This is a genomic window from Pseudomonas sp. F-14 TE3482, assembly GCF_053629455.1.
Window position 1 is genome coordinate 202,370 of the sequence record NZ_JBRJII010000001.1, and the last position, 230,686, is coordinate 433,055.

Consider the following 230,686-nt stretch of genomic DNA (forward strand, 5'->3'; position numbering starts at 1 on the left):
GCCGGTGTACCACGGCGATCGCTCGGACTTGTTCACCACGTTGTCGCCCTTGAGCGCGGACATTGGCACGAAGGCCATGGTGGTCGGCTTGAACGCGATGCCTTCGGCGAACTTCAGGTAATCGGCCTTGATCGACTCGAACACGCTTTCGTCGAAGCCGTTGAGGTCCATCTTGTTGATGGCGACAACGATGTGCTTGATGCCCAGCAACGAGGCGATAAAGCTGTGGCGACGGGTCTGGGTCTGCACGCCGTAACGGGCGTCGACCAGGATGATCGCCAGGTCACAGGTGGAGGCACCGGTGGCCATGTTGCGGGTGTACTGCTCATGGCCGGGGGTATCGGCGATGATGAATTTGCGCTTGGCGGTGGAGAAATAGCGGTAGGCGACATCGATGGTGATGCCCTGCTCACGCTCGGCCTGCAAGCCATCGACCAGCAACGCCAGGTCGATGTCTTCACCGGTGGTGCCGACTTTTTTCGAGTCGCGGGTAATGGCTTCCAGGTGATCTTCGTAGATCATCTTGGAGTCGTGCAGCAGGCGCCCGATCAGGGTGCTCTTGCCGTCGTCGACGTTGCCACAGGTCAGAAAGCGCAGCATTTCCTTGCGTTCGTGCTGGCCCAGGTAGGCGAGGATGTCCTCGCTGATCAAATCAGATGCGTGCGACATGACAACCCCTTAGAAATAACCCTGACGTTTCTTTTCTTCCATCGAACCGGCGCCATCGTGATCGATGACCCGGCCCTGGCGTTCGGAAGTTCGCGTCAGGAGCATTTCCTGAATGATGTCGGTCAGGCTGGTGGCCTCGGACTCGACCGCACCGGTCAACGGGTAGTCGCCCAGCGTACGGAAACGGACCTTCTTCTTGACGATGCGCGCCTTGTCTTCGTCGCTCAGGTGATTGAGCAGGCGCTCGTCGTCGATCATGATCCAGGTGCCATTCATCTCGATGACATCGCGTTCGGCTGCGAAATACAGCGGCACGATCGGGATACCTTCGAGGTAGATGTACTGCCAGATGTCCAGCTCGGTCCAGTTCGACAACGGGAATACGCGGATCGATTCGCCCTTGTTGACCTTGCCGTTGTAGACGTTCCACAACTCGGGACGCTGGTTTTTCGGGTCCCAGCGGTGCTTGGTGTCACGGAAGGAATACACGCGCTCTTTGGCACGGGATTTCTCTTCGTCGCGACGGGCGCCACCGAATGCGGCATCGAAGCCGTACTTGTCGAGGGCCTGCTTGAGGCCTTCGGTCTTCATGATGTCGGTGTGCTTGGCACTGCCGTGGGTGAGCGGGTTGATACCCTGCGCAACACCCTCGGGATTCACATGCACCAGCAGGTCCAGACCGAGTTCTTCGACCATGCGGTCGCGGAACGCGTACATTTCCTTGAACTTCCACTGGGTGTCGACGTGCATCACCGGAAACGGAAGTTTGCCCGGGAAGAATGCCTTGCGTGCCAGGTGCAGCATCACGGCGGAGTCTTTACCGACGGAGTACAGCATCACCGGGTTATCGAACTCGGCGGCGACCTCGCGGATGATGTGGATGCTTTCGGCCTCCAGCTGTTTCAGATGCGTCAGTTTGTCGACCATGGCTACTCACGAAAACGATCTTATGGACGGCCTGCGGGCCGTGTTCGAGCGGGGAATCCTAGCACAGCGCCCTCTTCTAATCAGGACGCTGGCTAGATCGAAAGGGTATATGAATATACCCCCTCGTTTGGGCACTCCAGATTGGAAACCCACCCCTGTGTAGGAGCTGCCGAAGGCTGCGATCTTTTGATCTTGATCCTTAAAATCAAAAGATCGCAGCCTTCGGCAGCGCCTACAAAGGTGACCACACTGCAGTCCGAAATCAAATCGGATTCGGGCAATCGATGAAGATGTGCTCGAGGGCGAAACGTCGCGCCAGGTAATCGCCCAAAGCCTGCACACCGTAACGCTCGGTAGCGTGGTGGCCGGCGGCGATGAAGCTGATGTCGTTTTCCCGGGCGCTGTGGAACGTCTGCTCCGAGGCCTCGCCGCTGAGGTACAGATCAACGCCAGCCAACACCGCCTGATCAATGTACCCTTGGCCGCCACCGGTGCACCAGCCGACCCGACGAATCATCGCGTTGCCTTCGATCAGCAATGGCTCGCGCCCCATGACTTCCTGCACCCGACGGGCGAAATCGCGTGGGGTCATCGGTTCGTTCAACGAGCCGACCAGGCCAACGACTTTCAGATTGTCCGGATCCAGCGGGCCTTCGACGGTGATGTCCAGTTGCCGGGCAAGCTGCACGTTATTACCGACTTCCGGGTGCAGATCCAGCGGCAAGTGATAGGACAGCAGGCTGATATCGTGCTTGAGCAGGGTTTTCAACCGGCGCTGCTTCATGCCGGTGATGCACGGGTTTTCACCTTTCCAGAAATAGCCGTGATGCACCAGCACCAGATCGGCCTGGGCCTCCACCGCGGCGTCCAGCAACGCCTGGCTTGCAGTAACACCGCTGACGATGCGCATCACTTGCGGCCGGCCTTCGACCTGCAAACCATTGGGGCAGTAATCGGCGATCTTCGCACTTGCCAGGTAGCGGTCGGCTTCTTCGACCAGGGTGCTCAGGGCAACGGCCATAAAAGACTCCTAAATATCCCGTTCAGAGGCGCGCTCGGCCTCGTATAATGCGCGACATTATGGGCGGTCTCACACCGCCTGCAACCTCTGTAGGACTTGCTTAATGCTCAAGGCGCTGCGTTTTTCCGGCTGGCCGCTGTTGGCCGGCGTGCTTATCGCTCTATTGATTATGCAGCGTTATCCGGAGTGGGTCGGGCTACCGAGCCTGGACGTCAATCTGCAGCAAGCCCCGCAAACCATCGGTCTGCAGCAGGGCCCGGTGTCCTATGCCGACGCGGTGACCACGGCCGCGCCGTCGGTGGTCAACCTGTACACCACCAAAGTGGTCAACAAGCCCAGCCATCCGCTGTTCGAAGATCCGCAGTTCCGCCGCTTTTTCGGTGACAACTCGCCCAAGCAGAAACGCATGGAGTCGAGCCTCGGTTCGGGCGTGATCATGAGCCCGGAAGGCTATCTGCTGACCAACAACCATGTGACCAGCGGTGCCGACCAGATCGTGGTGGCGCTCAAGGATGGCCGTGAAACCCTGGCCCGGGTCATCGGCAGCGACCCGGAAACCGACCTCGCGGTATTGAAGATTGACCTGAAAAACCTGCCGTCGATCACCGTCGGCCGTTCCGACAATATCCGCATCGGCGACGTGGCCCTGGCCATCGGCAACCCGTTCGGCGTCGGCCAGACCGTGACCATGGGCATCATCAGCGCCACCGGGCGCAATCAGCTGGGACTGAACAACTACGAAGACTTCATCCAGACCGATGCCGCGATCAACCCCGGCAACTCCGGCGGTGCACTGGTGGACGCCAATGGCAACCTGACCGGCATCAACACGGCGATCTTCTCCAAGTCTGGCGGTTCTCAGGGCATCGGCTTCGCGATCCCGGTCAAACTGGCGATGGAAGTGATGAAGTCGATCATCGAACACGGCCAGGTGATTCGCGGCTGGCTCGGCATCGAAGTGCAACCGTTGAGTCAGGAACTGGCGGAATCGTTTGGTCTGTCCGGGCGTCCGGGGATTGTGGTCGCGGGGATTTTCCGTGACGGCCCGGCGCAAAAGGCCGGCCTGCAACTGGGCGACGTGATCCTTAGCATCGACGGTGAACCGGCCGGCGACGGTCGCCGTTCGATGAATCAGGTGGCACGGATCAAGCCGACCGACAAGGTCACCATTCAGGTAATGCGCAACGGTAAAGAGCTCAAGCTCACGGCGGAAATCGGTTTGCGTCCGCCACCCGCGCCGATCAAGGAAAAAGAAGAGTAGCTGCCGCAGGCTGCGATCTTTCCGAGGTCTTTGAAAGCACAGAGACAGCCAGCCTTAAACGAACACATTCGCATTAGGCATGTTATATTGTTTCAATATTACTATTGGATCAACATAACATGTCGTCTCGAACAATGGTTTCCCTCGCAGGCCTGGCCCTCGGTTTGCTGGGGGATCCGGTCTTCGCCGAAGAATCGCAAACCGTTGAACTGGACGCAATCAGCGTCACCTCCGACTACGAATCCCCCACCGGCCCGGTCAAGGGTTACCGTGCCACGCGCTCTTCCAGCGCAACCAAAACCGACACGGCCATTCGCGATATCCCGCAATCGATCAGTGTGGTTCCCGTCAGTGTGCTCAAGGACCTGGGCAGCACCAACGTCGAACGCGCGCTGGAATTTGCCGGCGGCGTGTCGAAACAGAACAACTTCGGTGGCCTGACGCTCTACGAATACAGCGTTCGCGGCTTCACCACGTCGGAGTTCTACAAGGACGGTTTCAGCGCCAACCGCGGCTACCCAAGCACGCCGGACGTGGCCAACATCGAACGCATCGAAGTGCTCAAAGGCCCGGCCGCCAGCCTCTATGGTCGTGGCGATCCGGGCGGTACGGTGAACATCGTCACCAAGAAACCCCAGCCTGAAGCCTTCACCACATTGCAAACCAGCGCCGGCAGTTGGGATCGCTATCGCACCGCCGTGGACGTCAACACACCGCTGGATGATGACGGCAACGTTCTGTCCCGGGTGAACCTGGCTGTCGAGGACAACCACAGCTTCCGCGATCACGTCGACAGTCAGCGTGTGTTCGTTGCGCCTTCGTTCAGCTGGCAACTGAACCCGGACACCAGCCTGTTGGTGGAGAGCGAGTTCGTGCGCCACAGCTCGACCTTCGATCGCGGCGTCGTCGCGCCGAACAATAAATGGAGTGGCGTTTCCCGTCCGACCTTCCTTGGCGAACCCAACGACGGCGACATCGACAACCATAACAATCTGCTGCAAGCCGCCCTCGAACATCAGCTCAACGACCGCTGGAAACTGCGCCTCGCCAGCCATTACAAAGAAGGCAAACTCTGGGGCTTTGCCTCCGAAAACCGTCCCTTGAACGCCGACGGCCATACCATCAACCGTCGCTATCGCGAGCGCGATACCAACTGGCACGACAGCATCACCCAACTCGAACTGCGCGGTTTGTTCGACATCGGCAGCTGGCAACACGAACTGCTGATCGGCAGCGAATACGAGAACTTCCGCAAGAACGAACGGGTCACGACCATTGCCGGCGGCCCTTACGCTATCGATATCTATCGGCCGATTTACGGCCAGCCGAAACCTGATGGCGCGCGCTCCGGGACCGACTTCTTCGAGCACGTCGAAAGCCAGGCGCTGAACCTTCAGGACCAGATCGTCTTCACCGACAAACTGCGCGGCATGCTCGGTGCGCGCTTCGAGCATTTCGAACAAAGCATCGACGATCACAGCCGCAACGCCACCAGCCGCCAGCGCCACGACGCACTGACCCAGCGAGCCGGCCTGCTCTACCAACTGACGCCTGAAGCGGGGTTGTTCGCCAACGTCTCCACCTCGTTCAAACCGAACAACGGCCTGGACGCCGCTGGAAAATCCTTCGACCCGGAAGAAGGCGTCGGTTATGAAGTCGGGATCAAGAGCGAGCTGTTCGACGACCGCTTGAGCACCACCCTCGCCGCCTTCCATATCGAAAAGGAAAACGTCCTGGCGCTTGATCCGAGCACCGACTCCAGCCGCGCCATGGGCAAGGCCCGCAGCCAGGGTGTCGACCTGCAAGTCACCGGGCAAGTGACCGATGCCGTGCGAGTAATCGGTGCTTTCGCGTACATCGACGCCGAAGTCACCCAAGGCGACAAGGTGATTCCCACCGGCAGCCGAATTCTTGGCGTGGCCAAACGCAGCGGCAGTCTGTTGGGTGTTTATGAATTTCAAGACGGTCATTTGCGCGGTTCGGACCTTGGCGCGGCGTTCATCTATGTCGGCGATCGCTCGGGTGAAGCCGGCAGCGATTTCGAACTGCCGGCCTACCACACCGTCGACCTGCTGGCCCATTACAAGGCCAGCGAAAACGTCACCGTGGGCCTGAACCTGAACAATCTTTTCGACGAGAAATACTTCGAGCGCTCCTACAGCAACTACTGGGTCAACCCCGGAGAGCCGCGCAATTTCACCGTCAGCCTGACACTCAACCTGTAAAGGAAAAATCGCTATGCAACACGCTAAATCACTGGTTCTGCTGGGTCTGTTCGGCGCCATGTTCGCCACTCACGTCTCGGCCCATGGCCTGTGGACCGAACAACGTCGCGGCAATATCGAAGCCATCTATGGTGATGGCGCCGAGGACGATGCCTTCAAGGCGCAAAAAATCAGTGGCGCTTGGGCCTATGACGCCGATGGCAAGATGATCCCGGTTACCGTGCAACGCCTGGCCGACCATGCGCGCCTGCAGCCACTCAAACCACCAGCGGCTCTGGCAGTCGCACTGGATAATGGCATGTGGTCGCAGACCGCCGACAAAAAGTGGATCAACGAAGGACGCAGTAAGGTGCCGGGCGCGATCGAATCGACCCAGACCTTCAAATACAGCCTGGCGATCTACCAGCCGGGGGCGAAGTTGCCAAAGCTCGACCAGATGAAATTGCTGATTCTGCCGGAGGTTGATCCACTGACCGTCGGGCCGGGGAAATCGTTGCCGGTGCGGGTCCTTTTGGACGGTAAACCGGCGGCGGGTGTGAAGTTGGTGGGCGATTTTCGCGGCGCGCCGAATACCTTGAGCACCGAAACCGACAAGGACGGCCGCGCCCAGGTACTGGTGCGCAATGAAGGGCTGAATGTGATTGCGGCGCAGGTGGAAGTCCCGCTAAAAGACAATGCTGATGTAGCGACGCGCGGGCTGTTCACGTCGCTGACATTCGTGGGCGAAGCGCATCACGAGTAACACACAAAACCTTGTGGGAGCGTGGCTTGCCCGCGATGGGGACACCGCGGTGCAATAGGTAGACCGCGTTATCGTTTATCGCGGGCAAGCCACGCTCCCACAGGATCGGGGAAGCCTTACAGGTCGCCCAGTCCGTCGATCAGCGCCTGATTCTGCTCCGGCGCGCCGATGGAAATCCGCAGGAACTGGGCAATCCGCTCTTGCTTGAAGTGCCGAACGATCACGCCCTGCTCGCGCAACTTCGCCGCCAGCCCTGCCGCATCGTGCTTCGGATGACGGGCGAAAATGAAGTTTGCCGCCGACGGCAACACTTCAAAGCCTTTCGCTTCCAGTTGCGCGACCACCTTCTCGCGACTCTCGATGACCAACCGGCAGGTCTTGTCGAAATACTCACGATCCTCGAACGCTGCCGCGGCCCCGACAATCGCCAGACGATCCAGCGGATAGGAGTTGAAGCTGTTCTTGATCCGCTCCAGCGCCTCGATCAGGTCCGGATGCCCCACTGCCAGGCCAACCCGCAGGCCCGCCAGCGAACGGGACTTGGACAGGGTCTGAGTCACCAACAGGTTTGGATAACGGTCCACCAGCGTGATCGCCGTTTCACCACCGAAATCAATGTAAGCCTCATCCACCACGACCACCGAATCCGGGCTGGCCTTGAGGATTTGCTCGACAGCGTCCAGCGCCAACAGGCAACCGGTCGGCGCGTTCGGGTTGGGGAAAATGATTCCGCCGTTCGGCTTGGCGTAGTCCGCCGGGTTGATCTGGAACTGCTCATCCAGCGGCACCGCGTCGAAGGCAATGCCATACAAACCGCAGTAAACCGGATAGAAGCTGTAGCTGATGTCCGGGAACAGCACTGGATTATCGTGTTGCAGCAAGCCGTGAAAAATGTGCGCCAGGACTTCGTCGGAACCGTTGCCGAGGAACACCTGATTGCTTTGTACGCCGTAGTACCTGGCCACCGCATTCTTCAGCAGATCGCTGTTCGGGTCCGGGTACAGACGCAGGTTATCGTTCAGTTCGGTTTGCATCGCGGCCAACGCTTTGGGCGATGGACCGTACGGGTTTTCGTTGGTGTTGAGCTTCACCAGTTTCGCCAGCTTCGGCTGCTCGCCCGGCACGTAAGGCACCAGGCTCTTGACGAAGGGACTCCAGAATTTACTCATGCTTAGCTGCCCTTCTTATCGTCAACAATGCGGTATTCGGCGCTGCGGGCGTGGGCGGTCAGCGACTCGCCACGGGCCAGCACGGAAGCGGTTTTGCCCAGTTCGGAGGCACCCTGCTCGGAGCAGAAGATGATCGACGAACGTTTCTGGAAGTCATAAACACCCAGCGGCGAAGAGAAGCGCGCGGTGCCGGACGTTGGCAGCACGTGGTTCGGGCCAGCGCAGTAATCGCCCAAAGCTTCGGACGTGTGGCGGCCCATGAAGATCGCGCCAGCGTGGCGGATCTGCGGCAACCAGGCCTGCGGGTCGGCAACCGACAACTCCAGGTGTTCCGGCGCGATACGGTTGGCGACTTCAATCGCTTGTTCCATGTCGCGAACCTTGATCAACGCACCGCGACCATTGATCGAGGTTTCGATGATCTCAGCGCGTTCCATGGTCGGCAGCAGTTTGGCGATACTCGCTGCGACCTTGTCGAGGAACTCGGCGTCCGGGCTGACCAGAATCGCCTGGGCGTCTTCGTCGTGCTCGGCCTGGGAGAACAGGTCCATGGCAATCCAGTCCGGATCGGTCTGACCGTCACACACCACGAGGATCTCGGAGGGACCGGCGATCATGTCGATGCCGACCTGACCGAACACGTGGCGCTTGGCGGTGGCGACATAGATGTTGCCAGGGCCAACAACCTTATCGACCTTCGGCACGCTTTCGGTGCCGTAAGCCAGCGCCGCAACTGCCTGGGCGCCGCCGATGGTGAACACTCGGTCAACGCCGGCAATGCAGGCCGCGGCCAGCACCAGCTCGTTGATCTCGCCGCGCGGCGTCGGCACGACCATGACCACTTCGCTCACGCCTGCAACCTTGGCCGGAATCGCGTTCATCAGCACCGAAGACGGGTACGACGCCTTGCCGCCCGGCACATACAGACCGGCGCGATCCAGCGGCGTGACCTTCTGGCCCAGCACCGTGCCATCGGCTTCGGTATAGCTCCAGGAATCCTGCTTCTGTTTTTCGTGGTAGCTGCGCACGCGAGTCGCGGCTTTTTCCAAGGCTTCACGCTGAGGCGCGGTGATGCGGGTCAATGCCAGCTCCAGGCGTTCGCGCGGCAGGATCAGGTCTGCCATGGAGGCGACTTGCAGGCCGTCGAACTTCTGGGTGAACTCCACCAGCGCTGCGTCGCCACGCTCGCGCACTGCCTTGATGATGTCCAGCACCCGCTGATTGACCGAGTCGTCAGACACACTTTCCCAGCTCAGCAGATGATCCAGATGATGTGCGAAATCCGGGTCAGCAGCGTTGAGTCGGCGAATTGCAGTCGGTGCGGTCATAGCGAGAGCCTCATAGGATTGGCAAAAACTCAGGCGCCCTAACTTAGCAGTCGTTTCCGCTTGGGCACCTGAGAATTCTGGCTATGAGGCGGATAGACGGGCGCGACTCAAGGTCGCGCGGGTGAATCAGCCGCGGTGTCGAGACTCCACTGCTTTGCGCAGGGTGTCGATCAACGCCTGGATTCGGGCATGCTGCATTTTCATCGAAGCTTTGTTGACGATCAGCCGGGAGCTGATGTCGGCAATGAAATCCTGGGGCTCCAGGCCATTGGCACGCAGGGTGTTACCGGTGTCGACTACGTCGATGATCTTGTCCGCCAGACCGATCAGCGGCGCCAGCTCCATCGAGCCGTAGAGCTTGATGATGTCGACCTGACGGCCTTGCTCGGCATAGTAACGCTTGGCGACGTTGACGAATTTGGTCGCCACCCGCAGACGGCCCTTGGGCTCGACATCGCCGACACGGCCGGCGGTCATCAGCTTGCAGAGGGCAATTCGCAGGTCCAGAGGCTCGTACAGACCCTGACCGCCATATTCCATCAGCACATCTTTACCGGCGACGCCGAGGTCCGCGGCACCATGCTCGACATAAGTCGGCACATCGGTGGCGCGCACGATCAGCAAGCGCACATCGGCCTGGGTTGTGGGGATGATCAGCTTGCGGCTCTTGTCCGGATTCTCGGTCGGCACGATACCCGCTTCAGCCAGAAGCGGCAGGGTGTCGTCAAGGATGCGGCCCTTGGACAGTGCGATGGTCAACATGGGAAACGTCAGTCCTTATCAGGCTACTGATGCCCGGTCGCAAACGGCGCCGGACACACATCGAGGCCATTACAGCCCCGACTTGAACGAAATCAACGGACGCGTCCTTGCGCCCATGCAGCAGAAACTAGCCCGGTACGCGGCGGATCTTCGCGCCAAGCATCTGCAGTTTCTCTTCGATGCACTCGTAACCACGGTCGATGTGGTAGATGCGGTCGATCAGGGTATCGCCTTCGGCGATCAGCGCCGAGATCACCAGGCTGGCCGAAGCACGCAGGTCGGTGGCCATTACTGGCGCGCCCTTGAGCTTCTCGATGCCGGTGACGATGGCGGTGTTGCCTTCGACCTGGATGTGAGCGCCCATGCGGTGCAGTTCGTAAACGTGCATGAAGCGGTTTTCGAAGATCGTCTCGATCACCGCACCAGTGCCTTCGGCAATGGCGTTGAGGGAGATGAACTGCGCCTGCATGTCGGTCGGGAACGCCGGGTATGGAGCGGTCCGCACGTTAACGGCTTTTGGCCGCTTGCCATGCATGTTCAGCTCGATCCAGTCTTCGCCGCAGGTGATTTCGGCACCCGATTCGCGGAGCTTTTCCAGAACGGCTTCGAGGATGGTCGGATCAGTGTCCTTGACCTTCACACGACCGCCGGTCACCGCCGCCGCCACCAGGTAGGTGCCGGTCTCGATGCGGTCAGGCATCACCTTGTAGGTGGTCGGGTGCAGACGCTCGACGCCATCGATGGTGATGGTGTCGGTGCCGGCGCCAGTGATCTTGGCGCCCATGGCGTTCAGGAAGTTCGCCAGGTCGATGACCTCAGGCTCGCGAGCGGCGTTCGCCAGCACGCTACGGCCCTTGGCCAGAGCGGCCGCCATCATGATGTTCTCGGTACCGGTCACGCTGACGGTGTCGAAGAAGAAGTGCGCACCGCGCAGGCCGCCTTCAGGGGCCTTGGCCTTGATGTAGCCGCCTTCGACGTCGATGACCGCGCCCATGGCTTCGAGGCCACGGATGTGCAGGTCGACCGGACGCGAACCGATGGCGCAACCGCCAGGCAGTGCGACTTCGGCTTCACCGAAACGGGCAACCATCGGGCCCAATACCAGGATCGAGGCACGCATGGTTTTCACCAGTTCGTACGGCGCGATCAGGGTCTTGATGGTGCGCGGGTCGATTTCGACGCTGAGCTTCTCGTCGATCACCGGCTCGATGCCCATGCGGCCGAACAGCTCGATCATCGTGGTGATGTCGTGCAGGTGCGGCAGGTTGGCAACGGTCACCGGGCCATCGCACAGCAGGGTTGCAGCCAGGATCGGCAGGGCAGAGTTCTTTGCCCCGGAGATGCGGATTTCGCCGTCAAGACGAGCACCGCCAGTAATAATCAATTTATCCATAAGAATCTCGACGCCCTTGGGCTCAGGTGCGCTCGGCCCAGGCCGCGCTGCTGAAAAATTTCATAGTGACCGCATGGATGCTGCCATCGGTGATCCATGGGTTCAAATGGGCATAGATCTGCTGCTGACGCTTCACCGGGCTCAACGCCGCCAGTTCATCGCTAATCACGTTCAGCTGAAAGTTGCAGCCTTCGCCCTCGACTTCTACTAGGGTTCCTGGCAGCTTTCCTTCAAGGAAGCTCTTCACTTCTACGGCCTGCATGCTCAACCTCAATCGGCGCCCTGTGCGCGCGGGTCGGACATCATACAAAAAAGCCCCGCGCCTGCGAACCCCGCATTCACAGGACTCTGACGGGGGGCTTCTTTATAGATGCGGTTCAGGGGTGCGCCAACAGCTCGGTCAATTCGCTGACCTGAGCGATTTCGCGCATATCGTCGGGCATCGCGCGAATGCTCAGGGCCTTGCCAGCCGCCTGGGCATCGCGCATGAAGCACAGCAACAGCGACAAGCCGACGCTGCTGGACTTCTCCACCGCTGAGCAATCAACCACCAGCGCAGCCGCGTTGCTGGACTTGATCAGCGCCTGCCCCTGCTTGCGCAGGTTCGGGCCTGTGCGGTAATCCAGCACGCCACTGAGCAGCAGCTCGCCGGATTCGCTCATGCGAATGGCCGACTCACTCATTGGGTTTGGTTCTCGGTAGATTTTTCGGTGGCTTCCTTGGCTTTGGCGACTTCCCCGGCCCAACCGTTGATGGTCTTGTCCAGATCGTTGCCATTGCGTTGCATCGCATCAGCAAACTGATCGCGGAACAGCTTGCCAATGTTGATGCCGTTGATGATCACGTTGCGCAGTTTCCACTCGCCATTGATCTTTTCCAGTGTGTAAGACACAGGATAAATCGCGCCACTGCTGCCTTTGACCGTCATGCCAACGCTGGTACGGTCTCCCGACTCATCCTTGGCAGGATCGACGACGATACCTTGGTTGTCATACTCCAGCAGGGCATTGCCATAGAACTGGAACAGACCCTTTTTGAAGTTTTCCTGAAACGTCTTCATCTGCTCAGGCGTGGCTTTGCGCGAGTATTTGACTGTCATGATGCTCTTGGAAATACCCTCGGCATCCACGACAGGCCCGACAATGCTGTTCAGCGCCGCATAGAAGTCCTGCGGATCCTGCTTGTATTTCTCTTTGTTGGCAGAAAGATCCGCCAACAACCGGTTGGTGGTGTCCTGCACCAGTTCGTGCGCCGACGGCGCCGCCACGGCGTTAGCCATCAACGGCAAGGCCGCGAGTATCACCAACAGGCCACGTCGCAAGATAGAGATCATTCAAAAGCTCCTCATTTGGCGTCTTTGCTAACGGTATTGAGCAGGAATTTACCGATCAGGTCCTCGAGCACCAGCGACGACTGCGTGTCGTGGATGGTTCCCCCCTCCTTGAGCAGGGTTTCTTCCCCACCCACGCTGATACCGATGTATTTCTCACCCAACAGGCCAGCGGTCAGGATAGATGCAGTGGAGTCGGTCGGCAGATTATCTACGCGCTTTTCCAGTTGCATGGTCACCCGACCGGTGAAGCTGTCGCGATCCAGATCGATTGCGGTGACTTTGCCGATGGTGACACCGGCCATGGTCACTTTAGCTCTGACCGTCAAACCGGCGATATTGTCGAAATACGCATAAAGTTTATAAGTATCGGTGCTCGCCGTCGGAGCCAGGCCACTGACCCGCAGCGCAAGCAACAGCAAAGCCAGGATGCCAGCCAGCAAGAAAAGGCCGACACCGATTTCCAGGGTGCGGTTTTGCATCAGAAATCTCCAAACATCAAGGCGGTCAAGATAAAGTCCAGGCCGAGCACAGCCAAAGAGGCATACACCACGGTCTTGGTAGTGGCACGACTGATCCCCTCGGAAGTGGGCTCGCAGTCATAGCCTTGGAATACGGCGATCCAGGTCACGACGAAGGCAAAAACCATGCTTTTGATAATGCCGTTGAGCACATCGTCGACAAACGTCACGCTGTTTTGCATGTTCGACCAGTAGGAGCCTTCATAGACACCCAGCCAGTCGACGGCCACCCACGAACCGCCCCAGATACCCACCACGCTGAAAATCGTCGTCAGCACCGGCAAGGAAATGAAGCCGGCCCACAGGCGCGGGGCAATGATGTACTTGAGCGGGTCGACCCCGATCATTTCCAGGCTGGACAATTGCTCGGTGGACTTCATGTTGCCGATCTCGGCGGTCAGCGCCGACCCTGCGCGCCCGGCGAACAGCAAGGCCGTGACCACCGGCCCCAGTTCACGCAGCAACGTCAACGCAACCATCTGCCCGACGGCCTGTTCCGAACCGTAGCTGGACAGGATATTGAACCCCTGCAGGGCCAGCACCATGCCGATGAACACCCCGGAGACCACGATGATCACCAGGGACATCACGCCCACCGAATGCAGTTGCTTGACCAGCAAGCCAAAACCGCCGCCGATGCCGCCACGACCGAGCAAGGCATGGAACAGGAACAACGCCGAACGCCCGAACACCGCCATCACATCGATGCCGGCATGACCGAAACGGCGCACCCTTTCTATTAGTGTGATCTTGCGCATCAACGCTTCCCCAGGAGATCTGCGCGGTAATCCGGCGCTGGAAAGTGGTATGCGACCGGGCCGTCGGGTTCGCCAGTCAAGAATTGACGAATACGTGGCTCATCCGATTTCATCAGATCCTTGGGCGTGCCTTGCCCCAACACTTGCCCATCGCCCACCACGATGAGGTGGTCGGCGATGCTCGCGGTCTCGGCCAGGTCGTGGGAAACCACAATGCTGGTGATGCCCAGCGCATCGTTGAGCAGGCGGATCAGGCGCACCAGCACGCCCATGGCGATCGGGTCCTGGCCGACGAAAGGCTCGTCGTACATCAGGATTCGCGGATCGAGAGCAATTGCCCGGGCCAGCGCGACGCGACGTTTCATGCCCCCGGACAATTCGTCAGGCATCAGGTCGATGGCGCCACGCAAGCCAACAGCCTGCAATTTGAGCAGGACAATGTCGCGGATCATTTCTTCCGGCAGCGCTGTATGAACACGCAGCGGAAAGGCGACGTTCTCGAACACATCAAGGTCGGTAAACAATGCACCGCTCTGAAACAGCACACCCATGTGCTTGCGCGCATCGAACAGATCGTTGCGCGACAGTGTTGGCAGGTTCTGGCCATTGACCCAGACTTCGCCGCTGGTGGGACGCAATTGTGCGCCGATCAGCCGCAACAGCGTGGTCTTGCCACACCCGGAAGGTCCCATGATGCCGGTAACCTTGCCGCGCGGGATGCGGATATCGACGTTATTGAAAATGCTGCGCGTACCGCGCTTGAAGGTCAGTCCCTTCAGCTCGACCGCGTAGGCGTTATCGGCACTCATCTAAACTCCTTGCGATGCAGCCTCTCACTCGGACGCCTGGCTTTCTGGCGAAAGCACATACCTCCCCGGGCAGGCCGAACTGGCGGCGAACTATATCACTGCAAAGCTCAAGCGCCCAAGGCCCAAGCCGGGCATGTTCAGCAACATGACCGCCCGAAATCATCTATTTAGAGAGGATTCGGTAACAAGGAATGACAAACCGCGACGAACTAGCGTGAGGGTTTTGATCATTACCGCTATAATCGCCGCCTTTTCATCAGGCTATTCGATTTCCGACATGAACCAATCCAGCGACCTGATTCAATCCGCACAACGTACCATCCGCCTCGAACTGGAAGCCGTACAAGGCTTGCTACCCAATATCAATGCGGATTTCGTACGTGCGTGCGAGATGATTCTGGCCAGCAAAGGCCGCGTGGTCGTGGTCGGCATGGGCAAATCGGGGCACATCGGCAACAAGATTGCCGCCACCCTGGCCAGCACCGGCACCACAGCCTTCTTCGTGCATCCGGCCGAAGCCAGCCATGGCGACATGGGCATGATCACCCGCGATGACATCATTCTGGCGCTGTCGAATTCCGGCTCCACCAACGAGATCGTCACCTTGCTGCCGCTGATCAAACGCCAGGGCATTCAAATGATCAGCCTGACCGGTAACCCCGAGTCGCCGCTGGCCAAGGCAGCGGAAGTCAATCTCAATGTAAGCGTCGAACACGAAGCCTGCCCGCTGAATCTGGCACCTACCTCGTCGACCACCGCGGCACTGGTCATGGGTGATGCTCTCGCCGTTGCCTTGCTTGAAGCTCGCGGCTTTACCGCCGAAGATTTCGCTTTTTCCCACCCGGGCGGCGCTCTAGGCCGCCGCTTGTTGCTGAAAGTGGAAAACGTCATGCATGCCGGCACCGAATTGCCGCAAGTGATGTGCGGTACGCTGCTCAAGGATGCCTTGATGGAAATGACCCGTAAGGGATTGGGCATGACCGTTGTACTGAGCACGGATGGAAAACTCGCCGGGATCTTCACCGACGGCGACCTGCGTCGCACGCTGGACCGCACCATCGATATCCACAGCACGACCATTGATGAAGTGATGACCGCCCACGGCAAGACCGCCCGCGCCGAGATGCTCGCCGCCGAGGCCCTGAAAATCATGGAAGACCACAAGATCAACGCACTGGTAGTGGTCGACAGCGAAGACCGTCCGGTCGGCGCCTTGAACATGCACGATTTGCTGCGTGCGGGAGTAATGTAATGAGCACGGACCTGCTGCAACGCGGCAAACAGATCAAACTGGCGGTGTTCGACGTCGATGGCGTGCTGACCGACGGGCGCCTGTACTTCCTCGAAGACGGTAGCGAATTCAAGACGTTCAACACCCTCGACGGCCAGGGCATCAAGATGTTGATGGCCGCGGGCGTGCAGACCGCTATCATCAGTGGCCGCAAGACCCCGGTGGTTGAACGGCGCGCGAAGAACCTCGGCATTGCGCACCTTTATCAGGGTCGCGAAGACAAACTGGTGGTGCTCGACGAACTTCTTGGCCAGCTCAACCTGAGCTATGAACAAGTGGCCTACCTGGGCGACGACCTGCCGGACCTGCCGGTGATTCGCCGCGTAGGCCTTGGCATGGCGGTGGCCAGCGCTGCCAGTTTCGTGCGCGAACACGCCCACGGCATCACCCAGGCCCGCGGTGGCGAGGGGGCCGCTCGCGAATTCTGCGAATTGATCCTGCGCGCCCAGGGCCGCCTCGATGCGGCCAACGCCGCGTACCTGTGAGCCCATCATGCTGAGCAAGAAAATTCGTAACATCCTGGTGTTCGGTTGCATCGCTGCGATTTTTGCAGCGGTCGGCTACTGGAACATCAGCCCGGAACGCTTCCTCGACAAGCCGGTGGTGAAGGTCGATGAAACCGCGATCGACTATTACGCCATCAACGCCCACAGCGTGCAGTACCTGCCCGACGGCAAACTGCAATACGAGATGACGTCGGACAAGGTCGAACACGTGAAAGCGAGCGAGGTGACGTTGCTGACCAATCCGGACCTGAACATGTTCCGTGGCACCGAATTCCCCTGGCACGTCCAGAGCGAGCGCGGCGAAGTCAACCCGGACGGCACTCAGGTCGAGCTGATTGACTCGGTACGTATCACGCGTTTCGACGAAAAAAACCGTAAAACCCTGATTACCACCACCCGTATGACAGTGTTCCCGCAGCAGCAATATGCGCAGACCGATCAACCCGTTAGAATCGACGGCGCTGGCGGTGTATCGACAGGCAACGGAATGAAAGCGTACTTGAAAGAAAGCAGGATACACCTGCTATCGAACGTAAGAGGACAGTATGAGGCTCGTTAAAACTCTCCCTATTTTGCTCAGTCTGGGCGCAGCACTGGGAAGCGTGAGCGCCTGGGCTCTGCCGAACGATCAAGAGCAGCCTATCCGCATTCAGGCCGACGATGCCCAACTGGACGACAAGAACGGCGTTGCCACCTATAAGGGCGATGTGATCATCACCCAGGGCTCGATGAAGGTCACCGGCAATACCGTAACTATCACCCGCACCCCGACCGGCGACATCGACGTGGTGACTTCGGTGGGCAACCTTGCCTACTTCGAGCAACTGCAAACGGCGGGCGATACCAAGCCGGTCCAGGGCTACGGCGTAACTATCCAGTACCACGCCTCGCAAAACCGCGTCGTGCTGATCGATCGCGCCAAAGTCATCGATAAGGACAACAACGTCACCCAAGGCGAGAAAATCGTCTACGACACGGTCAAAAAGCTTGCGAGCGCCGGTCGCGCCACGGGTAACAAGGTCACCGAGGCACGCCCTCGCATCGACATGGTGATCCAGCCGAAGAAGAAAACCGACGAGCAAAAGGCCCAGTAATGGCAACTCTGAAAGCTCAGCATCTGGCCAAGAGCTACAAGAGCCGTCAGGTCGTGCGCGACGTCAGCCTGTCCATCGACAGCGGTCAGATCGTCGGCCTGCTTGGCCCTAACGGCGCCGGTAAAACCACCTGTTTCTATATGATTGTCGGTCTGGTACAGGCCGATCAAGGCCGCGTACTGATCGACGACCTGGACGTCAGCCACCAGCCGATGCACGGTCGCGCGAAGGCCGGCATCGGCTATCTTCCGCAAGAAGCGTCGATCTTCCGCAAACTGTCGGTGGCCGACAACATCATGGCCATCCTCGAGACCCGCAAGGAACTCGATAAGGCCGGTCGTCGCCAAGAGCTGGAAAGCCTGCTGCAGGAATTTCACATCCATCACATCCGTGACAATCTCGGCATGAGCCTGTCCGGTGGTGAACGCCGCCGTGTGGAAATCGCCCGGGCACTGGCTACCAACCCGAAATTCATCCTCCTCGACGAACCCTTCGCCGGTGTGGACCCGATTTCGGTGGGCGACATCAAGCAGATCATCCATCACCTCAAGGCTAAAGGCATTGGCGTGCTGATCACGGACCACAACGTTCGTGAGACCCTGGATATCTGCGAAACCGCCTACATCGTCAACGACGGCCAACTGATTGCTGAAGGTGACTCCGCCACCATCCTCGCCAATGAACTGGTCAAGGAAGTGTATCTGGGCCACGAGTTCCGCCTGTAAGCACCTGAGGTGCCCGGGTCGCCGAGGGAGCGCTCGCTTCAATAAAAAATCAATAACTTTTTATTGTTACAGCGCTCTAGGCAAACACTTCAGTTTCGGGCATATAATTTGCTTATGTTTGGCGCTTCGGCGCCCTGTAGTGGATGGCGCATGTGCGCCGGCGAATAAGGTGTTAAGCCCCTGCCATGAAACCATCGCTAGTCTTGAGAATGGGCCAGCAGCTGACGATGACACCGCAGCTGCAACAGGCCATCCGCCTGCTCCAATTGTCGACCCTGGACCTGCAACAGGAAATCCAGGAGGCTCTGGAGTCCAATCCGATGCTCGAACGCCAGGAAGAAGGCGACGACTTCGATAACGCCGACCCCTTGGCCGATAGCGCCGAACAGAAACCCAACGCCGACATTCAGGAACCCTCCTACCAGGAAACCGCCCCGACGGTGGACAACCTTGAGGAAGGCGACTGGAACGAGCGCATCCCCAACGAATTGCCCGTCGACACAGCCTGGGAGGATGTCTACCAGACCAGCGCCAGCAGCCTGCCGAGCAACGATGACGACGAGTGGGACTTCACCACCCGCACATCGGTCGGTGAAAGCCTGCAAAGCCATTTGCTCTGGCAACTGAACCTGGCACCGATGTCCGACACCGATCGCCTGATCGCCGTGACCCTGATCGACTGCATCAACAATCAGGGCTACCTGGACGAAACCCTCGAGGAAATCCTCGAAGCGTTCGACCCGGAACTGGACATCGAACTGGACGAAATCGAAGCCGTCCTGCACCGCATCCAGCAATTCGAACCCGCTGGCATCGGCGCCCGCAACCTCGGTGAATGCCTGCTGCTGCAACTGCGCCAGTTGTCCGCCAAGACCCCTTGGCTGGCCGAAGCCAAGCGCCTGGTCACCGATTACATCGACCTGCTCGGCAGCCGCGACTACAGCCAGCTGATGCGCCGCATGAAGCTCAAGGAAGATGAGCTGCGCCAGGTCATCGAATTGGTCCAGAGCCTCAACCCACGCCCCGGTTCACAAATCGAGTCCACCGAAGCCGAATACGTCGTTCCCGACGTGATCGTGCGCAAGGACAACGAGCGCTGGCTGGTGGAGCTGAACCAGGAATCGGTGCCACGCCTGCGGGTCAACGCCCAATATGCCGGTTTCGTGCGCCGTGCCGATACCAGCGCTGACAACACCTTCATGCGTAATCAGCTGCAGGAGGCTCGCTGGTTCATCAAGAGCCTGCAAAGCCGCAATGAAACCCTGATGAAAGTCGCCACCCAGATCGTCGAGCATCAACGCGGCTTTCTCGAATACGGTGACGAAGCCATGAAGCCGTTGGTGCTGCATGACATTGCCGAAGCAGTCGGCATGCATGAATCGACAATTTCACGGGTGACCACGCAAAAATTCATGCATACCCCGCGGGGCATCTATGAACTGAAATACTTTTTTTCCAGCCACGTCAGTACCTCTGAAGGCGGTGAATGCTCGTCCACGGCGATCCGCGCGATCATCAAAAAACTGGTTGCTGCGGAAAATCAGAAAAAGCCGTTGAGTGACAGCAAGATCGCTGGTTTACTGGAGGCACAAGGCATTCAGGTAGCCCGTCGCACCGTCGCCAAGTACCGCGAATCCCTGGGGATCGCGCCTTCCAGCGAACGGAAGCGGTTGATGTAGCCGCCGGGCTGGCCACAGCGTTCCAGTGGCAGGCATTTCTGCCTGCCGCTTTATGCACTGGCAACGAAGGAGAAGCTGTATGCAAGTCAACATCAGTGGACACCAACTGGAAGTGACCGAACCCCTGCGCACCTACATCGGCGAAAAACTCGACCGATTAGAGAGGCATTTCGACAAGATCACCAATGTGCAAGTCACGATGAACGTCGAAAAACTGCTGCAGAAGATCGAAGCCACGCTGCATATTCCCGGCGGAGAAGTGGTCGCCAATGCCGAGCATACGGACATGTATGCCGCCATCGACCTGCTGACCGACAAGCTGGATCGCCAACTTAAAAAGCATAAGGAAAAGACCCAGAGCCTCCTCCAGGGCGCGACCGGTCGTTAACACCCCCAATCCATGATCCGACTAGAAACCATCCTGACCCCCGGCCGTTCCCAAGTGAACGCGCCGGGTGGCAGTAAAAAGAAAGCCCTCGAGCAAATTGCCAACCTCATCCATCGCGAAGTGCCGGATCTGGAAATGCAGGACGTCTTCGAGGCCTTGATTGCCCGTGAGAAACTCGGTTCTACCGGTTTCGGCAACGGCATCGCCATCCCCCACTGCCGGCTCAAAGGCTGCACCTCGCCAATCAGCGCGCTGCTGCACCTGGAAGCCCCTATCGATTTCGATGCCATCGACGGTGCCCCGGTTGACCTGCTGTTTGTGCTGCTGGTCCCGGAAGCCGCCACCGATGCACACCTGGAATTGCTGCGCCAGATTGCCAGCATGCTGGATCGCAAGGAAGTGCGTGAAAAATTGCGCAGCGCCCCGAGCAACGAAGCCTTGTATCAGGTTGTCCTGGACGAGCAGAACGGTCACTAATCATGCGCCTGATCATCGTCAGTGGCCGCTCCGGCTCAGGTAAAAGTACCGCCCTCGATGTGCTCGAGGACAACGGCTACTACTGCATCGACAACCTGCCTGCCGGCTTGCTGCCGGAACTGGCCGAACGCGCGCTGATTCACACCGAACTGGCACAACCGCTGGTGGCCGTGTCCATCGATGCACGCAACTTGCCAAGCCACCTGTCACGGTTCCCCGAATTGCTGGAAGAGGTCCGCAGCCGACATATCCAGTGCGATGTGCTGTACCTGGACGCAGACGAAGAAACCTTGCTCAAACGCTTTTCGGAAACTCGCCGTCGTCACCCGCTGAGCAGCGCCAATCGTTCGCTGGCGGAGGCGATCCAGGATGAAACCAATCTGCTGGGGCCTATTGCCGATCTGGCCGACCTCAAGGTCAATACCACCAATCTGAACCTGTATCAGCTACGCGATACCATCAAGCTGCGCCTGCTGAATCAACCGGAACCGGGCACTGCGTTCCTGGTGGAATCTTTCGGGTTCAAGCGTGGCATGCCGGTGGACGCCGATCTGGTGTTCGACGTGCGCTGCCTGCCTAACCCTTACTGGAAGCCGGAGCTACGGGCACAGTCCGGGCTTGATCAACCGGTGGCCGAGTACCTGGCGGCACAGCCGGACGTCGAAGAGATGTTCCAGGACATTTCCTCGTACTTGCTCAAGTGGCTACCCCGCTTTGCCGCCAGCAACCGCGCCTATGTCACCATTGCCATTGGCTGCACTGGCGGGCATCACCGCTCTGTCTACCTGACCGAACGTCTGGGTCAGGTCCTGCAAAAAACCCTGAAGAACGTCCAGGTCCGCCACCGCGACCTCAGCTAAAGGATTCACATCGCGATGCCTGCTCTGGAAATCGAAATCATCAACAAGCTGGGCCTGCATGCCCGCGCGTCTGCAAAATTCGTTGGGGTCGCCGGTCAGTTCAAGGATTGCACGATCAGGGTAGGACGCACGCCAGAATCCGTGGTCGATGGCAAAAGCATCATGGCCATGATGATGCTGGCCGCTGGCAAGGGCACCAAAATCCACCTGATTACCGAAGGCGAACAGGAGCAGGAAGCGCTGGATGCACTGGTGAAGCTGATCAACAACTACTTCGACGAAGGCGAATAAACATCAAAAGATCGCAGCCTTTGGCAGCTCCTACATGGGATTGCGGACACCCGAAGGCTGCGATCTTTTGTTAAGCCAACGCCGTATCCATCACCATCATCAGACAAAACCCGATCAGCAGCCCAAGGCTGGCCAGTTTGTCGTGACCATGGCGGCGCGATTCGGGGATGACTTCGTGAGTCACCACCAGCAACATCGCACCGGCCGCCAGTGCCAGCCCCAAAGGCAACAGCAGTTCGGCCAGGCTCACCAGCCAGGCGCATAACAATGCAAAGACCGGCTCGACCAACCCTGATGCAGCACCGATCAGGAACGCCTTGACCCGCGACATCCCTGCCCCGGCCAACACCAACGCAATGACCAGTCCTTCCGGCACATCCTGCAATGCGATGCCCATGGCCAGGCTGTCGGCGTCAGGCATGCCTCCACCGGCCGAGACGCCGACAGCCATGCCTTCGGGGATGTTGTGGGCGATGATGGCAAACACAAACAACCAGATCCGCGGTGGAATCACCGATCGCTTCAGTGTCCCCACGAGCATTTCGGGCGTAGCGCCAGACACCCTGCGATCCACCAGAAACAACCCGAATGCGCCCAGCAGGATGCCGAAGCTGATCAGGCCGCTGGCCGCCCAAGGCGTCAGCCCGAGGTTTTCTGCCGCGGCAATGCCCGGCACGATCAGCGAAAACGCCGTCGCGGCGAGCATCACCCCGGCTCCGAAACCGAGCAATATGTCGCTGACTGCCTGAGGCATCTGCCGAATCACCAGCACCGGCACCGCGCCCAAAGCGGTACCCAAAGCGCAAATCGCCCCGCCTTGCAGGGCACGCTGCAGTTTCGGTTCGAGGTCCAGCCAGCTCAGCCCTTGGGCAGCCAATAATGTCATGCCCGCCAGCAGTAACAGCGATCCCAGTGCGTAACGAAACATTCGTCCACTTCCGATCGCCAGTGTTTCAATGCCCATAGTCAGCCCTGGATTGTTTTATAGAGACTTAGGGGCGTTCTCAACTCGTTCCCCCTCCGCGTTGTCGCCTTAAAGCGGGCCAGGCAAGGCGCAGGCCGCTGAGAATGGTTGTTCCCTTTCCAAGGCCTGCAAGGCAGCCTGGCCCGCTTTAAGGCACAACCCGAAGGGCCGGGCCTGCTGTTGTGCAGGGCTGCGTTGCTCGAAGCTTATTTGGAATGACCAAACCACGCTTCTCGCGCCTTGCCCTGCACAACAGCAGACCCGGCGCGGAGGGGAGACTAGTTGAGAACGCCCCCTAAACCAGCGCAGCCTGATAACGCGCGGCGACTTCGGGCCAATTGATCACGTTGTAGAACGCATTGATGTATTCCGGGCGGCGGTTCTGATAGCGCAGGTAGTAAGCGTGCTCCCAGACATCCAGGCCGAGGATCGGCGTATTGCCATTCATCAACGGGCTGTCCTGGTTGCCGCTGCTTTCAACGATCAAGGTCTTTTGCGGCGTCACACTCAACCAGGCCCAACCGCTGCCAAAACGGGTCAGCGCAGCTTTGGTGAAGGCCTCCTTGAAGCTGTCGAGACCACCCAGCTGTTCGTCGATCGCCTTGGCCAGCGCGCCTTCAGGTTGGCCTCCGCCGTTGGGTGCCATCACTTCCCAGAACAACGAATGGTTGGCATGCCCACCGCCCTGATTGATCACTGCCGCACGGAGCTTTTCCGGCAATTGCTGGACAGCCGCCACCAGTTTTTCCACCGGCCATTCAGCAAACTCAGTGCCTTCGACTGCGGCGTTGAGGTTGTTGATGTAGGTCTGGTGGTGTTTGGTGTAGTGGATTTCCATGGTTTGCGCATCGATGTGCGGTTCCAGGGCGTCATAGGCGTACGGCAAGGCAGGCAAGGTAAAAGCCATTTCAATGAACTCCATGTTGTAAGGGCGCAGGCTGATGGGCGGGCGGCGTCTCGCGGTGTAGCAAACGCTGGGTGCGCGGATACTCGCCGTGTTCGCTGATGAAATTCAGCAGCTCGACATAGGTTTTGCTGCTCTGGCGGAGCGCGGCTTCACGCAAGGCTGGCGCCAGTCGCGGGTCCTGCATGGTCTGCAACAGTCGTTGATGGATCGCGCACAGGTACTCGGCGCTCTCCTCCGGCTGGTTCAGACGCAGGTGCAGGTCCGCCAGGTTATGGTGGGAAATCACGCAAGCCGCCACCGCTTCGTCGGCATCGGCCCAGCGCTCGAACAACACCTGGGCCAAGGCCAATGCCTGCAAATAAGCCTCGCGGGCATCGACCAGCTCGCCCAGCATGAAACAGCGATTTGCTCTTTCGATCGTGCGTTTCCAGTGCTCCATGGTGAGCCTCCAAAGCGGTAGCGGTGATTACACGCCCCCTGCGGTGAGCTTCTCTGGGTTGAGCAATTTTTCCAGTTGGCTGCGCGTCAGGTCGGTGTGCTCCAGGGCGACATCGATCACCGGCCGGCCCTGCTGATAAGCCTTCTTGGCAATCTCGGCGGCTTTTTGGTAACCAATGATCGGGTTGAGTGCAGTGACCAGAATCGGATTGCGCGACAGCGCTTCCTTGAGCCGGGCCTCGTTGACCTTGAAGCTGGCGATAGCCTTGTCACCCAGCAGACGGCTGGCGTTGGCCAGCAATTGGATACTGCTCAGCAGGTTATGGGCGATGATCGGCAACATGACGTTCAACTCGAAATTGCCCGACTGACCGGCGACGGTGATCACCGTGTCGTTGCCAATCACCTGAGCGGCGACCATCGCGGTAGCTTCCGGGATCACCGGATTGACTTTGCCGGGCATGATCGACGAGCCGGGCTGCAAGGCTTCGAGTTCGATTTCACCGAGCCCGGCCAACGGGCCGGAATTCATCCAGCGCAGGTCGTTGGCGATTTTCATCAAGGAAACCGCTGTAGCCTTGAGCTGCCCTGAAACGCTGACTGCCGTGTCCTGCGAGCCGATCAGCGCAAACAAGTCCTTGCCCGGCGTGAACTGAACCTGCGTCAGTTGGCTGAGTTGCTGGCTGAAATGCGCCGCAAATTGCGGATGAGCATTGATCCCGGTACCCACCGCCGTGCCGCCCTGGGCCAGCGATTGCAGACTCGGCAGCAGATCCTGCAAGTGATCGATATTGGCCTTGAGCTGTTGCGCCCAACCATTGAGCACCTGACTCAGGCGCACAGGCATGGCGTCCATCAAATGGGTACGCCCGGTTTTGACGAATGGATGAACCTGCTCGGCCTTGTGCTCGATCACCTGCACCAGATGCACCAACGCCGGCAGCAACTGCTCATGCAAGCTCAATGCGGCGCTGACATGGATGGTGGTCGGGATGATGTCGTTGCTGCTTTGGCCGCAATTGACGTGATCGTTGGGATTCACCGGCTCGCCCAACAAGCGGCTGGCCAGGGTGGCGATCACTTCGTTGGCGTTCATGTTGGAACTGGTGCCGGAACCGGTCTGGAAGATATCCACCGGGAAGTGCTGCATGAAATCGCCTTCGAGCAAGCCTTGAGCGGCGTCGACGATCGCCTTGCCCTGGGATTCGCTGATCTGTTTGAGCTCGACGTTGGCTCGGGCGGCAGCGGCCTTGGCCAGAATCAGCGCCCGGATGAACTGCACGGGCATCGGTTGGCCGCTGATCGGGAAGTTATCCACCGCGCGCTGGGTTTGCGCGCCATAGAGAGCGTCCACCGGGACCTGAAGTTCGCCCATGCTGTCGCGTTCGATACGTGTGTTACTCATCAGGAGATCCTTGCACCAGTTCTATGAGAGGGATGGAGGGTTGCAACTCGCAGGTCGCCAGTTGCCAGGCATAGCTTTGCCAGCGCTTGAGGCGGCATTTGCAGAGTGATTGCCGTTCGAGATCGCGCAACGGCCGCCAGGCCTGGTCGAGACACAGGCTGCGCCAGTGCCAGGGCAGCGCGACATCGACGGCGGTGTCGAGCAGCAAACGGAAAGAGGTTTCGGCGATGGTCCAGGGAGAGGTGGCCGTGCAACACGCCAGATACCGGCCTTCGGCCAGGTAATGTTCGATCAGGCGCGGTTCGTCAGGGTCCATGGCGCAACGGATCTGGCGACTCATCCAGCGCCAGCTTTCGAGGTAAGGCTGCTCGTGCAAGGCAGAACTCATGATCCGGGCTCATTCGGTAATGAGATTTATTATTAGATGATAATGAGAACCAAAACAAGCATAACGGAGCACAGAGATCCTTGTGGGAGCGGGCTTGCCCGCGATGACGATAGAAGATTCAACATCGATGTCGACTGAAATGACGCTATCGCAGGCAAGCCCGCTCCCACAGGATCTGTGTTGCGACCAATAAAAAAGGCGCGCCACCCAATGGGATGGCGCGCCCTTTTTGTGCAGCGATCGGAGGCTTAGCTACCCGCCACTGTCATCCGCTCGATCAACACCGACCCGGTGCGAATATTGCTGCGCAGTTCCAGGTCATTACCGACCGCGATGATCTGCTTGAACATGTCACGCATGTTGCCGGCGATAGTCACCTCCTGCACCGCGAACTGGATTTCGCCGTTCTCGACCCAGAAACCCGCCGCGCCACGGGAGTAATCGCCAGTGACCATGTTCAGGCCCTGCCCCATCAGTTCGGTGACCAGCAAGCCTCGGCCCATGCGGCGCAGCAAGGCGGCCTGATCTTCGTCACCATGGGTGACGAACAGGTTGTGCACGCCGCCGGCGTTGGCAGTGCTCGGCATGCCTAGCTTGCGGCCGGAGTAGGTGCCGAGTACGTAGGACACCAACTCGCCCTTCTCCACGAACGGCTTGGCATAGGTCGCCAGGCCATCGCCGTCGAAAGCCGAACTGCCCAAAGCGCGCATCAGGTGCGGACGCTCATCGATGGTCAGCCATTCCGGGAACAGCTTCTGCCCCAGCGTGCCTTCGAGGAACGACGATTTGCGATACAGACTGCCGCCGGAGATCGCCGACAGGAAACTGCCGAACAAGCCACCGGCCAGTTCCGCGGAAAACAGCACCGGCACTTCACAGGTTGGCACCGGACGCGCGCCCAGACGGCTCGCCGCCCGTTGCGCGGCACGTTGGCCGATGCTCTCTGGAGAGGCCAGCAAATTGCCCTGACGGTTCACGTCATACCAGTAATCGCGCTGCATCTGGCCATCGGCTTCGGCGATCATCACGCAACTGAGGCTGTGACGAGTCGACGCGTAACCACCGATAAAACCGTGGCTGTTACCGTAAACCCGGCAGCCCTGGTGAGTGCTGAGGGTGGTGCCGTCGGCATTCTTGATCCGGCTGTCGGCGGCAAACGCCGCCGCTTCACAGGCCAGGGCCTGCTCGATGGCTTGCTCCGGGGTAATGTCCCATTGATGAAACAGGTCAAAATCCTGCAAATCCTTGGCCATCAGCGCGGCATCCGCCAGGCCCGAGGCTTCGTCTTCAGACGTGTGCTTGGCGATGGCGAGTGCCGCGGCGACGGTTTCGCGAATCGCTTCCGAACCGCTGGCCGAGGTGCTGGCCGAGCCTTTGCGCTGGCCTACGTACAAGGTGATGCCGAAGCCCTGATCGCGATTGAACTCAACGGTTTCGACTTCCCGCTGACGCACCGTGGTCGACAAGCCCTGCTCCAGCGACACGGCCACTTCACAGGCACTGGCGCCCTGGCGCTTGGCTTCAGCGATGATCTGCTCGACTTGTTCTTGCAGTGCCGGCAACGCTTGTGGGCCGACGCTTTCAACTGCACTCATGCTGTTCTCCACTCAAATTCTGCTTTCGGCTGGGGCCTTCGAGCGACCGGGCCGGACAAGCGGCCCCCGACTGGTTATCATGGCGGCGTTTCTTTGCGGACGGCCACCATGGTTGATTCTTACGACGACTCCCTCGATACGGGAGAAAAAAGCAAATCCCAGGTTAAACGCGAGCTTCATGCTCTGGTTGACCTTGGCGAGCGCCTTACAACACTCAAGCCTGACTTGCTGGCAAAACTGCCGTTGACCGACGCTATGCGCCGGGCCCTGGCCGATGCGCCCAAGCACACCGCGAATATCGCGCGTAAACGGCACCTTATGTTCATCGGCAAACTGATGCGCGATCAGGACACTGACGCCATTCTGACTCTGCTCGATCAACTGGATGCCTCCACTCGGCAGTACAACGAACGCTTCCATGGCCTGGAACGCTGGCGCGATCGCTTGATCGCGGGCGACGATGCAGTCCTGGAGAAGTTCGTGCTCGACTACCCGGAAGCTGATCGTCAGCAATTGCGCTCCCTGATCCGTCAGGCCCAGCACGAACTGGCGACCAACAAGCCACCGGCTTCGAGCCGTAAAATTTTCAAGTACATCCGTGAGCTGGACGAGACTCAACGCGGTCTGCGTTAAGTCCCGAATCGGGTGAGTTGCCAAGCGACTCACCCGAAGCTCCATCCCTTCTTACGACCCTGTGCCACCCACAGTAATCGCATCAATTTTCAGCGTTGGCTGGCCGACACCCACCGGCACCGACTGCCCATCCTTGCCACACGTGCCCACACCGCTGTCCAGCGCCAGATCGTTACCGACCATCGACACCTTGCTCATGGCTTCCGGCCCGTTGCCGATCAACGTCGCGCCTTTGACCGGGGCAGTAATCTTGCCGTCTTCGATCAGGTACGCCTCGCTGGTGGAGAACACGAACTTGCCGCTGGTGATGTCCACCTGACCACCGCCGAGGTTGGCGCAGTAGATGCCTTTCTTTACCGAGGCGATGATTTCTGCCGGGTCGCTTTCGCCTGCCAGCATGTAAGTGTTGGTCATGCGCGGCATCGGCAGGTGCGCGTAGGATTCGCGACGACCGTTGCCGGTGCGGGCCACGCCCATCAGACGCGCATTAAGCTTGTCCTGCATATAACCTTTGAGCACGCCGTTTTCGATCAGCGTGGTGCACTCGGTCGGGGTGCCTTCGTCGTCGACGCTCAGCGAACCACGGCGCCCGGCGAGGGTGCCGTCATCGACGATGGTGCAGAGCTTCGAGGCAACCATCTCGCCCATGCGCCCGCTGTAGGCCGAACTGCCCTTGCGGTTGAAATCGCCTTCCAGGCCATGGCCGACGGCTTCGTGCAGCAACACGCCGGACCAACCCGAACCCAACACCACCGGCAACGTACCGGCCGGGGCCGGGATCGCTTCCAGATTCACCAGCGCCTGACGCAACGCTTCGCGGGCATAGCCCATGGCGCGGTCGTCGCTGAGGAAATAGCGGTAATCGGTACGACCGCCACCGCCATGGCCACCGCGTTCACGACGGCCATTCTGCTCGACGATCACGCTGACATTGAAACGCACCAGCGGTCGCACATCTGCCGCCAGGCCACCATCGGTGGAAGCAATCAAAATCCGCTCCCAGACCCCGGCCATGCTCACAGTCACTTGCTGGATACGCGGGTCGAGGGCGCGAGTCGCCACGTCGATACGCTTGAGCAGCTCGACTTTCTCGGCACGGGTCATCACTTCCAGTGGGTTATCCGGCCCGTACAATTGGGCGACATCCTGGGTGGTGAATGCCTGCACGGTACCGTTCTGCCCGGCCCGGGAGATCGAACGGGCTGCACGGGCTGCCGCGCCGAGCGCTTCGAGGGTGATCGCATTGCTATAGGCGAAACCGGTTTTTTCACCCGATTGCGCACGCACGCCGACACCCTGGTCAAGATTGAAGCTGCCTTCCTTGACGATCCCGTCTTCCAGCGCCCAGGATTCGGAAATCTGCCCCTGGAAATACAGGTCGGCGGCATCGATGCCCGGGCCGGCCAGATCGCCGAGCACACCTTGCAGGCTCTCGATCGTTACGCCGCCGGGCGCCAGGAGGTGTTCACTGACGGAGGACAACAACTCGCTCATATGCTTTACGCCTTAAATTCGTCGTTCTGATGCAGGTCGCTGGGCGCCCTGCGAGAAAAAGCGCCGGTGAGTGGACACCGGCATCCGCGCCCTGATAGACGCCTGTTCGCTGCTGTCGCGTTGGGCCAGCAGCACGGCCTCGCCTTGATCCTGTTGCGCCAGCACACGCCCCCATGGGTCGACGATGGCGGCGTGACCAAAGGTTTCTCGTGGCCCCGGATGCGTCCCACCCTGGGCGGCCGCGAGCATGTAACACTGGGTCTCGATGGCCCGCGCGCGAATCAGCACCTCCCAATGGGCCGCGCCGGTCACCGCGGTAAAGGCCGACGGTGCGGTAATCAATTCCGCGCCGGCCGCACGCAATTCGCTGTACAGCTCCGGGAAACGCAGGTCATAACACACCGTCAGGCCGACTCGACCGACCGGAGTGTCGGCAATAACCACACCACTGCCATAAGCATAGTCATCGGATTCGCGATAACGCCCGCGATTATCCGCCACGTCTACGTCGAACAGGTGCAGCTTGTCATACCGTGCAACGGTTTCGCCGCGGTCATCCACCAGCAACGAGCATGCGTGCACTTTGGCCGTCGGTTGGTCCTCCGGCGGCAACGGCAATGTGCCGGCCACTATCCATAACTTGAGGTCGCGGGCGGTCTGTTTCAACCATGGCAGGATCGGGCCTTCGCCCAAGGCTTCGGCGCGGCCGATGTCGGCAATGTCGCGCCGGCCCATGGCAGCGAAGTTTTCCGGCAGCACGGCAAGCCGCGCGCCACCGGTCGCCGCCTGCTCGAGCAGACGACGGGCCTGGGCCAGATTGACCAGCACGTCGCTCTGGCTGACCATTTGAATCACCGCTACAGACATGGCCTATTCCCTATGTGAAATCTACGCATACCGGTAGGCGCTGCGGAGTAAAACGAGGCTGCGATCTTTTGACCTTGAACTTTGAAGTCAAAAGATCGCAGCCTGCGGCAGCTCCTACAGGAGTAAGCGGCGTCGCATGAAAACATGCTACTCCATAGGCCCAAAGAGTGCTTTTTCAAAAGAATTCAAAAAGGCTTGTCGAAGGTGATTTTCGGATCTTTCCATGGGCCTTTGACGGTGTATTTGACGCTGGCATAGCGCGCCACGCGGTCACCGATCAGCTTGTCGATCAGGAACAGCGCCCCGCCGACAGCCGGTGCACCGACGATCAGCGCGGCAATCGGCAGATTGTTGGTCACCGGTAAAGTCACCAACAACTTGGCATCGATCTGATCACCCACCAGGTCCAGCGTGCCATTGAGCTCCACATTGCTCGACGGCCCGGTCAGCAGAATGGGTTCACGGGTCACGTAGACGCCGTTACTGGCAACCAGCAAGCCTTTGACCCGGTCATAGCTCAAGCCTTTGCCGAACAGGTCGGAAAAGTCCAGGCGCAAGCGGCGGCCAATGGAGTTGAAGTTGAGCAGGCCAAACACCCGCAGCGCCTGAGCCCCGCCCTCGACTTCAATGAACTGACCTTTATTCAGCGACGCATCAAGGCTGCCGGAGAAGCGCTTGGTCGCCAGCCACGCCGGCGAACCAGGCCAGCGACCGTCGACGTCCATGTGAAACTCTTCGCTGGTGACACTCGGTGCAAAACCCCAGCCCTTGAGCACGTCGGCAAGGTTCTTGCCACTGACTCGGCCCTTGTACCAACTGCTGGAGTTACCCGGCACGCCTTCCCAGCCACCGCTGCCCCGCAAGAGAATGCCCTTGAGGCCCAGATCAAGGGCATTGAAGGCGACGCCCTTGTCGGTCGGCCGAACCTTCAGGTGCCACCCGCCCACCAGATCCGGCCCCTGGAACAGCTGATTAATAGTGACATCCAGCGCCGGGATCTTCGTCGGGTCCACCGTGGCCAGCGGATCCGGCGAATTCTCGTCAGCCAGCGCGGTAGGGTCTCGTGCCGGCAAACGTACGTACTGCAGATTGACCGCAATCGGTGCGGCTTTCGCATCGGGAATTCCCACGCTGCCCTTGGCCTGCTGACTGTCGAGTTGCAGGGCCCACGCGGCCGGTTTGCGCGCCAACTGCACCGACGCCTGATCGAGGGTGGTGCCGAAACCCGTGAGTTTTCCAACCTTCAAATCCGCGCCACTAAGCAACTGTTTGGCACTGCCGCCAGGATCCTGGCCAGCATATTTGGTCACCAGATCCTGCCAGGGGGCGACATCCAGCTCGGACAGTACCCCACGCACGCGCAAGCCTTTGGCGCCGGGCAACACGGCACTGCCGCCACCGAGAAACAACTCGCCGCGACCGTCGGCGAAATTGCCGGTCGGTGCCGCAAACGTGAAACTCGCCAGTTCACCATAGGTGGCCCAGTAACGCCGCTCCGGCCCCTGCAGGGTCATGCGGAACACGGTATCGCGCCCGACATCGGTCGCCATGCCGAACGGTGCCGGCAAATCCACCGCCACACCTTTGAGGTTGGAGCTGACCATCAATTGGCTGTCGGCGCCATCAAGGTTCAGTTGCAGCTGATAAGGGATCGTCCCCGTCACCGGCAATGGCTGAGTGACATTCAGCCATTCAGTCAGTTTTTTGACCTCGACCTCACTCGTCGCCGCGACCCGAGTGTTGAGCTTGCCCGGGCTGCCTTCAGCGAATATCTGTGCGGTCACCGGCTTGTCGAAGGCTCGCGCCGTGATCTTTTGCCCGCTCAGCCCCTTGGTGCTGTCGAAACGGAAATCACCCTTGAGTTGCGTCAGTTCCAGGGTGGGCTCACTGAGCTTCAAACGGGCCTTGGCGGTCTTGAAGTCGACGAGGATTTTCGGCTGTTCGCCTTTGACCAGCGGGATATCGAGTTTGAGCTTGCCTTGCAGATCGCCCTCGCCTTCCCAGCCAGCAAACGTGTCGGCGGTGCCGATTGGCGCTTCTTGCAGAATCTTCAGGCCATCGCCCAACCCGCCAGCGAACGCGCCATCGAGGAACAGATGAGTGCTCTGCCCGGCAGGCACACGGGGAATATTGACGTAGACGTCGCTGACCTGGGTGTCGAGCAATTGGCCCTCGCTCGCGAGGATCCGCACGCCGCTGTCTTCGATGAATACATCGCCGCTGACCTTGCTGACATGCGGCCAGCCCGGCTGAAACGCCAGCTCGGCATCGTGGACCTTGAAAAACAGGCTGATGCTGCGAGCCGTTTCGGCGGCGCCGTGGTTCAGCGAACCCTGGTACTGGAAGAAGCCTTCATCCACCGCGCCTTTGAGAATCGCGGTGCGCAGCCATTCGTCCAGCCCTGGGCTGAGAACCGTCGGCAGGTACTTGGCGGTGTAGCGACCGTCGCCGTCGACCAGGCCGACCCGCAGGTCCATGTAGTCTTCCTGGGCGCGATCGAAATGCAGGCGTATCAGGAAATCGCCGGCAATCTTGCCCTCCTCGCCCAGCACCTTCAGGTACGGTGCGATCAGGGTGAAAGCTTCTTTATCGAGTTTCCAGGTCAACCGGGCGTTGGCCTGAATGTATTGCCATGGCTTGGCGAAAATCGGGTCCAGGTGCAGGGAGAAATCCTTGCTGTCCATGCGCAGTTCGCCCTGCCCGAGGTCGCCGCTGATGCTGCCACTGACATTTCGCACCGCCGGTGCACCGCGATAAGCGTCGAAGCCGACTTTGTCCAGGTTGGCGGCAAAGCTGAATTTGCTGTCATCGGTAGCGGCTGGGCGGAAGTCGATCAGCACATTGCGCAAGACGCCGGTGACCTTGAGCCGCTCGACCGCCGTGGCGACACCCTCAGGCAGTGGGCCCAGTGCGTTCAGCAGCGGAGTGAGCGGTGTGAGATCGAGACGGTCGGCTTGCAGATGCAAGAGCTCTGGCGCCTTGTCCGTCGCGGCAGTTTGTTGAAATTGCAGTTTCGATTCCCAGCGACTGTCGCCCAGGCTCATCGCCAGAGAATCCAGGGTCACCAGAACGCCTGTGGAACTGCGCTGGAAATACCCGTTCAGCGCCAGATTATTGATCTGGATCGGCTTGCGCTCGGCATAGGCGCCCTTGAGTTGCGGCGCGTTCAAACGAATTGCGGCGCGTTGCACGGTGCCCTTGCTCCAGTTCATCCAGAACTCGCCACCGGCCTTGATCTCGGAAAAATTCCATTGCTGGGTCAGGCGCTCGGGCAACCATTTCGACCAATCACTTTGCGGCAGGCTCAGGTAAGCGTCCGCTTCGCCGTCCTTCCATTGGGCAGCGCGCAAACGGGTGCGCAGGCTCATCGCAACCGGCTGGCCGTCGGGCAGGGTCAAACGGGCATCAAGCCGCTGGCGGGATGGACCGGTTTTCAGATTCAGGCCGACATACGTCAGGGTCAGCGGCGACTCCCCCAACGGCTGCAAGGTGATCTGGCTGTCGAGTACCGACAGCTGCTGGACCCTCTGCATGCGATTGAGCAGTTGCTCCGGGTTCAGCGGCTGGTCCTGCTGCACCGGCAAACCTTCCAGCGCCCAATGACCGTCCTCACCTTCCTTGAGGCTGATCTTCAGGCCGTTGAGTTCCAGGTGTGCGAAGCGCACTTCGCGCGCCAGCAGGCTGGCCCAGAGATCCGGCACCGCGCGCACCTGATCCAGGCGCAAGGCATTGGAACCCGCGCCGACCATCACGTCATGGGCCAAAAGAACCGGGGCGAAACCGCTCCAGTTGCCTTCCAGCTTGCCGATCTGCAGGGGCATGCCCAAGGCATCGCTGGCTTTGTCTTCGACGTCGGCACGGTACTCGGCCACCAGCGGCGTCAGCTCTCGGCCGAGGCTGACGAACAACGCCATCAGCACTAAAACCAACGCACACAGGCCCAGACCCCAGCGGGTCAGTGCGGCCAAAATGCGTGTCAGACGGTCCATGTCAGTTGGCTCCCATGGCAAAAATACTGCAAAAAGCTGAGGCCAGCCGTTCTAGTGGAGGTAAAACACAACGATTCAGAGCAACACCACGTCGTATTGTTCCTGGGAGTACATGGTTTCCACCTGGAACCGAATGGTGCGCCCGATAAAGCCTTCGAGCTCGGCGACATTGCCCGACTCTTCGTCGAGCAAACGGTCGACCACTTTCTGATTCGCCAGCACCCGATAGCCTTCAGCCTGATAGGCCCGGGCCTCACGCAGGATTTCGCGGAAGATCTCGTAGCACACGGTTTCCGGCGTCTTGAGTTTGCCGCGACCCTGGCAACTGCTGCACGGTTCGCACAGCACTTGCTCAAGACTCTCGCGGGTGCGCTTGCGAGTCATCTGCACCAGGCCCAACTCGGTGATGCCGATGATGTTGGTCTTGGCGTGATCGCGTTCCAGTTGCTTCTCGAGGGTTCGCAACACCTGACGCTGATGTTCTTCATCTTCCATGTCGATGAAGTCGATGATGATAATCCCGCCCAGATTACGCAGGCGCAGCTGACGGGCAATGGCGGTGGCGGCTTCGAGGTTGGTCTTGAAGATGGTTTCTTCGAGGTTGCGATGACCGACAAAGGCCCCGGTATTGACGTCGATGGTGCTCATGGCTTCCGCCGGATCGACCACCAGATAGCCGCCGGACTTGAGCGGTACCTTGCGTTCCAGGGCTTTCTGGATTTCGTCTTCGACACCGTACAGGTCGAAGATCGGCCGTTCGCCAGGGTAATGCTCCAGACGGTCGGCAATCTCCGGCATCAATTCGGCGACGAATTGCGTGGTTTTTTGGAAGGTTTCCCGGGAATCGATGCGGATCTTCTCGATCTTCGGGCTCACCAGGTCACGCAAGGTGCGTAGCGCAAGGCCGAGGTCTTCGTAAATCACACTCGGCGCGCTGATGGTCTTGATCTGTTCGTTGATCTGGTCCCAGAGCCTGCGCAGATAGCGGATGTCCATGAGAATTTCATCGGCCCCGGCCCCTTCGGCAGCGGTACGCAAAATGAAACCGCCGGCCTCCTTGATGCCTTCTTTGGCCACGCAGTCGGTAACCACCTGCTTGAGACGTTCGCGCTCGGCTTCGTCCTCAATCTTCAGGGAAATGCCGACGTGGGCGGTGCGCGGCATGTACACCAGATAGCGCGACGGAATCGACAGTTGCGTGGTCAGGCGTGCGCCTTTGGAGCCGATCGGATCCTTAGTGACTTGCACCACCAGGCTTTGACCTTCATGAACCAGCGCACTGATGCTTTCCACCGTCGGGCCTTCTCGAAGAGAAATCTCCGAGGCATGAATGAACGCGGCGCGATCCAGACCGATATCGACGAAGGCCGCCTGCATGCCTGGCAATACCCGCACGACTTTGCCTTTATAGATGTTGCCGACGATCCCGCGCTTTTGCGTGCGCTCGACATGGACCTCTTGCAGGACACCGTTTTCAACCACCGCCACGCGCGATTCCATCGGCGTGATGTTGATCAGGATCTCTTCACTCATGGCAGGGTCTCGTTCAGGCATGTTCACGATAATGGCCGCATCTTGTCAGTACGACGCTCAACGCGCGTTAAAGGTTTGCCAACAGGGTATGCCGAAATGGCCGAGCAGCTCGCAGGTTTCGCACAACGGCAATCCGACCACCGCCGAGTAGCTGCCATTAAGCCCGGCGACGAACACCGCGCCCAGCCCTTGAATCCCGTAACCGCCCGCCTTGTCCCGGGGTTCACCGCTGGCCCAGTAGGCCACGGCTTCGTCACGGTCGATGGTGCGAAAACGCACCAGGCTGCGCACCACCGAAGACTCGCAACGCTCGCCATCGCGCACCGCAATCGCGGTCAGCACTTCATGTTCGCGCCCGGACAACAGCATAAGCATGGCGCATGCGTCGGCTTCGTCCACCGGCTTGCCGAGAATTTTCCCGTCCAGCACCACGGCGGTGTCGGCACCCAGCACGCAGAAATCGGCGTCGGACACGACCGTGCCATGCCCGGCCTCGGCCTTGCTGCGCGCCAGACGCTCGACATAGGCCGAGGGGCATTCTTCAGGTAAAGGGGTTTCATCGATGTCCGCGCTGATGACGGAGAATGGCACGCCGATCTGCGTGAGCAGTTCACGCCGACGCGGCGAGCCTGAGGCGAGGTACAGCTGTTTCATCAAGACATCTCCCTGTCGAGGTTATGGGCAAATGCCTGACCGAATTAATTGATTTTGTAGCGTCGACGCAAACCGCGCAAACCGTAGCTGATCCAGGGCCAGAGCAACGCGCTGACCAGTGCCGGTAACACCAGGGCCAGGGTCGGCTGGCGATTGCCGGTCAGGGCGCTCAGCCACAACTGCACCAGTTGGGCGAGGCCGAAAATCACCAGGATCACCAGGCTCTGTTGCCACATCGGGAACATGCGCAGGCGCTGTTGCAGCGATAGCACCAGGAAGGTAATGAGTGTGAGGATCAACGCATTCTGGCCCAGCAACGTGCCATACAGCACATCTTCGGTCAGCCCCAGGCACCAGGCGGTCACCATGCCGACTTTCTGCGGCAGGGCCAACGCCCAGAAGGCCAACAGCAAGGCCAGCCATAGAGGGCGCAGGATTTCCATGAACTGCGGCAGCGGCGAGACGCTGAGCAGCAGGCCGATGGCGAAGGTCAACCAGACCATCCAGTCATTTCGGGATGAAGTAGTACCGCCCATTATTCTCTTCCCCCAGTGGTAGCCGGCGCAGAAACAGGCGGTTTGGCAGCTGGCTTCACGGCAGCGGGTTGGGCCGCCGGTGGTTTGACGGCGGCCGGTGCCGACGCGGGTGGCTTGCTGGCAGCATGAGCAGCGGTTGCCGGGGTTGCGGCAGCAGGTGCAACCGCCGGAGCAGCCGGAGCAGCCACGGCAGCCGGTATCACCGACACGGCCGGTTTGGGCACGGTTGCGGGAATGATCGGCCCACCGCCATGCTGGTCCAGCGCTTCCTGAGCCTGAGCGGCGTCGTTGGCTCGTTCCTCAGGGGTGCGTCCATCACTGAACACCAACAACAGATAACGACTGCGGTTCAACGCAGCGGTCGGCACCGCACGGACGATGGCGAACGGTTGACCGGAATCGTGAATCACTTCCTTGACCGTCGCCACCGGGTAACCCGCCGGGAAACGCTGACCGAGGCCGGAGCTGACCAGCAAATCGCCTTCTTTGATGTCGGCGGTATCGGCCACATGACGCAGCTCAAGGCGCTCCGGGTTACCGGTGCCGCTGGCAATCGCCCGCAGACCGTTACGGTTCACCTGCACGGGAATGCTGTGGGTGGTGTCAGTCAGCAGCAGTACGCGAGAGGTATACGGCATCAACTCGACCACCTGCCCCATCAGGCCGCGGGCGTCGAGCACCGGCTGACCGAGGATCACACCGTCGCGCTCACCTTTATTGATGATGATGCGATGGGTAAAGGGGTTGGGGTCCATGCCGATCAACTCGGCCACTTCGACCTTTTCGTTGACCAGCGCGGAAGAGTTGAGCAGCTCGCGCAGCCGAACGTTCTGCTCGGTCAGAGCGGCCAGCTTTTGCATGCGCCCCTGCAACAGCAGGTTTTCGGTTTTGAGTTTTTCGTTTTCAGCGACCAGTTCGGTTCGGCTGCCAAATTGGCTGGCCACACCTTGCCATAGCCGCTGCGGCAGGTCGGTGATCCAGTAAGACTGCATCAGCACCAGCGACATTTGGCTACGCACTGGCTTGAGCAGTGTGAAGCGGGCATCGACCACCATCAGCGCGACCGATAGCACGGCCAGCACCAACAAGCGCACGCCCAGTGAGGGGCCTTTGGTGAAAAGCGGTTTAATAAGCCGCTCCTCCCAGGCAAATGTTCTCTTTATTCATACGGCATCAAACCGGCCTGGATGCAGACTGACAGAAGACAAACGCAACAGGCAGCACTGCAAAGTGCTGCCTGCGCGCTCAACAGCATAGAGGCGATCCGGCGACTTATTCGCTGGAAAGCAGATCCATGGTGTGTTTATCCATCATTTCCAATGCGCGGCCACCGCCGCGTGCAACGCAGGTCAACGGGTCTTCGGCGACAATCACCGGCAGACCGGTTTCCTGGGCCAGCAACTTGTCGAGGTCGCGCAGCAAGGCGCCACCACCGGTCAGTACCAGACCACGTTCGGCGATATCGGACGCCAGCTCCGGAGGCGATTGCTCCAGTGCACTTTTCACGGCCTGAACGATGGTGGCCAGGGACTCTTGCAGAGCTTCCAGCACTTCATTGGAGTTCAGGGTGAATGCGCGTGGAACGCCTTCGGCCAGGTTACGGCCACGAACGTCGACTTCGCGAACTTCGCCGCCCGGGTAAGCCGTACCGATTTCCTGTTTGATGCGCTCGGCGGTGGATTCGCCGATCAGGCTGCCGTAGTTGCGACGCACGTAGGTGATGATCGCTTCGTCGAAGCGGTCGCCGCCAACCCGTACGGATTCGGCATAGACCACACCGTTGAGGGAGATCAGCGCGATTTCAGTGGTACCGCCACCGATATCGACAACCATCGAACCGCGAGCTTCTTCAACCGGCAGACCGGCACCAATCGCAGCGGCCATCGGCTCTTCGATCAGGAACACTTCACGGGCACCGGCACCAAGGGCCGATTCACGGATGGCACGACGCTCAACCTGGGTGGATTTGCATGGAACGCAGATCAGCACACGAGGGCTAGGCTGCAGAAAGCTGTTTTCGTGAACCTTGTTGATAAAGTATTGCAGCATTTTTTCGCAGACGCTGAAGTCGGCGATCACACCGTCCTTCATCGGACGAATGGCAGCAATGTTGCCCGGCGTACGGCCGAGCATGCGCTTGGCCTCGGTGCCGACAGCAACGACACTTTTCTGGTTACCGTGTGTCCGAATAGCCACAACCGATGGCTCATTCAGGACGATACCGCGCTCGCGCACGTAAATAAGGGTGTTGGCAGTGCCCAGGTCAATGGAAAGATCGCTGGAAAACATGCCACGCAGTTTCTTGAACATGGGAAAGGGACCCTAGGCAACGCGTGGGTAAAAAAGTGCGGCAAACTCTAACAACGACAGGGATTTTGGGCAAGGCGCCAATATGTTAAATTGGCCGCTTTTCTGTGCACCAAGCCCCACAATCGCGGCCTTGAGACCGTAGAAATGCGGTAGTGTTCCGACAATCTAACACACGGACGCCGTCCGTTCTGTTTTCCACTGGAGAATCCCATGGCGCTTGAACGCTCCGACGTGGAAAAAATCGCTCATTTGGCCTGCCTTGGCCTCAATGAAGCCGATCTTCCACATATCACTTCGGCCCTGAACAGCATTCTCGGGCTGGTCGACGAAATGCAAGCGGTCAATACCGACGGTATCGAGCCGCTGGCCCACCCATTGGAAGCGAGCCAGCGCCTGCGTGCAGACGTCGTGACCGAAACCAATCATCGCGAGGCCTATCAGTCCATCGCACCAGCGGTCGAAAACGGCCTGTATCTGGTTCCGAAAGTCATCGACTAAAGGGAAAGAGCCTGCAATGCATCAATTGACTCTGGCCGAGATCGCCCGCGGACTCGCCGATAAAAAGTTTTCTTCCGAAGAGCTGACCAAAGTCCTGCTGGCGCGTATCGCCCAGCTCGACCCGCAGCTCAACAGTTTCATCAGCCTCACCGAAGACCTGGCGCTGCAGCAGGCGAAAGCCGCTGACGCTCGTCGGGCCAACGGTGAGAGCGGCGCCCTGCTCGGCGCGCCGATCGCGCACAAAGACCTGTTCTGCACCCAGGGCATCCGCACCAGCTGCGGCTCGAAGATGCTCGACAACTTTAAAGCACCGTACGACGCCACCGTGGTCGCCAAACTGGCTGCTGCCGGGGCCGTGACCTTGGGCAAGACCAACATGGACGAATTCGCCATGGGGTCGGCCAACGAGTCGAGCTACTACGGCCCGGTGAAAAACCCGTGGAACCTGGAACACGTTCCGGGCGGTTCGTCTGGCGGTTCGGCGGCTGCGGTGGCCGCTCGTCTGTTGCCAGCGGCGACGGGCACCGACACCGGCGGTTCGATTCGTCAGCCCGCCGCGCTGACCAACCTCACCGGCCTGAAACCGACGTACGGTCGTGTTTCGCGCTGGGGCATGATTGCCTACGCGTCCAGCCTCGATCAGGGCGGCCCATTGGCCCGCACCGCCGAAGACTGCGCGATCCTGCTGCAAGGCATGGCCGGTTTCGACCCGCAGGACTCCACCAGCATCGACGAGCCCGTGCCTGATTACAGCGCCGGCCTCAACGGTTCGCTGCAAGGCCTGCGCATCGGCGTGCCGAAGGAGTACTTCAGCGCAGGTCTGGACCCGCGCATCGCCGACCTGGTCATGGCCAGCGTTGAAGAGCTGAAAAAGCTCGGTGCCGTGGTCAAGGAAATCAGCCTGCCGAACATGCAGCATGCAATCCCTGCGTACTACGTGATCGCCCCGGCGGAAGCGTCTTCCAACCTGTCGCGTTTCGACGGCGTGCGTTTCGGCTATCGCTGCGAAGATCCGAAAAACCTGGAAGACCTGTACAAGCGTTCCCGTGGCGAAGGTTTCGGCCCGGAAGTGCAGCGCCGGATCATGGTCGGTGCCTACGCGCTGTCGGCCGGTTACTACGACGCCTACTACCTGAAGGCGCAGAAAATCCGTCGCCTGATCAAGAACGACTTCATGGCGGCCTTTAATGAGGTCGACATCATCCTCGGCCCAACCACGCCGAACCCGGCCTGGAAGCTTGGCGCCAAGAACAGCGACCCGGTCGCTGCGTACCTGGAAGACGTCTACACCATCACCGCCAACCTCGCCGGTCTGCCGGGCTTGTCCATGCCTGCAGGTTTTGTCGATGGGCTGCCGGTCGGCGTGCAGTTGCTCGCCCCGTATTTCCAGGAAGGCCGCCTGTTGAACGTTGCCCATCAGTATCAGCAAAACACTGACTGGCACACCCGCACCCCAACCGGCTTCTGAGGAGAAACACATGCAATGGGAAGTCGTGATCGGGCTGGAGATTCATACCCAGCTCACCACCCGGTCGAAAATCTTTTCCGGTAGCTCCACCACTTTCGGTTCCGAGCCGAACACCCAGGCCAGCCTGGTAGACCTCGGCATGCCCGGCGTATTGCCGGTGCTGAACCAGGAAGCGGTGCGCATGGCGGTGATGTTCGGTCTGGCCATCGATGCCGAGATCGGCCAGCACAACGTGTTCGCCCGCAAAAACTATTTCTACCCGGACCTGCCCAAGGGCTACCAGATCAGCCAGATGGAATTGCCGATCGTCGGCAAGGGCCACCTGGACATCGCGCTGGAAGACGGCACGGTCAAACGCGTCGGCATTACCCGCGCGCACCTGGAAGAAGACGCCGGTAAAAGCCTGCACGAAGAGTTCAACGGTGCCACCGGTATCGACCTGAACCGCGCCGGCACGCCGTTGCTGGAAATCGTTTCCGAGCCGGACATGCGCAGCGCCAAGGAAGCCGTGGCTTACGTCAAGGCTGTCCATGCACTGGTGCGTTACCTGGGAATCTGTGACGGCAACATGGCCGAAGGTTCGCTGCGTTGCGACTGCAACGTGTCGATCCGTCCAAAGGGTCAGGTTGAATTCGGTACACGCTGCGAGATCAAGAACGTCAACTCGTTCCGCTTCATCGAGAAGGCGATCAACACCGAAGTGCAGCGTCAGATCGAGTTGATCGAAGACGGCGGCAAAGTGATTCAGCAGACCCGCCTGTACGATCCGAACAAGGACGAAACCCGTCCGATGCGCAGTAAAGAAGAAGCCAACGACTACCGTTACTTCCCCGATCCGGACCTGCTGCCGGTCGTCATCGAGGACTCGTTCCTCGACGACGTGCGCGCCACCCTGCCAGAACTGCCACCGCAGAAACGCGAGCGCTTCCAGGAACAGTTCGGTCTGTCGGTCTACGACGCCAGCGTCCTGGCCACCAGCCGCGAGCAAGCCGATTACTTCGAGAAAGTCGCGAGCATCGGCGGTGACGCCAAACTGGCAGCTAACTGGGTGATGGTTGAACTGGGCAGCCTGTTGAACAAGCAAGGCCTGGACATCGACCAGTCGCCGGTTTCGGCCGAGCAACTGGGTGGCATGCTGCTGCGCATCAAGGACAACACCATCTCCGGCAAGATCGCCAAGGTGGTCTTTGAAGCCATGGCCAACGGCGAAGGCAGCGCAGACGAGATCATCGACAAGCGCGGCCTCAAGCAAGTGACCGACACCGGCGCGATCTCGGCGGTGCTGGACGAAATGCTCGCGGCCAACGCCGAGCAGGTCGAACAATACCGCGCGGCAGACGAAGCCAAACGCGGCAAGATGTTCGGCTTCTTCGTCGGCCAGGCCATGAAAGCCTCCAAAGGCAAGGCCAACCCGCAACAGGTCAACGAACTGCTTAAAAGCAAGCTCGAAGGCTGATGAGAATGGAGCCAGTTCTAAATATTGGCTCCATTCCCTGTGGCGAGGGAGCTTGCTCCCGCTGGTCTGCGAAGCAGACCCAAATGGGCAACCGCATTCTTTCAGCAAGAATGCATCAGCCGATTTTGCGACCGCTTCGCGGCCGAGCGGGAGCAAGCTCCCTCGCCACATTTATTTTGGGAGCCTTTTAAATGAAGCGTCTGCTCAGTGCCTGCGCCCTGCTCTCTCTGCTGGCCGGTTGCGCCAGCACGGATGTTGTTGATCCACACGGCTACGACAAGACCGGCGTAGCTTCGTATTACGGCGCCAAACACCATGGCAAACGCACCGCCAGCGGCGAGCGTTTCAACCAGCACGGCCTGACCGCCGCTCATCGCCAGTTGCCGTTCGGCACCCGGGTGAAGATTACCAACCTGAATAACGACAGGTCCTGCGTGGTGCGCGTCAACGACCGTGGGCCATACTCTCGTGGGCGCCTGATTGACGTGTCACGTGAAGCGGCCGAACAGTTGGGCATGCTGCGCAGTGGCACCGCGAAAGTTCGCGTGCAAGCCCTCGACGACTGATAGACGGAGCGCTGACTATTTTCGGACTTGCCGATTTACCCCTGATCAGCGTGATTGAATTGTTCAGCGGTCTGTTTTTACTGATCGCCGGTGCCGAATTGATGGTGCGCGCCGCCGTGCGCCTGGCCGCGCGACTGCATGTGCGGCCGCTGATCATCGGCCTGACCATCGTGGCCCTCGGCAGCAGCGCACCGCAGATGGCGGTCAGCCTGCAAGCCACCCTGGCGCAAAACGCCGACATCGCCGTTGGCAGCGTGATCGGCAGCAGCATCTTCAACATCCTCGTCACCCTCGGGCTCTCGGCGCTGATTATTCCGCTGCGGGTTTCGCGGCAATTGGTGCGCCTGGATATTCCGCTGATGATCGGCGCCAGCCTGCTGGTGTTCGTACTGGCATGGAACGAAGAACTGAACCGGTTCGACGGCATGCTGCTGCTGGCCGCGCTGGTGCTGTATCTGGGCTTGCTGCTGCGCCAGTCGCGGCACTCGGCCCGTCCGCCATCGGGCGCACATGACGCACGGCAGGCACCCTGGTTCGGCAGCCTGCTGATGATTGTCGCCGGGCTGGCGATGCTGGTATTCGCCGGGCACTTGCTGCTCGGCGCCGCGGTGTCGGTTGCGACCGACCTGGGGTTGTCGGAGCGGATCATCGGCCTGACGATCGTCGCCGTCAGCACGTCCCTGCCGGAGCTGGCCACTTCGTTGATCGCCGCGTTGCGCGGTCAGCGGGACATCGCGGTAGGCAACGTAATCGGCAGCAATCTGCTCAACCTGTTGGGCGTGCTAGGGCTTACCGCATTGATCGCGCCGTCGCCGCTGTCGGTCTCGCCGAACGCTCTGGATTTCGACCTGCCGGTGATGCTCGGTGTCGCGGTGCTGTGCCTGCCGGTGTTCTATTCCGGCTACCGGGTGACTCGCGCCGAAGGCCTGCTGTTCTTGGGTTTGTACCTGGCCTATGGGCTGCACGTGGTGTCGTTCACCACCGGTATGCCACTGGCCGGCAAGCTTGAACACCTGATGCTGTTTTTCGTCCTGCCGGCGCTGGGGGCGTTTTTGCTGTTCACCTCGCTACGCGCCTGGCGTCGCCAACACCACAAGAGGGAATTGCCATGAGCACTGATAAAAAGTCTGGGGTTGAAGTCCGTCGCCAAGTGATGGGCGACGCCTTCGTCGACCGCGCCTTGGGCAACGCCACCGAATTCACCCAACCGTTACAGGACTTCGTCAACGAACACGCCTGGGGCGGGGTCTGGAACCGTGAAGGTCTGCCGCTGAAAACCCGCAGCCTGATCACCCTCGCCGCGCTGACCGCGCTGAAGTGCCCGCAAGAACTGAAAGGCCACGTGCGTGGTGCACTGAACAATGGCTGCACCGTGGAAGAAATTCGCGAAGCACTGCTGCATTGCGCGGTGTATGCCGGTGTGCCGGCGGCGATCGATGCGTTTCGGGCGGCGCAGGAAGTGATTGATACGTATCAGAAGCCGGAGTAAGTCCCTGGATTTTCGCCGTCAGTAACATCGTCATCGCGGGCAAGCCCGCTCCCACAGGGATCTGCCTTGTTGCATAAATTGCATAAGCACTGAAGACCTGTGTGGGAGCGAGCCTGCTCGCGATGAGGCCCTGAAGAACACCGCAAAACCTTCGGTTAAATCCACCCACCCCACTGCAACAAAAAGATCCCGACGTTGGTGGTAACTGCCGCCATCAGCGTGGTAATCACGATGATCGCTGCCGCCAGTTCATGATTGCCATTGGCCTGTCGGGCCATGACGAAACTGGCCGCGGCGGTCGGGCTGCCGAAGTACAAAAACAGAATCCCCAATTCCGCCCCGCGAAAACCCCAGAGCCAGGCGCCAAGCGTCGCCAGCACTGGCAGGCCGATCATCTTCACCAGGCTTGAACTCAGCGCCATCGTGCCGCTTTTGCGCATCGCCGCCAGCGACAACGTGCCCCCGATGCAGATCAACGCCAACGGCAAGGTGGTTTGTGCCAGGTACTGGCCGGACGTTTCCAGCCACCCCGGCAAACCAATCTTGAAATACGCAAACGGCGTCGCCGCAAACACGCTGATGATCAGCGGGTTGACCATCACGCTCTTGCAGATGCTCCACGGGTCAGACTTGATCACCGGGCTGTAGACCGCCAGCACGATGGTCGAGAGCGTGTTGTAGAACAGGATCACCAACGCCGCGAGTATGGCCCCAAGGGAAATCCCGTAGTCGCCGTACATGCTCGCCGCCAGTGCCAGACCGATAACGCCGTTGTTACCGCGAAACGCGCCTTGGGTGTAGATGCCCCGATCTTCCCGCGGGCATTTCCAGATCGCCCAGCCCCAGGCAATCGCAAAACACATCAGCGTGGCAATCGAGAAGTAGATCAGCAGCGCCGGTTGCAGCGCGGCATGCAGGTCGGCATGCAAGATGCCCAGAAACAGCAACGCCGGCATGGTGACGTTGAACACCAGGGCCGACGCGGTATGAATGAAGTTGTCGTTGATCCAGTCGATGCGCTTGAGCAGCGCCCCCAGAAACAGCATGGCAAACACCGGCGCGGTGATGTTCAGGGTTTCGAGGAAAATAGCCAGCATGCCGGGAGAACCTTGGGTGGGCGTCGTTAGGGGGCTAATGATAAGCCACTGGGGACTCCGGCGTCTGGTAGACCAGCAGGCGATGAGCTCCCTCGCCACAGGATCAGGTGATAGGCGCAGGATTGAACAAGGTAATGTCGTTGTGCAGCTTATGCTGCTCCGCCCACGTCTGTTTCTTGCCGCTGGCCACGTCCAGGTAGTAGTGGAACAACTCCCAGCCAAGCTCTTCAATCGACGCTCGCCCGGTAGCAATTCGCCCGGCATCGATATCGATCAAATCCGGCCAGCGTTGCGCCAGTTCTGTGCGGGTCGACACCTTTACCACCGGCGCCATCGCCAACCCATAAGGCGTACCCCGCCCGGTGGTGAACACATGCAGGTTCATCCCCGCCGCCAACTGCAACGTCCCGCAGACAAAATCACTGGCCGGGGTCGCGCAGAAAATCAGCCCTTTTCGCTTGAATCGCTCGCCAGGGCCGAGCACCCCGTTGATCGCGCTGCTGCCGGACTTGACGATCGAGCCCAGCGACTTCTCGACAATGTTCGACAACCCGCCCTTCTTGTTCCCCGGCGTGGTGTTGGCACTGCGATCCGCTTCGCCCTTGGCCAGGTAACGGTCGTACCAGTCCATTTCCCGCACCAGTTCCTGAGCCACTTCCTCGGTTTCGGCGCGGGACGTCAGCAGGTAAATCGCGTCGCGCACCTCGGTGACTTCGGAAAACATCACCGTCGCACCGGCCCGCAGCAACAGGTCCGAGGCGTAACCGAGCGCCGGATTGGCAGTGATGCCAGAGAACGCATCGCTGCCGCCGCACTGCATGCCGAGGATCAGCTCGGACGCCGGCACGGTTTCCCGACGACGCAGATCGAGCTTTTTCAAGCGGGCTTCGGCCAGTTCCATGATCTGCTCGATCATCTCGGTGAAACCGTGGCTGGAGTCCTGCAAGCGGTACAGCCACGGCTCGCTCAAATCCACCGAACTGTCGTTATCGTGCATCACCTGCCCGGCCTGCAATTTCTCGCAGCCCAGGCTGATCACCAACGCTTCGCCACCCAGGTTCGGGTTGCGCGCCAGATTGCGCACGGTGCGGATCGGGATGTACGCGTCGGTGGCGGTGATCGCCACGCCGCAGCCGTAACTGTGGGTCAGCGCCACCACGTCATCGACGTGCGGATACTTGGGCAGCAACTCGTCCTTGATGCGTTTCACCGCGTGATCCAGCACGCCGGTAACGCACTGCACGGTGGTGGTGATGCCCAGAATGTTGCGCGTGCCGACGGTGCCGTCGGCGTTGCGAAAACCCTCGAAGGTGAAGCCTTCCAGCGGTGCCTGCGCGACCGGCACTTCGGTGGACAGCGGCAAGCTGTCCAGCGGCGGCGCGGTCGGCATGCGCAGTTGATCTTCCTTGACCCAGCTGCCGCGAGGAATCGGCTGCAACGCGTAGCCGATCGTCTGGCCGTAACGAATCACCTGGCCACCCTCGGGAATGTCCTCGAGGGTGACCTTGTGGCTCTGCGGCACGAAATCCACGGTGACCAAACCATCGGGGAATTCGGTGCCGGCCGGTACGCCCTGATCGTTGACCACGATCACCACATTGTCCCGCTCGTGCAGGCGGATGTAGCGCGGCGAGTCGGAATGTTCAATCAACTGCATGACGCCGCTCCTCAGGAATGCGCTTCAGATAACTTATTGTTGGTTTCAGGACCGCTGACAGGCGGCTCTTTGAGTACCACACGTTTAATCGGGCCAACGATCACCAGATAGCTGAAGACGGCTACCAGCGCGTTGCAACCGACGAACACCAGCGCCCATTTGAATGAACCGGTGGAGCTGATGATGTAGCCGATAACGATCGGCGTGGTGATCGACGCAATGTTGCCGAAGGTGTTGAACAGGCCGCCGCTGAGACCGGCGATCTGTTTCGGCGAGGTGTCGGACACCACGGCCCAGCCCAACGCGCCCACGCCTTTGCCGAAGAAGGCCAGGGCCATGAAGCCGACGACCATCCATTCCACGTCCACATAGTTGCAGGCCACGATGCTGCTGGACACCAGCAGGCCGGCGATGATCGGCGCCTTGCGGGCGAAGGTCAGCGAGTGGCCTTTGCGCAGCAGGTAATCGGAAATCACCCCGCCAAGCACACCACCGATAAACCCGCAGATCGCCGGCAGCGAGGCAATGAAACCAGCCTTGAGGATGGTCATGCCGCGCTCCTGCACCAGGTACACCGGGAACCAGGTCAGGAAGAAGTAGGTGATGCCGTTGATGCAGTACTGGCCCAGATACACGCCGAGCATCATCCGGTTGGTCAGCAGCTGGCGGATGTAGTCCCACTTCGGACCGTCGCCTTTTTTGCCTTTGCCTTTATCCTGGTCCATGTCGACCATGCCGCCGTTGTCGGCGATGTGCTTGAACTCGGCGTCGTTGATCATCGGGTGCTGGCGCGGGCTGTAGATCACCTTCAGCCAGATCCCCGAGAAGATGATGCCGATCACCCCCATGACGATAAACACGTGCTGCCAGCCGAAGCTGTAAACGATCCAGCCCATCAGCGGTGCGAACAACACAGTGGCGAAGTATTGCGCCGAGTTGAAAATCGCAGACGCTGTACCGCGCTCAGCGGTCGGGAACCAGGCCGCCACGATGCGTGCATTGCCGGGGAAGGATGGCGCTTCTGCCAGGCCCACCAAAAAGCGCAGCATGAACAGCGCAACCACCGCCGTGGACATGCCGAACTCACCGACATAGCCCTGCAGCACGGTGAACAGCGACCAGGTGAAGATGCTCAGCGCGTAGATTTTTTTCGAACCGAAACGGTCCAGCAGCCAGCCACCGGGAATTTGCCCGGCCACGTAGGCCCAACCGAATGCGGAGAAGATATAACCGAGGGTGACCGCGTCGATGCCGAGGTCTTTTTGCAGGCTGGAGCCAGCGATTGCGATAGTGGCCCGGTCGGCGTAGTTGATCGTGGTCACCAGAAACAGCATGAGCAGGATCAAATAGCGGACGTGAGTCGGCTTGGTCGATTGCATTGTAGATGTACTCCCACTGATTATTTTTATGCGCGGGTGAATCTTCTTTGGTCTGTCTTTTGTGGGAGCTGGCCTGCCAGCGATACAGGCCACTCGGTGTGTCAGTCACACCGCGATGATGCTATCGCTGGCAGGCCAGCTCCCACAGGTATTGCGTGTATCAGGAGCCGATGTAGCTGGTCTTCACGACCGTGTAAAACTCTTGTGCATAGCGACCTTGCTCACGTGAGCCATAGGATGAACCTTTACGCCCACCAAACGGAACGTGGTAATCCACGCCGGCGGTCGGCAGGTTGACCATCACCATCCCGGCCTGGGAGTGGCGCTTGAAGTGGTTGGCGTACTTCAGCGACGTGGTGGCGATACCCGCTGACAGGCCGAACTCGGTGTCGTTGGCCATGGCCAGCGCTGCCTCGTAATCGGCGACGCGAACGATGTTGGCCACCGGGCCGAAGATCTCTTCGCGGCTGATGCGCATCGCCGCTGTGCTGTCGGCAAACAGCGTCGGCGCGAGGAAGTAGCCTTCTGTGTCGCACGTCACCAGACCACCGCCACTGACCAGACGCGAACCTTCGGACTGGCCGATGTCGATGTATTTCATGTCCTGTTCAAGCTGAGCCTGCGAAACGACCGGACCAATATCAGTGCCGGTTTTCAGCGCATGGCCAACCTTGATCGACTTCATGCGCTCGGCCATGGCTTCGACGAATTTGTCGTGAATCCCGGCGGTGACGATGAAGCGGCTCGACGCGGTGCAACGCTGGCCGGTGGAATAGAACGCGCTCTGTACCGACAGCTCGACCGCTTGCTTGAGGTCGGCGTCATCGAGAATGATCTGCGGGTTCTTGCCGCCCATTTCCAGCTGAACCTTGGCCTGACGCGACACGCAGCTAACAGCGATCTGGCGACCCACGCCCACGGAACCGGTGAAGCTGATGCCATCAACTTTCGGGCTCTGCACCAGCGCATCGCCAACCACCCGACCACTGCCCATCACCAGGTTGAACACGCCGGCCGGGAAGCCTGCACGGGAGATGATTTCCGCCAGCGCCCAGGCGCAACCTGGAACCAGGTCCGCAGGTTTGAGCACCACGCAGTTGCCGTAAGCCAGAGCCGGTGCGATTTTCCACGCCGGGATCGCGATCGGGAAGTTCCACGGGGTGATCAGGCCGACCACACCCAATGCTTCGCGGGTCACTTCGACGTTGACGCCCGGACGCACCGACGGCAAATAGTCGCCGGACAGGCGCAGGCATTCACCGGCGAAGAACTTGAAGATGTTACCGGCGCGAGTCACTTCGCCGATGGCTTCGGGTAGGGTCTTGCCCTCTTCCCGGGCCAGCAAGGTGCCGAGTTCTTCGCGACGGGCGAGGATCTCGCTGCCGACTTTATCCAGGGAATCGTGACGTGCCTGAATGCCCGAAGTGGACCAGGCCGGGAACGCGGCGCGAGCGGCGTCGATGGCGGCGTGGACTTGAGCCAGATCAGCCTTGGCGTAATCGCCGATGGTATCGGTCAACTCCGACGGGTTGATGTTGGCGCAGTAATCACTGCCCGCCACCCATTCGCCATTAATGTAGTTGTCGTAACGCTTTGCATCAGCCACTTGAAGATCTCCTCACGCAAAAAGCCGCTGATTGCTCAGCGGCCTTGGTTTTATCGAGTGTTATTGCGCACCTTGCTTGTCGATCAGCGCGGCGAGCATTTCGTACTCTTCGCCCGTCAGATCGGTCAGCGGCGCACGCACAGGGCCAGCGTCATAGCCTGCGATTTTCGCCCCGGCCTTGACGATGCTCACGGCGTAACCGGCCTTGCGGTTGCGGATGTCCAGGTACGGCAGGAAGAAGTCGTCGATGATCTTGCCGACGGTGGCGTGATCTTCGCGAGCAATGGCGTGGTAGAAATCCATCGCGGTTTTCGGGATGAAGTTGAACACCGCCGAGGAGTAAACCGGTACGCCCAGCGCCTTGTAGGCCGCGGCGTAGACTTCAGCGGTCGGTAAACCGCCCAGGTAGCTGAAGCGATCACCAAGGCGGCGACGGATCGACACCATCAACTCGATATCGCCCAGGCCATCCTTGTAACCGATCAGGTTCGGGCAGCGCTCGGCCAGACGTTCCAGCAGTGGCGCGGTCAGGCGGCAGACGTTGCGGTTGTAAACCACCACGCCGATTTTTACCGATTTGCATACCGCTTCAACGTGGTCGGCAACACCATCCTGGCTGGCTTCGGTCAGGTAGTGCGGCAGTAGCAACAGGCCTTTGGCGCCCAGACGCTCGGCTTCCTGAGCGTATTCGATGGCCTGGCGGGTGGCGCCGCCTACGCCGGCAAGAATTGGCACGCTGGTAGCGCAAGTGTCGACGGCTGTCTTGATGATTTCCGAATATTCGCTGGCCGCCAGAGAGAAGAACTCACCGGTGCCGCCCGCGGCGAACAATGCCGAGGCGCCGTATGGGGCCAGCCATTCGAGACGCTTGATGTAGCCCGCGCGATGGAAATCGCCCTGAGCATTGAAGTCGGTGACCGGGAATGACAGCAGACCGGAAGAGAGGATGGACTTCAGTTCTTGTGGATTCATTATTCGAACACCCTGGGTAGCAACGTTGTGTGAGAAAACCGTTCAGCCTTCGCCGAAGTTGTAGGTCATCGTACAACTTAAAATACAACCGTCAACTGCATTTCATCGCGAGCCGCAAAATTTGCGTCGGAAAAAGTAATCCCTTGACGTAGGAAATTTCTGATCTATGATCCAGACAACTGTATATACATACAGTTATTTGATTCTACCTACGACATATCAAGGAGCTAGAAATGTCAGGTCTATACGCACAACCGAAGGAAAATACCCGACAGATCATCGCCGATCTGGATGATCTGTTTACCGAGCACGGCATCGCCCTTTCTGGCAATGGCGACACACTTAAACTCACCGCCGGCAGCCATCACAACCTCAAACATCAGCGTCAGGGCCCGCTGCCGACGCCACCGGAGAAATCGCTGAAAGGCACGCCGCAGCTGAGGTTTGAAGGTGCAGAACATACCGCGATCGGCGACAGCACCCTGCTGCGCTTCGTCAAGGATGCACCTGCCATACCGGCCTCGCAGGTGGAGTTGCACCTGCCCAATGGCCTGGCATTGACCTATGGACAAGTGATTGCGCTGGGGGGTGATTTTTATGGAATTCCCGACCAACCGATCTGCGAAGGCGCAACAGCCGTAGACCGAATCCAGCGCTTTACCAACGCCTTCAACTCCCTGGCGGTACTGCCGGCCTCAAACGCCGAGGCGAAGTTGATCCTCGGTGTCATGCAGAAAGAAATCGCCGCCATCAATCAAGCGATCAGGGACGGAAAACAGCCTCATGAGGCTTATGACGCCCTCGGTGATACGTTGTCGGAAGAGTGGAACAAGATCACCGGTGGCGGCAGTTTCGTTTCGGCGCTATTCCCTTTGGGGCGTTATCTGAAACTGGCCGCCAACAATGCTGACCACTTTGCCGAATGGGCGTTGCTGGCCTACATCGCCGGGCACACGGCAGCGCTGCAACAAGCAGTGCTGGCCCACAACAGCGGCGATGAAAAGCAGTTGGAACTGGCCTATGCGATGAACGCTTTTGCCGATCACTCTTTGACCGACCTGTATTCCGCCGGTCACCTGCGAGTACCGCGCAAACGGTTGGCGGCAGTGGTCACGCCCAGTGACCTCGGCTCGTTGATTACCCGCTTCATGCACGATGAAGACAGCAAGTTCGGCCTCAACGTGAGCAATGGCAACGGCGATCGCTGGCACGCCTATGGCGACAAGCGCTACTTCGACGCGATCGACAGCGCCAATCGCGCCCAGGTGAATCAGGCCGTTCAGGTGTCTGCGGATGAAGTATTCGCGGCGTACCTCAGTGGCACTGCACCATCGGCCGGCAGCTTTGCTGCGTTGAAAAGGCTGCCCGACCTGCAAGCGGTTCTGAACCCGGCCGGCAATTTCTCGCCACTGTTCAAGGTCGAGGGCAACAAGGTATTGCGGCGCAAGGACGTCAACAACCTGAACGATACCGCCACGGTGGACGACTGGTGGGGCTGGAGCACGTATCTGCTGCTCAAGGACTACCAACCAACTGGCGCGCTGAATTCAGCGGCCAATGCCTGATAAGGAGATCACTGATGACTATCAAATTGAAACTGGAACTGGCTTCTGGCCAGTCGCTGAAAGGCGCGCCGCTGGAGTTGCTGTCGAAAGGCTTGCCAATTGCCCGGGCGCTTGTGGATGAACGCGGGCATGCGGTTTTCGATGCCAAACCTGGGGCTGCTGAGTTGGCGGTGAGGGTGGACCGGGGAATTTTGAAGACAATCTGAAAGATTAATTGAAGGCTACTGACCCCATCGCGGGCAAGCCCGGCTCCCACAGAATTTTGTGTCGATCGCAAAAGTGTGAACACACACAAACCATTTTGAAGACAATCTGAACGATTAATTGAAGGCTACTGACCCCATCGCGGGCAAGCCCGGCTCCCACAGGTTTTGTGTCGATCACAAGAATGTGAACACACACAAAACCTGTGGGAGCCGGGCTTGCCCGCGATGGCGTCCTTTCTGGCGACGCTCAGCCCCGCTGCGCCTGCGCCTCTTCATGCGCCTGGCGCAACCGCTCGCGGCTATTCGTCAGGTGCAAACGCATTGCCGCCCGCGCCGCATCGGAATCCTGCCGTGCAATCGCATCATAAATCTCTTCATGCTCACGGCTCAGACGATTCATGTAGTGCTGCTGATCATCATGAGCCAGGCGCGCGGAGTTCAGGCGCGTTCGCGGAATGATGCTGGTGCCCAGGTGGGTCATGATGTCGGTGAAATAGCGGTTGCCCGTCGCCAGGGCGATTTGCAGGTGGAACTGGAAGTCGGACGCAACGGCATCGCTGGCATGGGAGACACTTTCATTCAATGCATCCAGTGCCGCGCGCATCAACGCCAGTTGCTCCGGGCTGCGACGTTGCGCGGCAAGGCCGGCGGATTCCACTTCCAGGCTGATGCGCAATTCCAGAATTGCCAGCACATCGCGCAAGGTCACCACGGTGGCCGGATCAATACGGAAACCGCTCGGGCTCGGGGTATCGAGCACGAAGGTGCCGATGCCATGACGGGTTTCGACCTGGCCTGCGGCCTGCAAACGGGAAATCGCTTCGCGCACCACGGTGCGACTGACGCCATGGGCATCCATGATCGCCGACTCGGTGGGCAACTTGTCGCCACGCTTGAGGTGACCGTCGCGGATCTGCTCGGACAGCACCGTCACCAGTTCCTGAGCGAGGCTGCGGCGCTTGCGAGGGAGGCGAGGTGCGTCGATCGGGTTTTCCATGGTGAACGTCTGTCTCAAAAATTCGGCTGAATCCGCATCATAGCGCATGCGAGTTGTACGATCACCACCACACCCGTAGGAGCGAGGCTTGCCCGCGAAGAACGATAACGCGGCCCTCAGTCGGAAACCGCGTGAAGGCCTTCGCGGGCAAGCCTCGCTCCTACAGAGGGTGTGGTGTCAGGCGGTCACGGCCTGGTCTACCAGATGCCCATTCTCGATACGCACATGCCGTGGATGGAAGCGCTTCAAGCTGCTGCGATGGCCAACACTGACGATGCTCAGTCCAGGCAATTCATCGATCAACGCCTGATACAACGACGCTTCATCTTCTTCGTCCATCGCCGAAGTGGCTTCGTCCATGTACAGCCATTGCGGCGCATAAAGCAGCGCGCGGGCGAAGGCCAGACGTTGCTGCTCGCCCGGCGAAAGCATGCGCTGCCAGTGGTTGGCTTCATCCAGACGCGAAACCAGGTGCGGCAAGCGGCAGGTTTCCAGCACGTGGACGTAGCGCTCGTGCGGGTAGGTGTCGCCGGGCTGTGGATAACTCAGCGCCTCGCGCAAGGTGCCAATCGGCAGATAGGGTTTTTGCGGCAGGAACAAATACCGTCCCGTCGGCAGACAGATGCTGCCGTGGCCGGCCGGCCAAAGGTGCCCCATCGCCCGCAGCAAAGTCGATTTGCCGCTGCCAGAACGACCGCTGAGCATGACGCGCTCGCCCTCCTCCACGGTCATGTCGGCGTTGGTCAGCAGATGACGACCGTCAGCGAGGTCGAGGCCAAGGTTGTGCACCTTCAACGCCGAGCCTTGATTCTGCACGTCGATGGCTGGCGAACGCTCTTCGTTGTCAGTCATTGCCTGGCGGAAACTCAGCAGACGATCACAAGTGGCACGCCACTCGGCGAGGTCCTGGTACGCGCTGATGAACCAGCTGAAGTTCTCCTGCACGTTGCCGAACGCGGAGTTGATTTGCATCAGCTCACCTAGCTCGATCTTGCCGGCGAAGTAACGCGGCGCAGCGACCATGAACGGGAAAATAATTGCGATCTGGGCATAACCGGAAGTGAAGAAGGTCAGGCGCTTGGACACTTTCATGATGTCCCAGAAATTGTGCCAGACCAGGCCAAAGCGACTGCTCAGACGACGGTTCTCGTTCGGCTCGCCGTTATACAGCGCAATGCTCTCGGCATTCTCACGGACCCGCACCATGGAGAAACGCAGGTCGGCTTCGAAACGTTGCTGGTTATTGTTGAGGCCGATCAAGCGCCGACCGATCACATGCGTCAGCCAACTGCCGACCGCGGCGTAAACCAGTGCGCACCAGAACATGTAGCCGGGGATCGTGAAACCAAACACTTCGATGCTGCCCGACACGCCCCACAAAATGATCGAAAACGACACCAGGCTAACGACGTTACGGATCAAACCAAGGCCCAGGCCCAAGGTGTTGGTGGTGAATTTATTGAGGTCTTCGGAAATCCGCTGGTCCGGGTTATCGGTGTAACCGCCCTGCTCCAGCTGGTAGTAATTCTTGTTGCCGAGCCAACGGGCGAAATGCTTTTCGGTGAGCCAGGCTCGCCAGCGAATGGTCAGCATCTGAGTCAGGTAAAGCCGGTACACCGCGCCGAGAATCGCCACGGCGGCGATGCCGCAGAAGTACAGGATCAATTGCCAGAACGCCGCGTCATCCTTCCTCTGCAGGGCGTTGTAGAAATCCTTGTACCAACTGTTGATCCACACCGAAATCGCCACGCTGAACAACGACAGCGCGATCACCGCGATCAGCAACGTCCAGGCCTTGCCCTTCTCTTCGCTGTGCCAGTAAGGCGTGGTCATCGCCCAGACTTTGCGAAAAAACTGCCCGCGCACAGCATCGTTGACCGCGGAATATTCAGCGTTCTGATTCATGGATAAGGCTCGATAAAGAAAAGAACACACACGAGCCGATCATAAATGATCGGCTCGGCTTGTAACGAGGTGTGACAACAATTGTTCAGCGCCGGTTCAGCGACGGACCGGACGCTTCTGCAGTTTGCGTTGCAGCGTGCGGCGGTGCATGCCCAAGGCGCGGGCGGTAGCGGAGATGTTGCCTTCGTGCTCGGTCAATACGCGCTGGATGTGCTCCCACTGGAGGCGGTCCACCGACATCGGGTTTTCCGGCACCAGGGTGTCGAGGTCGGCGTGCTCGGAGAGCAACGCGGCCAGCACATCATCGGCGTCCGCCGGTTTGCACAGGTAATTGCAGGCGCCACGCTTGATCGCCTCGACGGCGGTGGCAATGCTCGAGTAACCGGTGAGGATCACCACGCGCATTTCCGGGTCGAGTTCCAGCAGCTTGGGCAGCAACACCAGCCCCGAATCGCCGTCCATTTTCAGATCCAGGGCGGCGTAATCCGGAATGTCGGCCTGGGCGATGGTCAGGCCTTCTTCGGCGGACCCTGCGGTACTGACGCGAAAACCACGGCGAGCCATGGCGCGAGCCATCACGCGGGTGAAGGTTGCGTCGTCGTCTACCAGCAGCAAATGCGGCAGTTCTTCGCCTTCGACTTGGATCTCGTCACTCATGTTCGTCTCCTCGGGCGACACGGGGCAGGCGCAGCTCGGTAAGCGTGCCACCTTCCTCATGACTGTAGAGTTTCACTGAGCCGCCGGCGCGTGTCACGCTGGCCTTGCTCAAAAACAGGCCCAGGCCGAAACCTTTGCCCTTGGTGGTAAAAAACGGTTTGCCAATCTGCTCGGCAATGGCCAGTGGCACACCGGCGCCATGGTCGCGAATGCTGATGGTCAAGTCCTCGGCATTCCAGTCCAGCGTCACTTGCAAGCCTTCGGGGCACGCATCGGCGGCGTTGTTCAGCAAATTCAGCAGCGCCTGGGTCAGGTCCGGCGGCGGTGCCATGCGCGGCACGGTCCCCTGGCCCAGGCGCTGGAAGCGATAACTGGCTTCCGGACGCATCAAGTGCCAGCGGTTCAGGGCTTCGTCGAGCCAGTCGGTGACGTCCTGCATCTCCACCGCCAAGCGACGATTGGCTTCCGCCGCCCGGACCAACTGCTGCAAGGTCTCTTTGCAGAGTTTGACCTGATCCTGCAGCACGCTCAAATCGTCCTGCAACAGCGGGTCTGGATGGTCCTGGCGCATTTCCTTGAGCAGCACGCTCATGGTCGCCAGCGGTGTGCCCAGCTCATGGGCGGCACCCGCCGCCTGGGTCGCGACGGCCAGCAATTGCTGATCGCGCAGGCCTTCTTCGCGACGAATGGCACGCAATTCTTCCTGACGACGCAGCTCTTCGGCCATGCGGGCGGCAAAGAACGTGATCACCGCCGCCGCCAGGGCAAAGCTCAGCCACATGCCGTAGATCTGCAGGTTTTCCCGGGCGATCGGGAACGTTTCCAGCGGGTAGAACTGCGCCAGCAGCAACGTATAAAGCGCCAGCGCGATACCCGACAGAATCACCGAATAGCGCCATGGCAGCGTCACGGCGGCGATGGTCAATGGCACCAGGTAATAAGAGACGAACGGATTGGTCGAGCCGCCGGAGAAGTACAGCAAGGCACTGTGGATAAACAGGTCACAGGCCAGTTGCACGGCGTATTCGAGCTCGGTCACCGGCCACGACGTGCGCAGACGAACCGCCGTGAACGCGCACAGCAGCATCGAGCAACCCAGGGTCATTGCCAGTTGCACCCACGGCAACGGCAACAGGTCGAACCAGTAGGCCAACCCCACAGAACCGGCCTGAGCGGCCAGCACCAAGGTGCGGATGAACGTGAGCCGCCAGAGGTTCTGACGAGTGGCGGAAGTAATTTGAACGGGGGCGAGCATGAGCTCTCCTGATGAGCGCTCCAGGCGGATCGCACGGAGTATAACCAAGCCGCGGGCCTGAGAGGCAAAAGTGCGGCAAACGACCACATGGCAGAAAGGATTGCTGCGTCTATAAGGACGCCTTCGCGGGCAAGCCACGCTCCCACATTGGAATGCGTTCCCCTGTGGGAGCGTGGCTTGCCCGCGATTGGCTGCGAAGCAGCCACCTGCTGATTATCTGTATAGAAGTTGTAACTGTGCGAACCGGACCATTGAAGCTAGAGTCTGATGGTTTCACGCAGGTTCGGACCTTAACCCCTGCGCATCGTCCAAGGAGCTTCTCATGCACACATTGCGCCGCAGCGCCGCCCTTCTTGCCTTAAGCGTTGGCACCGTCGCCAGCCTTCCAGCCCTGGCCGTCGACGAATTGCATTACAACCAGATCTCCCTGCGCGCCGAAGTCAGCCAGGAAGTGGCCCGCGACCTGATGATCGTGACCCTCTACACCGAAGAGCAAAACAGCGACCCGGCCAAACTCGCCGCCGACGTCAGCACCACCATGAACAAGGCGCTGGCACAGGCTAAAGAAGTCAAAGACATCACCCTGCGCCAGGGCAGCCGCAACAGCTACCCGATCTACGACACCAAAGGCCAGAAAATCACCGGCTGGCGTGAACGCGCCGAACTGCGCCTGGAAAGCTCGGATTTCGCCGCCCTCTCCAAGCTCACCGGCGAACTGCTCACCGACCTGAAAATGGGCGGCATGGACTTCGCCATCGCGACGCCAACCCGTAAGGCCAGCGAAGACGCCCTGCTCAAAGAAGCCGTGACCGCCTTCAAGTCCCGCGCCCAACTGGCCACCGACGCCCTGGGCGGCAAGAGCTACAAAATCGTCAACCTGAACCTCAACAGCAACGGTTATCCACAACCGTACATGCGCGGGCCGATGATGATGAAAGCCGCGGCCATGGATTCAGCGCCCGTGACCCCGGAAGTTGAAGCAGGGACCAGCCAGGTCAGCATGACGGCGGATGGGGCGATTGAAGTGTTGATGCAGTGATTGGTAAGGGTTGAACGAAAACCGGCGATCAATAAGTGATCGCCGGTTTTTTTGTGCCCTGAAGAAATGGAGTTTGTCCGTCAGGCCTTGTGTTGATTGATCTGCCGTCAATCGCGGGCAAGTCGAATCGTCGCACCGCCGCTCCCACAAGGTCATGCACCAACTTCAAATCAGCACAAATCCTGTGGGAGCGGGCTTGCCCGCGAAAGCGGTGTGTCAGGCACTGCGATGCTGGATGTACCGCCGTCTTCGCGAGCAAACCCGCTTCCACATTGTTTGCGGTGTGTCTACGCCAGATCGACGTTATCCAACGCCCGGTTCACCGCCAGCTCCGCCAGCATGATGATCTGTTGAATCGCCAACACTGTATTGCGCTGCGGGCCGATCAGGAGGGTGGCGAAATCACTGGCCAGGACACCGGCCGAGGCCAATGACTCGCAGGCTTGTGCCAACAGGCTTTCGGTATCCATGTTGGGGGCGATCATATACATCGTGCTGGGACGACGGGGTGTCGGGGCGTATGGGGCGGGTGGATCGAGGTAGTAATCGAGGGCGCGTTTTATGGCTTCACGATCTTTAAGTAGTTCTTCAGTGCGCAAGGCTTCGGCGTTGGGGTGGTGGTGTTGAAGGGTGGGTCCGGGATTAACTTATCCATGCAATTTTCCTTTTGAAATTGGAACCATCAATTTCCGATCTCACTCGGCGAAGAGGTGGCAGCTATGTGCGGTGTGAGATTACCGGCAAAAGGAACCCGGCCAGACCGAGGTCTGCCCGCACACAGCCGCCATAACGCATTTGCTGGCAGCGGATAAGCTGGCGGCAATTATGGAGTGGCTCGCGTGGGTTTCCAATCGTTTAGCCGGGATCTCACTCCCGATCACTGAGTTTTCAGTGACAACCAAAGATTAGAGGCACTGCTTCCTACCCGGCAACCTGAAAGATGCGTGGGAAAGTTCTATGGCCAAGACTAATTTCTTAAACACCCATTAACAGATTGGCCGGTTGTCAGGCAGCCTTCGCGAGCAAGCCCGCACACAGCAGGGCGGTGTCATCTGCTTTTGATTTTGCATTTGCGAAAGCCCAGGAGCTAAGAGAAACTCCCTGCCTTTCCAGACTCGATAAGGACGCGAGCATTGAAGTTTGAAAGGGATCAGTTTTCCGGCAACCATGGAATTGTCTTCAACGTATCGCGCTTCACTCTGTCAGCCAGTGAACGGGGTGGCCTCAGAACACTGCATTTTGGTGAAGCGAAAGCCGCCCACTATGAAGTGAGCAATCTGGTGGTGGAGCTCTACGACAAAATGCTCGCCAAGGATTTGCCTTGCCAAATGATGGTCGGGATCTCCAAACCCCTGACCCGGCTACAGGGGGATTTACTCAATGCCCAACGAACAAGTATCGCCAACCTCACCAGTGGTGTTTTCGCCGCAGCGGCAGGTAAATTCATGCCCGCTGCGGCCATCCCGCTGGGATGGGCAGTCCGCGAGTTCACGCTGAGCACATTGCCGACTTATCACGCCGGCGATGTCATCGTCAGCCTGGATGCACAGGTCAGCGGCGGCATAGGCCCTCAGCACTCAGCACTCAGCATCGTCCATGATCATCAAGACTCAAGGCGGGTGAGACCATGAACGAATATGGCCTGTACGCCGTGGCTTATGCAGTGTTCCTGCTGTTGTTCTTCTATCTGAAATCCTATGGCCTCAGAAAATGGCTGGGCATTGCGCTGGTCGCTCTGGGGTTTTCGAGTATTTTGATGCTGCCGCCTTTCATCGCAGGCTTCGATCTAGGCATCGTTTCAACCAATGCTATCGCCCTCGGGGCTGCGCTGTTTTTTAGTCGGACCCGGTATGCGGCGTGAGCCATGCGCTCATTCAAGAAACGTGAAACGGAATTCACTTCACCCACAACGCCCGCCTGACACCGCTTTGCGTAGGAGCTGCCGAAGGCTGCGATCTTATGACGTTGATTTTCAAGATCAAAAGATCGCAGCCTTCGGCAGCTCAGTCCGCCATCAACGCAAAAACCGGCCGACTATGCCCGGATAGAGGGGTCCCCCTCAAAAAACGATATTTCCGCCCGCCCCGCCAACAACGCTACCCTCAGAAAAACACCGCCGCCAAACCCACGGGGACTCCATGGAAAGAACCACCGTCAAACCACTTCTGCTTGCTCTCGCCCTCGCTACAACCGCATCACTCGCACAAAACGCCCAAGCCGCCACCACCCTGGTCTACTGCTCAGAAGCCAGCCCCGCCGGCTTCGACCCCAGCCAATACACCAGCGGCACCGACTTCGACGCATCAGCCGAAACCGTCTTCAACCGCCTCACCCAATTCAAACGCGGTGGCACCGAAGTCGAACCCGGCTTGGCGACAAGTTGGGATGTCTCCCGGGACGGCCTCAGCTACACATTCCACCTGCGCGACGGCGTGAAATTCCACACCACCGACTACTTCACCCCGACCCGCGACTTCAACGCCGACGACGTCCTGTTCACCTTCCAGCGCCTGCTCGACCCGCAAAACGCCTTTCGCAAAGCCTACCCCGCCGAGTCGCCGTACTTCACCGACATGGGCCTGAACACCACGATCAAAAGCATCGACAAGATCGACGACCACACCGTGCGCTTCAGCCTGAACAACATCGACGCCGCATTCGTGCAGAACCTCGCCATGAGCTTCGCCTCGGTACAGTCCGCCGAATACGCCGCCCAACTGTTAAAGGAAGGCAAAGCCGCCGACCTCAACCAGAAACCGGTCGGCACCGGCCCGTTCGTGTTCAAGCGCTATCAAAAGGACTCGCAGATCCGCTACGCCGCCAACAAGGCCTACTGGAAGCCCGAGGACGTGAAACTCGATAACCTGATTTTCTCGATCACCCCCGATGCCGCCGTGCGCTTGCAGAAGCTCAAGGCCGGCGAGTGTCAGGTCAGCGGCTACCCGCGCCCGGCAGACATCGAAGTCATGGAGAAAGACCCGAACCTGACCGTGCTCAAACAGGCCGGTTTCAACCTCGGTTTCCTCGCCTACAACGTAACCCATCCGCCGCTGGACCAGCTCAAGGTCCGTCAGGCGCTGGACATGGCTATCGATAAACCGGCGATCATCAAAGCGGTCTACCAGAGTGCCGGGCAGCTGGCGCAGAACGCCCTGCCCCCGGCGCAATGGTCCTATGACCCGACCATCAAGGATGCACCGCACGACCCGACCAAAGCCCGCGCGCTACTAAAAGAAGCAGGGGTTGCACCAGGTACCACCATAAATTTGTGGGCCATGACCGTGCAGCGTGCCTCCAACCCCAACGCGCGGATGTCGGCGCAGATGATCCAGCAGGATTGGGAGAAAGTCGGGATCAAGGCCAACATCGTCAGCTATGAGTGGGGCGAGTACATCAAGCGCGCCAAGAACGGCGAGCACGACGCGATGATCTACGGCTGGACCGGCGATAACGGTGACCCGGACAACTGGCTCGGCGTGCTCTACAGCTGCGCTGCGGTGAAAGGTAGCAATTACGCCAAATGGTGCGACCCGGCCTACGACAAGCTGGTGCAGCAAGCGAAGGTGTCTACGGACAAACAGCAGCGGGTCAAACTGTACCAGCAGGCACAGCAAATCCTTAAGCAACAAGTACCTATCACGCCTGTCGCCAACTCGACCGTGTTCCAGCCACTGCGCAAGGAAGTCACCGACTTCAAGATCAGCCCTTTCGGCCTTACCCCCTTCTATGGAGTGGGTATAAATAAGTAACACCAGGCGCCAACCGGGTGCACCAGACGCCCCGGCTGCCCCTTGTCGGTGCGCGATTTGCACCGTAAAAAACCTGCGCAAACGGTCAAATGCGCGAGTATTTATACATATGCGACATTAAGGTACGTTCGTGCCACTGTTTAAGGTTTGGAGCCATTCAGGATCTTGCATTGGGTATGGCCCCTGCATAAGTATCCGCAGGTCGACTCACGAGGTCGTCCTCTAATTCCAAAAATGACAACAAATCATGAGGCCACCATGCTTAAACACGCGGTCATTCCGTTTTTAGTCGGCGCAAGCTTATTAGCCAGCGCACCTTTCGCCCAAGCGGCGACTAACCTGGTGTTTTGCTCCGAAGGGAGCCCGGCCGGTTTCGATCCTGGTCAGTACACCACCGGAACCGACTTCGACGCCTCTGCAGAGACCATGTTCAACCGCCTGACCCAGTTCGAGCGCGGCGGCACCGCCGTTATTCCTGGCCTGGCGACCAAGTGGGACATTTCCGATGACGGCCTGACTTACACCTTCCACCTGCGCGAAGGCGTCAAGTTTCACACCACCCCGTACTTCAAGCCAACTCGTGAGTTCAACGCCGACGACGTGCTGTTCACCTTTAATCGCATGATTAACAAGGATGATCCGTTCCGTAAGGCGTACCCGACTGAATTCCCGTACTTCACCGACATGGGGATGGATACCAACATCACCAAGATCGATAAAGTCGACGACCACACCGTCAAGTTCACGCTCAAAGAAGTTGATGCCGCGTTCATCCAGAACATGGCCATGAGCTTCGCCTCGGTCCAGTCCGCCGAGTACGCTGCCCAGCTGCTCAAGGAAGGCAAGGCTGCCGATATCAACCAGAAGCCGGTCGGTACTGGCCCGTTCGTGTTCAAGAGCTACCAGAAAGACTCCAACATCCGCTACACCGGGAACAAGGACTACTGGAAGCCTGACGACGTGAAGATCGATAACCTGATCTTCGCCATCACCACCGACCCGTCGGTACGCATCCAGAAGCTGAAAAAGAACGAGTGTCAGATCACCCTGTTCCCTCGTCCGGCCGATCTGAAAGCGTTGAAGGAAGACAAAACCCTGAAGGTGCCTGACCAGGCCGGTTTCAACCTGGGTTACATCGCCTACAACGTGATGGACAAGATCAAGGGCAGCGATCAGCCAAACCCGATGGCTCAGTTGAAAGTGCGTCAGGCACTGGACATGGCCGTCAACAAGCAGCAGATCATCGATTCGGTTTACCAGGGCGCCGGCCAACTGGCCGTCAACGCCATGCCTCCGACCCAATGGTCTTATGACACCACCATCAAGGACGCGCCATACAACCCTGAGAAAGCCAAAGAGCTGCTCAAGGAAGCCGGCATCAAGGAAGGCACCGAGATCAACCTGTGGGCAATGCCGGTGCAACGTCCCTATAACCCTAACGCCAAGCTGATGGCCGAAATGCTCCAGTCCGACTGGGCCAAGATCGGTATCAAGGCCAAGATCGTCACCTACGAATGGGGCGAGTACATCAAGCGTTCCAAAGGCGGCGAAAACGGCGCGATGCTGATTGGCTGGAGCGGCGACAACGGTGACCCGGACAACTGGCTGAACGTGCTGTTCGGCTGCGATTCGCTGCAAGGCAACAACTTCTCCAAGTGGTGCGACAAGAAGTTTGACGGCATCGTCAAAGAAGCCAAGCGCACCACCGATCAAGCCAAGCGCACCGAACTGTACAAACAGGCGCAACACGTCCTCAAAGATGCTGTTCCAATGACACCTATCGCTCACTCGACGGTGTTCCAACCCATGCGCGACAACGTGCAGGACTTCAAGATCAGCCCGTTTGGCTTGAACTCCTTCTACGGCGTCAGCGTCAGCAAATAAGAAAAGGCAGCGGCGACGTTTTCAGCGGCGCCGCTGCTTTTTTCTGCCGAGAAGATAGGAATTTGCCTACATCCTAATCCGCTGTCTGACGCAGCCAGGGGTTAGGACGCGTTGCCTTTTCCTACGAGTCTTTAGGACTCAGCGCATTTACTGCCAGACCCACGGCACCTACCGTCGGGATCTGACCAGCGACTGCGTGGCTATCGGTTTGCTGCCCGTATTGGTTTGAGCTCAATGCAGCCACAACACCTCCAGACGGGGTCGCGGCGCATTGAATAAACACTACAAAAAGAGGGAGCGTCATGCGCCATACCTTGGTTTTATCCGCATTGCTGGGCACCGGCCTGCTGGCCGTCACTTCCGTTAGCCAGGCCGCCAATAACAGCCTGGTGTTCTGCTCCGAAGGCAGCCCCGCCGGTTTCGACACCGCGCAATACACCACGGCGACCGATAACGACGCCGCCGAGCCGCTGTACAACCGATTGGCAGAATTTGAAAAAGGCGCCACCAACGTCGTACCGGGCCTGGCAACGAGCTGGGATATTTCCGAGGACGGCCTCAAGTACACTTTTCACCTGCGCGAAGGGGTGAAATTTCATACCACCAAATACTTCACGCCGACCCGCGATTTCAACGCCGATGACGTGCTTTTTACCTTCAATCGCATGCTCGATCCGCAGCAACCCTTCCGAAAGGCTTATCCAACCGAGTTCCCGTATTTCAACGGGATGAGCCTGAACAAGAACATCGCCAAGGTCGAGAAGACCGGGCCGCTGACCGTGGTCATGACGCTCAACAGTGTCGACGCCGCGTTCATCCAGAACATCGCCATGAGCTTCGCCGCGATCCTGTCCGCCGAATACGCCGATCAGCTGCTGGCCTCCGGCAAGCCGAGCGACATCAACCAAAAGCCGATCGGCACTGGCCCGTTCGTGTTCAAGAGCTACCAGAAAGATTCCAACATCCGTTACAGCGGCAACAAGCAATACTGGGACCCGAGCCGGGTCAAGCTCGACAACCTGATTTTCGCCATCAACACCGACGCCTCGGTGCGCGTGCAGAAGCTCAAGGCCAACGAATGCCAGATCACCCTGCACCCACGCCCTGCCGACGTGACCGCGCTGAAAAACGATCCGAAACTGCAATTGATCGAAAAGCCCGGGTTCAACCTTGGTTACATCGCCTATAACGTGCGGCACAAACCGTTCGATCAGCTCGAAGTGCGCCAGGCGCTGGACATGGCGGTTAACAAGCAAGGCATTCTCAACGCCGTCTATCAAGGCGCCGGTCAACTGGCAATGAACGCCATGCCACCGACTCAATGGTCCTACGACGAGACAATTAAAGACGCCGCCTACAACCCGGAAAAGGCCAAGGAATTGCTCAGGGCCGCCGGCGTCAAGGAAGGCACCGAAATCACTCTCTGGGCCATGCCGGTTCAGCGTCCGTACAACCCCAACGCCAAGTTGATGGCCGAAATGCTCCAGGCGGATTGGGCGAAGATCGGCCTCAAGGTCAAGATCGTCAGCTACGAATGGGGCGAGTACATCAAGCGCACCAAGAACGGCGAGCACGACATCAGCCTGATCGGCTGGACCGGTGACAATGGCGACCCGGACAACTGGCTCGGCACGCTGTACAGCTGCGATGCCATTGGCGGCAACAACTACTCCATGTGGTGTGATCCGGCTTACGACAAGCTGATCAAGCAGGCCAAAGTCGTCACTGACCGTGACCAGCGCACGGTGCTCTACAAACAGGCGCAACAGTACCTCAAGCAGCAGGTGCCCATCACGCCGGTCGCCCACTCGACGGTCAACCAGCCGTTGAGCGCCAAAGTCGAAGGATTCAAGGTGAGTCCTTTCGGTCGTAACGTGTTCTCGGGCGTCAGTATCGACCAATAACCGATTAGCCAGAATCGCTGGGGGCGGCTTGCGCTCCCACGCAAGCGTATTGCCGTAATTCGCCAATCTGGCCTGTAGCAAACGTTTGCAATGCCTTAAATGTGTTCTAACCAAATAGCCGGATCACCAAAAAAAGACCGGCATAAAAAAAGAAAACAAGGAGCTTCACCCATGAAACTGAGCAGCACCGCGTTATTGGCCTTGGCCATCAGCAGCGTGACCGCTACGGCGTACGCAGAATCCCAAAGCCAGGCATTTACGCCGGTTACCGTTAAAGAGAAAAGTGCCCAGAGTGAAGCCACAGGCTTTGTCGAAGGCCAATCGATCACCGGCAGCACGCGTAACTGGTACGCCAATGAGCAACTGAAGCGCGGCGCCACGTTCAGCTACAAGAAGAATGGTGTATCGACCCCGACTGATCGTCGTATCAATTGGGTTCAGGGCACTATCCTCAAGTACAACTCCGGTTTCACCGAAGGCACCGTAGGTTTCAGCACCGAAGTGGCGGCCTACAACGCCATTGCTCTGGATCGTGATCGCAAGGATCTGGCGTCCAATAATGGCGGCGCACCGGGTACCCGTTCTGGCGCGGGCAACAACCGCACACTGACCGAGGAAGGTGGCGACGCCGTCGGCCAGTGGAGCAAGCTGGGCCTGGCCAACGTCAAGGCCCGCGTGTCCAACACCACCCTCACTGCCGGCCGCCAGAACTTCAGCAGCCCGATGGTCGATGTCATCGGTAACCGTGCATTGCCTTCAAGCTTCCAGGGTGTGAGCCTGCACAGCGAAGAGCTGGAAAACCTGAGCTTCGACATCGGCACGTTCGATCGCAACTCGCCACGAACCGAACAAAGCCAACGCAAGTTCCGCACCGAATACGCCAACGGCATCGTTGAAACCGATCACGTCCACACGGCCGGTATCACTTACACGCCATTTGCCAGCCTGACCACCAGTCTGTGGGGCACCCAGGCTGAAGACCTGTGGAACCAGTACTACTTCGGCGCCACCCATGTGCTGGGCGACAGCCAGGTCCTGAGCCTGACCACCGGCCTGAACTACTACAAAACCCAGGAAGAAGGTAAAGCCCTTATCGGGCAGATCGATAACGACACCTACTCCCTGTCGTTCGGCCTGACCCACCAGGCTCACAGCCTGACCTTCTCTTACCAGGAAATTAACGGTAACGAGTACTTCGACTACCTGCACGAAACCAACGGCATCTACCTGGCCAACTCCCTGCTGTCGGACTTCAACGGCCCGAACGAGAAGTCCTTCCAGATTGCCTACGGTCTGAACATGGCCGAATACGGCGTGCCTGGCCTGAAGTTCAACATCTACCAGGCTCGCGGCTGGGGCATCGACGGCACTCACTACACCGGTAACGAAGGCGTAGCAGGCAAGGGTTACGACGGTATCCAGTCCCAGGACGGTGAACACCACTATGAATATGGCATCGGTGCTTCGTACGCCGTGCAGAGCGGTCCACTCAAGGCCACCGCTATTCGCGCGACCTACACCGCTCACCGCGCCAGCGAAAACCAGGCGGATGGCAGCATCAACGAGTTCCGTCTCGTGACCACCATCCCGTTCAACATTTTGTAAAACCCATGCCGGCGGCTGACTCATGATGAGTCGGCCGTCTGGCTTTTCTGTTCAACCGATTGCAGAGGGCTCTAGATGAAAATGCTTCCCCTACGAGCGGCCATCGCTGCCGCGTTGCTGAGTGTCGCCGTCGGCGCCTCGGCCAAACCCTTGGTGGTCTGTACCGAAGCCAGCCCGGAAGGCTTCGATATGGTCCAGTACACGACTGCAGTCACAGGCGATGCGGTGTCCGAAACCATCTTCAACCGTCTGGTGGGCTTCAAGCCCGGCACCACTGAAGTGATCCCGGCACTGGCCGAGTCGTGGGACATCAGCGATGACGGTCTGACCTACACGTTCCACCTGCGCAAAGGCGTCAAGTTCCACACCACCGATTACTTCAAGCCGACCCGCGACATGAATGCCGACGACGTGGTCTGGAGCTTCCAGCGTCAGCTGGACCCGAAACACCCATGGCACAAACTGTCGAGCGTGGGCTTCCCGTACTTTGAAAGCATGGGCTTCAAAGAGCTGCTCAAAAGCGTCGAGAAAGTCGACGACGACACGGTCAAATTCACCCTGACCCGCCGTGAAGCGCCGTTCCTGGCCGACATCGCCATGGCCTTCTCCTCGATCTACTCCGCCGAGTACGCCGATCAGTTGCTCAAGGCCAACAAGGCCGGCGACCTGAACAGCAAGCCGATTGGCACCGGCCCGTTCGTCTTCCAGCGCTACGCCAAGGATGCTCAAGTCCGCTTCAAGGCCAACCCGGATTACTTCGGTGGCAAGCCCCCGGCTGATCCGCTCATATTCGCGATCACCATCGACAACAACGTGCGCCTGCAAAAACTGAAGGCCAACGAATGCCAGATCGCGTTGTATCCCAAACCCGATGATGTCCCTAGCATCAAGGCCGACCAGAACCTGAAGGTCGACGAACTGGCTGCAATGACCACCAGCTACACCGCGATGAATACCAGCCGTAAATACATGAGCGATGTACGCGTACGCAAGGCGATAAACATTGCATTCGACAAGCCGACTTACGTCACTAGTTTGTACGGCAAGGGCAACGCCGTCATTGGTACCGTCCCCTATCCTCCGACCCTGCTAGGCTTCAACGACAAACTGAAAAACCCACCGCGCGACCTTGGTAAGGCCCGTGAACTTCTCAAGGAAGCGGGTGTACCGGAAGGTACCGTGCTGACGCTGTTTACCCGCAACGGCGGTGGCCCCACCAACCCTAATCCACTGCTGGGCGCGCAAATGATGCAGTCGGATCTGGCACAGATCGGGATCAAGCTCGACATCCGTGTCATGGAATGGGGAGAGATGCTCAAACGTGCCAAGAATGGCGAACACGACCTGGTATCGGCAGGCTGGGCCGGCGATAACGGCGACCCGGATAACTTTCTTACGCCGAACCTGAGTTGCGACGCAGCGAAAAACGGCGAAAACTACGCCCGGTGGTGCAACAAGGAATTCCAGGACTTGATCGACAAGGCTCGCGGCGGCACTGACCCGGCTGCCAGGGCGGCGCTCTACGAACAAGCGCAGGAAGTTTTCGACAAGGACCAGCCATGGATTCCCATGGCTTATCCGAAAATGTTCACGGCAATGCGCAAAAACGTCGAGGGCTACCACCAGAGTCCTCTGACAACCAATAACTTCGCCACCACCCAGGTGAAGTAGATAAGAAACGCCCGGCATCGCTGACCCCAGCGCTGCCGGGCACGCCTAACCGGCTGATGAGGTACACCACACGATGTTTAGTTTTATTGCCCGCCGATTGGGGTTATTGATCCCCACGTTCTTCGGCATCACCTTGCTGACTTTCGCGTTGATTCGCATGATTCCAGGCGACCCCGTGGAAGTAATGATGGGCGAACGTAGAGTCGACCCCGAAATGCATGCTCAGGCAATGGAACGCCTAGGTCTGAACAAACCCCTGTATGCCCAATACCTGGATTACATCGGCAAGTTGGCCCACGGCGATCTCGGCGAATCCCTGCGTACCCGTGAAAGCGTCTGGACCGAGTTCAGCTCTCTATTCCCCGCGACCCTGGAACTGTCCATGGCCGCCCTGTTATTCGCAGGCATCCTGGGCCTTCTGGCCGGGGTGATTGCGGCACTCAAGCGAGGATCCCTGTTCGACCACGGGGTGATGGGCGTCTCCCTGGCGGGATACTCGATGCCGATCTTCTGGTGGGGCCTGATCCTGATCATGTTCTTCTCGGTGAGCCTGGGCTGGACCCCGGTGTCCGGGCGGATCGACCTGCTCTACGACATCGAGCCGCGCACCGGTTTCATGCTGATCGATACGCTGCTGGCCGATGACGTCGGGGCCTTCTTCGATGCCCTGCATCACCTGATCCTGCCGGCCATCGTGCTCGGTACCATCCCGCTGGCGGTGATCGCGCGGATGACCCGCTCGTCGATGCTCGAAGTGCTGCGTGAAGACTACATCCGTACCGCCCGCGCCAAAGGCCTGTCGCCATCGCGCGTGGTGTTCGTTCACGGCCTGCGTAACGCATTGATTCCGGTACTGACCGTGGTCGGCCTGCAAGTCGGCACGCTGCTGGCCGGTGCGGTCCTGACCGAAACCATTTTCTCCTGGCCCGGCATCGGCAAATGGCTGATCGAAGCCATTGGCGCACGGGACTATCCCGTGGTGCAGAACGGCATCCTGTTAATCGCCTGCCTGGTGATCCTGGTCAACTTCGTGGTGGACATCCTCTACGGCTTTGCCAACCCACGCATCCGTCATCAGCGCTGAGATCAAGACCATGACCACTCTCATTACACCGGTAGCAGTCGATCAAAGCCTGCTGTACCCGTCCCCGTATAAAGAATTCTGGCACGCGTTCTCCAGGAACAAAGGCGCCGTCGCCGGCCTGATGTTCATGCTGCTGGTGATCTTCTGCGCGATTTTCGCGCCATGGGTTGCACCGCATGACCCAAGCGAGCAATACCGCGACTTCCTGCTGACCCCGCCGTCCTGGCTGGAAGGCGGGCAAATCCAGTTCCTGCTCGGCACCGATGAACTGGGTCGCGACCTGCTGTCGCGGCTGATCAACGGTTCGCGCCTGTCCTTGCTGATCGGCTTGTCGTCGGTGGTGATGTCGCTGATTCCGGGCATCCTGTTGGGTCTGTTCGCCGGGTTCTTCCCGCGCGTGCTCGGCCCGACCATCATGCGTCTGATGGACATCATGCTGGCCCTGCCGTCCCTGCTGCTGGCCGTGGCGATTGTCGCCATCCTCGGCCCTGGCCTGATCAACACCATTATTGCCATCGCCGTGGTTTCGTTGCCGTCCTATGTTCGTCTGACCCGCGCCGCGGTGATGGGCGAATTGAACCGCGACTACGTGACCGCCGCGCGCCTGGCCGGTGCCGGTCTGCCACGCCTGATGTTCGTCACCGTGCTGCCCAACTGCATGGCGCCGCTGATCGTTCAGGCCACCTTGAGTTTTTCTTCGGCAATTCTCGATGCCGCGGCACTGGGCTTCCTCGGCCTTGGCGTACAACCGCCAACACCTGAGTGGGGCACCATGCTGGCTTCGGCTCGTGACTACATCGAACGTGCCTGGTGGGTGGTGAGCTTGCCTGGTTTGACCATTTTGCTCAGCGTGCTGGCAATCAACTTGATGGGCGACGGCCTGCGCGATGCGCTGGACCCGAAACTCAAGAACGCCGCCTGAGGAGATTCAAATGTCACTGTTAGAAATCAAGAATCTCAACGTTCGCTTCGGCGACGCCAACGCCGTTCCGGTGGTCGACGGTCTCGACATTACCGTGGACAAGGGCGAAGTGCTGGCTATCGTTGGCGAATCGGGTTCCGGAAAGTCCGTGACCATGATGGCGCTGATGGGCCTGATCGAGCATCCGGGGATCGTCACCGCCGACGCCCTGAATTTCGACGGCAAGAACATGCTCAAGCTCAGCAACCGTCAGCGTCGGCAAATCGTCGGCAAAGACCTGGCCATGGTTTTCCAGGACCCGATGACCGCGCTGAACCCGAGCTACACCGTCGGTTTCCAGATCGAAGAAGTGCTGCGCCTGCACCTGAAAATGTCCCGCAAGGACGCCCGCAAGCGTGCCATCGAACTGCTGGAAAAAGTGGAAATCCCGGGCGCCGCCAGCCGTATGGACGCCTATCCGCATCAACTCTCCGGCGGCATGAGCCAGCGTGTTGCAATCGCCATGGCGATTGCCGGCGAACCGAAACTGCTGATCGCCGACGAACCGACCACCGCGCTGGACGTAACGATTCAGGCGCAGATCATGGACCTGCTGCTGGCCCTGCAGAAAGAGCAGAACATGGGCCTGGTGCTGATCACCCACGACCTCGCGGTCGTGGCCGAAACCGCCCAGCGCGTGTGCGTGATGTACGCAGGCCAAGCGGTTGAAGTCGGTCAGGTGCCACAACTGTTTGACATTCCGGCGCACCCGTACAGCGAAGCACTGCTCAAGGCGATTCCGGAACACAGCCTGGGCGCCGCGCGCCTATCGACATTGCCGGGCATCGTTCCCGGTCGTTACGACCGCCCGCAAGGCTGCCTGTTGTCGCCGCGCTGCCCGTACGTGCAGGACAACTGCCGCACCCAGCGTCCGGCCCTTGACCCGAAAAGCAACAGCCTCGCCCGCTGCTTCTACCCGCTGAATCAGGAGGTGGCGTAATGGCCGTCGTACTTACCGCCCGCAACCTGACCCGTCACTACGAAGTGTCCCGTGGCCTGTTCAAGGGTCATGCGACCGTGCGCGCCCTCAACGGTGTGTCGTTCGAACTGGAAGCCGGCAAGACCCTCGCCGTTGTGGGCGAATCGGGTTGTGGCAAATCCACCTTGGCCCGGGCCCTGACGCTGATCGAAGAACCGTCCTCCGGCTCCTTGAAAATCGCCGGGCAGGAAGTCGCGGGTGCCGACAAGGCTCAGCGCAAGCAACTGCGCAAAGACGTGCAGATGGTGTTCCAGAGCCCGTACGCGTCGCTGAACCCACGGCAGAAAATCGGTGATCAGCTCGCCGAACCGCTGCTGATCAACACCAACCTGAGCGCCTCGGAACGTCGCGAAAAAGTCCAGGCGATGATGAAACAGGTGGGCTTGCGGCCTGAGCATTACCAGCGCTACCCGCACATGTTCTCCGGCGGTCAACGTCAGCGGATTGCCCTGGCCCGCGCGATGATGCTGCAACCCAAAGTGCTGGTGGCGGATGAACCGACCTCGGCGCTGGACGTGTCGATCCAGGCGCAGGTACTCAACCTGTTCATGGATTTGCAGCAAGAGTTCAACACCGCTTACGTGTTCATCTCCCACAACCTGGCGGTGGTGCGCCACGTCGCCGATCACGTGATGGTGATGTACCTCGGTCGTCCGGTGGAAATGGGCCCGAAAGAGGACATCTACACTCGCCCTCTGCACCCCTACACCCAGGCGCTGTTGTCGGCGACCCCGACTATCCACCCGGACCCGGCCAAGCCGAAAATCAAGATCGTCGGCGAGCTGCCAAACCCGCTGAACCCGCCGTCCGGCTGCGCTTTCCATAAGCGCTGCCCGTATGCGACCGAGCGCTGCACCACAGAAGAACCGCTCCTGCGCCTGGTCGACACTCGCCAGGTGGCTTGCCACTACGCCGAGCAATTCCTCGACGGCGCGGCGTAAAAACGGCCTGAAAAAATGAGAGCGAGCTTGCTCGCGAAGTCGGTGTTTCAGTCACCATCACTGTCGACTGACAGATTGCTTTCGCGAACAAGCCCGCTCCCACAGGGACCGAGTTGACCAGACCCCTTCCGCCAGACTGCGCATCAGTCAGGCAGGAGGGGTTTTCTTTTGTCCGTGATTTACGTTTGCGTGTCTTCCTCATCCTCTTCCTCATCGGCGTCTGGATCATCATCGCCTGATTCGGTCGCAGCGATCATCTGCTCGCTGTGCACGCCTTGCCCGTTCAAGGCCTGTGTTTCGTGGTTCTCACATTCCGCCCACGCCACCGCCGATGTGCCGAGGGACAGCAGCACCAAAACCTTAAGCAACAACACAATGCGTTGGTAAATACTCATAGCCGATTCCATCCTTTGTGGGGTGAAGCACGGATGCCTGACAGGTAATGAATGAAATTTAGTTCCGATTGACCGGGTTCTCCAGACAGCACGCTACCGGGTAGCAGAAAATCCCGTTGGCAGGGAGATTGGTTTGGAATATGAATTATGCCGAACAGCAATTTCAAAATCAGTGATAACCCGTGGCGAGGGAGCTTGCTCCCGTTCGGCTGCGCAGCAGACGTAAACCCGAAGAATGCAGTTTGACTGAACTACCACAGTGAATGGTTTTGGGGCCGCTTCGCAGCCCAGCGGGAGCAAGCTCCCTCGCCACAGGGAAATTTATTGGTCAATAAAAAAGCCCCGAGGCTTACGCATCGGGGCTTTGGTGTTACGACTCAGCGCTTAATGATGCTCACGCGTCGCCCTGAATTTCACATCCGGCCAACGCTCTTCCATCAGCGCCAGGTTGACCCGCGTCGGAGCCAGGTAGGTCAGGTGACCACCACCATCGACCGCAAGGTTTTCCACGGCCTTGACCCGGAATTCCTCGAACTTCTTCTTATCGTCGCAATCAATCCAGCGTGCGGAATAAACAGTGATCGGCTCGTACGAGCACTCAACCTTGTATTCCTCTTTCAAACGGCTGGCGACCACGTCGAACTGCAGCACACCGACGGCACCCAGGATGATGTCGTTGCTGCGCTCTGGGAAGAACACCTGAGTGGCGCCTTCTTCGGCCAGTTGCTGCAAGCCCTGACGCAGTTGCTTGGATTTCAGCGGATCACGCAGACGCACACGACGGAACAGTTCCGGGGCGAAGTGCGGAATGCCGGTGAAGCCCAGGACTTCGCCTTCGGTGAAGGTGTCGCCGATCTGGATGGTGCCGTGGTTGTGCAAACCGATGATGTCGCCAGCGAAGGCTTCTTCCAGTTGCTCACGCTCGGAGGAGAAGAAGGTCAGCGCATCGCCGATCCGCACGTCTTTACCGGTGCGCACGTGGCGCATTTTCATGCCTTTTTCGTACTTGCCGGAGCAGATACGCATGAAGGCGATGCGGTCGCGGTGTTTCGGGTCCATGTTCGCCTGGATCTTGAACACGAAACCTGAGAATTTCTCTTCAACCGGTTCCACGGTGCGCTCGTTGGCGACACGGGCCAGCGGTTTCGGCGCCCAGTTGACCACGGCGTCGAGCACGTGATCGACACCGAAGTTGCCCAATGCAGTACCGAAGAATACCGGTGTCAGTTGGCCGTCGAGGAATTCCTGTTGATTGAATTCGTGGCAGGCGCCCTGCACCAGTTCCAGCTGATCCACGAAGCGGTCGTACTCGTCGCCCAAGTGCGCGCGGGCTTCATCGGAGTCGAGCTTCTCGATGATTTTCACGTCGGTGCGCTCGTGGCCGTGACCAGCGGTGTAGACGATGATGTAGTCGTCGGCGAGGTGATAAACGCCCTTGAAATCGCGGTAGCAGCCGATCGGCCAGGTGATCGGCGCAGCCTTGATCTTCAGGACCGCTTCGATTTCGTCGAGCAGTTCAATCGGGTCGCGAATGTCACGGTCGAGTTTGTTGATGAAGCTGACGATCGGCGTGTCACGCAGACGGCAGACGTCCATCAGGGCGATGGTCCGTGGCTCTACACCCTTACCGCCGTCGAGGACCATCAATGCCGAGTCCACCGCTGTCAGGGTGCGGTAGGTATCTTCGGAGAAGTCTTCGTGGCCCGGGGTGTCGAGCAGGTTGATCATGTGATCGCGATACGGGAACTGCATGACCGACGTGGTAATCGAGATACCACGCTGCTTTTCCATTTCCATCCAGTCGGAGGTGGCATGGCGGTCGGATTTTCGAGATTTCACCGTGCCCGCAATCGCAATCGCCTTGCCCATCAGCAAGAGCTTCTCGGTGATGGTGGTTTTACCGGCATCGGGGTGGGAAATAATGGCGAAAGTGCGGCGTTTCGCGACTTCGGCGGCCTGTTTGGTCATGGGAAATCGCCTGGCAGGTGATTCAAAAAAGGGCCGCGATTATAGCCCAACTTCATCGAAGAACCGAACCGTTGAGCACATTAGGGGTGGCCAAATGCTGCTTCAGATGGGAACCTTTCGGAGCGTGGAGGCGTCCACTCCCCTGTTACGGCTATTCGTCAGGGTTGAAAAATCAGCAAGTTAGCCTGACGAGGCTGCGCTTATGGCTCGATTTCATGCCGTTTTACCGGCACTGATAGAGCTGCTTTTCGCGAACACTGTCTTCGGCAGCCAGGAATGGCATTGCCACACGAAGCGGTGTCCGCCGACTGAAAAAAGGAGTCCGCCTGTGGCTATTCGCTATGGCAAGGGGCTGATAGGAGGTGCGGTTGTCGTCGCCCTTCTGGCCCTGCTGGTCCACTGGATTGGCATCAACACGATCGAACAGTACCGCGACGATTTGTTGTTTTACCTGCAAGCTCATCTGATTCTCGTCCTCGTTTCCATGCTGGCCGCCCTTGTAGTGGGCATACCCGCCGGTATCTTCCTCAGCCGCCCGACCATGGTTGGCCGCGCCGAACGCTTCATGCAGATCTTCAACATCGGCAACACCGTGCCGCCTCTCGCCGTACTGGCCATCGCCCTGGGTATCCTCGGCATCGGCAGCGGCCCTGCGATCTTCGCCTTGTTCCTCGCCTCACTGTTGCCGATTGTGCGCAACACCTACGAAGGGCTGAAAAACGTCCAGGGTTCACTCAAGGAAGCAGCCGTCGGCATCGGCATGACACCGACTCAGGTGCTATGGCGGGTCGAACTGCCGAACGCCGTGCCGATCATCATTGGCGGCGTGCGCGTGGCACTGGCGATCAACGTCGGTACCGCACCGCTGGCGTTCCTGATTGGCGCCAACAGCCTGGGCAGCCTGATTTTCCCCGGCATCGCCCTGAACAATCAGCCGCAACTGCTGCTCGGCGCGGCCTGCACCGCCCTGCTGGCCTTGCTGCTCGACGGACTGGTGACACTCGCCAGTCGCCTCTGGCTCGAACGCGGCTTGCGCCCGTCTTAAGCCTCGGCAAAGGAATTAACATGAAAAAAATCTGCTTATTTTTAGGCTGCGCCCTGCTGTTCGCAGGATTTGCCCAAGCCGCTGAAAAACCCGTGATCCGCATCGGCGCCCGGGTGTTCACTGAACAAACCCTGCTGGCGGAAATCACTTCCCAATACCTGCGCACCAAGGGTTATGACACCCAAGTGACCGGCGGTCTGGGCAGTAATCTCGCCCGCAGCGCCCACGAAAGTGGTCAGCTGGACTTGATGTGGGAATACACCGGCGTGTCGCTGGTGGCTTACAACCACATCACCGACAAGCTCGATAGCGCTCAGTCTTACGCCCGGGTGAAAGAACTCGACGCAAAAAAAGGCCTGGTCTGGCTCACCCCGTCGAAGTTCAGCAATACCTACGCCCTGGCACTGCCGGAAAACACCGCAAAAGCGTATCCGCAGATCAACACCATCAGCGAGCTGAACACTGTGCTGCAGGCTGAGGCGAAGACCAATCACCTCGTCGCCCTGGACACCGAGTTTGCCAACCGTTCCGACGGTCTCGATGGCATGGTGGATCTCTACGGCATGAACCTGACCCGCAACAACATCCGGCAGATGGATGCTGGTTTGGTCTACACCGCCCTGCGCAATGGCCAGGTGTTCGCCGGTCTGGTCTACACCACCGACGGTCGCTTGAACGCCTTCAAGCTGAAGCTGCTGGAAGACGACAAGCATTACTTCCCGGACTACACCGCCGCGCCGGTGGTGCGTCAGGTTTACCTCGACGCCCACCCGAAACTCGCCGAAGAGCTCAAGCCGCTGGCCGAACTGTTCGACGACGCCACCATGCGTCAGCTCAACGCGCGGGTCGATGTCGATCACGAAAGTCCTTCATCCGTTGCTGCAGATTTCCTGCGCCAACATCCATTGAACTAAGGAGGAAAAGACATGGAATTTCTCAACGCCTTTTCCCATCTCGATTGGCCGCAGGTTTTGCACCTGACCTGGCAGCACATCACCCTGGTTGGCATCGCCGTGACCCTGGCGATTGTGGTCGGCGTGCCGTTGGGCATCCTGATGACCCGCTTCCCGACACTGGCCGGCCCGTTGCAAGCCAGCGCTACGGTGTTGCTGACCGTGCCATCGATTGCGCTGTTCGGCCTGCTGCTGCCGTTCTATTCGAAATTCGGCCAGGGCCTCGGCCCGATGCCGGCGATCACCGCAGTGTTTCTGTACTCGTTGCTGCCGATCATGCGTAACACCTACCTGGCGCTGACCGGCGTGGAACCTGGCATTCGTGAAGCGGCGCGTGGCATCGGCATGACCTTCGGCCAGCGCCTGCGCATGGTCGAACTGCCGATTGCCGTGCCAGTGATCCTCGCCGGCGTGCGCACCGCCGTGGTCATGAACATCGGCGTGATGACCATCGCCGCGACCATCGGCGCCGGTGGCCTCGGTGTACTCATTCTCGCTTCCATCAGCCGCAGCGACATGTCGATGCTGATTGTCGGCGCCGTGCTGGTCAGTCTTCTGGCCATCTTCGCCGACCTGCTTCTGCAATGGCTGCAACGCACGCTGACTCCAAAAGGACTGCTCAAATGATCGAACTTCAAAACCTCAGCAAGACCTTCCAAAGCAACGGCAAAGATGTGAAAGCCGTGGACTCGGTGAGCCTGACCGTCAATGAAGGCGAAATCTGTGTGTTCCTCGGGCCATCGGGTTGCGGTAAAAGCACCACGCTGAAGATGATCAACCGCCTGATCAAGCCAACCTCGGGCAGGATCCTGATCAACGGCGAAGACACCACTGACCTCGACGCCGTCACCCTGCGTCGCAACATCGGTTATGTGATCCAGCAGATCGGTCTGTTCCCGAACATGACCATCGAGGAAAACATCACCATCGTTCCGCGCCTGCTGGGCTGGGACAAACAGAAATGCCACGACCGCGCTCGCGAGTTGATGAGCATGATCAAGCTCGAACCCAAGCAGTATCTGACTCGCTACCCGCGTGAATTGTCCGGTGGCCAGCAGCAGCGGATCGGCGTGATTCGCGCGCTGGCAGCGGATGCGCCGCTGTTGTTGATGGACGAGCCGTTCGGCGCGGTCGACCCGATCAACCGCGAGATGATTCAGAACGAGTTCTTCGAGATGCAACGGGCACTGAACAAGACCGTGATCATGGTCAGCCACGACATCGACGAAGCGATCAAGCTCGGCGACAAGATCGCGATTTTCCGTGCTGGGAAACTGATGCAAATCGACCATCCGGACACGCTGCTCGCGCACCCGGCGGACGACTTTGTCAGCAACTTCGTCGGCCAGGACAGCACCCTCAAGCGCCTGTTGCTGGTGAAAGCCGAAGATGCAGCGGACAACGCGCCTTCGGTGAGCCCGGAAACGCCAGTGGCCGATGCGCTGGAATTGATGGACGAACTGGACCGTCGCTACGTGGTGGTTACCTGTGCCGAGAACAAGGCCTTGGGCTACGTGCGTCGTCGCGACCTGCACCGCCAGACCGGCACCTGCGCGCAATACCTGCGTGAGTTCAACGCCACCGCGGCGTACGACGAGCATTTGCGCATCCTGCTGTCGCGCATGTACGAGTTCAACCGCTCGTGGCTGCCGGTGATGGATGCCGAGCGGGTGTTCCTGGGTGAGGTGACTCAGGAATCGATTGCCGAGTACTTGAGCTCCGGTAAGTCTCGTGGGGGCAAGACCAGTATTGTTTCGCCGGCCGAGACTGCTGTCGCCTGATCTGACGTCTTCGCGGGCAAGCCTCGCTCCTGCAGGTTCTCCGCCGTACCTGTGGGAGCGCGGCCAAGTTGTTCAATCAGGAGGAGATCGCCTGATCGGCGGGAATGAACTGGAAGATCGCATCAGCAGTCGTCGTTTGCGGAAACGTTATACGGATCATCGGGATCCAGATGCCGGTTTGCGTCTTGAAGTCTCGCTGGTCATATTGCGCCCCCGCCTTACCGGCATCGTTGATATAGAAAACCGCCTCGACCGGGAGGGTTTTACCCATATTCTGAGCCCATTTGGCCATGCGGAATTCGTTCTGCGTATTGAAAGCAAAGGTGCCACCCATCCCCTGTGCTTTAATCGCTTCATTGAAGGCAGTGGTTGCCCCCTGATTCAAAGTGTCGCGCACGTTAAACCCGCACAGATATCCATACTTGTTCGGGTAGCTATTGTAATGAACAATATATTGAGCTGCGCTGTTAATACCTTGAGACTGACACTCCCGCCCCGAGGGAAGACCAGATACCTGCCCACAACCTTGCTGATCCCGACTGTTAGTTGCCCCATCCACCGGAAAAAAACAGAGTATTTCCGGATCCATCTTATCGACAGGAGCAAAAAATATCGGATAAAAAATAAAGCCATTATTGTAGCCAAACACCAGTTTGTTAAACTTGGCGTCCGCCCGCAGATAGGAAAACGAAACCCCGGTAGCTGCGGGATTCGGGTTCCAGAAGTGAAATTGGGTGGAGTGTTGGGTGGCACGTAACAGCACGCCCGAACACAGGAAGGCCGGTGCAGAAGGGTTATTGCCGCACATGTTCACCTTATTGTGGTAACGTTCCGTGAGGTATTGCGCGGTCACCGGGCCGGATGCCGCGCCCAATGTACCGACCGCGGAAGACTCGATAACTTGCTCATCGGAACCCTGCACCTTGACCGGTGCAACTTCTTGAGTCGCACAGCCAACCAGCACCAATGCCATCAACCAGACAATTATTCTATTCATCTTCATGCACTCCCTGCGACTAATATTCAAGGTAGAAACAAACACACAGCACCACAGCGACAGCTGTCCATTTTGATAACGTGGCCGAAAGAGCCCACAGATAAAATAAAAGTGTTGTTACCTTAATAAGATCGCAGCCATCCCACACCTGCTAGAAATAACAGTAATGATGCCTTGGCCATAATTGTTCGAGATTAAAACCCACCACTTATAACCATCTCGTCGATCACTGCACCCGACGAAAAATGAAGGATCAGGGGGAACATCAACCTGTCATGTGGGTCGGTTACATCAGAGACAGAGCGGCACCGCACGACGGATGCGTGCAAAAACGCGACATTTTTTGTTGATCTCGAGCTCCTCACGCCCTAAAGTTCGCGCCGAACGTCCATGCTGGAAACGATCCATCCGGCTCAAGTACTGACGACGAGACAGCAAGGCCAAGGGAAAGCACCGCCTCCCATGGCCTTTTTGCTTTCGGCGACATGCCTTGGGAAGTAGGCGAACCAAAGTGGGGATACGGAGGGCGTTCATTTGCACCCATTGATAATTTCAGTTTGCCAGTAGGAGTTCCCAGCATGTCGATCAACGTCGAAGACTATTTCGCGCGCGATACCTTCCAGAAAATGAAGGCCTTCGCCGACAAACAAGAAACCCCGTTCGTGGTGATCGACACCGCGATGATCAGCCAGGCCTACGACGACCTGCGCGCCGGTTTCGAATTCGCCAAGGTCTACTACGCAGTCAAGGCCAACCCGGCCGTTGAAATCATCGACCTGCTCAAAGAAAAAGGTTCGAACTTCGACATCGCCTCGATCTACGAGCTCGACAAAGTGATGAACCAGGGCGTCGGCCCGGATCGCATCAGCTACGGCAACACCATCAAGAAATCCAAAGACATTCGCTACTTCTACGACAAGGGCGTGCGTCTGTACGCCACCGACTCCGAAGCTGACCTGCGCAACATTGCCAAGGCAGCTCCGGGCTCGAAAGTCTACGTGCGCATCCTGACTGAAGGCTCGACCACCGCTGACTGGCCACTGTCGCGTAAATTCGGCTGCCAGACCGACATGGCCATGGACCTGCTGATCCTTGCTCGCGACCTGGGCCTGGTGCCTTACGGCATCTCGTTCCACGTTGGTTCGCAGCAGCGCGACATCAGCGTCTGGGATGCGGCGATCGCCAAGGTCAAAGTGATCTTCGAACGCCTGAAAGAAGAAGACGGTATTCACCTGAAGCTGATCAACATGGGCGGTGGCTTCCCGGCCAACTACATCACCCGCACCAACAGCCTGGAAACCTACGCTGAAGAAATCATCCGTTTCCTCAAGGAAGACTTCGGCGACGACCTGCCGGAAATCATCCTCGAGCCAGGCCGCTCGCTGATTGCCAACGCCGGCATCCTGGTCAGTGAAGTGGTGCTGGTCGCGCGTAAATCCCGTACCGCCGTCGAGCGATGGGTGTACACGGATGTGGGCAAATTCTCTGGCCTGATCGAAACCATGGACGAAGCCATCAAGTTCCCGATCTGGACCGAGAAGAAAGGCGAGATGGAAGAAGTGGTCATCGCCGGTCCAACCTGCGACAGCGCCGACATCATGTACGAAAACTACAAGTACGGCCTGCCGCTGAACCTGGCGATCGGTGACCGTTTGTACTGGCTGTCGACCGGTGCGTATACCACCAGCTACAGCGCTGTTGAGTTCAATGGCTTCCCGCCACTGAAATCTTTCTACGTATAAGCGCTACACGCAGAAATCAAAAAGCCCATGACCTGTCATGGGCTTTTTTGTGTCTGCGATGATCGTTCCCACGCTCTGCGTGGGAACGATCAAAAGATCGCAGCCTTCGGCAGCTCCTACAGGTTCAGCTCTGCGCAGCGTTGCGTGTAGTCTTCGGCCAACTTGCGAATTTGCGGATTCACCGCGTTCAACAGTGCTTTGCTCGCCACCCGCAAGAAATTCAGATTCCCGCCATCCAGTGCCTTGTGCAGCCAGCCCAGCGCCTCGTCTATCTTGCCTTCATCCGCCAACACCGCTGCATAACTGAATTGCCCACGAAAATCCCCGCCGACCGCCGAGCGTCGATACCAGTCACGGGCTGCTTGCGGATCTGCCGGGCAAACCCGGCCTTCTTCCAGATAACGCCCCAGCAGGTTCATCGACTTCGCATGGCCCAATTCAGCTGCTTGCCGATACAGACTCAGCACTTGCACCTGATCCTCGATCACTCCACGACCAGTAGCCAGCAGATTGGCGTAGTTGTACATCGCCCAATCCAGTCCGGCTTCAGCGGCAACACGATAATGCCCCGCGGCTATCGAAGCATCGGCGGTGCAACCCCAACCATGTTCATGACAACGGCCGAGCATGTTGCGCGCCATAGAGTGTCCACCCTGGGCGGCGATCTCGAACCAGCGCAGCGCAAGCGGCTGATCCTGAGCGATGCCACGGCCGTCGAGCAGGATCTGCCCGAGCAACGCCTGAGCATCGAGCACGCCTTCACGGGCGGCGATCAGGATCGCCTGAGCCGCTCGCGCCGGGCTTTCTTCGAGCATCGATTTGAGGCGGTCGCCGTCGAGGACTTCCTCGCGGTGCAACCGAAAGTCCGTCACTTACACCTCGACCCAGCGACGCAACAGGTTGTGATAGGTGCCGGTCAGGCGGATCAATGAAGGATGGTCGGGCATGTCCTGGGTCAGTTGCTGAATCGCCCCGTCCATCTCGAACAGCAAGGCGCGCTGGCTGTCTTCACGCACCAGGCTTTGCGTCCAGAAAAACGAGGCGTAACGGGTGCCGCGAGTAACGGCGTTGACCTTGTGCAGGCTGGTCCCGGGATACAGGACCATGTCGCCGGCGGGCAATTTCACGCGCTGGGTGCCGAAGGTGTCCTGGATTTCCAGTTCACCGCCGTCGTAGTCCTCCGGCTCACTGAAGAACAGCGTCGCCGACAGGTCGGTGCGCACACGCTCGATGCTGCCCTTGGGCTGACGCACGGCGTTGTCGATGTGGAAGTCGAAACTACCACCGGCCGTGTAGCAGTTCAGTAACGGAGGGAAAACCTTGTGCGGTAATGCCGCCGACATGAACTGCGGATTTTTCCACAACCGCTCGAGCATCGCCGCACCGATTTCCTTGGCCAACGGATGCCCTTGCGGCAGTTGCAGATTGTGCTTGGCCTTGGCCGACTGGTAACCGGCGGTGATTTTGCCATCGGCCCAATCCGCCTGCGTCAAGGCTTCGCGAATGCGCTGCACTTCTTCTTTCGCGAACACGCCGGGAATGTGCAGCAACATGGAAAGACCACCTGAAGGCAAAGGGGCGCCAATGGTATTGATTCTTATTGCCTGTGTAAAACCCGTGTGACGAATGAAACCGCAAAAACCGTAAAGGTAAATTGTAAAGAATGTAAATTTGTCGCGAATAGTAACGTTTCGCAATTGATACAGATACGTATTTACTCTACATTCCGCGGCCTCAAATCCTTGGGGAGGGGAATTCACATGTCACGCCAACAACCACAATTAACGGTCGGTTCACCGCGTTTGCTCGCGTCTGCAATTGGCGTGGCGATCACTGCCGGCTCTGCGGGCCACATGGTTTTCGCGGCCGAGAAGACCGACGAAAAAGCACCGAACAATGCGATTTCCCTGGACGCGACCAGCGTTGTGGGCGAGCAGTACGACACCTCCTACAAGACCGATACTTCGGCTTCCAAGAAGTACACCGCGCCACTGCGCGAGACGCCGAAAAGCGTCACCGTGATTCCGCAACAAGTGATTCGCGACACCGGCGCCACCAGTCTGGTCGACGCCCTGCGCACCACCCCGGGCATCACCTTTGGTGCTGGCGAAGGCGGCAACCCGGCCGGCGATCGTCCGATCATTCGCGGCTTCAACGCTGAAAGCGACACGTTCGTCGACGGCATGCGCGACCCTGCGTCCCAAAGCCGCGAGATCTTCAACGTTGAATCGATCGAAGTCAGCAAGGGCCCGGGCTCAGCCTTCACCGGCGCCGGTTCCACCGGTGGCAGTCTGAACCTGGTGAGCAAGACCCCCAAGCTGGGCAATTCCTACAACGGCGGCTTCACCTGGGGCTCGGACCAGACCCAGCGCACCACCCTTGATCTGAACCAGCAGATGACCGACACCTCGGCCTTGCGCCTGAACCTGATGAAGCACGAAGCCAACGTCGCCGGCCGTGACACCGTGGATGTCAGTCGCTGGGGCGTCGCACCGTCCTTCGCGTTCGGCCTGGGCACCGATACCCGCTTGACCGTCGGCTACTACCACGTCGAGACCGACGACATGCCCGACTACGGCATCCCGTTGACATTGAGCCCCAACCGCAGCAAGTACAACGTCGATAAACCTGCACATGTCGATCGCGACAACTTCTACGGCCTCACCGGTCGCGACTTTCGCCAGACCACCAATGACAGCGGCACCCTCAAGATCGAACACGATCTGAATGAAGACCTGACCGTCTCGAACAGCTTCCGCATGTCCCGTTCAACCCTGGACTACATCGTCACCAACCCGGACGACAGCAAGGGCAACGTGGTCAATGGCAACGTGTACCGGGGTGCGAAGAGCCGTAACTCGACGTCCAGCGGCTGGATCAACCAGACCGACCTGAGCGCCAAGTTCAACACCGGCGCCATCGAGCACAGTCTGGTGACCGGTCTGGAGTTTTCCTATCAGGACACCCACAACCGCCCGTACACCCTGACCTCCACCGCCAGCGGCACTCGATGCAACCGCGCCCTGTTCAACTCCGGCGACTGCACCAGCCTGTACAACCCGACGCCTGGGGATAACTGGAATGGCAGGATCACCGACAGCGCCGCGTTCACTGACACCAACACCAAAACCGCCGCGGCCTACGTGTTCGATACCCTGAAGTTCAACGAGCAATGGTCCCTGAACCTGGGCCTGCGTTATGACAACTACCAGGTCGAATCCAGCGGCCACGCCAACGCCAGCAGCACAGCGCCAGCGAACGATTTCTCCCGTGCGAACACCAGCGACCTGGTGAACTACCAGATCGGCGTGGTCTACAACCCGTTGCCTAACGGCAGCATCTACGCGGCCTACTCGACCTCCAGCAACCCGGCCGGCGAAACCAGCGGCAACGGTGGCCTTGAACTGGCCGCGAACAACAGCCGTCTGGACCCGGAAAAGAACCGCAACTACGAAATCGGCACCAAGTGGGACTTCTTCGGTGACGACCTGTCGCTGACCGCCGCGCTGTTCCGCACCGAGAAAACCAACGCGCGGATCAACGATCCAGACGGCGGCACCACGCAAGTACTGGACGGCGAACAGCAGGTCAATGGCCTGGAACTGAGCTACGCCGGCAAGCTGACCCGTAACTGGAGAGTCTTCGGCGGCTACACCTACATGGACAGCGAAGTGGTCAAAACCACCCTCGCCGCCGATGAAGGCAACCACATGCCAAGCACGCCACAGAACAATTTCACGTTCTGGTCGACCTACGACCTGGTGCCAGACAAGTTGACCATCGGTGCCGGTGCGACCTACGTCGATTCCCAGTTCGGCAACGTCGCCAACTCGGTGGAGATCCCGTCTTACTGGCGTTACGACGCGATGGCCAGCTATCGCCTGACCAAGAACGTCGACCTGCAACTCAACGTACAGAACCTGACCGACGAGCGTTACTTCGACCAGATCCTCCAGAACCACTACGCCCACGTTGCAGCGGGCCGTACTGCCCTGCTGAGTGCCAACTTCCACTTCTGATAACAGAAGCGAAAGGCCAAAGCCCCAATGCCAGTCAGTTAAACGAGAATCCCTGTGGGAGCGGGCTTGCCCGCGAAAGCAGTGTATGGGGCGACATCAAAGGTGACTGTACCGCCGTCTTCGCGGGCAAGCCCGCTCCCACAGGTTCCGCGGCGTAACTGACTGGCATTAGGCCAAAGCCCCGTTCATCTAAGTGAACGGGGCTTTTGTGTGTAAAAAAGAATGCTTCTCGACAACTCACGGCATAATGCGCGCCGTGATGATGACTTTTGAACGAACAAGGCGAGCGACGTGTTGAAGAAATCCCTGTTCCAGTTGCACTGGTTTTTCGGCATCAGCGCCGGACTGGTCCTGGCCCTGATGGGCATCACCGGGGCGGCGGTATCGTTCCAGGATGAAATCCTGCGGGCGTTGAACCCCTCTGTGCTGCACGTCGAAAAGCAGATTGCCGGCGTACTGCCGCCTGCCGAGCTGGTAGAAAAAATCGAAGGCGCTTCAGGCAAGAAAGTCTCGATGCTCTGGGTCGAGACCGACAGCGGCAACGCCGCGCGGGTGATCTTCACGGCGCCACCCGGTGAACGTCGCGGGCCGATGCGTTACTTCGACCCGTACACCGGCGAGTTCATGGGCGACGTCACCGGCCAGGATTTCTTTGGCCTGATGCTGCAACTGCACCGGGTCCTGGCCATGGGCGATATCGGCCGGCAGATCACCGGTGCCTGTACCCTGATTCTGCTGTTCTTCTGCCTGTCCGGCCTGTACCTGCGTTGGCCACGCCAGTGGAAAAGCTGGCGCGCCTGGCTGACCCTGGACTGGAATAAAAAAGGTCGCAGCTTCAACTGGGATTTGCACTCAGTGGCTGGTACCTGGTGCCTGGTGTTCTATCTTTTGGCAGCGCTCACCGGGCTATCCTGGTCGTACGAGTGGTACAACAAAGGCCTGACTCGACTGCTTTCCGATTCGCCGCAGAACGAACGGGTCCGCAGTGGTCGCGGTCCTGCGCCAAGCGGCCCGGCCCCCACTGCCGATTACGCGGCGATATGGAGCAGCATCTACAGCGCCGCCGGCCCAGGGCTTGCCTCCTACAACGTGCGTATGCCGCCCGTGGCCGGGCAACCGGCAACGGTGTTCTACCTGCTGAAGAATTCCCCCCACGACCAGGCACGGAACCAGCTCACCCTCGATCCGGCGACCGGCATCGTCAGCCGTCATGACCGCTACAGCGACAAGAGCCTCAAGGCGCAGCTGCTGACCAGTATCTATGCGCTGCACGTCGGCAGTTATTTCGGGATGATCGGGCGGATTATCCTGACCATCGCCGCGCTGACCATGCCGCTGTTTTTCATCACTGGCTGGTTGCTGTACCTGGACCGTCGACGCAAGAAACGCCAGATCAAGGACGCCCGCAAAGGCCTCGCACAACCGAGCGGTGATGCACCGGCATGGCTGATCGGCTTCGCCAGTCAGAGCGGGTTTGCCGAACAGCTCGCCTGGCAGACCGCCGGACAATTGCAGGCCGCCGGGTTGCCGGTGAAGGTTCAACCGTTGGCCAATGTCAGCGAACAGGACCTGCAGGATTCCAGCAACGCGCTGTTTGTGGTCAGCACCTTCGGCGACGGTGAAGCACCGGACAGCGCCCGAGGATTCGAACGCAAAGTGCTGGGTCGGGCGCTGAGCTTCGACAGCCTTAACTATGCCGTGCTCGGCCTCGGTGACCGTCAGTATCAACACTTCTGCGGCTTCGCCCGCCGCTTGCACACCTGGCTGGGTGAGCACGGCGGCAAGACCTTGTTCGCCCCGGTGGAAGTCGACAGCGGCGACCCCTACGCCCTGCGTCACTGGCAACAGCAGCTCGGTCTGTTGACTGGCCAGGCACCGGTGGATACCTGGCAAGCGCCCAGCTACGACAACTGGACCCTGACCCGCCGCGAATTGATGAACCCGGACAGCAGCGGTTCGCCCGTGTATTTGCTCGGCCTCAGTGCCCCCACCACCAGCAGCTGGCTGGCCGGGGATCTGGTGGAAGTGCTGCCGCGCAATTGTCCGTGGGCCATCGAGCATTTCCTCGACGGTTTGGGGATCGACGGTCGGGCCACGGTTGAGTTCGATGGCCTGTCGCAAACGCTGGAACAAGCCCTGGCCAGCCGCCAACTGCCCGAGAACCGCGCGCATCTGGTCGGTCTGCATGCACAAGCGCTGGCAGACGCCTTGGTGCCGTTGGCCATGCGCGAATACTCCATCGCCTCGATCGCCGCCGACGGCGTGCTGGAATTGATCGTGCGTCAGGAATTGCATGCCGACGGCAGCCTGGGCGTTGGTTCCGGTTGGCTGACCGAACACGCGCCTGTGGGTAGCAGCATCAGTTTGCGGGTACGCCGCAACAGTGGTTTCCATCTACCGAACGAACCCGTGCCGATGATTCTGCTGGGCAACGGCACCGGGCTGGCGGGGTTGCGCAGTTTGCTCAAGGCGCGGATTGCCGACGGGCAGCAGCGTCACTGGCTGCTGTTTGGCGAGCGTCATCGCGAGCACGACTACCTATGCCGCGCGGAACTGGAAGAGTGGTTGATCAACGGTGATCTGACGCGACTGGATCTGGCATTCTCGCGGGATCAGACCGAGAAGATCTATGTGCAGGATCGCCTGCGCGAGTCGGCCGACGAGTTGAAAAAATGGCTGGCCGATGGCGCCGTGATTTACATCTGCGGCAGTTTGCAGGGGATGGCTTCAGGGGTGGATCACGTGCTCAATGAATTGCTTGGCATTGAAGAAGTCGACCGCTTGATCGAACAAGGCCGCTACCGCCGCGACGTCTACTGACACCCTTGATCCCCTGTGGGAGCGGGCTTGCCCGCGATGAGGCCATCACATCCAACATTGATGTTGCTGACAGTCCGCAATCGCGGGCAAGCCCGCTCCCACATTTGATCGATGTCCACTCAAACGATAGTTGCCAGCCTTAAACCGGCTGCAATTTACGCTCAAACACCCCCACCCCATCCAGATCCCGCAACACCACACTCATCTCCCCCGTCTGCCCATCGATGTTCACCTCGCCAAAAAACTGAAACCCGGCAAACGGCGAGGTGTTCTGCGCCGGTGGTGCTTTCTCGAACACCACTTCGGGGCCGAAGGTTTTATCCAGCGCATTCGGCCCGAAGCTCCCCGCATTCAACGGCCCCGCGACAAATTCCCAGAACGGTTCGAAGTCCTGAAACGCCGCGCGGTCCGGGTGGTAATGGTGCGCCGCGCAGTAATGCACATCCGCCGTGAGGAATACGAAATTGCGCACCCGCTGCGCCCGCAGAAAACCGAGCAGTTCGGCGATTTCCACTTCACGGCCCTGAGCCGAGCCAGGGTCACCGTTAGCCACCGCCTCCCAACGCGCCACACCAGGGCTGACTTCTCCGTCGGGTACGCCGAGGCCAATAGGCATGTCGGCGGCGATGACTTTCCATTGGGCCTGGGAGCCTTTCAACTCACGTTTGAGCCAGTCCAATTGTTCTCGACCGAGAAACGGCTTGGCGGCACCGAGATTGTCATCATTGGCTTCGCGATAACTGCGCATGTCGAGTACGAACACATCCAGCAGCGGCCCATAACTCAGCTTGCGATAAATCCGCCCGCCGTCATCGGCACTCTGCAAGCGCATCGGCGCGTATTCCAGCCAGGCCTGACGCGCGCGGCCCACCAGGCTGTGGATATCTTTGCTTTTGTAGCGCTCATCCAGTTGTTTGCCCGGCGACCAGTTGTTCACCACTTCGTGGTCGTCCCACTGCCAGATTTGCGGGACCTCGGCATTGAAGCGGCGGATGTTTTCGTCCATCAGGTTGTAACGGTAATTGCCACGATAGTCGTCGAGGGTTTCGGCGACTTTGCTCTTGGCTTCGCTGGTGAAGTTGCGCCACACCCGGCCACTTTCGGTGGTCAGTTGCGCCGGCACCGGGCCGTCGGCGTAGATGGTGTCGCCGCTGTGGATAAAAAAATCCGGCAGGCGCAGACGCATCGCTTCGTAGATACGCATGCCGCCGATGTCCGGGTTGATGCCAAAGCCCTGGCCGACCGTGTCGCCGCTCCAGACAAACCGAATATCCCGCCGAGCGGTTGGCACACTGCGCAGATGACCGAACCAGGGTTCACTGGCGACACCGCTTTGGGCGTCTTCGAAAGTCACGCGGTAGAAAATCGCCTGATCGGCGGGCAGGCCCGTGAGTTCGACCCGGGCGGTAAAGTCAGTGCGGGCATCGGCCAATGGCGAGACGAATCGACGAGGATTACTGAACAGGCTCCGTGTGTCCCATTCCACCACCATCCGCGCCGCACGGTCACTACGGCTCCAGATCATCGCCCGGTCGCCCAACAGGTCGCCGGACTGCACGCCATCGGTGAGTTGCGGCCGATCCTTGACCGAAGCAATCACCGCCGGGGCCAGGCCGGGCAGCAACAGCCCGGCGCCAACGGCTTGCATGACGCGACGACGGCCGAGGTCAAATTCGCTCATGGTGTTCTCCCTGGAAAAGGAAAACTTAAGCATGTGCGCATGACGCTCGTGTGAAAAACGCAAACCCTGTGGGAACGGGCTTGCCCGTGATAGCAGCGCAACAGTCACCGAATGGGTTGAATGTTAAACCGTCATCGCGGGCAAGCCCGCTCCCACAGGGTTTAGAGTCAGGCGTTGGCCGGTTCCAGCGCCAGTTCTACTGTTTCCGGCCGCTTGAGCAGCGCATACGTCACCGCCGTCAGCACACTCCCGGCCACGATCGCCAGCAGATACAACAGTGCATGGTTGATCGCATTCGGAATCAGCATCACGAACAACCCACCGTGGGGTGCCATGAGTTTGCAGCCGAAATACATCGACAACGCGCCGGTCAGCGCACCGCCGGCGATGCTTGCCGGAATCACCCGCAGCGGGTCTTTTGCCGCAAACGGAATCGCCCCTTCGGAGATAAAGCACAGCCCCAACACCAGCGCCGCTTTACCGGCCTCGCGTTCAGTCTGGGCGAACTTGCGCCGGGCGATGAATGTGGCGATGCCCAGGCCAATCGGCGGCACCATACCAGCTGCCATGGTCGCGGCCATCGGTGCATAACTTTGCGACGCCAGCAGCCCCACCGAAAACGCGTAAGCGGCTTTGTTGATCGGCCCGCCGAGGTCGACGCACATCATGCCGCCCAGCAGCACACCCAGCAGAATGGCGTTGGTGGTGCCCATGCTGTCGAGGAAGTGCGTGAGCCCTGCAAGCATCCCGGCCACCGGTTTGCCGACCACGTAGATCATTACCAGACCGGTGAACAGACTCGCCAGCAACGGAATGATCAGGATCGGTTTCAACGCCTCAAGACTTTGCGGCAAACGCGCATAACGGTTGATCGCCTGGGCGGCATAACCGGCGATGAAACCGGCAATGATCCCGCCGATGAAACCGGCACCCAGGGTGCTCGCCAGCAAACCACCGATCATCCCCGGCGCCAGGCCCGGGCGGTCGGCGATCGAGTAGGCGATATAGCCCGCCAGCAACGGCACCATCAGTTTGAACGCGGTGTCGCCGCCGATCTGCATCAGCGCCGCCGCGAGCGTGCCTTCCTCCTTGAACGCGGTGATGCCGAACACGAAGGACAAGGCAATCATCAGACCGCCCGCCACCACCATCGGCAACATGTACGAGACACCGGTCAGCAGGTGTTTGTAGATGCCGGTCTTCTCTTGTTTGGCCGGGCCTTTGGCGCCGGTCGAAGCGCTTTCCTGCTTGCCTTCGGCCAAGGCTTTGTTCAGCGTCGCTTCGGCCTGTTTCAGCGCAATGCCGGTGCCGCAACGGTAGATTTTCTTGCCAGCGAAACGCTCGGTGGCGACGTCAATATCTGCCGCCAACAACACCACGTCAGCATCGGCAATCGCCTCTGCGCTGAGTGGATTACGCGCGCCGACCGAACCCTGGGTTTCCACTTGCAGATCGTAGCCCAGACGCTTGGCCGCTTGCTGCAAGGCTTCGGCGGCCATGAAGGTGTGGGCGACGCCGGTCGGGCACGCGGTGACAGCTACCAGGCGTGGCGCGCTTTTAACGGCGGCGGCAGGCTCGGCGGCGACTTCGGGCGCGACGTAAACCTCAGCCTCTTCCACCCCGCGACGCAGCACCGCTTCGACATCTTGCAGAGCCTGGGCCGGGGTGCTCTGAAACACCCGTTTGCCGACGAATCGCGACATATCCACCGGCGCACTGGTGACCAGCAACACCCACTCGGCGGCTTCGATGGTCGCAGCCGACAGCTGGCGTTCCGGATGGGCCGCATCAACGACTTCAACACTGGTGCTCCAGCCCTGACGCTGGGCCGCTGCATCGAGCAGACGAGCGCACAGCACACTGGTGACCATGCCGTTCGGGCAGGCCGTAACAATGGCTAACTTCATTGCAAACCCTCTTATTGTTCTGTCAGGGGGCGCAGGCGCACGCCCTGTTCAAGGTGCGCCAGTTGCGCCGCGTCGCCGATACCAAAACCGATCTGGGTCACGGCCATGGCGGCAATCGCGGTGGCGGTGCGCAAGGTTTGTTCGGGCGTATCGGCACTGAGCAAACCGTGCAGCATGCCCGCCAGCAACGAATCCCCCGCCCCAACGGTGCTGATCACGCTGACCTTGGGCGGCGTGGCGTGCATGGCCGAGCCGACACTGAACCAGTTCACCCCGTCGGCACCGTCGGAAATCACCACGTGTTCGATGCCATGCGCATGCAAGCGGCTCGCCGCCTCGGCTTGGGCGCCCACGGAAACCACCTCGCAACCCAGCGCGTCAGCCAATTCTTCGGTGTTGGGTTTGATCAGCCACGGGCCGGCCGCCAGACCTGCGCGCAAGGCTTCACCACTGGTGTCGAGCGCCACTTTCAAACCGCGCTTTTTCAAGCGCTGGATCAACTCCCGCAACCACTGAGGATTCACGCCACGGGGCAGACTCCCGGCCACGACGACCGCGTCATGCCCTGGAGCAATCTGATCAAGTCGATCGAGCAAGGCCTGCTGCGCCGCTTCACTGACCCTCGGCCCCGGGCCGTTGATGTCGGTGATGCGCCCATCGCTTTCCGCCAGTTTGATGTTGCTGCGGGTCTCGCCGGGAACGCGGACAAACGCGTCGGTAAAACCGCGTTTGGCAAACAGGGTTTCGAACGCCTGAAGGTTGTCTTCCCCGAGAAAACCGGTGACGGTCAGCTGATGCCCGAGGTCGGCCAGCACCTGCGCCACGTTCACCCCTTTGCCGGCGGCGTGGGTGTGCATTTCGTCGCTGCGATTGACCTGACCGGGGGTAAGTAGCGGCAATTGGACGGTGAGGTCCAGCGCCGGGTTCAGGGTCAGGGTTAAGATCTTGGCCATTACAGGGCCTCCACTAATGCACGGACTTCGTTCGCGCTGCCCACGGCCAGGGCCTGTTGAGCAAGGGTTTGAGTCTGGGTCAGGCTGAGTTCACGAATGCGCGCCTTGACCTCGGCAATGCTGCGGCCCGACACGCTCAACTCATCCACACCCAGGCCCACCAGCACCGGTACCGCCAGCGGATCGGCCGCCAGTTCACCGCATACGCCGACCCACTTGCCATGAGCATGAGCCGCACGCACGGTGATGTCGATCAGTTGCAGCACCGCCGGATGCAAGCCGTCGGCCTGGGCCGACAAGGTCGGATGACCACGGTCGATGGCCAGGGTGTATTGCGTCAGGTCGTTGGTGCCGACGCTGAAGAAATCCACTTCCTTGGCCAGCACCGGCGCCAGCAAAGCGGCCGACGGCACTTCGATCATGATCCCCAGTTGCAGGTCCGCAACCGGGATTTCCAGGCGCAGACGTTCGGTCATGTCCCGAGCCTGACGCCATTCATCGACGCTGCCGACCATCGGGAACATGATTCGCAATGGACGGTTGTCCGCCGCTCGCAGCAAGGCGCGCAACTGCGCTTCCATGACCTGCGGGCGTTGCAGGGTCAGGCGAATGCCACGCACACCGAGGAACGGGTTTTCTTCTTTCGCGATCGGCCAGTACGGCAGCGGTTTGTCACCACCGACGTCGAGGGTGCGCACCACCAGCGGTCGTCCGGCCAGGCCATCGAGCACACGACGGTATTCGACTTCCTGAGTCACCTCGTCCGGCGCTTGCGAGTGGGCCATGAAAATCAGCTCGGTGCGCAGCAGGCCAATGCCTTCGGCGCCCTGCTCCACCGCACTGGTGACGCCAGCGCTTTCACCGATATTGGCGAACACTTCCACTGCGTGACCATCGGTGGTCAGGGCCGGTTGATGGCGTTGTTCGGCGGCGGCTTTCAGGCGCAGTTCGCGGGTGTCGCGCTCTTCGGTGGCGCGCTGCAAGGTCGCGGCATCGGCGTCCACGTGCAGGCGACCACGTTGACCATCGATCAACAGCGGCGTGCCCGGCTTCAGCAGCAACACCGCAGCACCGGCGCCCACCAGTGCCGGAATACCCAAGGCACGCGCGACAATGGCGCTGTGGGCCGTGGCGCCACCGCGAGCGGTGAGGATGCCGGCCACACGCGTAGGATCAAGACGTGCCACGTCGGACGGGCCGACTTCGTCCATCACCAGAATGTATGGCTGCTCCGGCTCGGCTGGCGTTTCGACGCCACTCAATTGCGCCAGCACCCGACGGCCAATGTCGCGCAAGTCGGCGGCACGTTCGGCGAGCAAGGCGTCCTGCAGCGATTCCTGTTGTTTGGCGGCAGCTTCGATCACCGCCATCCACGCCGCTTCGGCGCTTTCGCCTTGCTTGAGGCGGGTGTCGACTTCGTCGGTCAGTTCCGGGTCGTCGAGCATTTCCTGATGGGTGATAAAAATCTCGCGAATCGCTTTGGCCTTGCTGCGCTCGATCAGGCCTTCGATGTCGCGACGCACATCCGCCAACGCTTGCTTGAGGCGTTCACGCTCGATGGCGGCGGACTCACCGCGCAGCGGGTAATCTATAACTTGCAGCACTTGAATATGCGCCGGGCCGATGGCGATCCCCGGCGCGGCAGCAATCGCCTGAATCAGGCTACCGGAGGCCGGTGCAAGCAGCACTTCGGCAACATCGGCGATCACTTCGCGATGTTGGCTCACTGCCGGCAGCGGCTCGACTTCTTCACCGAGGCCTTCTTCAATGGCCGCCAGCAAGGCGGGCAAGGCGTCGGCAGCGATGGTTGGTTCGGCGATGAATTCCAGCACCTGACCGCGACGGGCGCCGAGGCTGAGCAGTTTGCTCAAACTCTTCACCGACACCGCGCTGTCGTGGCCATCGACGATGCGTACGCGGATTTCGCCTTCAAAACTTTTCGCCAGTTGCGCGAGGATCTTCGCCGGACGCGCATGTAAACCGTGGGCGTTGGCCAAGGCAATGCGTGCGCTCGGCCAATCCGCCGGCACTTCACCGCCGAGGACTTCCAGCACCGCGCGGCTGCTGGTGGCACGGCCCAGCTCATGACCACGGCCTTCGATCAGCAACGCGCAAAGGCGTTCGAGCAATGCCTGATGGGCTTCACCGAGGCTGGCCAGGCAGAACAGACCGCTCAACGGCTGACCGAGGTAGCGCATGGGTTTGTCCGGGGTAACGAACGCCAGGCCCGGACGCTTCACCGTTTGTTCGCTGTGCAGCCACCACAGGCCATCGCCCAGCGGCAGCGCGTCGACCTGCTGCAAGACGCCGGCAAAACCGTTGCTCACGCAATCGGCCTGACGCAGCAAGCGGGCACCGCGCCAGACCAGTTCTTCGAAGTCATCGGCGGAGACTCCGAGGCCGATCATCTGTGCGTCCAGCGCCAATTCTTGCGGCGCGCCTTGCAGCAGTTTCAGCAAGGCTTCGGCGGAACTGGCGCGACGCAGGGCCTGGCCCAGATCGGTTTCACCGAGGGCGCGGGTCAGCAGTTGCAGCAGGCGCAGGTGTTCATCGGATTTGGCGGCGATACCAATCGCCAGGTAAACGATCTGGCCATCACCCCAGTCCACGCCGTCAGGAAACTGCATCAGCCGCACGCCAGTGGAAAACACCAGATCGCGGGTTTGCGGGGTGCCGTGGGGAATGGCAATACCTTGGCCGAGAAAGGTCGAGCCCTGGGCTTCCCGGGCCTGCAAGCCCGCAAGGTAACCATCCGCCACCAGGCCATCGGTCACAAGTCGGTCAGCGAGTAATTGCAGGGCGGTGGCTTTATCCACAGCCGACTGGCCCATGGATATCTGCTCTATGGTGAGCTCGAGCATGCTTTCTCCTTTTTGGCGCCGTGTGACGCCAGGTATTGTTTTGATTGATTCAGCTTAGGCCCTTGGGAGCGCCTTTTCAGGGGCAGTTTTGGCGGTTTCGCGGCAGAACCGACCAAAGCGACCTATAACGTAGAAAATACGCCTGCTGAAACGTTTAATCTAGAATGTTAGGCACGTTACTCGATAATGTCTCATCCTTGAAGTCCAATTGTCGGATGTGCTGCCACAATGATCGCCTGCCGAATCGGGTAGGATTGGCGAAAATGCCGGGCACGCTCGAATAAACAAGGAAATACCGGGTTGAAACTCAGTGATATTGCACAGTTGGCCGGCGTCTCCGTGACCACCGCCAGTTATGTCATCAACGGCAAGGCCGAACAGCAACGTATCAGCAGCGCCACCGTCGAGCGCGTGCGAGCAGTTGTCGAACAACATGGCTTCACACCCAACCCTCAGGCCGCCGGACTGCGCAGTCGGCATACCCGCACCCTGGGCTTCATTCTGCCGGACCTGGAAAACCCCAGTTACGCGCGAATCGCCAAACTGCTGGAACAAGGCGCCCGGGCTCGCGGCTATCAGCTGCTGATCGCCAGCTCCGACGATGCGCCAGACAGCGAACGGCAATTGCTGCAACTGTTCCGCGCCCGCCGCTGCGATGCACTGATCGTCGCCAGTTGCCTGCCGGCCGGCGATGACAGTTACCGCCAGTTGCAGGCCAAAGGCATTCCGATCATCGCCATCGACCGGGTGATGGAGCCTGAGCACTTTTGCTCGGTGATCAGTGACGACCGCGAAGCCAGTCTGCAGCTTACCCGCAGCCTGTTGGACCCGTTGCCCAAGCAGATCGCCTTGATCGGTGCCCGTCCCGAATTGAGTATCAGCCAGGAACGGGCTGCAGGCTTCAAGGAAGCGCTGAACGGCTTCAAAGGCGAGGCGCTGATCGAGCACGGCGAGTCGTTCAGCCGTGAGTGCGGTAAACAATTGATGGAAGAGTTGCTTCAGCGCCTGGGCCATTTGCCGGATGCGTTGGTAACCACCTCCTACGTGCTGCTTCAGGGCGTGTTCGATGCCTTGCATGACTTCCCGCTGAAAACCCGCCCGCTACGCCTGGGCACTTTCGGTGATACGCAATTGCTCGACTTCCTGCCGCTGCCGGTCAACGCCATGTCCCAGCAGCATCAGCTGATCGCCGATAAGGCACTGCAACTGGCGCTGGCGGCCATTGAACAGGCCGATTACCAACCCGGCGTGCAGGCCATCGCGCGGACCTTCAAGCAGCGAATTCATCAGGACTGAGCCGTGGAACTGATCGACACCCACACTCATCTGGATTTCCCGGATTTCGACGTGGATCGTCAGGCGCTGCTGGCCGAGAGCCGCGCCCTCGGCGTGCGACGGATGGTGGTGCTGGGGGTTTATCAGGCCAATTGGCAGCGGGTCTGGGATCTGGTGCAAAGCGATCCCGATCTGCATGCGGCGCTCGGTTTGCACCCGGTGTATCTGGACGACCATCGCCCTGAGGATTTGACCGAACTCGGTGACTGGCTGACGCGTCTGGCGGGCCATCGGCAGCTATGCGCGGTGGGCGAGATCGGACTGGACTACTTCATCGAAACCCTGGATCGTGAACGCCAGCAAGTGCTGTTCGACGCCCAACTGCAACTGGCGGCAGACTTCAATCTGCCGGCGCTGATTCATGTACGACGCAGCCATGCGGCGGTGATTGCCACGCTCAAACGGTTTCGCTTGAAACGCGCGGGGATCATTCATGCCTTCGCCGGTAGTCAGGAAGAGGCTCGCGAATACATCAAGCTGGGGTTCAAACTCGGCCTCGGCGGCGCCGCGACCTGGCCGCAGGCCCTGCGCATGCACCGCGTGCTCGCCGGTTTGCCCGTTGAGTCGGTGGTACTGGAAACCGACTCACCGGACATGGCCCCCGCCATGTTCCCCGGCCAACGTAATAGCCCGGCTCATTTGCCAGCGATCTGCGCGGCACTGGCTGCCATCATGGCCGTCAGCCCCGAACGACTGGCTGCCGCCAGCACTGCCAATGCGTGTGAGCTGTTCAACTGGTAATCCAATACCTGTGGGAGCGGGCTTGCCCGCGATGACGGACTATCAGCCAACATTGATGTGAATGGTAAGACGCTATCGCGGGCAAGCCCGCCCCCACAGTAAATCAACTCCGTGGTATCAAACCCGGAACGCGCTGATCAATTGCTTGAGTTCCACCACCTGCGCCGACAACGCCCGGCTGGCATTTTCGGTCTGGTGCGCACCGTCGGCGGTGCGCTCACCGGCACGGTTGATCTCGACGATGTTCTGGTCGATGTCATGAGCCACGGCGGTCTGCTGCTCAACCGCGGCAGCGATCTGCTGGTTCTGGTCGACAATCATGCCGACGGCACCGAGAATGTTTTCCAGCGCCTGCTGGACCTTTTCCGACTGCCCGACCGTGCCGTTGGCCATCTGATGGCTGGTGCCCATCGCCTTGACCGCTGCACCGACACCGCTGTGCAGCTTGGCAATCATCTGCTCGATTTCTTCGGTCGATTGCTGGGTGCGTTTGGCCAGGGTACGGACCTCGTCCGCCACCACCGCAAAACCACGGCCCTGCTCGCCTGCGCGCGCGGCTTCGATGGCCGCGTTGAGCGCCAGCAGGTTGGTCTGCTCGGCGATGCTTTTGATCACTTCCAGCACACGGCTGATGGATTGACTGTCGCTGGCCAGTTGATTGATCACCCGCACCGACTGATCGATCTCACTGGCCAGTGCAGCTATGCTGCCCTGCTGGGACTCCACCAGGCCGCGCCCGCTGATGGTCTCGTCGTTGACGCTATGGGCGCTGCTGACGGCCGCTGCGGCACTGCGCGCCACCTCCAGAGACGTGGCTGACATCTGGTTCATCGCGGTGGCGACCTGCTCGATCTGCGTGCGTTGCCCCGCCACCGCCTGATTGCTCTGGGCGGACACATTTTCGACCTGGCCGGCCTGGCGCTCGACCTCACTGACGGTCTGGCCAACCCGCTCGATCAGGTCATGGATTTTCTTCACGGTGCCGGTGAACACCTCGCCCAACTCGCCCAGTTCATCACGACTGTTGGCGCTGAAGGTCACGGTCATGTCGCCGGCCGCCACTTTATCCATCACCGCGCCAAGCCGCTTGAGGGTGGTGCGGGTCGAGGCGTAGAAACCGCCATAGAGGTAAAAAATCAACACAAACACCACCGTCAGCGCCACTGCCTGCAGGATCATGTGAGTGCGGTGCTGCTCCAGCCGCTGCTGCAGCTGGGTACCGAGAAACTTCAGGGTGGCTTCGTTGAGTTGGTAGGTCTGGTCGATCAGGCCCGTGACCTGATCGTAAAAGGCCTGCCACGGTGCATCGAGGGTGTCAGCCATCACCACCTGCTCTTCGAACAGTTCACTGGCCTTTTTCAGAGAGGCCTTGCTGCTTTCGGCCTGGGCGGCCAGGGTTTCGTGCGCCGCTTTACTGGAGCCCAGAGCGTCCTGCAATTTCAGACCGTATTCGGCCTGAAGCTTTTCGATCTGCGCCAGTAACTCATCGAAACGGGTGCTCGACGCCGAATTGAGAAAGCCCTGCCCCAACGAGTAAGAACCCATCGCCCGGCCATCGCCGAGCGTCTGGGTCACGGCCGGCGTGACGTTGGTAATGAGTTCGCTCAGCTGACGCATGTCGCTCTGGCTGTCGCGACTCAGGCCGGCCTGACTGGCAATGATCTGGCTGAAAATCTGCGCGTTTCCGAGCAACTTGCCGATCAGCGCACTTTTGCTTTGCAGGGAGGTTTCCGTTTGCTGGGCCTTGAACGCGGCGATCATTTCATCGCGCTTGCCATCGAAAAAGGTGATTTGTTCCGGGTCAGTGGTCATCGCCGCCAGCCCTTGCAAACGGGTCAGCACGCTTTGCTCCAGCGCACTGATATTCGACTCGACATGACCGGCCTTGCCGGACTGGCCAAGGGTAACGTTGATCTGCACCAGGTTGTTCAGGGTTTCCAGATCCCGGCGCAGGCTCAGGCCGCTGCCCAGCAGGTCGAGGCTCTGCAGCTCGACCCGAGTGCCCTGGAATTCGCGATAGGAATCGCGCACCAGATAGAAGTTGGTCACCAGCATCGGCACGAGGAACAGCACGCTGATCAGGCTGAACTTCATGCCGAAGCTCAAGCGGTTCATCAGCGCGACGGCGGGATAGAGCAAGCTCTTCACTGTGAAGTCTCCCTTTGAATTCTTATTTTTATGGCAGGCGCGCAGAGACAGCAGATAGCCACTATTGGCGCTATCTCTGTATAGCCTAAATCGGCGGAGGGTTTTGTAACTTAAGGTTAACGACAGGGTGCCGTTATTGGAGCGGGTGGGCCCCCTGTGGCGAGGGAGCTTGCTCCCGCTGGGGTGCGAAGCGGCCCCCCAGCACCCTTTCAGACAGATCGAGTTGTCCGGATTTACGACTGCTTCGCAGCCGAGCGGGAGCAAGCTCCCTCGCCACAATGACATTCACTCCGGATGTGTCGTGGTTAGGACAAAACAGTCCACAACGCAAACCCGGCATACCAAAGCACTGCCGCGCGCAGCAGCAGTTCCCAGATCCGGTCGAGGCTGTTGATACCGTCCGGCCCGACCATCGGAGCCGGAATTTCACCGGCCACCAAGCCGACTTTCTCGATCAGTTGGGCGGCGCTGATGTTCCAGTTCAGCAGCTCGTGCAGCATCACCCGGCCGACCGCGACAAAGTTGCCGACCAGCGCAAAACTCGCCGCTAGCAGTCGCACCGGTACCCAATCGAATGCATGACGCAGCTGTGCCGCTCGCTCGACCACGGCCGGGTTCTGCCCATGCTCCTCGGCCAGCGCCAGCAGTCGATAGCTCAACGCGGCAACCGGGCCCAGCAGGAAGTACCAGAAGATCACCGCGAAAAAGCTCTGATAGGCCTGCCACAGCAGATGCCCTTCAACTCGCTCCAGCAGTTGCTCGCCGCTGTCGGCGCAAATATTCAGGTCGCGTTTGGCCACATGAGCGGCGGCTTGCAGGTCTTCCCGGCGCCAGGCATCGCGAAACGGCCCGAGGCCGGCTAGCAGATCACCTCGGCCCAGACTGTAAATCACCACCAGCAGGTGCACCGGTAACGCCAGCAAACCGTAGGCTACCGGCTCCAGCACCACCAACAGCAAACCCAGCAGCGCCACCGGCAACAACACCAGCACCACCAGTATCAGCCACGGACGGTTTGTCATGCGTGGGTTGGCTTCAAGCTTGTTCAGCTCGCGCACCCAACCGCCATCACGTTGAACCTGATGGCGCAGGGCCGAGAACTTCTCGATCCACACCGCCAACAGCAGCACCAGAAAACTCATTGTTACTCCTTTTTTTCCAGAGCAGCTTTTGCCAGAGCCACACGATAGCGTGCCCAGTCAAACGCCGGTCCCGGATCAGTCTTGCGCCCGGGTGCGATGTCGCTATGCCCGCAGATGCGTTGTGCGGTGATGCCTGTGAAGGCGTTTTGCAGCTGTCGGGTCAAGGCCGTCAACGCTTGATATTGGGCGTCGGTGAACGGCAGATCATCCGTGCCTTCGAGCTCGATGCCCACGGAAAAATCGTTACAGGTTTCCCGTCCTTCGAAACACGAGACGCCAGCGTGCCAGGCGCGCTCAAGACAAGAGACAAACTGAGTGACGGTGCCGTCACGTTCAATCAGAAAGTGCGCAGACACCCGCAGGTCGGCAATTCCTGCAAAGTAGGGATGTTCCGTGACATCCAGACGATTCTGGAAAAATTCCTGCACCTTGCCGGTCAGAAACTGCGCTGGCGGCAGACTGATGTTGTGGATCACCAGCAGGGAAATTTCGCCCTCGGGGCGCGCATTGAAGTTGGGCGAGGGGCATATGCGCACGCCCTGACACCAACCGCTCGCGGGGTCCAACTGCATACAGGTTCCTTCAACGACGACTGTGTTGGTGCCCAGTATGCCGCGATAGACCCTCGGCGCGCGATCACTTGCCGCGATTGAGACGCCGCAGGTTGCCCAACACCGACTCCAGCGCCCGGTCGAACAGCAAGGTGTCGTCCAGCGTTCGCACCGCGCCACGCCGAAACTCCAGGGCCAGACCGGTGCGACTGTGCTCCAGCACTTTCATCCCGGTACGGTTGACGAAGATGTACTTGCCGGTGGCTTCAATGATCGCCGCCAGCTTGCAGCGCAGGGTGTTTTCCTCATCTTCCTGAAACTCGACCCAGCAGCCCAGGTGCAACTGATCGACTTGAAGCAAAGCGACATCGTCCTGGGGCAAACGCATCGATGCGGTCTCGACCGGGCCTTCGTCAGCGCTGCGAAGCACGATTTGCTGCTGCACCTGGACCATCATCGGTGCGTCAACAGCCATGCTTTTCTGGCCTGGACGTTCGAACAGCTGCACATGCAAAGCTTCCAGCTTGCTGAAAAACTCGCCGGTGGCGAACGGATCGAATGCCGAGCTGTTCAAACCATCGCGCAACGATTTGAGCAACCCCGGTACCAGCGCCAACAAGCGCAGACTCGCGTCGGGCTCGTCATGGCGTTGCACGCTCCAGATCAGTTGCGCCATGGTCTGCACATCGGCGTGCCATTCGGCGGACTGATCACCGTGCTTGAGGCAGGTCAGCAACAGCACCTTGCTCCAGGCCTCCTGGACAAACGCCACCACACTGTGCGGCAGCACCTTGCCCACCAACGCCTGGTTCAGCGCTTGCTCGACCCGTTGACGCGCCAGTTCGGTCCTGGCGCGGCCTTCTTCGGCGTCACGGGTGCGCTGCTCGAGTAATTCGCTGCGACGGCGCTCGTCACTGGTGAAGGCGAGAAAATCCGCCAGCAATTCGGAAAAGATTGCCGTGTCATCGACAAAGTCGTTCAACAAGCGCTGCACCACTTGCTCGATGCGCAGGTACAGGCTGTCGCGCTCATGGTCATCGCACTCGCCCCAGCCCATGGCTGCAGCGGCGATTTCGTTGAGTAAACGCCGGGCCGGATGGCTGCTGCGGCTGAAAAAGCTCTTGTCGAGCACCGCGACTTTCAGCATCGGTATCTGCAAACGGCCGATCAGCGCCTTGAGCGAGTCCGGCAGGTTACGGTCATCGAGGATGCATTCGAAGAGCATGGCGATCAGGTTGATCACGTCTTCGTCGGCCACCCCCACCACGCGCGACTTGCCGCTTTTGACACTGCCCCGGGTCAGCAGTTGTTCGAGCTGGTTACGCAGATCGAAGTCGTCTGGTGCCGCCATCGCCGGTACGTATTGCTGCAAATGCGAGAGCAGGCGCAGCAGGTCGCGGGTTGAGATGGGCTGGGTCTGGGCGCTGACCTCCAGGGTCGGCGCAACGCTGCCACGCACGTGGAACAGCAATTCCTGCAAGGCGGCGAAGACTTCCTGCACCCCTTCGTCAATCTGCGTATTGCCAGTTCGCACGCCTGTCTCGGTGGGGTCAGCACGAACACTCGCAGCCGCCCGATCGGTGGCACGCCGCGTCGGGGCGGGCTTGAGGTCCGGCAGCACGCCGGTGGCGATCAGCAGTTGATTGGCTTCGGCGTAGAGCTGATCAGCATTGCTGAGCACATAGCGTTCGAACAGCTTGAGAATGATCAGCTTGACCTTGATCTCCATCCCCAGGTTGCGCCCGGCCTGCAAGAAATACTCGCAGAGCAGCGTCGGCCCCAGGGGGTTGTGCTGTTCGACCAGCGTCTTGCTCAACAGTGTGCTGAGTCGGGCGGTAAGCTGGTCGAGGGCGAAACCGTCGCGGTTCAGCACTTTGCCGACCATGGCCTCCACTGCCACGTTGCGCTCCATGTCGTCATTGGGCATCGCTGCCGAGGCATCGAAAACCAATGCCCGGGGCAAGGCAACCGGGGAAATGTCGTACCGCGCGAGGCTGACGAAGGCCTCGAAGAATTGCTCAAGAAAACCGCGTTCGATGCTTTTGCGCTTGAGGCGCAAATCGCGCATGGCTTCGAAGAAGATGTTTTGCTCGACGTCGTTGCGGGCGCGGTCGGCCATTTCGAACAGGGTGTCGTCGGCGTTATCGAACAGCGCCTGCAAACCTTGCTTGAGCTGTTGAGCAGCCTTGTCGCGAACCTGAAGCAGAATCACGGGCAGGCGGGCGAGCGGCGAGTGAGTCGCCTGGTCGGTAGCGGCCTTGTGCAAAGGCACTACATTCCCGTCGTTGTGCATCCAAGCCTCCTGAAACGGTGATTCTTCGGTTCGGTTCGTAAGAAAGATCGAGTACGCCGGCCATACAGCCGACACTCAACGGGGACAGTCACCACCCGTTGTCATTCAATAGTAAGGAATCCAAAGCTACGTCAAAGCTATGACGTCAAATGCAAGGCGGATTATCTGCAAAAGACCTTCTTTGTGCCAGCAGACTCTGCCCTTCCCCAAGAAATAGACGTTATGGGAGAGACCTTTGCTTAGCACTGATCGCTCGCGCCAATCGACCAAATGCAGGTTTGCTAACGATGGAATGGTCGTTGATGCCTTGGGTTGCCTCGCAGCATGGCCCTATAATCGGGCCACTTTGTTTGTGGAGCCCGTTATGCCGAATCTACGTCTCGCCGATTTGACCGCCGAAATCGAAGCCAACGTGCGCCGTGCGTTGTTCGAGGACATCGGCAGCGGCGACATCACCGCGCAACTGATCCCGGCCGAACGCCTGGCCAAAGCCACCATCATCACCCGCGATCAGGCTGTCATTGCTGGTACCGCGTGGGTGGATGCGGTTTTCCGGCAACTGGACCCTCGGGTTGCCGTTCACTGGCAGGTGCGCGACGGCGAACGGGTCAAACCCAATCAGGTGTTGTTCCATCTCGAAGGCCCGGCGCGCTCGCTGCTGACGGGTGAACGCAGTGCATTGAATTTTTTGCAAATGCTTTCCGGCGTGGCCACTCGCGCGCAGTACCTGGCCGATTTCGTCGCCGAGACCCGGGTGAAGTTGCTCGACACCCGCAAAACCCTGCCGGGGCTGCGCCTGGCCCAGAAGTACGCCGTGACCTGCGGCGGTTGCCACAACCACCGCATCGGCCTGTATGACGCCTTCCTGATCAAGGAAAACCATATCGCCGCCTGCGGTGGCATTCCTGAAGCTATCAACGCCGCACACAAGATCGCCCCGGGCAAACCGGTGGAGATCGAAGTGGAAAGCCTGGAGGAACTGAAGGAAGCACTTACGGCGGGTGCCGACATCATCATGCTCGATGAGTTGAGCCTGGATGACATGCGCGAAGCTGTGCGCTTGAACGCCGGCAAGGCAAAACTGGAAGCCAGCGGTGGTATCAACGAAAGCACGTTGCTGCCAATCGCCGAAACCGGGGTGGATTACATTTCGATTGGTGCGATGACCAAGGATGTGAAGGCTGTGGACCTGTCGATGCGACTGAGTCTCTGATCACGCCGTTGATAATAAAAAACGCCAGCCTGATAAAGGCTGGCGTTTTTTTAGACCACCAGATTATTCATCTCGCAGTACTCTTCCCACTCGACGCCCAATACCTCGGCCGCCTCCTTGTGCAGCGCCAGGCGCGCAGCCTCGTACTCTTCCGGGCTTGAGGTGTACTTGAGCGTCAGCTCCCACGGCTGCAAGCCCTGAGCTTCCGCCTCATCCTCGAACGCCCACTGAATCTGGTCTTTCTGATCGTCGGCGGGCAGGTCCTTGATCTCTTCCATCAATTCGTGCGCGTCTAGCGCGTACTTTTTGAGGGCTTCTTCGTGTCTGGCTTCTTGGGTCAATTCTTTAACGGTCATGGCGTTCTCGCTGATCTGGGGAATGGAAGATGGATCTGGATCATCAAGGATCTCTCTGACGCAGAAAAACCGTTTGAAGCCCGGTTTGTCTGGCCTTCAGAACCATTCGGGATCATCTGAAAACTGCTGGGCGATGCTCATGCAGACAACGAATATAGGACGTTTTGTCGATGAATTACACGGGTCTTTACATCTATCCCATAAAAAGCCACGTGCATAAGGAGCAGGAGGCTTTAGGAACATAAGTTGAAATCCAAAGTCATAGCGATGTGCCATATCGGCACTTCACAAGGAACCCCAGTGATGCGCAGTTTTTCGAAGCTTTTGTCTGCCCAGCTTGCCACCGCTACCCTGCTGCTTGGCAGCCTGACATTGGCCAGTGCCGCTCAAGCGGCTGTCGAAGTCACCTCTGACCCTGCGTTGTACTCCGACAAAATCTGCGCCCTCCACAATTCGTTCGGCAAGGACACACTCGTCAGAACCAGCGTCAGCATCGATGATCTGGAGAGCCTGCAAAAAACCGTGAAGGCCAATGCCACCGAACTGGAAAGCCAGAAGCGCACCCTCAGCGAGCAGGCCCGTCAGATCGAAGAACTCAAACGCAACAACGGCTCCAGCTCAAGCTCGAACAACAGCGAAATCTCGAGCCTCAAACGGGAAATCAGTGATCAGGAGCGCGCGATGGATCAGCTCAAGCGCACTGTTGAGGATTTGAGCAGAAAGGTGAAATAAGCGAGAAGTGGTGCCCGAGACAGGAATCGAACCTGCGACCTTCGCGTTACGAGTGCGCTGCTCTACCGGCTGAGCTACACGGGCTGTGGGCTAAACCTAGCACTGGCTTCGGGGTCCGGCAACTTGTGGCGAGGGAGCTTGCTCCCGCTCGGCTGCTCAGCAGCCGTAAACTGGTACACGCAGTGGCCTGGCGTAATGCATCAGGGTCGCTTCGCAACCCAGCGGGAGCAAGCTCCCTCGCCACAGTAAGTTCATGCTCAATACTTTCCTGCACACAAAAAAATGCCCCGCCGTTTTCACGGCGGGGCATTTTTTATAACGTTGAAGCGGTCAGGCGTGGGAGTGATTAAACACCCGAAGCCTTGGCTGCTGCTACGTCTTTGATGGACAGCTTGATACGGCCGCGGTTGTCCACGTCCAGTACCAGTACTTCCACTTCCTGGCCTTCTTTCAGGATGTCGGTCACTTTCTCAACGCGAGCATCGCTCAGCATCGAGATGTGAACCAGACCGTCCTTGCCCGGCAGGATGTTGACGAATGCGCCGAAGTCGACGATGCGCTCAACCTTACCGACGTAGATCTTACCGATCTCGGCTTCAGCGGTGATGCCCAGAACGCGCTGACGCGCAGCTTCTGCAGCTTCCTTGGTTTCGCCGAAGATCTTGATCGAACCGTCGTCTTCGATATCGATCGAAGCCTTGGTTTCTTCACAGATCGCACGAATGGTCGCGCCGCCTTTACCGATGACATCACGGATTTTGTCGGTGTCGATTTTCATCGCGATCATGGTCGGAGCGTTTTCCGACAGCTCGGTACGCGACTGGCCAATGATCTGGTTCATCTGACCGAGGATATTCAGGCGCGCTTCCAGGGCTTGGCCCAGAGCGATTTCCATGATTTCTTCGGTGATGCCCTTGATCTTGATGTCCATCTGCAGCGCGGTAACACCTTTGGCGGTACCGGCTACTTTGAAGTCCATGTCGCCGAGGTGATCTTCGTCGCCCAGGATGTCGGTCAGGACAGCGAATTTCTCGCCTTCTTTAACCAGACCCATGGCGATACCGGCAACCGGTGCCTTCATCGGAACGCCGGCATCCATCAGAGCCAGGGAAGCGCCGCAGACCGAAGCCATGGAGCTCGAACCGTTGGACTCGGTGATTTCCGACACAACACGGATGGTGTACGGGAACACGTCGGCAGCAGGCAGCATGGCCTGAACGGAACGACGGGCCAGACGGCCGTGACCGATTTCGCGACGACCAGCGCCACCCATGCGACCACACTCACCTACCGAGAACGGAGGGAAGTTGTAGTGCAGCATGAACGGGTCTTTTTTCTCGCCTTCCAGGGTGTCCAGCAGTTGTGCGTCACGGGCAGTACCCAGCGTCGCGACTACCAGGGCCTGGGTTTCGCCACGGGTGAACAGTGCCGAACCGTGGGTCTTCGGCAGAACGCCGACTTCGATGTTCAGCGGACGTACGGTCTTGGTGTCGCGACCGTCGATACGTGGCTTGCCGTTAACGATGTTTTCGCGAACGGTGCGGTATTCGATTTCACCGAAAGCCGCTTTGACTTCAGCGGAGGTCGGCTGACCTTCTTCACCGGACAGGTTGGCAACAACCTGGTCTTTCAGCTCGCCCAGACGTGCATAACGGTCGGCTTTGACGGTGATGGTGTAAGCCTGGGAGATCGCTTCGCCGAACTCGGCACGGATAGCGCCCAGCAGTGCGGTGGCTTCTGGCTGAGGAGCCCAGGTCCAGGTTGGCTTGGCGGCTTCAGCGGCCAGTTCTTTAACGGCGTTGATTACCACCTGGAACTCGTCGTGAGCAAACAGTACAGCGCCCAGCATCTGGTCTTCGGTCAGCTCTTTGGCTTCCGATTCAACCATCAACACGGCTTCCGAAGTACCGGCAACGACCATGTCCAGGCTCGAAGCTTTCAGTTGTTCGTAAGTCGGGTTCAGCAGGTAACCGGTGCTTTCATGGAACGCAACGCGGGCAGCGCCGATCGGGCCATCGAAAGGAATGCCGGAGATGGCCAGCGCAGCCGAGGTACCGATCATCGCAGCGATGTCCGGATCGGTCTTTTTGCTGGTGGAAACGACGGTGCAGACAACCTGCACTTCGTTCATGAAGCCTTCCGGGAACAGCGGACGGATCGGACGGTCGATCAGTCGGGAAGTCAGGGTTTCTTTCTCGGAAGGACGGCCTTCACGCTTGAAGAAACCGCCAGGGATCTTACCGGCAGCGTAAGTCTTTTCCTGGTAGTGAACGGACAGAGGGAAGAAGCCCTTGCCTGGATCGGCTTGTTTGGCACCGACTACGGTCACCAATACGCTGACGTCGTCGTCAACGGTGACCAATACTGCGCCGGAGGCCTGACGGGCGATACGGCCAGTCTCGAGGGTAACGGTCGACTGACCGAACTGGAATTTTTTGATTACCGGGTTCACGGTGTCCTACCTTCTTTTGTGGCTCTTGGGGAACTTGTCTTCTTGCGAAATTCTTGGGCAATGTCGGGAATCGGCCCAACGCCTGTCCAGGGTAAAACGACTATCCAGATAAAACTTGAGGCTGGGAGCCTGCCATGTACCGGCGGGAAACCCGCTGGCACACAGCAAACAACCAACCTCTAGCGCAATCGCTTATTAGCGACGCAGACCCAGGCGACCGATCAGAGCCTGGTAACGGCCCAGATCCTTGCCTTTCAGGTAGTCCAGCAGCTTACGGCGCTGGTTTACCATGCGGATCAGACCACGACGGGAGTGGTGATCTTTACCGTTGGCCTTGAAGTGACCTTGCAGCTTGTTGATGTTGTGGGTCAGCAGTGCAACTTGCACTTCTGGCGAACCAGTGTCACCAACAGCTTGCTGGTAGTCAGCTACGATTTGAGCTTTTTCTTGAACGTCGAGAGCCATGAGGCAATCCTTTTATCAGGAAACTGTTTCAAAGAAACAGCTTCAACAGGCCAGGGACAAATCCCTGTATCTATAAATGAGTAGTGACCGTGCCTGTTAACAGCCACACTCGCCGACCTGCTGTTACACAGGCCGGTTCCGGTCATTCTGACCGAATCAGTCGACGTGGCGCGATGCGCCCGTCTTCGCTCACTTCACCGATACCGATGAAACGACCGTTGTGATCCTGTACCCGTACCATGCCGAACTTCGGTGCATCCGGGGCGCGTACCGGTTGGCCGTTAAGCCAGTAGAACGCGCTGTGCTCCGAGAAATGCAACAGTGGCCAGTCCAGCAGGCCGCTGTCCGATGGCATCAGAAAGCGGTCGACCGCTTCGTTGCCGCCTTCGGCATGTACCGCTTCAAGCTCTTCCAGAGTGACGGTCTGTGCAAGCGTGAAAGGCCCGGCCTGGGTACGTCGCAATTCAGCCACGTAAGCGCCACAACCGAGTTGCTCACCGATATCCTCCACCAGGGTGCGGATATAGGTGCCTTTGCTGCAATCCACCGCAAGCCGCGCAGTATCACCCTCAAAGGCCAGTAATTCCAAGCGCGCAATAGTAACAGAACGCGGTTCACGCTCCACTACTTCGCCTGCACGGGCCAGCTTGTACAGCGGCTGCCCATCACGCTTGAGCGCCGAGTACATCGGCGGTATCTGACTGATTTGCCCACGAAATTTCGGCAGCACAGCTTCGATATCGGCGCGACCAACGGTCACCGGGCGTTCCAGCAAAACTTCACCTTCAGCATCGGCCGTGGTGGTGGTCTTGCCCAGTTGCGCCAGGGTTTCATAAGCCTTGTCGGAATCTAGCAAGTATTGCGAGAACTTGGTGGCCTCGCCAAAGCACAACGGCAGCACGCCGGTGGCCAGCGGATCGAGACTGCCGGTGTGCCCGGCCTTCTCGGCATTGAGCAACCAGCGAACCTTCTGCAATGCCGCGTTGGAGGTGAACCCCAGCGGCTTGTCGAGCAGGATGATGCCGCTGACGTTACGACGGATACGTTTGACCTGAGCCACCGATTACTCCTTGGCGTCTTCGGGTTCAGCCGCTACCGGGTGCTGATTGTCTTCAGCCACCGCACGCTCGATCAGGGCCGACAGGTGCGCGCCACGCACGACGCTTTCGTCGTAATGGAAGTGCAACTGCGGAACGCTGCGCAACTTCATTTCGCGAGCCAACTGCATACGCAGGAAACCGGCGGCGGAGTTGAGCACCTTGATGCTTTGCGCGATGTCGTCGCGGCTGTCCTGGCCCATCACGGTGATGAAGATCTTGGCGTGACCGACGTCACGGCTGACTTCAACAGCGGTAATGGTGACCAGACCGACGCGCGGGTCTTTGACTTCACGACGGATCAGCTGTGCCAGCTCACGCTGCATCTGATCGCCGATACGTTGGGTACGGCTGTATTCTTTTGCCATGTCTTGTTACCTGTTACTGCCCCACGGTGAAACCCGAGGGGTCTGAAAGCGGCAAACGCCCGGCCTGACAAAAGCCAGACCGGGCGTTGCGTTTAGAGTCCGGACGTTGCGCCGCGCATCTGCATGCGGCGGCTCATCGTGGCCCTTGAAGTGCGCGAGTTAGAGGCTGCGAGCAACCTGCACCTTCTCGAAGACTTCGATCTTGTCGCCGACCTTGACGTCGTTGTAGCTCTTCACGCCGATACCGCATTCCATGCCGGCACGTACTTCGGAAGCGTCATCCTTGAAGCGGCGCAGGGATTCCAGCTCGCCTTCGAAGATAACGATGTCTTCACGCAGTACACGGATTGGACGGTTACGGTGAACAACACCTTCGATAACCATGCAACCGGCGATCGCGCCAAACTTCGGCGAACGGAACACGTCACGCACTTCAGCGGTACCCAGGATGTTCTCGCGAACATCGCTGCCCAGCATACCGGTGAGGGCTTTCTTGACGTCTTCGATGATGTCGTAGATCACGTTGTAGTAACGCATATCCAGACCTTCCTGCTCGACGATCTTGCGAGCGCCAGCATCGGCACGCACGTTGAAGCCGAACAGTACAGCGTTGGAGGCCAGGGCCAGGTTGGCGTCGGATTCGGTGATACCACCGACACCGCCACCGACCACACGCACTTGCACTTCGTCGTTACCCAGGCCATTCAAGGCACCGTTCAACGCTTCCAGCGAACCACGGACGTCGGATTTGAGGACGATGTTGAGCGTCTTCTTCTCTTCCTGACCCATGTTCTCGAAGATGTTTTCAAGCTTGCCAGCGTGAGCGCGGGCCAGTTTGACTTCGCGGAACTTGCCTTGACGGAACAGAGCCACTTCACGGGCTTTCTTCTCGTCGGCAACAACGCTCATCTCGTCGCCAGCGTCCGGGGTACCGTCCAGGCCGAGAATCTCGACAGGGATGGAAGGACCGGCTTCCTTGATTGGCTTGCCGTTCTCGTCGAGCATGGCGCGAACGCGGCCATAGTTCGAACCGACCAGCACCATGTCGCCTTGGCGCAGGGTACCGTCTTGAACCAGAACGGTTGCAACCGGGCCACGACCTTTGTCAAGACGCGATTCAACCACAACGCCACGGCCAGGAGCCGAAGGGGTCGCTTTCAGTTCGAGAACTTCAGCTTGCAGCAGAACAGCTTCGAGCAACTCGTCCACACCAGTACCGACTTTCGCCGAAACCGATACGAACGGGGTGTCGCCGCCCCACTCTTCCGAGGTCACGCCGTGAACCGACAATTCGCTACGGATGCGATCGAGATCGGCGCCCGGCTTGTCGATTTTGTTCACGGCAACAACCAGCGGAACACCAGCAGCCTTGGCGTGCTGAACGGCTTCAACGGTCTGCGGCATTACGCCGTCGTCCGCTGCAACCACCAGGATCACGATGTCGGTCGCCTTGGCACCACGGGCACGCATGGCGGTAAACGCGGCGTGACCAGGGGTGTCGAGGAAGGTGACCATGCCGCGTTCGGTTTCAACGTGGTACGCACCGATGTGCTGGGTGATACCACCGGCTTCGCCAGCAGCTACCTTGGCACGACGGATGTAGTCGAGCAGCGAGGTCTTACCGTGGTCAACGTGACCCATTACGGTCACAACCGGTGCACGGGAGAACGCTTCACCTTCAAACTTCAGGGACTCGGCCAGGGAATCTTCCAGGGCGGTGTCGCTGACCAGGGTCACTTTGTGGCCCAGCTCTTCGGCAACCAGTTGGGCAGTTTCCTGATCCAGTACCTGGTTGATGGTCGCTGGAGTACCCAGTTTGAACATGAACTTGATGATTTCAGCAGCCTTGACCGACATCTGCTGGGCGAGATCGCCAACAGTGATGGTCTCGCCGATCTTCACTTCGCGCACAACAGGGCCGGTTGGGCTCTGGAAACCGTGGGCGTTGCGTTTCTTCAGCTTGGCCTTGCCGCGACCACCACGACGGAAGCCATCGCTTTCTTCGTCGGTAGTACGTGGCGCAACACGTGGAGCAGGCGCTTTTTCCTTGACCGAAGCACGATGCGGAGCGTTTTTGCGCTCGCCATCGCCACTGCCACGACGATTGGCATCGTCGGCACGTGGTTTGTCCGGACGACGCTGTTCGTCGCGCTTACGAGTGTCGGCCGCAGGTGCTGGTGCAGCTGCAACAACCGGCGCGCTTTCACGCACTGGTTCGGCAACTGCAGCAGGCGCTGCAACGGCGTCGTTAGTAGCGGTTTGCGCAGCAGCAGGCTGGCGACGCGCTTCTTCTTCGGCGCGACGCTTGGCTTCTTCTTCAGCCTTCTGACGAGCAGCATTTTCTACTGCGCGGCGTTCTTCCAGTTCGCGTTTGCGCTCGGCTTCGATTTCTTCCGGGCTGCGTTGTACGAAGACTTTCTTCTTGCGTACTTCAACGCTGATGCTCTTGCTACCAGCAACACGCAGGGTGCTGGTGGTTTTGCGCTGCAATGTAATCTTGCGCGGTTCTTCCACTTTCGCCTTGTGGCTGCTCTTCAAGTGAGTCAGCAAAGACTGCTTCTCACTATCGCTCACACCTTCATCGGCGGCGGTGTGCGGCAGACCTGCCTCACGCATCTGCTGCAACAGGCGCTCTACCGGTGTTTTGACCTCATCGGCCAGTTGTTTCACCGTGACTTGCGTCATGCACTTCTCTCCTCAGGCCGCGCCTAATTACTCGAACCAATGGGCTCGGGCGGCCATGATCAACTTGCCGGCACGATCATCGTCAATGCCGTCGATGTCGAGCAGGTCGTCAATAGACTGCTCGGCCAGGTCTTCGCGGGTAATTACGCCGCGCACCGCCAGTTCCATCGCCAAATCCTTGTCCATACCCTCAAGCGAGAGCAGGTCTTCGGCCGGATGGGCGTCTGCCAGCTTTTCCTCAGTAGCGATGGCTTTAGTCAACAAACGATCCTTGGCGCGAGCGCGAAGCTCGTTGACGGTTTCTTCGTCAAAGCCGTCGATGTTGAGCATTTCTTCCAACGGTACGTAGGCAATCTCTTCCAGGCTGGTGAAGCCTTCATCTACCAGCACCTGTGCCAGGTCTTCGTCGACTTCCAGCTCGTCGATGAAGTTGCGCAGGATGTCGCCGGTTTCTGCTTGCTGCTTAGCCTGGATGTCCGATTCGGTCATCACGTTCAGGGTCCAGCCAGTCAACTGGCTAGCCAGACGCACGTTCTGACCACCGCGACCGATGGCCTGAGCCAGATTGTCTGCGCCAACGGCGATGTCCATTGCATGGGCATCTTCGTCAACGATAATTGCCGCCACTTCAGCCGGCGACATTGCATTGATCACGAACTGCGCCGGGTTATCGTCCCACAGGACGATATCCACACGCTCACCGCCCAACTCGCCGGACACTGCCTGGACGCGCGAACCGCGCATACCGATGCAAGCGCCTTGCGGGTCAATGCGTTTGTCCTTGGAGCGGACCGCGATCTTGGCGCGCGAACCCGGGTCGCGGGACGCAGCCATTACTTCGATCAGGCCCTCAGCGATTTCCGGCACTTCGATGCGGAACAACTCGATCAGCATTTCCGGCGCGGTACGCGACAGGATCAACTGAGGGCCGCGGTTCTCGGTGCGGATTTCCTTGAGCAGCGCACGCAGACGCACGCCAACCCGGAAGGTTTCGCGAGAAATGATGTCTTCACGGGCCAGCAACGCTTCAGCGTTATTGCCCAGGTCGACGATCACGTTGTCGCGGGTGACTTTCTTCACGGTGCCGGAGATGATTTCCCCCAGGCGCTCGCGGTAGGCGTCGACGACTTGAGCACGCTCGGCTTCGCGAACTTTCTGCACGATGACTTGCTTGGCAGTCTGTGCAGCAATGCGGCCGAACTCGATGGATTCGATCTTTTCTTCGACAACATCGCCGACCTTGGCGCCAGGATGCGTTTCGGCAACCTTGCTTGGCCAGGTTTCGATGGCCGGATCGTCCAGGTCTGCTTCTTCGACGACCGTCCAGCGACGGAATGTCTCGTAAGCACCGGTGTGGCGATTGATTTCCACACGCAGATCGACTTCGTCCTCAAAACGCTTTTTGGTAGCAGTGGCCAGAGCCAGCTCCAGCGCTTCAAAAATTACGTTTGCCGGTACGCCCTTTTCATTGGATACCGACTCAACAACCAGCAGTACTTCTTTGCTCATCGTACGCCTCGCCTTTCGCAAGCCATTGGATCCGCGGGATCCGCGTCTCAGTCAAAACTGGGAATAATGTTGGCCTTGTCGATCATATCGATCGGCAACAGGAACTCATGGTCTTCAACCTGCACCACAACGTCCTGCTCTTCTACACCGCGCAGAAGGCCCTGAAAGTTGCGCCGACCTTCAAAAGGCGAGCGCAGCTTGATCTTCACTTGTTCACCGGCAAATTTTGCAAACTGCTCAATAGTGAACAGTGGGCGTTCCATGCCAGGCGAGGAAACTTCAAGGGTGTATTCAACGGCGATCGGATCTTCAACATCCAGTACACCGCTGATCTGACGGCTGACGATGGCACAATCGTCCACCAGCACGCCGCCCTCTTTATCAATATAAACGCGCAACATTGAGTGGCGACCTTGAGCCGAAAACTCAATACCCCAGCATTCATAGCCTAGGGCCACGACCACCGGGGCCAGCAAGGCCTGCAACTCTTCTAGCTTGCTCGACACCTGAACCCCCTCGTGCATGTATGTGCATGCTGTGCAAAATAAAAAAATGGGCGAAACGCCCATCCTTGAAACGCCGTTGAACAGCGGCGTTGAAAGTGTCCAGCTAACAAAAAGCCCCTGAAAAGGGGCTCCTTAAACTGGTTGCGGGGGCCGGATTTGAACCGACGACCTTCGGGTTATGAGCCCGACGAGCTACCAGACTGCTCCACCCCGCGACAAAGCTGGGGCGGAAGTATACGACCGATCCCTGACAGGGTCAATGTAACCTTCCACCTACAAGAAAGCCCGCAACAGCGGGCTCTCCTGATAATTGGTACCGAGAAGGGGACTCGAACCCCTACACCCTATGGGCACAACCACCTCAAGGTTGCGTGTCTACCAATTCCACCACCTCGGCAATACTACGTTTGAAACCCTTCTTACTTCTGCTCTTGAGCTGGAGGCACGTCAGTCGCTGGAGTAGCCGACTTTTGCTCTTGAAGCACCGGGACATCATCAGAAGCCGGTTGTTGCTTTGGAACTTCCAACACTGCTGGATTTGGCAAACCTACTTGAGTCAGCTCATGAGCCTTCTCTTTAGCAAAGTAACCTAACCCCAAGCTGGTTATGAAGAAACCGGCGGCAAGTATAGCAGTAAACTTACTAAGAAAGGTAGAGGAACCTTGGCTTCCGAACACAGTATTTGAAGCACCTGCTCCGAAAGACGCGCCAGCATCCGCACCTTTACCCTGCTGCAGCAAAACCAGAGCAACTACGCCCAATGCACCCAGCAGATGAAAAACGACTACGACTGTTTCCAGCATTTTTTCAGTTTCCCGCGGCGCGACAAATCGCACCGAACTCATCTGCATTCAGGGAAGCCCCACCAATGAGCCCCCCATCGATATCCGGCATGCCGAACAGTTCGACCGCATTGGCCGCCTTCACGCTGCCGCCGTATAGAAGCCGCACACCTTGCGCGACTTCAGAATTCTCTGCCGCCAACTGAGCGCGAATGGCTGCGTGCACATCCTGCGCCTGTTGCGGCGAAGCAGTCAGCCCGGTGCCAATGGCCCAGACCGGCTCGTAAGCGATTACTGCCTTTGCAAAGACACCTACACCCAGCTCCTCAATGATACTGCCAAGCTGACGCCCGACAACCTCAAGAGTTTTTCCAGCTTCGCGCTCTTCGAGGGTTTCCCCTACGCACAACACCGGAATCAAGCCACATGCCTGCGCCGCTGCGAACTTGCGAATCAGCATTCCATCCTGCTCGCCCATTATCTGGCGGCGTTCAGAGTGCCCGACAAGCACCAGGGAACAACCTGCATCCACCAATTGACTCGGCGCAATTTCACCGGTCAATGCACCTTGCATGGATTCCACTGCAGAATTCTGCGCGCCGACCGAAATCGACTTGCCTTTCAAGCCATCAATCACTTGATTGATATGCAAGCAAGGCGGGAATACCGCGACATCAACACCGCTTGGCAAAGCCAGATGACTAAGGCCATTGATCAGCTCAGCGACGCTGGCGCGGGTACCGTGCATCTTCCAGTTACCAGCTACCATAGGGCGACGCATGCTGTACCTCGTCGGTCAAAGTGGGCGCAGATGTTACCCAACACAATCATGGCTGGCAAGCCGAAATCAGACAGAAACTTCAGTTACCAGTTTTGCCAGCTCTTCGGCGTAACCGCGAACCTGCGTTTCGTCCTCGCCCTCGACCATGACCCGCACCAGCGGCTCTGTCCCGGACTTGCGTAAAAGTACGCGCCCACGACCGGCCATCGCCTGAGTGACACGATCACTCGCTTCCTTGACGGTCGGATGTTCGAGTGGATTCGCACCACCGCCAAACCGGACATTGATCAGCACCTGAGGACACTTGCGCAACGCCTGACGGGACTGAGCCAGGCCTTCTGCGCGCCTCTTCAGGGCCATCAACACCTGCAGCGCGGCAATAATTGCATCACCGGTGGTGGTATGACTGAAGCAGACAATGTGCCCCGAGTTTTCCCCGCCCACCTGCCAATCGCGCTCCAGCAACTCGGAGATCACGTAACGGTCGCCAACGTTGGCGCGCACAAAAGGAATGGCCAGATCCGCCAAGGCCAATTCCAGCCCCAGGTTACTCATCAGCGTACCGACCACACCGCCCTGCAACTTGCCGCGCTCTTGCAGATCGCGAGCAATGATGAACAGCAACTCGTCACCGTCGACGACAGCGCCAGTGTGATCAACCATCTGGACCCGGTCACCATCTCCATCAAAGGCAATACCCAAATCGGCGTGCTCGGCCAATACGGCAGCTTGCAGCGGCTCCATATGGGTTGAACCGCAATTCTCATTGATGTTCAGGCCATTAGGATGAGCAGAAAGCACAACGACATCGGCCCCCAGCTCACGGAACACACTAGGCGCCACTTTATAGGTCGCACCGTGGGCACAGTCGATCACGATCTTCAGCCCGGCAAAACTGGTGCCGGTCGGAACGCTGCTCTTGCAGAATTCGATATAACGGCCCGAGGCATCGTTGATTCGCGATACCTTGCCGATCTTGCTCGACTCAACCACGGTCATAGGGGTGTCGAGCAACTCTTCAATCATCAACTCGACTTCATCCGGAAGCTTGGTGCCCTTCCCGGAGAAAAATTTGATGCCGTTGTCGTCATGAGGGTTGTGCGAAGCGCTGATCACGATGCCGGCTTCAGCATGAAAGGTACGTGTCAGATAGGCGATGGCCGGCGTCGGCATCGGCCCCAGGAGCATCACATCAGCACCTGCCGAGGTCAGCCCGGCCTCAAGCGCCGACTCGAACATGTAACCAGAGATCCGGGTGTCCTTGCCCACGAGCACCTTGCAGGCACCCATGCTGCGAAATGCCATGCCTGCCGCCCAGCCAAGCTTGAGCATGAAATCAGGAGTAATCGGGTATTCACCGACCCGACCACGAATGCCGTCGGTGCCAAAGTATTTTTTGCTCATAAGTACTCCATCATTCTTATTCGGCTGATTCTACGGCGGCGATCATCCGCACCACATCAACGGTTTCGGCCACATCATGGACGCGCAATATACGCGCCCCCTTGACTGAAGCCAGTGCCGCGAGCGCCAAACCGCCATGCAGACGCTCTCCCACCGGCCGATTCAAGGCTTGCCCGATCATGCTCTTTCGCGAAACCCCGACCAACAGGGGCCGCCCCAAGGCATGCAAGGCCTCCATATGCTTAAACAAGCTCAGGTTGTGCTGCAAGGTTTTCGCGAAGCCGAAGCCCGGATCGAGGATGATCCGCTCAGCAGGGATGCCTACCGACGCACACTGAACCATGCGCTCGGCGAGAAACTCGCCGACCTCTTTCGTCACATCCTGGTACTGCGGATTGTCCTGCATGTCGCCCGGCTCACCGAGCATATGCATCAGACATACCGGCAAGCCGGTAGCCGCTGCCGCATCCAGAGCGCCATCTCGACGCAACGAACGCACATCATTGATCAAACCCGCCCCCAGCCTTGCGGTTTCACGCATAACTGCCGGTGTGGAGGTATCGACCGAGATGATCACATCGAGTTCACGACTGATGCGCTCAACGATAGGCGCTACACGCTCGAGCTCTTCAAGCGGTGAAACCGCCCTGGCACCGGGCCGGGTCGATTCACCACCAACGTCGATCAGCGTCGCGCCAGCCGCCACCATCGCCTCAGCATGGCGCAGGGCCGCATCCAGCTGACTGTATCGGCCGCCATCGGAAAAGGAGTCGGGAGTGACATTGAGAATGCCCATGACATGCGTCTGGGCCAAATCAAGAACCCGGTTGCCGCAAGGCAACCGGGTCGAGGACTGAACAGAAGTCATTTCAAACCTTATACGTCAGCAGCCGGGCCACCGATTGGTGTTTCCGGACGCCCATCCTGCACAGCCGGAGGGGTACCGGAAGTATCGCTGCTGCCAGACCAGTCGCGAGGTTCGCGAGGCGTACGACCCGCCATGATGTCATCGATCTGATCGGCATCGATCGTCTCGTACTTCATCAAGGCATCCGCCATGGCATCGAGCTTGTCACGGTTATCCGTAAGGATCTGCTTGGCCGTGCCGTAGCACTGGTCAATGATGCTGCGCACTTCGGAATCGATCAGCTTGGCTGTCTCGCCGGAGAAGCTGGCATGTTGACCGCCGCCGCCACGACCGAGGAACACTTCGCCCTCTTCTTCGGCGTACATCAACGGGCCGAGTTTTTCCGACAAGCCCCACTTGGTCACCATGTTCCGTGCGATCTGGCTGGCACGCATGATGTCGTTGGATGCTCCGGTGGTGACACCGTCGAAGCCCAGGGTCATTTCTTCAGCGATACGACCGCCGTACAGCGAGCAGATCTGGCTGATCAGCGCACGCTTGGACAGGCTGTAGCGATCTTCTTCCGGCAGGAACATGGTCACACCGAGCGCACGACCGCGCGGGATGATCGACACTTTGTAGACCGGGTCATGCTCAGGGACAACGCGACCGACGATAGCGTGACCAGCTTCGTGATAAGCAGTGTTCTGCTTCTCTTTCTCGGACATGACCATGGATTTGCGCTCGGCGCCCATCATGATCTTGTCTTTGGCCAGTTCGAACTCTTTCATCTCGACGATGCGCTTGCCGGCACGGGCTGCGAACAACGACGCCTCGTTTACCAGGTTGGCCAGGTCGGCACCGGAGAAACCAGGAGTACCACGCGCGATCACGGCCGGAGCGACGTCGTCACCCATTGGCACTTTGCGCATGTGGACCTTGAGAATCTGCTCGCGACCACGGATATCCGGCAGACCGACCACGACCTGACGGTCGAAACGGCCCGGACGCAGCAATGCAGGGTCCAGCACGTCGGGACGGTTGGTTGCTGCAATGACGATGATGCCGTCATTCATTTCGAAGCCGTCCATCTCTACCAGCAACTGGTTGAGAGTCTGTTCGCGCTCGTCGTGACCGCCGCCCATGCCGGCACCACGGTGGCGACCGACGGCGTCGATTTCATCGATGAAGATGATGCATGGCGCGTGCTTCTTCGCCTGCTCGAACATGTCACGAACACGACTGGCACCGACACCGACGAACATTTCGACGAAATCGGAACCGGAAATGGTGAAGAACGGCACTTTGGCTTCGCCGGCAATCGCCTTGGCGATCAAGGTTTTACCAGTACCAGGAGGACCAACCATCAGCACGCCACGAGGAATGCGACCGCCCAAACGCTGGAACTTGCCCGGATCACGCAGGAATTCGACCAGTTCACCAACTTCTTCCTTGGCTTCGTCGCAACCGGCAACGTCAGCCAAAGTGGTTTTCACCTGATCTTCGGAGAGCAAGCGCGCCTTGCTCTTGCCGAAACTCATCGGCCCGCCCTTGCCACCGGCACCGCCCTGCATCTGCCGCATGAAGAACATGAAGACAGCGATGATCACCAGGATCGGGAAGCTTGCGACCAGGAGTTGAGTCCAGATGCTTTGTTGCTCAGGTTGCTTACCTTCGACTACGACGTGGTTATCCACGAGGTCGCCGATCAGACCATTGTCCTGGATTGCCGGACGAATGGTCTTGAAGCTGTCGCCATCGTTGCGCTTGCCGGTAATCACGTAGCCATCAACCGCCACGCGCTCGACCTTGCCATCCTTGACCTGCTGGATGAAGTCGGAATAGTTGAGGGTCTGCGGCTCGTTAGGGCTGGAGAAGTTGTTCATCACTGTCACCAGGACAGCCGCGATGATCAACCACAGGATCAGATTCTTTGCCATATCGTTCAATTAACTACCCTCTGAAGCAAGCTCCGCTAATGGCGCGTGCTTCGCATGATATTCACCGGCCTAACTTACTACATTACCTACGGCTCTGGCAGGCGCCGTCTGTAACCCTTTGTGAAACACTTTCTACACAATATTCGCTAATGCTCACGGGACGAAATACGAAAAACCTATCGACCCGCAAAAAAACCTCGATTTACTCACTACGGCCGCGGTAGCCCCAAGCCAACATGTATTGCTCGCGGGAACTGCCACGGGAAGAGTCCGGCTTGATCATCTGGACCTTGTCGAATTTCTGACGAGCGTCCTTCACGTAAGCATCAAACCCTTCGCCCTGAAACACCTTGATCACGAAATTACCACCCGGCTTGAGTATCCGAGCCGCCAGATCAAGAGCCAGCTCACATAGAAACATGGCTTTTGGCATGTCCACCTCAGGCGTACCACTCATATTGGGGGCCATATCGGAAATCACAAGGTCCACCTGCGAATTACCCACGGCTTCAAGGATCTGAGCGAGCACTTCGTCCTGGGTGAAGTCACCCTGGATGAAAGTCACATCCGGAATGCTGTCCATTTCCAGGATGTCCGAGGCGATCAGACGCCCCTGACCACCGATCAGCCGACTAGTGACCTGCGACCAGCCGCCGGGCGCCGCACCCAGGTCGACAACGCTCATACCCGGACGGATCAGCTTGTATTTCTCCTGGACCTCCAGAAGCTTGTAACTCGCACGCGAGCGGTAACCATCCTTCTGCGCCTGCTTCACATAGGGATCATTGACATGTCTTTTCAGCCAACCAAGGCTTGTCTTGGAACGCGCCATTGGGCACCTCGATGATAAGGGTCGTGATTAATTGGGCGGATCCACGAACCCTCGGGTAAAATGGCCGCCATTTTACAGAATCCAGACTAAAGGGTCAGATTATGCCGCTCACTCAAGAGCAGAAGAAACAGTACAAATCCATTGGCCACCATCTGAAACCAGTTTTGATTGTGGCTGACAACGGTTTGACTGAAGGTGTGTTAGCCGAACTTGAACGCGCTTTGGCGGATCACGAGCTGATCAAAATCAAGCTCAACATCCTCGATCGCGAATCGCGCCTGGCAGCCATTGCAGAACTCTGCAAGGCCGGCAAAGCCGATCTGGTTCAGGTTATCGGCAAGATGGCACTGATTTACCGCAAGAACTTCAGCGTCAACAAGCAGCTGTCGAACGTCCATCGCTTCAAGTGATGACAAGGGTCAAGGGTGCGCTTCGCGCACCCTCACACTCCATCCCGGCACCGGCTGCATCACCAGCACCAGCCCGGAAAATCCCAGAACAAGATAGCTGAACAGCTGCCAATGCGCCGCCTGCGGCCAGCCGACGTGGACCGCGAAATACATCGCGCCCCCATACAGTGCCATCATCAGCAGTTGCCCACGAATATCGCGCCATAGACTGGCAAGGCCCTCGGCCTGAACCAGCACCAAAACCTGAAAAATCACACACGCTGCGGCAAATCCCACCATCAGCGTATTCAGCATGCCTGCAATTTCGTCGATCAGCAGCGGCGCCAGGCCTATTCGCCCCAGCACCGGCAGCAGACCGATGTGCAACAGCCACAGGCCGCCAACCCACAACATTTGGGTCAGCTGCCAAAGCATGGCGCCCGCACGGAGCGGGCGCCTTCTTTCAGAGGTGGCGAACTTCGACAATCTCATACTCGATAACGCCACCCGGCGTTTTCACGGCGACCACATCACCCTCTTCCTTGGCAATCAAGGCACGGGCCAGTGGCGAACCCACCGAAATCTTGCCGAGTTTGAAGTCAGCCTCATCCTCACCCACGATGTGGTAAGTGACGCGCTCATCAGTCTCGACGTTGGCGATTTCAACGGTGGTGCCGAAAATCACTTTGCCAGTGTGAGGAATGGTCGTGACATCGATGATGACCTGATTCTGAATCCGGCCTTCGATGTCACGAATCCGCGCCTCGACCATCCCCTGCTGCTCGCGAGCGGCGTGGTATTCGGCGTTTTCCTTCAAGTCACCCAACTCGCGGGCCGTGCCGATGTCCTGGCTGAGCTTCGGACGGACGACCTTGGTCAGGTGAGCGTGTTCTTCTTCCAGGGCTTTCGCGCCCCGGACGGTCATTGGGTATTTGATCATGCCTTCAATCCTGCGTGTAGATCCTGCAAGCGGCGCACGGTCTTCTCGGGACCGAACTTCAGCGCTTCACAGATAGCTTCGCCAGCAGCAATGGTAGTGGTGCAGTAGATCTTGTGCTGCAAGGCATTACGACGAATGGAATAGGAATCGGCGATCGACTGGCGACCTTCGGTGGTGTTGATGATCAGGGTGACTTCGTCATTCTTGATCATGTCGACCACGTGCGGACGACCCTCGGTCACCTTGTTCACACGACGCACTTTCAGGCCTGCGGCTTCGATCAGCCTGGCAGTACCGGCAGTGGCGACCACCTCGAAGCCCAAGTTGATCAGATCACGGGCCACGCCTGCAACCAGTGGCTTGTCATCATCACGCACGCTGATGAACGCGGTACCGCCAGTCGGCAGCACTTCGCTGGCGCCCATCTGGGCTTTGGCAAAGGCTTCGCCGAAGGTGTCGCCCACGCCCATCACTTCACCGGTGGACTTCATCTCTGGGCCCAGGATCGGGTCCACGCCAGGGAATTTGGCGAATGGGAACACCGCCTCTTTCACGCTGTAGAAGTTCGGAATGATTTCTTTGGTGAAGCCGATTTCCTTCAGGGTTTTACCGGCCATCACGCGAGCCGCGATCATTGCCAGGGAAACACCGATGCACTTGGACACGAACGGTACGGTACGGGAAGCGCGCGGGTTGACTTCGATGACGTAAATGTCTTCGCCTTGCAGCGCCAACTGAACGTTCATCAGGCCGACAACGCCCAGTTCCAGGGCCATTTTCTTGACCTGTTCGCGCATCTCGTCCTGGATGTGAGCAGGCAGCGAGTACGGCGGCAGGGAGCACGCGGAGTCACCGGAGTGAACGCCGGCCTGCTCGATGTGCTGCATGATCGCGCCAATCACCACGTCGGTGCCGTCGCAGACTGCATCCACGTCCATTTCGATCGCGCAGTTGAGGAAGTGATCGAGCAGCACCGGGCTGTCGTTGGACACTTTCACCGCATCACGCAGGTAGCGCTTGAGTTCTTCTTCTTCGTAGACGATTTCCATCGCGCGACCGCCCAGTACGTAGGACGGACGAACCACCAGCGGGTAACCGATCTTGGCCGCGGCACGAATCGCTTCGTCTTCGCTGCGCACGGTGGCGTTTGGCGGCTGACGCAGGTTCAGACGCTCAACCATTTGCTGGAAGCGCTCACGGTCTTCGGCACGGTCGATGGCGTCAGGGCTGGTGCCGATGATTGGCACGCCAGCTTCTTCCAGGGCACGCGCCAGTTTCAGCGGAGTCTGGCCGCCGTACTGGACGATCACGCCTTTCGGCTTCTCGACGCGGACGATTTCCAGTACGTCTTCCAGGGTCACTGGTTCGAAGTACAGGCGATCGGAGGTGTCGTAGTCGGTGGAAACGGTTTCCGGGTTGCAGTTGACCATGATGGTCTCGTAACCGTCTTCGCGCAGGGCCAGTGCCGCGTGTACACAGCAATAGTCGAACTCGATGCCCTGGCCGATACGGTTTGGACCGCCGCCGAGGATCATGATCTTGTCGCGGCCCGACGGCGCGGCTTCGCACTCTTCCTCGTACGTCGAGTAGAGGTAAGCGGTGTCGGTGGCGAACTCGGCCGCGCAGGTGTCAACACGCTTGTAGACCGGGAAGATTTCCAGCTTGTGACGGTGGCGACGCAGAGCCTTCTCGGTCACGCCCAGCAGCTTGGCCAGACGCATGTCGGAGAAACCTTTGCGCTTGAGGCGGAACATCACGTCGTGGTCGATGCTGGCCAGACCCAGGGTCTTGACCTTCTCTTCTTCCTTGATCAGATCTTCGATCTGCACCAGGAACCACGGGTCGATCATGTTCATGCCGAAAATATCTTCGACCGACAGGCCGGCGCGGAACGCGTCAGCGACGTACCAGATACGCTCGGCGCCCGGCACGGTCAGTTCGCGCTTGAGGATGCTCATGCTTTCCGGGTTGCTCAGGTCGAGCTTCTCGTCCAGGCCGCAAACGCCCACTTCCAGACCGCGCAGGGCTTTCTGCAGGGATTCCTGGAAGGTCCGGCCGATGGCCATGACTTCACCGACCGACTTCATTTGAGTGGTCAGGCGTGCGTCGGCTTTCGGGAACTTCTCGAAGGCGAAACGTGGCAGCTTGGTAACGACGTAGTCGATGGACGGCTCGAAGGACGCCGGGGTCTTGCCACCGGTGATGTCGTTCGACAGCTCGTCGAGGGTGTAACCGACAGCCAGTTTTGCCGCGACCTTGGCGATCGGGAAACCGGTCGCTTTCGAGGCCAGAGCCGAGGAACGGGATACCCGCGGGTTCATCTCGATCACAACCATGCGGCCGGTGTTCGGGCAGATGCCGAACTGGACGTTGGAACCGCCAGTCTCGACGCCGATCTCGCGCAGCACCGCCAGGGAGGCGTTACGCAGGATCTGGTATTCCTTGTCGGTCAGGGTCTGTGCTGGCGCAACGGTGATCGAGTCACCGGTGTGCACGCCCATCGGGTCGAAGTTTTCGATGGAGCAGACGATGATGCAGTTGTCCTTCTTATCGCGAACAACCTCCATCTCATATTCTTTCCAGCCGATCAGCGATTCGTCGATCAGCAGCTCTTTGGTCGGCGACAGGTCCAGACCGCGGGCGCAGATTTCTTCGAACTCTTCACGGTTGTAAGCGATACCGCCACCGGTGCCGCCCATGGTGAAGGACGGACGAATGATGCACGGGAAGCCGAGACGCTCGAGAACCGCGTTGGCCTCTTCCATGCTGTGGGCGATACCCGAACGCGGGCAGTCCAGACCGATGGATTTCATCGCCTTGTCGAAGCGCGAACGGTCTTCGGCCTTGTCGATGGTGTCAGCGTTGGCGCCGATCATTTCTACGCCGAACTTCTCCAGAACGCCTTCGCGCTCCAGGTCCAGGGCGCAGTTCAGAGCAGTCTGGCCACCCATGGTTGGCAGCAGCGCGTCCGGACGCTCTTTCTCGATGATCTTGGCAACGGTCTGCCACTTGATCGGTTCGATGTAGGTGGCGTCGGCCATGGCCGGGTCGGTCATGATGGTCGCCGGGTTGGAGTTCACCAGGATGACGCGGTAACCCTCCTCGCGCAGGGCTTTACAGGCCTGGGCGCCGGAGTAGTCGAATTCGCAGGCCTGGCCGATCACGATCGGGCCAGCGCCGAGAATCAGGATGCTTTTAATGTCTGTACGTTTTGGCATGGGTTGTCACTCAAATCCGCAGGTCAGTCGGCAAGCCGTCTTGTTCAATCTCTGAAGCCTTGAGGGGACCACCGGTTTCGGGACCGCCCTCAGGCTTCGCTACATCAGGGCGAGCGATTAGCGTCGCTTGGCCATTTCGTTGATGAAGCGATCAAACAGTGGCGCTACGTCGTTCGGGCCAGGGCTGGCTTCAGGGTGACCCTGGAAGCTGAAGGCGCTCTTGTCGGTACGCTCGATGCCTTGCAGGGTACCGTCGAACAGCGATTTGTGGATCGCCCGAACGTTGCCTGGCAGGGTCGCTTCGTCTACCGCAAAACCGTGGTTCTGGCTGGTGATCATCACCACACCGCTGTCCAGATCCTGGACCGGGTGGTTGGCACCGTGGTGGCCATGGCCCATTTTCAGGGTCTTGGCGCCGGAGGCCAGAGCCAACAGCTGGTGACCAAGGCAGATACCGAACACCGGAATCTCGGTTTCCAGCACGTCCTTGATTGCCTGGATCGCGTAGTCGCATGGCTCAGGGTCGCCCGGGCCGTTGGACAGGAACACGCCGTCAGGCTTCAGTGCCAGCGCTTCGGCGGCCGGAGTCTGTGCAGGCACCACGGTTACGCGGCAGCCGCGCTCGACCAGCATGCGCAGGATATTGACCTTGACGCCGTAGTCGTAGGCAACCACGTGGTACGGCAGATCGGAAGCGTCGATGGTCGCGTGGCTGTCGGTTTTCAAGTCCCAGACAGTCGAGCGCCACTCGTATTTCTCTTTGGTGCTGACGACTTTCGCCAGGTCCATGCCTTTAAGGCCAGGGAAACCCTGAGCGGCGGCGATGGCGGCGGCTTCGGAAATGTTGTCACCGGCCATGATGCAGCCATTCTGCACGCCTTTCTCACGCAGGATGCGTGTCAGGCGGCGAGTGTCGATACCGGCGATTGCCACCACATTGTTGGCTTTCAGGTAGTCGGACAGAGACATCGTGTTGCGCCAGTTGCTCGCAACCAGTGGCAGGTCACGGATGACCAGACCAGCGGACCAGACGCGGTCGGACTCGGCGTCTTCCGGCGTGGTGCCGGTATTGCCGATGTGCGGGTAAGTCAGGGTAACGATCTGTTGGGCGTAGGAAGGATCGGTAAGGATTTCCTGATAGCCGGTCATTGCGGTGTTGAACACCACCTCACCAACGGTTTGACCGTCGGCTCCAATGGCTTCGCCGCGAAAAATGCTGCCATCAGCAAGGGCGAGTATGGCTGGCTTAGTCAAGAAGACCTCCCGTAAATAAAGCCTGAAAGGGCGATCGCAGGTTGTAAAAAAGCGGAGTGACGTATGGACACGTCACCCCGCTTCTTCACCGAATTATTCTGCGCGCTTTTAGTGGACACACTAAAGCTGTAGCTTACAGAAAAAGGCATTTTTGGTCTACCGCCAATGAGCCCTAAAGGCCGGAGAATGCGACAGGACGTCGCTTGGCAGTTTAAAACCGGGCTCAAACGCTGAGTTTGAACCCGATTTCGGGCACATCTTACCGCAGGTCGAGCACGTCTTGCATGTCGTAAAGGCCTGGTTCACGACCGTCCAGCCACAACGCAGCACGTACCGCGCCCTTGGCGAAGGTCATACGACTGGATGCCTTGTGCGTGATTTCCAGTCGCTCGCCTTCACAGGCGAACAGCACCGTATGATCACCGACCACATCACCACCGCGAACAGTCGCGAAGCCGATCGTTTCACGCTCACGCACACCGGTGTGACCTTCACGACCATAAACCGCGACCTTCTGCAGATCACGATCCAGCGCACTGGCGATCACTTCGCCCATGCGCAGAGCCGTGCCTGAAGGGGCGTCGATCTTGTGCCGATGATGAGCCTCGATGATTTCGATATCAGCGTCATCGCCCAGCACACGAGCTGCCATGTCGAGCAGCTTCAGCGACAGATTTACACCAACACTGAAATTGGCCGCGAACACAATCGCAATATCCTTGCTCGCCTCGGCCAGCAACTGCTTCTGCGCCGCGTCCAGCCCCGTGGTGCCGATCACCATGGACTTGCCCGCTTTACGGCAGAATTCCAGGTTTTTCAGCATGACTTCCGGGAGCGTGAAGTCGATCAACACATCGAACTCATCGGCCACCGCATCCAGCTTACCGGACAGCGGCACACCGATTCGCCCCAGCGATGCCAGCTCACCGGCATCCACGCCAATCAGTGTGCTGCCGGGGCGCACAATGGCTGCCGTCAGGCCGGTCAGCGGCGCGCGTTGCTGCACCGCTTCGACCAGAATCTTGCCCATGCGCCCGGCAGCGCCCATCACAGCTATACGTCGCATGCCGACTCCTTACAAATCGCCGAAGAAGCGCTTCACGCCTTCGAACCAACCGGTGGTTTTCGGCGAATGACTGTTGTCACCCGCCAGGGAGCTGCGCAACTCCTCCAGCAATTCGCGCTGACGACGACCCAGGTTAACCGGGGTTTCGACCGCCACGCGACACATCAGGTCACCCGCACCGCCACCACGAACCGGCGCGACGCCTTTGCCGCGAACACGGAACTGCTTACCGGTCTGAGTCCCTTCCGGAATCTTCAGCTTGACCCGACCATCAAGGGTCGGAATCTCCAGTTCGCCGCCCAGCGCTGCATCGACGAAGCTGATTGGCACTTCGCAGAACAGGTGCTTGCCGTCACGCTGGAAGATCGCGTGCTCACGCACGTTGATTACCACGTACAAGTCTCCGGTCGGACCACCCTGCGCACCCGCCTCGCCCTCACCAGACAAGCGAATACGGTCGCCAGTATCGACACCGGCCGGCACTTTCACCGACAGGGTCTTGTACTCTTCGACACGACCTTCGCCGCGGCAGGAATCGCACGGATCGGAAATGATCTTGCCTTGGCCATGGCAGCGTGGGCAGGTCTGCTGCACCGAGAAGAAGCCCTGCTGCATGCGTACCTGACCGATACCGCCGCACGTCGGGCACGTGATCGGCGAGGAGCCTTTCTTGGCGCCCGAGCCATCGCACGGCTTGCAGTTGACCAATGTTGGAACACGGATATTCACGGTCGTGCCGCGCACCGCTTCTTCCAGGTTCAGCTCCAGGGTGTAACGCAGATCGCTGCCGCGCTGAGCGCCACCACGAGCACCGCCGCGACCGCCACCGAAGAAGTCACTGAAGACATCGCCAAAGATGTCGGAGAAGTTCTGACCGCCAAACCCGGCACCGCCGCCACCCATGCTCGGGTCGACACCGGCATGACCGTATTGGTCATAGGCTGCGCGCTTGCTGGAATCGGACAGCACTTCGTAGGCCTCGTTGGCCTCCTTGAACATATCTTCCGACGCTTTGTCATCGGGATTACGGTCCGGGTGATGCTTCATCGCCAGGCGACGGTAGGCCTTTTTCAGGTCCGCTTCGCTTGAACCACGCTCAACACCCAATACTTCGTAATAGTCACGCTTTGCCATAAGTCTTTGCACTCTTAAGGACGTTCGGCAAACCTCTCCTGAGCCTCGCCAAACTCGTTGAGCCCCAATACAGGCCCGGACCCAACTCACGTCAATTCAACGATCCTGGTCTTTGATTCGATGCGGTACTTTCGACTCGAAAAGCAGGAGCATTTCCGGCCATACCATCAGCACCCGAACGGTTGTCGCATGCTGTAAAAATTCGCTAACTCCAGACACGCCAACGCGGGAGCAAGCTCCCGCGCGGCGACATCCTACCAGTCACCGCCTGAAGGCAGTCAACCGGGCGACCAACAACTTACTTGTGGTCTTTGACTTCTTCGAACTCGGCATCGACAACGTCGTCAGCTTTTTCAGCTTTTTCGTCGTGCGGTGCCGCGCCTTCAGCTGGCTGAGCCTGGTCGGCGTACATCTTCTGAGCCACTGGCGCGGAGACTTTGGAAAGCTCTTCAACCTTGGCTTCGATAGCGGCCTTGTCGTCGCCTTTGATGGCGGTTTCCAGGGCAACTACAGCGGCTTCGATTGCAGTCTTCTCTTCAGCGCTCACTTTATCGCCAGCATCAGCGACCATTTTGCGCGTCGAGTGAACCAGGGCATCGCCTTGGTTACGAGCGCTGGCCAGCTCTTCGAACTTGCGGTCTTCTTCAGCGTTCACTTCAGCATCGCGAACCATCTGCTGAATTTCTTCCTCGGACAGACCGGAGTTGGCCTTGATCACGATCGACTGAGTCTTGCCGGTAGCCTTGTCTTTCGCGCCGACGTGCAGGATGCCGTTGGCGTCGATGTCGAAGGTCACTTCGATTTGTGGCACGCCACGTGGTGCTGGTGGAATCTCGGCCAGGTCGAACTTGCCCAGGGACTTGTTCTGTGCGGCCTGCTTACGCTCACCTTGCAGGACGTGAATGGTCACTGCACCCTGATTGTCGTCGGCAGTCGAGAACACTTGCGATTTCTTGGTAGGAATCGTGGTGTTTTTCTCGATCAGCGCGGTCATCACGCCGCCCATGGTTTCGATACCCAGAGTCAGCGGGCTGACGTCGAGCAGCAGAACGTCTTTCACATCACCAGCCAATACCGCGCCCTGGATAGCAGCACCCATGGCAACAGCTTCGTCAGGGTTGACGTCTTTACGTGCTTCTTTACCGAAGAAATCGGTTACCAGCTTCTGAACCAGTGGCATACGGGTCTGACCGCCGACCAGGATCACGTCGTTGATCGAACCAACGTCGATACCGGCGTCTTTCATCGCGATGCGGCAAGGTTCGATGGTGCGCTGAACCAGGTCTTCAACCAGCGCTTCGAGCTTGGCGCGGGAGATTTTCACGTTCAAGTGCTTAGGACCGGTAGCGTCTGCAGTGATGTACGGCAGGTTCACGTCGGTCGACTGGCTCGAGGACAGTTCGATCTTGGCTTTCTCAGCGGCTTCTTTCAGGCGCTGCATGGCCAGCGGGTCACCCTTGAGGTTCATGCCGCTTTCTTTCTTGAACTCGTCAACGAGGTAGTCGATCAGACGAATGTCAAAGTCTTCACCACCCAGGAAAGTGTCACCGTTGGTGGCCAACACTTCGAACTGATGCTCGCCATCAACTTCAGCGATTTCGATCACGGAAACGTCGAAAGTACCGCCGCCCAAGTCGTAAACGATCACGGTGTGATCGCCTTTGGCCTTGTCCATACCGTAGGCCAGTGCGGCTGCGGTTGGTTCGTTGATGATACGTTTAACGTCCAGACCCGCGATGCGGCCGGCGTCTTTGGTGGCTTGACGCTGGCTGTCGTTGAAGTAGGCCGGAACGGTGATCACCGCTTCGGTCACTGGCTCGCCGAGGTAGTCTTCGGCGGTCTTCTTCATTTTCTTCAGAATTTCAGCCGAAATTTGTGGCGGCGCCATTTTCTGGCCGTTCACTTCAACCCAGGCGTCGTTGTTGTCAGCCTTGACGATCTTGTAAGGGACCATCTGGATGTCTTTCTGTACGACTTCTTCGTCAAAACGACGACCGATCAGACGCTTCACCGCGTACAGGGTGTTATGCGGATTGGTCACTGCCTGACGCTTGGCCGACTGGCCAACCAGGATTTCACCGTCGTTGGCATAAGCGATGATCGACGGCGTGGTACGCGCGCCTTCAGCGTTTTCAATAACTTTAGCTTTGCCGTTTTCCAGCACGGAGACGCAGGAGTTGGTAGTCCCCAGGTCGATACCGATAATTTTGCCCATGTTCACTCTCCCGAAACTTTGGATTTGGATGCCGCAGTAGTGGTGGCTGACTGCGGTAGCACTTAAACGCTTGACTTCTAAATGGGGGCCTTGCGGCTAATTTCAAGCCTGCTCGTCAATCGAAGGCGAAACCGGTGCAGGTGCCTTGCTGACCACGACCATGGCCGGGCGCAGCAGGCGACCGTGAAGCTGGTAGCCCTTCTGAAACACCTTGAGCACGCTGTTTGGCTCGACGTCGGCGCTTTCCTGCATGGCCATCGCCTGATGATGCGAAGCATTGAAGGGTTCGCCTTCAGGATCGATCGCTTCCAGGTGATAGCGCTTCAGGGTGTCCTGGAACATTTTCAGGGTCAGCTCGATCCCTTCGCGCATCGGACGAATGTTTTCGTCGTCAGGGTTGGACAGCTCCAGGCCGCGCTCCAGGCTGTCGATGATCGGCAGCAGGTCGCCAGCGAACTTTTCCAGGGCGAATTTGTGAGCCTTTTCAACGTCCTGCTCGGCACGGCGGCGGACGTTCTGCAGATCGGCGGCTACACGCAAAGCCTGATCCTGCGCACCAGCCAATTGCTCTTCGAGCACTTGTACACGAGCCGCCAGGTCTTCACCCGAAGCCTCGGGGCCCTGGTTGGCGTCTAGATTTTGCGTATCCACTGTCTGTTCGTCAGCCATAGATTTCTCCTTCCAATATCGTCCGCGAGCTCAACTCGCGCTTCTGCCCCGGTATATGGGGCCGCAAAATTCAGCTTCAAGGGCTATTTGATGATTAACCCTACAAAAAACAGATGCATTGTCATTCCTCATTGCGCTAAGGATTTTCGTAAATCAAGCAAATCGACCTAAGAGAGGGCATTGTCAGCCTGAAACAAAACACTGTATAAATAACCAGACCTAAAGCCTGGGAGCGGCCTTTATGCTGGTGCACCTGTCCGTACATAACTACGCCATCGTTGAACATCTCGATCTCGAACTCGATCGCGGGATGAGCGTGATCACAGGGGAAACCGGCGCCGGCAAGTCGATCATGCTCGACGCCCTGGGCCTGACCCTGGGCGATCGCGCCGACAGCGGCGTGGTCCGCCCGGGCGCCGACAAGGCCGATATCCTGGCCACCTTCGATCTGGTCGACATCCCGGAAGCCAGTGCCTGGCTGGCGGAGCGCGACCTCGAAAACGACGGCCCGTGCATTTTGCGCCGCGTGATCACCGCTGAAGGGCGATCCCGCGGCTATATCAACGGCACCCCCTGCCCCCTCGGCGACCTGAAAGCCTTGGGCGAGTTGCTGATCGATATCCACAGTCAGCACGAACACCAATCCCTGCTCAAAACCGATACCCATCGCCGCCTGCTCGACGAATACGCCGGTGCCACAGACCTAGCCCGCCAGGTGCAATTGGCCGCCCAACGCTGGCGCCAGACCCGCCAGGAACTGGAACGCCTTTCCAACTCCGGCGACGAACAGCGCGCCCGCCATCAGTTGCTCAGCTACCAACTTGAAGAACTGGAAAACCTCGGCCTCGGCGAAACCGAGCTGGAGCAGCTGGAACAGGAACACAAGAACCTGACCAACGCCGAAACCCTGCTGGGCATTTGCCGGCAAGTGGTCGAACAATGCAGCGAAAGTGATTCCGGCAACGTACTGAACGCGCTGACCGCCAGCCTTAATCGCCTATCGAGCGTGAACAATTCGATCGGCGCCTTGGGCGAAGCCAGCAGCCTGCTGACCAGCGCACAGATTCAGGTTGAAGAAGCCGTAGGCGAGCTGAACCGCTTTCTTGACAATTTCGACGCCGACCCGGCCCGCCTTCAATACCTGGAAGAGCGCCTCGATGCCATCTACACCCTGGCGCGCAAACACCGCATCCAGCCGACCGAGGTCGCCGAGATGCAGCAGAAGCTACTCGATGAAATCGAAACCCTGAATGCCAACGACGAATCCATCGAACGACTGAGCGATGAGCTGGCCTCCTACGCCCGCCATTACCAGGAGAAGGCCCGGGAGCTGAGCGATCTGCGACATCAAGCCTCAAGCAGCCTGGCCAGCGCCGTGGAACAGGAAATCCAGCGTTTGGGCATGCCCGGCGGCCGCTTCACCATCGAGCTGCGCCCCAACAGCAGCGACGAACTGCTGCCCAATGGGCTCGAACAAGTAGAACTGCTGGTAAGCGCCAACCCGGGGCAACCATTGAAAGCCCTGGCAAAAGTGGCGTCGGGTGGCGAACTGTCGCGTATCAGCCTGGCGATTCAGGTGATTACTGCACAGACCTCCCGCGTACCGACACTGGTGTTCGACGAAGTGGACGTGGGTATCGGCGGCCCGACCGCCGAGATTGTCGGCCAGTTGCTGCGACGGCTCGGGGAGCGTGGGCAGGTTCTGACCGTGACTCACTTGCCGCAAGTGGCGGCGCAGGGGCATCAACATCTATTTGTACACAAGGTCCGCGGTGAAGACGCCACACATACGGCCGTCTCAAAACTGAGCAAGACCGATCGCGTTGAAGAAGTGGCACGGATGCTGGGCGGCATCGACCTCACCAAGGAATCACTGGCTCACGCGAAAAAGATGGTCGTTACCGCGAAAATTTGAGAACAGCAGACAGCACGAAGGCGACCCTGGGGTCGCCTTCGTTCGTTTCGCGAACCTGAAGTTCGCGCGACATGCTTACTTTTTCTTGCGCACGTACAGCACAAGATTGTGATCAACCATCTCGAAGCCATACTTGTCGACGATTGCTTTCTGCAGCCGCTCGATTTCTTCGTCGAAGAATTCGATCACTTCACTGGTCTCGACGTTGACCATATGGTCGTGATGCTTGCCGTCGTCCAGCTCGAAGACCGCATGGCCTCCGTCGAAGTTGTGCCGCACCACAAGGCCAGCTGCCTCGAACTGGGTCAGAACACGGTAAACCGTGGCCAGACCGACGTCCTCACCAGCCTCCATCAGCGCCTTGTAGACATCCTCGGCACTCATGTGGCGTTGCTCGGCGGAATCGAGCATTTGCAGAATTTTGACCCGTGGAAGGGTCACTTTGAGGCCGGCTTTGCGTAGTTCGCTATTTTCAACCATGGTCAGCTTTCTCGCGATGCTGCTTCGCAGCTTCTCTTAATGCGGGTATGATCGGCGTTTACGTTGTCCCAGCCAAGATAGTGGAAGTCGCCCACCGATGCAAAACACCAAGCTCTTGCTAACCAGTTTCACCTTTGTGGGACTGCTCGCACTCGCCGGTTGTTCATTCCCCGGGGTTTACAAAATCGACATCCAGCAGGGCAATGTCGTCACGCAGGACATGATAGACCAGTTACGCCCGGGAATGACCCGCCGGCAAGTACGGTTTATCATGGGCAACCCTCTGCTGACCGACACGTTCCATGCCGATCGCTGGGATTATCTGTACAGCCTGCAACCGGGTGGCGGTGAACGCCAACAGGAACGCATTAGCGTTATCTTCAACCCAAATGACCAACTTGTCAGCCTCTCTGGCGATTTCATGCCAGGCGTGAGCCGCGACGAAGCCATTCTCGGCAAGGACAGCGACACTACCGTGACCGCACCTGCCGAAAATGTCGAGAAGCCGAAGCCAGAAAAACCGGTCAAGCCTGGGTCGTTGCTGGATCAGATCCAGAAGGACGTGGACAACGTGGAAACCGTTCCAGTCCCGACGCCAGAACCGCTGGAAACCTCGCCGCAATAATTTGCGACGCAATAAAAAACCCGGCATGTCCGGGTTTTTTATCGCCTGGCGTTTACCCGGATCACTGATTCCGGGCTTTGGCCTCCGCCGCCTTGGCGGCGCGCAACCGGCGAACTTCTTTCGGATCGGCAAGCAACGGCCGGTAAATCTCGAGGCGATCCCCCGCCTGAACCGGACGATTGGCCGGCTCAGCGATCACTTTGCCAAAGATCCCAACCGGACAACTGGCTAGATCCAGCTCAGGAAATTCGCTGTTCAGGCCGGATTTGAGCAACGCATCTCGCACCGTTGCGCCCACCGGCACCGTTACGGTCAGCAGTACCTGACGATCAACAGCGGCATACACCACTTCGACCTTGATCATTGCCTCAACCATGCATCTGTTTCGCACGCTGGCAAAACGCGTCCATCAGCGTATTCGCCGCCTGATTGAACAAAGGCCCCAACGTCGCACGTACCAGCGGTCCCGAGTAGTCGAATGACAAGTCCAGACTGATCTTGCAGGCCTTCTCGCCCAACGGCTTGAACACCCAGATGCCATGCAACTGGCTGAACGGACCTTCTTCGAGGTTCATCTCGATAGAATGCCCGGGCACCAGGGTATTACGCGTCACGAAATGCTGACTCAGGCCACCCTTGGCCACGCCGACGCTGGCTCGCATAAGCTCAGGGGTGCTTTCCAGGACTTGCGCCGACGAGCACCACGGCAGGAATTCCGGATAGCGGGCCACGTCGTTGACCAGGTCATACAGCGCTTGTGCCGGATACGGCAGCAGGGCCGAACGTTGAATGTGTGTCGTCATGTCAGCGTTACTTCCACAGCTGGGCGGCAAACACTACAAGAATGCCGATGGGCGCCACATAGCGCATCAAGAACAGGGACAAGGCGAACAGCACCGGACGGCGGATCGACAATTCGTCGCGCACCGCTTCACGCCCCATCACCCAGCCCGCAAACACCACGAAACACAAACCACCGAGTGGCAACATGATCCGCGAGGTGAAGAAATCGATCACACCGAAGAAGTCCAGACCACCGGAGGCTCCCCATTGATAGAGGTGGAACATCCCGCCTTCGTTCACGAAAAACTTGGCTTGCTTCCAGATATTGAAGGAAAACACCGTACCCAGACCGACGAACCAGCAGATGAATGCCAACCAGAAGGTAACCCAGGCACGACTGATCTTCGTACGCTCAACCAGGTAAGCCACCATTGGCTCGAGCAGGGAAATCGCCGAACTCCAGGCCGCAATCGCTACCAGCACGAAGAACACTACGCCCATCAATTGGCCGAACGCTACGTTGCCAAAGGCAAATGGCAGGCTGACGAACATCAGGCCAGGGCCTTCGCTCGGGTTCAGGCCGGCAGCGAACACAATCGGAAACAATGCCAGACCGGCCACCAGGGAAACGAAAGTATCGAGCAGCGCCACACCGACAATGGTGCCGGAAATCGACGAGCTCTTCGGCATGTAAGCACCGTAGATCATGATCGAACCGACGCCCACGCTCAGGGAGAAGAACGCATGCCCCATGGCCGGCAGCAAGCCGTCGAGCACTTTTTCCGGGTGGAAGTCGAACATGAAATGCACGCCCTCCATGAAATGGCCGGTGGTCATGCTGTAGCCCAGCAGGACAATCACCATCACGAACAGCAGCGGCATCATGATTCGCAGGCTGCGCTCCAGCCCGGCGACCACGCCTTTGGCGATCACCACGGCGGAGAGGAGCATGAAAATCGTGTGCCAAAGTGTCAGGCGCCATGGGTCGGCGATCACATTGCCGAAGTAGGCGCCGACCTGATCAGGCGTCGCCCCCTGGAAGTCGCCACGCCCCATGTCGATGATGTAGTCCAGCGACCAGCCGCCGACCACACTATAGAAAGACAGAATCAGCAGCGCCGTGATCATCCCGGCAAACGCCCCCCAGGACCACTTCGCCGAATGCCCCGCTTCCAGCGCCAGGACCTTCAAGGCATTGGCCGGGCTCTGCCGTGCGCGGCGGCCGATCAGGGTTTCGGCCAGCATCACGGGCACACCGATCAGCGCGATACAGGTCAGGAACATCAGCACGAAGGCTCCGCCACCGTAGACGCCGACCATGTAAGGGAATTTCCAGATACTACCCAAACCCACGGCCGAACCGGTCGCGGCGAGTATGAAGACCCAGCGGCTAGCCCAACTGCCGTGGACAGAAACCTTGTCTGTCGACATCGTTATCACGCCCAAGCGTTCAAAAAAGAGGCCGCATTGTCCGGGATTCAATCAACCTGCTCAAGCACGTAGCGATACCGTAGCCGACTCGCTTGCAACTCCCTATAATGCCGCCCCTATGGCTAAACAGAAGAAACACCCAACAGGGACCATCGCGCAGAACAAAAAGGCGCGACACGATTACTTCATCGAGCATAAGTTCGAGGCTGGTCTGGTCCTGGCCGGCTGGGAAGTAAAAAGTTTGCGGGCAAGCAAGCTACAACTGGTTGACAGTTACGTGCTGCTCAAGGATGGCGAAGCCTGGCTGCTCGGCAGCCACATTACGCCGCTGATGACTGCCAGCACCCACGTCATCGCCGATCCGACCCGCACCCGAAAATTGCTGCTCAACCGGCGGGAGCTGGAAAAGCTGGCCGCTGCCGTGCAGCAAAAAGGTTACGCCTGCGTATGCCTGTCCTGGTACTGGAGCAAGCACATGGTCAAGTGCGAGATCGCTTTAGGCAAGGGCAAGAAGGAATACGACAAGCGTGATACCGAACGCGAACGCGACGCCGGTCGTGAGTTGCAGCGGGCGGTGCGAAACAAGGGTAAGGAAGATTAATTTTCCTGCCTGATCGCGGCTTTTGTGGCGAGGGAGCTTGCTCCCGCTCGGCTGCGAAGCAGTCGTAAACGATCTGCTTTACGGTGCTGGCCTAGGGGCCGCTTCGCGCCCCAGCGGGAGCAAGTTCCCTCGCCACAGAGAAGCTGACTACATCCCCTTGCGCCGCTCCGCCCGAGCCACGCGCTGCACTTCCTGACGCACCTCTTCCAACACTTCCTGCACATACAGAATGTGTCGACTGGAAACCTCCCGCGCCTGCTCCGCCTTTCCTTCGATAATCGCCAGGTACAATTCTCTGTGCTGCGCAATCAGCATATCGCGGGTTTCTGAACGCTGTTTGTACATGCCGCCAATGTTGGTCACCACGTTGCGCTTGAGCAGGTCGAACAGCCCACGGATGGTGTGTAGCAACACTGCGTTATGACTGGCTTCGGCGATCGCCAAGTGAAATTTTGCGTCCGCCGCGCCCTCTTCCAGCCGACTCACTTCGTCATGACGCGAATAGCAGTCCTGCAACTCGTCGAATGCCGCCGTCAGCCGCTCGCGATCCACATCAGTCGCGCGCAATGCCGCGTAGTAAGCACAGGAGGCTTCCAGCGTATGACGAAACTCCAGCAAATCGCGCTGGGCCTCGGGGTTACTTTCCAGCAGATGCAACAGCGGGTCACTGAACGTCGAACCCAGGGATTCCACCACATAGTTACCGCCGCCCTGACGACTGACCAGCAGCCCTTTGGCCGTCAGTTTCTGAATCGCTTCGCGCAACGAAGGGCGTGATACGCCGAACTGCTCGGCCAGCGCGCGCTCTGCCGGCAAGCGTTCGCCAGCCTTCAATGTGCCCTCGAGGATCATCCCCTCGAGTTGCTCGACAATATCGTCAGACAAACGGCGCTGCCGAATCTGATCAAACCCCATCACTCAATTCTCCACGATCCCGGCGGCTCGCCGGGCTCTCTATTCTGGCCTATTGGCGCTGTACCAGCACCTACCAGACGATGTTTGATCGAACAGATCAGATGCGTTCTGCACCGCTCATTCGACAAAAGTTTTAGGGCGGCAAATTGACACACCGCATACAAGGCTTTTACCCTAGCCAACAGCGATTGTAAATTGGTATTACCAATTAACCAAGAACGCTGACCAGTGCCTGACCAACAACAATTAGGGGCCACCCCATATGCAAACCTGGCAACAGCTCTACAGCCCGCTCGGCAGTCTCGGCGTGTCCGCACTCGCGGCCGTCATCCCCATCGTATTTTTCTTCCTGGCTCTGGCCGTGTTCCGCCTCAAAGGCCACGTGGCCGGCAGCATTACCCTGGCGCTGTCGATTGCAGTGGCAATCTTCGCGTTCCAAATGCCGGTCGATATGGCCTTCGCGGCTGCCGGATATGGCTTCGCCTACGGCTTGTGGCCGATTGCCTGGATCATCGTGGCAGCGGTGTTCCTCTACAAACTGACGGTCAAGAGTGGCCAGTTCGAAGTGATCCGCAGCTCAGTGCTGTCGATCACCGACGACCAACGCCTGCAAGTGCTGCTGATCGGCTTCTGCTTCGGCGCCTTCCTGGAAGGTGCCGCCGGTTTCGGCGCACCGGTCGCGATTACCGCCGCGCTGCTGGTAGGTCTGGGTTTCAACCCGCTGTACGCCGCCGGCCTGTGCCTGATCGCCAACACCGCGCCGGTGGCTTTTGGCGCCTTGGGGATTCCGATCATCGTCGCCGGTCAAGTCACCGGCATCGACGCATTCAAGATCGGCGCCATGACCGGTCGCCAACTGCCATTGCTGTCGCTGTTCGTGCCTTTCTGGCTAGTGTTCATGATGGATGGCCTGCGCGGCGTCCGGGAAACCTGGCCGGCGGCGCTGGTAGCTGGTTTAAGCTTTGCCGTCACCCAATACTTCACCTCGAACTTCATTGGACCGGAACTGCCGGACATCACTTCCGCGCTGGCCAGCCTGATTTCCCTGACGCTGTTCCTGAAAATCTGGCAGCCAAAACGCGCCGCAGGCCAACACATCGTCGGCGCCGTCTCGGCTTCCGTGGTGGCCAGCGCCGGTGGTTTCGGCCAACCGCGCACCACCGTGGCTTCGCCTTACAGCCTGGGGGAAATTTTCAAAGCCTGGTCGCCGTTCCTGATCCTCACCGTACTGGTCACCATCTGGACGCTGAAACCGTTCAAGGCGATGTTCGCTGCGGGTGGCTCGATGTATAGCTGGGTGTTCAACTTCGCGATTCCGCATCTGGATCAAATGGTGATCAAGGTCGCCCCGATCGTAACCGCCCCGACGGCGATTCCGGCGGTGTTCAAACTCGATCCGATTTCCGCGACCGGCACGGCGATTTTCTTCTCTGCGCTGATCTCGATGCTGGTGCTGAAGATCAACCTGAAAACTGGTCTTACCACTTTCAAAGAGACCGTCTACGAACTGCGCTGGCCGATTTTGTCCATCGGCATGGTGCTGGCCTTCGCCTTCGTCACCAACTATTCGGGCATGTCATCGACCATGGCTCTGGTACTGGCAGGCACAGGCGCGGCATTCCCGTTCTTCTCGCCATTCCTCGGCTGGCTCGGCGTGTTCCTGACCGGTTCCGATACCTCGTCCAACGCGCTGTTCAGTTCGCTGCAAGCAACCACCGCGCATCAGATCGGCGTCAATGACACCTTGCTGGTGGCGGCGAATACCAGCGGCGGAGTGACCGGCAAGATGATTTCGCCACAATCGATCGCCGTGGCCTGCGCCGCGACCGGGTTGGTGGGCAAGGAATCGGATCTGTTCCGCTTCACCCTCAAGCACAGCCTATTCTTTGCAACGATCGTCGGCCTGATCACGTTGGCTCAGGCCTACTGGTTCACCGGCATGCTGGTGCACTAAGAACTACACGCGACACGGAAAAAACCGACGCCGGGTTACGCCCCCGGCGTCAGCTATTCACAACCGGGTCTGCAAGGCTGCTGAAAGCTTCCCTCTCTATATTCAGCAGCCTCAGCGGACGGATAACCGGGACCACCCGGAGACACGCCTGATGAGCGAGCTTTTTTACAACGCTGTGCCGAATGCGACCCGCGTCGCCCCGCCACTGCCCGAACCTCGGCAATACCCCAGCGAGAAACCGTCACGGGTCTACCTGTTCGGGACTTGCGTGGTGGATCTGTTCTACCCGGAAGCCGGGATGGACGCGATCCATCTGCTGGAACGCGAAGGCATTCGTGTTGAATACCCGCAAGGGCAAAGCTGCTGCGGGCAACCGGCCTACACCTCGGGCTACACCGAACAGGCCCGGACCGTGGCGCGCTCGCAACTGGCGCTGTTTGCCGGTGATTATCCGGTGGTGGTGCCGTCGGGGTCTTGCGCGGGGATGTTGCGCGAACACTACGCCGACTTGTTCAAGGACGAGCCGCAAACGCTGAAACAGGTCCAGGCCCTCGCGGCACGGACTTATGAGCTGGCGGAGTTCCTGCTGTTTGTCTGCAAGGTGCAGCTCAAGGACAGCGGCGAACCGGTCAAAGTGGCGTTGCACACGTCGTGCTCGGCACGCCGTGAAATGAACACCCACCTGCACGGCCGTGAGTTGTTGGCGCAGCTAAGCAACGTGGAGCGAGTCGACCACAGCCACGAAAGTGAATGCTGTGGCTTTGGTGGGACTTTCAGCGTCCGTATGCCAGATATTTCCGGCGCGATGGTGGCTGACAAGACCCGAGCGTTGAAGGAGTCCGGCGCGCACAAGGTACTCAGTGCCGATTGCGGTTGCCTGATGAACATCAATGGCTCGCTGGAGAAACAGCAGGAAGCGTTGCGCGGTCAGCATCTGGCCAGTTTCCTGTGGCAGCGTACCGGAGGTGCCCGATGAGCACTTCCACGATTATTCCTACGGTTGCCGTAGAAGAAGACTTTCGCGCCCGGGCGCACAAGGCATTGGCTGACACGCAACTGCGAAACAACTTTCGCAGCGCGATGGATTCACTGATGAGCAAACGGGCAGCGTCCTTCAGCGATGCCCATGAAAGAGAACATTTGCGAGTGCTGGGCAATGCTGTCCGCGCCCGTGCTTTATCCAAGTTGCCCGACCTGCTCGAGCAACTTGAACAGAACCTGACCCGCAACGGTGTGACAGTGCACTGGGCGGAAACGGTGGACGAAGCCAATGGCATCGTCTTATCGATCATCCGCGCTCACGAGGGGCGGCAAGTGATCAAGGGCAAATCGATGGTCAGCGAAGAGATGGAAATGAATCACTTCCTCGCTGAACAGGGCATTGAATGCCTGGAATCGGACATGGGCGAGTACATCGTCCAGCTCGACCACGAGAAGCCTTCACACATTATTATGCCGGCGATCCACAAGAATGCCGGTCAGGTCGCGTCCTTGTTCCACGACAAACTTGGCGTGGAGTACACCAAGGACGTTGACCAACTCATTCAAATCGGTCGCAAAGTCTTGCGACAGAAATTCTTCGAAGCAGACATCGGCGTCTCGGGCGTCAACTTCGCCGTGGCCGAAACCGGCACCTTGCTGTTGGTGGAAAACGAAGGCAACGGGCGCATGTCGACCACCGTGCCGCCCGTACACATTGCCGTCACGGGCATCGAGAAAGTCGTCGAAAACCTGCGGGACGTTGTACCGCTGTTGTCGCTGCTGACCCGTTCGGCCCTCGGCCAACCGATCACCACCTACGTCAACATGATCTCCGGCCCGCGCAAGGAACATGAACTCGACGGCCCACAGGAAGTGCACCTGGTATTGCTCGACAACGGTCGCAGCCAGGCGTTTGCCGACAGCGAATTGCGCCAGACCCTGAACTGCATCCGCTGCGGCGCCTGTATGAATCACTGCCCGGTCTACACACGAATCGGCGGCCATGCCTATGGGGAGGTTTACCCTGGGCCTATCGGAAAAATCATCACCCCGCACATGGTCGGCCTGGCGAAAGTCCCCGACCACCCGAGTGCCTCGTCGTTATGCGGCGCTTGCGGTGAAGTCTGCCCGGTAAAAATTCCGATCCCCGCATTGCTGCGCCGCCTGCGGGAAGAGAACGTCAAAGCCCCGGACAGCCCGCATCAAGTCATGCGCGGCCAGGGCAGCAAGTTCTCACGCAAAGAACGGTTTATCTGGAACGCCTGGGCGAAGCTCAACAGCTCGCCAACGCTCTATCGTCTGTTCGGCTTCTTCGCTACTCGCCTGCGCGCGCTGACCCCGAGCAACGTCGGCCCATGGACCCAGAACCACAGCGCACCGAAACCCGCCGCCCGCTCACTGCATGACATGGCCCGCGAGCATCTGGCCAAACAGGGAGACCGCTGATGAGCGCCAAGCAAAATATCCTCACCAAATTGCGCAACAGTCTGACAGGCAGCACACCGGTGCCTGACAACTTCGATGTCGAACTGGTGACCGAGCCCTACACCTACACGCCAGAACAACGCATCCCGCAACTGCGCAAACTGATGGAAGCGGTGCACACCGAAATTCATCTGACGTCCAGAGATGGCTGGCCCGAATTGCTGGCGCAACTGCTGCAGGATCGCCAGCTGCCGAGCCTGTTGATTGCGCCGACGACACCTCACGGTCAACGCATCACTCAGCATTGGGCGAAAAATCCTGGCCTGCCCGCGCTCAAAGCCTACGACCGTCCTGTCGAGGATTGGAAAGCCGAGTTGTTCAACGACACCCCGGCCAGCCTGACCACCACCCTCGGCGCAATCGCCGCGACAGGTAGCCTGATTCTCTGGCCGACGCGGGAAGAACCGCGCCTGATGAGCCTGGTGCCGCCGGTGCATTTCGCCCTGCTCAAGGCCAGTGAAATCCGCGACAACTTCTATCAGGTGCAGCAGGAGTTCGAATGGGCCCAAGGCATGCCGACCAACGCCTTGCTGGTGTCCGGCCCGTCGAAGACTGCCGACATCGAGCAAGTATTGGCTTACGGTGCCCACGGCCCGAAAGACCTGGTCGTTCTGATCCTGGAGGACCAATGAGTCTACCGGCAGCTTTCCTGCGAGATGCACAGCGACTGATTCCTGAAACGCGACGTTTCGACGATCCGCTGTCGACCTTGGCCTTCGGCACCGACGCCAGTTTCTACCGGCTGATTCCGAAACTGGTGATCCGCGTCGAGTCCGAAGATGAAGTGGTGGCGCTGCTCAAACTGGCGCAACGGGATCAAGTCCCGGTGACCTTCCGCGCCGCCGGCACCAGCCTGTCTGGCCAGGCCATCAGCGATTCGGTGCTGATCGTGCTGGGGGATAACTGGAACGGTCGCGAAATCCGAGGTCAGGGCACGCAAATCCGCCTGCAACCGGGCGTGATCGGTGCTCAGGCCAACGCCTGGCTGGCACCGTTCGGACGTAAGATCGGACCAGACCCGGCGTCGATCAACGCCTGCAAAATCGGCGGCATCGTCGCCAACAACGCCAGTGGCATGTGCTGCGGCACGGCGCAGAACACCTATCACACGCTGGCCGGTATTCGTCTGGTACTGGCTGACGGCAGCCGTCTCGATACCGAAGATACCGCCAGTGTGATGGCCTTCCGTGAGAGCCACGCCGAGTTGCTGGAGCAACTGGCGACGTTAGGCCGCGAGACCCGCGCCAATGCCGAACTGGCCGCGAAAATTCGCCACAAATACCGTCTGAAAAACACCACCGGCCTGTCACTCAATGCGCTGGTGGATTTCGACGAGCCTGTGGATATCTTGAGCCACTTGCTGGTGGGCTCGGAAGGCACGCTCGGGTTCATCAGCGCAGTGACCTACGACACGGTAATCGACCACCCGAACAAGGCGTCGGCGCTGATCGTGTTCCCTGACGTAGAAACCTGCTGCAACGCCGTCACCGTGCTGAAAAGCCAACCCGTATCGGCGGTGGAATTGCTGGACCGCCGCAGCCTGCGCTCGGTGCAGGACAAGCCCGGCATGCCTGCTTTCGTACAACAACTGTCGACCAATGCCTGCGCCCTGCTGATCGAATCCCGCGCCGCTTCGTCCTCTTTGCTTCAGGAACAGCTGACGCAAATCATGGCGTCGCTGACCGGCTTCCCGGTGGAGAAGCAAGTCGACTTCACCGAAGACCCGGTGGAAAACGCCCGGCTCTGGGCGATTCGTAAGGACACTTTCCCTGCCGTCGGCGCGGTGCGCAAAACCGGCACCACGGTGATCATCGAAGACGTGACATTCCCGGTGGAACAGCTGGCCAGTGGCGTCAACCGCCTGATCGAGCTGTTCGACAAACATCACTACGACGAAGCGATCCTTTTCGGACACGCCCTGGAAGGCAATCTGCACTTCGTCTTCACCCAAGGCTTCAACAGCGCACAAGAAGTCGCACGCTACCAGGCGTTCATGGACGACGTGGCGCAGTTGGTGGCCGTTGAATTCGGCGGTTCGCTGAAGGCTGAACACGGCACCGGTCGCAACATGGCGCCCTTCGTCGAACTGGAATGGGGCAGCGATGCTTATCAGTTGATGTGGCAGCTCAAACGCCTGCTCGACCCTAACGGCATTCTCAACCCGGACGTGGTGCTCAGCGACGATCCACAAATCCACCTCAAGCATCTGAAACCGTTGCCGGCCGCCGATGAGATTGTGGATAAGTGCATCGAGTGTGGCTTTTGCGAACCGGTGTGCCCGTCGAAAGGCCTGACATTGAGCCCACGCCAGCGCATCGTGATCTGGCGAGATATCCAGGCCAAGAAGCGCGCAGGCGTCGACACCACCGAACTCGAAGCCGCTTACGAATACCAAGGCATCGACACCTGCGCCGCCACTGGCCTGTGTGCGCAACGTTGCCCTGTAGGAATCAACACCGGTGAGTTGGTGAAAAAACGCCGCGGCCGTAAAGCGACGCATACGAAAACCGCCAACTGGATTGAAGGAAATTTCGCAACTGCGCTGCAAGGCGCGCGCTTCACCCTGCACGTCGCCAATGGTGCGCGGATGCTATTGGGAGCACCGCGCCTGGCAAAACTTTCGGCATCGCTGACGCGGTTGTCCAAGGGTCAAATCCCGCAATGGACCAACGCCATGCCGCAGCCGGAAAGGGCCATTCGCTTCAGCCCGAGCGTGTCGGACGAACGCCCTAGGGTGGTGTACCTGGCGGCCTGCGTGTCGCGGGTCATGGGCCCGGCGGCGGGTGATAAAGAGCAAATGTCGCTGTACGAAAAAACCCGCGGCCTGCTGGAAAAGGCCGGTTATCAGGTAGTTTCTCCAGACAATCAGGACAACCTCTGCTGCGGTCAGCCGTTTGCTTCCAAGGGTTACGCTGAACAGGCCGAACACAAGCGCCAGGAACTGATCGGCGCACTGCTGCACGCCAGCCGCGGCGGGCTCGACCCGATCTATTGCGACACCAGCCCCTGCACCTTGCGGCTGGTTCAGGACCTGGGCGACGTGCGACTGGACTTGTACGACCCCGTGCGTTTCATCCGCACTCACTTGATGGATCGTCTCGATTTCACCCCCCAGGAAGCGCCGATCGCGGTACATGTCACGTGCAGCACTCAGCATCTCGGCGAGAGCCAGGCGTTGATTGATCTTGCGCGCAAGTGCAGTAAAAACGTGGTCATCCCGGAAGGCATTCACTGCTGCGGTTTTGCCGGCGACAAGGGCTTCACCACCCCGGAACTGAATGCTCATTCGTTACGCACGCTCAAGGACGCGGTACAGCAATGCAGCGAAGGGATTTCCACCAGCCGCACCTGTGAGATTGGTCTGACGCAACACGGCGGAATTGACTACCACGGGTTGGTCTATCTGGTGGATCGGGTGACCCAGGCCAGGGCGACCTGAAGAAAAATAGAACCCTGACGCACCGTCGCAGTCCACCGATCAAGTCCCGCAAACGCGGGGCCTTTCCCAAAATTGGCAGCCCGTCCTGATGGCCAGCGATGCCTGGCCCCTCAGTTCAAGGAGATACCCATGAAACGCTCAGTGCTGTTAGGTCTGTTCGTTACTGCCTCAATGCTGGCCTCCTCCTCGTTTGCCGCCGGCGATGATCTCTGTGCAACCAACCTGAAAGCCATCGCCAATGCCAAGACCCAGACCCTGGCGCCAGAAATGAGCGCTCGCGTCGAGGCAAGTGTCCAGCAGGCCAAGGCCTACCAGGCGCAAAACACCGAGGAAGGCACCAAAAAATGCATCTCCGAAACCACTCAAACCCTGCAGGAAATACAGAACGCGGGCAAAGGTGATAAAGGCTAAGAACTACTGAAGGCCAACCTTCGGGTTGGCCTTCTGAGCCATGTAAACCCTAAGCTTGCGGAGCATCGGGCGTTTCTTGTCCCTTTTTCACACCCGCCTCCCGGAAAAATCTTTCACCCCATCGCCAGCAAAAACAGAACCCTTGCACGCCATCACAGTCCATTTGTTAAGCCCCGATCAGCGTGGCCCAATCCCCCCGTCCCAGGAGATACCCATGAAGCGTTCCGCCCTGGCTGGACTGCTCATCGCTGCAACAATGCTGGCCTCCTCCGCATACGCCTCAAACGATAGCGATCAATGCGTAATGAAGCTCCAGGAAGTCAATAACAAGCTGTCCAGCACTACCACACTGGGTGCTGCCACCAAAGGTGTCGTGATCACTAAAGCCGAACAAGCCAAGGCCGCCCACGCCGCCAACAATGACAAAGAGTGTGTATCCCTGACGCAGCAGGCGCTTCAGGATTTTCAAAGCCACGCGCACGGTCAGTAGGGCCAGACCAGAGCCAATCAGCGTCGGCCCTGACACGCAAGCACGGACAGAAGGTCGACTCGCCGCGCGCATTGGCGTACACTGCGCTTGCCTGCTGGTTACACACAGCAGGTTCGGGGCCGTTTAGGATTCGACGCCGGTTGCGAAACTTTAGGTGCATGCCGAGTTGGTAACAGAACTCGTAAATCCACTGTTGCAACTTTCTATAGTTGCCAATGACGAAACCTACGGGGAATACGCTCTCGCTGCGTAAGCAGCCTTAGCCCTTCCCTCCTGGTACCTTCGGGTCCAGCAATCATCAGGGGATGTCTGTAAACCCAAAGTGATTGTCATATAGAACAGAATCGCCGTGCAGTACGTTGTGGACGAAGCGGCTAAAACTTACACAACTCGCCCAAAGCACCCTGCCCGTCGGGTCGCTGAGGGTTAACTTAATAGACACGGCTACGCATGTAGTACCGACAGCGGAGTACTGGCGGACGGGGGTTCAAATCCCCCCGGCTCCACCAAATAAACATTACAAATCAGGCACTTAGCGTTTATCGCAAGTGCCTTTTTTGTGCCTGACGGGGCTGTTTTAGCTCCGTAATGACAGCTAAATGGCAGCCTCAGACGAAGCGGCGAAGGTCAGGGAAATGAGTTCTGAGATTGATAGAGTCAAGGATCGAGCGAAAAGCAGAAGCTTGGTGGACGACCTCTACCAAGATGCCAGTCGGGTCTACGTAGTCCATTACTCATGCGAATCGTTTTACGAGGGCTCTACCGGCGCCTCGAAACGTGTAACTTCAATTGCGGTACGAAATCTGAAGTCGGCACAAACGAAGTCGTGGTCGCTTCACAAGTCAGCCGAGCTCAAGGGCTCCCTCGACACCATGTCGGACGAGCTCGACAGTCACGAGCGATCTATGCTTGATGGGTATTTTGCATTCCTTGAGCAGCATAAGGATTGTCGATTCCTTCATTGGAATATGCGTGATGAGCATTTCGGCTTCTTCGCTCTTGAGCATCGCTACCGGGTGCTTGGGGGGAACCCTTTTGAACTCCAGGACGATAAGAAAGTAGATTTAGCTCGCGTACTGGTCAGCCTTTATGGCAAATCCTATGCGCCACATGTGGATAGCAAAGGGCGTAAGGGCCGCATAATGAGCCTGACTGAACTGAACAGCGTGTCCGACGTTGATGCGCTTACCGGAGAGCAGGAAGCGGAGGCGTTCGTCAACGGCGACTACCTAAAGATGCACAGGTCTACTCTGCGTAAGCTGGATATGTTTGCAAATTTTTTCGAGCGAACGCACGAAAAGCGGTTAAAAACCGACGCATCTTGGGCAGACAAATTCGGTGTACGGCCAGTCGCCGTTCTCGAGGTAATAAAAGGACACCCTCTATTCACAGCCTTCACCGTTATCGCCATCGCTCTAGGCGCCATAGCTAAATACACAGAATTTTTTAACCAGGTTTTTAGTCCCTGATGAAACGACTGACTCAAGGTCCGAGAAACTGAGCAGCCAGATATATTGCAGCATGGGCGGGACCGAGATATGTCGCTAGCTTTAGACGGCACAAAACCGACAAGAAGGAGTTTGCTTGTGGCGAATGAGGCGACCCCGGCAAGGCAAGTAATGACACCCGAAGAGCTAGAGATTTCGGCTAAAGCAGTCAGCTTCGCTCGCGCAAACAAGAAAGCAATCGCCAAGCGCCGGACGGACAAAACCATTTATCCGCCAGAGGAAGCTCCCGTGTCAGTGTTTATGGCCGGCTCCCCAGGGGCGGGTAAAACTGAAGCCTCAATCGCGCTTGTGAACCTTTTCGCTGACACGAAGATCCTAAGGATTGATCCAGACGAGCTTCGAAACGAATTTTCTGAATACTCGGGTGGAAACTCTTGGCTTTTTCAGGGAGGTGTTTCGATCCTGGTTGAAAAAATTCTCGACTTTGCTATCGATCAGAGACAGTCTTTTCTGCTCGACGGAACATTCTCCAACCTCGATGTAGCCAGAAGAAATGTCGAACGGTCCTTGAAAAAGGGCAGATTTGTGCAAATCTTGTACGTCTATCAAAATCCTCACCTTGCATGGGGCTTTGTCAAAGCTCGAGAGGAGGCAGAGGGTAGAAGGATTCGCAAGGAGCATTTCATCGATCAGTATTTCGCGGCGCGTGACGTTGTGAACGCACTTAAGCTAGAGTACGGCGGCGATGTCCACGTGGATCTACTGCTCAAGCATATCGACAATTCTGGACGTCTTTACAAAGCTGGTGTCGATAAAATTGACTACCATATACCTGAGCGCCACACGCGGGCCGATCTAGAGGCCGAGCTCGGATTACCATCAGGAGCGCATTCATGATTTCGATTAAGCTAGGCTTAACCAAGGGTGCTAAAAGCCCATTTGCCGACTTTATTCGTAACGCGAAGTCAGAGCAAAAAAAACGCGTTTACAGTGAAGTTTTGACCGAGGCGACCAAGCAACAAAACCTCGTGATGATGCAGGCCGAGGCAAAGCAAGCCTGATAGACATGCATAGAATCAAAGAGAAGCCCGGCCAGATGCCGGGCTTTTTATTTCCCGTTTACGCTCGGTATCCTCAGGGAGATCTTCATTGCGGCTGGACGGCTGGACGGCTGGACGATAAAGCACGTTACTCACTTCAATGTCGCTCAATATCGCCTGCGTCCGCCTATCCCGACTCTCCTTTCCAACCTAGGTCTTAATTGCAGCTATTGCTGGAGGCAAACTAACCACGTCCTAGGAAATTTCCCTCAAACTGTGGCGAACTCCATGAACTGGCGAGTAACGATCAGTAAAGATAACCTTCCGTCTTCGCTGCAACCCGGCGAACGGTTTTGACAGGCCGAAAAGCGTAGGGATCCCTAAATTTCCGGAGCTCCCCCATGAAAAAGACCAAACCAAAGCCACGTGGAAACCCAGTCACTCCAGAGTCGGAAACCCTCGACCTGACCCAACTCTCCAAAGCCACCCAACGCGCCGTCAGCGCCCGCTTGCGCAACCCGAAACAGCCCGATCCCGTGAGCCATGTTTTCACCATCCTCCCCGACGTCGACACCCCCACCCTGCTCGCTCACGCCAGCGAAACCCTGGCCTCCATGAATGTCATGACCACCGATCTGGCCGACCAGCTCGAAGGCTCGCATCGCAATGTGGCATTGGCGATTCAGCAACTGGCCGTGCTGGCTGAGATGTTGATCAACCGAGCGCTGGATAACCTCGACTCGCCCCTGCCGGCGGTCACGCCCGTCTGCCACTGAGTGATCGCGCTCGTTGATCGAATGGAGGTTTTGTCATGGATCGATACATACCGGTCACCGGCATCGACTGCACCATCGCGTCGCTGCTGATCGACACCGAAGCACCGCTGGATGTGCTGCATGAAACGGCGGCCTACCGCATCCGCACGGCAACTCAATTGCTGGAGAGTTTCGCTGTGAACGAAGGCGTTCACAGCGAGCTGGCGCGGGTGTTGGTGACCTCGCTGCGCGATGGCTGTGATTTGCTGGATGTGGTTGGGCGAAGGTTACAGATGCAGGTTTCGGCGTTGTAACGAACCCAGCATAGAAGTCGTTACCGCTCCCCCAACACATAAAGGCACCTGTCGAGCATATCGCAGGTGCCTTTTTTGGATTGAACAGCATTAGATGACTCAACAGTAGGTTTCATGATCTGTAACTTACTATCGACTCAATGGACGCAGAGTCGCCACGCTTTCGGCCTTGTGTAAAAAAATGGATTTCTCTGACAGATTAGAACCACGTCATCCTGGGAAATTTCCCGCAACCTGTAGCGACTTCCATGAACTGGCGAACAACGTTTCCGGCAGATAGTCTTCACGCTTCGCTGTAAACCCTGCGGACGGTTTGACAAGCCCGAAATAGCGTAAGGATCCCTAACCTCATGGAACGCCCTTATGAAAAAAATCACCCTGCATTTAGTTGAAAATACGGCCACTTCAAAGCCTGAAACCCTCGACCCTACCCAACGTCCCCAAGCCACCGAGCGCGCCAACGCCCGCCGGCGCAACCTGAACAGGAACATCTTCAGCGTCCGCCCCGACGTCGACACGCTCACCCTGCTCTCTCATGCCAGCGAAACCCTGGCGTCCCTCAACGTCATGACTCTGGACTTTGCCAACAAACTCGATGGGCCTCAGCGCAATGTGGCGCTGGCGCTTCAGCAATTGACGATGCTGACCGAGCTTCTGGTCAACCGAGCGCGGGATAACCTCGATCCGAACGCTTCGGTGCCGGCGGGCAAGCCTCCCGTTGTTCACTGAGTGATCGAGCAACGACTACAAACGCAGATTTCGGCGTAGAAAAGCAAAATGGGCGGCCTCATTGAGGTCGCCCATTTTTGCTGATGCCGTCGTTGCTACATCGTGGAAAATGAAATACACAACATTATTGCGACTCCCCGGGTATTTCGTTCACTCAGAGGCCATGCCGAAGGCCCATCCACATGAATTTTTCTTCACCCCATCACCTCTCCCCAACCTGTACATTGCCCTCGCTCATTCAAGAAACTACGGTTTGCCCGCGCTCCCGCGGGCTTTTTTTTGTCTGCGGTTTTGTTGGCGGTCAGTTCAAATAGCCCGCGCAGGGGAAACCTTCGGCAGTTCCTGCAGGCATTTCAATCGATACAAATATTCCTGCTCCCCATGCTGCTGCGAACACCGCGCCTGATAACACTTCCTGATCAAGCCAAAACCGGTCGCTTCAGCCAGCCGTTGGCTCGCCACGTTGGCCACGTCTATGGTCAGGTAAAACGTGAAACCGGGCAGGCTTTTGATCAATTCTTCGAGCGCTGTGCGCATATAACCTTTGCCCGAATACTCGGTATTGGCCCAGTAGCCGACGACGTAGCGGTTGCGGTGCCGGGGCTTCAAACCAATGCAGCCGATGATCGTGTGCGCCGCATCGTCGACGATAAACAGCCGCCGCTCACCTGTTTCGCTTTTGAATTCATCGACTGCCCGCGCGAGGAACGATCGGGCCTCGTCCTCGGTGGTGTAGGGTTTGGCCCAGGGCAGAAATTCGGAATGGGTGGTAAAACTGGCGTTAAGCGCATGCTGCAACGCTTTACACCATTCGGGGTCGGGGGCACTCAATCTCAATGTATGAGTGCCCACCGTCAGCGAAAGCTCCATTGCATCTTCCTTGAATTCAAACTCCGTAGCGTCAAACAGTAGCAGTGCCAGGAAGGACACTGCTACTCAGGCGTTCAACGGCCTCCCGGCCTAAATCTCCGCGTTGGCGGGTGAACTCGTAAATGGCTCAACGACAGGTTGCTCAGCCTGCTGTCGCACCGGTAGCTCCAACCGCGCCCGCCCATAGAACGCCAACGCCGTCAGCAAACAGGCCAGCCATACAAAGATTCCGGCCCAGAAGGTGTGGGACATGTAGTGCCAACCCTGTAGAACCCGCGTCGTGCCGTAGACGAAACCGAGCAGCAGCGAGCCGTGCATCAGCGCTTTGGAATATCGCCAGCGGTAGCGGCGAGCCACAAAGTACAGCGCGAGCATCGTGAAGCCGCCTGATGCATGCCCGCCCGGCCAGCAGCGACCGTCGCCTGCGACTTTCAGCAGGTCGAAATTCTGATACCACTCCTTGTGTTCGATTTTGCCGGCGTATTGAGTCGTTTCGACCGGGCAATACACACTGGTGTGGCCTTTGAGGTAGTGGATAACGCCAGTGCTGATGGAAAACGCGAACACTACATAGAGGAAGTCCCGACGGTGTTTACTGGCGAACCGAAGTACCGGCGCGACTTTGATTTTTTCCAGGAGCGTGATGATCTTCGAATGTTTTTCAGCCTTCAGTCGCGGCCAGAGAAACGACAGCAAAGCGCCGATCATCGCGACCTCGCCGGTCCAGTTCGGGATGATCCGCGCCCATTTATGGGTGATTTTCTCGAACAGATGGACATGCTGTAACGGAAACAACCGCGTGGCCGGATCATAGAAAAGATCGCTGAAGGCGATGTCTATCTTGGTCATGTCAAACAACAGGAACACCACGACCGCACAGGCCAGCGGAATACCGAAGTTCACCCAGTAAAAGCGGTAACGGGAAGCAGTCAGCATCGTACATCCTGATCCAGAGGGATGATGGTGAGGCTCATTCAGTGGTCATCGAACGCCAGTCGGAGGCTTCGATGAAACCGAGCATGCGCGGCGGCTGAGACTTTTTGGCGGAGATAAACAGAGAAGCGCCATAACCCAAGGTCTCGGTCGATAACTTGAGATCTTTTTCGAGTTGCGCCATGCATTCGCTGTGGGTCACCAGAATCAGGTTGCGTCCGGCCACCTTGTGCGCCAAGGCATCGCGCAGCATGTTGTCTCTGCAGTGGACCAACCAGTCTTCGCCGACGCCGACCTTGTTGAACATGTAACCGGCAGTTTGCGCCGTGCGCATCACCGGGCTGTTGTAGATGTCGGCCCGATCCAGCCCCAGATGCTCGAACTGCGCGCCGACACTCACCGCCACGCTGCGAGAGCGATCGGTGATGCCATCGTTGCCGATCAGGCAGGCGGCCGTGGAGTGATCACAACGCTCGACGTGGCGCACCAGCACGATCATGTCGCCTTTGGCCCACCCGGTCGCCAACGCCCGGGCACCCGCCACATTGCCATGGGCCAGGTCTGGGACGGCGGCGGGTCGCAGCAGCCACACGGTCAGCGGAATAACCAACAAGGCAGATGCCAGCACGACTGCAGCGTTTCGATAACGGGCCAAACGGCTCAGATCGATCGAGCGTTTTATCCCGAACAGACTCAGTCTCAATTCCACATCAAGCCGCCTCGCCGGGATACACCATTGTGATTCGATGTCGCGAGGGTAAAGAGGCGCGCGTCGGCAGCCGGTGAAACCCATGTGAAAAAAAGATTAAGACTTGCCCAAAAATCTTGTTACAGAATCCGTCCAACAAAATCCTTTCAGCTCTCGCCATTGCTGCCGATACAGACCTGCTACCCCCCTTGCTGGCTCTTAAAACAACAATCTTCCAGCCAACCGACGATCAAGAAGCACAACGTTCCTGGAGGAATATTGATGAATAGCTGGTTCGGTAATATCAGCGTGAACCTGAAACTGGGCCTGGGATTCGGCCTGGTCCTGGCACTGACCTGCGTTCTCGCCCTGACCGGCTGGACGAGCCTGGGCGGGTTGATTGACCGCAGCAACTGGATGAGCGACATCACTCAGCTCAACGCCGGCCTGACCAAACTGCGTGTGGTTCGCCTGCAATACATGCTGACCAACGGCGACGAAACCGCCGCACAGAATGTGCAGACCACCCTCGACGGCTTCGTCGCTCAGCAACAAGCGTTGCTGTCGAGTTTCAAGAGCCCGGAAAACGTCAAGTTGCTCAAAGAGCAGAGCGCGACCATCAGCGCCTACCAGATATCCCTGAACAAAATGCGTAGCGCCTACCGCACCGGTAACAGCGCCCGCGACGCCATGGGCGCCAATGCTGAAACCGCCAACACGTTGATCGAAGCGATCAGCACCCGCGTGCAGCAAATGCCCCTGAGCGACCAACGCTTCGAACAGTTCCAGGCCATCACCGCGGCCAAGGAAGCGTTCATCCTGGCTCGCTACGAAGTGCGTGGTTACACGGCCAGCACCAACGCCGAGACCGAGCAAAAAGCCGTCGCCCAACTAGACACGGCCATCGCCAGCCTGAAACAGCTCAATGTGCATTTCGCCGAGACCCAGCAAGATGCGCTGCGCCAGCTGGAAACCGCGCTGAGCAACTACCGCAGTGCCTTGCAAGCGTATAAAGCCGCCAACACCGAGGCGGTGCAGGCGCGCAAGGAAATGACCGAACAGGGTGCCACCATCGTGAGCCTGAGTGACCACCTGTATCAGATCCAGCTCGACCGCCGCGATGCCGAAAGCGCCCAAGCCCGCACGCTGCAACTGATCAGTACCTTGCTGGCCTTGCTGGTGGGCGTCATTGCCGCCGTAATCATCACCCGTCAGATCACCGGCCCGTTGCGCGATACCCTGGCCGTGGTCGAGCGCATCGCCAGCGGCGACCTGTCCCAGGACGTCAAAGTGACCCGCCGCGACGAACTCGGCGTGCTGCAACAAGGCATCGCACGCATGGGCGTGACCCTGCGCGATTTGATCAGCGGTATCCGCGATGGCGTCACTCAGATCGCCAGCGCTGCCGAAGAATTGTCTGCCGTGACCGAGCAAACCAGCGCCGGGGTCAACAGCCAGAAAATCGAGACCGATCAAGTGGCCACCGCCATGCACGAGATGACTGCCACGGTGCAGGAAGTCGCGCGCAACGCTGAAGAAGCGTCTCAGGCTGCAGCCGCCGCTGATGGAGAAGCGCGCGAAGGCGATAAAGTGGTCAACGAAGCCATCGCCCAGATCGAACGCCTGGCCAGCGAAGTGGCGCGCTCCACCGAAGCCATGAGCGTGCTGCAGCAGGAAAGCGACAAGATCGGCAGCGTCATGGACGTGATCAAAGCCGTGGCCGAACAGACCAACCTGCTGGCCCTCAACGCCGCCATCGAAGCGGCCCGTGCCGGTGAAGCCGGTCGTGGTTTTGCCGTGGTGGCCGACGAAGTTCGTGGCCTGGCCCAGCGCACGCAGAAATCCACCGAGGAAATCGAAGGCCTGGTGGCCGGCCTGCAGAACGGCACTCAACAAGTGTCGGTGGTGATGAACAACAGCCGCGCCCTGACCGACAGCAGCGTGGCGCTGACCCGCAAGGCCGGCGTATCACTGGAAAACATCACCCGAACGGTGTCCAACATCCAGTCGATGAACCAACAGATCGCTGCCGCCGCCGAGCAACAAAGCGCCGTGGCCGAAGAGATCAGCCGCAGCATCATCAACGTACGCGACGTGTCCGAACAGACCGCCGCCGCCAGCGACGAAACCGCTGCGTCCAGTGTTGAGCTGGCGAGGTTGGGTAATCAGTTGCAGATGATGGTGAGTCACTTCCGGGTGTAACCCGCGAATCTATGAATCCTCTTTGCCTGCGTGCCCTACTCGTTTCCGGCACCAGGCAAATCGAAGTCTCGGCCATTCGTTTAAAACTGGCGCACGCCTGAATTCCTATATCCTGTCGTCCAAAAATACCGATACCGAATCGCTTTTTCATACGCATCCCCCCTCAACCAGCCTACCTCCCTTTCTTCTCTACTCCTGTACGTTTCTTCTGACCAAGGACATCCCGTTCGAACAGGAGACTCACAACACATGGACGTAAGTAACGACTCATTGCTAGACAAACTCGTTGACTTCCCTGCCAGCGAAGAAGGGACAAAAACCGACTTCAAAACAGCCATGCAAGCTATGAAGATCGAGTCTGTTTTCGATATTGCGCATATGCCCCAGGAGCAGTTCGCCCGTGACCTGGCCCGGCACAGCGACGCCAATGGGCAGCAGGCTTATGACAACGCCGTGAGTTACGCCCGACAGATCAGCCGTCTGTATCTGGAGCATCAGGTATCGTCCGGTGACGCCAAACGGCGTATCCGGCGTAACGCTGATTTCGAATCGAAATCTGTGCCTGCCACCTATCAAACGTTGTTCAACGAGAATTGGGAGCATTTTTGCCATGAAGGCGATATTGCTTCAATCGACTCGCCCGTGGCCTATTTGCGAGCGTTGTATCTGTTTGCCGGACAACTGGAAAACTCATCTCGACACCCAGAAAAAATCCCCTTGGATAAACGGCGCCCGGATCTCAAGGAACTGATGCTGGACCACCAGAGCGCCTTCGTTTCTCGGCCGATGTTGAACATCGTCAATAACACCTTGAGCACTCATATCCAGAACCATCTGAACAACACCACCAATTCGAAGAGCGTTCACGAAGTACTGGCCAGCGAGTATTACCCGTTCTCATTGCCCTATGATCTCCATCACCAACAATGCTTGCTTGGATTGGGCACTGACAAACCGGGGCTGGGTGAGCTGAATTATCGCGTCAGTCTGAAACTGCCTTTTTCACATAACGCTGGGGTTGATCATGATTTTTTGAAATCTCGTGTCGACGCTCAGCGACACCTGTCCGGATTAAGTCCGGAGCAGCAGAAGTTGCTAATCATGAAGTTCGATATAGACGCCAACGTTGACACGTTGAAGAAAGCCTATGGAACCGAAAACATTGAACGCCTGGGTGAACTTGAGTTTTTCAAGGAACGTACCGGACTGACAACAGAGCAGGTTCAGCAGGTGCTCGCGCAGGGGAAATACAGCCCTCGCGCTTCAGCCAACAGCCCATCTTCCACACATGCCAACTATGGTGCGAGTTACATTAATGGTCTGATTTCCGGCGAGAAATCGAAGGGTGTTCTGAGGATCGCCATTACCGAAAACAAAGCAAAGGAAATTATCAACAGGTCAAAACCACGTCTCCACCGTTTGCAGCAGATGATCCGTCTGCAACGCTGGACCGGTGTTCCCTTTGCCGAACTGGATACCTTGCTCGTCAATGCCCTGCGTTCGGAAGGCGGATCATCCGCTGCGCTCAACATCAATACCTTGCGCACCCTGGGCGTCTATCGATACCTGAATCAGCGTTATGGCATCTTGCCGGAGGAGTTTGCTTCGTTCCTGCATGACATGCCGACGTCCGCTTGCGGTGATCGAACGCCGTTGTTTGACCAAGTGTTCAATCGCACAGGATTGCTCGACAGTCCTTTGCAAAAAAAGCAGACGACAGCGCTTGTCACTACGGACCTCGAAACCTTCGGCTATCTCAGTGCCGGCCTTGGCCTTTCCTTTACGCAAGACTCATTGTTGCTGCTTGCGCAACAGACCGCGCAATACGCTTCGTTAAAACATGATTTATCTACAGTGTCCTCGCTCTACCGCCAAGCCCGTATCGCACGGATGTTTGGTCTTTCCCCTGCCGACAGTACAAGGCTCGCCCGATTACTGGGAGGGGACAAGTTCAGCGAACTTCTGGTGACAGGAGCATTGAGCGACCCAAACGCACCGACAACCGACATTCTCGACGTACTGATGACGATGGATTGGGCCGTCGACTGGCTAGGGCAAAGCAACCGTGATATGGCGCAACTGTGCCAACTGCTCGGCAGCCACAACGTCGACTTGCCGCTGGAGCAGAACCTGCAAAATCGGCTAGATGCACTTCGTACACCTGCCAGTACATCCGCTGAGCAGCAGCTTCGTCTGATGGAAAGTCTGCTGCACGACATCGCTGATTTGTCCGCGGAGTACCTGCCGAGCGTGATGAAAATGGCCGGTACATCTGTGAAGTCGGTGTACGAGGACATCAACGCGCGCCCCCAGGCAATCATGCCTGCGTCGCTGACGAAGATACTGCGCGCTGCCAAAGCATGCCGGGAATTACACCTGAGCAGCAGCACACTTGAAATATTGCTGAACAACCCGCGGTTTCTAGCCTCAAACAACTCGGGAACCCTAACACTCCAGACGCTTTATCTGCTTGAACGTTTCAGTCTTTGCGCTCGTCGCCAAGCACAGTCAGAAGACACCCTCCTGCATTACTTGCGTCTTACCAATGAGGATGATGAAGCCGATAAGACGACATCGACACCATCGAAAAAAGACGTCAACGGCTTGCTGGCCCACCTCCTGAACTGGACAACCGATGAGGTGAGTTGCCTGACGGCACAGTTACCCAGCAAGCGGGCGGGCTCAATGGAAGAAGTGGATTGGGTCATGCGCTGCCAGTCGTGTTGCGAGAGCACAGGACTGTCAGCAAACATCTTGCTCAAAGCCACCGATCTGACAACCGACAGTAATACATCGGACTGGAAAGACGTTGGCGAAGCAGTGGTCGCGGCCTGTCACTAACACCTCTCCCGCTTTGAATATTCAAGGAATGAATATGACTGTTGCATTGAAAAAACAACTTGATGAAAGCCTGCGCGATGCCTTGTTGGCGTTCTTCCTGAACAACGTTGCGCCCAACGACGAAACGACAAGAACACTCAAGACAGCTCAGCACCTCTACGAATACTGGTTCCTCGATGTGCTGGTCAGTCAGGATGTGCCCACCACCCCGGTGGCTTGCGCCATTGCCAGCCTGCAACATTACATCAATCGCATCCTGATGAGCATGGAGCCCGGATATGACGCCACAACCCTGACCCTGGAGCGGATGCAGACTTGGCGCAATGAGATGCACCAATACCCGATCTGGGCCGCGCATCAACAGTTACTTTACTTTCCAGCGACATATCTGGAGCCAAGCCTGAGGAACAACAAGAGCGACAACTTCCAGCAGCTGGAAAATGATCTCAGTCAACACCGGATTCAACCCGACGCCGTTCAGTCGGCCGTTCTGGGCTATCTGACCCGGTTCGAAGAAGTCGCCAACCTGAACATCCTCAATGGCTATATCGATGGCGAAGACTTCGCCAACAGCACCTACTATTTCATCGCCAAATCCCGCTCCGAGAACACCTATTTCTGGCGTTCGCTGAACATGGCCCAACGCCCACTCGATGGCACACCGCCGCAACCGCCGGTCACCCCGCCCAAACTCGATCAACCCCTCCCGTACGCCTGGTCGGACTGGGAGAAAGCCGATGTGCCTATTCCGGACGACGCAATCGAACACACCATCCGCCCGGTCTGGTTCAACAATCGACTGTTCATTATCTGGGCTCAGTGCATTCATCAGGACCCTGCTGCCGTCAACGTTGCTGTCACGCCCTCTGGCGGAGAGAAAAACAACAGTAATCCTCAATTGCGCTTGAGCCTTTGCTACAGGAAAACCGATAAAACCTGGAGCTCCCCACGTATTTGCCTGCAAGGCTTTATTGAGGATAAAACACTGCGTGAGACGCATCTGCACTCAATCAAGCCGTTGATAGGTACCATCGCCGTACATCACCAGAAGGACTTGCAGGATTACCTCCTCATTGCCCTGTTCGTCGAGAAATCACCTTCCCCCGAGTCTGATACCGATACCAAATTTACCTTCCTGAAAACAGTCAGCGTCGACAAAAACCTCGCTCTCACCCCCGGCATGCTCGCGCCTGGCGATATAAAAGAACAAAAACACAACATTCATTCCACATTCGTGAAGGCGTTCTCCACACCATCCGACAAGAACTCACTTCAACTAAAAATCCCAGAAAACTCTTACGAATCAAAGAGACTTGAAACCCTCCCCGCGTCCGTCAACAGAAAAGACCTGAGAAGTGTGCAGCATCTAAATAAATTCACTCCCCCAAACCCTATAGTCGCTCAAGCAAGCTATAAGCCAGCCACAGTAGAGGTCACACTGAGTATTAGTGGGGGCAAGCCAACAGACACTTTGATACTCCAAGCAACAGGTGAATGGTCTTATCAATATGTTTTACTAGGACCGGAGAGTGAAACGACTTCTAATATCAACAATCACTCTCCCCTACAACAAAGTCTACCGTACCAGCACATATTCACACTCAACGCCAAGGACATCGGCGAAGAGGGTAAGGTCTTTCACTACGGTATAAGAATGTTTGATCTCCAAAAAAGGACTGAAAACGAGTTTTTCATTTTGGGTGCCATCAAACTGAAGTTGATCAGGAATGACGTCATTTCTCCCAAAATTGTTTGTGCGAACGCTGCACAGTTTCTCGACTTCTCAAACTCGACGATCTCACAAGGCGACAACAAAAAGGAGCTCCGCCAGCCGATAAAACTCAACACCGTGTTTGCCACCGAAATGATTCACCGCACCGAGAACAGCCTGGATGAACTGTTCGCGTGGGAAACGCAGCATCTGCCAGAGCCACCAATCCCGGGGGACGGCCCCCACCAGATGGATTTTCACGGCCCTTATGGTCGTTACTTCACAGAGCTGTTCCTCTACCTGCCATGGCTGATCGCCCATCGATTGAACGCTGAACGCCAATACGACGAGGCAGAACGCTGGATCCGTTACCTATTCGATCCCGGACGCAAGCAGGATGCCAACCAACCCGCGCACTGGTGCGCCAAGCCTTTGACCGGTGACGCGCCACCCTTTTATTCCACTCAGGCCCCTCACGATCCACACCAGATTGCCCTCAGTCATCCCGTGCACTTTCGCAAGGCGTTGTACTTTCTGTACCTGGACATCCTGATCAACCGAGGCGATGCGGCGTACCGCGAGCTGACGTCCGATAGCCGCAGTGAAGCAAAGCTGTGGTATATGCGGGCGCTGGATCTGTTAGGGCCGCGCCCGGTCGTTCAACGGGTCGATCAGTGGTCGGCCATTAGCTTGCACACGTTGAGCGAGACCCCCAGTGAAAGCCTGCGTACATTCGAAAACTCGCTGTTTCACCCAGACACCATCCACTCACTGCAACTACAAGAAGGCAATCCAAAGAAATCCTTACCTTCTATCGATACTTCGCATTTGCGTTTGCCGTTCAACCCGGAATTGCTCAAACGTTGGAACATTGCCGAAATTCGCCTGTACAACTTGCGGCATAACCTCGATATCACCGGCAAGCCATTGCACTTACCGTTATTCGCGGCGCCTCTGAACCCTCGCTCCTTACGCAGGGTGAATGCCCTGAACAGCTCGACCGGCGGAACTTTAGACTTACCGAACCCGAGGATTCCCCACTATCGCTTCAACCTCATGCACAGCCAGGCCCTGAATGCCGTCGAGAGCGTCAGCCAATTCGGCGCCACACTGCTGTCGCTGATCGAGCGCAAGGAGCAGGCTCAGTTACAGGAGCTACAACAACAGCAGGCCTGGAATCTGGCGAAACTATCCGTCGACCTGCAAACCCAGGCACTGCGCATCGATCGTCAAAACCGCCAGGCACTATTGGCCAGCAAGGCAATCATCGAGGGTCGACTCAGCCACTACCAACAATTGCTGACGAATGATGTGACTCAAGAAGAAGCAGCAGCCAGTCAGCGGTACTTGAGCAGTGGCGCATCGGAGGTAGCGGCATCGGCCTCCCAAGTCGTCGCAGGCGGCATGATGATGACCCCTAACATCTTTGGCTTCAGCAATGGCGGCAGCCGCTGGGAAGGTGCGATGCACGCTGCCAGCGCGCTCGCTCAAGGCAATGCCATCGCGAACCGCACGGCGGCGAATCATCTCGACCGTATGGCGCAATTCAGTCGTCGCCGGGAGGAATGGAGCCTGAACCGTAACCAGGCAGAACGGGAACTGGCACAAATCGACGCGCAACTCGCACACTTTACCGAACAGGAAACCGCCACTCGTCTGCAACTTCGCCTGGCTGAAACAACACTGAACCAGGCCAAGGCCAACTACGACTTACTCAGCAAACGCTTTACCAAAGCGCAGGTCTACCAATGGCTCAACAGCCAATTTGCCACGATGTACTACCAGGCCTATGACGTAGCCCTGGGAATGTGCCTGGCGGCCGAGGCCTGTTGGCAATACGAGATTGCCGATTTCACCGCACGGTTTATTCAGCCGGGGGCCTGGAGTGCAACCTATCGTGGGCTTGGAGCGGGCGAGCAATTGAAACTGAGTCTATTGAGGATGCAGGCCGCGTATTTGGAGCGTAACGGGCGAGAGCTGGAAATTCGTAAAACCGTATCGCTGCGTCAACTCAAGGACAAGGACAAGGACAGCACGATCAATAAGGATTGGACCAGCATTCAAACTGACCTGAAGAAAGGCGCCTGCGATTTCGAGCTGACCCACAAGACGTTCGAGGATGACTACAAAAACCAGAATCATTACCTGCTACGCATCAAAACGATCAGCGTGTCCTTGCCGGCCCTCCTTGGCCCCTATGAAAACGTCCGGGCAACGCTGACCCAGACCTCCAGCAAGGTTTACTTCTCTCCCGGCGACCAAACGCAGCCCATAGAAGACTTGCGCGCAAACCAACAGATCGCGCTCTCTACCGGATTCGACGATAACGGTTTGTTCACCCTGAACTTCAACGATGAACGCTACCTGCCCTTCGAATACACCGGGGCCATCTCCACATGGCGTCTGACCTTCCCGAACCCCGAAGCGCAGCAAGCCATGCTGGACTCACTGACCGACATCATCGTGCACGTGAGCTACACGGCCAGAGCAGGCGGAGGTTCGCAATGAGCGAACAAATAGCATTGCCTGTTATCGCGCCGTCACTACCCAAGGGTGGCGGTGCCATCCAGAGCATTGGCAAAGGAAGGGGTGCCATCGACGCCCACGGCGCAGCCTCTTATGAGATTGCCTTGCCGATTTCACCGGGTCGCGGCTTTGCACCCTCCTTGTCACTCAGCTATGGCAGTTCGGTCGGCAACAGTATGTTTGGCATCGGCTGGGGGGTGTCATTGCCCACTGTTGCGCGACGCACCAGCAAGGGTGTACCAGCCTATGCCGAGGATGACGAGATCGTCGGCCCCAGCGGTGTTGTGTGGCTGCCCGAGCGCGATCAAAAGGGCGTCATCACCTCAACCCGCGTCGATCGTTACAACGGGCTGGAACTGGGTACAACCTATACTGTTGTGCGCCACTTCCCGAGAATCGAAAGCAGCTTCGACCGGATTGAACATTGGTCCTTGGAGAGCGACAAACCGGGTTTTTGGTTGGTGCACGGTGCCGATGGCAGCCTTCATCTGTACGGAAAAAATCCAACATCGCGTCGTGCCGATCCCCAGGACACGAGCCGTGTAGGCGAATGGTTGCTAGAGGAGAGTCTGAACCCACACGGCGAGCACATCCTTTACCAGTACAAGGCAGAAGATGACCGCGATGGCGCCAAGGCCCAGCGTTACTTGAGCCATGTGAGCTACGGCAACTTCAAGGCCGATGCAAACCTTTACTTATGGCAAGCAGACCGGCTGAAGCCTGTGCAATGGCATTTCGAGTTGGTATTCGACTACGGCGAACGGAGTACCGAGTACGAACACAAACCTCTATATGAAGGCCAACAGTGGCAAACCCGTAGCGACGCGTTTTCCAGTTTCGCCTACGGTTTTGAGTTACGTACCGAACGCCTGTGCCGCCAGATTCTGATGTTTCACCGCTTTCCCGATGAGTTGGGCACCGCCCCCGCTCTGGTCCGACGCCTGCTGCTCGATTACCGCCAGACGCCTCTGGGTTACCACCATCTGAGCGCGGCCCATGACCAGGCATTTGGCAACTCGGCAACCGCCGATAACCGTCCGCCCGTTGAATTCAGCTACATCGAGTTCAAGCTCCCGCCTGATACCCACGCCTGGCAGCGCTTTCAGAACATGCCGGGGCTCAACGACGGCCAAGGTTATCAACTGGTGGACTTGTACGGCGAGGGCCTGCCGGGCGTGCTCTATCGAAGTGGCGCAGGCTGGTATTACCGCGAACCCATGCGAGCCAGAGCCAAATGCAATGAAGTGGCTTACGATCAGTGGCGAGCGTTACCCAACATTCCCGTTGCCGACACTGCAAAACCTGTGCGCCAGTCATTGAGCGACCTCACGGGCGATGGTCGGCTGGACTGGATCATTGCTCAGCCGGGGCTGAGTGGTTTTTCCTCCCTCGGCCCCGACCGGGAGTGGTCGGATTTCGCCACGTTCAATGCCTTCCCCGTGGAGTTTTTCAATCCACAAGGGCAGTTGGCCGATCTGATGGGCGAAGGGCTCAGCGATCTGACGCTGATAGGCCCACGCAGTGTTCGCCTGTACGCCAATCAACGGCAGAACGGTTTTGCAACCGCCCGCGAAGTGACTCGTAAGGAGGATAAAGACGCCCTTCCTGTACTCACCTCTTCGTCCTCCGAACTGGTGGCCTTCAGCGATATCCTGGGCAGTGGTCAACAGCACCTGGTACGTATTCGTCACAACGAAGTGAAGTGCTGGCCAAACTTGGGTCGTGGACGCTTCGGTAAAGGCATCGTGCTGGGCTCTCCTGGCCTTGCATACGAAACATTCGACGCCTCGCGAATCCGTCTGGCGGACCTGGACGGCTCTGGCGCCGCCGACCTGATTTATCTGGAAGCGGATCAGGCGCGGATCTTCATGAACCGCAGCGGCAATGGTTTCGCCCCTTCAGTGGCCCTGCCATGGCCGGAAGATGTGCGCTACGACCGTTTCTGCCAGGTGAGCATCGCCGACTTGCAAGGACTCGGCTGTTCCAGCCTGATTCTGAGCGTGCCACACATGACACCCCGTCATTGGCGCTACGACTTCGTCAGAGCAAAACCGTATTTACTCACCCGCACCAATAACAATATGGGTGCCGCCGGCAGCATCAGCTACCGCAGCTCGGCGCAGGAATGGCTGGATGAAAAAGCGGAGAAAATCAAAGCCGACAAGCCCCGCACCTGTCATGTGCCAATGGCCCTGCATCTGGTATCGAAACAGACCCAACTCGACGAGATTACCGGCAATCGTCTGACTCAGAGCTTCTCTTACCGCCAAGGCTACTACGACGGCATCGAGCGGGAATTTCGCGGCTTCGGCCTGTTGCTGCAAACCGACACTGAAACCAACCCCGATGATGCCGATTCGCAAGGTTTCACCACGCCATGCCAAACAAAGAGCTGGTTCCACACCGGGCAAGCAGTGGATCTGCCTCGTACCGATTATCACCCTGCTGACAAAGAAGCCGAAGCGCTGGACAAGGCACTGCTTTGCCAATACCAGCCAAAGCTGAAGAACGACACACGCATCACGTCCCCAGACACGGAAACAACCCTCGAAATGGCCCGCGCCCTGAGCGGTCAGTTACTGCGCAGCGAGATCTTCGGAGTCGATAAACGCCTGAAGACCAGAACGCTTTATTCGGTTCAGGAAAACCGCTATCGGGTACGCTTGCTACAACCACCTGAGGGTAATCGACGCTATGCCCGGATGTTGCCACTGCTTCTGGAGTCCATCCGTTATCAGTACGAAGGCATCACCGATGATCCGCAATGCCTGCACACCTTCAATCTGCAGCACGACCTGTTCGGCACACTGACCCACAGCGTGAACGTCCATTACGCCCGACGTAAAACCGGCAGCGATACCCCGCCGTTCAGCGATGCCGACCAGCAACAATGGTGGCGCGATGCTCATGATCCGGCACAACAGTTCTACTACCTGAACGAAGGCCTTGCCGAATTCATTCATCTGGATAGCGCCCAAGGATGGCGGCTGGGTCTGCCTTATCGCCAGCGTACCAATTCGTTGAAGCGACCCAAGGCACCCGAGGCCGGAGGGCTGACCACAAAGGATATGACTTACGAAAAGCTCATCGAACTCGTCAAACAAACCGCCTGGACGACCCAACACATCCTCACCGGACTGTCCGTGCAACGCTACAAAAACACCTCAACCGCAGAAACCCTGCCGGACGGAGTCGCCCACTTCGAAGCCCTGGCTGACCATCTGGAAACCGCCGAGTTGGACGAAACAGCCCTGAAAGCCTTCGACGTGTTGTCGCCAGCGGCTCGCCCCAAGGGAAGACTGCTCGAACGAAGTGGCTATCACCGTATGAACGATTTCCTTCCCGTAGCCACGTCTCCCAGAAAACTCTGGTCAGTCAAAAGCGGTTTCTCGACCTACGCCGCACTGAAAGGTTTTTACAAGATACAGACCCTGCGGTTGAGCAAAAGCCATGGTGTGACCGAGGTCAGTTACGACAACTATCACTGTCTTATCACCGAGCTCAAACTGCCCGATGGTTGTGTCACCAAGGCTACCTACGATTACCGTTCACTCCAGCCCCGATGCATCACTGACCCTAACGGGAACATTCAAGAAGGGCTCTATGATGGTTTCGGCCAAGTGCTGGCCACCAGCATTTACAGCAACAAGAGCAATACGCTCATAGGTTTCAAACCTATCGATCAATACAAACGTCCGGAGTTCACCAGCCCGACCGAAGCGATCAACAATGCAAAGGGTGCTCTGCTGGACGCCGCCCATGCTATCTACTACGCGCCATTTAGCTGGATGGGTCGCGTCTCGGACGCAGCTCTGAAGGACCGCGACTGGCTGATGCGCTGCGTGGCCAACGGTGATGTGCTGCCAACCGGATACATCTGCGCTTCGGTCCGCAGGCGCCTGGCAGGCCTTAAAACACTCTTGGCCGATGAAGCGAAACTGGCAACCGAACTCGCAACCTCGGCCCGTGAGCCGATACACATCGCCACGCTGGTCGCTGATCGCTACCCCGATGACAACCAGAGACAAATCCGCATTACCGTCACCTGCTGCGATGGCTTCGGACGAACACTGCAAAGTAAGCAACAAGTCGAATCGGGTACGGCCTACGTCGTCAACGCCAAGGGAGAACTGACCCTCGAGGACGGAACACCGAAGGAGCTGACCGCAGCAAAGCGCTGGCGTATCAGCGAACGGGTGGAATACAACAACAAGGGATTGGCGATCCGGACCTACCGCCCTTACTTCGCCGATCAGCATGACTACATCAACGATGTGTCCTTGCGACAGTTCGGCCATTGCGATCTGCAGTTTTACGATGCGTTGGGGCGCCTTACGCGTACACGTCTGGCAAAACAAAATGGCCTTTCCTATATGCGGCGACAAACCCGCCACCCCTGGTACACCCTGGACGAGGACGAGAACGATACCCTGGAAGAGGTCACGTCCGAACGACTCCCGACAACCGGAGGTGAGGCATGAGCGCACGCCTTCACTGCAAGACACCGACGATCAACGTAGTCGACAGCCGAGACCTGACGGTCCGGCATGTCGCTTATTGGCGTAGTGACGCAGCCAAGGCTGCGCAGGCGTGCATTACCCGTCAGCAGTACGATACTGCCGGACGCCAGATTGCGCAGTGGGATCCGCGACTGTTTGCCGAAACGCAGAAGGCCAATCGGACGACCCTCTACAGCCTCTCCGGCAAACCACTGCGGGTAGACAGCGTTGACGCCGGGTGGCGACTGAACCTGCCGGGGGACGCCGGGCAGACACTTCGCAACTGGGACCAGCGAGGCAATCATTGGCGAACGACCTTCGATAATCAACTACGGCCAATCACGATCCAGGAAGAGTCACCGGGACAGCCGACACGCATCATCGAACGCTTCAGTTACGGCGACAACTCGAAAGATTCGGCCGCACTCAATCGATGTGGCTTGTTGATTCGCCACGACGACGAAGCAGGCACCCTGCTTATCGACGAATACTCGCTTGGCGGAAAACCTTCGTGTCAGACACGCCACTTTTTGTCGAGTGCCGAAACTTTAGACTGGCCAGCAGAGGAGCACAGCCGAAACCTCTTACGAGAAACGGGTGATGGCTACAAAACGCAATGGCACTACGACGCAACGGGCGAGGTCATCCGGCAGGTGGATGCCGGTCAACACCAGCAGCGCTTTTCCTTTGATGTTGCAGGCCGACTCAAAACCGTGAGCCTGAAACTCAAAGATACCGAAATCGAAAATACCCTGGTGAAGGATCTCGTTTACAACGCCTTCGGCCAGGTTGAATCGCAGACCGCAGGCAACAACGTCATGAGCCGCGCGGTGTTCGATCCCGCCAGCGGTCGATTGACCTCGATGACTGCCACCGTATCGAACCGCACCTTGCAGTCGCTGCACTACAGCTATGACGCGGTGGGTAATGTGACGCAAATCGAGGACAAAGCTCAGCCCGTGCAGTTTGGCAGTAACCAGAGAGTCGAAGCCGTCAGCACATTCACCTATGACAGCCTCTACCAATTGACCAGTGCAACCGGAAGAGAAGCAGCAGGAACAACCACTGCCCCCTATATTCCTGCGCTCGGCATTACACCCATCGATACCCGGCAACTGTTCAATTTCACCCAACACTACACATACGACGCTGGCGGTAACCTGACCGAACTGCGCCATGTGCGGGATCGCAACAATTACACCCGAACTTTTAACGTGGCAAATCTCAGTAATCGTCTGGTGTCCTGGTGTCAGGGCTCTGAATTGCCCGGCACTGCTACAACCTTTGACGACAACGGCAATCTGCAAGACTTGCAATCGGGCCAGTCGCTGCAATGGAATGCACACAATCAACTTACCCGCGTGGTGCTGGTCAAGCGTGAGGATGGCCCTGACGACCATGAACGTTACGACTATGACGGCAGTGGTCAGCGTCTTCGCAAAACGACCACCACCCAGGGTGCATCAATCACTCACACCCGAGAGGTCCGTTATTTACCGGGCATCGAAATCCGTACCCGAGGGAAAGAGCGGATGGAAGTCATAACGGTGCAGGCCGGTCGTGGCAGCGTTCGTTGCCTGCACTGGACCGAAGGCCAGCCCTCAGGTATTCCTGCAGATCAACTGCGCTATAGCCTTGATGACCATTTGGGTTCCAGCTCACTGGAACTTGATGGCAATGCCGACTTGATCAGTCAGGAGAGCTACTTCCCATTTGGCGGAACGGCATGGACAGCGTCTCGTTCGAAGGTGGAGGCCGATTACCGGACCATTCGGTACTCGGGCAAGGAACGCGATGCCAGCGGCCTCTACTACGGACACCGGTATTACGCACCGTGGTTGCAGCGGTGGATCAGCCCTGATCCGGCGGGGACGGTCGACGGGTTGAACCTGTATTGCATGGTAGGGAACAACCCAGTGAGATTCGTTGACCATGAGGGCCTGATGCGAGACGAAGACCTCAGAGAGTTCGAAAAGTGGGGTAGAGCCCGCTCGCAGGAAATCATGGATTCAGCTCTAGGTGACTATACCTATCGCTTGATGCCGGATAACTTCGACAAACGCTCCGATCAATTTTTATACCCAGAGTTATTGAGAACAGAGTTTCTTGCTCACTCTTATGGCTATATCAAGCCTACCGAAGTTGGACTCAGCGATTTCTTTAATCTCCCAAAACCTCGAGGCAGCATGAGAGGATTCAGAGGAGTCGATAGGAGTTACTCAGGCACCGCCAACACCCCCGAACCCGTCGGGTACTATTTGAAGTACGGTACCTACAATATCAGTAACACCGCTGACTACTTGACCGATGTATCTAATCGATACGCCGCAGCGGGAAATGACATGTTCCATAATGTAACCTTGGATGAAGACGTATTAAGGGATGCACCTACGTTGAGCAGGCTGACCGCTACAGCCCATGAATTGCAACAAACGACACGAGACTGGATCGAAACTCATATCGATAAGATGGGAGGGATCATGCCAATATTGGCTGGTGGACCTGGGACTCATGCAGAAGTCCGACTGGTGAACTCAGTTGTTGCGCTCTATCCGGATAGAGCCGAAAGAATGCTTTCAGAAACTTCTGTATTCACAGACACATTATCTCGAGGAGACGCCCCTCAGCCGTTCCCTGCCTGCATTAACTGCAGTGGCATCCTTCCGGGAATAATCAATATTCCGACCGGACGAAATACCCCCAACTACGCGGGGTACAACGCTCTGGTACAGCAAATAAACCAGGCACCACCTTCGCGTCGGGCAACTGGACGAAATAGAAGATGACGGGATTGCCACGACTAACTTGCTCGCTCCAGACGTTGCTCGGTTTAAACACTGATCGCATTAGTAAACACTAACCGATTCCCAAACGGATCACTGATGGTCATGTCCTGGCTTCCCCAGGGCATGGCCTGAATCTGTGGGCGAGCGAAAGCATACTCCTTGGCCAGCAATTGCTGCTGGAACGCCTCCAGTTCATCGGTCTCAATGCGCAACGCCGAGCCCGGTGTGCTGTCACCGTGATGTTCGGACAGGTGCAGCACACATTCGCCACGGGAGATTTGCAGGTACAGCGGGAAATTTTTTTCGAAGCGATGCTGCCAGTCGATCTTGAACCCCAGGAAGTCGACGTAAAACTCCAATGCTTTGGTTTCATCGAAAATCCGCAGGATCGGGGTGGTTTTGCCCAAGCTCATGGAGTTGCTCCCAGATTGAGAAGGCCCAGAGTGTAGCTGGGCTGGATGTCAGCGCTTCGGCTTGGGAACGGCTTTCTTTAATCGCAATGTGCCACCATGAGACATGGATCAATGAAAGTGATTTTCGTGGAGGGCTATGGGACGTCGTGCAGAGGTATGGCAGGTCGTGAGTTATGAAAATTGGCCAGGGGACTTTCATCCCCCGACGCTGACCGTTCCCACACGAGCATGGGAACGATCACTGATCGATTTCACTCGTGATGCTCGCTGACGCGTTTGAGCAGTTTCTTGCAGCGTTCGGACAAATGCAGCACGCGTAGCTGCTTGCCAGCCTTGGCGTAGCGCTCGCGCAATGTCTTCAGCGCAGCGATGGCCGAATAGTCGACGAAGCTCAGGTGGCGACAATCAAGGGTCACCTGCGCTGGGTCATTGGCGGGGTCGAACTGATTGAGGAATGGCGTGGTAGAGGCGAAAAACAGTGTGCCATGCAGGCGGTAGAGTTTGCTGCCATCGCTTTCCTGATAGCTATCGGCATACAGCTCGCGAGCCTGTTGCCAGGCAAAGTTGAGCGCCGCAATGATGATCCCGCACAACACGGCGATGGCCAGATCGGTGAACACCGTAATCACCGTCACCGCGATGATCACCAGGACATCATTGAGCGGCACCTTGTTCAGCACCCGCAACGAAGCCCAGGCGAAGGTCTGCTGCGACACCACGAACATCACCCCGACCAGTGCGGCCAGCGGGATACGCTCGATCAGCGGCGAAAGGAACAGCACGAACAGCAGAATCATTATCCCGGCCACTGCACCGGACAGCCGACCGCGACCGCCCGAGCTGAGGTTGATCATGGTTTGCCCGATCATGGCGCAGCCGCCCATGCCACCGAACACGCCAGAAACCATGTTGGCAGCACCCAATGCCACACACTCGCGATCCGGGTAGCCACGGCTCTCGGTGATCTCGTCGGTCAGGTTCAGGGTCAGCAGGGTTTCCAGCAGACCGACCAACGCCATCAATATCGCGTAAGGGGCGATGATGCGCAGGGTTTCCAGGTTCCACGGTAGGTCTGGTAGCGCGAAGCTCGGCAAGCCACCGGCAATGTGCGCCATGTCACCCAATGTACGAGTCGGCAGGCCGAGCAGGTAAACCGCCAGCCCAACGCCCAGAATCGCCACCAGCGCCGGTGGCACGGCACGCGTCAGGCGCGGTATCAAATAAACGATGGCCATCGTCAGCACCACCAGGCCGACCATCATGTACAGCGGCGCACCACTCAACCAGCCGTCACCGCTCTTGAAGTGCTCCAACTGGGCCAGGGCAATGACAATCGCCAGGCCGTTGACGAAGCCGAGCATTACCGGGTGCGGCACCATCCGCACCAGTTTGCCCAGCCTCAACAAACCGAACGCCAGCATGATCAAGCCGCCCAGCAGCACCGTCGCCAGCAAGTACTGCACGCCGTGTTGCACCACCAGCGCGACGATCACCACAGCCATCGATCCGGCGGCACCGGACACCATCCCCGGCCGCCCGCCAAACAGCGCAGTCAGGGTGCAGATGATGAAAGCGCCGTACAGCCCCATCAATGGATTGAGATGGGCCACCAGCGCGAAGGCGATGCATTCGGGCATCAGTGCGAAAGAGGTCGTGAGTCCGGCCAGGACATCGGCGCGCAGACGTTTGGGTTTCATGGCTTACCTAAAAAGACAGGCGGGAGAAGAGAGGGCGGATGTTACGGAATTGAGGGCGGGCCGACCAGTGAATGGGCCGCCGAAAACGCAATCGCGAGCAGGCTCGCTCCCACAATGGACTTGCGCCGTCTCACCATATTGGGATCAACACAGCCCCCGTGTGGGAGCGAGCCTGCTCGCGATGAACGATGACGCAATCTCCGAATCAGCCCTTGAAATCCGCAATCGCATAAGCCGCCAATTTGCCCTGGATGAAGTCCAGGAAGCACTGAATCCGTAGGGCAAGTTGCGAGTTGCGGTAGTACACCGCGTTGATCGGTTGGCGATATCCACTGTTGAACTCCGCCAGCAGCACCTGCAAGCGACCGGCGCGGATGTCGTCGATGGTCATGAAGTGCGACAGGCAGGCGATGCCCTGCCCTGCCAGCGCCAGGTGCCGGATCGTCTCGCCGCTGGACGCATTGATCGACGCCTGGATCGGCCAGCGATCACCGTGGACATAGCGCAACGGCCATTGGTTGAGGCCTTCATTGTGGGTAAAGCCCAGCAACTTGTGCTCGGTCAAATCCGCGACAGCGCTCGGGGTGCCGTGTTGTTCCAGATACGCCGGGCTGGCGACGATGTGCAGCGGGCTGCAACCCAGTGAGCGGGCGTGCAAGGTCGAGTCGGCCAGCGTGCCGATGCGGATGGCAATGTCGGTGCTTTGTTCGAGCAGGTCGATGATCAGGTCATTGCTGTTGAGTTCGAGCTGGATGTCCGGGTAGAGACGGCGGAACTCATCGATGTACGGCACGATGGCGTGCAGCATGAATGGCGAGGCAGCATTGATTCGCAGACGTCCGGAGGGGGTTTGCTGGCGTGAGGACAGGCGCTCTTCGAGTTCGTCCATCTGATCGAGAATCAGCTTGGCGTGCTCGAAGAAGTACTTGCCCTCCTCGGTCAGGTCCATGCGCCGCGTGGTGCGGTTGATCAGCGTGGTGTCGAGCTTGGCCTCCAGTCGCGACAGCGTGCGGCTGACCGCCGACGGTGTTTGCCCGACCTGTTCGGCCGCAGCTGAAATCGACCCGCACTCAATCACGCAGACGAAAATCTGCAACTCATCGGATCTGGCTTTCACGTGTGTCCCTTATCGATTGTCCTGCGCCGTTCTACTGCGGAGCGGGGCTTGCCTGTGGCGAGGGAGCTTGCTCCCGCTGGTGCGCGAAGCGGACCCAAAACCAGCACATGCGGTGGTTCCGCAAACCGCGTCGGCTGACTTTACGACGGCTTCGCCGCCGAGCGGGAGCAAGCTCCCTCGCCACAGATTCAGTGCCCGCTTCAGACATCGATAGTAGCTGAGCGTTATGCCTTAAGGCCAAACACCTCGGCCAAATGCTGCTCATAACGCGCCACATCAGCTTCAACATTCGGGCGCTTCATCACATCGACGCACAGGAAGGTTGGCAAACCGGTCATGCCGAGGAAGGTGTTGGCCTTGTGGAACGGGAAGTACACCGCGTCCACGCCTTTGGCTTCGAAGAAATCGGTGGGGTCGTCGAAGGCTTGTTGCGGCGCGTTCCAGGTCAGCGACAGCATGTATTTTTTACCGTGCAACAAACCGCCACTGCCGTACTTCTGCGACGCGTCGGAACGCGTGCGGCCATCGCTGGCGTAAAGGCTGCCGTGGCCTTCGGTGAAGACTTCATCGACGTACTTCTTGACGGTCCAGGGCGCGCCCATCCACCAGCCGGGCATCTGATAAATGATCACATCGGCCCAGAGGAATTTGGCGACTTCCTCCGCGACGTCGTACCCCTCGTCAATGAACGTGGCTTTTACATCCACACCGCCGCGATCCAGCACGCTCAGCGCCGCTTCGTGCAGCGTCGTGTTGTAGCGGCCATCGGAGTGGGCAAATTTTTTGCCGCCATTGAGCAACAGGACTTTTTTCATGGGAGAAATCTCGCAAGGTTGAAATTCGATGGCGGCAGAGTAGCGATCGACCTCGCGCGGAATAAGCCCAGGATCAGCAAAATTCATTTGACCAATACGCACGAATCGACAGGGGATTGTTGCCGTAAACTTGCGCCGATTCTGACTTTCAAGGAAAACCTGATGAGCGAACTGCAAGGCTTCATCCTGCACGCCAAGACCCGCCCGGAAAAAGCCGAGGCCTTCGAAGCGTTGTTCCGTGCTTATGTCGAACCGAGTCGCGCCGAACCCGGTTGCATCGAGTACCACATGCTGCGCGACAAACAGGACCCGACACTGTTTATCTTCTACGAGATCTGGCAATCCCAGGCTCATCTGGATACGCACTCGAACCTGCCACACATGAAGCAATTCCTCGACCAGCGCATGGAGTTTCTGGAACGGGATTTCGATATCCGGCCGATCGAGATGCTCAGCACTTCGTCCGCTAGCCGCTGATCAGCAAGTGGCCGCCGAGCATACCGAGGCCGATGAAGAACACGCGCTTGAACAACACGGCGCTGATCCGCTGGCGCAGCCATTGCCCCAGCAATATGCCGAGCACTGCCGGAATCAGCGCCAGCAGCGATGCACTCAACTCGCCTCCGCCGAGGGCGCCGCGCCATAACAGCCCGGCGGCCAACGCCAGGGTCGAGACGGTGAACGACAGGCCCAGCGCCTGCACCAGTTCATCCTTGCTCAAGCCCAGCGCTTGCAGATAAGGCACCGCCGGAATCACGAAAACCCCGGTGGCCGAAGTGATGATGCCCGTCAGCACACCGCACAGCGGACCGAGCCAACGCTCGTTACGACTGCTTACACGCAAGGTCGGCAGGAACAATCCGCTCAAGGCGTAAATCAACAACGCCGCCCCCAGTCCCCGCACGACCCAATGCCCGCCGGCCATGCCGATCCACAGAGTACCGGCACCCGTGCCGATGAAAATTGTCAGCAGCATCGGCCACATCCGGTTCAGCAGCCCGCGCAAATGACCGCCGAATGCCAGTTGCCAGACATTGGTCAGGGTAGCGGGAATAATCAGCAACGCCGCAGCCTGCGACGGTGCCATAGCCAGACCGAGCAAGCCCATGGCAATGGTCGGCAGGCCGAGGCCGATCACACCTTTGATCATCCCGGCCAGCAGGAAGGTCGCGATGACCAGCAAGGACAAGGCAAATCCAAGATTTTGGTAGAACGCGGCGAGTGTATTCATGGGGCTATCCTGAGCCCTGAAGGTTGCCTTGAAAATCTGCCATATACTGAGGCTGCCTCTTGATTTGGTAGAGGCTAAAGCTTTCGTTGCGGCTGATGACGTCTTCGCGGGCAAGCCCGCTCCCACAGTTGAAATGTATCGAACACAAATTTGTGTGTCCGCCAAAGATCCCTGTGGGAGCGGGCTTTCCGCGGTAGAGGCCCGCCCAGCCAACAAACCTCCCGAGGCTGTAACGATGCACTTCGACCTGACCGACCTGCGCCTCTACCTGAACATCCTCGACACCGGCAACATCACCGCCGGCGCCGCCCGCAGCCATTTGTCGCTGGCGGCGGCGAGTGCGCGAATCCGCGCCATGGAAGCTTCACTGGGCATCGAGTTTCTAGAGCGAGGTCGTCGCGGTGTCAGCCCGACTCCGGCCGGCAAGGCCCTGGCGCAGCACGCCCGAGTTCTTTTGCAACAGGCCGAGCGCATGCAGCAGGACCTGGCCGAATACGCCAAAGGGGTCAAAGGCCAAGTGCGGTTGTTGTGCAATACCACAGCGATCACCGAGTACCTGCCGGAGTTGCTTGCAGACTTTCTGCGCGATCATCCGAACCTCGACATCGACCTGCAAGAGTTGCCCAGCGCGCGCATCACCCACGCCTTGCGCCAGGGTGCGGCAGACCTGGGCATCGTGTCCGACGCCGTGGATGCCGACGGCCTTCAGACCCGCTATTTCCGTGACGACCCACTGGTGCTGATCCTGCCCTGCGATCATCCCTTGGCCGACACTGGACCGTTAAGTTTCAGCGCCACCCTGCACCACGATTACGTCGGCCTGAACGCCAACAGCGCCTTGGCCTTGTACCTGGAAGAACAAGCCCTGCACAGCGGTTTACGGATGCAGATCCGCATCCGTGCCGATGGCTTCGATGGCGTGATGCGCATGGTCGCCCGAGGTGCCGGACTGGCGATCGTGCCCTTGGCGGCGGTCGAACGCTGGCCGACTGAAACACCGTTCAAAAGCATCGCACTGAAAGAGCCATGGGCACGACGCAAACTGTTGCTGTGCGCCCGGGACTTCGCCGTGCTGCCCGGTTATGCCCAGGCCTTGCTGAACGTCTTGACTCTCCCCTGAGGGGCAGACTTTACCCTTGAGGTTTCATCTTCAGGGACCGTTACGATGAGCAAGCGAATTCTGGTGATCCTCGGTCATCCTTCGAGCAACAGTTTCTGCGGCGCACTTGCCGAACGCTACGCACAATCAGCGTTGCGTGCCGGTCATGAGGTGCGCCAACTGTGGCTGGGCAAAATGGACTTCGACCCGGTGCTGCGCGAAGGCTATCAACATGTGCAGCCGCTGGAAGCCGACTTGCGCCGTGCTCAGGCGGACATTCTGTGGGCCGAACACCTGGCCCTGGTCTATCCGATCTGGTGGGGCGGCGTACCGGCCTTGCTCAAGGGTTTTCTTGATCGGGTGTTGCTTCCGGGCTTCGCCTTCAAGTATCGCGAAGGCAAAGCCTTTCCCGACAAATTGCTGCATGGCCGCAGCGCGCATCTGCTCGTGACCATGGACACGCCACCCTGGTACTACCGCTGGATCTACCGCATGCCCGGGCTGCATCAGATGCGCAAAACCACCCTGGCGTTTTGCGGCATCGAACCTCAGCGCACGCTCACCTTCGGGCCGGTCCTGGGGTCCAGCGCCGGTCAGCGCGAAACCTGGCTGCTGCAAGCCCAGGCTATCGCCAGCCGATGAGTCTGCCGATAATGGGGCTGACTTACCCTCGGCAAAAAAGGACTTTTCATGTACATCGGCCAAGCCGCGCATCGCTCGGGCACGACGATCAAGAGTATTCGCCATTACGAGTCGATCGGCTTGCTGCCTGCCGCTCGGCGGCAAGGAAAATACCGTGTCTATGATCAGCACAGCGTCGACCTGCTGATCTTCATCAAGTGCGCTCAACACTTAGGTTTCAGGCTCAAGGAGTTGCAGGCGATCTTTACCGGGCATCAAGGCCTGGCGATGCCCTGGTCATTGGCGCAGCAAGCCATCGATGCCAAGAAGTGCGAAATCAGCGACAGGATTACCGCACTCAGGCATCAACACGAGCAATTGGTCGAGTTTGAAGCCAGCCTCACACAGGCCAGAGCCGATTGCCCGCTGGAAAGTCTTTGAGAGTCTGCGCGTTTCTGGACAGCTCAATGTCGAATACAGACAACTGAACGGTGTATGGGCGCTATAGGGTGCGACTTCAGTTCTTGAACCCACTGCCCGGAGTCATCATGACCGCACCGATTACCGTCCTTCGCGATACTCATCCACTGCCCGTGCTCGACGCCTGCAAATGGGAAAAACTCGAAGGCGACCCGCACACCGTCAACCTCAACGCCTACACCAGCGAAGACGGTAGCAAGATCATGGGCACCTGGATTTGCACGCCAGGCAAGTGGTACGTGGAATACGTGAAGTGGGAATACTGCCATTTCCAGGAAGGCTACTGCGTCATCACCCCGGAAGGCATGGCGCCGATCCACCTGCGTGCCGGTGACATTTTCGTCATCGAGCCAGGGATGAAGGGCACATGGGAAGTGGTTGAGACCGTGCGCAAGTATTTCGTATTTGCCTGATGCAAAAAACCGAGAGACCACCCGACGTGGTCTCTCGGCAAGAAAACTATTGGCATGCACAAAATCCTGTGGCGAGGGAGCTTGCTCCCGCTGGTTCGCGAAGCGAACCCAACAAGCTGATGCGGTGTTTCAGATACCCCGCATGCTCAAGACTTACGACTGCTTCGCAGCCGGACGGGAGCAAGCTCCCTCGCCACCAAAGCCCACAGGCAAGCCTCCCATCACTATCCCGCAAAATCCTTATTGGGGCTTGCGATAGCTATTGATGATCGCCGAGAAGTCCTTCCCCCCTTCCCCACGCTGACTCATCGCCTGATACAACTGCTGCGCCACCGCGCCGAGCACCACCGGTTGGTGCGCCTGACGTGCCGCCTCAGTGGCCAGCCCCAGATCCTTGAGCATCAGTTCGGCACCGAAACCGCCGGTATACCCGCGCGAGGCCGGAGCCGTTTCGACGATGCCCGGCCACGGGTTGTACATCTCCGAACTCCAGCACCGCCCGGTGGAACTGTTGATGATCCCCGCGAGCACCGTCGTGTCGATCCCCAGCGCGTCACCCAAGGCCATGGCTTCGCTGACGCCAACCATGGAAATCCCCAGCAGCAAGTTGTTGCAGATCTTGGCAATTTGCCCGGTGCCGACTTCGCCGCAATGGACGATGTTGCGGCCCATCTGCGCCAGCACCGGTTGCAGGGTCGCGAACAGCTCAGGCGTGGCGCCGACCATGAAGGTCAGCGTCCCGGCCGCAGCACCGCCGGTACCGCCGGAGACCGGTGCATCGGCCATGACCACGCCTTGTTTGGCAGCTGCGGCGGCAACGTCGCGCGCCGTCTGCGGATCGATGGTGCTGCAATCCACCGCGGGCACACCCTGGGCAATCCCCGCCAGCACGCCATCTTCGCCCAGCCAGACGCTGCGCACATGCACAGCGGCGGGCAGCATGGTGATCACCAGCTCTGCATCTTGAGCGGCTTCACGCGCCGAAGCGCTGATGCTGCCGCCCAGTTGCTCCAGCTCTGCCAGCACAGCTTTGTTCAGATCGACCAGGCGCAGTGAATGGCCGGCCTTGATCAGGTTGCGCGCCATCGGCGCGCCCATGTTGCCGAGACCGATAAAAGCGATTTTCATGTCCGGCTCCTTAACGCAAGTGGATGGTGGTGTTCACACCGTCGTTGACGCTGTCATCGTCGAACCAGCGCGCAGTGACGGTCTTGGTTTGAGTGTAGAACTGCACCACTTGCTTGCCATAAGGACCGAGGTCACCGAGCTTCGAACCACGGGAACCGGTGAAGCTGAAGAACGGTACCGGCACCGGAATCGGGATGTTGATGCCGACCTGGCCGACGTCGATTTCCGTCTGGAATTTACGCGCCGCCGCACCGCTCTGGGTGAACAAACCCGTGCCGTTGCCGAATGGGTTGGCGTTGACCAGTGCGATGGCCTGATCGAGGGTATCGACTTCCAATACCACCAGCACCGGACCGAAGATTTCCTGGGTATAGATCTGCATCTCGGGAGTGACGCCAGAGAACAGGGTCGGGCCGACAAAGTTACCCTGCTCGTAGCCCGGAACGCTGATGTCGCGACCATCCAGTTCGAGCTTGGCGCCTTCCTTGATACCGCTTTCGATCAGATCGAGAATCCGCGCCTTGGCCCGCTTGGAAATCACTGGGCCAACATCAGTGCCCGGCTCGCTGCCGGCATTGACCTTGAGTTTCTGCGCCAGCGCTTTCAGGTCTGGAAGCCATTGTTTGGCCGCGCCCACCAACACCACCACCGAGGTGGCCATGCAGCGTTGCCCGGCCGCACCGAAACCGGCACCGACCAGCGCATTCAGCGCTTGTTCGCGGTTGGCATCCGGCAGCACAACGGCGTGGTTTTTCGCGCCCATCATTGATTGCACGCGCTTGCCGTGTTTGCCGGCCAGGTCGTAGACGTGAGTACCGACCGCGGTCGAACCGACGAACGAAACAGCCTTGATGTCCTTGTGGGTGCAAAGCGCATCCACCACATCCTTGCCACCATGAACGACGTTGAGCACACCCGGCGGAATGCCGGCCTCGATGGCCAGTTCCACCAACAGCATGGTCGACATCGGGTCCTGTTCGGACGGCTTGAGCACGAAGGTGTTGCCGCAGGCGATGGCCATCGGGAACATCCACAGCGGAATCATCGCCGGGAAGTTGAACGGAGTAATGCCGGCGCAGACGCCGATCGGTTGGCGCAGGGTGTAGGTATCGACACCGCCAGCGACGTTCTCGGCAAACTCGCCCATCTGCAGGCTGCCAATGGAGCAGGCGTGCTCCACCACTTCCAGGCCGCGAAAAATATCGCCTTCAGCGTCGGCGATGGTTTTGCCCTGCTCGTTGCTGAGTACCACGGCAATACGCTTGGAGTGTTCGCGAATCAACGCCTGAAGCTTGAGCATGATGCGCATCCGCGCGCCGATCGGCGTCAGCCTCCAGGTCTGGAAGGCGCGATGGGCGGCGCTAATGGCGGCATCGACTTCGGCGGCTGTGGCGAAGGGGACTTTGGCCAACACTTGTTGGGTCGCCGGGTTGACGATGTCGTGCCATTCGGTGGTCTGGGATTCGACCCACTCGCCATCGATCAACAGCTTGACCTTTTGCACGGTGGTTTCTAGCGATGCGTTCATATTGGTCTCCGGACGTTGTTCTTATTTAGAGAGCGATCTTTGGAGCCAAGGCGAGAAAGTCGCCTTGAGATGAGGCGTGTGTCGCGAATTGGTTATCAGACTGTTTTTGGAGTATAGATGTGCAAACTTCTAATAAGAACGCACATAAAAGCCGGTCCATCATGCAAAAAAACATCACGTCTTTAGGCTCGTTGAACTGGGATGACCTCAAGTTTTTCCTCGAGGTTGCCCGCACTCGCAAGGCCAGTACCGCAGCCAAGCGCTTGGCGGTGGACTACACCACCGTGTCGCGACGCATCAGTTCGCTGGAAACCTCGCTGGGCACGTTGCTGTTCGAAAAGTCCCGGACCAGCGGTTTCGTCCTGACTGCCGAAGGCCAGCGGCTGCTGGGTTACGCCGAGTCGATCGAAAGCACTCTGCACATGGCCTGCGAGCAGGTTTCGGGCTCCGGCGTGGCGTTGTCCGGGCATGTGCGCATGGGCTGCACCGAAGGGTTCGGCAGCTTTTTCATCACTCCGCAACTTAGCCATTTCGTCGACGCCTACCCGGCGATCTCGGTGGACATCCTGCCGCTGCCGCACTTCATCAGCCTGTCCAAACGCGAGGCAGACATCGTCATCGCGCTGGAGCGGCCGGAACATGGCCCGTATGTCTGCTGCAAACTCTGCGACTACCGACTGCAGCTGTATGCGACCCAGGATTATCTGGACAAGCACCCGCCGATCCGCCGCCCGGCAGACTTGGGCAAGCATCAATTCATCAGTTATGTGGACGATCTGGCGTTCAGCTCGGAACTGCTGTACCTGGCGAATGTGTTGCCTGGTGCCAGTGCCAATCTGCGCAGCACCAGCGTGATTGCGCAGTTCGTAGCCGCTCAGCAAGGACGGTCAATGGCGATTCTGCCGTGCTTCCTGGCAGCTCAGGATCCGCAATTGCTGCCGGTGTTGCCGCAAGAGATCACCATTACCCGGCAGTTCTGGATGTACTGCCGGGAAGATCTGCGCAAGCTCAAGCGGATCACCCTGTTGTGGGATTACATCCGTGCCGTCACCGAGCAGAATCAAGCGCTGTTGATGGGGGAAAGTCGGGAAATGTTGTTCGCCGATTAATCCGCGCTCACTACGATCGACACCCGACGGTTCTCGGTGCGTCCGACCGCGGTGTCGTTGGAAGCGACGGGCTTACTGCTGCCCAGGCCGCGCAGTTGGATGTTTTCTTCTTTTATGCCGACGGTGGCCAACACCTTGCCGACGCTTTTTGCGCGACGCAGAGAAAGCTGTTCGTTATAGGATTCTTTGCCTGACGCATCGGTGTGGCCGTCGATCCTCACCCGTTCGATTTCCACACTCAACAACGCCTTGCCAATGCGCTCCACGATCTCGGTACTGGCAGGATTGAGGCTCTCGACATCGCTGCCGAACAAAACTTTGCCTGACAGGCCATAGGCCCAGCCATCATCCGTCATTTCGAAACCTTGCTGCTTGAGCACAGCGATCTGCGCCGGGGTCAGGCCCTTTTGCGGTACCGTCTGGCAACCGGTCAATGCCAGCAAGGCCAGGAACAGGGTGATCGTGAAAAGTCGCAGAGAACGCTGATTGAAGGTGAACACAGACATTAGCTCCTGGTTTGAACATGGGCGACAGGGAGCTCCGCTCCTGCCGTTTGCTGCGCGCCTCGGGAAAGGCGTTTGGCCTGGTACATCGCGGCGTCGGCAGCATCGAGCAACTCGCCCGGTGTGACCCCATGATCGGGGTACACGGCGATGCCAATACTGAGTGAAGTCAACACTTGGGTACTGCCCGGCAACTGGATGGGTATTTCCATGCTGGCGATGATTTTGTCAGCAATCCGTTCGGCGTCTTCGGCCTTGTGCAGCGGTGTGAGCAGGATTGCAAACTCGTCGCCACCCAGACGCGCAACCAGGTCCTCTTCACGCAGTTGCGCACGAACCCGGGTTGCCACGGCGACCAGCACCGCATCGCCGGCAGCGTGTCCGAAGTTATCGTTGATCTCCTTGAACCGGTCGCTGTCCAGGAACAGCACGGCCACTCGTTCATCGAGCTTGCCGGCATTGCGCAAGGCACGCATCAGGCGGCCTTCGAAAAATGCTCGATTCGGCAGTCCGGTCAGGCTGTCATGGCTGGCTTGGTGGGCCAGGGTCTCGTTTTCGCTTTGCAGGTGGGTCTGCCAGGATTCGAGTTCATCGAGCAAGGCATTGAAGTCATTACCCAGATTGTCGAGTTCGGCAATGTCGGCGGGCGGTACGCGCTGGTCAAAGGCTCGCTCGCTGCGGGCGGCGTGAGCCACAGTAGCCAGGCTGCGCAAAGGGCCGGTGATCCCACGCAATTGCCGCCGCGCCAGATAGAGCGCCACCCAGGCACTGATGGCGGTACACAAGACGATTCCCATCAGACCACTGAGCAAAAAGCGCATCAGGCTGCCACCGTGCCCGACCAGCAGGATACTGCCGATTTCCTGACCTTGATGGACGATCGGCATGCTGATGGGCTTTTCCAGAATCACCCGGGCGATCTGCATTTCAAGATCGGAGAGCAACCCCTTTTCCGGTCGTTGCCAACGTGCAAGTAACTCGCCTTGCTCGCCCAGGACCTGTGCGTCGGCCACTTCTTCGATGGACGCGATCAACGCCAGCGCCTCAGTGGCGGCGACCTTATCGTTGAACACCACCGCGGCTTCCACGGTGTAATTGATCGAACGGGCGATCAGATGCAGGTTGTGATCGGCATAAACCCGCAAGGCCAGCACCCCCAGCAGGGTCAACGAAACACTGGCCATGGCCACGCCCACCAGGGCGACGATCAAATGTCCACGACCTATAACCGACCCCAGGGTCGGACGTATACGGGATTTGAATAGACTCATGGTGCCGCCGGCTTGCGACGCGACAGTTGCAGCACACTGGGATGGATGCGCACACCGCTGCGGGCGACTGAGTCTAGGTTGACCTCGAAGGATACTTGTTCATCGCCGACCCGCAGGCAGAACAGACTGCCGACGGTGCATTGATCGCCGCCTTCGCTGATGCTCACCACCGGGCGCCCTGTCAGCGAGGCGAATAATCGACTGCGTTCGTCGCTGGTCAGCTTGCCGATGTACACCGCGTCGCATTCACCGGCAATGGCCGGGTTGTCGGCCAAAAGCCGTTGCACGGTGACAGGCCGACCAGTGGCCTGGGTAGTGCCCTTGACCAGATCGTCGGTGTACTCGGTAGGGCCGACTATGCACAGACGCAATTGTTGAGGCTCAACAGGCCACCGGGCATAACTGAGAATCCCGAGCACCACCTGAGTGACTGATCTGGCACGCTGGTCTGCCTTGCTCTCGACGGTTTCAGGCTGAGCGAAGGCAACGCCCGTCAACAAACAGAGAAGGCCGGCAAGCAGCACTTGCTTGCAGCCAACAACGCGCTCTGTCGCCCAGACAGCCACCTTCATGCAGGGATTCTCTTCGATCGCAACGAAATGATGCCGCAACGATAGCACAGCACCGAAACACCAGCGAGGCCACGCACCACGGCACCTCGGACAGATTCCGTCGTCTGCTCCCCTTTTCAGTGACCCGGCTCGATCCCCTCTTCCAGCTCCAGCATCAACCCGCTCAAGCGCTTGACCTTACGCCGCACGGCCTCTTCGAATACACCGGCGCGAGGCTCAATCAGGGTGAACCAGTGTTTGGCCCGGGTTATGCCGGTATAGATCAGCTCCTTGGTGAGCACAGGGTTCAGGGCATCCGGCAGAATCAACGCCGTATGGGCGAATTCCGAGCCTTGGGATTTGTGTACGGTCATGGCGTACACGGTGTCGACATCGTTGAGCCGACTTGGCAGGACAAAGCGCACACCGCCTTGACCATCGTTGCGCGGAAAGGCCACACGCAGCACTTGCCGTCCAGCATCGGGGCCCTCACGTTCCGGCAGCTTGAGGGCAATGCCAATGTCGCCGTTCATCAAACCCAGGCCATAGTCGTTGCGGGTCATCAGCACGGGCCGACCTTCGTACCATTGGTGGTCGCTGTCGATCAGCCGAGCCTTGAGCAGCGCGTCGGTCACTCGCTGATTCAAGCCTTCCACACCCCAAGGCCCTTTGCGTACCGCGCACAATAGCTGGAAGGCGTCGAAAGCTTGCAGGACCACACGAGCCCAATGGGTCCAGCGTGGATCGTCCAGCGGGCTGTCGAGCGGCGGCCGCTGGCTACGCAAAAGATTCAGGTAATGCCGATAACCTTGCGGTCCCTCGCCATGGCCTTCGAGCAGTAAACGCTCCAGCGCCCGGTCCTGCTCACCCTTGAGAGGCAGGGAAAATACGTCGCCATGGCTTCCAGCCGCCAGTAACTTGCGGGCTTCCTCGGGTTGCTGCCGGTTGACCCAACGGGCCAACTGGCCAATGCCGCTGCCCTCGCCGAAGCGCCGTGAGTGACGCAGCATCACCACTTGCTGAGCCAGGGGATGCGCTCCGTTGATGTCTTCGTGCAAGTCGCTGGCACCAAGGTTTTCCCCGCTGACTGACTCCAGCCACTGGCATGTCTGCGGACTGTACCAACCGGCTTCGGCATCGCGGCACAGATCGCCCAGGACGGCACCGGCCTCCACCGACGCCAGTTGATCCTTGTCACCGAGCAGCACCAGACGGGCATGGGCCGGCAATGCGTCGAGCAAACTGGCCATCATTTCCAGGTCGATCATCGAGGCTTCGTCCACCACCAATACATCCAGCGGCAAACGATTGCCGGCGTGGTGCCGAAAATGCCGGGTACCGGGACGACTGCCGAGCAAACGGTGCACGGTGGTCACATCCGACGGGATCTTCTCCCGCACTGTTTCAGCAACTTCCAGGGTTTGAACCTGTTGGCTGATGGACTCGGTCAATCGTGCGGCAGCTTTGCCAGTGGGTGCCGCGAGACGAATGCGCAGCGGTTTGCCGGCTTCCACCGCGGGCGCTTGTAGCAATGCGAGCAAGCGTACGACCGTAGTGGTCTTGCCGGTCCCCGGGCCGCCGGTGACGATGCTGAATGCGCTACGGGTAGCCAGGGCGCAAGCGAGCTTCTGCCAGTCGATCACTTCATCAGGCCTGGCAGGGCCGAACAGGCCGGTCAGGCGTTGGGGCAAATCACTCGGTGTTGTTTCGTGTGCCGCTAGCCGCTGACGCAGGGCGTTGTCGATCCGCCGCTCGTAAGCCCAGTAGCGGCGCAGGTACAAGCGTTTTCCCGACAGCACCAACGGCCGATGCTGCGCGGCCTCGCGCCCGTCGACGGCCAGAGCCACCAAGCGGCTGGACGCCAGCACCTTGCACCAATGAGCCCCCTCCAGCGCCTCAAGCAATTGTGACGGCAGCAACATCGCGCCACTTTGCAGATCACCTTCCGGCGGCAGTGACAGAGCGAAGTCCGGCTCTTTCAGCGTTTCGAACAGATCCAGGCAAACATGGCCGTGACCCAACTGGTGACTGGTCAACGCGGCGGCCAGCAGCACCAGCGGATCATCGTCGGGGGCAAGCTCGTGGAGAAAGGCCACGAAGGCCTTGTCCAGCGCCCGTAGCCAACCGCGTTCGACCCAGCGCGTGAGCAGCAGCAACAAGTCATCTGCGCGACTCAGCGGGGCCAGGTCCGCCAGACTTTCGGCCGCCAACGGCGTGGGCAGCAAATCGGCGAAGGTGCGACTCATAGCAGTACTCCCTGTTCCCAGGCGGGTTCGGCCTTGGGCTCTGGCTTGCCCTGGAACAACCGGTCCAGACGCTCGATCAGCTCCCGCGGCGGACGGGCGAAATACACGCCCTGGCTGGTCGCACGAGTACCGCGAAGGAACAGGTACAACGCCCCACCGACATGCCGATCGTAATCGTAATCGACCAGCCGCGCCTTGAGCTGGCGATGCAAGGCGAGCAGGTACAACACATATTGCAGGTCGTAACGGTTGTCCAGAATCGACTGCTCCATGGCCTGCTCGGTATAGGCCGCGTCATCGACGCCCAGCCAGTTGGATTTGTAGTCGGCGACGTAATAACGACCGTCGTGCTCGAACGTCAGGTCGATGAAGCCTTTGAACATACCATTGAGCAGCACCGGTTCGGCGGCCACCCTGGACACGCCGTTGTGGGTGTATTGGCGCACCAGTTCATCGAGTTTGAGCACATCGACTTTGTGACTGGCGAACCAGAATTCCATCTCGACCCGGTACTGGGTCAGTTGCTCGAACACCACCGGTGCCTGCCCGCCGCCGACGTGCAGCGGGGATTTGAGCAAGTGCTGTAGCCAGTCACTCAATGTCGTGATCCAGCCTTCCCAGCCACGGCGATTGCAGCGGCGGGCGATGGCGTCTTCCACAGTTTGTGGTGCAGCGGCAAAACCTTCGTCACCGGCCCACTCGAGCAATCCATGGAGAAAAGTGCCGGGGTTTGGCCCGCGAGGGAATCGGTGGATATCAGCGCCGCCGGCAATCACTTCTCGCGGCGCTTGCGGATCGAGACGTTCGTCGTCAAAAAGCTTTTGTGCTTGCGGGCTCTCCGGCGCTTCGTCACTGCCCACGCTAAGACTGTCACCAATGCGCAGGGCGCTGTAGGAGGCGATCCACCAGTTTTCGCTGGCCTTGCGTTTGGGTATCAGCGGTGTAAGCAAGGTCGCTTCATTGCGCGGCGGATGGTAATGCTCGGCGCTCGCTTCAGGCATTTCACCGTAGTTCAGCGCCGGGCAGTTCTGCTGCAAATCTTCCAGCCAACGCCGCAACCCTGCCGACTCGGCCAATGGCGCACCACCGCCCAACAGGTAACCCAACGCTGAAAGGTGCAGCGTCGAGCCATTGTTATTGCCTCGCTTGAGGTCAGTCACACCGAGCCAGCAGGCATGTTGTGCCCGGGTCAGGGCGACATAGAGCAGGCGAAGATCCTCGGCCAAGCGTTCATCATCGGCTTGGACGATCAACTCCGGCGTCGGCTTCAAGCTCACTTGAGCGTTGCCCATCGCGTCGTGGTAATACAACGGCAAACGGCTGCCATCCACAGGTTTTGCCGAGCAGATGAATGGCAGAAACACCAACGGATATTCAAGCCCTTTGGATTTGTGAATGGTCACGACCTTGACCAGTTGCTCGTCGCTTTCCAGGCGCAGGATCTGTTCTTCGCCAGCCTGACCGGACAATGCCAGATGTTCGGCCAAATGCCGGATCAGCGCTTGCTCGCCATCAAGCTCGGCGGCGGCCTGCTGTAGCAGCTCGGACAGGTGCAGCAGGTTGGTCAACACCCTCTCGCCATCGTTGCGCGCGATCAACGCCTGGGGCAGTTGGAAGTCGTGCAGCAAACGTCGCAGCATTGGCAGCACACCCTGTTTGCGCCAGAGCTCACGATAACCGCGGAACTGCATGACCCGCGCTTCCCACGCCAGTTCGTCCTGATTCAGCCGCTCCAGCTCAGCCAGCGAAAGGTTCAGTGTGATGCAGGCCAGCGCGGCACGGAGGGGACGCTCGACATCCGGTTCGGCACACGCCTTGAGCCAGGTCAGCAGGTCATGGGCCTCCTGCGCGGCGAACACGGAGTCCTTGTCTGACAGGTAAACACTGCGCACGCCGCGAGCCGAAAGTTCGCCACGCACGGCCTGGGCCTCTTTGCCGTCGCGCACCAGAATTGCGATATCCGATGGCAGTAGACCTTTGAAGTCCTTACCGTCCTGGATGAAGCCAGCACAGCCTTGCTGACCGCCATTGAGCAGCGCGGTGATTTCACTGGCGCAGGCGGCGGCCAATTGTTGTCGATACACCGCGCCAGACAGTGGCTGATCGGCGGACAGGTGCCAGATGTTCAGGGCCGGTACAACCTGACCATCAATCTGCAGGACTTCTTTGCGCCCCTGGGATTCGACGGGCAGGAACGGCACCGGGTTCTCTCCATTTTTCTCACGAAACAGGAATGCTCCGCGTCCCTGCTCACGAGATTCGGCGCGCTCGAACACATGGTTTACCGCACTGACCATGCCATGACTGGAACGGAAGTTGGTGCCCAGGGTATGCAGGCGGCCAGTGGTGGCCTGGCGGGCACGCAGGTAGGTATAGATGTCGGCTCCGCGGAAGGCATAGATCGCCTGCTTCGGGTCACCGATCAGAAACAGACCGGTTTCAGGATTGTTATCTTCGATGCGATAAATGCTCTCGAAGATTCGATACTGCACCGGGTCGGTGTCCTGGAATTCGTCGATCAACGCGACCGGGAACTGCTCGCGGATCAGTGTGGCCAGGCGCTCACCGCCGTCAGACTGCAAAGCCGCATCGAGGCGCAGCAGCATGTCATCGAAGCCCATTTCCGCGCGGCGACGCTTTTCCTCCTCGAACCGTGCACCCACCCAGTGAGCGGCGTGTTGCAGCACGGCGGCATCGGGGGTCGGCAAACTATCGAGACTGGTCTTGAGACCGGGCATTGCATCGAGACCGGGATGACGGGGAGCTTCACCCTTCCAGGCTTCAGCCATGCCATCGGGGGTCAGGCGAGTGAAGCCGGTGCCAATGTCCAGTTGCTCGAGAGATTCATCTTCGGCCCAGGCCCGGAGCTTTTCGAACCAGGGTTCGAAGTAGCGCGGCTGCATCTTGCGGCCATCGACACTCTTGCTTGCGACACCCTGGTGACAGATGGCAAGCAACTCATCCGCCCATTGGCGCCAAGGCATCTTGAGTTCAAGCAAAGTGGCCCGTCGCTCCTGCAGGCACTCGGCAATCAACTCGGCAGGCTCTTTACCTTCAACACTGTCACGTTCGCTGGCGAACAAGCCACGCACTCGCGGCAGCAACGCCGCCGGGCCACCCCAATTGCCGCGAACCCAGTTCAGTGCATCGCCTTGCATTGGATAACAGAACAGTCGCCAGTAGTCGCGCAAGACTTCGCCGAGCAAATCGCTGTGATCGGTTTCCAGGGTCTGGGTGAACAGGCTGCCACTGTCGAACGCATGTTCGCGCAACATGCGCTGGCACCAACTGTGGATGGTCGATACCGCCGCTTCATCCATCCACTGGGCGGCGATGTCCAGGCGGTTTGCACAGCCGGACCACTGTTCGGGGAGGTACTGCTCGCGCAACTCGGCAATGAGGCCATCCGGAGCCGGTGTCTCATCGCGGAAAAACCGTGCGGCTTCGGCCAGCCGTGTGCGAATACGTTCGCGCAGCTCTTTGGTCGCGGCATCGGTGAAGGTCACCACCAGAATTTGCGGCGGCAGCAATTCACGGCCAAAACCACTCGACTCACCGCCGTGGCCAAGGACTAGACGCAAGTACAACGCAGAAATAGTGAAGGTCTTGCCGGTCCCGGCGCTGGCCTCAATCAGCTGGCTGCCACGAAGCGGGAATGCCAGGGCCAGCGGTGTTTTCGTGGTCATGAGCGCGCCTCCTCGCTGGTCGATGAACGCCAGGAGGCCTCAAGCAGCGGCCGATACAAAGCGTTGCACCAATCGGGGAAGGTTTCATCGGCAATCAGAGCATTGTAGTCGGCGAATTGCCGAGCGAGTGCCGGGCTTTCGCGGCGCTCGCCGTCAGTGGTCTGGCCGTCGCCTTGATAGGTCTTGCGGGCAGCGGCGTCAGCTTTGGCCGGGTCGGTTTGAGCGAGCCAGGCGAACGCTGTTTTTACTGCAATCGGCAGCGGCTGGCGCATGCCCGTTTGCCAAGCCAACAACAGGTCGCCCAGAACCCGGGATGCTGCGGCCTCCTCCATCGGACCGAGCAACAAACTGTCGTCGCTGGCCACCAACGCAGTGGTCATCGGCATGCCGCTGGCACAGGCAACCAGGTGATTGACCCAAGCTCGCGTCAGGCGATGCCATTTGCGAGCCTTGATCGAACCGATGCTGTTGGGAATCGTAGTCACCGACAACAATCCGCCATCTGCGCGTTGATGCAGGCCACTGAGCCAGCCTTCCAGGCGCAATCCTTGTAGTTCCAGACTCACCGGCAACGCGCTGGTGAGCGGGGTCGGCCATAACGCCAGAAGTTGCTGATAACGCAGCAGCAGATCCGGCAGCGGCTCGATCAACTCTCGCTGAAGACATTCACCAAAACCGGCCATGGGCAAGAGCCCGCTGTTTTGCAGGCGTTTTGCCTGCGCCTCCAGTACCTGATCGGTTTGGTCCAGTTGCCCCAGTGCCACTTCAAGCAAGCTGTCGCTGAGGCTATAGCGTTGCAGCGCATCGAGTACAAATGGCTCTTCATCAGCCAAAGGCACTTCTGCAGCCTCGAAGAACACTTTGAGCCGGTGGCTGAAGAAATGTCGTACAGGGTTGCGCAGAAAATCCTGCAGCTGACCCAGGCTCAGCGGTTCGTCCTGGACGTAGGGTTCAAGCACTTCGATATCAGTCGCCAGATCACTGGCTTGATGTAGAACCTGCCACTCGCTGGCGTAGCTGAATAGATCATCGCCTTCATGAAAGTAGCGAGCGCTGAAAGGTTGCAGCGGGTGTTCCTGAGTCATGGACTCAAGCAGGTCACCATTATCATCGTGCAGTCGCCAGCCGCTGCCGAGATGATCACGCAACTGCCCTATCAACACCGAAGCAGGGCGCTCGCTGTTGTCCCGAATACTGCGGCCGACCCAACTGATATAGAGTTGGTCGCGTGCCGACAACAATGCTTCCAGCAACAGATAGCGATCATCTTCACGCCGGGAGCGATCACCGGGGCGGTAGTCACTGCCCATCAGGTCGAAATCCAGCGGCGGCTGCGCGCGAGGGTAATCGCCGTCATTCATGCCAAGCAGACAGACCAGTTTGAAGGGAATTGCTCGCATGGGCATCAAGGTACAGAAGTTAACGGCCCCGGCAAGGAAGCGCTGAGACAGGCGACCTTGGTCGAGACCCGCCAGCCAGGCTTCACGGACTACGGTCAACGGTAATTCGTCGTGCAAACCTACGGACTCGCAGGTCTCAAGCCAGGTCTCACGCAGCTCTTCGAGTTGGGCCAACAAATAGTCGTCATGCTCGTTGCTGGCCAGGAAGAATAACTGCACCAAAGCTTGCAACCGCGAACCCCATTGTTTGGGCGCTGCAGGTTGAGTGAGTTCCTGGTGAGCAACTTCCAATGTATCCAACAACGCCACCAAAGGGCCTATGAGCGCGGCATCCAGACCACCAATTTCGTCGTAGGGCTCGATCCCCTCGCAGGCACTGGCGCTGCCCACGGCATAACCCAGCAACATCCGTCGCAAACCGAAACGCCAGCTGTTTTGCTCCAGTTCCTCAGGCAGACCCAGGCCCGCGCGCTGCTCGGCGTTCATCCCCCAGCGAATGCCTGCGCCTTCGATCCAGCGATGCAAGGTCGGCAGATCTCGTTCCTCTACGCCAAACCGGGTGCGTAATGCGGGAACGTCGAGCAGATCCAGGATCTCGCTGACAGGGAAGCGACTGTCGGGAAGGTTGAGCAGGTGTTCGACAGCAATCAGTAGCGGATCCCGGCCTCGCTGGCCTTGATCCGCAAGTGTGAAAGGAATGAAGCGCGGATCAAAGCGATCGATCTGACCAAAAACAGCACGGATATGCGGGGCATAACTGTCGATGTCCGGGACCATCACGATTACGTCGCGAGGCCTGAGGTCTGTGTCAGCACTGAATCGGGCGAGCAACTGATCGTGGAGTATTTCCACTTCGCGTTGAGCGCTATGGGCGATGTGAAAACGGATCGATTCGTCCTTTTTCAGATCGACAGCAGCCCAACGCTCGCGAGTCTCGTTCAAGGGACGCAATTCCAGGATATCGTCCTGCAACTGATTGAGCATGTTCTGTGGCTGGCTTTCGCTGAAAAGATCGATGCGCCCGTCACGAAACGCCGAGCGATAGCTATTGGGATCGTCGTAGCTGTCGAGCAGATTAATGTAGTCCCGTCCCTGCTTGCCCCACGCGGCCAGTAGCGGATGGGCATGCTGATGGAGCGTTTGCGCGTCGAGCACGACCGGCATGCCGCTCTTGCGAGCCTGGCGCTTGTACTGATGTCGCAACAGATCTTTATCAGCGACGATGTCTGCCCAATGGTGACGACATGGGTTGTGTACGCACAGTAAGACCTGGCTGAATCGAGCAAGACCGGCAAGCGCTTCCAGGGCCTGAGCAGGCAGTGAGGAAATCCCGAAAACGATCACCCGCGAAGGCAATCCACTCGGCGCTACGTCGAGGCTATTGATGCGCTCGATAAAACGTTGGTGGACGCCTGCGCGGCTTTGCGCCATGCCTTGTTCACCGACATCCAGCAACAACGCACGCCACAGCTCCGCCTGCCAACAGTTGGCCGGGGTCAGGGCTTTGGCTTCGCCTCTACCATTTCGTAACTGATGACGACCTTCTGCCCAGTCTTCGAGCCAATCGGCACGGTAGACCTGATATTGGTCGAACAGATCCGCCAGTCGCTCCGCCAATTGATAGCGTTTACGTAAGTCGGTGTCATGGGTAAGAAAGCGCTGCAGAGGTTCGAAGTGCGGTTGGTTGATTAACTGTGGCAACAGACGCATCAGACGCCAGGTCAGCGGGGCTTTATCGAGAAGGGATTTGACCGGAATCTCGTCACGTCCCAGCACCATGCGATAAAGCTGCCACATGAAGCTGCCCGGTAACTGCACATCGATGGCAGCGGCGATTCCGCAGCCGCCCATGTCGTCATCTTCGGGGTCTTCGGCCAGTGCCAGCTTCAGCCATTGGGCGATGCCGTTGCTCTGTACCAGGGCGATTTCATTTTCCAAGGGAGCCAGCGGGTAGCGCCGCATCCAGCTGACCACCAGGCTGCGCAACTCGTCCAGACGGTTGCCGTGAACCACCATAAAACCAGCACTGAGGGACGTAGCGTCCGGCATAAAGGCTTCCTTGGGAAAATACAAAAGCTAGGGCCGAACCTTAGCACTGTCATCAGACTGTGACAGCCGGGAGCGGTCCGATAATGCTGTACGAACTTTCCTGCGGGCAAAACAAAACCCCTACCTGCATACGCAGATAGGGGTTTCGGAATTTAATCTTGACGATGACCTACTCTCACATGGGGAAACCCCACACTACCATCGGCGATGCATCGTTTCACTGCTGAGTTCGGGATGGGATCAGGTGGTTCCAATGCTCTATGGTCGTCAAGAAATTCGGTAGCCAGGTCGTTGGCCCTTGCGGGTTCACGCTCCAGCGAATGGGTATGTGATAGTTTGGTGTTTTGTGAGTGTCACAAACTTTCGGTTCGTTTCGTCTTCACACACCGCAATCTGGTGCCTTTTCAGGTCAGCAAATTGCTTGGGTGTTATATGGTCAAGCCTCACGGGCAATTAGTATTGGTTAGCTCAACGCCTCACAGCGCTTACACACCCAACCTATCAACGTCGTAGTCTTCGACGGCCCTTCAGGGGACTCAAGGTCCCAGTGAGATCTCATCTTGAGGCTAGTTTCCCGCTTAGATGCTTTCAGCGGTTATCTATTCCGAACATAGCTACCCGGCAATGCCACTGGCGTGACAACCGGAACACCAGAGGTTCGTCCACTCCGGTCCTCTCGTACTAGGAGCAGCCCCTCTCAAATCTCAAACGTCCACGGCAGATAGGGACCGAACTGTCTCACGACGTTCTAAACCCAGCTCGCGTACCACTTTAAATGGCGAACAGCCATACCCTTGGGACCGGCTTCAGCCCCAGGATGTGATGAGCCGACATCGAGGTGCCAAACACCGCCGTCGATATGAACTCTTGGGCGGTATCAGCCTGTTATCCCCGGAGTACCTTTTATCCGTTGAGCGATGGCCCTTCCATACAGAACCACCGGATCACTAAGACCTACTTTCGTACCTGCTCGACGTGTCTGTCTCGCAGTCAAGCGCGCTTTTGCCTTTATACTCTACGACCGATTTCCGACCGGTCTGAGCGCACCTTCGTACTCCTCCGTTACTCTTTAGGAGGAGACCGCCCCAGTCAAACTACCCACCATACACTGTCCTCGATCCGGATAACGGACCTGAGTTAGAACCTCAAAGTTGCCAGGGTGGTATTTCAAGGTTGGCTCCACGCGAACTGGCGTCCACGCTTCAAAGCCTCCCACCTATCCTACACAAGCAAATTCAAAGTCCAGTGCAAAGCTATAGTAAAGGTTCACGGGGTCTTTCCGTCTAGCCGCGGATACACTGCATCTTCACAGCGATTTCAATTTCACTGAGTCTCGGGTGGAGACAGCGCCGCCATCGTTACGCCATTCGTGCAGGTCGGAACTTACCCGACAAGGAATTTCGCTACCTTAGGACCGTTATAGTTACGGCCGCCGTTTACCGGGGCTTCGATCAAGAGCTTCGCGTTAGCTAACCCCATCAATTAACCTTCCGGCACCGGGCAGGCGTCACACCCTATACGTCCACTTTCGTGTTTGCAGAGTGCTGTGTTTTTAATAAACAGTCGCAGCGGCCTGGTATCTTCGACCGGCGTGGGCTTACGCAGTAAATGCTTCACCCTCACCGGCGCACCTTCTCCCGAAGTTACGGTGCCATTTTGCCTAGTTCCTTCACCCGAGTTCTCTCAAGCGCCTTGGTATTCTCTACCCAACCACCTGTGTCGGTTTGGGGTACGGTTCCTGGTTACCTGAAGCTTAGAAGCTTTTCTTGGAAGCATGGCATCAACCACTTCGTGTTCTAAAAGAACACTCGTCATCAGCTCTCGGCCTTAGAATCCCGGATTTACCTAAGATTCCAGCCTACCACCTTAAACTTGGACAACCAACGCCAAGCTGGCCTAGCCTTCTCCGTCCCTCCATCGCAATAACCAGAAGTACAGGAATATTAACCTGTTTTCCATCGACTACGCTTTTCAGCCTCGCCTTAGGGACCGACTAACCCTGCGTCGATTAACGTTGCGCAGGAAACCTTGGTCTTTCGGCGTGGGTGTTTTTCACACCCATTGTCGTTACTCATGTCAGCATTCGCACTTCTGATACCTCCAGCAAGCTTCTCAACTCACCTTCACAGGCTTACAGAACGCTCCTCTACCGCATCACCTAAGTGATACCCGTAGCTTCGGTGTATGGTTTGAGCCCCGTTACATCTTCCGCGCAGGCCGACTCGACTAGTGAGCTATTACGCTTTCTTTAAAGGGTGGCTGCTTCTAAGCCAACCTCCTAGCTGTCTAAGCCTTCCCACATCGTTTCCCACTTAACCATAACTTTGGGACCTTAGCTGACGGTCTGGGTTGTTTCCCTTTTCACGACGGACGTTAGCACCCGCCGTGTGTCTCCCATGCTCGGCACTTGTAGGTATTCGGAGTTTGCATCGGTTTGGTAAGTCGGGATGACCCCCTAGCCGAAACAGTGCTCTACCCCCTACAGTGATACATGAGGCGCTACCTAAATAGCTTTCGAGGAGAACCAGCTATCTCCGAGCTTGATTAGCCTTTCACTCCGATCCACAGGTCATCCGCTAACTTTTCAACGGTAGTCGGTTCGGTCCTCCAGTTAGTGTTACCCAACCTTCAACCTGCCCATGGATAGATCGCCCGGTTTCGGGTCTATTCCCAGCGACTAGACGCCCTATTAAGACTCGCTTTCGCTACGCCTCCCCTATTCGGTTAAGCTCGCCACTGAAAATAAGTCGCTGACCCATTATACAAAAGGTACGCAGTCACCCAACAAAGTGGGCTCCCACTGCTTGTACGCATACGGTTTCAGGATCTATTTCACTCCCCTCTCCGGGGTTCTTTTCGCCTTTCCCTCACGGTACTAGTTCACTATCGGTCAGTCAGTAGTATTTAGCCTTGGAGGATGGTCCCCCCATATTCAGACAAAGTTTCTCGTGCTCCGTCCTACTCGATTTCATGACCAAGAGATTTTCGCGTACAGGGCTATCACCCACTATGGCCGCACTTTCCAGAGCGTTCCGCTAATCTCAAAGCCACTTAAGGGCTAGTCCCCGTTCGCTCGCCACTACTAAGGGAATCTCGGTTGATTTCTTTTCCTCAGGGTACTTAGATGTTTCAGTTCCCCTGGTTCGCTTCTTAAGCCTATGTATTCAGCTTAAGATACCTAACTTATGTTAGGTGGGTTCCCCCATTCAGACATCTCCGGATCAAAGTCTGTTTGCCGACTCCCCGAAGCTTTTCGCAGGCTACCACGTCTTTCATCGCCTCTGACTGCCAAGGCATCCACCGTATGCGCTTCTTCACTTGACCATATAACCCCAAGCAATCTGGTTATACTGTGAAGACGACATTCGCCGAAAATTCGCGATTAAACTCACAAATTTTACCTTAGCCTGATCACCACCAGTGAAAGTGGCCATCAGTCTATCTTTCTATCACATACCCAAATTTTTAAAGAACGATCTAGCCAAAGACTAGAAATCAACATTCACCATCGTCACGATGGAATGCTCATTTCTAAGCTTTCAACAAACAGAAGCAGTAGTGGTGGAGCCAAACGGGATCGAACCGTTGACCTCCTGCGTGCAAGGCAGGCGCTCTCCCAGCTGAGCTATGGCCCCGTATTTCTACAGGCGTTTCCCACACAAAATTGGTGGGTCTGGGCAGATTCGAACTGCCGACCTCACCCTTATCAGGGGTGCGCTCTAACCAACTGAGCTACAGACCCAATTTCGGGCTGCTTCTTATCGTCTTCTTCAATGAATCAAGCAATTCGTGTGGGAACTTATGGAGCAGCTGATGTCGTCGATTAAGGAGGTGATCCAGCCGCAGGTTCCCCTACGGCTACCTTGTTACGACTTCACCCCAGTCATGAATCACACCGTGGTAACCGTCCTCCCGAAGGTTAGACTAGCTACTTCTGGTGCAACCCACTCCCATGGTGTGACGGGCGGTGTGTACAAGGCCCGGGAACGTATTCACCGCGACATTCTGATTCGCGATTACTAGCGATTCCGACTTCACGCAGTCGAGTTGCAGACTGCGATCCGGACTACGATCGGTTTTCTGGGATTAGCTCCACCTCGCGGCTTGGCAACCCTCTGTACCGACCATTGTAGCACGTGTGTAGCCCAGGCCGTAAGGGCCATGATGACTTGACGTCATCCCCACCTTCCTCCGGTTTGTCACCGGCAGTCTCCTTAGAGTGCCCACCATCACGTGCTGGTAACTAAGGACAAGGGTTGCGCTCGTTACGGGACTTAACCCAACATCTCACGACACGAGCTGACGACAGCCATGCAGCACCTGTCTCAATGTTCCCGAAGGCACCAATCCATCTCTGGAAAGTTCATTGGATGTCAAGGCCTGGTAAGGTTCTTCGCGTTGCTTCGAATTAAACCACATGCTCCACCGCTTGTGCGGGCCCCCGTCAATTCATTTGAGTTTTAACCTTGCGGCCGTACTCCCCAGGCGGTCAACTTAATGCGTTAGCTGCGCCACTAAGAGCTCAAGGCTCCCAACGGCTAGTTGACATCGTTTACGGCGTGGACTACCAGGGTATCTAATCCTGTTTGCTCCCCACGCTTTCGCACCTCAGTGTCAGTATCAGTCCAGGTGGTCGCCTTCGCCACTGGTGTTCCTTCCTATATCTACGCATTTCACCGCTACACAGGAAATTCCACCACCCTCTACCATACTCTAGCTCGTCAGTTTTGAATGCAGTTCCCAGGTTGAGCCCGGGGATTTCACATCCAACTTAACGAACCACCTACGCGCGCTTTACGCCCAGTAATTCCGATTAACGCTTGCACCCTCTGTATTACCGCGGCTGCTGGCACAGAGTTAGCCGGTGCTTATTCTGTCGGTAACGTCAAAACAATTACGTATTAGGTAACTGCCCTTCCTCCCAACTTAAAGTGCTTTACAATCCGAAGACCTTCTTCACACACGCGGCATGGCTGGATCAGGCTTTCGCCCATTGTCCAATATTCCCCACTGCTGCCTCCCGTAGGAGTCTGGACCGTGTCTCAGTTCCAGTGTGACTGATCATCCTCTCAGACCAGTTACGGATCGTCGCCTTGGTGAGCCATTACCTCACCAACTAGCTAATCCGACCTAGGCTCATCTGATAGCGCAAGGCCCGAAGGTCCCCTGCTTTCTCCCGTAGGACGTATGCGGTATTAGCGTCCGTTTCCGAGCGTTATCCCCCACTACCAGGCAGATTCCTAGGCATTACTCACCCGTCCGCCGCTCGCCACCAGGTACAAGTACCCGTGCTGCCGCTCGACTTGCATGTGTTAGGCCTGCCGCCAGCGTTCAATCTGAGCCATGATCAAACTCTTCAGTTCAAACATCTTTGGGTTTTTAAGAAACCCTAAACTTGGCTCAGCAATCGTTGGTTACATCTTTGATTTCTCGCGGAGTAACTTGTGATGCTGATAATCTTGTTGACTATCAGTCTGACTCCACAAGCACCCACACGAATTGCTTGATTCAGTTGTTAAAGAGCGGTTGGTTAAGATCTTTCGTCTCAACCGAGGCGCGCATTCTACAGCAGCCTCTGTTACTGTCAAGCGGTTATTTTCAGAAGTTTTCAAAGTTTCGCTTGGGAATCTTCAACAACTTCAACCACTTGCGCTTCCGATCTCTCGTTAGCGGGAGGCGAATTCTACAGCGTTACTCGCTGCTGTCAACACCTCTTTTTCTCCGCTTTCGACCGAGATGATCGAACCGTCAAAAGAGCCAAACAACACCGCTCTTTCAACTCCTTCTGGCTTCGATGAACTGAAGCGTAACCGCTGCCGAAAACTGCATAACTCATTGTTTACCAAGGAGTTTTCCGTTTCGACTGTGCCGGAAGTGGGGCGAATTATAGACGTCCAGAATCTGCCGTCAACCCCTGATTTCACAATTCTGCCATATAAGGCAAAGAAGCCCCGAAAACACGAAGAAGGCCGGCCCCTAGGGGCCGGCCTTCTTCCCTTCTACTTACAAACTAGGGAATGCGAATTGCGAAGCCTCATGGCTCGCCCGTTGCGGCCAGCGCTGGGTAATAGCCTTGCGACGAGTATAGAAACGGACACCATCCGGACCATACGCATGCAGATCGCCGAACAGCGAACGCTTCCAGCCACCAAAGCTGTGATAAGCCACCGGCACCGGCAAAGGCACGTTGACGCCGACCATGCCTACTTCAATCTCATCACAGAACAACCGCGCCGCTTCCCCATCACGCGTGAAGATACAGGTGCCGTTGCCATACTCGTGATCGTTGATCAGTTGCATCGCCTCTTCCAGGCTGTTGACCCGAACGACGCATAGCACCGGCCCGAAGATCTCTTCTTTATAGATGCGCATCTCTGGCGTGACGTTATCGAACAGGCAACCGCCCAGGAAGAAACCTTCCTCATGACCGGCCACGCTCAGACCACGACCATCAACCACCAAGGTCGCACCCGCTGAAACGCCGTCTTCTATATAGCCGCTGACTTTATCGCGAGCCTGACCGGAAACCAGCGGCCCCATATCCAGGCCACAAGTCGTACCGGCACCGATTTTCAACGCTTTGACCTGCGGTACCAGTTTGGCCACCAACGCATCTGCCACCTGATCGCCGACACAGACGGCTACCGAGATCGCCATGCAGCGTTCACCGCACGAACCGTACGCCGCGCCCATCAGTGCGCTGACGGCGTTATCCAGATCCGCATCCGGCATCAATACCGCGTGGTTCTTCGCCCCGCCCAAAGCCTGGACACGTTTGCCGCGCTTGGTGCCTTCGGCGTAAATGTATTCGGCAATCGGCGTCGAACCGACAAAGCTCAGCGCTTTGACTTCCGGCGCTTCAATCAAGGCATCCACCGCAGCCTTGTCGCCATGCACCACACTCAGCACGCCTTTCGGCAGGCCGGCTTCCAACAGCAGCTGAGCAATCAGCAGCGTCGAGCTTGGATCGCGCTCGGAGGGTTTCAGAATAAAGCAGTTGCCGCAGACGATCGCCAGCGGATACATCCACAGCGGCACCATGGCCGGGAAGTTGAACGGGGTAATACCGGCCACCACGCCCAATGGCTGGAAATCCGACCAGGCATCAATGTTCGGCCCAACGTTACGGCTGTACTCGCCCTTGAGAATTTCCGGCGCAGCACAGGCGAACTCGACGTTCTCGATCCCGCGCTTCAATTCACCGGCTGCATCTTCCAGAGTCTTGCCATGTTCTTCACTGATCAGTTGGGCGATGCGGGCTTCGTTCTGTTCCAGCAGTTGCTTGAAGCGGAACATCACCTGCGCACGCTTGGCCGGCGGAGTGTTACGCCAGGCCGGGAACGCAGCTTTGGCCGAGTCGATGGCTTTTTGAATGGTTTCACGGCTGGCCAATGGCAGTTTGTGGATCGCCTGACCGGTGGACGGGTTGAATACGTCGGCCGTACGACCGTCTTCGGTCACCAGTTCGCCATTGATCAAATGCGGGATAAGGCTCATGCAGGGCTCCTGAAAGTTGTCCACAGGCGCCCGCGAAAGGACGCCTATATATAAAGAGAGGGGAAAAATCAGTCGATTTTGTTCAGCACTTCGCCGACCGCGTCGAACAGACGATCGAGGTCTTGCGGCTTGCTGTTGAAGGTTGGGCCGAACTGCAGGGTGTCGCCGCCGAAGCGCACGTAGAACCCGGCTTTCCACAAGGCCATGCCGGCTTCGAACGGACGCACGATGGCATCGCCGTCGCGAGGCGCAATCTGGATGGCACCGGCCAACCCGTAGTTACGAATGTCGATGACGTTTTTCGAGCCCTTCAAACCATGCAACGCATTTTCGAAATGCGGCGCCACTTCCGCCACACTCTGCACCAGGTTTTCCTTTTGCAGCAGGTCGAGTGCCGCCAAGCCCGCAGCACAAGCCACCGGGTGGGCGGAATAGGTGTAGCCGTGCGGGAATTCCACCGCGTACTCAGGCGTCGCCTGGTTCATGAAGGTCTGATAGATCTCGGAGCTGGCAATCACTGCGCCCATCGGGATCGCGCCGTTGGTGACTTGCTTGGCAATGCACATCAGGTCCGGCGTCACGCCAAAACTGTCGGCACCGAACATCGAACCGGTACGGCCGAAACCGGTGATCACTTCGTCAAACACCAGCAGGATGTTGTGCTGATCGCAGATCTCGCGCAGACGCTTGAGGTAACCCTGCGGCGGAACCAGCACGCCAGCGGAACCAGCCAACGGCTCGACGAATACCGCAGCAATGTTCGAGGCATCGTGCAGCTCGATCAACTTGAGCAATTCATCCGCCAGCGCGATACCACCCTGCTCCGGCATGCCACGAGTGAAAGCATTGCTCGCCAGCAAAGTGTGCGGCAGGTGATCGACGTCCATCATCGCCTGACCGAACAGTTTGCGGTTGCCGTTCACGCCGCCGAGGCTGGTGCCGGCGATGTTCACGCCGTGATAACCACGAGCTCGACCGATCATTTTGGTTTTGGTGGCCTGGCCTTTCAGGCGCCAGTAAGCACGCACCATTTTCACCGCCGTGTCTGCACACTCGGAACCCGAGTCGGTGAAGAACACGTGATTCAGATTGCCCGGCGTCAGGTCGGTGATTTTCTCGGCCAACTGGAACGACAGTGGGTGGCCGTACTGGAAGCCCGGCGAGTAATCGAGGGTACCCAACTGCTTGGCCACCGCTTCCTGGATTTCCTTGCGGGTGTGTCCGGCGCCGCAGGTCCACAGACCCGAGAGCGAATCGTAGACCTTGCGGCCCTTGTCGTCTGTCAGCCAACTGCCCTCGGCAGCCACGATCAGTCGCGGGTCGCGCTGGAAGTTGCGGTTCGCGGTGTAGGGCATCCAGTGAGCATCGAGCTTGAGCTGGCTGGCCAGGGAAGTCGGGGCGTTTTCAGGCACGTTCATGGGCAAAACCTCGCAGGGCAATAAGCGGCGTGGAGATGAAAAGCGTTCTTGCAGCTAAATTGCCACGGAGATAAAGTCGGTGAAATCCAACTTTTCTAACCTTCAGTCAGGCCCGGACTAAACTATGAGTACCCGCCGCCCCGATCCACTGGCGCAAGTCAGTGACTTTGATATCCGTCTGTTGCGGATTTTTCGCAGCGTCGTGGAATGCGGTGGCTTCTCCGCAGCAGAATCGGTGCTGGGGATCGGTCGCTCGGCCATCAGCCAACAGATGAGCGATTTGGAGCAGCGCCTCGGCCTGCGTCTGTGCCAACGCGGTCGCGCCGGTTTTTCCCTGACCGAAGAAGGCCGCGAGGTCTACCAATCTGCGCTGCAGCTATTAAGTGCGCTGGAAAGTTTCCGCACCGAGGTCAACGGCCTCCACCAACATTTGCGCGGTGAGTTGACCATCGGCCTGACCGACAACCTGGTCACCCTGCCCCACATGCGCATTACCCATGCCTTGGCGCAGTTGAAGGAGCGCGGCCCGGACGTACAGATCCAGATCCGCATGATCGCGCCCAATGAAGTCGAACAAGGCGTGCTCGACGGGCGTTTGCATGTCGGCGTGGTGCCGCAGGCCAGTGCGCTGTCGGGTCTGGAATATCAGCCGCTCTACAGCGAACGTTCGCTGCTGTATTGCGCAGTCGGGCATCCGTTATTTTATGTCGACGACAAACAACTGGACGATGAGCGTCTCAATAGCCAGGACGCCATCGCTCCGACCTTCCGTTTGCCTGCCGAGATTCAGGCCCACTATCAGGCGCTCAACTGCACCGCCAGTGCATCGGATCGCGAAGGCATGGCATTTCTGATTCTGACCGGGCGCTACATCGGTTATCTGCCGGATCATTACGCCAGCCTCTGGGTGCAGCAGGGCCGATTGCGTGCGCTGAAACCCAAGGCACGTTTTTATGACCTGAGTCTGGCATCGGTCACACGCAAGGGCCGTCGGCCGCATCTGGTGCTGGAAAGCTTCCTTGAGAGCCTGGCCGCAACGCGCTGAACAACTGAAGATTCCTGTGGGAGCCGAACTTGCTCGCGATGGCTGCTTAACAATCAGCATCGATGGTGACTGACCTGGCACCATCGCGAGCAAGCTCGGCTCCCACAGGGATTGCGGTGGTCAAGGTTTTATCGCAACAGGACTTGTCTGCGACCTGCGGGTGCGCTATCAACGCATCTGGTTGCACCCATCTACCCTGTTCGGAAGTGCCTATGACCTTTGAAGTCCCAGCCCACGGCGGCAAACCCGCCAGCCGCATTCGTCAGAAGAACGAAGAGACCATCATCAAAGCCGCCGAAGACGAATTCGCCCGTCACGGATTCAAAGGCACCAGCATGAACACCATCGCGCAGAAGGCCGGGTTGCCCAAAGCGAACCTGCATTACTACTTCACTAACAAACTCGGTTTGTATGTGGCAGTGCTGAGCAACATCCTTGAACTCTGGGACAGCACCTTCAATACCCTGACCGTCGAGGATGATCCGGCAGAAGCATTGGCGCGATACATTCGCGCAAAAATGGAGTTCTCCCGGCGCCAGCCACAAGCTTCGCGGGTCTTCGCCATGGAGGTCATCAGCGGCGGCGAATGCCTGAGCGCGCATTTCAACCAGGACTATCGCATCTGGTTTCAGGGCCGGGCCGCGGTGTTTCAGACGTGGATCGATGCCGGCAAAATGGACCCGGTCGACCCGGTGCACCTGATCTTCCTGCTGTGGGGTAGCACCCAGCATTACGCCGATTTTGCCACGCAGATCTGCCGTGTCACCGGGCGCACCAAGTTGACCAAGCAAGACATGGAAGACGCCGGCAACAACCTGATCCGCATCATTCTCAAAGGCTGCGGCCTGACGCCTGCTATCTAAGACACTTATGCCTTTTACCCTCAGCGGCTTTTGCGAATACCGCGAAGAGATTCGCAAAAGCCGCTTCATCGCCCTCGCCGGACCAATCACCAGCGCAGCGGATGCTCAAGCGTTCATCGAGCAGCACAGTGATTTGAACGCCTCGCACAATTGCTGGGCCTGGAAACTCGGCGATCAATATCGCAGCAACGATGATGGCGAACCCGGCGGCACCGCTGGCCGGCCGATTCTGGCGGCGATCGAAGCGCAGGATTGCGATCAGGTCGCGGTGCTGGTGATCCGCTGGTATGGCGGCATTCAACTGGGCACCGGCGGCCTCGCCCGGGCCTATGGCGGCGGCGCCAACAAATGCCTGCAAGGGGCGTCGAAGGTCGAGCTGATCAGTCGGGTGCCGGTGAGTTGTGCCTGCGCATTTGGCGAATTGGCGCTGGTGAAACTTCGGGTAGCGGAACTGGGCGGTTTGGTCGTGGAAGAAACCTTCACGGCCAATGGCGTGGAACTGCAATTGGCGATCGGCGAGGGGCAGATAGATACCCTGCAAATGCAGCTGGCGGACTTGAGTCGCGGGCGCATTTTGTTGCAGCGATAAAAGATCAAAAGATCAAAAGATCGCAGCCTTCGGCAGCTCCTACGCGCCTGTGGGCGCTGCGATCTTTTGGGGCACCCCGGTTTTCTTTATTCTCGATACTTGCCCACATCTGCTGTGCACCCGGCTGTGGATAACCTGAGCACATTCCCCTGTAACCCTTCTGTCATGCGGCTTTGCGGGCTTTGTTCATTTTTCATCCAAATCCCCAGTGACAACATTTATTCCACGTAAAAACAAACAGTTAGAGCGGTTTATCGCCATTAGAAGAAAGCCCCTCAGTGCTTATGCCCCTCCGCTCGGCTTGCGCACAAATACTGTGGAACAACCTGTGGATAACCCGTTCATGGCTGGCGCAGCCCCATGTCCGACATAGCTTGCAGGGTATTGCTCGTTTTTTGATCAATTCACAGCGCGCAAAACCAGAGCCTGATCAAAGAACGTGCCCTCAAGTGGTGCCTGATTCGGAGTTGGAATAAGGCGAGACACCGCCCACAACCCTAAACCAGCAAGGCCTTGCCGATTTCCTGACTCAATGGCCAGGAAATTGCTTTATCCCCAGGCATAACTTCTGTCGACCTGAGCCTGTCATGTCCAACCCCGTGCCGATCCCCGATCAAATACCCCGCCTGCAATTGCGCAGAATCAGCAAGCGTTACCCCGGTTGCCTGGCCAACGACGCCATCGACTTGAGCATTGCACCCGGTGAAATTCACGCCCTGCTCGGCGAAAACGGTGCGGGAAAAAGTACCCTGATGAAGATCATCTACGGCGTCACTCACGCCGACTCAGGGGAAATGATCTGGCAGGGCCAGCGCGTGAACATGCGCAATCCGGCCCAGGCTCGCGGCCTCGGGATTGGCATGGTGTTCCAGCATTTCTCGCTGTTCGAAACCCTGAGCGTGGCGCAGAACATTGCGCTTGCCATGGGCGCTGCGGCGGGTACGCCGAAGCAGCTTGAGCCGAAGATTCGTGAAGTGTCCCAACGCTACGGCATGGCCCTGGAACCGGAGCGACTTGTCCACAGCCTGTCCATCGGCGAGCGTCAACGGGTGGAAATCATTCGCTGCCTGATGCAGGACATCCGCCTGTTGATTCTCGATGAGCCGACGTCAGTACTGACTCCGCAAGAGGCCGACGAATTGTTTGTCACATTGCGCCGGCTGGCGAGCGAGGGCTGCAGCATTCTTTTTATCAGCCACAAGCTCGGCGAAGTGCGTGCGTTGTGCCACAGCGCCACGGTGTTGCGCGGCGGTCGGGTGGCCGGGCATTGCGTGCCGGCGCAGTGCTCGGATCGGCAACTGGCGCAGTTGATGGTCGGTGAAGCCGCCGAGCTGATCACCGACTATCCAAAGGTCATGGGCGCTGATGCATTTTTGAATGTGACGGGGTTGTCCTGGCACAACCCGGACCCGTTCGGCTGCTCGCTGAAGGACATTGATTTCGACGTGCGCAGCGGCGAAATCGTGGGAGTCGCCGGAGTGGCCGGCAATGGTCAGGATGAGTTGCTGGCCTTGCTCAGTGGTGAAGAACGGTTACCCCGCGATGACAGCGCAACGATCAGTTTCGGCGGGCAACCGGTGGCCCATTTGCGGCCGGATGCTCGACGTAAACTTGGCCTGGCGTTCGTCCCCGCCGAGCGTCTGGGCCATGGCGCGGTGCCGGAACTGAGCCTGGCAGATAACGCCCTGCTCACCGCGTTTCAACAGGGGCTTGTCAGCAACGGGCTGATCCAGCGCGGCAAGGTCGAAGCGCTGGCCGAAGACATCATTCGCCGCTTCGGGGTCAAGACACCTGATGCCCAGGCGCCTGCTCGCAGTCTGTCCGGCGGCAACTTGCAAAAATTCATCCTCGGCCGGGAAATCCTCCAGCAGCCTAAATTGCTGGTCGCCGCGCACCCGACCTGGGGCGTGGACGTCGGCGCGGCCGCGACCATTCACCGGGCGTTGATTGCCTTGCGCGATGCCGGCGCGGCGATCCTGGTGATCTCCGAAGACCTCGACGAACTGTTCCAGATCAGCGACCGCCTCGGCGCCCTGTGCGGCGGTCAGCTGTCGCCATTGCAGGCCACCGTCGACACCCATCTGAGCGACGTCGGCGGCTGGATGGCCGGCCAGTTCGACACACCTCAATCACCTGCCCCCGTAGCGCTTTAACGGAGTTTCACATGCTGCTTTCTCTCGAACCCCGTGGCCAGCAATCACGCTTGATGTTGTGGTGCTCGCCCCTGCTGGCGGCCGTGTTGACGCTGGGCTGTGGCTCATTGCTGTTTATCGCCCTGGGCCACGATCCGTTACTGACCTTGCACACGTTGCTGATTGCACCGATCAGCGACTTGTACGGTGTCTCCGAATGGTTGGTCAAAGCGCTGCCGATTCTGCTCTGCGCATTGGGCCTGGCGGTGGCGTATCAAGCGCGGATCTGGAACATCGGCGCCGAAGGTCAGTTGCTGCTCGGCGCCCTCGCCGGCAGTGCGTTGGCAGTGAACATCATTGGCTGGCAAAGCCGCTGGGCGCTGGTGTTGATCCTGCTCACAGGCACCCTGGCCGGCGCCGCATGGGCCGGGCTGACGGCGTGGTTGCGCACGCGCTTCAACGCCAATGAAATCCTCACCAGCATCATGCTCAATTACATCGCCCTGAACCTGCTGCTGTTCTGCGTCCACGGGCCGCTGAAGGACCCGGCGGGGTTCAACTTTCCAGAGTCGGCGATGTTCGGCGATGCCAGTCGACTGCCGCTGTTGATGGAGGACGGTCGGGTTCACGCCGGTGTGTATTTCGCCTTGCTCGCGCTGGTGGCGGTGTGGGTGTTGCTGCAGAAAAGCTTTGTCGGCTTCCAGATCAAAGTGCTCGGGCTGGACAAGCGCGCCGCCGGTTTCGTCGGCTTTCGCGAGAAGCGGCTGATCTGGCTGGCGTTGTTGATCAGCGGCGGTTTGGCGGGGTTGGCCGGGGTCTGCGAAGTCACTGGGCCGATCGGTCAATTGGTGCCGCAAGTCTCGCCGGGTTACGGCTATGCGGCGATCACCGTGGCGTTTCTCGGGCGGCTGAATCCCATCGGCATTCTGTTTTCCAGCTTGTTGATGGCGCTGCTGTACATCGGCGGCGAAAGCGCACAGATGAGCATGAACCTGCCGCAAGCCATCACTCAATTGTTCCAGGGGATGATGCTGTTTTTCCTGCTGGCCAGTGACGTGCTGATTCTCTATCGACCGCGTTTGAACCTGCGCTGGGCTCGCCGTGCACCAACCACCGCCGTACACGCAGGAGCCTTGTGATGGATATCGATCTGCTGAGCAATATTTTCTACGCCATGGTCCGTTGCGGTACGCCGTTGTTGCTGGTGGCGCTGGGCGAGTTGATCTGCGAGAAGAGTGGCGTCCTCAATCTGGGGCAGGAAGGCATGATGCTGTTTGGCGCGGTGATCGGTTTCATCGTCGCGCTGAACAGCGGCAACCTCTGGCTTGGCGTGTTGCTGGCGATGCTCGCCGGGATGCTGTTGTCGTCGCTGTTTGCCTTGGTGGCACTGGTGTTCAACGCCAATCAGGTGGCGACCGGGTTGGCGTTGACGATCTTCGGCGTGGGCCTGTCGACCTTTGTCGGCGCAGCATGGGTTGGCAAACCATTGGCGGGTTTTGAGCCGGTGGCGATTCCGTTCTTGAGTGAAATCCCGCTGATCGGGCGGATGCTGTTTGCCCAGGACTTGTTGGTGTACTTGTCGTTCGCGCTGTTCACGTTAGTGGCCTGGGTGATTCTGAAAAGTCGCGTCGGGTTGATCATTCAGGCGGTCGGCGAAAACCCGGACGCGGCCAGTGCCATGGGCTTGCCGGTGTTGCGCGTGCGCACGCTGGCGGTGCTGTTTGGCGGCGCGATGGCGGGGTTGGCCGGGGCTTATTTGTCCCTGGCCTACACACCGATGTGGGCGGAAAACATGAGCGCCGGTCGCGGCTGGATTGCCCTGGCATTGGTGGTATTTGCCAGTTGGCGGGTGTGGCGTTTGCTGCTCGGGGCGTATCTGTTCGGTCTCGCCAGCATCCTGCATCTGGTGGCGCAGGGATTGGGGCTGGCGATTCCGTCGAGCCTGCTGGCGATGCTGCCGTATGTCGCGACCATTGTGGTGTTGGTGCTGCTGTCTCGGGATGCCGTGCGCACACGGTTGTATGCGCCGGTGTCGTTGGGGCAGCCGTGGCAGGCCGGGCATTAGGGTCGGCTTCAAGGGCCTCTTCGCGGGCAAGCCCGCTCCCACAAGTTTTGTGTCGATCGAAAATTCCGGGTTCGCCAAAATCACTGTGGGAGCGGGCTTGCCCGCGAAGGCGCCCGAACAGGCAACACTTGAACAACGCCCCACGCCAATTCAAAGACCAGGAAAACAACCAGCAATGAGCTGGCGCCGTGGAGCAAGGCATACAGCTGCCAAGCCGAAAACAGAAACCGCCCCACCGCGTCATACCGCCCAAACACCTGCTGCGGATCACGAATCCGCAGCACGGCCCACACGCACACAATCGAACCCAACAAATTCGCCATCAGCATGTGCATCGGCTCGAACGGCGGTAGCTCGCCAGGCAAATTGAAAGCCTGGCTCAGGCTCAACAACACGCCATGCAACGCCGCAAAACTCCACGGCGTCACAAAAGCAGCGGTCACGATCAGGTCGTACCACGCACTGCCACGCACCACTTGACGATATTGCGTTGAAGTCCACATCCGTCTTGCTCCGTAAATTCAGGGAGCAACAAGGCTAAAGCCTGGAGTATGCTCCAGGGTCAAGCCCTCTCGAGACATCAAGATGCGCATCGGTGAATTAGCCCAGGCCAGCGCCGTCAGCCGCGACACGTTGCGCTTTTACGAGCAGCGCGGGTTGATCGCCGCGCAACGCAGCGCCAATGGTTATCGCGACTATCCGGCGGAGATGGTGCAACTGGTGCTGTACATCAAGACCGCTCAGCGACTGGGCTTTACCCTCGGCGAGATCGGCAGCAGCGTCGCTGCGCTGTGGCAGGCGCCCGACCCGGCCAATGCCGTGACCCAACTGCTGCAAGACAAACTGAACCTGATCGAAACCCGCATCGCCGAACTCGATGTCTTGCGTCAGGAACTGCAACATCGGCTCGGTCAACAATGTCCTTTGAGTCAGTATCCTTTAAATCCGTGATTCTCATCCATCAAGGAAGCCATTCATGTCCAAGGCAAAAACCGCACTCATCATCGGTGCCTCCCGAGGCTTGGGCCTCGGTCTGGTGAAAACCCTGCTGGCCGACGGCTGGCAAGTCACCGCCACCGTGCGCAACCCGCAGGGCGCCGAAGCCTTGCAAGCGCTGGGCAAGGTGCGGATCGAAAAACTCGACATGGACGATCAGCAAGCGGTCATTGCCCTTAGCCAACAACTCAAGGGCGAAGTCTTCGACTTGTTGTTCGTGAATGCCGGGGTCAAGGGCCCGGAGGTCCAGACGCCGGGCGGCGCGACGTTGGCCGAGGTGGGGCAATTGTTCTTCACCAACGCCGTTGCGCCGATCAATCTGGCCCAGCGCTTCGTCGGGCAGATTCGCGATGGCAGCGGCGTGCTGGCGTTCATGAGTTCGGTGCTGGGCAGCGTGACCATGCCCGACGCGCCGGAGCTGGCACTGTACAAGGCCAGCAAAGCGGCGCTGAACTCCATGACCAACAGCTTCGTCACGCAACTGGGCGAACAGAAGCTCACCGTGCTGTCGCTGCACCCGGGTTGGGTGAAGACTGATATGGGCGGTGAAGGCGCGGACATTGATGTGGAAACCAGCACGCGGGGGTTGATCGATCAGGTGAATGCGTATGCCGGCAAGGGCGGGCATCATTTTGTGAACTACAGGGGTGAGACCATTCCCTGGTAACACCACCGCACCCTGTGGGAGCTGGCTTGTCGGATCGCCGCACCGCTGCGATAGCATCACCTCGGTATCGCTGAAAGACCGAGGTGCCTGCATCGCGGGCAAGCCCGGCTCCCACAGGGTTCTGCATCGTCTGGTCGGGGGAGGCTTGCCCGTGAAGCCTTTTTGTTCGAAACTCCGCACCTCGCCCCCGCGGCGACCCTGGATCAGCAGACAGGGCAACACTGAGCTGGCAACCCTGAACCCAAACTTTCAGAGGAGCCGGCCACCATGCCTGCGACCCGTACCTGGTTAAAAAATCCCCTCGCCACTTTCACGGCCAACGCGCTCGATGCACGTGGCGGTCTGGTTGTGCAAGACGGCTTGATCGTAGAAGTGCTCAGCGCCGGCCAGCAACCGTGCGCGCCGTGTGACCACGTTTTCGATGCTCGCGAACACGTGATCCTGCCGGGGCTGATCAACACCCATCACCACTTCTATCAAACCCTGACCCGTGCCTGGGCACCGGTGGTTAATCAGCCGTTGTTCCCGTGGTTGAAAACCCTCTATCCGGTCTGGGCTCGTCTCACCCCTGAAAAACTCGCCCTCGCCACCAAAGTCGCATTGGCCGAGTTGCTGCTGTCCGGTTGCACCACCGCGGCCGATCACCATTACCTGTTTCCGGAAGGCCTGGAAAATGCGATCGACGTGCAGGTCGAGAGCGTCCGCGAACTGGGCATGCGCGCCATGCTCACTCGCGGTTCCATGAGCCTTGGCGAAAAAGACGGCGGCCTGCCACCGCAGCAGACCGTCCAGGAAGGTGAAGTGATCCTCGATGACAGCCAACGTTTGATTGCCGCATACCACGAGCGCGGTGATGGGGCGCAGATTCAAATCGCCCTGGCACCGTGTTCACCGTTCTCGGTGACCCCGGAAATCATGTCCGCCAGCGCCGAACTGGCGAACACCCTCGACGTGCGCCTGCACACGCACCTGGCGGAGACCCTCGACGAAGAAGACTTCTGCCTGCAACGTTTCGGCCTGCGCACCGTGGATTATCTTGACAGCGTCGGCTGGCTCGGCCCGCGCACGTGGCTGGCCCACGGCATTCATTTCAACCCCGATGAAATCGCCCGCCTCGGCGTGGCCGGCACGGGTATTTGCCATTGCCCGAGTTCGAACATGCGCCTGGCCTCCGGCATTTGCCCGACGCTGGACCTGACCGCTGCGGGTGCGCTGCTCGGGCTGGGCGTTGACGGTTCAGCGTCCAACGATGCGTCGAACATGATCCTCGAAACCCGTCAGGCGCTGTACATCCAGCGGTTGCGCTATGGCGCGGAAAAAATCACACCGGAGTTGGTACTGGGCTGGGCGACCAAGGGTTCGGCGAGTTTGCTCGGGCGCACCGATATCGGTGAACTGGCGGTGGGCAAGCAGGCGGATCTGGCGCTGTTCAAACTGGATGAACTGCGCTTCTCCGGCAGCCATGATCCGGTATCCGCGCTGCTGCTGTGCGGCGCGGATCGGGCGGACCGGGTGATGGTCGGCGGAAAGTGGCGGGTGATCGACGGTCAGGTTGAGGGGCTGGATCTGAAAGGGTTGATTGCCGATCACAGCCAGGCCGCTCGGCAGTTGATCGCCGGCACCTGACACAACACCAAACAACTGTGGGAGCGAGCCTGCTCGCGATGAGGCCATGTCATTCAACATTGATGCTGAATGTTAGTCCGCTATCGCGAGCAGGCTAGCTCCCACAGTTTTGTGTGGCGCCCGCACCAGTGGATGGCGTGGATTCGAGACGGTGCACCGGGATGGTTCTGCGGTGATCGTCAGGGACTCTTCGCGGGCAAGCCTCGCCCCTACAGGATTTGCGCAGGTCATGGGGGAGCGGGCTTGCCCGCGATGGCCGCTACGCGATTCCGATCCATTTGTTGTCCTGTTGGTCAGCAATTTGCATTGCCCTGACCTACCTCACAACAAAATGGAGTTCCCGTTCATGCATAAACGTCCGTTGAAGCAGCTGATCTGCGCTGTCGCCGCAGCCATCGGTCTGAGCGCCAGCCTGACCGCCAGTGCTGCCGACCCGCTGAAAGTCGGCTTCGTCTATATCGGCCCGATCGGTGACCACGGCTGGACGTATCAGCATGAACAGGGACGCAAGGCGCTGACAGAGAAGTTCGGCGAGCAGATCACCACCAACTACGTGGAAAACGTCGCCGAAGGCGCCGATGCCGAGCGGGTGATCCGCAACATGGCCAAGGACAAGTACGACCTGATCTTCACCACATCTTTCGGCTACATGAACCCGACCCTGAAAGTCGCCAGGCAATTTCCCAAAGTGACCTTCGAACATGCCACCGGCTACAAGCAGGACAAGAACCTCGGCACTTACCTGGCACGTACTTATGAAGGCCGCTACGTCGGCGGTTTTCTCGCGGCGAAGATGACCAAGACCAAGAAAGTCGGCTACGTCGCCTCGTTCCCGATTCCGGAAGTGATCCGCGACATCAACGCCATTCAACTGGCCCTGAACAAGTACAACCCGGGTACCGAGATCAAAGTGGTGTGGGTCAATTCCTGGTTCGACCCGGGCAAGGAAGCCGACGCCGCCAATGCGCTGATCGACCAGGGCGTGGACGTAGTGTTCCAGCACACCGACAGCCCGGCACCGATCCAGGCGGCCGAACGGCGTGGCGTGTATGCCGTCGGTTATGCATCGGACATGGCGCACTTCGGGCCGAAAGCGGTGCTGACGTCTATCGTCAATGACTGGGGGCCGCATTACATTCAGGCGACTCAAAGCGTGCTCGACCACACATGGAAATCCCAGGATTACTGGGGCGGTCTGAAGGAAGGCACGGTTGAGTTGCCGATCAGCGACCTGGTGCCGCCTGCGGTAAAAACCGAAGCCGAGCAGATCATTGCCGACATCAAGAGCGGTGCGTTGCATCCGTTCACCGGACCGATCAAGGACCAGGCCGGCGTGGAGAAAATCCCGGCGGGCGCGACGGCAACCAATGCGCAGCTGGCGTCGATGAACTACTACGTCGAAGGCATGAAGGCCAAGATACCGAAGTAATTCCTTTGAGCCAAAACACAGTACCTGTGGGAGCGGGCTTGCCCGCGATAGCGGACTTTCAGTCAACAGAGATGTTGGATGTGCAGACGTCATCGCGGGCAAGCCCGCTCCCACAGGGTTTTCCAGTGTTTTCCGGTCTGCGTACTCTTCAGGACAGCCGTATGAACAGCCTTCCCATCATCGACATCAACCCGCTCTACAGCGATGACGATCAAGCCTGGCAATCCATCGCCACACAAATCGACCATGCCTGCCGCGAATGGGGCTTTTTCTATATCAAGGGCCACCCGATCGCCCCGTCGCGTATCGGCGCCGTGCTCGAGCATGCCCAACGTTTCTTCGCCCTACCCACCGCCGAAAAACTCAAGATCGACATCACCCAAACCCGCCACCACCGCGGCTATGGCGCCATCGCCACCGAGCAACTCGACCCGAGCAAACCCAGCGACCTGAAAGAAACCTTCGATATGGGCCTGCACCTGCCGGCCGATCATCCCGAGGTGATTGCGGAAAAACCCTTGCGCGGTCCCAATCGTCATCCGTCGATGCCCGGCTGGGAATCGCTGATGGAGCAACACTACGTCGACATGCAGGCGCTCGCTCAAACCCTGCTGCGAGCCATGACCCTGGCGCTGGGCATCGAGCGCGATTTCTTCGACAGCCGTTTCAAAGAACCGGTCAGCGTGCTGCGAATGATTCATTACCCGCCGCGCCACACTGCCAGCACCGAAGATCAGCAAGGTGCCGGCGCTCACACCGATTACGGTTGCATCACCCTGCTCTACCAAGACACGGCCGGTGGCCTGCAAGTGCGTAACGTGCGCGGCGAATGGATCGATGCGCCGCCGATCGAAGGCACGTTCGTGGTCAACTTCGGCGACATGATGGCGCGCTGGAGCAACGACCGTTACCTGTCGACGCCACACCGGGTAATCAGCCCGTTGGGAGTGGATCGCTACTCGATGCCGTTCTTTGCCGAACCGCACCCCGACACCGCCATTGAATGCCTGCCCGGTTGTCAGGATGAACGGCATCCGGCCAAGTATCCGGCCACCACCTGCGCCGATTTCCTGTTGTCGCGCTTCGCCGATACCTACGCCTATCGACGGCAACAGGAAGCCGTGTAATGAACCGGCTGGTCAGGTTTTGCTCATTGTTTCTGCGGGCATCTGTAGAATGCCCTCATTGCACCTGATGAGATTTCAAAAATGTACGACTGGCTGAACGCTCTGCCCAAGGCAGAATTGCACTTGCACCTGGAAGGTTCGCTGGAGCCTGAGCTGCTGTTCGCCCTGGCCGAACGCAACAAGATCGCCCTGCCGTGGAGCGACGTTGAAACGCTGCGCAAAGCTTACGCCTTCAATAACCTGCAAGAGTTTCTCGACCTGTATTACCAGGGCGCCGATGTGTTGCGCACGTCTCAGGATTTCTACGACCTGACCTGGGCCTACCTGTTGCGCTGCAAGGCGCAGAACGTGATTCACACCGAACCGTTCTTTGACCCGCAAACCCACACCGACCGTGGCATCCCGTTCGAAGTAGTGCTCAACGGCATCGCCGCCGCTCTGAGGGATGGCGAGCAGCAACTGGGCATCACCAGCGGGTTGATCCTCAGTTTCCTGCGTCACTTGAGCGAAGACGAAGCGCAGAAAACCCTCGACCAGGCGCTGCCGTTCCGCGATGCATTTGTCGCCGTCGGCCTGGACAGTTCGGAGATGGGCCACCCGCCGAGCAAGTTCCAGCGGGTGTTCGATCGTGCACGCAGCGAAGGCTTCCTGACCGTGGCCCACGCCGGTGAAGAAGGCCCGCCCGAGTACATCTGGGAAGCCCTCGACCTGCTGAAAATCCAGCGTATCGACCATGGCGTGCGCGCCATCGAAGACGAGCGCTTGATGCAGCGGATCATCGACGAGCAGATCCCGCTGACCGTGTGCCCGTTGTCGAACACCAAACTCTGCGTGTTCGATCACATGTCCCAGCACAACATTCTCGACATGCTCGAGCGCGGTGTGAAGGTCACGGTGAACTCCGATGACCCGGCCTACTTCGGCGGGTATGTCACCGAGAACTTCCACGCACTGTACACCGATCTGGGCATGACCCAGGATCAGGCCAAGCGCCTGGCGCAGAACAGCCTGGATGCCAGATTGGTCAAACCTTAGAAGTCACCGAATAACCTGTGGGAGCGGGCTTGCCCGCGATAGCGGACTGTCAGCCAACTCAATGTTGAGGCAGTTGGCCTCATCGCGGGCAAGCCCGCTCCCACAGGGACTGTGTTCAGCCGACGATCTCTACTTCACTCAACTCTTCCAGCGTCTTGCCCCGGGTCTCCATCCCGAACATCCACACCACCCCCGCCGCAATCGCAAAACACATCGCCCCCAGCGCAAACACCCCGCCTTGCCCGGTCATCGGGAACACCAGCCCGGTCACTAATGGCCCGAGTAACGACCCCACTCGGCCGATGGCGGACGCGAACCCCGAGCCCGTGGCGCGTGCCGACGTCGGGTACAACTCAGGGGTGTAGGTGTAGAGCACCGCCCACATGCCGAACAGAAAGAACTGCATCAGCAGCCCCGAGGTAATCAACAGACTGACGTTGCCGCCGAACACTGCACTCTGGCCATAAAGAAACGCCATGATGCCGCCGCCGAGCAATGTCACGACGCACACCGGTTTACGCCCCCAACGCTCCACCAGCCAGGCAGCCATGAGGAAACCGGGAATCCCGCCGAGGGAAATCAGCACCGTGTAATACACCGATTGAGTCACCGCGAAACCCGATTGCTGCAACAACGCACTGAGCCAGGACGTCAGGCCATAGAAACCCAGCAAGGCGAAGAACCACACGCACCAGATCATCATCGTGCGCTGGCGATACTGCGGCGACCAGATCTCCCCTAGCGCAGAGAAGAAAGTGCCCGGTTGACTCGCCACCCGGGGCAGACGAATCGGTTCAGGCAAATCCGCACGGCCCAATGAAGCCCGGACTCGATCTTCGATGCCGAGCAAGACCTTGTCCGCCGCGTCGTGATGTCCGGCTTGCTCCAGCCAGCGCGGAGACTCGGGAATGAAAAAACGAATCGCCAGGACGAACACCGCCGGCACCGCCAACACCAGAAAGATGTCGCGCCAGCCAATCACCGGCAACAGGAAGTACGACAGCACCCCGGCCGCCACGAAGCCGAGCGGCCAAAAACCATCCATCAACGCGATGTAACGTCCCCGTCGCTTTGCCGGAATCAGCTCCGACAGCATCGACTGAGCAATCGGAAACTCCATGCCCATGCCGATCCCCAGCAGGATTCGGAACAGCGTCAGCGTTTCAACGTTCTGCGCCGTGGAACACAGGTAACTGGCGATGCCCCACAGCACAATGCTCCACTGGAACACCGGTTTGCGCCCGAAGCGGTCGGCCAGCATGCCCGACAGCGATGCGCCCAGAACCATGCCGAAAAAACTCGAACTGGCCAGCAACCCGGCCTGCGCCGTGCTCAGGCCAAACTCGGTTTTGATCGAGCCGAGCAGAAAGGTCATCATCGCCAGGTCCATGGAGTCGAAGAAAAACGCCAGGGCAATGATGATGAAAATGATGCGGTGATAACCGCTGATGGGCAGCCGTTCCAATCGTTCTGCCGCGCTGAAGCTTCGTGTTTCCATGCCACATTCCCCCAATCCTGAAAGTCCCCGGATCGAGTGTGCGCGATAGCGGCTGGGGATTATTGCTGAATGCGACCTGTCCACAGCTCTGAACGACGCCTGAAACAAATCCCGGACGTCGCCCTCAATGACTCTAAAGCGCCATTTCCAGTTCGGTTTCCTTGGCGAAGCGATGGATTTCCCGTTGCCCCAAAGCGGTGATATGCAACGCTCGCGAATCGTTGGGCAGGCTCAACCAGCCCGATTGCATGAACAGCTGCAACAACGCCGCGCCCAATGAACCACCCATGTGCGGGCGTCTTTCGCTCCAGTCCGGGCAAGCGCAGGCGACTCTGCTGTTGCGATGAGCCAGCGCCTGGATGAACACACCGCGCGTTGCCAATTGTGTGGCGCCCTTGTGAGTGATCATGACCCGCTGATCGAATTGCTCGATCCAGCCCGCATCCAGCAGGCGCTGGTAGAGGTCGGCGGCCAGGGTGCCACCCAGATGGTCGTCGCAGAGCCTGGCCCGCAGCAATGACGAAGGCGCCGCCTGAGGTTTGGCGATAGGGCTCGTGCGTTTGAAAACCTCTGGAATGTCCTGAGGCGCGCTGGCCAGGGTCGCGCTGGCCAGGGCCTCTATCGCGGCGCCGACTTCGGGCGCGGCAAGCCGGAAAAACCGTTTGCGGCCACGGGTTTCGACTTTCAACAGACCTCCGGCGGACAAACGCCCTAAATGCGCACTGGCCGAAGACGGCGACAGGCCGGCCAGCAACGCCAGCTCTTCGGTTTGCCGCGCCGAGCCGTCCATCAAGGCCCACATCATTGCGCTGCGCTTGGGGTCAGCCAGCAATGTGGCGATCTGGCTGATGCAAGGTGCATGTTCCATGTATTCACTCCCTGTTGAATCGTTTCGTCTACTGCTCAGAGACATCTTGACCAGTAATGTGTCGTCGGCCAAGACGCGAAAACCGCCATGGACCGGGCAAAGCCACCCACTCACCCAAGCCATTGCTTCGTGGGTGCAACGAAGGTCTGGTGATGACCATCGGGTATGACCGAATCGAACCTGGACTCGCCATTGCGAGGTCGACGGTGCGTACATGAGGCGGGCGCTAGTATAAGCGGGTTAACCGCTGGTTCCTGCCCTTGGGAATCCATTGGTGGTGATAGTTCCTGACAGAAATTTCGCTATTTGCCTGCGACTAATGATCGACACCCGAAATCGTCGGAAATTGACTGCTTATTCGAGCGCATCGGCTGGCAAGCATTTCCCGCAAAAGGTTCACCGGCTTACTCAATTGTGCGCGATGGGCGCACAGCAAATTCAGCGGGGCGCGCTCACAGAGCAGCTCCGGCATCAGCACTTTCAGCCGACCGGCCAGCACATCGGCGGCGACATCGAGCCAGGACTTGTACGCAATCCCCGCCCCCGCGACAGCCCACAGACGCACAACATCGGCGTCGTCACTGAAGCGATCGCCACTGACCGTCAGGCTCATTTCGCGTTTGCCATCGTGGAAACTCCAGTGATCGTGAACCCGACTACCGAGCATGAATAACAGGCAATTGTGCTGAGCCAATTGCTCCAGATACCGAGGTTCGCCATGCCGGGCCAGGTAACTCGGCGCCGCGCAGAGTACACGACGGTTCTGCGGAGCGATGGGCAACGCCACCAGGCTCGAGTCTTCCGGCTCGCCATACCGCAGGGCAATGTCCACCGGTTGGCGAAACAGATCGGCGATGCGGTCGCCCAGTAGTAACCGTACTGTGAGCTTCGGATGCTCACGCTGAAACTCGTCGAGCCATGGCAACAGCAGGTTGCGACCGAAATCCGAAGGCGCCGACAGCTGCAAAATCCCGCTGACCTGATCCTGCCCGCTGGCCAGCAGGCGGCGGCCCTCATCGAGATTGCTCAAGGCTGCCCGGGCGTATTCCAGAAAACCTTCGCCTTCCGCGGTCAGGCGCAGGCTGCGGGTAGAACGGGCGAGCAAGCGCGCGCCGAGTTGCTGTTCGATACGCTTCAACGCCGCACTGGCCACCGCCGCCGACATATCCATCACCCGCGCCGCCGCCGACAGGCTGCCCAGGTCTGCAGCCCGAACGAACAACTGCAAGTCATCGAAACGCAACATCGCCAGCCTCGATTATCAAAAAAATATTGAAAGAGACTGCTCTTTTAGCGGGTTTTATCTTGCCGGGAAATAACCAATCATCTGCCCCATCGAAATTATTCCCTCTCAGGAACCCCACATGAAAGCCATCGCCTACTACGACTCCCTGCCCATCAGCGACGAAAAATCCCTGCAAGACATCGAACTGCCAGAACCGGTCGCCGGCCCGCGCGACCTGTTGGTGGAGGTCAAAGCCATCTCGGTCAACCCGGTGGATACCAAGGTTCGCCAGAACGTCCAGCCGGAAGGCGGCGCGGCAAAGGTGCTGGGCTGGGACGTGGCCGGTGTGGTCAAGGCTGTCGGCAGCGAAGTGACCTTGTTCAAGGCTGGCGACAAGGTGTTCTACGCCGGTTCCATCGCCCGTGCCGGCGGCAACAGCGAGTTGCATGTGGTGGATGAGCGCATCGTCGGTCATATGCCGAAAACCCTCGGTTTCGCCGAAGCAGCCGCCCTGCCGCTGACTGCCATCACCGCGTGGGAACTGCTGTTCGATCGCCTGCAAGTGCGCGAAGGCAAAACCGATGAAGGCCAGAGCCTGCTGATCGTGGGTGCCGCTGGCGGTGTGGGTTCGATCCTCACGCAATTGGCCAGCCAGCTCACCGGGCTGAAGGTCATCGGCACCGCTTCCCGTGCACAGACCCAGAGCTGGGTGCGTGACCTGGGCGCCGATCAGGTGATCGATCATAGCCAGCCGCTGAGTGAAGAACTCAAACGTGCGGGGTTCGAGCAGGTGACCCACGTCGCCAGCCTGACCCAGACCGATCAACACCTGGATCAATTGGTGGAGGCGTTGGCGCCGCAAGGCAAACTGGCGCTGATCGATGATCCGAAGTCGCTGGACGTGACCAAGCTCAAGCGCAAGAGCCTGTCGCTGCACTGGGAGTTCATGTACACCCGCTCGCTGTTCGAAACCGCAGACATGATCGAGCAGCACAACTTGCTCAACCGCGTCGCCGGGCTGATCGATGCAGGCACGCTCAAAACCACGGTCGGCGAGCACTTCGGGACCATCAACGCGGCCAACCTGCGGCGTGCCCATGCTCTGCTGGAGAGCGGCAAGTCCAAGGGCAAAATTGTGCTTGAAGGGTTCTGAAGAGTAGGAGCTGCCGGAGGCTGCGATCTTTTGATTTTGCTTTTAAAAACACCAGATCAAAAGATCGCAGCCTTCGGCAGCTCCTACAGGGGATGGTGATTTTTTGCCGTCAGTCAGAGAATTGACCGTTGTCACAATTGCGATCGTATTCAGGTCTACAATCGAAAACTCTGCGAACAATCATTTACGTGATGTCTTTTACGAGACGTCTTTTACGAAAGGAGTTCAGCAATGAAGATCCTGATAAAAGAAGTGGCAACATCCTGCTGGCAGGTCCGACTGGATCAACACGCTGTGACGTTCCGCAGTGAGGCCGAAGCCCTGGCTTTCACTAAGACGCTTGAAGCGCGCTTGCACGCGCCCCATCAGATTCCCGACCGTCAGCATCGCGCTGCTGGCTGAGTCCGTCCTCAGACCTGGGCTTGCGTCAGCGCCCGGGCAGTTTGCAAACGTCGGGTGAGCGTCGCCGCGCTCACCACCAGAATCCCGCACAGGCTGATGACCATGGCCATCGGCATGGCGCTGCCATCATGCAAAACCCCCACCAATGCTGCGGCCCCGGCGGCAACGCTGAACTGCAGGCAACCGAGCATCGCCGAGGCACTGCCCGCCCGCGCGCCCTGACCGTTCATGGCGCAGGCCGAGGCGTTGGGCACAATACAACCCAGGCTGGCGATGCAGAGGAAAAGCGGAATCAGCAACGGCCACAACTGCGTGGTGTGCAACGCACTGACCGCCAACAGGGCCAGGCCACCCGCCAGATAGAGCCAGACGGTACGCGCCAGCAAAAAGGCCGGGCCGCGCTTGGCCAGCATCCGGGCATTGACCTGGGCCACCAGTATGAAACCCGCCGCGTTAATGCCGAACAGCCAGCCGAAATGTTCGGCCGGCACGCCATAGAGTTTGATGAAGACGAACGGTGAACCGGCGATGTAGGCAAACATCCCGGCGATGGCGACGCCACCGGTCAGGGCATGGCCTAGGAAAATCGGGTCCGCCAGTAACCGACCGTACTGACGCAGCGCGCCCGACAACGGTTGGCGCGGCACATGGGCCGGCAAACTTTCCGGCAGCCCCAGAGCCACTGCCAACCCCGCCAGCGCACTGAAACCGGTCAGCACCAGAAAGATTGATTGCCAGCCCGTCGTGTTGACCAGCAACCCGCCCAGCATCGGCGCAAGAATCGGCGCCAGGCCCATCACCAGCATCAACTGCGAAAAGACCTTCGCCGAACCTACCGCATCGCATTTATCGCTGACCACTGCCCGCGAAATCACCATGCCCGCGCAACCGCCCAGCGCCTGGACGAAACGTGCGCCGATCAGCCACTCCAGCGTCGGCGCATAGGCACAGGCCAACGAAGCGACGGTGAACAAGCCGATACCTGTCAGCAAGGGAATGCGTCGTCCAAAGCGATCCGCCACCGGGCCGTACGCCAGTTGGCCGATAGACAGGCCAAGGAAATAGGCCGCCAGGGTCAGTTGAACGTGTTTTTCGTCGGTGCCGAAAGCGAGCGCCATCGCCGGGAAGGCCGGCAGATAGAAATCGATCGCCAGCGGGCCGAAAGCGCTCAAGGCGCCGAGAATCAGGATTGCGCGCAAGTTCATCAGGCGTCCAGGTTAGGCATGCGGGTTGGCCATGGATCGGCAGGCCGACAGTCTAGCCTTGCGTGGACGCCTTGAACATTCCGTTAGGTCGCTAACTATTAAAAAGTTAGATCTGTTTTACCCCGTAACCCTCTTCGCTGATCGCAGCGATCACCTGATCGGCTGTCAGCGCACTTTCAACGCCGACTTCTTTTGCCGCCAGATCAATGCGCACGCTGGCCGCGGGATCCTTGGCTTGCAGCGCCTGAGTGATGGCTTTGACGCAGTGACCGCAGGACATGCCTTCAACATTGAACACTTGCATGGGACAACTCCTTTAATGAGGGTTGAGGTCAGTCTCGAGCTTGCCACCATGGCAAGGTCAAGTTCTCAAGCAACCTGCCGGGCTGGCAATCGGCGCCACGCTCGGCCAAGCTGCGTCCATCTATGACTCGACATCAGGAGATTCAGCCATGCGCTGGTCAGCTCTCAGCCTGTTTGGCTTCCTCAGCCTATTTGCCGCGACACCTTCGGTTCAAGCCGCCGGGGAGGACTACGGCGTGCTGATCATTTCCCGCGAGCGCCTGGAGGTTTCGACTTCCTGCGAGATCGGCGTGTACATCCAGGATCAGCTATCGGCGCGACTGTTCCAGGAACAGAGCACCTCGTTCAACCTGCCGCCGGGCAATGTGTCCCTGCGCCTCAAACTGCTGCCGGGCCAGGTGCCGGGTTGCAACCCGGGCATGCTCGCGCCGGGTTCGCAGAACATCACGCTCAAAGCCGGGGATGTGTTGAAGTTCCGGATTGCGATGACGCAGGAAGGGATGTACCTCAAGCCTGCCGCCCTCGGGTATTGAGTCGTCTGTAAAAAGATCGCAGCCTTCGGCAGCTCCTTGGGATCGGGTTAGCACGCGGTCAATGTAGCTGCCGCAAGCTGCGATCTTTTGATCTGAGACATGGCGCTTGACCTTGCCCGCATGGCAAGGTTGATCCTGTAGGTAATTTCTACAGGGAGCGTGACCGATGTCCGAATCCACCACCTTCGATCTGCCGATTGCCGGCATGACCTGCGCCAGTTGTGCAGGACGTGTCGAGCGTGCCTTGAGCAAAGTCATCGGCGCCACGGCCGTCAGCGTCAACCTGGCCACCGAACAGGCCCGGGTTCAAGCGCCCAGTGACAGCCTGCCTGCCTTGATGGACGCGGTGCAGCAGGCCGGTTACAGCGTGCCACAGCAGACCCTGGAATTGAGCATCGACGGCATGACTTGCGCGTCCTGCGTCGGCCGCGTCGAACGGGCGCTGACCAAGGTGCCGGGCGTGAAGAGTGTCAGCGTTAACCTGGCCAACGAACGTGCGCACCTCGAACTGCTCGGCCAGGTCGATCCGCAAACCCTGATCGACGCCGTGACCAAGGCCGGTTACTCCGCCAGCGTCTGGGAAGTCGAACACCCGCAAGCCGACGTTCAACAGCAACGTCTGCATCGCGAACGCTGGGCCTTGCTGGCGGCCATCGCCCTCGCTTTGCCGCTGGTGCTGCCGATGGTGCTGCAACCTTTCGGTGTGCACTGGATGCTCCCGGCATGGGTGCAGTTTGCGTTGGCCACCCCGGTGCAGTTCATCTTCGGCGCGCGCTTCTATGTCGCTGCGTGGAAAGCCGTGCGCGCAGGTGCCGGCAACATGGATTTGCTGGTAGCCCTGGGCACCAGCGCCGGCTATGGCCTGAGCGTTTACGAGTGGGCCACCGCTGCCGGTCGCATGCCGCACCTGTATTTCGAAGCCTCGGCAGTGGTGATCGCTCTGGTGCTATTGGGCAAATACCTGGAAAGCCGCGCCAAGCGCCAGACCGCCAGCGCCATCCGCGCCCTTGAAGCCTTGCGTCCGGAGCGAGCCATTCAGGTGATCGATGGCCGCGAGCAGGACGTTGCGATCAGCGCTTTGCGCCTCAACGATCTGGTCATGGTCAAGCCCGGCGAACGCTTCCCGGTGGATGGCATCGTTGTGGAAGGCCAGAGCCACGCCGATGAAGCACTGATCAGCGGCGAAAGCCTGCCGGTACCCAAACAACCGGGCGACAAGGTCACCGGCGGCGCCATCAATGGCGAAGGTCGCTTGCTGGTTCGGACTTTGGCGCTCGGCGCAGAAACCGTGCTGGCGCGGATCATCCGCCTGGTCGAAGACGCGCAGGCGGCGAAAGCACCGATCCAGAAACTGGTGGATAAAGTCAGCCAGGTGTTCGTGCCTGTGGTTCTGTTGATCGCCCTGGCGACCCTGCTCGGTTGGTGGCTGTACGGCGCGCCACTGGAAACCGCATTGATCAACGCGGTTGCGGTACTGGTGATCGCCTGCCCTTGCGCACTGGGGCTGGCCACACCGACGGCAATCATGGCCGGCACCGGTGTGGCGGCGCGCTACGGGATTTTGATCAAGGACGCCGAAGCGTTGGAGCGCGCTCATGAAGTCAGCGCCGTGGTGTTCGACAAGACCGGCACGCTGACGTCGGGCACGCCGCGCATCGCGCATTTGAGTGCCATCGAAGGTGACGAAGCTGCCTTGCTGCAAATGGCTGGTGCGCTGCAACGCGGCAGTGAACACCCGCTGGCCAAGGCGGTGCTGGATGCCTGCACCGAGAGCGACCTGACCGTGGCTGATGTCAGCGACAGTCAATCGCTGACCGGACGCGGCATTGCCGGCAGTCTCGATGGTCGGCGACTGGCTTTGGGCAATCGGCGCCTGCTGGAAGAAAGTGGCCTGAGCGCCGGGCCATTGGCTGACTCCGCAACCACTTGGGAAACCGAAGGCCGGACCCTGTCCTGGCTGATCGAACAAAGCCCTGAACCGCGAGTGCTCGGCCTGTTCGCCTTCGGTGACACGCTCAAACCCGGCGCCTTGCAAGCAGTGCAACAGCTGAGCGCACGGAACATTAGCAGCCACTTACTGACCGGCGATAACCGCGGCAGCGCCAAGGTGGTCGCCGAGGCGCTGGGCATCAGCGATGTCCACGCCGAAGTATTGCCGGCGGACAAAGCCGCCACCGTCGCCGCACTGAAAAGAACCGGTGTGGTGGCAATGGTCGGCGACGGCATCAACGACGCACCGGCCCTTGCCGCGGCAGACATCGGCATCGCCATGGGTGGCGGCACCGACGTCGCCATGCACGCGGCCGGGATCACCCTGATGCGCGGCGATCCACGGCTGGTGCCGGCGGCGCTGGAGATCAGCCGCAAGACCTACGCGAAGATTCGCCAAAACCTGTTCTGGGCCTTCGTCTATAACCTGATCGGCCTGCCACTGGCGGCGTTCGGCTTTCTCAACCCGGTACTGGCCGGTGCGGCCATGGCGCTGTCGAGCGTCAGCGTGGTCAGCAATGCGTTACTGTTGAAAACCTGGAAACCCAAAGACCTGGAGGACAACCGATGAACATTGGCCAAGCGGCCCGCCAGAGCGGTCTGAGCGCGAAGATGATTCGTTACTACGAATCCATCGGCCTGCTCAAGGCAGCCCATCGCACCGACAGTGGCTACCGGGTCTATGGCGATGACGACCTGCACAGCCTGGCGTTCATCAAGCGCTCTCGGGATTTGGGTTTCTCACTGGAAGAGGTCGGCAAACTCCTGACCCTCTGGCAGGACCGTCAGCGAGCCAGTGCTGATGTGAAGGCGCTGGCCCGTCAACACATCGACGAGCTGAACCAGAAGATTCGCGAACTCGGCCAACTGCGCGACACCCTGCAAGACCTCGTAGAACATTGCCACGGCGACCACCGCCCGGACTGCCCGATCCTCAAGGAGCTGGCGTCGGGCTGCTGCGCCGAACCCGCCCATTCCTGAGCGCCAACCCCTTCGCCACCAGCAACGTGGTGAGGGGAATGCCGTGGAACAACAACACCACTGCGCCGGGCGTCCACCACGAATAGAACGGCGCGGCGATCAACATGCCGATGCCGAACCCGGTCATTTGCAGCAGCGTCAGAAAGCTGAAAATCGGCAGGCGCAGGTTGTCCGGTTCACGTTGCAGGCGCGACATCAGGCCGACTTCCGAGAACCCGTCGCCCAAGCCTGCGGGCAACGAAAACAGCAGCAAGCCGTAAAGGGTTTGCTGTTGGAACATCAGGATGAAGCCGCAGGACATCAGCAACACGCCGAAGAAAAATCGCCGTTCCAGGTGCGCGTTGTCCGTACCTTTCAGGCGACTGGCGATCCGCGCTCCGATGAGTTTTCCGATGGCCCAGACCGCCAGCATCATGCCCAAGGTGGTGCTGGGCGACTCGGGTGTCAGCAGTTTTGAAATGATCGGGAGGCCGACGTTGTGCGCGGCGCTGCCCAAAGTGTCGGCCATGGCAACGGCTAGCATCGCCGTCAGCACCGGTGCCGTGCGCAAACCCTGACGCAGGGCTGACCATTCGGCTTGTTGGTGAAGGGGTTCATCACTGGATGCAGGTCTGGAAAACCGCAGCGGCACAATCAACAACGCCGCCAGCAGATAAGTGGCCACGTTCAGGGCAAACACCGTCTCAAAGCCAAACCCCGCCACCAACACCCCCGCCACCAGACTCCCACCGACCATCGCCGCAGACGATGCAGAGGTTATCCAGGCGTTGGTCGTGAGCAGTTGCGCCTTTTCGATCATGTGCGGTAATTGGCTGTTGAGGCCGATGGCGAACATCGAATTGCCGAACCCCAGGCCGAACGCGATCAGCGGTAACAGCAGCGCTTGTTGGGTGACCGGTAGCACCAACAGCAGGCCCAGCAAACCGGCGCGCAGCAGGTCGAAGGCAATCAGCGGCAGACGCCCGGCCCAGCGGCGATAGAACCGGGTGCCGATCAAACTGGCAAAAATCCCCCCGGCTACACGGCTGGCGAGGAAGATCCCGACGCTCATCGCGCTGTTGCTGAGCAGGTAGACGTAGGTGGCCAGGGCAACCATGTTGAGGAAAGCGCCGAAGT

The 230,686-nt window shown here is 58.7% G+C and carries 191 protein-coding genes, 5 tRNA genes, 3 rRNA genes, 1 other RNA gene and 3 pseudogenes (2 of these 203 cut by a window edge); 92 read left to right on the forward strand and 111 right to left on the reverse strand.

Annotated elements, in window-relative coordinates; genetic code table 11:
- From cysN to AB7M26_RS00935, 3 genes are all read right to left on the reverse strand, one after another.
- Positions 1-669, reverse strand: partial view of a sulfate adenylyltransferase subunit CysN gene (gene cysN / locus AB7M26_RS00925; RefSeq protein ID WP_123499019.1) — the beginning only. It extends 1,230 nt beyond the left edge of the window; 669 of the gene's 1,899 nt are visible here — the first part of the coding sequence; the start codon lies at positions 667-669; the stop codon falls past the left edge of the window.
- Positions 670-678: 9 nt separating this feature from the next.
- Entirely contained in the window at positions 679-1,596 is a 918-nt protein-coding gene (gene cysD, locus AB7M26_RS00930) for a sulfate adenylyltransferase subunit CysD (RefSeq protein ID WP_008008639.1), read from the reverse strand.
- 262 nt (positions 1,597-1,858) lie between these two features.
- Complete coding sequence (locus AB7M26_RS00935) at positions 1,859-2,617, reverse strand: Nif3-like dinuclear metal center hexameric protein (RefSeq protein ID WP_123499017.1); 759 nt, start codon at positions 2,615-2,617, stop codon at positions 1,859-1,861.
- A gap of 103 nt (positions 2,618-2,720) precedes the next feature.
- On the opposite strand from AB7M26_RS00935, the gene algW reads away from it, so the two are divergent.
- The 3 genes from algW (at position 2,721) to AB7M26_RS00950 (ending at position 6,845) form a co-directional block, all read left to right on the forward strand.
- Positions 2,721-3,878 (forward strand): Do family serine endopeptidase AlgW, encoded by a 1,158-nt coding sequence (gene algW, locus AB7M26_RS00940; RefSeq protein ID WP_123499015.1) that lies wholly within the window; start codon positions 2,721-2,723, stop codon positions 3,876-3,878.
- A gap of 119 nt (positions 3,879-3,997) precedes the next feature.
- Entirely contained in the window at positions 3,998-6,103 is a 2,106-nt protein-coding gene (locus AB7M26_RS00945; RefSeq protein WP_429387591.1) for a TonB-dependent siderophore receptor, read from the forward strand.
- 13 nt (positions 6,104-6,116) lie between these two features.
- A complete protein-coding gene (locus tag AB7M26_RS00950) occupies positions 6,117-6,845 on the forward strand; it encodes a DUF4198 domain-containing protein (protein WP_123499011.1) in 729 nt (242 codons plus the stop codon).
- 116 nt (positions 6,846-6,961) lie between these two features.
- Here the strand turns inward: AB7M26_RS00950 and hisC are convergent, their stop codons facing one another.
- The 10 genes from hisC to AB7M26_RS01000 form a co-directional block, all read right to left on the reverse strand.
- The gene (gene hisC, locus AB7M26_RS00955; protein WP_123499009.1) at positions 6,962-8,014 is read right to left on the reverse strand and encodes a histidinol-phosphate transaminase; all 1,053 of its coding nucleotides are present in this window, start codon (positions 8,012-8,014) and stop codon (positions 6,962-6,964) included.
- Between the two features lie 2 nt (positions 8,015-8,016).
- Positions 8,017-9,342 carry a histidinol dehydrogenase gene (gene hisD, locus AB7M26_RS00960; RefSeq protein WP_123499007.1) on the reverse strand — a complete coding sequence of 442 codons (1,326 nt, stop codon included), beginning with the start codon at positions 9,340-9,342 and terminating at the stop codon, positions 8,017-8,019.
- Between the two features lie 126 nt (positions 9,343-9,468).
- Positions 9,469-10,104, reverse strand: a complete 636-nt coding sequence (hisG, locus tag AB7M26_RS00965) for an ATP phosphoribosyltransferase (protein WP_007901570.1) — start codon at positions 10,102-10,104, stop codon at positions 9,469-9,471.
- 127 nt (positions 10,105-10,231) lie between these two features.
- Positions 10,232-11,497: a UDP-N-acetylglucosamine 1-carboxyvinyltransferase gene (murA, locus tag AB7M26_RS00970; RefSeq protein WP_123499005.1), complete on the reverse strand. Its 1,266-nt coding sequence runs from the start codon at positions 11,495-11,497 to the stop codon at positions 10,232-10,234.
- A 22-nt stretch (positions 11,498-11,519) separates the two neighbouring features.
- Positions 11,520-11,759, reverse strand: coding sequence for a BolA family protein (locus tag AB7M26_RS00975; protein WP_007912386.1), 240 nt, complete (start codon positions 11,757-11,759; stop codon positions 11,520-11,522).
- Between the two features lie 115 nt (positions 11,760-11,874).
- The gene (locus tag AB7M26_RS00980; protein WP_008070580.1) at positions 11,875-12,180 is read right to left on the reverse strand and encodes an STAS domain-containing protein; all 306 of its coding nucleotides are present in this window, start codon (positions 12,178-12,180) and stop codon (positions 11,875-11,877) included.
- Positions 12,177-12,830 (reverse strand): MlaC/ttg2D family ABC transporter substrate-binding protein, encoded by a 654-nt coding sequence (locus AB7M26_RS00985; RefSeq protein ID WP_218398690.1) that lies wholly within the window; start codon positions 12,828-12,830, stop codon positions 12,177-12,179. Before AB7M26_RS00985 ends, AB7M26_RS00980 begins: the two co-directional genes overlap by 4 nt.
- 11 nt (positions 12,831-12,841) lie before the next feature.
- On the reverse strand, positions 12,842-13,309 hold the full coding sequence (gene mlaD / locus AB7M26_RS00990; protein ID WP_008070583.1) for an outer membrane lipid asymmetry maintenance protein MlaD: 468 nt from the start codon (positions 13,307-13,309) through the stop codon (positions 12,842-12,844).
- On the reverse strand, positions 13,309-14,106 hold the full coding sequence (gene mlaE, locus AB7M26_RS00995) for a lipid asymmetry maintenance ABC transporter permease subunit MlaE (RefSeq protein ID WP_123499001.1): 798 nt from the start codon (positions 14,104-14,106) through the stop codon (positions 13,309-13,311). The genes mlaD and mlaE overlap by 1 nt, the downstream gene beginning before the upstream one ends.
- On the reverse strand, positions 14,106-14,915 hold the full coding sequence (locus tag AB7M26_RS01000) for an ATP-binding cassette domain-containing protein (protein WP_123498999.1): 810 nt from the start codon (positions 14,913-14,915) through the stop codon (positions 14,106-14,108). Before AB7M26_RS01000 ends, mlaE begins: the two co-directional genes overlap by 1 nt.
- A gap of 277 nt (positions 14,916-15,192) precedes the next feature.
- Between AB7M26_RS01000 and AB7M26_RS01005 the strand changes: the two genes are divergently transcribed.
- The 10 genes from AB7M26_RS01005 (at position 15,193) to AB7M26_RS01050 (ending at position 22,226) form a co-directional block, all read left to right on the forward strand.
- Positions 15,193-16,167: a KpsF/GutQ family sugar-phosphate isomerase gene (locus AB7M26_RS01005; RefSeq protein ID WP_123498997.1), complete on the forward strand. Its 975-nt coding sequence runs from the start codon at positions 15,193-15,195 to the stop codon at positions 16,165-16,167.
- Entirely contained in the window at positions 16,167-16,691 is a 525-nt protein-coding gene (locus AB7M26_RS01010; RefSeq protein ID WP_123498995.1) for a KdsC family phosphatase, read from the forward strand. The genes AB7M26_RS01005 and AB7M26_RS01010 overlap by 1 nt, the downstream gene beginning before the upstream one ends.
- A 7-nt stretch (positions 16,692-16,698) precedes the next feature.
- Positions 16,699-17,271: an LPS export ABC transporter periplasmic protein LptC gene (gene lptC, locus AB7M26_RS01015; RefSeq protein WP_008070592.1), complete on the forward strand. Its 573-nt coding sequence runs from the start codon at positions 16,699-16,701 to the stop codon at positions 17,269-17,271.
- Complete coding sequence (gene lptA / locus AB7M26_RS01020; RefSeq protein WP_007901540.1) at positions 17,258-17,806, forward strand: lipopolysaccharide transport periplasmic protein LptA; 549 nt, start codon at positions 17,258-17,260, stop codon at positions 17,804-17,806. Before lptC ends, lptA begins: the two co-directional genes overlap by 14 nt.
- Positions 17,806-18,531 carry an LPS export ABC transporter ATP-binding protein gene (gene lptB / locus AB7M26_RS01025; protein ID WP_030128011.1) on the forward strand — a complete coding sequence of 242 codons (726 nt, stop codon included), beginning with the start codon at positions 17,806-17,808 and terminating at the stop codon, positions 18,529-18,531. The genes lptA and lptB overlap by 1 nt, the downstream gene beginning before the upstream one ends.
- 185 nt (positions 18,532-18,716) lie before the next feature.
- Positions 18,717-20,210 (forward strand): RNA polymerase factor sigma-54, encoded by a 1,494-nt coding sequence (locus AB7M26_RS01030; RefSeq protein ID WP_032830276.1) that lies wholly within the window; start codon positions 18,717-18,719, stop codon positions 20,208-20,210.
- Between the two features lie 79 nt (positions 20,211-20,289).
- Positions 20,290-20,598 (forward strand): ribosome hibernation-promoting factor, HPF/YfiA family, encoded by a 309-nt coding sequence (gene hpf, locus AB7M26_RS01035; protein WP_003178005.1) that lies wholly within the window; start codon positions 20,290-20,292, stop codon positions 20,596-20,598.
- A gap of 12 nt (positions 20,599-20,610) precedes the next feature.
- On the forward strand, positions 20,611-21,075 hold the full coding sequence (gene ptsN, locus AB7M26_RS01040; RefSeq protein ID WP_007901530.1) for a PTS IIA-like nitrogen regulatory protein PtsN: 465 nt from the start codon (positions 20,611-20,613) through the stop codon (positions 21,073-21,075).
- 2 nt (positions 21,076-21,077) lie between these two features.
- Positions 21,078-21,935: an RNase adapter RapZ gene (rapZ, locus tag AB7M26_RS01045; protein ID WP_123498993.1), complete on the forward strand. Its 858-nt coding sequence runs from the start codon at positions 21,078-21,080 to the stop codon at positions 21,933-21,935.
- A 15-nt stretch (positions 21,936-21,950) separates the two neighbouring features.
- Positions 21,951-22,226, forward strand: a complete 276-nt coding sequence (locus AB7M26_RS01050; protein ID WP_123498991.1) for an HPr family phosphocarrier protein — start codon at positions 21,951-21,953, stop codon at positions 22,224-22,226.
- A 70-nt stretch (positions 22,227-22,296) separates the two neighbouring features.
- Here the strand turns inward: AB7M26_RS01050 and AB7M26_RS01055 are convergent, their stop codons facing one another.
- The 6 genes from AB7M26_RS01055 to pmbA all read right to left on the reverse strand — a co-directional run bounded on the left by AB7M26_RS01055 (position 22,297) and on the right by pmbA (position 27,923).
- Positions 22,297-23,190, reverse strand: a complete 894-nt coding sequence (locus AB7M26_RS01055) for a ZIP family metal transporter (RefSeq protein ID WP_123498989.1) — start codon at positions 23,188-23,190, stop codon at positions 22,297-22,299.
- A gap of 295 nt (positions 23,191-23,485) precedes the next feature.
- Positions 23,486-24,097 carry a superoxide dismutase gene (locus tag AB7M26_RS01060; protein WP_123498987.1) on the reverse strand — a complete coding sequence of 204 codons (612 nt, stop codon included), beginning with the start codon at positions 24,095-24,097 and terminating at the stop codon, positions 23,486-23,488.
- Between the two features lies 1 nt (position 24,098).
- On the reverse strand, positions 24,099-24,536 hold the full coding sequence (locus tag AB7M26_RS01065; RefSeq protein WP_123498985.1) for a hypothetical protein: 438 nt from the start codon (positions 24,534-24,536) through the stop codon (positions 24,099-24,101).
- Positions 24,537-24,563: 27 nt separating this feature from the next.
- Positions 24,564-25,940 carry a class II fumarate hydratase gene (locus AB7M26_RS01070; RefSeq protein ID WP_123498983.1) on the reverse strand — a complete coding sequence of 459 codons (1,377 nt, stop codon included), beginning with the start codon at positions 25,938-25,940 and terminating at the stop codon, positions 24,564-24,566.
- The gene (locus AB7M26_RS01075; protein ID WP_123498981.1) at positions 25,933-26,328 is read right to left on the reverse strand and encodes a FagA protein; all 396 of its coding nucleotides are present in this window, start codon (positions 26,326-26,328) and stop codon (positions 25,933-25,935) included. Before AB7M26_RS01075 ends, AB7M26_RS01070 begins: the two co-directional genes overlap by 8 nt.
- 248 nt (positions 26,329-26,576) lie before the next feature.
- The gene (pmbA, locus tag AB7M26_RS01080) at positions 26,577-27,923 is read right to left on the reverse strand and encodes a metalloprotease PmbA (RefSeq protein ID WP_123498979.1); all 1,347 of its coding nucleotides are present in this window, start codon (positions 27,921-27,923) and stop codon (positions 26,577-26,579) included.
- 108 nt (positions 27,924-28,031) lie between these two features.
- On the opposite strand from pmbA, the gene yjgA reads away from it, so the two are divergent.
- A complete protein-coding gene (gene yjgA / locus AB7M26_RS01085; RefSeq protein ID WP_007901505.1) occupies positions 28,032-28,556 on the forward strand; it encodes a ribosome biogenesis factor YjgA in 525 nt (174 codons plus the stop codon).
- A 51-nt stretch (positions 28,557-28,607) separates the two neighbouring features.
- Here the strand turns inward: yjgA and tldD are convergent, their stop codons facing one another.
- The 8 genes from tldD to mreB all read right to left on the reverse strand — a co-directional run bounded on the left by tldD (position 28,608) and on the right by mreB (position 39,939).
- The gene (gene tldD, locus AB7M26_RS01090; RefSeq protein ID WP_123498976.1) at positions 28,608-30,050 is read right to left on the reverse strand and encodes a metalloprotease TldD; all 1,443 of its coding nucleotides are present in this window, start codon (positions 30,048-30,050) and stop codon (positions 28,608-28,610) included.
- A 12-nt stretch (positions 30,051-30,062) separates the two neighbouring features.
- The gene (locus AB7M26_RS01095) at positions 30,063-30,917 is read right to left on the reverse strand and encodes a carbon-nitrogen hydrolase family protein (protein ID WP_123498974.1); all 855 of its coding nucleotides are present in this window, start codon (positions 30,915-30,917) and stop codon (positions 30,063-30,065) included.
- Between the two features lie 185 nt (positions 30,918-31,102).
- A complete protein-coding gene (locus AB7M26_RS01100) occupies positions 31,103-34,906 on the reverse strand; it encodes a YhdP family protein (RefSeq protein ID WP_123498972.1) in 3,804 nt (1,267 codons plus the stop codon).
- Between the two features lie 75 nt (positions 34,907-34,981).
- Positions 34,982-36,439, reverse strand: a complete 1,458-nt coding sequence (gene rng, locus AB7M26_RS01105) for a ribonuclease G (RefSeq protein ID WP_008067330.1) — start codon at positions 36,437-36,439, stop codon at positions 34,982-34,984.
- 57 nt (positions 36,440-36,496) lie between these two features.
- Positions 36,497-37,093, reverse strand: a complete 597-nt coding sequence (locus AB7M26_RS01110; RefSeq protein WP_123498970.1) for a Maf family protein — start codon at positions 37,091-37,093, stop codon at positions 36,497-36,499.
- 44 nt (positions 37,094-37,137) lie between these two features.
- Positions 37,138-37,629, reverse strand: a complete 492-nt coding sequence (gene mreD / locus AB7M26_RS01115) for a rod shape-determining protein MreD (protein ID WP_123498968.1) — start codon at positions 37,627-37,629, stop codon at positions 37,138-37,140.
- Positions 37,629-38,759: a rod shape-determining protein MreC gene (mreC, locus tag AB7M26_RS01120; RefSeq protein ID WP_123498966.1), complete on the reverse strand. Its 1,131-nt coding sequence runs from the start codon at positions 38,757-38,759 to the stop codon at positions 37,629-37,631. The genes mreD and mreC overlap by 1 nt, the downstream gene beginning before the upstream one ends.
- Positions 38,760-38,901: 142 nt before the next feature.
- A complete protein-coding gene (mreB, locus tag AB7M26_RS01125) occupies positions 38,902-39,939 on the reverse strand; it encodes a rod shape-determining protein MreB (RefSeq protein WP_002555108.1) in 1,038 nt (345 codons plus the stop codon).
- Positions 39,940-40,149: 210 nt separating this feature from the next.
- On the opposite strand from mreB, the gene gatC reads away from it, so the two are divergent.
- The 6 genes from gatC (at position 40,150) to AB7M26_RS01155 (ending at position 45,416) form a co-directional block, all read left to right on the forward strand.
- On the forward strand, positions 40,150-40,437 hold the full coding sequence (gene gatC, locus AB7M26_RS01130) for an Asp-tRNA(Asn)/Glu-tRNA(Gln) amidotransferase subunit GatC (protein ID WP_047537661.1): 288 nt from the start codon (positions 40,150-40,152) through the stop codon (positions 40,435-40,437).
- Between the two features lie 16 nt (positions 40,438-40,453).
- On the forward strand, positions 40,454-41,905 hold the full coding sequence (gene gatA / locus AB7M26_RS01135) for an Asp-tRNA(Asn)/Glu-tRNA(Gln) amidotransferase subunit GatA (RefSeq protein WP_123498964.1): 1,452 nt from the start codon (positions 40,454-40,456) through the stop codon (positions 41,903-41,905).
- A gap of 10 nt (positions 41,906-41,915) precedes the next feature.
- Positions 41,916-43,361 carry an Asp-tRNA(Asn)/Glu-tRNA(Gln) amidotransferase subunit GatB gene (gene gatB, locus AB7M26_RS01140; protein ID WP_123498962.1) on the forward strand — a complete coding sequence of 482 codons (1,446 nt, stop codon included), beginning with the start codon at positions 41,916-41,918 and terminating at the stop codon, positions 43,359-43,361.
- Positions 43,362-43,552: 191 nt separating this feature from the next.
- Positions 43,553-43,927 (forward strand): septal ring lytic transglycosylase RlpA family protein, encoded by a 375-nt coding sequence (locus AB7M26_RS01145; RefSeq protein ID WP_048396578.1) that lies wholly within the window; start codon positions 43,553-43,555, stop codon positions 43,925-43,927.
- Positions 43,928-43,977: 50 nt separating this feature from the next.
- Positions 43,978-45,039, forward strand: a complete 1,062-nt coding sequence (locus tag AB7M26_RS01150; RefSeq protein WP_123498958.1) for a calcium/sodium antiporter — start codon at positions 43,978-43,980, stop codon at positions 45,037-45,039.
- Positions 45,036-45,416, forward strand: coding sequence for a carboxymuconolactone decarboxylase family protein (locus AB7M26_RS01155; RefSeq protein ID WP_123498956.1), 381 nt, complete (start codon positions 45,036-45,038; stop codon positions 45,414-45,416). Before AB7M26_RS01150 ends, AB7M26_RS01155 begins: the two co-directional genes overlap by 4 nt.
- 155 nt (positions 45,417-45,571) lie before the next feature.
- Here the strand turns inward: AB7M26_RS01155 and AB7M26_RS01160 are convergent, their stop codons facing one another.
- From AB7M26_RS01160 to kdgD, 5 genes are all read right to left on the reverse strand, one after another.
- Positions 45,572-46,513 carry an AEC family transporter gene (locus tag AB7M26_RS01160; RefSeq protein ID WP_123498954.1) on the reverse strand — a complete coding sequence of 314 codons (942 nt, stop codon included), beginning with the start codon at positions 46,511-46,513 and terminating at the stop codon, positions 45,572-45,574.
- A gap of 103 nt (positions 46,514-46,616) precedes the next feature.
- Positions 46,617-48,170 (reverse strand): galactarate dehydratase, encoded by a 1,554-nt coding sequence (gene garD / locus AB7M26_RS01165; protein ID WP_429387628.1) that lies wholly within the window; start codon positions 48,168-48,170, stop codon positions 46,617-46,619.
- A gap of 11 nt (positions 48,171-48,181) precedes the next feature.
- On the reverse strand, positions 48,182-49,549 hold the full coding sequence (locus AB7M26_RS01170; RefSeq protein WP_008015294.1) for an MFS transporter: 1,368 nt from the start codon (positions 49,547-49,549) through the stop codon (positions 48,182-48,184).
- A 160-nt stretch (positions 49,550-49,709) separates the two neighbouring features.
- On the reverse strand, positions 49,710-51,155 hold the full coding sequence (locus AB7M26_RS01175) for an aldehyde dehydrogenase family protein (RefSeq protein WP_123498949.1): 1,446 nt from the start codon (positions 51,153-51,155) through the stop codon (positions 49,710-49,712).
- Positions 51,156-51,215: 60 nt separating this feature from the next.
- The gene (gene kdgD / locus AB7M26_RS01180) at positions 51,216-52,127 is read right to left on the reverse strand and encodes a 5-dehydro-4-deoxyglucarate dehydratase (RefSeq protein WP_123498947.1); all 912 of its coding nucleotides are present in this window, start codon (positions 52,125-52,127) and stop codon (positions 51,216-51,218) included.
- A gap of 233 nt (positions 52,128-52,360) precedes the next feature.
- Here kdgD and AB7M26_RS01185 point away from each other — a divergent pair, with 233 nt between their 5' ends.
- Positions 52,361-53,692, forward strand: a complete 1,332-nt coding sequence (locus AB7M26_RS01185; RefSeq protein ID WP_123498945.1) for a phospholipase — start codon at positions 52,361-52,363, stop codon at positions 53,690-53,692.
- A 14-nt stretch (positions 53,693-53,706) separates the two neighbouring features.
- Positions 53,707-53,898 carry a hypothetical protein gene (locus AB7M26_RS01190; RefSeq protein ID WP_123498943.1) on the forward strand — a complete coding sequence of 64 codons (192 nt, stop codon included), beginning with the start codon at positions 53,707-53,709 and terminating at the stop codon, positions 53,896-53,898.
- 247 nt (positions 53,899-54,145) lie between these two features.
- Here AB7M26_RS01190 and AB7M26_RS01195 read toward each other — a convergent pair whose 3' ends face one another.
- From AB7M26_RS01195 to AB7M26_RS01210, 4 genes are all read right to left on the reverse strand, one after another.
- Complete coding sequence (locus tag AB7M26_RS01195) at positions 54,146-54,895, reverse strand: FadR/GntR family transcriptional regulator (RefSeq protein ID WP_032836338.1); 750 nt, start codon at positions 54,893-54,895, stop codon at positions 54,146-54,148.
- 177 nt (positions 54,896-55,072) lie between these two features.
- The gene (locus AB7M26_RS01200) at positions 55,073-56,800 is read right to left on the reverse strand and encodes an ABC transporter ATP-binding protein/permease (RefSeq protein WP_123498941.1); all 1,728 of its coding nucleotides are present in this window, start codon (positions 56,798-56,800) and stop codon (positions 55,073-55,075) included.
- A gap of 96 nt (positions 56,801-56,896) precedes the next feature.
- Entirely contained in the window at positions 56,897-57,457 is a 561-nt protein-coding gene (locus tag AB7M26_RS01205; RefSeq protein WP_007901386.1) for a response regulator transcription factor, read from the reverse strand.
- Positions 57,450-58,712, reverse strand: coding sequence for an ATP-binding protein (locus tag AB7M26_RS01210; protein ID WP_008067291.1), 1,263 nt, complete (start codon positions 58,710-58,712; stop codon positions 57,450-57,452). The genes AB7M26_RS01205 and AB7M26_RS01210 overlap by 8 nt, the downstream gene beginning before the upstream one ends.
- 322 nt (positions 58,713-59,034) lie before the next feature.
- Between AB7M26_RS01210 and AB7M26_RS01215 the strand changes: the two genes are divergently transcribed.
- On the forward strand, positions 59,035-59,751 hold the full coding sequence (locus AB7M26_RS01215) for an SIMPL domain-containing protein (protein ID WP_123498939.1): 717 nt from the start codon (positions 59,035-59,037) through the stop codon (positions 59,749-59,751).
- Positions 59,752-60,038: 287 nt separating this feature from the next.
- On the opposite strand, the pseudogene AB7M26_RS01220 reads toward AB7M26_RS01215, so the two are convergent.
- A pseudogene (locus AB7M26_RS01220) lies at positions 60,039-60,406 on the reverse strand (DUF6124 family protein).
- 478 nt (positions 60,407-60,884) lie between these two features.
- Between AB7M26_RS01220 and AB7M26_RS01225 the strand changes: the two are divergent.
- The 11 genes from AB7M26_RS01225 (at position 60,885) to AB7M26_RS01275 (ending at position 74,529) form a co-directional block, all read left to right on the forward strand.
- A complete protein-coding gene (locus tag AB7M26_RS01225) occupies positions 60,885-61,382 on the forward strand; it encodes a hypothetical protein (RefSeq protein WP_123498937.1) in 498 nt (165 codons plus the stop codon).
- Positions 61,379-61,612: a hypothetical protein gene (locus tag AB7M26_RS01230; RefSeq protein WP_008067281.1), complete on the forward strand. Its 234-nt coding sequence runs from the start codon at positions 61,379-61,381 to the stop codon at positions 61,610-61,612. Before AB7M26_RS01225 ends, AB7M26_RS01230 begins: the two co-directional genes overlap by 4 nt.
- A gap of 277 nt (positions 61,613-61,889) precedes the next feature.
- Complete coding sequence (locus AB7M26_RS01235; RefSeq protein WP_123498935.1) at positions 61,890-63,500, forward strand: ABC transporter substrate-binding protein; 1,611 nt, start codon at positions 61,890-61,892, stop codon at positions 63,498-63,500.
- 258 nt (positions 63,501-63,758) lie between these two features.
- Positions 63,759-65,384, forward strand: a complete 1,626-nt coding sequence (locus AB7M26_RS01240) for an ABC transporter substrate-binding protein (protein ID WP_008067278.1) — start codon at positions 63,759-63,761, stop codon at positions 65,382-65,384.
- Positions 65,385-65,686: 302 nt separating this feature from the next.
- Entirely contained in the window at positions 65,687-67,288 is a 1,602-nt protein-coding gene (locus AB7M26_RS01245) for an ABC transporter substrate-binding protein (protein WP_123498933.1), read from the forward strand.
- A gap of 171 nt (positions 67,289-67,459) precedes the next feature.
- The gene (locus tag AB7M26_RS01250; protein WP_123498930.1) at positions 67,460-68,893 is read left to right on the forward strand and encodes an OprD family porin; all 1,434 of its coding nucleotides are present in this window, start codon (positions 67,460-67,462) and stop codon (positions 68,891-68,893) included.
- Positions 68,894-68,968: 75 nt separating this feature from the next.
- The gene (locus AB7M26_RS01255) at positions 68,969-70,564 is read left to right on the forward strand and encodes an ABC transporter substrate-binding protein (RefSeq protein ID WP_123498928.1); all 1,596 of its coding nucleotides are present in this window, start codon (positions 68,969-68,971) and stop codon (positions 70,562-70,564) included.
- Positions 70,565-70,637: 73 nt separating this feature from the next.
- Positions 70,638-71,648: an ABC transporter permease subunit gene (locus AB7M26_RS01260; protein WP_063341564.1), complete on the forward strand. Its 1,011-nt coding sequence runs from the start codon at positions 70,638-70,640 to the stop codon at positions 71,646-71,648.
- A 10-nt stretch (positions 71,649-71,658) separates the two neighbouring features.
- Positions 71,659-72,570: an ABC transporter permease subunit gene (locus AB7M26_RS01265; RefSeq protein ID WP_095631254.1), complete on the forward strand. Its 912-nt coding sequence runs from the start codon at positions 71,659-71,661 to the stop codon at positions 72,568-72,570.
- Positions 72,571-72,580: 10 nt separating this feature from the next.
- Positions 72,581-73,549 (forward strand): ABC transporter ATP-binding protein, encoded by a 969-nt coding sequence (locus AB7M26_RS01270; RefSeq protein ID WP_008067269.1) that lies wholly within the window; start codon positions 72,581-72,583, stop codon positions 73,547-73,549.
- Complete coding sequence (locus AB7M26_RS01275; protein WP_123498926.1) at positions 73,549-74,529, forward strand: peptide ABC transporter ATP-binding protein; 981 nt, start codon at positions 73,549-73,551, stop codon at positions 74,527-74,529. The genes AB7M26_RS01270 and AB7M26_RS01275 overlap by 1 nt, the downstream gene beginning before the upstream one ends.
- A gap of 179 nt (positions 74,530-74,708) precedes the next feature.
- On the opposite strand, the gene AB7M26_RS01280 is transcribed toward AB7M26_RS01275, so the two are convergent.
- Both AB7M26_RS01280 and AB7M26_RS01285 read right to left on the reverse strand, forming a co-directional pair.
- Positions 74,709-74,924 carry a hypothetical protein gene (locus AB7M26_RS01280; protein ID WP_123498924.1) on the reverse strand — a complete coding sequence of 72 codons (216 nt, stop codon included), beginning with the start codon at positions 74,922-74,924 and terminating at the stop codon, positions 74,709-74,711.
- Positions 74,925-75,308: 384 nt separating this feature from the next.
- Complete coding sequence (locus tag AB7M26_RS01285; protein WP_123498922.1) at positions 75,309-76,892, reverse strand: peptide chain release factor 3; 1,584 nt, start codon at positions 76,890-76,892, stop codon at positions 75,309-75,311.
- Between the two features lie 328 nt (positions 76,893-77,220).
- On the opposite strand from AB7M26_RS01285, the gene AB7M26_RS01290 reads away from it, so the two are divergent.
- Genes AB7M26_RS01290 through AB7M26_RS01305 form a run of 4 tightly spaced genes read left to right on the forward strand, consistent with a single transcriptional unit; the run spans position 77,221 to position 80,671 of the window.
- Positions 77,221-77,937: an ABC transporter permease gene (locus tag AB7M26_RS01290; RefSeq protein ID WP_007900385.1), complete on the forward strand. Its 717-nt coding sequence runs from the start codon at positions 77,221-77,223 to the stop codon at positions 77,935-77,937.
- A 20-nt stretch (positions 77,938-77,957) separates the two neighbouring features.
- Positions 77,958-78,851, forward strand: a complete 894-nt coding sequence (locus AB7M26_RS01295; RefSeq protein ID WP_123498920.1) for a glycine betaine ABC transporter substrate-binding protein — start codon at positions 77,958-77,960, stop codon at positions 78,849-78,851.
- Positions 78,852-78,863: 12 nt separating this feature from the next.
- Complete coding sequence (locus tag AB7M26_RS01300) at positions 78,864-79,517, forward strand: ABC transporter permease (protein ID WP_063341568.1); 654 nt, start codon at positions 78,864-78,866, stop codon at positions 79,515-79,517.
- Positions 79,514-80,671 (forward strand): osmoprotectant ABC transporter ATP-binding protein OsmV, encoded by a 1,158-nt coding sequence (locus AB7M26_RS01305; RefSeq protein ID WP_123498918.1) that lies wholly within the window; start codon positions 79,514-79,516, stop codon positions 80,669-80,671. Before AB7M26_RS01300 ends, AB7M26_RS01305 begins: the two co-directional genes overlap by 4 nt.
- A 76-nt stretch (positions 80,672-80,747) precedes the next feature.
- Here the strand turns inward: AB7M26_RS01305 and AB7M26_RS01310 are convergent, their stop codons facing one another.
- Positions 80,748-81,668, reverse strand: coding sequence for a hypothetical protein (locus tag AB7M26_RS01310; RefSeq protein WP_123499033.1), 921 nt, complete (start codon positions 81,666-81,668; stop codon positions 80,748-80,750).
- A 578-nt stretch (positions 81,669-82,246) separates the two neighbouring features.
- Here AB7M26_RS01310 and AB7M26_RS01315 point away from each other — a divergent pair.
- Positions 82,247-83,410: a type III PLP-dependent enzyme gene (locus AB7M26_RS01315; RefSeq protein ID WP_123355945.1), complete on the forward strand. Its 1,164-nt coding sequence runs from the start codon at positions 82,247-82,249 to the stop codon at positions 83,408-83,410.
- A gap of 116 nt (positions 83,411-83,526) precedes the next feature.
- Here the strand turns inward: AB7M26_RS01315 and AB7M26_RS01320 are convergent, their stop codons facing one another.
- Together AB7M26_RS01320 and AB7M26_RS01325 are read right to left on the reverse strand one after the other, a co-directional pair.
- Complete coding sequence (locus tag AB7M26_RS01320; protein ID WP_123499031.1) at positions 83,527-84,225, reverse strand: tetratricopeptide repeat protein; 699 nt, start codon at positions 84,223-84,225, stop codon at positions 83,527-83,529.
- 57 nt (positions 84,226-84,282) lie between these two features.
- The gene (locus AB7M26_RS01325; protein WP_123498916.1) at positions 84,283-84,963 is read right to left on the reverse strand and encodes a Fe2+-dependent dioxygenase; all 681 of its coding nucleotides are present in this window, start codon (positions 84,961-84,963) and stop codon (positions 84,283-84,285) included.
- Between the two features lie 207 nt (positions 84,964-85,170).
- Between AB7M26_RS01325 and AB7M26_RS01330 the strand changes: the two genes are divergently transcribed.
- Together AB7M26_RS01330 and AB7M26_RS01335 are read left to right on the forward strand one after the other, a co-directional pair.
- Positions 85,171-87,429, forward strand: coding sequence for a TonB-dependent receptor (locus tag AB7M26_RS01330; protein ID WP_123498914.1), 2,259 nt, complete (start codon positions 85,171-85,173; stop codon positions 87,427-87,429).
- A 291-nt stretch (positions 87,430-87,720) separates the two neighbouring features.
- Positions 87,721-90,249: a PepSY domain-containing protein gene (locus AB7M26_RS01335; RefSeq protein ID WP_123498912.1), complete on the forward strand. Its 2,529-nt coding sequence runs from the start codon at positions 87,721-87,723 to the stop codon at positions 90,247-90,249.
- 139 nt (positions 90,250-90,388) lie between these two features.
- Here AB7M26_RS01335 and AB7M26_RS01340 read toward each other — a convergent pair whose 3' ends face one another.
- From AB7M26_RS01340 to ptsP, 4 genes are all read right to left on the reverse strand, one after another.
- Positions 90,389-91,930 carry an alkaline phosphatase D family protein gene (locus tag AB7M26_RS01340; protein ID WP_123498910.1) on the reverse strand — a complete coding sequence of 514 codons (1,542 nt, stop codon included), beginning with the start codon at positions 91,928-91,930 and terminating at the stop codon, positions 90,389-90,391.
- Between the two features lie 167 nt (positions 91,931-92,097).
- Complete coding sequence (locus AB7M26_RS01345; protein WP_123498908.1) at positions 92,098-93,837, reverse strand: PTS fructose-like transporter subunit IIB; 1,740 nt, start codon at positions 93,835-93,837, stop codon at positions 92,098-92,100.
- 11 nt (positions 93,838-93,848) lie between these two features.
- Positions 93,849-94,790: a 1-phosphofructokinase gene (gene pfkB, locus AB7M26_RS01350; protein WP_123498906.1), complete on the reverse strand. Its 942-nt coding sequence runs from the start codon at positions 94,788-94,790 to the stop codon at positions 93,849-93,851.
- Positions 94,790-97,651 carry a phosphoenolpyruvate--protein phosphotransferase gene (gene ptsP / locus AB7M26_RS01355; protein WP_123498904.1) on the reverse strand — a complete coding sequence of 954 codons (2,862 nt, stop codon included), beginning with the start codon at positions 97,649-97,651 and terminating at the stop codon, positions 94,790-94,792. Before ptsP ends, pfkB begins: the two co-directional genes overlap by 1 nt.
- Positions 97,652-97,951: 300 nt before the next feature.
- Here ptsP and cra point away from each other — a divergent pair, with 300 nt between their 5' ends.
- Both cra and AB7M26_RS01365 read left to right on the forward strand, forming a co-directional pair.
- Positions 97,952-98,947 (forward strand): catabolite repressor/activator, encoded by a 996-nt coding sequence (gene cra, locus AB7M26_RS01360; RefSeq protein ID WP_007900424.1) that lies wholly within the window; start codon positions 97,952-97,954, stop codon positions 98,945-98,947.
- Between the two features lie 3 nt (positions 98,948-98,950).
- Positions 98,951-99,727, forward strand: a complete 777-nt coding sequence (locus AB7M26_RS01365) for a TatD family hydrolase (protein WP_123498902.1) — start codon at positions 98,951-98,953, stop codon at positions 99,725-99,727.
- 117 nt (positions 99,728-99,844) lie between these two features.
- Here AB7M26_RS01365 and AB7M26_RS01370 read toward each other — a convergent pair whose 3' ends face one another.
- The 5 genes and pseudogenes from AB7M26_RS01370 to AB7M26_RS01390 form a co-directional block, all read right to left on the reverse strand.
- Complete coding sequence (locus AB7M26_RS01370) at positions 99,845-100,774, reverse strand: methyl-accepting chemotaxis protein (protein WP_429388982.1); 930 nt, start codon at positions 100,772-100,774, stop codon at positions 99,845-99,847.
- Positions 100,751-102,160, reverse strand: a pseudogene (locus AB7M26_RS01375) (methyl-accepting chemotaxis protein); the annotation flags it as partial. The pseudogene AB7M26_RS01375 and the gene AB7M26_RS01370, both read right to left, overlap by 24 nt.
- Positions 102,161-102,180: 20 nt before the next feature.
- Positions 102,181-103,017 (reverse strand): regulatory signaling modulator protein AmpE, encoded by an 837-nt coding sequence (ampE, locus tag AB7M26_RS01380; protein ID WP_063341580.1) that lies wholly within the window; start codon positions 103,015-103,017, stop codon positions 102,181-102,183.
- A 2-nt stretch (positions 103,018-103,019) separates the two neighbouring features.
- Positions 103,020-103,589, reverse strand: a complete 570-nt coding sequence (gene ampD, locus AB7M26_RS01385; protein ID WP_123498896.1) for a 1,6-anhydro-N-acetylmuramyl-L-alanine amidase AmpD — start codon at positions 103,587-103,589, stop codon at positions 103,020-103,022.
- A 64-nt stretch (positions 103,590-103,653) separates the two neighbouring features.
- Complete coding sequence (locus AB7M26_RS01390) at positions 103,654-105,861, reverse strand: DUF1631 domain-containing protein (RefSeq protein WP_123498894.1); 2,208 nt, start codon at positions 105,859-105,861, stop codon at positions 103,654-103,656.
- 364 nt (positions 105,862-106,225) lie between these two features.
- Between AB7M26_RS01390 and nadC the strand changes: the two genes are divergently transcribed.
- Positions 106,226-107,074, forward strand: a complete 849-nt coding sequence (gene nadC, locus AB7M26_RS01395) for a carboxylating nicotinate-nucleotide diphosphorylase (RefSeq protein WP_123498891.1) — start codon at positions 106,226-106,228, stop codon at positions 107,072-107,074.
- Positions 107,075-107,124: 50 nt separating this feature from the next.
- Here the strand turns inward: nadC and AB7M26_RS01400 are convergent, their stop codons facing one another.
- Positions 107,125-107,430: a DUF6388 family protein gene (locus tag AB7M26_RS01400; RefSeq protein ID WP_008009657.1), complete on the reverse strand. Its 306-nt coding sequence runs from the start codon at positions 107,428-107,430 to the stop codon at positions 107,125-107,127.
- Between the two features lie 303 nt (positions 107,431-107,733).
- Between AB7M26_RS01400 and AB7M26_RS01405 the strand changes: the two genes are divergently transcribed.
- Positions 107,734-108,162 carry a hypothetical protein gene (locus AB7M26_RS01405; RefSeq protein ID WP_123498889.1) on the forward strand — a complete coding sequence of 143 codons (429 nt, stop codon included), beginning with the start codon at positions 107,734-107,736 and terminating at the stop codon, positions 108,160-108,162.
- Positions 108,163-108,170: 8 nt separating this feature from the next.
- Here the strand turns inward: AB7M26_RS01405 and AB7M26_RS01410 are convergent.
- The 16 genes from AB7M26_RS01410 to rlmE all read right to left on the reverse strand — a co-directional run bounded on the left by AB7M26_RS01410 (position 108,171) and on the right by rlmE (position 123,830).
- Positions 108,171-108,246 (reverse strand) — tRNA-Thr (locus tag AB7M26_RS01410).
- Between the two features lie 262 nt (positions 108,247-108,508).
- A complete protein-coding gene (pnp, locus tag AB7M26_RS01415; RefSeq protein WP_052965657.1) occupies positions 108,509-110,614 on the reverse strand; it encodes a polyribonucleotide nucleotidyltransferase in 2,106 nt (701 codons plus the stop codon).
- Between the two features lie 195 nt (positions 110,615-110,809).
- Positions 110,810-111,079 carry a 30S ribosomal protein S15 gene (gene rpsO, locus AB7M26_RS01420; RefSeq protein ID WP_003176135.1) on the reverse strand — a complete coding sequence of 90 codons (270 nt, stop codon included), beginning with the start codon at positions 111,077-111,079 and terminating at the stop codon, positions 110,810-110,812.
- Positions 111,080-111,221: 142 nt separating this feature from the next.
- On the reverse strand, positions 111,222-112,139 hold the full coding sequence (truB, locus tag AB7M26_RS01425; RefSeq protein WP_008067213.1) for a tRNA pseudouridine(55) synthase TruB: 918 nt from the start codon (positions 112,137-112,139) through the stop codon (positions 111,222-111,224).
- A 3-nt stretch (positions 112,140-112,142) separates the two neighbouring features.
- On the reverse strand, positions 112,143-112,544 hold the full coding sequence (gene rbfA / locus AB7M26_RS01430; RefSeq protein ID WP_007900467.1) for a 30S ribosome-binding factor RbfA: 402 nt from the start codon (positions 112,542-112,544) through the stop codon (positions 112,143-112,145).
- 159 nt (positions 112,545-112,703) lie between these two features.
- On the reverse strand, positions 112,704-115,229 hold the full coding sequence (gene infB, locus AB7M26_RS01435; protein ID WP_063341586.1) for a translation initiation factor IF-2: 2,526 nt from the start codon (positions 115,227-115,229) through the stop codon (positions 112,704-112,706).
- Positions 115,230-115,256: 27 nt separating this feature from the next.
- Positions 115,257-116,738: a transcription termination factor NusA gene (gene nusA / locus AB7M26_RS01440; RefSeq protein WP_007900474.1), complete on the reverse strand. Its 1,482-nt coding sequence runs from the start codon at positions 116,736-116,738 to the stop codon at positions 115,257-115,259.
- 47 nt (positions 116,739-116,785) lie between these two features.
- Positions 116,786-117,244, reverse strand: coding sequence for a ribosome maturation factor RimP (rimP, locus tag AB7M26_RS01445; RefSeq protein WP_010463487.1), 459 nt, complete (start codon positions 117,242-117,244; stop codon positions 116,786-116,788).
- A gap of 138 nt (positions 117,245-117,382) precedes the next feature.
- Positions 117,383-117,459: transfer RNA gene (locus AB7M26_RS01450), tRNA-Met, on the reverse strand.
- Between the two features lie 96 nt (positions 117,460-117,555).
- Positions 117,556-117,641: transfer RNA gene (locus tag AB7M26_RS01455), tRNA-Leu, on the reverse strand.
- Positions 117,642-117,663: 22 nt separating this feature from the next.
- A complete protein-coding gene (gene secG, locus AB7M26_RS01460; protein ID WP_030128079.1) occupies positions 117,664-118,047 on the reverse strand; it encodes a preprotein translocase subunit SecG in 384 nt (127 codons plus the stop codon).
- Between the two features lie 4 nt (positions 118,048-118,051).
- Positions 118,052-118,807: a triose-phosphate isomerase gene (tpiA, locus tag AB7M26_RS01465; protein ID WP_038978906.1), complete on the reverse strand. Its 756-nt coding sequence runs from the start codon at positions 118,805-118,807 to the stop codon at positions 118,052-118,054.
- 66 nt (positions 118,808-118,873) lie between these two features.
- On the reverse strand, positions 118,874-120,211 hold the full coding sequence (gene glmM / locus AB7M26_RS01470) for a phosphoglucosamine mutase (protein WP_123498887.1): 1,338 nt from the start codon (positions 120,209-120,211) through the stop codon (positions 118,874-118,876).
- A gap of 16 nt (positions 120,212-120,227) precedes the next feature.
- A complete protein-coding gene (gene folP, locus AB7M26_RS01475) occupies positions 120,228-121,079 on the reverse strand; it encodes a dihydropteroate synthase (protein WP_019582454.1) in 852 nt (283 codons plus the stop codon).
- A gap of 8 nt (positions 121,080-121,087) precedes the next feature.
- A complete protein-coding gene (gene ftsH, locus AB7M26_RS01480) occupies positions 121,088-122,998 on the reverse strand; it encodes an ATP-dependent zinc metalloprotease FtsH (RefSeq protein ID WP_123498885.1) in 1,911 nt (636 codons plus the stop codon).
- A 202-nt stretch (positions 122,999-123,200) separates the two neighbouring features.
- Positions 123,201-123,830, reverse strand: a complete 630-nt coding sequence (gene rlmE / locus AB7M26_RS01485) for a 23S rRNA (uridine(2552)-2'-O)-methyltransferase RlmE (RefSeq protein WP_007900501.1) — start codon at positions 123,828-123,830, stop codon at positions 123,201-123,203.
- Between the two features lie 101 nt (positions 123,831-123,931).
- Between rlmE and AB7M26_RS01490 the strand changes: the two genes are divergently transcribed.
- On the forward strand, positions 123,932-124,240 hold the full coding sequence (locus tag AB7M26_RS01490; RefSeq protein WP_007900503.1) for a YhbY family RNA-binding protein: 309 nt from the start codon (positions 123,932-123,934) through the stop codon (positions 124,238-124,240).
- 9 nt (positions 124,241-124,249) lie between these two features.
- Here AB7M26_RS01490 and AB7M26_RS01495 read toward each other — a convergent pair whose 3' ends face one another.
- The 8 genes from AB7M26_RS01495 to grpE form a co-directional block, all read right to left on the reverse strand.
- Positions 124,250-124,654, reverse strand: a complete 405-nt coding sequence (locus tag AB7M26_RS01495; RefSeq protein WP_123498883.1) for an MFS transporter — start codon at positions 124,652-124,654, stop codon at positions 124,250-124,252.
- A gap of 28 nt (positions 124,655-124,682) precedes the next feature.
- Complete coding sequence (gene greA, locus AB7M26_RS01500) at positions 124,683-125,159, reverse strand: transcription elongation factor GreA (protein WP_123498881.1); 477 nt, start codon at positions 125,157-125,159, stop codon at positions 124,683-124,685.
- On the reverse strand, positions 125,156-128,377 hold the full coding sequence (gene carB / locus AB7M26_RS01505; RefSeq protein ID WP_123498879.1) for a carbamoyl-phosphate synthase large subunit: 3,222 nt from the start codon (positions 128,375-128,377) through the stop codon (positions 125,156-125,158). The genes greA and carB overlap by 4 nt, the downstream gene beginning before the upstream one ends.
- A gap of 117 nt (positions 128,378-128,494) precedes the next feature.
- Complete coding sequence (gene carA, locus AB7M26_RS01510; protein WP_123498878.1) at positions 128,495-129,631, reverse strand: glutamine-hydrolyzing carbamoyl-phosphate synthase small subunit; 1,137 nt, start codon at positions 129,629-129,631, stop codon at positions 128,495-128,497.
- Positions 129,632-129,890: 259 nt separating this feature from the next.
- Positions 129,891-130,697: a 4-hydroxy-tetrahydrodipicolinate reductase gene (gene dapB, locus AB7M26_RS01515; protein ID WP_123498876.1), complete on the reverse strand. Its 807-nt coding sequence runs from the start codon at positions 130,695-130,697 to the stop codon at positions 129,891-129,893.
- A gap of 9 nt (positions 130,698-130,706) precedes the next feature.
- Positions 130,707-131,831 (reverse strand): molecular chaperone DnaJ, encoded by a 1,125-nt coding sequence (gene dnaJ / locus AB7M26_RS01520; RefSeq protein WP_008067198.1) that lies wholly within the window; start codon positions 131,829-131,831, stop codon positions 130,707-130,709.
- 298 nt (positions 131,832-132,129) lie between these two features.
- A complete protein-coding gene (gene dnaK, locus AB7M26_RS01525) occupies positions 132,130-134,046 on the reverse strand; it encodes a molecular chaperone DnaK (RefSeq protein WP_007900530.1) in 1,917 nt (638 codons plus the stop codon).
- A gap of 102 nt (positions 134,047-134,148) precedes the next feature.
- A complete protein-coding gene (gene grpE / locus AB7M26_RS01530) occupies positions 134,149-134,715 on the reverse strand; it encodes a nucleotide exchange factor GrpE (protein WP_007900531.1) in 567 nt (188 codons plus the stop codon).
- A gap of 241 nt (positions 134,716-134,956) precedes the next feature.
- Here grpE and recN point away from each other — a divergent pair, with 241 nt between their 5' ends.
- Entirely contained in the window at positions 134,957-136,630 is a 1,674-nt protein-coding gene (gene recN / locus AB7M26_RS01535; RefSeq protein WP_007900533.1) for a DNA repair protein RecN, read from the forward strand.
- Between the two features lie 75 nt (positions 136,631-136,705).
- Here the strand turns inward: recN and fur are convergent, their stop codons facing one another.
- Entirely contained in the window at positions 136,706-137,110 is a 405-nt protein-coding gene (gene fur / locus AB7M26_RS01540) for a ferric iron uptake transcriptional regulator (RefSeq protein WP_003197684.1), read from the reverse strand.
- Between the two features lie 97 nt (positions 137,111-137,207).
- On the opposite strand from fur, the gene AB7M26_RS01545 reads away from it, so the two are divergent.
- The gene (locus AB7M26_RS01545; RefSeq protein WP_123498874.1) at positions 137,208-137,735 is read left to right on the forward strand and encodes an outer membrane protein assembly factor BamE; all 528 of its coding nucleotides are present in this window, start codon (positions 137,208-137,210) and stop codon (positions 137,733-137,735) included.
- A 61-nt stretch (positions 137,736-137,796) separates the two neighbouring features.
- On the opposite strand, the gene AB7M26_RS01550 is transcribed toward AB7M26_RS01545, so the two are convergent.
- The 3 genes from AB7M26_RS01550 to AB7M26_RS01560 are packed head-to-tail and all read right to left on the reverse strand — an operon-like array spanning position 137,797 to position 139,949.
- Positions 137,797-138,111 carry an RnfH family protein gene (locus tag AB7M26_RS01550; protein WP_123498872.1) on the reverse strand — a complete coding sequence of 105 codons (315 nt, stop codon included), beginning with the start codon at positions 138,109-138,111 and terminating at the stop codon, positions 137,797-137,799.
- Positions 138,104-138,538, reverse strand: a complete 435-nt coding sequence (locus AB7M26_RS01555) for a type II toxin-antitoxin system RatA family toxin (RefSeq protein WP_123498870.1) — start codon at positions 138,536-138,538, stop codon at positions 138,104-138,106. The genes AB7M26_RS01550 and AB7M26_RS01555 overlap by 8 nt, the downstream gene beginning before the upstream one ends.
- 7 nt (positions 138,539-138,545) lie before the next feature.
- Positions 138,546-139,949, reverse strand: coding sequence for a sodium-dependent transporter (locus AB7M26_RS01560; RefSeq protein WP_123498868.1), 1,404 nt, complete (start codon positions 139,947-139,949; stop codon positions 138,546-138,548).
- A gap of 118 nt (positions 139,950-140,067) precedes the next feature.
- On the opposite strand from AB7M26_RS01560, the gene smpB reads away from it, so the two are divergent.
- Entirely contained in the window at positions 140,068-140,550 is a 483-nt protein-coding gene (gene smpB / locus AB7M26_RS01565; protein ID WP_007900551.1) for an SsrA-binding protein SmpB, read from the forward strand.
- Positions 140,551-140,697: 147 nt separating this feature from the next.
- Here smpB and AB7M26_RS01570 read toward each other — a convergent pair whose 3' ends face one another.
- A complete protein-coding gene (locus AB7M26_RS01570; protein ID WP_123498866.1) occupies positions 140,698-141,465 on the reverse strand; it encodes an FCD domain-containing protein in 768 nt (255 codons plus the stop codon).
- 262 nt (positions 141,466-141,727) lie between these two features.
- On the opposite strand from AB7M26_RS01570, the gene AB7M26_RS01575 reads away from it, so the two are divergent.
- The 14 genes from AB7M26_RS01575 (at position 141,728) to AB7M26_RS01640 (ending at position 154,511) form a co-directional block, all read left to right on the forward strand.
- A complete protein-coding gene (locus tag AB7M26_RS01575; protein WP_123498864.1) occupies positions 141,728-143,419 on the forward strand; it encodes a lactate permease LctP family transporter in 1,692 nt (563 codons plus the stop codon).
- A 151-nt stretch (positions 143,420-143,570) separates the two neighbouring features.
- Positions 143,571-144,395, forward strand: coding sequence for a (Fe-S)-binding protein (locus tag AB7M26_RS01580; RefSeq protein WP_018929467.1), 825 nt, complete (start codon positions 143,571-143,573; stop codon positions 144,393-144,395).
- Complete coding sequence (locus AB7M26_RS01585; RefSeq protein ID WP_123498862.1) at positions 144,392-145,846, forward strand: LutB/LldF family L-lactate oxidation iron-sulfur protein; 1,455 nt, start codon at positions 144,392-144,394, stop codon at positions 145,844-145,846. The genes AB7M26_RS01580 and AB7M26_RS01585 overlap by 4 nt, the downstream gene beginning before the upstream one ends.
- Positions 145,846-146,517, forward strand: coding sequence for a LutC/YkgG family protein (locus AB7M26_RS01590; RefSeq protein WP_123498861.1), 672 nt, complete (start codon positions 145,846-145,848; stop codon positions 146,515-146,517). Before AB7M26_RS01585 ends, AB7M26_RS01590 begins: the two co-directional genes overlap by 1 nt.
- Positions 146,514-149,324 carry an FAD-binding and (Fe-S)-binding domain-containing protein gene (locus tag AB7M26_RS01595; RefSeq protein ID WP_123498859.1) on the forward strand — a complete coding sequence of 937 codons (2,811 nt, stop codon included), beginning with the start codon at positions 146,514-146,516 and terminating at the stop codon, positions 149,322-149,324. Before AB7M26_RS01590 ends, AB7M26_RS01595 begins: the two co-directional genes overlap by 4 nt.
- Before the next feature lie 129 nt (positions 149,325-149,453).
- Positions 149,454-149,735, forward strand: coding sequence for a hypothetical protein (locus AB7M26_RS01600; RefSeq protein WP_123498856.1), 282 nt, complete (start codon positions 149,454-149,456; stop codon positions 149,733-149,735).
- Between the two features lie 214 nt (positions 149,736-149,949).
- Complete coding sequence (locus AB7M26_RS01605; protein WP_123498854.1) at positions 149,950-150,225, forward strand: hypothetical protein; 276 nt, start codon at positions 149,950-149,952, stop codon at positions 150,223-150,225.
- A 115-nt stretch (positions 150,226-150,340) separates the two neighbouring features.
- Positions 150,341-150,734, forward strand: a transfer-messenger RNA (tmRNA) gene (gene ssrA / locus AB7M26_RS01610).
- Positions 150,735-150,824: 90 nt separating this feature from the next.
- Positions 150,825-151,694 carry a hypothetical protein gene (locus AB7M26_RS01615; protein WP_185022196.1) on the forward strand — a complete coding sequence of 290 codons (870 nt, stop codon included), beginning with the start codon at positions 150,825-150,827 and terminating at the stop codon, positions 151,692-151,694.
- A 150-nt stretch (positions 151,695-151,844) separates the two neighbouring features.
- The gene (locus tag AB7M26_RS01620; protein WP_063343897.1) at positions 151,845-152,570 is read left to right on the forward strand and encodes a zeta toxin family protein; all 726 of its coding nucleotides are present in this window, start codon (positions 151,845-151,847) and stop codon (positions 152,568-152,570) included.
- Positions 152,567-152,734 (forward strand): hypothetical protein, encoded by a 168-nt coding sequence (locus AB7M26_RS01625; protein WP_181150620.1) that lies wholly within the window; start codon positions 152,567-152,569, stop codon positions 152,732-152,734. Before AB7M26_RS01620 ends, AB7M26_RS01625 begins: the two co-directional genes overlap by 4 nt.
- Before the next feature lie 380 nt (positions 152,735-153,114).
- Positions 153,115-153,489: a DUF6124 family protein gene (locus tag AB7M26_RS01630; RefSeq protein WP_123498852.1), complete on the forward strand. Its 375-nt coding sequence runs from the start codon at positions 153,115-153,117 to the stop codon at positions 153,487-153,489.
- Positions 153,490-153,524: 35 nt separating this feature from the next.
- Positions 153,525-153,782 carry a hypothetical protein gene (locus AB7M26_RS01635; RefSeq protein WP_123498850.1) on the forward strand — a complete coding sequence of 86 codons (258 nt, stop codon included), beginning with the start codon at positions 153,525-153,527 and terminating at the stop codon, positions 153,780-153,782.
- A 363-nt stretch (positions 153,783-154,145) separates the two neighbouring features.
- Positions 154,146-154,511, forward strand: a complete 366-nt coding sequence (locus AB7M26_RS01640; protein ID WP_123498848.1) for a DUF6124 family protein — start codon at positions 154,146-154,148, stop codon at positions 154,509-154,511.
- A gap of 306 nt (positions 154,512-154,817) precedes the next feature.
- Here the strand turns inward: AB7M26_RS01640 and AB7M26_RS01645 are convergent, their stop codons facing one another.
- The 3 genes from AB7M26_RS01645 to pmrG form a co-directional block, all read right to left on the reverse strand.
- A complete protein-coding gene (locus AB7M26_RS01645; RefSeq protein ID WP_123498847.1) occupies positions 154,818-155,381 on the reverse strand; it encodes a GNAT family N-acetyltransferase in 564 nt (187 codons plus the stop codon).
- Positions 155,382-155,471: 90 nt separating this feature from the next.
- Positions 155,472-156,317 (reverse strand): phosphatase PAP2 family protein, encoded by an 846-nt coding sequence (locus AB7M26_RS01650; protein ID WP_123498845.1) that lies wholly within the window; start codon positions 156,315-156,317, stop codon positions 155,472-155,474.
- Between the two features lie 34 nt (positions 156,318-156,351).
- Positions 156,352-157,023 (reverse strand): lipopolysaccharide core heptose(II)-phosphate phosphatase PmrG, encoded by a 672-nt coding sequence (gene pmrG / locus AB7M26_RS01655; RefSeq protein ID WP_123498843.1) that lies wholly within the window; start codon positions 157,021-157,023, stop codon positions 156,352-156,354.
- Positions 157,024-157,419: 396 nt separating this feature from the next.
- Here pmrG and AB7M26_RS01660 point away from each other — a divergent pair.
- The 6 genes and pseudogenes from AB7M26_RS01660 to AB7M26_RS01685 all read left to right on the forward strand — a co-directional run.
- Positions 157,420-158,298, forward strand: a pseudogene (locus AB7M26_RS01660) (methyl-accepting chemotaxis protein); the annotation flags it as partial.
- Between the two features lie 201 nt (positions 158,299-158,499).
- Positions 158,500-159,204: a methyl-accepting chemotaxis protein gene (locus AB7M26_RS01665; protein WP_429388987.1), complete on the forward strand. Its 705-nt coding sequence runs from the start codon at positions 158,500-158,502 to the stop codon at positions 159,202-159,204.
- A gap of 249 nt (positions 159,205-159,453) precedes the next feature.
- Positions 159,454-162,045, forward strand: a complete 2,592-nt coding sequence (locus AB7M26_RS01670; protein WP_123498839.1) for a Tc toxin subunit A — start codon at positions 159,454-159,456, stop codon at positions 162,043-162,045.
- Between the two features lie 34 nt (positions 162,046-162,079).
- Complete coding sequence (locus tag AB7M26_RS01675) at positions 162,080-166,264, forward strand: Tc toxin subunit A-related protein (RefSeq protein ID WP_259698706.1); 4,185 nt, start codon at positions 162,080-162,082, stop codon at positions 166,262-166,264.
- Positions 166,261-170,763 (forward strand): SpvB/TcaC N-terminal domain-containing protein, encoded by a 4,503-nt coding sequence (locus AB7M26_RS01680; protein WP_123498837.1) that lies wholly within the window; start codon positions 166,261-166,263, stop codon positions 170,761-170,763. Before AB7M26_RS01675 ends, AB7M26_RS01680 begins: the two co-directional genes overlap by 4 nt.
- Positions 170,760-173,567 (forward strand): RHS repeat-associated core domain-containing protein, encoded by a 2,808-nt coding sequence (locus tag AB7M26_RS01685; protein WP_429387677.1) that lies wholly within the window; start codon positions 170,760-170,762, stop codon positions 173,565-173,567. Before AB7M26_RS01680 ends, AB7M26_RS01685 begins: the two co-directional genes overlap by 4 nt.
- Before the next feature lie 44 nt (positions 173,568-173,611).
- Here the strand turns inward: AB7M26_RS01685 and AB7M26_RS01690 are convergent, their stop codons facing one another.
- The 4 genes from AB7M26_RS01690 to AB7M26_RS01705 form a co-directional block, all read right to left on the reverse strand.
- Positions 173,612-173,980 carry a glyoxalase superfamily protein gene (locus AB7M26_RS01690; RefSeq protein WP_008076170.1) on the reverse strand — a complete coding sequence of 123 codons (369 nt, stop codon included), beginning with the start codon at positions 173,978-173,980 and terminating at the stop codon, positions 173,612-173,614.
- Positions 173,981-174,231: 251 nt separating this feature from the next.
- Positions 174,232-175,677, reverse strand: coding sequence for a SulP family inorganic anion transporter (locus tag AB7M26_RS01695; RefSeq protein ID WP_123498833.1), 1,446 nt, complete (start codon positions 175,675-175,677; stop codon positions 174,232-174,234).
- A gap of 205 nt (positions 175,678-175,882) precedes the next feature.
- Positions 175,883-176,794 carry a LysR family transcriptional regulator gene (locus AB7M26_RS01700; RefSeq protein ID WP_123498831.1) on the reverse strand — a complete coding sequence of 304 codons (912 nt, stop codon included), beginning with the start codon at positions 176,792-176,794 and terminating at the stop codon, positions 175,883-175,885.
- A 224-nt stretch (positions 176,795-177,018) separates the two neighbouring features.
- On the reverse strand, positions 177,019-177,609 hold the full coding sequence (locus AB7M26_RS01705; protein ID WP_008067470.1) for an NAD(P)H-dependent oxidoreductase: 591 nt from the start codon (positions 177,607-177,609) through the stop codon (positions 177,019-177,021).
- Positions 177,610-177,771: 162 nt separating this feature from the next.
- Here AB7M26_RS01705 and AB7M26_RS01710 point away from each other — a divergent pair, with 162 nt between their 5' ends.
- The gene (locus AB7M26_RS01710; protein ID WP_123498827.1) at positions 177,772-178,086 is read left to right on the forward strand and encodes a putative quinol monooxygenase; all 315 of its coding nucleotides are present in this window, start codon (positions 177,772-177,774) and stop codon (positions 178,084-178,086) included.
- On the opposite strand, the gene AB7M26_RS01715 is transcribed toward AB7M26_RS01710, so the two are convergent.
- A complete protein-coding gene (locus tag AB7M26_RS01715; protein ID WP_123498825.1) occupies positions 178,076-178,840 on the reverse strand; it encodes a sulfite exporter TauE/SafE family protein in 765 nt (254 codons plus the stop codon). The genes AB7M26_RS01710 and AB7M26_RS01715 overlap by 11 nt on opposite strands.
- 235 nt (positions 178,841-179,075) lie before the next feature.
- Between AB7M26_RS01715 and AB7M26_RS01720 the strand changes: the two genes are divergently transcribed.
- The 4 genes from AB7M26_RS01720 to AB7M26_RS01735 all read left to right on the forward strand — a co-directional run bounded on the left by AB7M26_RS01720 (position 179,076) and on the right by AB7M26_RS01735 (position 181,453).
- On the forward strand, positions 179,076-179,960 hold the full coding sequence (locus AB7M26_RS01720; RefSeq protein ID WP_123498823.1) for a LysR substrate-binding domain-containing protein: 885 nt from the start codon (positions 179,076-179,078) through the stop codon (positions 179,958-179,960).
- 45 nt (positions 179,961-180,005) lie between these two features.
- Positions 180,006-180,581: an NAD(P)H-dependent oxidoreductase gene (locus tag AB7M26_RS01725; protein ID WP_123498821.1), complete on the forward strand. Its 576-nt coding sequence runs from the start codon at positions 180,006-180,008 to the stop codon at positions 180,579-180,581.
- A gap of 48 nt (positions 180,582-180,629) precedes the next feature.
- Complete coding sequence (locus tag AB7M26_RS01730) at positions 180,630-181,001, forward strand: MerR family transcriptional regulator (RefSeq protein WP_123498819.1); 372 nt, start codon at positions 180,630-180,632, stop codon at positions 180,999-181,001.
- A 107-nt stretch (positions 181,002-181,108) separates the two neighbouring features.
- Positions 181,109-181,453 carry a cupin domain-containing protein gene (locus AB7M26_RS01735; RefSeq protein WP_007988984.1) on the forward strand — a complete coding sequence of 115 codons (345 nt, stop codon included), beginning with the start codon at positions 181,109-181,111 and terminating at the stop codon, positions 181,451-181,453.
- A 240-nt stretch (positions 181,454-181,693) separates the two neighbouring features.
- Here the strand turns inward: AB7M26_RS01735 and mmsB are convergent, their stop codons facing one another.
- A complete protein-coding gene (gene mmsB / locus AB7M26_RS01740; RefSeq protein ID WP_123498817.1) occupies positions 181,694-182,581 on the reverse strand; it encodes a 3-hydroxyisobutyrate dehydrogenase in 888 nt (295 codons plus the stop codon).
- A 10-nt stretch (positions 182,582-182,591) separates the two neighbouring features.
- Positions 182,592-184,109: a CoA-acylating methylmalonate-semialdehyde dehydrogenase gene (locus AB7M26_RS01745; RefSeq protein WP_123498815.1), complete on the reverse strand. Its 1,518-nt coding sequence runs from the start codon at positions 184,107-184,109 to the stop codon at positions 182,592-182,594.
- 161 nt (positions 184,110-184,270) lie between these two features.
- On the opposite strand from AB7M26_RS01745, the gene AB7M26_RS01750 reads away from it, so the two are divergent.
- Positions 184,271-185,218, forward strand: coding sequence for a LysR family transcriptional regulator (locus tag AB7M26_RS01750; protein ID WP_123498813.1), 948 nt, complete (start codon positions 184,271-184,273; stop codon positions 185,216-185,218).
- On the opposite strand, the gene AB7M26_RS01755 is transcribed toward AB7M26_RS01750, so the two are convergent.
- The 13 genes from AB7M26_RS01755 to AB7M26_RS01815 all read right to left on the reverse strand — a co-directional run bounded on the left by AB7M26_RS01755 (position 185,215) and on the right by AB7M26_RS01815 (position 205,839).
- Positions 185,215-185,718, reverse strand: coding sequence for an OmpA family protein (locus tag AB7M26_RS01755; RefSeq protein WP_185022195.1), 504 nt, complete (start codon positions 185,716-185,718; stop codon positions 185,215-185,217). The two genes, AB7M26_RS01750 and AB7M26_RS01755, sit on opposite strands and share 4 nt — an antisense overlap.
- A gap of 5 nt (positions 185,719-185,723) precedes the next feature.
- Positions 185,724-186,992: a diguanylate cyclase domain-containing protein gene (locus tag AB7M26_RS01760; RefSeq protein ID WP_123498809.1), complete on the reverse strand. Its 1,269-nt coding sequence runs from the start codon at positions 186,990-186,992 to the stop codon at positions 185,724-185,726.
- Positions 186,989-187,564: a YfiR family protein gene (locus AB7M26_RS01765; protein ID WP_123498807.1), complete on the reverse strand. Its 576-nt coding sequence runs from the start codon at positions 187,562-187,564 to the stop codon at positions 186,989-186,991. The genes AB7M26_RS01760 and AB7M26_RS01765 overlap by 4 nt, the downstream gene beginning before the upstream one ends.
- Positions 187,565-187,680: 116 nt before the next feature.
- Positions 187,681-189,789 (reverse strand): exodeoxyribonuclease V subunit alpha, encoded by a 2,109-nt coding sequence (recD, locus tag AB7M26_RS01770; RefSeq protein ID WP_123498805.1) that lies wholly within the window; start codon positions 189,787-189,789, stop codon positions 187,681-187,683.
- Positions 189,786-193,475 (reverse strand): exodeoxyribonuclease V subunit beta, encoded by a 3,690-nt coding sequence (recB, locus tag AB7M26_RS01775; RefSeq protein WP_123498803.1) that lies wholly within the window; start codon positions 193,473-193,475, stop codon positions 189,786-189,788. Before recB ends, recD begins: the two co-directional genes overlap by 4 nt.
- Complete coding sequence (gene recC / locus AB7M26_RS01780) at positions 193,472-196,924, reverse strand: exodeoxyribonuclease V subunit gamma (RefSeq protein ID WP_123498801.1); 3,453 nt, start codon at positions 196,922-196,924, stop codon at positions 193,472-193,474. Before recC ends, recB begins: the two co-directional genes overlap by 4 nt.
- A 156-nt stretch (positions 196,925-197,080) precedes the next feature.
- A 5S ribosomal RNA gene (gene rrf, locus AB7M26_RS01785) occupies positions 197,081-197,196 on the reverse strand.
- 160 nt (positions 197,197-197,356) lie between these two features.
- Positions 197,357-200,248 (reverse strand): 23S ribosomal RNA (locus AB7M26_RS01790).
- 235 nt (positions 200,249-200,483) lie between these two features.
- Positions 200,484-200,559: transfer RNA gene (locus tag AB7M26_RS01795), tRNA-Ala, on the reverse strand.
- 30 nt (positions 200,560-200,589) lie between these two features.
- Positions 200,590-200,666: transfer RNA gene (locus tag AB7M26_RS01800), tRNA-Ile, on the reverse strand.
- An 82-nt stretch (positions 200,667-200,748) separates the two neighbouring features.
- Positions 200,749-202,287 (reverse strand): 16S ribosomal RNA (locus tag AB7M26_RS01805).
- Together the 16S, 23S and 5S rRNA genes with 2 tRNA genes alongside form the textbook arrangement of a ribosomal RNA operon.
- Before the next feature lie 640 nt (positions 202,288-202,927).
- On the reverse strand, positions 202,928-204,421 hold the full coding sequence (locus AB7M26_RS01810; RefSeq protein WP_007906810.1) for a CoA-acylating methylmalonate-semialdehyde dehydrogenase: 1,494 nt from the start codon (positions 204,419-204,421) through the stop codon (positions 202,928-202,930).
- Positions 204,422-204,489: 68 nt separating this feature from the next.
- A complete protein-coding gene (locus AB7M26_RS01815; RefSeq protein WP_007906809.1) occupies positions 204,490-205,839 on the reverse strand; it encodes an aspartate aminotransferase family protein in 1,350 nt (449 codons plus the stop codon).
- A gap of 124 nt (positions 205,840-205,963) precedes the next feature.
- Here AB7M26_RS01815 and AB7M26_RS01820 point away from each other — a divergent pair, with 124 nt between their 5' ends.
- The 6 genes from AB7M26_RS01820 to AB7M26_RS01845 all read left to right on the forward strand — a co-directional run bounded on the left by AB7M26_RS01820 (position 205,964) and on the right by AB7M26_RS01845 (position 212,533).
- On the forward strand, positions 205,964-206,884 hold the full coding sequence (locus AB7M26_RS01820) for a LysR family transcriptional regulator (RefSeq protein ID WP_007940170.1): 921 nt from the start codon (positions 205,964-205,966) through the stop codon (positions 206,882-206,884).
- A 212-nt stretch (positions 206,885-207,096) separates the two neighbouring features.
- A complete protein-coding gene (locus AB7M26_RS01825; RefSeq protein WP_123500995.1) occupies positions 207,097-207,747 on the forward strand; it encodes a TetR/AcrR family transcriptional regulator in 651 nt (216 codons plus the stop codon).
- Positions 207,748-207,754: 7 nt separating this feature from the next.
- Complete coding sequence (locus tag AB7M26_RS01830; protein ID WP_123500993.1) at positions 207,755-208,336, forward strand: IMPACT family protein; 582 nt, start codon at positions 207,755-207,757, stop codon at positions 208,334-208,336.
- 587 nt (positions 208,337-208,923) lie between these two features.
- Complete coding sequence (locus AB7M26_RS01835; protein WP_123500991.1) at positions 208,924-210,489, forward strand: ABC transporter ATP-binding protein; 1,566 nt, start codon at positions 208,924-208,926, stop codon at positions 210,487-210,489.
- An 11-nt stretch (positions 210,490-210,500) separates the two neighbouring features.
- Entirely contained in the window at positions 210,501-211,607 is a 1,107-nt protein-coding gene (locus tag AB7M26_RS01840) for an ABC transporter permease (RefSeq protein WP_429387690.1), read from the forward strand.
- Positions 211,607-212,533, forward strand: a complete 927-nt coding sequence (locus tag AB7M26_RS01845) for an ABC transporter permease (protein ID WP_123500987.1) — start codon at positions 211,607-211,609, stop codon at positions 212,531-212,533. Before AB7M26_RS01840 ends, AB7M26_RS01845 begins: the two co-directional genes overlap by 1 nt.
- Positions 212,534-212,613: 80 nt before the next feature.
- Here AB7M26_RS01845 and AB7M26_RS01850 read toward each other — a convergent pair whose 3' ends face one another.
- Positions 212,614-213,036, reverse strand: a complete 423-nt coding sequence (locus tag AB7M26_RS01850; RefSeq protein WP_429387694.1) for a hypothetical protein — start codon at positions 213,034-213,036, stop codon at positions 212,614-212,616.
- A gap of 82 nt (positions 213,037-213,118) precedes the next feature.
- On the opposite strand from AB7M26_RS01850, the gene AB7M26_RS01855 reads away from it, so the two are divergent.
- The 6 genes from AB7M26_RS01855 to AB7M26_RS01880 all read left to right on the forward strand — a co-directional run bounded on the left by AB7M26_RS01855 (position 213,119) and on the right by AB7M26_RS01880 (position 219,413).
- Positions 213,119-213,484 carry a MerR family transcriptional regulator gene (locus AB7M26_RS01855; RefSeq protein ID WP_123500983.1) on the forward strand — a complete coding sequence of 122 codons (366 nt, stop codon included), beginning with the start codon at positions 213,119-213,121 and terminating at the stop codon, positions 213,482-213,484.
- Between the two features lie 25 nt (positions 213,485-213,509).
- Positions 213,510-214,196 carry an SDR family oxidoreductase gene (locus AB7M26_RS01860; RefSeq protein ID WP_123500981.1) on the forward strand — a complete coding sequence of 229 codons (687 nt, stop codon included), beginning with the start codon at positions 213,510-213,512 and terminating at the stop codon, positions 214,194-214,196.
- 267 nt (positions 214,197-214,463) lie between these two features.
- Positions 214,464-215,822: an 8-oxoguanine deaminase gene (locus AB7M26_RS01865; protein WP_429387698.1), complete on the forward strand. Its 1,359-nt coding sequence runs from the start codon at positions 214,464-214,466 to the stop codon at positions 215,820-215,822.
- A 346-nt stretch (positions 215,823-216,168) separates the two neighbouring features.
- Entirely contained in the window at positions 216,169-217,251 is a 1,083-nt protein-coding gene (locus tag AB7M26_RS01870; RefSeq protein ID WP_429387700.1) for a BMP family ABC transporter substrate-binding protein, read from the forward strand.
- Between the two features lie 161 nt (positions 217,252-217,412).
- The gene (locus tag AB7M26_RS01875) at positions 217,413-218,378 is read left to right on the forward strand and encodes a 2-oxoglutarate and iron-dependent oxygenase domain-containing protein (RefSeq protein WP_429387702.1); all 966 of its coding nucleotides are present in this window, start codon (positions 217,413-217,415) and stop codon (positions 218,376-218,378) included.
- A gap of 81 nt (positions 218,379-218,459) precedes the next feature.
- Positions 218,460-219,413, forward strand: a complete 954-nt coding sequence (locus AB7M26_RS01880; RefSeq protein ID WP_429387705.1) for an adenosine deaminase — start codon at positions 218,460-218,462, stop codon at positions 219,411-219,413.
- 115 nt (positions 219,414-219,528) lie between these two features.
- Here the strand turns inward: AB7M26_RS01880 and AB7M26_RS01885 are convergent, their stop codons facing one another.
- The 3 genes from AB7M26_RS01885 to AB7M26_RS01895 form a co-directional block, all read right to left on the reverse strand.
- Complete coding sequence (locus AB7M26_RS01885) at positions 219,529-220,911, reverse strand: MFS transporter (protein ID WP_429387708.1); 1,383 nt, start codon at positions 220,909-220,911, stop codon at positions 219,529-219,531.
- A gap of 133 nt (positions 220,912-221,044) precedes the next feature.
- Positions 221,045-221,779 carry an ArsR/SmtB family transcription factor gene (locus AB7M26_RS01890; RefSeq protein ID WP_123500972.1) on the reverse strand — a complete coding sequence of 245 codons (735 nt, stop codon included), beginning with the start codon at positions 221,777-221,779 and terminating at the stop codon, positions 221,045-221,047.
- 316 nt (positions 221,780-222,095) lie between these two features.
- Positions 222,096-223,025, reverse strand: a complete 930-nt coding sequence (locus tag AB7M26_RS01895) for a LysR family transcriptional regulator (RefSeq protein ID WP_192345811.1) — start codon at positions 223,023-223,025, stop codon at positions 222,096-222,098.
- Between the two features lie 118 nt (positions 223,026-223,143).
- Between AB7M26_RS01895 and AB7M26_RS01900 the strand changes: the two genes are divergently transcribed.
- Positions 223,144-224,157, forward strand: a complete 1,014-nt coding sequence (locus tag AB7M26_RS01900) for a zinc-binding alcohol dehydrogenase family protein (RefSeq protein ID WP_401175471.1) — start codon at positions 223,144-223,146, stop codon at positions 224,155-224,157.
- 231 nt (positions 224,158-224,388) lie between these two features.
- Positions 224,389-224,559 (forward strand): hypothetical protein, encoded by a 171-nt coding sequence (locus AB7M26_RS01905; protein WP_185022254.1) that lies wholly within the window; start codon positions 224,389-224,391, stop codon positions 224,557-224,559.
- Between the two features lie 8 nt (positions 224,560-224,567).
- On the opposite strand, the gene AB7M26_RS01910 is transcribed toward AB7M26_RS01905, so the two are convergent.
- Both AB7M26_RS01910 and AB7M26_RS01915 read right to left on the reverse strand, forming a co-directional pair.
- Positions 224,568-225,764 (reverse strand): multidrug effflux MFS transporter, encoded by a 1,197-nt coding sequence (locus AB7M26_RS01910; protein WP_429387713.1) that lies wholly within the window; start codon positions 225,762-225,764, stop codon positions 224,568-224,570.
- 106 nt (positions 225,765-225,870) lie between these two features.
- Complete coding sequence (locus AB7M26_RS01915; RefSeq protein WP_008006328.1) at positions 225,871-226,068, reverse strand: heavy-metal-associated domain-containing protein; 198 nt, start codon at positions 226,066-226,068, stop codon at positions 225,871-225,873.
- Positions 226,069-226,216: 148 nt separating this feature from the next.
- Between AB7M26_RS01915 and AB7M26_RS01920 the strand changes: the two genes are divergently transcribed.
- The 3 genes from AB7M26_RS01920 (at position 226,217) to cueR (ending at position 229,570) form a co-directional block, all read left to right on the forward strand.
- Positions 226,217-226,600 (forward strand): hypothetical protein, encoded by a 384-nt coding sequence (locus AB7M26_RS01920; protein ID WP_123500964.1) that lies wholly within the window; start codon positions 226,217-226,219, stop codon positions 226,598-226,600.
- 166 nt (positions 226,601-226,766) lie between these two features.
- Positions 226,767-229,160 (forward strand): heavy metal translocating P-type ATPase, encoded by a 2,394-nt coding sequence (locus tag AB7M26_RS01925; protein WP_123500962.1) that lies wholly within the window; start codon positions 226,767-226,769, stop codon positions 229,158-229,160.
- Positions 229,157-229,570: a Cu(I)-responsive transcriptional regulator gene (gene cueR / locus AB7M26_RS01930; RefSeq protein ID WP_123500960.1), complete on the forward strand. Its 414-nt coding sequence runs from the start codon at positions 229,157-229,159 to the stop codon at positions 229,568-229,570. Before AB7M26_RS01925 ends, cueR begins: the two co-directional genes overlap by 4 nt.
- Here cueR and AB7M26_RS01935 read toward each other — a convergent pair.
- Positions 229,524-230,686: the 3' portion of an MFS transporter gene (locus tag AB7M26_RS01935; RefSeq protein ID WP_123500958.1), read on the reverse strand. 52 nt of this gene lie beyond the right edge of the window; only the last 1,163 of its 1,215 coding nucleotides appear in the window; its start codon lies beyond the right edge, outside the window; it ends in the stop codon at positions 229,524-229,526. The genes cueR and AB7M26_RS01935 overlap by 47 nt on opposite strands.

Excerpts from the sequence above, each read along its gene's own strand:
- cysD (WP_008008639.1), bottom strand. The coding sequence starts at position 1,596 with ATGGTCGACAAACTGACGCATCTGAAACAGCTGGAGGCCGAAAGCATC.
- AB7M26_RS00935 (WP_123499017.1), bottom strand. The coding sequence starts at position 2,617 with ATGGCCGTTGCCCTGAGCACCCTGGTCGAAGAAGCCGACCGCTACCTG.
- algW (WP_123499015.1), top strand. The coding sequence starts at position 2,721 with ATGCTCAAGGCGCTGCGTTTTTCCGGCTGGCCGCTGTTGGCCGGCGTG.
- AB7M26_RS00945 (WP_429387591.1), top strand. The coding sequence starts at position 3,998 with ATGTCGTCTCGAACAATGGTTTCCCTCGCAGGCCTGGCCCTCGGTTTG.
- AB7M26_RS00950 (WP_123499011.1), top strand. The coding sequence starts at position 6,117 with ATGCAACACGCTAAATCACTGGTTCTGCTGGGTCTGTTCGGCGCCATG.
- hisC (WP_123499009.1), bottom strand. The coding sequence starts at position 8,014 with ATGAGTAAATTCTGGAGTCCCTTCGTCAAGAGCCTGGTGCCTTACGTG.
- hisD (WP_123499007.1), bottom strand. The coding sequence starts at position 9,342 with ATGACCGCACCGACTGCAATTCGCCGACTCAACGCTGCTGACCCGGAT.
- hisG (WP_007901570.1), bottom strand. The coding sequence starts at position 10,104 with ATGTTGACCATCGCACTGTCCAAGGGCCGCATCCTTGACGACACCCTG.
- murA (WP_123499005.1), bottom strand. The coding sequence starts at position 11,497 with ATGGATAAATTGATTATTACTGGCGGTGCTCGTCTTGACGGCGAAATC.
- AB7M26_RS00975 (WP_007912386.1), bottom strand. The coding sequence starts at position 11,759 with ATGCAGGCCGTAGAAGTGAAGAGCTTCCTTGAAGGAAAGCTGCCAGGA.
- AB7M26_RS00980 (WP_008070580.1), bottom strand. The coding sequence starts at position 12,180 with ATGAGTGAGTCGGCCATTCGCATGAGCGAATCCGGCGAGCTGCTGCTC.
- AB7M26_RS00985 (WP_218398690.1), bottom strand. The coding sequence starts at position 12,830 with ATGATCTCTATCTTGCGACGTGGCCTGTTGGTGATACTCGCGGCCTTG.
- mlaD (WP_008070583.1), bottom strand. The coding sequence starts at position 13,309 with ATGCAAAACCGCACCCTGGAAATCGGTGTCGGCCTTTTCTTGCTGGCT.
- mlaE (WP_123499001.1), bottom strand. The coding sequence starts at position 14,106 with ATGCGCAAGATCACACTAATAGAAAGGGTGCGCCGTTTCGGTCATGCC.
- AB7M26_RS01000 (WP_123498999.1), bottom strand. The coding sequence starts at position 14,915 with ATGAGTGCCGATAACGCCTACGCGGTCGAGCTGAAGGGACTGACCTTC.
- AB7M26_RS01005 (WP_123498997.1), top strand. The coding sequence starts at position 15,193 with ATGAACCAATCCAGCGACCTGATTCAATCCGCACAACGTACCATCCGC.
- AB7M26_RS01010 (WP_123498995.1), top strand. The coding sequence starts at position 16,167 with ATGAGCACGGACCTGCTGCAACGCGGCAAACAGATCAAACTGGCGGTG.
- lptC (WP_008070592.1), top strand. The coding sequence starts at position 16,699 with ATGCTGAGCAAGAAAATTCGTAACATCCTGGTGTTCGGTTGCATCGCT.
- lptA (WP_007901540.1), top strand. The coding sequence starts at position 17,258 with ATGAGGCTCGTTAAAACTCTCCCTATTTTGCTCAGTCTGGGCGCAGCA.
- lptB (WP_030128011.1), top strand. The coding sequence starts at position 17,806 with ATGGCAACTCTGAAAGCTCAGCATCTGGCCAAGAGCTACAAGAGCCGT.
- AB7M26_RS01030 (WP_032830276.1), top strand. The coding sequence starts at position 18,717 with ATGAAACCATCGCTAGTCTTGAGAATGGGCCAGCAGCTGACGATGACA.
- hpf (WP_003178005.1), top strand. The coding sequence starts at position 20,290 with ATGCAAGTCAACATCAGTGGACACCAACTGGAAGTGACCGAACCCCTG.
- ptsN (WP_007901530.1), top strand. The coding sequence starts at position 20,611 with ATGATCCGACTAGAAACCATCCTGACCCCCGGCCGTTCCCAAGTGAAC.
- rapZ (WP_123498993.1), top strand. The coding sequence starts at position 21,078 with ATGCGCCTGATCATCGTCAGTGGCCGCTCCGGCTCAGGTAAAAGTACC.
- AB7M26_RS01050 (WP_123498991.1), top strand. The coding sequence starts at position 21,951 with ATGCCTGCTCTGGAAATCGAAATCATCAACAAGCTGGGCCTGCATGCC.
- AB7M26_RS01055 (WP_123498989.1), bottom strand. The coding sequence starts at position 23,190 with ATGGGCATTGAAACACTGGCGATCGGAAGTGGACGAATGTTTCGTTAC.
- AB7M26_RS01060 (WP_123498987.1), bottom strand. The coding sequence starts at position 24,097 with ATGGCTTTTACCTTGCCTGCCTTGCCGTACGCCTATGACGCCCTGGAA.
- AB7M26_RS01065 (WP_123498985.1), bottom strand. The coding sequence starts at position 24,536 with ATGGAGCACTGGAAACGCACGATCGAAAGAGCAAATCGCTGTTTCATG.
- AB7M26_RS01070 (WP_123498983.1), bottom strand. The coding sequence starts at position 25,940 with ATGAGTAACACACGTATCGAACGCGACAGCATGGGCGAACTTCAGGTC.
- AB7M26_RS01075 (WP_123498981.1), bottom strand. The coding sequence starts at position 26,328 with ATGAGTTCTGCCTTGCACGAGCAGCCTTACCTCGAAAGCTGGCGCTGG.
- pmbA (WP_123498979.1), bottom strand. The coding sequence starts at position 27,923 with ATGAGTGCAGTTGAAAGCGTCGGCCCACAAGCGTTGCCGGCACTGCAA.
- yjgA (WP_007901505.1), top strand. The coding sequence starts at position 28,032 with ATGGTTGATTCTTACGACGACTCCCTCGATACGGGAGAAAAAAGCAAA.
- tldD (WP_123498976.1), bottom strand. The coding sequence starts at position 30,050 with ATGAGCGAGTTGTTGTCCTCCGTCAGTGAACACCTCCTGGCGCCCGGC.
- AB7M26_RS01095 (WP_123498974.1), bottom strand. The coding sequence starts at position 30,917 with ATGTCTGTAGCGGTGATTCAAATGGTCAGCCAGAGCGACGTGCTGGTC.
- AB7M26_RS01100 (WP_123498972.1), bottom strand. The coding sequence starts at position 34,906 with ATGGACCGTCTGACACGCATTTTGGCCGCACTGACCCGCTGGGGTCTG.
- rng (WP_008067330.1), bottom strand. The coding sequence starts at position 36,439 with ATGAGTGAAGAGATCCTGATCAACATCACGCCGATGGAATCGCGCGTG.
- AB7M26_RS01110 (WP_123498970.1), bottom strand. The coding sequence starts at position 37,093 with ATGAAACAGCTGTACCTCGCCTCAGGCTCGCCGCGTCGGCGTGAACTG.
- mreD (WP_123498968.1), bottom strand. The coding sequence starts at position 37,629 with ATGGGCGGTACTACTTCATCCCGAAATGACTGGATGGTCTGGTTGACC.
- mreB (WP_002555108.1), bottom strand. The coding sequence starts at position 39,939 with ATGTTCAAGAAACTGCGTGGCATGTTTTCCAGCGATCTTTCCATTGAC.
- gatC (WP_047537661.1), top strand. The coding sequence starts at position 40,150 with ATGGCGCTTGAACGCTCCGACGTGGAAAAAATCGCTCATTTGGCCTGC.
- gatA (WP_123498964.1), top strand. The coding sequence starts at position 40,454 with ATGCATCAATTGACTCTGGCCGAGATCGCCCGCGGACTCGCCGATAAA.
- gatB (WP_123498962.1), top strand. The coding sequence starts at position 41,916 with ATGCAATGGGAAGTCGTGATCGGGCTGGAGATTCATACCCAGCTCACC.
- AB7M26_RS01145 (WP_048396578.1), top strand. The coding sequence starts at position 43,553 with ATGAAGCGTCTGCTCAGTGCCTGCGCCCTGCTCTCTCTGCTGGCCGGT.
- AB7M26_RS01155 (WP_123498956.1), top strand. The coding sequence starts at position 45,036 with ATGAGCACTGATAAAAAGTCTGGGGTTGAAGTCCGTCGCCAAGTGATG.
- AB7M26_RS01160 (WP_123498954.1), bottom strand. The coding sequence starts at position 46,513 with ATGCTGGCTATTTTCCTCGAAACCCTGAACATCACCGCGCCGGTGTTT.
- garD (WP_429387628.1), bottom strand. The coding sequence starts at position 48,170 with ATGCAGTTGATTGAACATTCCGACTCGCCGCGCTACATCCGCCTGCAC.
- AB7M26_RS01170 (WP_008015294.1), bottom strand. The coding sequence starts at position 49,549 with ATGCAATCGACCAAGCCGACTCACGTCCGCTATTTGATCCTGCTCATG.
- kdgD (WP_123498947.1), bottom strand. The coding sequence starts at position 52,127 with ATGAATCCACAAGAACTGAAGTCCATCCTCTCTTCCGGTCTGCTGTCA.
- AB7M26_RS01185 (WP_123498945.1), top strand. The coding sequence starts at position 52,361 with ATGTCAGGTCTATACGCACAACCGAAGGAAAATACCCGACAGATCATC.
- AB7M26_RS01190 (WP_123498943.1), top strand. The coding sequence starts at position 53,707 with ATGACTATCAAATTGAAACTGGAACTGGCTTCTGGCCAGTCGCTGAAA.
- AB7M26_RS01195 (WP_032836338.1), bottom strand. The coding sequence starts at position 54,895 with ATGGAAAACCCGATCGACGCACCTCGCCTCCCTCGCAAGCGCCGCAGC.
- AB7M26_RS01200 (WP_123498941.1), bottom strand. The coding sequence starts at position 56,800 with ATGAATCAGAACGCTGAATATTCCGCGGTCAACGATGCTGTGCGCGGG.
- AB7M26_RS01205 (WP_007901386.1), bottom strand. The coding sequence starts at position 57,457 with ATGAGTGACGAGATCCAAGTCGAAGGCGAAGAACTGCCGCATTTGCTG.
- AB7M26_RS01210 (WP_008067291.1), bottom strand. The coding sequence starts at position 58,712 with ATGCTCGCCCCCGTTCAAATTACTTCCGCCACTCGTCAGAACCTCTGG.
- AB7M26_RS01215 (WP_123498939.1), top strand. The coding sequence starts at position 59,035 with ATGCACACATTGCGCCGCAGCGCCGCCCTTCTTGCCTTAAGCGTTGGC.
- AB7M26_RS01230 (WP_008067281.1), top strand. The coding sequence starts at position 61,379 with ATGAACGAATATGGCCTGTACGCCGTGGCTTATGCAGTGTTCCTGCTG.
- AB7M26_RS01235 (WP_123498935.1), top strand. The coding sequence starts at position 61,890 with ATGGAAAGAACCACCGTCAAACCACTTCTGCTTGCTCTCGCCCTCGCT.
- AB7M26_RS01240 (WP_008067278.1), top strand. The coding sequence starts at position 63,759 with ATGCTTAAACACGCGGTCATTCCGTTTTTAGTCGGCGCAAGCTTATTA.
- AB7M26_RS01245 (WP_123498933.1), top strand. The coding sequence starts at position 65,687 with ATGCGCCATACCTTGGTTTTATCCGCATTGCTGGGCACCGGCCTGCTG.
- AB7M26_RS01250 (WP_123498930.1), top strand. The coding sequence starts at position 67,460 with ATGAAACTGAGCAGCACCGCGTTATTGGCCTTGGCCATCAGCAGCGTG.
- AB7M26_RS01255 (WP_123498928.1), top strand. The coding sequence starts at position 68,969 with ATGAAAATGCTTCCCCTACGAGCGGCCATCGCTGCCGCGTTGCTGAGT.
- AB7M26_RS01260 (WP_063341564.1), top strand. The coding sequence starts at position 70,638 with ATGTTTAGTTTTATTGCCCGCCGATTGGGGTTATTGATCCCCACGTTC.
- AB7M26_RS01265 (WP_095631254.1), top strand. The coding sequence starts at position 71,659 with ATGACCACTCTCATTACACCGGTAGCAGTCGATCAAAGCCTGCTGTAC.
- AB7M26_RS01270 (WP_008067269.1), top strand. The coding sequence starts at position 72,581 with ATGTCACTGTTAGAAATCAAGAATCTCAACGTTCGCTTCGGCGACGCC.
- AB7M26_RS01275 (WP_123498926.1), top strand. The coding sequence starts at position 73,549 with ATGGCCGTCGTACTTACCGCCCGCAACCTGACCCGTCACTACGAAGTG.
- AB7M26_RS01280 (WP_123498924.1), bottom strand. The coding sequence starts at position 74,924 with ATGAGTATTTACCAACGCATTGTGTTGTTGCTTAAGGTTTTGGTGCTG.
- AB7M26_RS01285 (WP_123498922.1), bottom strand. The coding sequence starts at position 76,892 with ATGACCAAACAGGCCGCCGAAGTCGCGAAACGCCGCACTTTCGCCATT.
- AB7M26_RS01295 (WP_123498920.1), top strand. The coding sequence starts at position 77,958 with ATGAAAAAAATCTGCTTATTTTTAGGCTGCGCCCTGCTGTTCGCAGGA.
- AB7M26_RS01300 (WP_063341568.1), top strand. The coding sequence starts at position 78,864 with ATGGAATTTCTCAACGCCTTTTCCCATCTCGATTGGCCGCAGGTTTTG.
- AB7M26_RS01305 (WP_123498918.1), top strand. The coding sequence starts at position 79,514 with ATGATCGAACTTCAAAACCTCAGCAAGACCTTCCAAAGCAACGGCAAA.
- AB7M26_RS01310 (WP_123499033.1), bottom strand. The coding sequence starts at position 81,668 with ATGAATAGAATAATTGTCTGGTTGATGGCATTGGTGCTGGTTGGCTGT.
- AB7M26_RS01315 (WP_123355945.1), top strand. The coding sequence starts at position 82,247 with ATGTCGATCAACGTCGAAGACTATTTCGCGCGCGATACCTTCCAGAAA.
- AB7M26_RS01320 (WP_123499031.1), bottom strand. The coding sequence starts at position 84,225 with ATGCTCGAAGAAAGCCCGGCGCGAGCGGCTCAGGCGATCCTGATCGCC.
- AB7M26_RS01325 (WP_123498916.1), bottom strand. The coding sequence starts at position 84,963 with ATGTTGCTGCACATTCCCGGCGTGTTCGCGAAAGAAGAAGTGCAGCGC.
- AB7M26_RS01330 (WP_123498914.1), top strand. The coding sequence starts at position 85,171 with ATGTCACGCCAACAACCACAATTAACGGTCGGTTCACCGCGTTTGCTC.
- AB7M26_RS01340 (WP_123498910.1), bottom strand. The coding sequence starts at position 91,930 with ATGAGCGAATTTGACCTCGGCCGTCGTCGCGTCATGCAAGCCGTTGGC.
- AB7M26_RS01345 (WP_123498908.1), bottom strand. The coding sequence starts at position 93,837 with ATGAAGTTAGCCATTGTTACGGCCTGCCCGAACGGCATGGTCACCAGT.
- pfkB (WP_123498906.1), bottom strand. The coding sequence starts at position 94,790 with ATGGCCAAGATCTTAACCCTGACCCTGAACCCGGCGCTGGACCTCACC.
- ptsP (WP_123498904.1), bottom strand. The coding sequence starts at position 97,651 with ATGCTCGAGCTCACCATAGAGCAGATATCCATGGGCCAGTCGGCTGTG.
- AB7M26_RS01370 (WP_429388982.1), bottom strand. The coding sequence starts at position 100,774 with ATGACCGTGACCTTCAGCGCCAACAGTCGTGATGAACTGGGCGAGTTG.
- ampE (WP_063341580.1), bottom strand. The coding sequence starts at position 103,017 with ATGAGTTTTCTGGTGCTGCTGTTGGCGGTGTGGATCGAGAAGTTCTCG.
- ampD (WP_123498896.1), bottom strand. The coding sequence starts at position 103,589 with ATGCAGTTGGACCCCGCGAGCGGTTGGTGTCAGGGCGTGCGCATATGC.
- AB7M26_RS01390 (WP_123498894.1), bottom strand. The coding sequence starts at position 105,861 with ATGCACAACGACGGGAATGTAGTGCCTTTGCACAAGGCCGCTACCGAC.
- nadC (WP_123498891.1), top strand. The coding sequence starts at position 106,226 with ATGCCGAATCTACGTCTCGCCGATTTGACCGCCGAAATCGAAGCCAAC.
- AB7M26_RS01400 (WP_008009657.1), bottom strand. The coding sequence starts at position 107,430 with ATGACCGTTAAAGAATTGACCCAAGAAGCCAGACACGAAGAAGCCCTC.
- AB7M26_RS01405 (WP_123498889.1), top strand. The coding sequence starts at position 107,734 with ATGCGCAGTTTTTCGAAGCTTTTGTCTGCCCAGCTTGCCACCGCTACC.
- rpsO (WP_003176135.1), bottom strand. The coding sequence starts at position 111,079 with ATGGCTCTCGACGTTCAAGAAAAAGCTCAAATCGTAGCTGACTACCAG.
- rbfA (WP_007900467.1), bottom strand. The coding sequence starts at position 112,544 with ATGGCAAAAGAATACAGCCGTACCCAACGTATCGGCGATCAGATGCAG.
- infB (WP_063341586.1), bottom strand. The coding sequence starts at position 115,229 with ATGACGCAAGTCACGGTGAAACAACTGGCCGATGAGGTCAAAACACCG.
- nusA (WP_007900474.1), bottom strand. The coding sequence starts at position 116,738 with ATGAGCAAAGAAGTACTGCTGGTTGTTGAGTCGGTATCCAATGAAAAG.
- secG (WP_030128079.1), bottom strand. The coding sequence starts at position 118,047 with ATGCTGGAAACAGTCGTAGTCGTTTTTCATCTGCTGGGTGCATTGGGC.
- tpiA (WP_038978906.1), bottom strand. The coding sequence starts at position 118,807 with ATGCGTCGCCCTATGGTAGCTGGTAACTGGAAGATGCACGGTACCCGC.
- glmM (WP_123498887.1), bottom strand. The coding sequence starts at position 120,211 with ATGAGCAAAAAATACTTTGGCACCGACGGCATTCGTGGTCGGGTCGGT.
- folP (WP_019582454.1), bottom strand. The coding sequence starts at position 121,079 with ATGACTTCTGTTCAGTCCTCGACCCGGTTGCCTTGCGGCAACCGGGTT.
- ftsH (WP_123498885.1), bottom strand. The coding sequence starts at position 122,998 with ATGGCAAAGAATCTGATCCTGTGGTTGATCATCGCGGCTGTCCTGGTG.
- rlmE (WP_007900501.1), bottom strand. The coding sequence starts at position 123,830 with ATGGCGCGTTCCAAGACAAGCCTTGGTTGGCTGAAAAGACATGTCAAT.
- AB7M26_RS01490 (WP_007900503.1), top strand. The coding sequence starts at position 123,932 with ATGCCGCTCACTCAAGAGCAGAAGAAACAGTACAAATCCATTGGCCAC.
- AB7M26_RS01495 (WP_123498883.1), bottom strand. The coding sequence starts at position 124,654 with ATGCTTTGGCAGCTGACCCAAATGTTGTGGGTTGGCGGCCTGTGGCTG.
- greA (WP_123498881.1), bottom strand. The coding sequence starts at position 125,159 with ATGATCAAATACCCAATGACCGTCCGGGGCGCGAAAGCCCTGGAAGAA.
- carB (WP_123498879.1), bottom strand. The coding sequence starts at position 128,377 with ATGCCAAAACGTACAGACATTAAAAGCATCCTGATTCTCGGCGCTGGC.
- dapB (WP_123498876.1), bottom strand. The coding sequence starts at position 130,697 with ATGCGACGTATAGCTGTGATGGGCGCTGCCGGGCGCATGGGCAAGATT.
- dnaJ (WP_008067198.1), bottom strand. The coding sequence starts at position 131,831 with ATGGCAAAGCGTGACTATTACGAAGTATTGGGTGTTGAGCGTGGTTCA.
- dnaK (WP_007900530.1), bottom strand. The coding sequence starts at position 134,046 with ATGGGCAAAATTATCGGTATCGACCTGGGGACTACCAACTCCTGCGTC.
- grpE (WP_007900531.1), bottom strand. The coding sequence starts at position 134,715 with ATGGCTGACGAACAGACAGTGGATACGCAAAATCTAGACGCCAACCAG.
- recN (WP_007900533.1), top strand. The coding sequence starts at position 134,957 with ATGCTGGTGCACCTGTCCGTACATAACTACGCCATCGTTGAACATCTC.
- fur (WP_003197684.1), bottom strand. The coding sequence starts at position 137,110 with ATGGTTGAAAATAGCGAACTACGCAAAGCCGGCCTCAAAGTGACCCTT.
- AB7M26_RS01545 (WP_123498874.1), top strand. The coding sequence starts at position 137,208 with ATGCAAAACACCAAGCTCTTGCTAACCAGTTTCACCTTTGTGGGACTG.
- AB7M26_RS01550 (WP_123498872.1), bottom strand. The coding sequence starts at position 138,111 with ATGGTTGAGGCAATGATCAAGGTCGAAGTGGTGTATGCCGCTGTTGAT.
- AB7M26_RS01555 (WP_123498870.1), bottom strand. The coding sequence starts at position 138,538 with ATGACGACACACATTCAACGTTCGGCCCTGCTGCCGTATCCGGCACAA.
- AB7M26_RS01560 (WP_123498868.1), bottom strand. The coding sequence starts at position 139,949 with ATGTCGACAGACAAGGTTTCTGTCCACGGCAGTTGGGCTAGCCGCTGG.
- smpB (WP_007900551.1), top strand. The coding sequence starts at position 140,068 with ATGGCTAAACAGAAGAAACACCCAACAGGGACCATCGCGCAGAACAAA.
- AB7M26_RS01570 (WP_123498866.1), bottom strand. The coding sequence starts at position 141,465 with ATGGGGTTTGATCAGATTCGGCAGCGCCGTTTGTCTGACGATATTGTC.
- AB7M26_RS01575 (WP_123498864.1), top strand. The coding sequence starts at position 141,728 with ATGCAAACCTGGCAACAGCTCTACAGCCCGCTCGGCAGTCTCGGCGTG.
- AB7M26_RS01580 (WP_018929467.1), top strand. The coding sequence starts at position 143,571 with ATGAGCGAGCTTTTTTACAACGCTGTGCCGAATGCGACCCGCGTCGCC.
- AB7M26_RS01585 (WP_123498862.1), top strand. The coding sequence starts at position 144,392 with ATGAGCACTTCCACGATTATTCCTACGGTTGCCGTAGAAGAAGACTTT.
- AB7M26_RS01590 (WP_123498861.1), top strand. The coding sequence starts at position 145,846 with ATGAGCGCCAAGCAAAATATCCTCACCAAATTGCGCAACAGTCTGACA.
- AB7M26_RS01595 (WP_123498859.1), top strand. The coding sequence starts at position 146,514 with ATGAGTCTACCGGCAGCTTTCCTGCGAGATGCACAGCGACTGATTCCT.
- AB7M26_RS01600 (WP_123498856.1), top strand. The coding sequence starts at position 149,454 with ATGAAACGCTCAGTGCTGTTAGGTCTGTTCGTTACTGCCTCAATGCTG.
- AB7M26_RS01605 (WP_123498854.1), top strand. The coding sequence starts at position 149,950 with ATGAAGCGTTCCGCCCTGGCTGGACTGCTCATCGCTGCAACAATGCTG.
- AB7M26_RS01615 (WP_185022196.1), top strand. The coding sequence starts at position 150,825 with ATGGCAGCCTCAGACGAAGCGGCGAAGGTCAGGGAAATGAGTTCTGAG.
- AB7M26_RS01620 (WP_063343897.1), top strand. The coding sequence starts at position 151,845 with ATGACACCCGAAGAGCTAGAGATTTCGGCTAAAGCAGTCAGCTTCGCT.
- AB7M26_RS01625 (WP_181150620.1), top strand. The coding sequence starts at position 152,567 with ATGATTTCGATTAAGCTAGGCTTAACCAAGGGTGCTAAAAGCCCATTT.
- AB7M26_RS01630 (WP_123498852.1), top strand. The coding sequence starts at position 153,115 with ATGAAAAAGACCAAACCAAAGCCACGTGGAAACCCAGTCACTCCAGAG.
- AB7M26_RS01635 (WP_123498850.1), top strand. The coding sequence starts at position 153,525 with ATGGATCGATACATACCGGTCACCGGCATCGACTGCACCATCGCGTCG.
- AB7M26_RS01640 (WP_123498848.1), top strand. The coding sequence starts at position 154,146 with ATGAAAAAAATCACCCTGCATTTAGTTGAAAATACGGCCACTTCAAAG.
- AB7M26_RS01645 (WP_123498847.1), bottom strand. The coding sequence starts at position 155,381 with ATGGAGCTTTCGCTGACGGTGGGCACTCATACATTGAGATTGAGTGCC.
- AB7M26_RS01650 (WP_123498845.1), bottom strand. The coding sequence starts at position 156,317 with ATGCTGACTGCTTCCCGTTACCGCTTTTACTGGGTGAACTTCGGTATT.
- AB7M26_RS01665 (WP_429388987.1), top strand. The coding sequence starts at position 158,500 with ATGACTGCCACGGTGCAGGAAGTCGCGCGCAACGCTGAAGAAGCGTCT.
- AB7M26_RS01670 (WP_123498839.1), top strand. The coding sequence starts at position 159,454 with ATGGACGTAAGTAACGACTCATTGCTAGACAAACTCGTTGACTTCCCT.
- AB7M26_RS01675 (WP_259698706.1), top strand. The coding sequence starts at position 162,080 with ATGACTGTTGCATTGAAAAAACAACTTGATGAAAGCCTGCGCGATGCC.
- AB7M26_RS01680 (WP_123498837.1), top strand. The coding sequence starts at position 166,261 with ATGAGCGAACAAATAGCATTGCCTGTTATCGCGCCGTCACTACCCAAG.
- AB7M26_RS01685 (WP_429387677.1), top strand. The coding sequence starts at position 170,760 with ATGAGCGCACGCCTTCACTGCAAGACACCGACGATCAACGTAGTCGAC.
- AB7M26_RS01690 (WP_008076170.1), bottom strand. The coding sequence starts at position 173,980 with ATGAGCTTGGGCAAAACCACCCCGATCCTGCGGATTTTCGATGAAACC.
- AB7M26_RS01695 (WP_123498833.1), bottom strand. The coding sequence starts at position 175,677 with ATGAAACCCAAACGTCTGCGCGCCGATGTCCTGGCCGGACTCACGACC.
- AB7M26_RS01705 (WP_008067470.1), bottom strand. The coding sequence starts at position 177,609 with ATGAAAAAAGTCCTGTTGCTCAATGGCGGCAAAAAATTTGCCCACTCC.
- AB7M26_RS01710 (WP_123498827.1), top strand. The coding sequence starts at position 177,772 with ATGAGCGAACTGCAAGGCTTCATCCTGCACGCCAAGACCCGCCCGGAA.
- AB7M26_RS01715 (WP_123498825.1), bottom strand. The coding sequence starts at position 178,840 with ATGAATACACTCGCCGCGTTCTACCAAAATCTTGGATTTGCCTTGTCC.
- AB7M26_RS01720 (WP_123498823.1), top strand. The coding sequence starts at position 179,076 with ATGCACTTCGACCTGACCGACCTGCGCCTCTACCTGAACATCCTCGAC.
- AB7M26_RS01725 (WP_123498821.1), top strand. The coding sequence starts at position 180,006 with ATGAGCAAGCGAATTCTGGTGATCCTCGGTCATCCTTCGAGCAACAGT.
- AB7M26_RS01730 (WP_123498819.1), top strand. The coding sequence starts at position 180,630 with ATGTACATCGGCCAAGCCGCGCATCGCTCGGGCACGACGATCAAGAGT.
- AB7M26_RS01735 (WP_007988984.1), top strand. The coding sequence starts at position 181,109 with ATGACCGCACCGATTACCGTCCTTCGCGATACTCATCCACTGCCCGTG.
- mmsB (WP_123498817.1), bottom strand. The coding sequence starts at position 182,581 with ATGAAAATCGCTTTTATCGGTCTCGGCAACATGGGCGCGCCGATGGCG.
- AB7M26_RS01745 (WP_123498815.1), bottom strand. The coding sequence starts at position 184,109 with ATGAACGCATCGCTAGAAACCACCGTGCAAAAGGTCAAGCTGTTGATC.
- AB7M26_RS01750 (WP_123498813.1), top strand. The coding sequence starts at position 184,271 with ATGCAAAAAAACATCACGTCTTTAGGCTCGTTGAACTGGGATGACCTC.
- AB7M26_RS01760 (WP_123498809.1), bottom strand. The coding sequence starts at position 186,992 with ATGAGTCTATTCAAATCCCGTATACGTCCGACCCTGGGGTCGGTTATA.
- AB7M26_RS01765 (WP_123498807.1), bottom strand. The coding sequence starts at position 187,564 with ATGAAGGTGGCTGTCTGGGCGACAGAGCGCGTTGTTGGCTGCAAGCAA.
- recD (WP_123498805.1), bottom strand. The coding sequence starts at position 189,789 with ATGAGTCGCACCTTCGCCGATTTGCTGCCCACGCCGTTGGCGGCCGAA.
- recB (WP_123498803.1), bottom strand. The coding sequence starts at position 193,475 with ATGACCACGAAAACACCGCTGGCCCTGGCATTCCCGCTTCGTGGCAGC.
- recC (WP_123498801.1), bottom strand. The coding sequence starts at position 196,924 with ATGCCGGACGCTACGTCCCTCAGTGCTGGTTTTATGGTGGTTCACGGC.
- AB7M26_RS01810 (WP_007906810.1), bottom strand. The coding sequence starts at position 204,421 with ATGAGCCTTATCCCGCATTTGATCAATGGCGAACTGGTGACCGAAGAC.
- AB7M26_RS01815 (WP_007906809.1), bottom strand. The coding sequence starts at position 205,839 with ATGAACGTGCCTGAAAACGCCCCGACTTCCCTGGCCAGCCAGCTCAAG.
- AB7M26_RS01820 (WP_007940170.1), top strand. The coding sequence starts at position 205,964 with ATGAGTACCCGCCGCCCCGATCCACTGGCGCAAGTCAGTGACTTTGAT.
- AB7M26_RS01825 (WP_123500995.1), top strand. The coding sequence starts at position 207,097 with ATGACCTTTGAAGTCCCAGCCCACGGCGGCAAACCCGCCAGCCGCATT.
- AB7M26_RS01830 (WP_123500993.1), top strand. The coding sequence starts at position 207,755 with ATGCCTTTTACCCTCAGCGGCTTTTGCGAATACCGCGAAGAGATTCGC.
- AB7M26_RS01835 (WP_123500991.1), top strand. The coding sequence starts at position 208,924 with ATGTCCAACCCCGTGCCGATCCCCGATCAAATACCCCGCCTGCAATTG.
- AB7M26_RS01840 (WP_429387690.1), top strand. The coding sequence starts at position 210,501 with ATGCTGCTTTCTCTCGAACCCCGTGGCCAGCAATCACGCTTGATGTTG.
- AB7M26_RS01845 (WP_123500987.1), top strand. The coding sequence starts at position 211,607 with ATGGATATCGATCTGCTGAGCAATATTTTCTACGCCATGGTCCGTTGC.
- AB7M26_RS01850 (WP_429387694.1), bottom strand. The coding sequence starts at position 213,036 with ATGTGGACTTCAACGCAATATCGTCAAGTGGTGCGTGGCAGTGCGTGG.
- AB7M26_RS01855 (WP_123500983.1), top strand. The coding sequence starts at position 213,119 with ATGCGCATCGGTGAATTAGCCCAGGCCAGCGCCGTCAGCCGCGACACG.
- AB7M26_RS01860 (WP_123500981.1), top strand. The coding sequence starts at position 213,510 with ATGTCCAAGGCAAAAACCGCACTCATCATCGGTGCCTCCCGAGGCTTG.
- AB7M26_RS01865 (WP_429387698.1), top strand. The coding sequence starts at position 214,464 with ATGCCTGCGACCCGTACCTGGTTAAAAAATCCCCTCGCCACTTTCACG.
- AB7M26_RS01870 (WP_429387700.1), top strand. The coding sequence starts at position 216,169 with ATGCATAAACGTCCGTTGAAGCAGCTGATCTGCGCTGTCGCCGCAGCC.
- AB7M26_RS01875 (WP_429387702.1), top strand. The coding sequence starts at position 217,413 with ATGAACAGCCTTCCCATCATCGACATCAACCCGCTCTACAGCGATGAC.
- AB7M26_RS01880 (WP_429387705.1), top strand. The coding sequence starts at position 218,460 with ATGTACGACTGGCTGAACGCTCTGCCCAAGGCAGAATTGCACTTGCAC.
- AB7M26_RS01885 (WP_429387708.1), bottom strand. The coding sequence starts at position 220,911 with ATGGAAACACGAAGCTTCAGCGCGGCAGAACGATTGGAACGGCTGCCC.
- AB7M26_RS01890 (WP_123500972.1), bottom strand. The coding sequence starts at position 221,779 with ATGGAACATGCACCTTGCATCAGCCAGATCGCCACATTGCTGGCTGAC.
- AB7M26_RS01895 (WP_192345811.1), bottom strand. The coding sequence starts at position 223,025 with ATGTTGCGTTTCGATGACTTGCAGTTGTTCGTTCGGGCTGCAGACCTG.
- AB7M26_RS01900 (WP_401175471.1), top strand. The coding sequence starts at position 223,144 with ATGAAAGCCATCGCCTACTACGACTCCCTGCCCATCAGCGACGAAAAA.
- AB7M26_RS01905 (WP_185022254.1), top strand. The coding sequence starts at position 224,389 with ATGAAGATCCTGATAAAAGAAGTGGCAACATCCTGCTGGCAGGTCCGA.
- AB7M26_RS01910 (WP_429387713.1), bottom strand. The coding sequence starts at position 225,764 with ATGAACTTGCGCGCAATCCTGATTCTCGGCGCCTTGAGCGCTTTCGGC.
- AB7M26_RS01915 (WP_008006328.1), bottom strand. The coding sequence starts at position 226,068 with ATGCAAGTGTTCAATGTTGAAGGCATGTCCTGCGGTCACTGCGTCAAA.
- AB7M26_RS01920 (WP_123500964.1), top strand. The coding sequence starts at position 226,217 with ATGCGCTGGTCAGCTCTCAGCCTGTTTGGCTTCCTCAGCCTATTTGCC.
- AB7M26_RS01925 (WP_123500962.1), top strand. The coding sequence starts at position 226,767 with ATGTCCGAATCCACCACCTTCGATCTGCCGATTGCCGGCATGACCTGC.
- cueR (WP_123500960.1), top strand. The coding sequence starts at position 229,157 with ATGAACATTGGCCAAGCGGCCCGCCAGAGCGGTCTGAGCGCGAAGATG.